This is a genomic window from Pseudomonas sp. HLS-6 TE3448, from assembly GCF_053629555.1.
On record NZ_JBRJIO010000001.1, the window covers coordinates 2,627,086 to 2,854,885 of the forward strand.

A 227,800-nucleotide genomic window follows, 5' to 3' on the forward strand; every position below is an offset into this window, starting at 1 on the left:
GCACTTTGGCCTCAACATTCCGGCTCGTGCGGGTGAGGCGGGTCGTGACGACGGTTTCGCCGCTCCGGCTGACGAGTGACAGATTTATCTCGCGTTTTCGTGGTCCTATTGCCAGGCATGGAAGGGTTGAGCTGGCAATACGACATATTCGATGAAAAACAGTTGCCGGCGCGGATTGGCAAGTTCAGGAGTAAGCACTAGAGTATGCGCGCGCAAAATGGGGTTGAGCCATTCGCACATCGCTGTCGCGTCTATTACGAGGACACCGATGCGGGTGGCGTGGTGTATTACGTCAACTATCTGAAGTTCATGGAGCGCGCCCGCACTGAGCGGTTGCGTGACCTGGGGTTTGCCCAGTCGGAGTTGGCGACACAGAACATGTTGTTTGTCGTGCATTCCAGCGAGGCGCGTTATCACGCGCCAGCGCGTCTGGACGATGAATTGCGGGTGACGGCGCAGGTGCTCGAGCTGAATCGAGCCAGCTTGCGCTTCGTGCAGCAAGTCTGGCGCGAAAACGATAATACGCTGCTCTGCGAAGGGCAGTTTCTGGTGGCCTGTGTGTGCGCCGATACGTTCAAACCCAGGGCCATTCCCTCCGAGCTGCGAGCGGCATTTGTCGAAGCGGGCGGCCCGGGTACACATTCAAATGCAGGAGATTAAGCGTGGAAGCTAACGTCGTCGACCATACCTCCATGTGGAGCCTGGTCAGCAATGCCAGCATCGTTGTACAGCTGGTCATGCTGGCTTTGGTGGCCGCATCGGTAACCTCATGGATCATGATTTTTCAACGCAGCACCATGCTGCGTGCCGGTCGCCGTGCGCTGGAAAACTTCGAGGAGCGCTTCTGGTCAGGTATCGACCTGTCCAAGCTGTACCGCCAGGCTGGTAGCAACCCGGATCCGGACTCCGGCGTAGAGCAGGTTTTCCGTGCCGGCTTCAAGGAATTCTCGCGTCTGCGTCAGCAGCCGGGTGTCGATCCTGATGCGGTCATGGAAGGTGTGGGTCGTGCCATGCGTGTCGCCATCTCCCGTGAAGAGGAAAAGCTCGAGCAAAGCCTGCCGTTCCTTGCAACCGTGGGTTCCACCAGCCCTTACGTTGGCCTGTTCGGTACGGTCTGGGGGATCATGAACTCCTTCCGCGGTCTGGCTTCCGCTCAGCAAGCCACACTGGCAACTGTTGCGCCAGGTATCGCCGAAGCACTGATCGCAACCGCGATCGGCCTGTTTGCTGCGATCCCGGCGGTTATCGCCTACAACCGTTTCGCTGCGCGCAGCGAAGTGTTGATCGGTCGTTACTACACATTTGCCGACGAGTTCCAGGCCATCCTGCACCGTAAAGTGCATACCAGCGAAGAGTGATCAGGTAAAAACCAATGGCCCGAGTTCGTCATAAACGCAAGCCGGTCGCCGAGATGAACGTGGTGCCATACATCGACGTGATGTTGGTACTGCTGGTCATCTTCATGGTCACCGCACCGATGCTCAACCAGGGCGTGAAGGTCGATCTGCCCAAGGTTTCCAGTGAAGCCTTGCCGCAGGACAACAATGTCCAGGTCCTGACCATATCGATCAAGGCTGACAAGACCTATTACTGGAACCTTGGCAGTGAAGTCGACACCGACAAGCAGATGGACAAGGCAATGACCTTGCCGCAAATGACCGACGCGGTGACCAAGATCATCGCTGCCGGACGTGACCAGGGGAAACAGACCCAGGTCTTCATCCGTGGTGACAAGTCCGTCGATTACGGCGCGGTCATGGGCGCCATGGGCGGGTTGCAGAAAGCGGGTGTCGGTAACGTTGGCCTGATTACCGAGGCGCCCTGATGCAACAGCGAGAGCCATCCGCCTCGGAAAGCTATTTCTGGCCCAGTGTATGGGCCATCGCGCTGCACGTTCTGGTGTTCGGCATGCTGTTTGTCAGTTTTGCCATGACCCCGGAGCTGCCGCCGGCCAAGCCTATCGTCCAGGCAACCCTGTACCAGCTCAAGTCCAAGAGTCAGGCGACCACCCAGACCAATCAGAAGATTGCCGGGGAAGCGAAGAAAACCGCTTCGCGCCAGACCGAAGTCGAACAGATGGAGCAGAAAAAGGTCGAGCAGCAAAAGCAGGAAGCGGTGAAGGCTGCGGAACAAAAGAAAGAAGAAGCTGCTCAGAAGGCTGAAGCGGCCCGTGAAGCGGCTGAGGCGAAGAAAGCCGAGGAAGCTGCTAAGGCGGCCGAGTCGAAGAAAGCCGATGAGGCCAAGAAGGCCGCTGAGGCGAAGAAAGCCGAAGAAAAGCAGTTGGCTGATGTCGCCAAGAAAAAAGCCGAAGAAGAAGCCAAGAAAAAGGCTGAAGAAGAGGCGAAGAAACAGGCGGCTGAAGAAGCCAAGAAAAAAGCGGCTGAGGATGCCAAGAAAAAGGCAGCCGAAGACGCCAAGAAAGCCGCTGCCGCCGAAGAGGCGAAGAAAAAGGCAGCTGAAGAGGCCAAAAAGAAAGCCGCAGCTGATGCGGCCAAGAAGAAAGCAGTGGAAGCAGCTCGCAAGGCGGCAGAAGACAAGAAGGCTCAGGCGTTGGCCGAGCTGTTGTCCGATACCACCGAGCGGCAGCAGGCGCTGGCCGATGAGCAGGGTGACCAGGTAGCCGGTAGCTTCGATGACCTGATCCGTGCCCGTGCGGCCGAGGGATGGGCGCGTCCGCCTTCTGCTCGCAAGAACATGACGGTGGTCCTGCAGATCGGCATGTTGCCGGACGGTACCATTACCTCTGTGAGTGTTTCTCGTTCCAGTGGTGATGCACCTTTCGACAACTCGGCTGTGGCGGCGGTCAAGAACATTGGTCGCTTAACCGAAATGCAGGGCTTGAAACCGAGCGAATTCAATCCCTATCGTTCATTCAAGATGACATTCACACCTGAGGATCTAGCCTTGTGATTAACCTTCTTAGAGGACTGCTGGTCGTTCTCTGCTGTGCGGCGGGAATGGCTGTTGCAGAGGAAAAGAACATCATGGTCACCAGTGGCAGCGACCGTGCCACGCCAATCGCCGTCGTACCGTTCGGTCTGCAGGGCGGCAGTGTGCTGCCCGAGGACATGGCCGACATCATTGGCAACGACCTGCGCAACTCCGGCTACTACTCGCCGATTCCACGTCAGAACATGATCAGCCTGCCGACCCAGGCCGGTGAAGTGATCTACCGTGACTGGAAAGCGCTGGGTGCCCAGTACATCATGGTCGGCAGCATCGTGCCGTCCGGTGGTCGTCTGCAGGTACAGTACGCGCTGTTCAACGTCGCCACCGAGCAGCAAGTGCTGACCGGCAGCGTTTCGGGCAGCGTCGACCAGTTGCGTGACATGTCGCACTACATCGCCGATCAGTCGTTCGAGAAACTCACCGGTATCAAGGGTGCCTTCTCGACGCGCATGCTCTACGTGACGGCCGAACGCTTCTCGACCAACAACACCCGCTACACCCTGCAGCGTTCGGACTACGACGGTGCCCGCGCGGTGACCCTGTTGCAATCGCGTGAGCCGATTCTGTCGCCGCGTTTCGCGCCAGATGGCAAGCGCATTGCCTATGTGTCGTTCGAACAGAAGCGTCCGCGCATCTTCGTTCAGCACATCGACACTGGTCGTCGTGAGCAGATCACCAACTTCGAAGGCCTCAACGGTGCGCCAGCCTGGTCGCCCGATGGCTCTCGCCTGGCCTTCGTGCTGTCCCGTGACGGCAACCCGGAGATCTATGTGATGAACCTGGGTTCGCGTCAGCTGACCCGCGTGACCAACAGCCCGGCCATCGATACCGAACCTTTCTTCGGTAAAGACGGTTCGACCCTGTACTTCACCTCCGATCGTGGCGGCAAGCCACAGATCTATAAAACCTCTATCGGCAGCGGTGGCGCCGAGCGTGTGACATTCATCGGTAACTACAACGCCAACCCTAAGTTGTCGGCTGATGAAAAGACATTGGTGATGATTCATCGTCAAGATGGTTTCACCAATTTCAAGGTGGCGGCTCAGGATTTGCAGCGCGGTAGCGTAAAAATCCTCTCAGAGACCAGTCTTGATGAGTCTCCTACTGTTGCGCCTAACGGCACCATGCTAATCTACGCCACCCGCCAGCAGGGCCGGGGAGTCTTGATGCTCGTGTCGCTAAATGGCCGCGTGAGGCTCCCGCTTCCTACCGCTCAAGGCGAAGTTAGAGAACCGTCCTGGTCCCCTTACCTGAACTGACGCGGCGCTTTACGTTGTACTTAACACATTGGGGTTCATTAGGAGTTTCACGATGGAAATGTTGAAGTTTGGTAAGTTTGCTGCGCTGGCTCTGGCCATGGCCGTAGCTGTAGGTTGCTCCTCGAAAGGCGGCGACAACGCTGGCGAAGGCGCTGTCGATCCAAACGCTGGCTACGGTGCCAACACTGGTGCTGTTGACGGCAGCCTGAGCGAAGAAGCTGCTCTGCGCGCAATCACCACCTTCTACTTCGAATACGACAGCTCGGACCTGAAGCCAGAAGCCATGCGCGCTCTGGACGTTCACGCCAAAGACCTGAAAGGCAACGGCGCTCGCGTCGTTCTGGAAGGCAACACCGACGAGCGTGGTACTCGCGAATACAACATGGCTCTGGGCGAGCGTCGTGCGAAAGCCGTTCAGCGCTACCTGGTACTGCAAGGCGTTTCCCCAGCCCAACTGGAACTGGTTTCCTACGGCGAAGAGCGTCCAGTTGCTACCGGCAACGACGAGCAGTCCTGGGCTCAAAACCGTCGCGTCGAACTGCGTAAGTAATTCGATATGCGTACGTGCCGTCGTGCTGTAACCGTCCTGGCTCTCTCCCTGCCTTTGCTGGCCTGGGGTGAGGTTCCTGTTGTTGATGACAACGCTGGCTATAACGGCGCAAGCAGTTATCCGCCCGCGGGTTATGGTACGAACGGCGCCTATGCCGGGGGAGGGGTTTCGGCCCCTGCCTCGGCACAGGGTCAGCTCTTCATGCAACTGCAGCAGATGCAGGAGCAGATAGAGCGTCAGCAGAACAGTATCGAGATTCTGCAAAACGAAGTAGCGCGTTTGAAACAGGAAGGCCTGGAGCGTTATCAGGACCTGGATCGACGTATTGGAAGCGGTGCTGCACCTGCCGCGACTCCTGAGAATTCTGCTGCCGGTGGCGCCAGCGCCGCCGTCGACAATAGCGCAGCGCCGGCTTCTCAGCCTGCTGCCAGCTCCGAGCCGGGTGATCCGGCGAAGGAGAAGCTGTACTACGACGCTGCCTTCGACCTGATCAAGGCCAAGGACTTCGACAAGGCCAGCCAGGCATTCAATGCCTTCCTGCGCAAATACCCGAATAGTCAGTATGCCGGCAATGCCCAGTACTGGTTGGGTGAAGTCAACCTGGCCAAGGGCGACCTGCAAGGTGCAGGTCAGGCCTTTGCAAAGGTCAGCCAGCTGTATCCGAAGCACAACAAGGTGCCGGATTCACTGTATAAACTGGCCGACGTAGAGCGTCGACTGGGGCATACCGATCGCGTCAAGGGCATTCTGCAGCAAGTGGTCAATCAATACCCTGGTACCTCGGCCGCACAACTGGCCCAGCGTGACCTGCAGAAGCTCTAAGTCAACGGCTTAAAAGAAAACCCGCGCTTGTCGCGGGTTTTTTCGTTAGAATTTGCGCCCTTTATTTGAATACGCTGCTGCGAACTACGCGATGACGGGTTCGTAGCGGTGCCTGACGGAGGCGGACAGCCTGTTTAGCTGTTACGCCCGTGGCGACTATGCAAGACACACTACGTATTACCGAAGTTTTTTACTCGTTGCAGGGTGAAACGCGTACCGCTGGCCTGCCCACGGTGTTTGTTCGTCTCACTGGCTGCCCTTTGCGCTGCCAGTACTGTGACAGTGCCTATGCCTTCAGTGGCGGCACGTTGCGTACCCTGGACTCCATTCTCGAGCAGGTTGCCGGCTTTCGTCCGCGCTATGTCTGCGTTACCGGCGGTGAGCCATTAGCGCAACCGAATGCCATCCCGTTGCTACAAAAACTCTGCGATGCCGGCTACGAGGTCTCCCTGGAGACCAGTGGTGCACTGGACATTTCAGCCGTCGACCCGCGTGTTAGTCGCGTCCTTGACCTGAAAACCCCTGGCTCCATGGAAGTGGCGCGCAACCGCTACGAGAACATCGAACTGCTGACGGCCAACGATCAGGTCAAGTTCGTGATCTGTTCGCGCGAAGACTACGACTGGGCCGTTTCCAAGCTCATTCAGTACGGTCTTGATCAGCGGGCGGGGGAGGTGCTGTTTTCGCCAAGCCATCATCAGGTGCGGGCGACTGATCTGGCCGACTGGATCGTGGCTGACAATCTGCCGGTACGTCTCCAGTTGCAGTTGCACAAACTGCTCTGGAATGACGAGCCCGGACGCTGACAGGGGAGTAATGCAATGACTGAGAAACGTGCGGTAATTCTATTGTCCGGCGGCCTTGATTCTGCCACGGTGGTCGCGATGGCCAAGGCAGAAGGCTACAGCTGTTACACCATGAGTTTCGACTACGGTCAGCGCCATCGCGCCGAGCTTGATGCGGCGGCACGGGTTGCCCGTGATCTGGGAGTGGTCGAGCACAAGGTGATCGGCCTGAACCTCAACGGTATTGGGGGCTCGGCCCTGACCGACAGCAGCATCGACGTACCTGAGGCGCCGAGTGAAGGTATCCCGGTGACCTATGTGCCGGCGCGCAATACCGTATTCTTGTCGCTTGCACTGGGCTGGGCCGAGGTGCTGGAGGCGCGGGATATCTTCATTGGCGTCAACGCGGTGGATTACTCCGGCTATCCGGATTGCCGGCCCGAGTTTATTGAGGCGTTCGAGCGCATGGCCAACCTGGCGACCAAGGCCGGTGTTGAAGGTCAGGGCTTTAGAATTCAAGCGCCGCTGCAGAACTTGAGCAAGGCGCAGATCGTCCAGGCCGGTATTGCCCGGGGTGTCGACTACAGCCTTACCGTTTCTTGCTATCAAGCCGATGAGCAGGGGCGTGCCTGTGGAAAATGTGACAGCTGCCGCCTGCGCGCCGAAGGCTTCAAGGCTGCCGGTGTAGCAGACCCAACGCATTATTTTTGATTTTTTTTACATGAGGTGTTGATTTCTCGTTAGAAATCAGTATTATACGCCTCATCCAACGGGTCGTTAGCTCAGTTGGTAGAGCAGTTGGCTTTTAACCAATTGGTCGTAGGTTCGAATCCTACACGACCCACCACATACAGTCTGATATGTGAAATTTTGAAAGCTGCATAAATTTGCAAGCGATCTAATAAATTTCATAACTGTGAAATCCAATTATCTGGTTTCACTGTTCAGGCACGAAAAGCCCGCTTCCTGAAAAGGAGCGGGCTTTTTCGTTTCCGGATCTCAGTAGCCTTTTGCATATGCAGGAGCGATCTGCCTGCCAGAGCGCCACGGTTTCTCGTCGCGTATTTACCTTCCCCCTCCGATGTTGATGTTATCGCTGGCGCCCAGCTCGCCTTGAGGCGTTCATCTGGCAACGTTCTTCTGCACATGACGGGCGTTGAGAGGCATCGGGAGTGCACGGTGGCCTGAGCAAGTTCACCCAGGAAAAATCCCTTTCAGTTTTGCCTAGGTCGTCCGGTGTAACTCACCAGGCCTATGAGATTTTTTAAGATTTGTTTAATCAAAGTGGCTCTGCAGATCAGTCTTCAATTGAAGTTTGATTGAATGCGGCGCGAGTAAACAAGGCCGTGTGCGTGAAGGGCTTTCAGCGTACATGCAGGATCTATTTGAGCGTTCCTGTGCCGCAGTTCCAACATGAATACTTGCTTTGAGCTGGAACCCTGACGTTTCCAACACTGGCTTTTCATCTCTCTTTCATATTTTCGTGCTTACGCTTCACTCGGCTTGCATTGAGTCGCTGAACTATTCCCACCCGTCGGTCCCGTCTACTAACGTCAATGAATGAGTTTTTCTATTGCCGCTGGCTAAGCGGTTGATAGGGTTTTCATTTCTTGAACTACGCTGTCATGGATGATGCATCGCTGGTGCAGTTGTCGTGTTGATTCGAGGGGGGTGACGGCTGCTGTTGTTTACTGACCCGAGGTACACATGAATCAGGCTTTTCTCCCGTTCTCGCGTCCCAGCATTGGCGACGAAGAGGTTGCTGCTGTAGAGCAAGTACTGCGCTCTGGCTGGATTACTACCGGACCGAAAAACCAGGAGTTGGAGCAGCAGTTCGCCGCCTATGTGGGTTGCAAGCATGCCGTAGCGCTGTCTTCGGCTACCGGCGGTATGCACATCGCGCTACTGGCACTGGGTATTGGCCCAGGAGATGAAGTGATCACACCCTCCCAGACGTGGGTTTCCACCGCCAACATGATCTGCCTGCTAGGGGCCACGCCGGTATTCGTTGATGTCGACCGCGACACCCTGATGACCGACGCTGTGGCGATTGAAGCCGCCATCACCCCGCGCACCAAAGCAATCATCCCGGTACATTATGCCGGCGCCGCGTTTGACCTTGATCCGCTGTATGCCCTGGCCGACAAGCACGGCATTGCCGTTATCGAAGACGCCGCCCACTCCGCCGGCACCCGTTATCGTGGGCGAGCCATCGGAGCCCAGGGCACGGCGATCTTCTCGTTCCACGCGATCAAGAACATGACCTGTGCTGAAGGTGCGATGTTCGTCACCGACGACCAGAAACTGGCGGACCGGGTACGCATGCTCAAGTTCCATGGCTTGGGTGTCGATGCCTACGACCGCCTGACTGGTGGCCGCAAGCCTCAGGCCCAGGTGGTCGAGCCTGGTTTCAAGTACAACCTGGCCGACATCAATGCCGCCATTGCCCTGGTGCAACTGCAGCGCCTGGACGCAATCAATGCCAAACGCACTGAATTGGCCCAGGCCTACCTGCAACGCCTGGAAGGCCTGCCGGTGCAGCCGCTGAGCATGCCGACCTACCCGCAACAGCACGCCTGGCACCTGTTTATCCTGCGTATCGATCCCGAGCGCTGCGGCATGGACCGCGAGGCATTCATGAAAGCCTTGCAGGAGCAGAACATCGGCACGGGCATTCATTTTATTGCCACGCACCTGCATACCTATTACCGCCAACGCTTCCCGGGCGTCCACTTGCCAAATACCGAGTGGAACTCGGCGCGCCTGTGTTCGATACCGCTGTTCCCTGACATGACCCCCGATGACGTCGAGCGCGTTGTCGGTGCCATTGAAACTAGCCTGGCCCTAGTCCATTGAAGCCCTATCCAATTAATTGCGTGTCGGTCGTCATACCGGTCTACAACGAAGAAGAAAGCCTGCCTGAACTACTGCGTCGTACCGAAGCGGCCTGCAAGCAGCTCAAGCAGGCGTATGAAATCGTCTTGGTGGACGACGGGAGTCGTGACAGTTCTGCCGAGCAACTTGAAGACGCGGCACAGCGCGAGGGCAGCCAAATCGTTGCGGTCATCCTTAACCGCAACTATGGCCAGCACGCGGCGATCATGGCCGGCTTCGAGCAATGCAGGGGCGACCTGGTGATTACGCTCGATGCCGACCTGCAGAACCCGCCGGAAGAAATTCCGCGGCTGGTAGAACAGGCTGAACTGGGCTACGACGTGGTCGCCACCGTGCGCAACAATCGCCAGGACTCCGCCCTGCGTCGCTACCCGTCGAAGCTGATCAACCTGGCCGTGAAGCGTTCCACCGGCGTGGCGATGAGCGACTACGGCTGCATGTTGCGGGCGTATCGCCGCACGGTGGTCGACGCGATGCTGGCTTGCCGCGAGCGCAGTACCTTCATCCCGATTCTGGCCAATAGCTTCGCACGCCATACCACCGAGATCCTGGTACAGCACGCCGAGCGCGAGCACGGTGACTCGAAATACAGCCCGATGCGCCTGATCAACCTGATGTTTGACTTGATCACCTGCATGACCACTACCCCGTTGCGCCTGCTGAGCATCATCGGCTTTGGCATGGCGGTACTGGGCATGTTGTTCGCCGTGCTGCTGATCATCCTGCGTCTGGCCTTTGGTGCGCAGTGGGCCGGCGGCGGGACCTTTGTGTTGTTTGCGGTGCTGTTCGTGTTCACCGGTGGCCAGTTCATCGGTATGGGCCTGCTAGGCGAGTACCTGGGGCGTATGTACGGCGATGTCAGGGCCCGTCCACGGTTTTTCATCGAAAAAGTCTTACGTAACCAACCCGCATCGCCTGCTCCTGTCGCAACTGTCGATGGACTGACTTCCACTCCTACTGACCAGGTTTCGTCATGAGTTCAAATGCCGTTGTCTTCGCTTATCACGATATTGGCTGTGCAGGCATCGAAGCACTGCTTGATGCGGGTATTGAGATTGCTGCCGTGTTTACTCACGCCGACGATCCGAAGGAAAACATCTTCTACGGCTCGGTCGCTCAACTCTGCGCCCGTAAAGGCATTGCGGTGCATGCACCGGAAGACGTCAATCACCCGCTGTGGATCGAGCGTATCGCCAAGCTCAACCCCGACTATCTGTTCTCGTTCTACTACCGCAACCTGCTGGCTGAACCGCTGCTGGCCGTGGCCCGTAAAGGTGCGTTCAACCTGCACGGTTCGCTGCTGCCGACTTACCGGGGGCGTGCTCCGGCCAACTGGGTGCTGGTCAACGGTGAGAAAGAAACCGGTGTGACCCTGCACCGCATGGTCAAGCGTGCCGATGCCGGTGCCATCGTCGCCCAGCAACGCGTGGCCATCGAGCGTTCCGATACTGCGCTTACCCTGCACGGCAAGCTGCGCGAGGCCGCTTCCAGTCTGCTGCGCGACACACTACCGCAACTTATACAGGGCAAGATCAACGAGACCGCCCAGGACGAGTCCAAGGCTACCGTCTTTGGTCGTCGCACTGCCGCCGATGGCAAGTTGCTATGGGACAAACCGGCGGAAACGCTGTTCAACCTGGTTCGTGCCGTGACCCAGCCCTACCCGGGTGCCTTCTGTGCAGTGGGTGAGCACAAGCTGATCGTCTGGAGCGCAGAGGTAGTCAAGGGCAATGAGGGCCAGGCCCCGGGCCGTGTGATCAGTGTCGATCCGCTGCGCATTGCCTGTGGCGAAGACTCGCTGGTGATCACCTCGGGCCAGCGCAACGATAACGGTCTGTTTCTCAGCGGCGCGCAACTGGCTGCCGAACTGGGCTTGGTCGACGGCTCGGTGCTGCGTGGTGCCGAATCGGGCCGCGCACCACGTCGTACCCGTGTGCTGATCCTGGGGGTCAACGGCTTCATCGGCAATCACCTGTCCGAACGCCTGCTGCGCGACGGCAAGTATGACGTCTATGGCCTGGACATCGGCTCCGACGCCATTGAGCGTCTGCGCAGCCACCCGAACTTCCACTACGTCGAGGGCGATATCAGCATCCACTCCGAGTGGATCGAGTACCACGTCAAGAAATGCGATGTGGTCTTGCCGCTGGTGGCCATTGCCACGCCAATCGAATACACCCGTAACCCGCTTCGCGTGTTCGAGTTGGACTTCGAAGAGAACCTGAAACTGGTTCGCTACTGCGTCAAGTACAACAAGCGTGTGATCTTCCCGTCGACCTCCGAAGTCTATGGTATGTGCCAGGATCGGAACTTCGACGAAGACACCTCCAACCTGGTCGTCGGCCCGATCAACAAGCAACGCTGGATCTACTCGATTTCCAAGCAACTGCTGGACCGCGTGATCTGGGCCTATGGCGCCAAGGGCCTGAATTTCACCCTGTTCCGTCCGTTCAACTGGATCGGGCCGCGGCTGGACCGCCTGGGCTCGGCACGTATCGGCAGTTCGCGAGCCATTACCCAACTGATTCTCAACCTGGTGGAAGGCACGCCGATCCGCCTGTTTGATGGGGGTGAACAGAAGCGCTGCTTCACCGACATCACCGACGGTGTCGAAGCCTTGGCACGCATCGTCGACAACGAAAACGACGTCTGCAACGGCCAGATCATCAACATCGGCAACCCGGACAACGAAGTCAGCATCCGTCAGTTGGGCGAAGAACTGCTGCGTCAGTTCGAAGCTCATCCGTTGCGCGCCAACTTCCCTCCGTTCGCCGGTTTCCGCGATGTAGAGAGCAAGGCCTTCTATGGTGCCGGCTACCAGGACGTGGTGCACCGCAAGCCAAGCATCCAGAACGCCAAGCGCCTGCTGAACTGGGAACCAACCGTTGAAATGAGCGAGACGATCGGCAACACGCTGGACTTCTTCCTGCGCGAAGCCATGCTCGAAATTGCGGATAAGCGCTGATGCAGGCAGGTCTTCGAGTCGATGTAGACACGTATCGAGGCACCCGTGAGGGGGTGCCTCGGCTGTTGGAAATACTCGATGAGGAGCAGGTCAAGGCAACGTTTTTTTTCAGCGTTGGCCCGGACAATATGGGGCGCCATGTGTGGCGCCTGATCCGCCCTCAATTTCTCTGGAAAATGCTCCGTTCCAACGCTCCAGGCTTGTACGGGTGGGACATTTTGCTGGCCGGTACCGCTTGGCCGGGCAAGCCTATTGGCCGTGACCTGGGGCACTTGATGCGTCAGGCCGCAGCGGCTGGCCACGAAGTCGGCTTGCACGCGTGGGATCACTATGGCTGGCAGGCCAATGCCGGACGCTGGAGCGATGCCCAATTGACCGAGCAGATTCGCCGCGGCGTAGACACCCTCAGCGATATTCTCGGCCAGCCCGTCAACTGTTCGGCGTCTGCTGGATGGCGGGCGGACGAGCGCGTCATTGAGGTCAAGGAGCGCTTCGGCTTTCGTTACAACAGCGACTGCCGTGGGCAAAGCCTGTTTCGGCCACGGCTGACAGATGGCAAACCCGGCACGCCGCAAATTCCGGTCGACTTGCCAACCTACGATGAGGTGGTAGGGCCGGTCGTCTCTGCCGAGGCTTTCAACGCCTTCATTCTTGGTCGGTTCAGCCCCTCGGCGCTGAACGTCTACACCATCCATGCTGAAGTCGAAGGTATTCTGATGGCTGACCATTTCCGTCAACTGCTGATTGCTGCACGCTCGCATGAGATCCGGTTCCAGCCCCTGGGTAACCTGCTGCCCGTCGACCCGAGCAGCCTGCCTCAGGGCGGTGTGCTGCGCGGAACCCTTGAGGGGCGTGAAGGTTGGCTGGGGGTGCAAGGGGCATGAGCAAACGTTGGGCCCTGCCCCTATTGTTGATTGCATTCGTCTTGGCCTACCTGGTGCCGCTGGGCACCCATGGCCTATGGATCCCGGATGAAACCCGTTACGCCCAGATCAGTCAGGAAATGCTCCTGAGCGGTAACTGGGTGTCGCCGCATTTCTTGGGGCTGCGCTATTTCGAGAAGCCGATTGCCGGCTACTGGATGATAGCCATCGGCCAGGTGGTGTTCGGTGACAACCTTTTCGGTGTGCGTATTGCCTCAGCCCTCACCACAGGCCTGAGCGTTGTCCTGACTTACATCATTGCCCGCCGATTGTGGAACGACCCGCGCAAGAGCGTTGCCAGTGCTCTGCTCTACATGAGCTTTGTGGTGGTGGCGGGGCAAGGTGGCTATGCCAACCTCGATCCGCAATTCACCTTCTGGGTCAACCTGAGCCTGGTGGCCCTGTGGTTTGCCCTCGACACGCCATCCCGTGGTTCACGCTTGATTGGCTGGGCCGTGCTAGGGCTGGCCTGCGGCATGGGCTTCATGACGAAGGGGTTTCTTGCCTGGTTGCTGCCGGTGCTGATCGCGCTGCCCTACATGATCTGGCAGAAGCGCTGGCGCGAGCTGTTGGTCTACGGGCCGATAGCCATCGCCATGGCGATTGTTGTCAGTTTGCCGTGGGCGCTGGCAGTGCATGGTCAAGAGCCGGACTATTGGCGGTTCTTCTTCTGGAATGAGCACATTCGTCGTTTCTCTGCCGATGACGCCCAGCATGCCTCGCCGTGGTGGTTCTATCTACCGTTGCTGGTGGCCTTCAGCTTGCCATGGGTGGCGTTCCTGCCAGCCTCGCTCCAGCAAGCCTGGAGCACCCGGCGTCAGGCAGGCACCGGTTTCCTGTTGCTATGGTTGGTCCTGCCGTTGGCTTTCTTCAGCCTGAGCAAGGGCAAGCTGCCGACCTATATCTTGCCGTGCCTGTTGCCACTGGCACTGTTGATGGCCAACACGCTGGTGGACCGTCTGAAACAGGGGCAAAGCCGCCTGTTCAAGGTCAATGGCGTGCTGAATCTGGCCATCGGCCTGCTGACGTTGTTGGCGATTGTCTACCTGCAGCTGAAAAAGCCGGTGTACGTCGATGAGATGAACAACCTGGTCCTGGTGTTCATTGTGATTCTGGCCTGGGTCCTGGCCAACCTGATGCAAATCGTCCGACCTTTGAGCACCTGGGCTGCGCCGGCCATTGGCAGCCTTTTGCTGGTGGCTATCTTGCCGGCCGCGTTACCGCACTCAGTGGTCTACAGTAAGACGCCAGACCAGTTCGTCCTGGAACACCTCGAAGAGTTGAGCCAGACCAAGCATCTGTTGAGCAACGACCTGGGGGCGGCTTCGGCCCTGGCTTGGCGTCTACAACGCCCGAACGTTGCGTTGTACAACACCATCGGCGAAGTGAAGTATGGCCTGCAGTACCCGGATGCTGCCACACGTCGGGTCGACGTCGACCAAGTACAACAGTGGATGAGCGAGGCTCGCAAGATCGGCCCGGTGGGTGTGGTGATGCGGGTCAAGGGTGAGGATGAAGTGCGTGAAGCCGAATTGCTGCCTAAAGAGGGCAAGCGTTACGAGCGCGGCAGCATCATCATTTTGATAATCCCGCAGAGTGCGCCATGACCTGGGCCTTGCTGTTGGGGGCATGCCTGCTGACCTGCATGGGCCAGATCGCCCAGAAATATGCCGTGGAAAGCTGGCGCGGCGTCGAGTCGGGCCTGGGCGAGAAACTGCTCTCGCCCTGGTTATGGCTGGCGCTGGCCTGCCTGGGTGCTGGCTTGCTGGTGTGGCTGCTGGTGTTGCAGCGTCTGGAAGTCGGTATCGCTTATCCGATGCTCAGTCTCAACTTTGTACTGATTACCTTGGCCGCCCGTTTCGTGTTTCACGAGACTATCGATCGTCGTCATGGGATCGGTATGGTACTGGTGATTGCCGGCGTCGTGTTGCTGGGGCAGCACGCATGAGTCAGGGGCGTGGAATCGCTTTTGCCATGGGCAGCGTGTTGCTGGTCAGTGGCGCCCAGTTGGGCATGCGTTGGGGCATGAGTCACCTGCCGCAACCGGATCAATGGTTGATGGCGTTGGGCAACGACACGGTGGATGGGCTGGCACTGGGCGTGGTCATGTTGTCGATCTTCGCCTACGCGCTGTCGATGCTCTGCTGGCTGGCGGCCCTGCGGGACTTGCCTTTGGTCCGAGCCTATTCGCTGTTGAGCATCAGCTACGCGCTGGTGTACCTGCTGGCAGCCAGCTTGCCGTTGTTCAACGAACAGTTCAGTTTGTTCAAAACCCTGGGTGTGGCATTCGTCGTGCTGGGGGTCATTACCATTAACTCGTCACGTGTAACTCGTCCTCGAGACTCCGTATGAAAATCAGCGTAATTGGTAGTGGTTATGTAGGCCTGGTTCAAGCAACTGTCCTGGCTGAAGTGGGTCACGATGTTGTGTGCATGGACGTCGATAAACACAAGATCAAAATGCTGCAAAAGGGCCATGTCACGATCTTCGAGCCCGGTCTTGAGAGCATGGTGCGGGACAACCTGGACAGCGGTCGCCTGCAGTTCACCAGTGATCAGAAAATGGCTATCCAGCATGGTCAGGTGCTGTTCATTGCTGTCGGGACGCCGTCGGATGAAGACGGTTCGGCTGACCTCAAGTACGTATTGTCGGTGGGCGATGCAGTGGCCCGCTACCGGGTCGAGCCATTGATCCTGGTGGAGAAGTCCACCGTGCCGGTTGGCACCGGCGACACCTTGCGCGCCCACATCGAAGAGGCCTTGGGCAAGGCCGGACGCAGCCTTGAGTTCGACATTGTTTCCAACCCCGAATTCCTCAAGGAGGGCTCGGCCGTCAGCGACTGCCGTCGTCCAGACCGCATTGTGATTGGTTGCGACCGTGAAGAAGTGCGCGAGGTCATGCGTGAACTTTATGCACCATTCAACCGCAACCACGACCGCACCATCTTCATGGACCTGCGCAGCGCCGAACTGACCAAGTACGCCGCCAACTGCATGCTGGCCACCAAGATCAGTTTCATCAACCAGATCGCCGAGCTGGCCGAACATCTGGGCGCCGACATTGAAGCCGTACGTATGGGCATTGGTGCCGATCCGCGCATTGGTTACCACTTCATCTACCCAGGCTGTGGCTATGGCGGTTCGTGCTTCCCCAAGGACATGCGCGCGCTGATCCACAGTGCTCAGTTGGCCAACTGCTCCAGTGACCTGTTGCAAGCGGTCGAGGCCATCAACCAGCGGCAGAAGCACAAGCTGTTCGAGCGTATCAATGCGTTCTACAAGGGCGACCTGCACGGCAAGACCTTTGCCCTGTGGGGGCTGGCCTTCAAACCTAACACCGATGACATGCGCTATGCACCAAGCCGGGTGCTGATGGAAGCCCTGTGGGCGGCCGGTGCACAGGTGCGGGCCTTCGACCCTGAAGCCATGCAGGAAACCCAGCGCCTTTATCCGGACCAGCCTAACCTGTCGCTGATGGGGACCCCGGAGTCAGCCCTGGCCGGTGCCGACGCCCTGATCGTGTGCACCGAATGGCAACAGTTCAAGGCTCCTGACTTCAATGCCATCAAATCGCGTCTGAAGGCACCGGTGATTTTTGACGGTCGCAACCTCTACGACATTGAGCGCATGGCACGTGCAGGCTTCACCTACTTCCCGATGGGCCGTGGTGAGTCGCACAATCTGCCGGTTCCTCAGCAGCAGGTTCCGGTTCCAACCACCGTCGCCTAGGAGGCTGGGTATACCCCTCTTCACCGGCAAGGGCTCGTCAGCTAGCGTTACGGAGGGACGCTGTTCCGGCTTATTGGCATTTCGATGTAGCCCGGTGCGAGGCCAAAGACTTCGACACCTTGAGGAACAGCGCGTCCGGTTGTGACAAAGACCTTCTGCGGTATCTGTTCACGATGCGGTTGGTGGCGTACAAACGTCCGCCCTTCATGATCACGTCTAAGTGCGGCCACCGGTATCGCGATCGCGTTTTCAGCGTGATAGGTGACGATTGCCAGGCGCGCACTCATTCCCAGGCGCACGCGTTGCTGTTGGGCTTGAGTCAGTGGGTCGAGGGTCGCGACCACCCCGTAGCTGGCGCCGGCTCCATACGTTTCTGACGGTAGGCGCTGTGCACTGATGGCTGAGATCTTGCCTGTCAGCGTCATGCCGAGAAAGCCATCACCGGTGATCCGCACACGCATGCCTTCGCTCAACTGGTGCAGGTCGGCTTCTTCAACTCGGGTCACGGCGTTGGTTTGTTCGAGGCTGACCAACTCGAACAAGGGCATACCCTGAGTGGCGCGGATGCCTTGCTGGATAGCGGTGGTGGTGTTTTCGTCCTGTTTGCGTGGGCGCAGGATGATCCCCGCGAACGGTGCGCGTAGCTCGCGTTGAGCATGCAGCGCAACCAGTGCCTGGTAGCGTGATTGGGCGTTGGCACACTCCATTTCGGCGATCTGTCGATGTTCGCCTTTGCCCTTTTCGAGTGTGGCGCTCAGTTCGGCCTGTGAAGCGGCCAGGTCGAGTGTTTGCATGCGGGCTTGTTGCTCAAGGGCTTCGACTTCCATTCGGGCCACGATGCCGCGATCGAACAGGCGCCGGGTGTCGGTGAGCTTGTTGCGCGTGTCGCTCAGGCTCAGTTGGGCGTTGGTCACGGATCGACGGGCGCGGGCCACATCGGCGCTTTGCGGCCAGTTCTGCATTTCTTCCAGGGCGCGCTGAGCTTTGAGTTGCACGGCCAGTGCCTCGCGTAACTGAATCTCCAGTTGCGAGCTGTCGAGCGTCAGCAGGAGCTGGCCTTGCTCGACGCGCTGGCCTTCGGTAACGGAAACGCTGTGTACTAACCCTTCAAAGGGCGCAGCAAGGGTCAACCGTGTCGCGGCTTCCAAACGCCCGATGAGGCCCAACTGGTTTTCTAGTATTTGCGGTTTTACTTGCAGCCAGTCGCTTGCAGGCGGTGAGCCTGGTGGCCTTGCGTGGTACACGAGTGTGATTGCCAGCAACATCAGGCTCAGTGCGCCCGCCAGCCAGTATCGCGCCTGACGTGTGCGTGGAAACAAGTAGCGCTTAGTCGTTGAGGTCAATGTCCCAGCTCTCCAGCGTTGTGCCCAGTGTCTGGTCCAGTTGGGTTTGTGTGTTGAGATAGGCAATCAGCGCATTGAGGCGTGTGCTTTCCGCTGTTCGCAAATCGGCTTCAAAACTCAGTACCTGAAAGTTGCTGGAGCGACCGGCTTGCAGTTTCTCGCGTTCAATATCGAGTTTTCGGCGTGACAGCTCGCGCGCACGTTGTGCGATTTCATACTGGCGCCAGCGGGTGCCGAGGTTGCGCACGGCATCGCCGACATCGCGTTCGAGCAACTGGCGCGTTTCGCTTAGGCGAATGTCCTGGGTTTCGACGTTGACTCTGGCACGCACTTCAGCTTGGCGTCGGCTCAGGTCGCCAATGGGGATCTCGACCTGGAGGCCGGCATAACCTTCCCAGGTGAGGTCGGATGCGTAGCCGCGTTCACCCGGGTAGCGGCTACGGGCCTGGGTGGCAGCACCAATGAGCGATAGGTCCCATAGTCGTTCATTGCGGGCCACCGTGAGGTTGACAGCGGCTTGCTCGATTGCGATCAACTGGGTGAGGTAGGTGGGTTGCTGGTTTTGTGCAACCGCTAGAGCCTCGGCCAGCCCGAAGTCTGTGCGTGTCACGTCAAGGCGTTCAATGGCCTGTACCGGTGTTTGCAGATCGAGCGCCAGCAGGTGCAGTAACTCGAGGCGGCTAGCGTCGAGTTGGTTGGAGGCTTCTTCGACAGCGAGCTCCTGTGTCGCCACGTCCGCTTCGGTCTGCACGAGTTCGAACTCGGCCATGCGTCCAGAGGCGATCATGACCTTGTTGGCATCCAGTAGCTGGCGTGAGCGCGCCAGTGCTTCGCGGGTGATGCGCAACTGTTCTTGTGCACGCAGCAGTTCGCGGTAAGCGGTGATGATCTGGGTGACGGTGCTTGAAACGGTTGCTTTCAGGTTGAGGCGATTGACCTGCTCGGCAAGTTCGGCCAAGCGCATGGGGGCGGTTGCCACCCCGCGCCCTGCGCCGCGGAGCAGGGGCTGGATGACGCTGAACGTTGCGCCATCGTTGTGTGTGCGACCAGCGTGGTTCGCCTGGGTAAGGTGATGACGCCATGACAGGCTGAACTGTGTTCCATATTCGCCAAGCAGTGTGGTTGAAGGGGCGACTTCGTTTTGCCGGTAGTGGTCATCCTGGTTGCGCGTAGCCAGGTGGCGGCTGCTTAGCACCAGTTTTGGCGTGAAGCGGTCTTTTTCCACACGTAGGTCGAATTTCTGCACGATGCGTTCGAAGTACGCACTACGGATGGCGTGATTGTTACGCAGACCTAGCAGTACCGCTTCGTTCAAGGCCAGCGCTATCGTTTGTTCATTCGCGGAAGGGCTCTTGTCGGGGTGGCTGGCTTGCGTGGGTGACAAACGTTCGGCGCATGCGTTTGTCGTAAACAGCAGCAGGTGGACCACACCAACCAACAGGTAACGGGTCGCAGTGCTGGGACGTGCGCACATGTCAGTCATCACGCAGCGCCGTCACGGGTTGCAGGGCGGCCGCACGCTGTGCCGGATGGAGGCCGAAGACCAGTGTACTCAGTAGCGAGCTGGCGATGCCCAGTGGCAGCGAGGTCATTGATAGTGAAAATGACCACCCCGATAGCGTCACAAACATCCAGGCAGCGGCCACGCCGAAAAGGGCGCCAGCCAACGCGCCGACCACGGCCAATGCCATGGCCTCCAGCAGGAAGAGGCTGGCGATATCGCGTGGTCGGGCACCGATTGCCATGCGTATGCCGATTTCTTGCCGCCGTTCGGACACGTTCATGACCATCACGTTCATGATGCCCACACCACCGACCAGCAGTGAAATACCGGCCAGCCCGAGGAGCAGGTAGGAAAAGGTTCGGGCCTGGCGTTCCAGCCCATCCAGCAACTGCTGGGGAATCTGTACCTGTACGGTGTGGCCTGGCGCCTTGGGGGCCAGGTAATCAAGCAGCGCGTTGGCATCTTCAGCCAGGCGCTCACTCTGCAGCCCCTTGGCGATGATGCTGTTGATCTCGGGGGTGGGTGTTATCCGTCTCATCCCCTCGATAGGCAGGAGGATCGCCTCGTCCACGGGAATGGGTATGAGTGGGTTGTGCCCATGCTCGGCCAGGATGCCGATGATCTCAAACAGGTAGCCCTCAATCGCCAGGGGATCCTGATTGTTCAGCGTGCTTACGTTCAGCGCTCTGGCTGCTTGTGCACCCAGCACCGCGTAGGTGCTCTGCTGATCGTAAGGGGAGAGGAATCTACCGTGACTGAGCTGCAGGCCCAATACACCTTCCAGTTCGTGGGAGGTGCCGATGACACTCAAGGGATAGGCTTGGCCGCCGATGTGGACGGTCGTCGAATAGAGTATGGCCGGCGCGATTTCACGAAGACCTGGGACGGCGCGTTTCACAAGCTGGGTGTCCAGTGTCGCAGGTGCGGGGCGCGTGACCGTGCCGGGCGTGGCGGTGAAGCTGCCTACCATTACATCGCTACCCAGGCCCTTGAATGTGCGGATGGCTTCGTGGGCCGCGTTGTGGCCTATGTTCAGCAGTGCGACCACCGAGGCGCAACCTGCTGCGATCCCTAGCAGGGCCAGCAGTGCGCGGCGCCCAAGCAGGCGCAGGCTGCTCAGGGGTTCGCTCAGTGTTTGGCGCAAGGATGGCCCGTAGCGGTTTAGCCGTGCGTCAGGCATGTGCTGGGTTCGGATACTGTTCAAGCAGATGCCCGTCTTTGACCAGCAGGCAGCGCTGCAGTGTCTGGGCCAGTGATTCGTCGTGGGTGACGATCACGAGGGTGACGCCCTGTTCTCGATTCAAGGCCTGTAACAGCGCTAGCACTTCCCCAGCGGTGGCGCTGTCGAGGTTGCCGGTGGGTTCGTCGGCCAGAATCAGGTCGGGGCGGCCGACCAGGGCCCGAGCAATGGCTATGCGCTGGCGTTGTCCGCCGGACAGCTCTGCCGGGCGATGATGGGCGCGATTGGCCAGGCCGACACGTGTGACCTCCTGTAAGGCGAGGCGCTGTGCCTCTGCGTGCCCGTACCCTCGATAGCGCAGGGGCAGTGCCACGTTTTCCAGTGCGCTAAGGCGAGGGAGCAGGTTGAAACTCTGGAACACGAACCCGATGCGCTGGTTGCGTGTTTGGGCACGTATGTGCGCCTTGGCGCGGGTCATGTCGTGCCCGTCGAGTAACAGGCGACCGGATGTGGGCTGGTCAAGCAGGCCAATGATATTGAGCAGCGTGCTTTTCCCTGAACCGGAAGCGCCGACGATTGCGCAGCTTTGTCCTCGCATGATGGACAGCGACACGTTGTGAAGTGTTGGCCGAAGCCCGGCAGCTGTTGAGTAGGTGTGGCCGATACTTTCCAGCTGTAGAAGCTTTTCGCCTGGCAGGGCGGTTGTGTGGTTGTTTCCGTTGTTCGGCAAGGCCTGCTCCAAAGTATTTATCTAGTTTTCTATGGTTTTTGTGAGTCAGGCAATAAACAAGGTGTTGATGAGTGGTGGGTAGAGTTATTCAAAAGGCTAGCGCAGGTTTAATTGTCTATGCGTGCTGTCTTGATTTTGCTAGGTGTTGGCTGTTTATTTTATGTCTGGTTGTTTGTATGAATATTCTGATGTTCAGGAATTTGCTTTGGGTGTGAAAGGGTGTTGTTCGTGAAAAGGGTTGACGTTATTTGTCGTGCCGACTAAGAATTGCAGTCGGTTACACTGCTAACAGCAGTTGCGGCAACATTTTTTACGGTTGTGAATGGCGTGATGAAGTCAGGCTGCAATGTGGTCGGCTTATTTCAAGGGCGCATTGCAAGTGTGATAAGCCTAAGCCGAGGGCATGTCTGTGTCGCTGGAACGCTTCGCGTTAAATAAATACGCAGGGAGGGCCGCCATGGTTGGCGTTACAGGCTATACATCTTTTTCCGGTACCAGTGCGCTGACCCGGGCCAGCCCAAGCTTGCCCGTTAGCACCGACGACACAGCGTGCTCCGCTGCAGTCATCCCGCCAGCGAGTGATGCAAGTACGGTGTCTACGCTGGCTCGGCAGCTCAGCGAGGCGGCTGCTCGCGCCGAGGCGCGCGATGCTGGGCTTGATTACAAGGCGTTGGGTGAGGCGGCAAAAGTGCTGTTGAATCAAATATCGGGTGATAGCTATACACTCAACAAGGCTCGGCACGATGCGGAGCTGCCGAACAGTGATGACCCAGAACTACTGGAACGGGCCAGGCAGGCAACCGATTTCGTCAACAGTCGTTACCCAGGCTCCAACATCGTCGGCAAGAATCCTTTCGCGGGCATGTCACGAGATCAACTGGCTCTGATTGCCTATGACGATAGCGGTGCTTTCACGGTCAATGAGCGACGCGCAGCACTGTGCGAGAGTCTGAATCAGGAATACGAGTGGCGTCGGATGGTGCTGGCAAAAGGTGACGCTGAATACAACAGTACCGGCAAGCTCACCAGCTTTTTCACCGAGGTGCTTGAGCATTATGAAAGTCTGCCGGCTATCGAGCAGGCACAGTACCCTGGCAATTATGTGAGCCAGTTGCAGGGATGGATTGATAGCGGTTTCAACTACATCACTCACCAGTCTGAGGGCAACGCTACGACCTTGGTCGGGTTGCTCGAAGAATGGATGACTTCAGCGTCCTCACAACAAAATGATGCAACGGATGACCTGCCCGCCAGAGCAGGTGATGAGGCTGCGAGCACACGCAGTTGAGTGCACAGCGCAATAAGGTGCAGTCAGTTAGGTTTATCGAGAAATCGTAAGTTCAGCATTGCTTTTGGCGTCGCTCCAAGAAGTGTCGCTGTAATTTAATAATGCCTGTTCAAACACGTGGAGACATGAAATATGAATGTACATAAGGTAGTGCTTGCGCTGCTCTCGGTCGTTACTTTGTTTGCTGCAGGTGCGGCGCATGCTGGGCCTAAGGTTATGGTGACCTTTAAGAATAACGCTATCTCAGATGCTGCATATGTAATAGAGACGTCAAATGAGGCCAGCACCAATGTAAATGCTTAGCCAAAGCCGGCTGCTTTGGTTGATTATGGTGGGGCGGATACTTACTATGTTCAAAGCAATGTCTCTCCTGATACAAATTTCGCTGCTGTCCGCTACAAGGTTGGCGGCAAAACCTGTGCATTTACCACGACGTATGTGAATACATACAACTCAAGCGGTATCAAGGTGCCGTCCTGGAACAAGACGTCTACCCCCAGTGGCGGTGCTACGTGTACCGCGACTATCACATCGACCAATTACACGAGTCACGAGTGGTCGGTAGAGTTTGCAATGAAGTAATCATCCCTATGGCCGGTGCTGTATTAGCCGGCCATTTTTTTTGCAAGACCTATTCGTCAGTCGAAGGAGGGCCGCCATGGTTGGCGTTACAGGGTATACATCTTTTTCCGGTACCAGTGTGCTGGCCCGGGCCAGCCCAAGCGTGCCCGTTAGCACCGACGACACAGCGTGCTCTGCTGCAGTAATTCCGGCAGCGAGTGAGGCAAGTACGGTGTCTACGCTGGCGCGGCAGCTCAGCGAGGCGGCTGCGCGTGCCGAGGCGCGGGATGCCGGGCTTGATCGCAAGGCGCTGGGTGAGGTCGCGAAAGCACGGTTGAATGAAATTTTGGGCGACAGTTATTTCTTTAACAAGGTGAAGCATGACGCCGAGCTGCCAAACAGTGATGACCCGGAGCTGTTGGCACGGGCCAAAGACGCGACGGACTTCGTCAATGGCCGTATATATGGCTCCCGTTCCGGGACCAATCCTTTTGCGGGCATGTCACGAGATCAATTGGCCTTGATTGCCTATGACGATAGTGGTGCTTTCACGGTCAATGAGCGGCTTGCCGCATTTTACGAGGCTCATGAGCAGGAGGAAGCTTGGCGCCGGATGGTGCTGGCAAAGTCGGATGTTGAATACAACAGCACCGGCAAGCTCACGGGCTTTTTCATGGAAGTGCTTGAGCATTATGAGGGACTACCTGCCATCGAGCAGGCGCAGTACCCCTATACCTATGTGAGCCAATTACAGGGATGGATTGACAGCGGTTTCAACTACATTACTCATCAGGCCGAGGGCAATGGCATGAACCTGAGCGGGTTGCTCGAGAAGTGGCTTGTGGAAAGCCCGGATGGCCGCAAGGGCGTGTTGAACAGTATCGACCCCGCATAGTGTGAAGCGCCTCATGATCCTGGTGAAGTACTGGGGGAAAGGGCGGGCAAAGTGATATTCTTCGCGCCCTCGGTCAACCCGTGTCGTCGCGGCATGCCGGTTTGGCTGAACAGTCATACTTCCCCCATTATGGATATCGTTCGGGTCAGTTCATGAAGAAATCAGTAGGCGTACTTTCCGGTCTTGCGGTACTCGCGGCCTTGACGAGTGCAGGTACCTGGTACACCGGCAAGCAGTTGCCTGACGCCTTGAAGGCCTCTATTGCGCAAAGTAACGAGCAGGCCCAGAAGGCATTGCTTGGCACGGGCGCCAGTGCCAGCGTCGAGTTGGTTTCGCTGGAGCAGCACTTCTACACCAGTACCGCCCATTACCGTGTGAAGGTTGCAAACCTGGATGCCGGTGACGAGTCGGTGAGCCTCGAGTTGAACTTCGTTGATCGCATCGAGCACGGCCCGCTGCCATGGTCGCGCTTGAAGGCGTTCAAGCTGATGCCGGTCATGGCAACCAGCAACTATGCGCTGGAGAAGACTGAAGGTACCGCCAAGTGGTTTGCCGCGGCCAAGGAAGTTGCGCCGCTGCGGGGTCAGGTCAGCCTGGGTTATGACCGTTCGGTACAGGGCAGTATGAAACTGTTGCCGCTGGACGTTACCGGTGACGACGGCTCGGTGGTGAAATTCTCCGGCTTCAACCTGGATGTCGACAGCAGTGCCGATGCCGAGAAGGTCAAGGTCAATGGCACCATGGGCAGCCTCGCCATGTCGCTGGTGTCGCCTGACACTGCGCCGGTCAAGATCGACCTCAATGGCATGAATATTACGGGTGACCTGACCAAGACCACCTATGGCTTCTATGTGGGGCAGGTTGACTTCGGGTTGGCCAGCAGCCAGTTCGTGTTCGGTGATCAGCAGTCGACGTTGCTGCTCAAGGCGCTTGAGCAGCGCAACGATTACCGCGCTGAGGGCGACAAAATGTCGGGCCGCCTGACCTACAAGGTCGGCGACATCAGCTACGAGGGCAAGTCGGTCGGCAGTGCGCAGATGGTCATGAGCGTGAAGAGCCTGGACATTCCGGCGCTCCAGTCGTTGATGAGCTGGTATGAAAGCCATCTGCCCGAGATTCAGCAGGCCGCCGCCGAGGGGCGGTCCATGCCGCAGTTGGCGATGAGCCCTGAAGAAGAGGCGAAGGTACGCGAGGATATCCTGAAGATGCTCGCGGCCAAGCCGCAGGTCGCGCTGGAAGACTTGTCGTTCAAGACCGCCAACGGTGAAAGCCGTTTCAGCCTGGCGGTTGAGCTGAACAAGCCGACCTCGTTGGAACTGCCACCGGATCAGTTGGGTCGCCAATTGATCTCCCAGCTCAAGAGCAACCTGACGCTGTCCAAGCCAATGATCGTTGATCTGGCGGTTCTGCAGGCTGCCTTCCAGGGTGAAACCGACACCCAGGCGATTGCCCAGCAGGCGTCCATGACCAGTGAAATGGTCGGGCAGATGGCGCTGCAGACGCAGTTGGCCAAGCTGCAGGGCAGTGATGTCGTTGCCAACTTGAACTATGTCGATGGCCAGGTAGAGTTCAATGGGCAGAAAATGACCCTTGAAGAGTTCGCCGGGCTGGTCATGGCCAACCTCGGTGCCATGGGTCAAATCGGCGGTTGATGTGATGCAAGGGGCGGGCAGCCGAGGCTATGGCTGCCTGCCCTTGGCCGTTTCAGGCCAAAAAAACCTTTAGAATTCATCTGATTATCTGTAGCCTTCGGCCTCCTATGAAGCCGAGGCCGCAGAGGCTTTACGGTCCTGCCGCAACTGCCGTTCGGGCACTTGCCGACGGAACCTGTAGCCGATTTGCCGGGGCTCGGTGATACACTCGACTTACGCGTATCAGCGCCTGCAGGTCTTGCCGAACATGACGCATATCTCCGAACGCCTTCTGGTTCAAGCTCACTTGGATGCCAAGCAACCCAAGCCACTGACACCGGAAGAAGAAGCCCATTACCGTGCCGCCATTGCTGCTGAGCTCAAGGCGCAGGATGCGGTCCTGGTGGCTCACTATTACTGTGACCCGGTCATCCAGGCACTTGCCGAGGAGACGGGCGGCTGCGTGTCTGACTCGCTGGAAATGGCTCGCTTTGGTAACAAGCACCCGGCCAAGACGGTCGTCGTTGCCGGTGTTCGCTTCATGGGCGAAACCGCCAAGATCCTCAACCCTGAGAAGCGTGTGCTGATGCCAACGCTTGAAGCGACCTGCTCGCTCGACCTGGGTTGCCCGGTGGACGAGTTCTCGGCGTTCTGTGACAAGCACCCTGAGCGTACCGTAGTGGTTTATGCCAATACGTCGGCAGCGGTCAAGGCGCGTGCTGACTGGGTGGTAACCTCCAGTTGTGCGCTGGAAATCGTCGAAAGCCTCATGGATAACGGCGAGACCATTATCTGGGGGCCGGACCAGCATCTGGGGCGTTATATCCAGAAACAGACCGGCGCCGACATGCTGCTCTGGGACGGTGCGTGCATTGTTCACGAAGAGTTCAAGTCGCGACAATTGGCGGACATGAAAGCGCTGTACCCCGATGCGGCGATTCTGGTTCACCCTGAATCCCCTGAGGCAGTGATCGAGCTGGCCGATGCGGTGGGTTCCACCAGCCAGTTGATTGCCGCTGCGCAAAGCATGCCGAACAAAACCTTTATCGTCGCCACCGATCGCGGCATCTTCTACAAGATGCAGCAGCTGTGCCCGGATAAAGTCTTTGTCGAAGCGCCTACCGCAGGTAACGGTGCCGCATGCCGCAGTTGCGCCCATTGCCCATGGATGGCCATGAACACGCTGGAGCGCACCCTGCAGTGCCTGCGTGAGGGCAGTAACGAGATTTTTGTGGACGCTGCGTTGATTCCGCAGGCCATTCGCCCGCTCAAACGCATGCTGGATTTCACCCATGCAGCGCGGATGAAGCTGTCCGGTAACGCCTGATACACGCTGAATCCTGCGACGGCAGGGCAGCCCCATATGCTGTGGGGCTGCTGCCGTGCGTGGGTTAGCGCATCATTTCCTTGACCATGCGTTGCTGCTCAAGCATTTCCCGTTGCCGTGCATCGAGGCGCGACGCCAACTGGAAGTTGTTGCCGGCACGGCGCTTGGCGTAATCAAGCTGCTGAATTGCCTGGTCGTAGTCGCCGACCAGGGCAAAGTACTCTGCGCGAGCCTGGTGCAGGCCTATCGTGTTGCCTGACAGGCCGCGTGCCTCGGCCACTTCATACCAGACATCCGGATCGTCTGGACGGTTCTTCAGCAAACCGTCCAGCGCCTTTTCCGCTTCGGCGGGGCGATTCAGTTTCAGCAATACATCGGCCCGGGCCTGCTGCAGTGGGTAGCTGCCGGGGTAGAGGGTGAGCATCTTCGTCACCCGTTGTTCGGCGTCGGCCAGTCGATTATTGGTAATGTCCAGGTCGATTTGCGCAAGGTTGTAGGTGATGTCGTTCGGTGCCTTGGCCAGCAGTGGCTTGAGGTTTTCGCGGGCTTCGTTCAGTTGGCCGCCCTTGGTCTGGGCGATGGCCAGGCCATAGCGTGCGGCATCGAGTGTGGGGTTTTCCTCGAGCATGGCGCGGAAGCGTTTGGCCGCAAGGCCGGGGGTGCCCTCGTAGGTCAATTGCACCCGAGAACGCATCAATTGGTAGCGCAGGCTGTCTTCGGTGCCGCCGGCAGGTGCCTGTTCGGCACGGTTGCGGGTGTCGGCAATACGCGACTCGGTCACCGGGTGAGTCAGCAGGAATTCTGGCGGCTTGGCGTCGAAACGGTACTGGCGCATCAAACGCTCGAACATGCTGGGCATGTTCCGTGGGTCGTAGCCAGCCTTTTCCAGGTTGATGATGCCGATACGGTCGGCCTCTTGCTCGTTCTGCCGGGAGAAACGCCGCTGCTCCTGGATCGCGGCAGCCTGGGAGCCGGCGATGGCGGCAATACCGGCATCCCCGGCACCGGAAGCTGCAACCACGATCCCGGCCAGCAGGGCCGCCATCATCGGCAGTTGCATGCGTTGCTGGGCTTCAACCCCACGGGCAAAGTGGCGCTGCGACAAGTGCGCCAGTTCGTGGGCGAGTACCGAGGCATATTCGCCTTCGTTCTGGGCGTTGAGGAACAGCCCTCCATTGACCCCGACAATGCCGCCGGGCGCAGCAAAGGCGTTCAGCTCTTTGCTGTCGATCAGGATGAACTCCAGGCGTCGGTCCTGCAGTTGGCTGGTTTCGGCAAGCCGGTAGACACTGGTCTCGACATAATCCTTGAGCTGCGGGTCGGACAGTTGGCCGACATTGCCCCGCAACAGGCTGAGCCAGGCGCGGCCCAGTTGGTGCTCCTGTTGCGGCGAGACAATGGCCGAGCTGGCGTCGCCGAGTGACGGAAGGTCGTCGGCATGGCTCGGTAGCGCCAACAGGCAGGCCAGCGTCAGCAAGGTGGGGCGCAAAAAATTCATGCACGAAGCTCTGGTCGACAAAGACCTTACTGTAGCCCGCTCGCACGTCTGCGACCAGAGGCGGTATTCTACCGGGCTTGCTTTGTATCAATGCCCTTGACCGGGCGCCTGCCAGGAGAGAACCGATGACCGATAGCCTGCCCTGTGACGCCGAGCTCGATGCCAGTGGCCTGAATTGCCCGCTGCCTCTGCTCAAGGCCAAGCTGGAGCTCAATCGGCTTGCCAGTGGCGCGGTGCTCAAGGTGATCGCCACCGACGCGGGTTCGCAACGTGATTTTCGCACTTTTGCTCAATTGGCAGGTCACACGCTGCTACTCGAAAAGGCCGAGGCCGGGGTTTTCAGCTACTGGCTGAAGAAAGCCTGAGTCTTCCCCCGTATTTAAGGATTGTTGATGTTCAAAGTGCTTCGCGACTGGATGCAGCGCTATTTCTCCGATGAGGAGGCAGTGGTGCTGGCGGTGCTGCTGTTCCTGGCGTTTGCCGCGATATTGACCCTTGGCGGGATGCTCGCGCCCGTGTTGGCAGGCATGGTCCTGGCGTTTCTCATGCAAGGCCTGGTCAATGCCCTGGAGCGTTTCAAGGTTCCCAGCAAGATTGCCGTGGCACTGGTGTTCACACTGTTCATGGGGGCGCTGGCGGTGTTCCTGTTGGTGCTGGTGCCGTTGCTGTGGCATCAGTTGATCACCTTGTTCAACGAACTGCCCGGCATGCTTGGCAAATGGCAGTCGCTGTTGTTGCTGCTGCCGGAGCGCTATCCGCACCTGGTCTCGGACGAACAGGTCTTGCAGGCCATTGAAGTGATGCGTGGCGAGATCGGCAAGTTCGGCCAGTGGGCGCTGACCTTCTCGTTGTCCAGCCTGCCACTGTTGGTCAACGTCATGATCTACCTGGTGTTGGTACCGATCCTGGTGTTCTTTTTCCTCAAGGATCGTGAACTCATCGCGCGTTGGGTCAGTGGATACCTTCCGCGTGAGCGGGCCTTGATGACCCGTGTGGCCGAGGACATGAACCGGCAGATCGCCAACTACATTCGCGGTAAAGGTATCGAGATCCTGATTTGCGGGGTCGCGACCTACATCGCCTTTGTCGCCCTTGGGCTGAACTACGCGGCGCTGCTGGCACTGCTGGTCGGTCTGTCGGTGGTAGTGCCCTATGTCGGGGCGGTGGTGGTGACCGTGCCGGTGACATTGATCGCCTTGTTCCAGTGGGGCTGGGGAGACCAGTTCATTTACCTGATGGCGGTGTACGCGATCATTCAGGCGCTGGACGGCAACGTGTTGGTGCCGTTGTTGTTCTCCGAAGCCGTCAGCCTGCACCCGGTCGCAATCATCTGCGCCGTGCTGTTGTTCGGCGGGCTGTGGGGGTTCTGGGGGATCTTCTTTGCGATTCCGTTGGCGACCCTGTTCAAGGCGGTACTGGATGCCTGGCCTCGTCGGGAACCGCCTGTGGCGCCATTGCTGTAACGTCAGGCAGGGTTGATCACCGGCAAGGCCAGCTCCAGCAGGAGCCGGCCTTGCCGACGATAGCGCTTCAGGCCTTGTTCAACGCCTGCGCTTGGGCCAGCACGGCTTCAACGTGGCCCGGTACTTTCACGCCACGCCACTCCTGGCGCAGTACACCATCCTTGTCGATCAGGAAGGTGCTGCGGTCTACGCCCAGGTATTCCTTGCCATAGAGCTTCTTCAGCTTGATCACGTCGAACAACTGGCACAACGCCTCGTCCTTGTCGCTGATCAGCTCAAACGGGAACGCCTGCTTGCACTTGAAGTTCTCGTGCGATTTGAGGCTGTCGCGGGAAACGCCGAACACCTCGGTGTCGGCTGCCTGGAAGGCCGCATAGTGATCCCGAAAACCCTGGCCTTCGGTGGTGCAGCCCGGGGTGCTGTCCTTGGGGTAGAAGTACAGCACGACCTGACGGCCTTTCAGGGCTTCCAGGTTGATCTGCTTGCCGCTGGTGGCCTCGGCCTGGAAAGCGGGTACCGATTGATCGAGTTCAACAGCCATGGTGCATTCCTTACATGGGGTTTTGTGGGCGCCAGGGTTCGATCAGCGCATCCAGGTTGAGTGCGTCGGCGAAGTCCAGGAACTGATCGCGCAGCCAGCTGATCTGTGTGCCTGCAGGCAGCGTTACGGTGAACGTGGCGTTGAGCATGGTGCCGCCGGTTTGCGGTGCCTGATAGGTATCGCAGGTCAGGTTCTCCAGCTCTACCCGGTGGTCGAGGAAGAACTGGCACAGCTCATTGATGATATCGGGCCGATAGGCGGCGCTGATGTAGGCGACGTACGGCAAGGACAGTGGGCGAACCTCCAGGCCTGCGCTGCGCACGACATTGACCGTGAAACTGTGCTTCTTGGCCAGGCTTGGAAGTGCAGCCTCGAGCCGCGCCAGTGCGTCCCAGCTGCCTGATACCTGGAGCACCAGTGCGCTGCATTCCCCGTGGCGTGTCAGGCGCGAGGTTACGACAGAGCAACGGTTGTCGTTGCTGGTGCGGCACAGGATGTTGGTCAGCTCCATGGGATTGGGGCCCAGGGCGCTGATGACAAGGAATTGTTCGCGAACGGTGGGGGTGGACATGCAGCATTCCTAAAGCGATGAGCGGTCGGTACGTGACGTGGCAAGAGGCTGTGCTTTATACCGTTCCGCCGCTCAGAATCGAGGGTCAGGGCGCAGCCGAGGTGCATCATCAGCAAGCCAGGGGGCTGCTGCGTACCGATCAAAGAGGGAAGGGTAGCGAAAACTGCTGCCGAGGGGAATGCTCCGGCCACCTGCTTCGCTTGTGCAAGCCCGATGGCGCCAGTACCATTACCGCTCTCTTTTTCCGGCAGGAGCAGTTTCATGATTGCGGGCAGTATGGTGGCATTGGTCACACCCATGGATGCACAAGGGCGTCTTGACTGGGACAGCCTCAGCAAACTCGTGGACTTTCACCTGAAAAACGGTACTCATGCCATCGTTGCCGTCGGTACGACCGGCGAGTCTGCGACCCTTGATGTCGAAGAACACATCAAAGTCATCGAGGCTGTAGTCAAACAGGTCAACGGGCGTATCCCGGTGATCGCTGGCACCGGCGCCAACTCCACGCGTGAAGCGGTCGAGCTGACCCGCAACGCCAAGAACGCCGGGGCTGATGCCTGCCTGCTGGTGGTGCCGTACTACAACAAGCCTACCCAGGAAGGCTTGTACCAGCACTTCAAGCATATCGCTGAAGCCGTAGACATCCCGCAGATTCTCTACAACGTGCCCGGCCGTACTTCCTGCGACATGCAGGCCGAGACCGTCATTCGTCTGTCGACCGTACCGAACATCATCGGTATCAAGGAAGCCACAGGCGACCTGAAGCGCGCCAAGGCCATCCTGGATGGCGTCAGCAAGGACTTCATCGTCCTGTCCGGCGATGATCCAACCGCCGTTGAGCTGATCCTGATGGGCGGCAAGGGCAATATCTCGGTAACCGCCAACGTTGCGCCACGCGAAATGGCCGACTTGTGTGAAGCCGCCCTCAAGGGCGATGCCGAAACGGCCCGTGCCATCAACGAAAAACTGATGCCGCTGCACAAGGACCTGTTCATCGAAGCCAACCCGATCCCGGTGAAGTGGGCGTTGGTGGAAATGGGCCTGATGCACAAAGGCATTCGCCTGCCGCTGACCTGGCTGAGCGAACCTTGTCATGAAACGCTGCGGCAGGCCATGCGCCAGTCCGGCGTACTGGTTTAACTGAGGAAGTACACCGCATGAAGCGATTGGCTGGTCTTTCCGCCCTTGCCTTGATTATCTCCAGCACCAGCGGGTGCGGCTGGCTGTGGGGTGAAGACGGTTACTTCCGTGACCGTGGCAGCGACTATCTGGAGGCTACCCAGAAGCCGCCGATGCAACTGCCACCGGATGTCAGCAGTGCCAAGCGTCTCGACCCGCTGCTGCCGATCCCGCGTAACGTCGCGGACAGCAGTACCAAGGGCGAGTTCGACGTGCCGCGTCCTCTGCCGTTGTCGGCGGCGGGTGAAGCCAGCGACTTCAGCCTGCAGAAGAGTGGTAACTCGCGTTGGGTACTGGCCCAGCGTGCACCGGCTGAAGTCTGGCCAGTGGCTCGTCAGTTCTTTGAAGACAACGGTTTCCGTATTGCCGAAGAGCGTCCGCAAACCGGTGAGTTCACGACCACCTGGCAGCGTTCCGACGAGCTGTCGGCCGCCATGGCAAAACGCTTGGCAAGCACCGCCACCAGCGGTGACAGTGAAATGCGTGCGCGTGTACGCATCGAGCCAGGTGTACAGCGGGGCACCAGTGAAGTCTATGTGGTGACTGCTGAGCGTCCGGCCGGCAGCACCGCCGAGGTTGATTTCCCGGCGCGTTCCGTCAATACCGCCGCTGATGCCCTGCTGGTCGATGAAATGCTCGCCAGCATGACCCGTAGCGCCGAGAAGGGCGGTTCCGTCTCGCTGCTTGCTGCTCGTGATTTCGATGCCCCTAGCCGTGTCAGCCTGAGCGAAGACGGCAGCGGCAACCCGGTATTGAACCTGGGCGCCGACCTTGATCGTGCCTGGTCCAGTGTGGGCCGCGCCTTGGAACACGGTGAGTGGCGTGTCGAGGACATCAACCGCAGCCTGGGCCTTTACTACATCAACCTGGCCGAGAAAGCCGAGAAGCACGACCAGGAGCCTGGTTTCTTCGGCAAGCTGTTGGGTAGCGAGCCGAGCAAGGAAGAGCGTGAAGCCCGTGCCGAGCGTTATCAGGTTCGCCTGAGCAAGGTGGGTGACAGCGTCCAGGTTACGGTCGAGAAAAATATCAACACCGTCGCGCCAGCTGATGTCGCACGCCGTGTGTTGAGTGTCATTCAGGACAACCTGGGTTAAGTGCGCTTCGCCGTACTAGGAAGCGGTAGCCAGGGCAATGGTACGCTGATCGCCAGTGACGACACCTGTGTGCTGGTCGATTGTGGCTTTTCCCTGCGGGAAACCGAGCGGCGCCTGGCGCTGCTCGGCGTAGCGCCAGATCAATTGAATGCCATCGTCGTTACCCATGAACATGCCGACCACGTTCATGGCGTTGGTTTGCTGGCGCGGCGCTACAATCTACCGGTCTACCTCAGCCGTGGGACGCTGCGCGGGATGCGCAAGCCCGTCGAGGTCGCAGGCTTCCTGGCCGGTGACGAGCGGTTGCAGGTGGGAAGCTTGAGTATTACCGCTGTTGCTGTGGCGCACGATGCGCTGGAGCCACTGCAGTATGTGTTCAGTGACGGTCATCGGCGATTGGGTGTGCTGACCGACCTGGGTTCGTATGATGATCGGCTGTTGGCTCACTATCAGGATCTGGACGCCTTGTTGATCGAGGCCAATCACTGTCGAGATCTGCTGGCGAGAGGGCATTACCCCTATTTCCTCAAGCAGCGGGTGGGTGGTGATCTAGGACATTTGAACAACCATCAGGCCGCGCGCCTGGTGGCCGAGTTGGGTTGGCACAAGCTGCAGCATCTGGTGCTGGCCCACCTCAGTAGCAAGAACAACCAGCCACAGCTGGCCCGGCAGTGTTTTGTCGACGCCTTGGGGTGTGACCCGGGCTGGCTACAGGTGGCCAATCAGGATTCAGGGCTCGACTGGCGCGAAATCGCCCGGCCCATCTAACTTAGCAAGCGGAGCCCATCATGGAAAAACGTGAAGAACTCTACCGCGGCAAAGCCAAGTCGGTTTACAAGACCGATGACGCTGACCGCTTGATCCTGCTGTTTCGCAACGACACTTCGGCGTTCGACGGCAAGCGTATCGAACAGCTCGACCGCAAAGGCATGGTGAACAACAAGTTCAACGCCTTCATCATGCAGAAACTCGAAGAAGCGGGTATCCCGACTCAGTTCGACAAACTGCTGGGTGACAACGAGTGCCTGGTCAAAAAACTCGACATGATTCCGGTCGAGTGCGTCGTGCGTAACTATGCTGCTGGCAGCCTGGTCAAGCGCCTGGGCGTTGAGGAAGGCATCAAGCTGGAGCCTTCGACCTTCGAACTGTTCCTGAAGAACGACGAAAAGGGTGATCCGTTCATCAACGAATCGCACGTTGTTGCGTTTGGTTGGGGCACTGCCGAGCAACTGGCGAAAATGAAAGCGCTGTCGCTGAAGGTCAATGAAGTACTGACCAAGCTGTTCGACGACGCTGGCCTGCTGCTGGTGGACTTCAAGCTGGAGTTCGGTGTATTCCACGGCGAAATCGTGCTGGGTGACGAGTTCAGCCCGGACGGCTGCCGCCTGTGGGACAAGGAAACCCGCAAGAAGATGGACAAGGACCGCTTCCGTCAGGGCCTCGGTGACGTCATCGAAGCGTACGAAGAAGTGGCCAAGCGCCTGGGCGTACCGCTGTAAGCTGGCGTTTTAACGCAAGCGCCTGATACCACGCGAATTTTTTTCGCAAGGCACTTTGCCTTTTGGCAAACTGCTGGTATCATGCGCGCCACTGGAGAGATGCCGGAGTGGCCGAACGGGACGGATTCGAAATCCGTTGTACTGGCAACAGTACCTAGGGTTCAAATCCCTATCTCTCCGCCATACATGAAGTACACAAAACCCCTGAAAGCGTTAACGCTTTCAGGGGTTTTGTGCTTTTGGGTGTCGTTTTTTCAGGCCGCTGCGGTGCAACGGCCCTCCGCGGGTTCAATGCTCGCTCTTCGCTCTTTTTATCCGGATCAGGATGAGCAGGAGAATGCTGATGGCCAGTGGGCTCATGGTCAGCATGGCTTCTTTCGGGGACATCTCCAGCCCCAGGGTGTGCGCGCCCGAGTAGAGCAGCTTGAGCAGACTCAGCAGGTAGTAGGTGATGGCGATAATCGACAGGCCTTCTACCGCGCGTTGGATTTTTATTTGGGTATCCGCGCGATTGCTCAGGCTCTTGAGGATTTCCGCGTTCTGCTCTTCCATTTCGACTTGTACGCGCGCCTGCAGCAGGTCGCCGAGGTTGGCGACGCTTTTGGCCAGTTGATCCAGGCGTTGTTCGGTGACGGCGCAGTACCTGACGGTGGGCTTGAATCGTCTTTCGATGAAGATACCGAGCCGCTGGCAGTCTCCGACATGGCTTTCCCGTAGTTCGCTCAAGCGCTCAAATACCAGTTGGGCATAGGCTTGTGTGGCGCTGAAGCGGTGCCGGGTTTTCGCGGTACTGCTGACCACTTGTGCCGACAGGTTGGCGATGTCGGCCAGCAGCGCCTTGGCATCGCCGGTCTCGGCGCCGGCGTTGCGCTCTGAGAGGTTGACCAGCGTTCTGTCGAAGGTATTGAGTTGAGTACTCAGGGTTTTCGCGGTGGTGAGTGAAAGCGAGGCCATCATGCGGTAGGTCTCGATTTCCAGCAGGCGCCGGATCATGCGCCCTTGACGGTACGCATTCAGGCGTTTGTTCACGAACAGAAAGCGATTGGTGCCATCTTCGCTCAAGCGGAAGTCGCTCCACACCACCGCATCGCCGCCACCTATGCAAGAGCCGCAGGGGTCTTTGAAGCCGAAGCTGGAAAGGTCACCGTTAAAGGACGTATCGGCGCGTACCACAATTTGTACGGCGTTGATCATATGTTGCAAGTAAGGCGCAACCCGGTCCATTAGGGCCTTTGGCGGCGGGCTCCAGCCAGGCTCGGGGTCGGACGAGGTCACCACCACTGTCAGGGTCAGAAACTCGGCGTGCCGCTCCCATTTCAATGCGTGACCCTCTAGCTGGGTGATGCCCTGAACAGTATCGGGATCGATGGGGTCACGGCAGAAGCTGCTCAGGAGGGTGTCGCACGGCACCTCGTGGGTGAGGAATGCCAGGTGGTAGACGTTCGCGGGCTCGTCGAAATACAGGGACGGACGGGCGTGCAACTCATTGTGCAGGGTCTTTCTTTGCGGGTGCATGTCGTTCAAGCCATCTTGGAATTGTTCTTGGCGCTTTCGATGATGCCAATGACGAAGGTGGTCGGTGTTTGTGTCAGGTTCTGCTCACGCACCTGCACATCGCGCCCTTGGCGTCATCGCTCGTTAGCAATGATCGGGCTGAGGATGGATGCGTAGCTGCTTTCAGCGCATCAATCTGCTGCTGTTCTTGGGACAGGTTGATGTACGCCCGAGTCACCCGTTGCAGGCGATGAGTTTCCAAAACTGAAGCTGGCAACGGCCAGGGTGGCGGGTTGCCCGCGATCTATTGAAGCTGCATGTCGGCGTTATCCAGCAGCCAGTCCCTGAACGCCTGTAGCGCGGGCAGGGCCTTGTTGCGCGGCGGGTACACCAGGTAGTAGCTGCGTGAACTGGCGTAAGGCAGCGCCGGGCTGCTCAGCTCGCCACGGGCCAGTTCGTCGGTAATCAGGATCCTGGGTACCAGGCCGATACCGATGTCGGCGCGCACGGCCTGGATAAGGTGCGAGGTCAGTTCGAAGCTCGGCCCCAGGCGCATGGCCTGATGCGTCAGGCCATGGTGGATGAACCACTCGCCCCAGGCGTTGAGGTTGTTTGCGACGCTGAGCAGCACCTGTTTGCTGATGTCTTCGGGTGTCCAGCAGGGCCGTGTGGCGGCCAGGGTTGGCGAAAGGATCACCATCAGTTCTTCGGCATGCAAACGGTGGCAGATCAGCCCCGGCAGGTCGCTGGCCGCGACTACGATGGCGGCGTCGATGCCGCTGGTCGCGAAGTCGATGGGTTCGATCCGCGAATTGATATGCACCAGTACCTCGGGGTGGCTGCGGTAGAACTCATGCAGGCGCGGCAGCAGCCATTTGGAGCCAAAGGTTGGCAGGGTCGCCAGGCGCAGGCTGCCGCCGCCGGCTTGATGGGCAATCGCGTGCAGGGTGGCGCTGCGCACACGGCCCAATGCTTCGCTGATTTCTCGCTGGTACAGGCGCCCGACATCGGTGAGCTGGACGGCGCGGCCTTCACGACGGAACAGTGTCACCCCCAATTGGCGTTCCAGGATCTGGACCTGGCGGCTGACGGCGCTCTGTGTCAGCGACAGTTCTGCGGCTGCGCGGGTGTAGCTCTCGTGGCGGGCAGCGGCCTCAAAGGCCAGCAGTAGGGACATGGATGGGGTGAGGTTGCGGTAATTCATTCGTAAAAGTCATCGAAGGCTGCGTGAGTATCCGTTTGTGTCTGGCTTGAAGCTCCGGGATCATGGTCATCATCCCCTACCTGATGGTGTGCCAGCCATACCGTTTTAGCAGGTATTCATGATTAAACCGATATAAATGAGGCCATCCCCAATGATCGCCCGATTGACTGGTGTCACGCCGGCCACCCTGTATGCCGATTTCCTTGATGCGTTGCGCGCTGCCGGCTTCCGTGGCCAGATCAGTGCCGACTACGCCACCCGTACGGTACTGGCAACCGACAACTCGATCTATCAGCGCTTACCTCAGGCGGCGGTATTCCCGCAGGATGCCGAGGACGTGGCGCGTGTCGCTGCGTTGATGGCCGAGCCGCGCTTTCGGCAGGTCAAGCTGACGCCACGTGGCGGCGGCACCGGCACCAACGGCCAGTCGTTGACCGATGGCATCGTTGTCGACTTGTCGCGGCACATGAACAGCATTCTCGAAATCAATGTCGAGCAGCGTTGGGTGCGGGTTCAGGCGGGGGTGGTCAAGGACCAGCTCAACGCCGCCCTCAAGCCCCACGGGCTGTTTTTTGCGCCAGAGCTGTCCACCTCCAATCGTGCGACCGTGGGCGGCATGATCAACACGGATGCCAGCGGGCAGGGCAGTTGCACCTACGGCAAGACTCGCGATCACGTACTTGAGCTGCATAGCGTGCTGTTGGGTGGCGAGCTATTGCACACCAGGCCCATCGATGATGAGGCGTTGGATCAGGCCTGCGCACAGGCCGGGCGCAGCGGTGAGGTTTACCGTATGGCCCGACAGATCCATGAAACCCAGGCTGAATTGATCGAGTCGACCTTCCCCAAGCTCAACCGTTGCCTGACAGGCTACGACCTGGCACACCTGCGCGACGAGCAGGGGCGCTTCAACCTCAATAGCGTGCTCTGCGGCGCCGAAGGTTCCTTGGGCTACGTGGTAGAGGCCAAGTTGAACGTGTTGCCGATTCCCAAGTATTCGGTGCTGGTCAACGTGCGTTACAGCAGCTTCATGGACGCCTTGCGCGATGCAAACGCGTTACTGAGCCACAAGCCGTTGTCCATCGAGACGGTTGACTCGAAGGTGTTGCTGTTGGCCATGAAGGATATTGTCTGGCACAGCGTTGCCGAGTACTTTCCTGCCGACCCAGAGCGCCCGACACTGGGGATCAACCTGGTGGAGTTCAGTGGTGATGAACCGGACGAAGTGAACGCCAGGGTGCAGGCGTTCGTCAAACATCTGCAGGCTGACACCAGTATCGAGCGTTTGGGCCATACCCTGGCTGAAGGTGCCGAAGCGGTTACCCGTGTCTATACCATGCGCAAGCGCTCGGTGGGTTTGCTTGGCAACGTTGAAGGCGAAGTGCGCCCGCAGCCATTTGTCGAAGACACCGCCGTGCCGCCGGAGCAGTTGGCCGATTACATCGCCGAGTTCCGCGCCTTGCTGGACAGCTATGGCCTTGCCTATGGCATGTTCGGGCATGTCGATGCTGGCGTGCTGCACGTTCGACCGGCGCTGGACATGAAAGACCCTGCCCAGGCGGCACTGGTCAAGCCGATTTCCGATGCCGTGGCGGCACTGACCCAGCGTTATGGTGGCCTGCTCTGGGGTGAGCACGGCAAGGGCTTGCGCTCGGAGTACGTACCGAGCTTTTTTGGCGAGCTGTACCCGGCGCTTCAGGCGCTCAAGGGCGCATTTGACCCGTACAACCAACTCAACCCCGGCAAGATCTGTACGCCGGACAGCAGCGAGAGCCTGCTCAAGGTTGATGAGGTGACACTGCGCGGTGACCTGGACCGGCAGATTGACGAGCGGGTCTGGCAGAGCTTCGACAGCGCCATGCATTGCAACGGCAATGGCGCCTGTTACAACTTTGACCCCAACGACGCCATGTGCCCGTCCTGGAAAGCTACCCGCGAGCGTCAGCACTCACCTAAAGGCCGCGCTTCGCTGATTCGTGAGTGGTTGCGCCTGCAGGGGGCGGCCAACATCGATGTGCTTGCGGCAGCGAAAAAGAAAACTTCCTGGCTCAAGACGTTGCCCGCCCGGCTGCGCAACAACCGGGCGCGCCAGCGGGGTGAGGCGGACTTCTCTCATGAGGTCTACGACGCCATGGCTGGCTGCCTGGCGTGCAAGTCCTGCGCGGGGCAGTGCCCGATCAAGGTCAATGTGCCGGAGTTTCGCTCGCGCTTCCTCGAGCTCTACCATGGTCGCTATCAGCGGCCACTGCGCGATTACCTGATTGGTTCGCTGGAGTTCACGATCCCGTACATGGCCTATGCGCCAGGGCTGTACAACTGGGTGATGGGTTCGCAGTGGGTCAGCCGACTGCTGGAGCGTCATGTCGGCATGCTCGACAGCCCGCTGATCAGTCGCTACAACCTGCAGGCGACGCTGACCCGTTGCAATGTCCGACCGGCCAGCGTTCCGGCCCTGCGCGAACTGACGCCGGCGCAGCGCGAGCGCAGTATCGTGCTGGTGCAGGATGCCTTCACCCGCTACTTTGAAACACCGTTGCTGGCGTCTTTCATTGAGTTGGCTCATCGGTTGGGCTATCGGGTATTCCTGGCGCCCTACAGTGCCAATGGCAAGCCATTGCACGTTCAGGGTTTTCTCGGCGCGTTCGCCAAGGCGGCGATTCGCAATGCCAGCCAACTCAAGGTTCTGGCCGATTGCGGTGTGCCTTTGATCGGCCTGGACCCGGCCATGACGCTGGTCTACCGGCAGGAATATCAGAAGGTCCCGGGCTTGAGTGAGTGCCCGAAGGTTGCGCTGCCACAGGAATGGTTGATTGACGCGCTACCTGAGCGGGCGGTTTCCAACCCGGAGACCTTCCGCTTGCTGGCTCACTGCACTGAGAAGACCAACGTTCCGGCCAGTACCCGGCAGTGGGAGCAGGTGTTTGCTCGTCTGGGGCTGAAACTGGTCACCGAGGCGACCGGCTGCTGCGGCATGTCGGGTACATACGGCCACGAAGCGCGTAACCAGGAAACCTCGCGGACGATCTTTGAGCAGTCCTGGGCCGGTAAACTGGACAAGCAGGGTGAGGCGTTGGCAACAGGCTACTCCTGCCGCAGCCAGGTCAAACGCATGGCCGACCGCACGTTACGGCATCCTCTGGAGGTGGTGTTGCAGCACCTCTGTCGTTAAGAGAGTGTAGAGAGCCCCTCTTGTTGCTCCACCCTGCATCAGGAGGGGCTGCAGAAGAATGTCGATTGAGGTCGCCAGCATGGCGACCTCAATCGAATCGAGAGCGACTTACCTCAAGCCGCTCCATCGGAAAGCGGGTGTCAGTCGACGTTGAACAATGGCTTTCCCTCCTGCGTACTCAGTTGGGTTTGCCTTTTTGCACGTGAGCAACAATCTCATCCTTGAGTTTCAGTCGCTCCTTGCGAAGCTGGGTGACCCGGTCATCCGAGGCGCCATTGCCCTCTGCCACGACGACTTCGGCATCCTTGGCATTGTACTTTTCATGCAGTCGGTCGAGTTGTGGGTCGGTTTTCCTGAGGGCATCGAACGCTTCCTTGGTCAGATTAAGGTCTGCGAGCAAATCGTGCTTAACCGGCATGTCTCCACCTCTGCGGGCTACTGAGTAAGGGCTTGAGTTATGAGGATAGCCGTCTTTGCCAGGTTCTGTGGCAGGGCTGGTCTGTAGCCGTATTTCTCAATCCTGATGCGCTGCAATGCCTTGTCTTGGCAGGAAGTGCGGCGTGTATGAGGCTGGCTGGCAAAAAGGCATCAAACCCTTTGTTGCCATCTTTTTCACGAAAGTTTTATGAGGCGGCGCCTAGAGTTTCGGCAGTTTTAAAGCCGTGCCAACGCGCACTCTCTCGAATTACTTTTCAAGCGAAGTCTCATGTTCAAGGTAAAGCCGCTGCGTCCAGAATGGGTCACACTGATCGCTAGTTTGTATCTGCTGTTCGGATTCAACTTCACGCTTTGGCAGCACCTGTTCACGATTATTCAGGGAGACGGGCAAGGCATGCTGCTGCGCATGGCCTTCGCATTGATGCTGCTGTGCGCCTTCAATCTGATCCTGACGTTTCTGGCCTTCAAAGCTGTGCTGAAGCCTGTACTGATTGTGCTATTCATGATCAGTGCCAGCGTTGCTTACTTCATGAATCAGTATGGTGTGCTGATCGATGTGGGCATGTTGCGCAACGCTGTTGAGACCAATGCGACAGAAGTACGTGACCTGCTGTCTCTGAAGTGGCTTGCATACGTCTTGCTGTTGGGCGGTGTGCCGTCATTCCTGCTGATCAAGACCCCGATTCAGTACCGTGCCTGGCACCGTGAGTTGCTCAGCAAGCTGGTCGTCAGCGTGGGCTGTGTTGCGGCGCTCGGCGGTGTTGCGTTGCTCAATTATCAGGGCCTTTCTTCGCTGTTTCGCAATCACCATGAACTGCGCCTGATGATTGTGCCCAGCAACTATGTAGGGGCGTCGGTCGGTTTGTTGAGGGAGCGCGCAGGTTCTGCGGTCAAGTCATTCCACAAGTATGGTGAAGATGCGCATTTGGCATCATCCTGGCAGCAGCATCCACGCAAGTCGTTGACCGTACTGGTTGTTGGCGAAAGCGCTCGTGCGGAAGACTTTGGCCTGCTGGGTTATGAGCGTGACACCACCCCGCAGTTGAGCCATGAGGCCGGCCTGATTGCATTCAACAATGTAACCTCGTGTGGTACCGAGACTGCGGTGTCGGTGCCTTGCATGTTCTCGGGAATGACCCGCAAGGATTACTCGGCCAGTGATGCCAAGAGCCGTGAAGGGCTGCTGGATGTGCTTCAGCGTGCCGGGCTTGCAGTGCGCTGGCGTGACAACCAGTCAGGGTGCAAAGGCACCTGTGACCGGGTAGTGTTCGAGGATGTCAGCAACCTGAAGGACCCGGCGTTGTGCGCCGACAGCGAGTGCCATGACGATATCCTGCTCAAGGGGCTGGAAGCTTCCCTCGACAATCTGCAACAGGACACCGTACTGGTGCTGCACCAGATGGGCAGCCACGGGCCTGAATACTACAAGCGTTATCCCAAGGCCTATGAGCGATTTACGCCGGTGTGCCAGAGCAACGCACTGAACACCTGTAGCCGTGAAAGCATCACCAATGCCTATGACAACACGTTGGTCTATACCGACCATGTCCTGGCATCGCTGATCGATATCCTGCGCAGCAAGTCAGACAAAGTGGATACCGCAATGATTTACCTGTCCGATCATGGTGAATCGCTGGGTGAATACAACCTGTTCCTGCATGGCACCCCCTATATGCTGGCACCGGAGCAACAGAAGCATGTGCCGATGCTGGCGTGGTTCTCCGAGGGTTATCAGCACAGTTTCGCTGTCGACACGGCCTGCCTTGCCAAGAGCAGCAGCCAGCCGCTTAGCCAGGACAACCTGTTCCATTCGATGCTCGGTTTGCTGCAGGTCCAAAGTGGCGTGTACAAGCCGGATCTTGATCTGTTTGCCGGTTGCCGCCAGGTGACGAGCCGCTGACGGTCGTACCGTTTCCCGACGGTGGCCCGCGTTGTATATACTGCGGGCCATTGTTTGTGGGAGAGCCTTGTGGCCATCGATATTCACTGGATTTGCGACGACCGCAGCCTGGCCGAGCACTGCCTGCAGTGGCAGCAACTGCCCTTCGTGGCGCTCGATACCGAGTTTATGCGGGTTGATACCTTTTATCCCAAAGCCGGTTTGATCCAGGTTGGTGATGGGGCACGGGCTTTCTTGATCGATCCCCTACAGATTGGTGACTGGCAGCCGCTCGCGCGCCTGCTCGAGGATCAGCAGGTGACCAAGGTGCTGCATGCCTGCAGCGAAGACCTTGAAGTGTTGATGCGCTTGACCGGTAGCTTGCCTGCGCCTTTGTTCGACACGCAGTTGGCCGCGGGTTACCTCAACCTGGGGTTTTCCATGGGCTACTCGCGGCTGGTTCAGGACGTGTTGGGCATTGACCTGCCCAAGGGTGAAACCCGCTCCGACTGGTTGCAGCGTCCGTTGTCGGAAACCCAGGTCAGCTATGCTGCCGAAGATGCCGTGCACCTCGCTGAGCTTTACGAGCGCCTGCGTCCGCGGTTGTCGGATGACAAGTACGCCTGGGTACTGGACGACGGTGCGGAGCTGGTTGCGCAGATGCGCCGCGAAACCGACCCGTACGAGTTGTACCGCGAAGCCAAGCTGGCCTGGAAGCTGTCTCGCCAGCAACTGGCGGTCATGCGTGAGCTGTGTGCCTGGCGTGAGCGAGAGGCGCGAGCGCGTGATCTGCCGCGCAACCGGATTCTGCGTGAGCCATCCTTGTGGCCGCTTGCCCGGACCCAGCCTGACAACCTCTCGGCGTTGGCGAAAATCGAGGATATGCATCCCCGGACCATTCGCCAGGATGGTGAATTTCTGCTCGCTCTGATCAAGCAGGCCGCGAGCGTTGCGCCCGCCGAATGGCCGCCGGCCTTGCCCGAGCCGTTGCCAATCGAAGCCTCGGGGGTGCTCAAGCAACTGCGTGCCATCGGTCAGGCTGAAGCCGAGCGCCTGGGCATTGCCCCAGAGCTGATGCTGCGCAAGAAAACCCTGGAAGCCCTGCTCAAGAGCGGCTTTCCCAATGGCCCTTATCAACTGCCCGACTCCCTGCGCGGCTGGCGCCGCGAGCGGATGGGCCAGGCGCTGCTTGACTGCCTCGCCGGTGCCGGAGAACAACGATGAAACGAATCTGTTCGATCTACAAAAGCCCACGCAAGAACGAAATGTACCTCTACGTACTCAAGGCTGATGGCCTGGAGCGCGTGCCTGAAGGCTTGCTGCCGTTTTTTGGAACCCCTTTGCATGCCTTCGACCTGGTGCTGACACCCGAGCGCAAGCTGGCCCGTGAGGACATCGCCAAGGTGTTGGAAAACCTCGATCAGCAGGGCTATCACCTGCAGATGCCGCCCGCAGAAGATGAGTACATCGAGCACTTGCCCGAAGAGTTGCTGCGTCGCAACGACCCCGTCTGATTACTGCCCTGAACATCCCCTGAATGCGGCCCATGCCATCGTGCATGGCCGCATTCAGCGCTTCTGCAAGGTTGTATAAAACATGCGTGTTCTGATCGCCGAACAGGATCATACCCTTTACGCTCGTCTGTTGCGTGAGAGGGCTCCTGACCTGGAGGTTCTGACCAGTGGTGACTCCGCCGAGCTGGCGCGTCAGGCTGCAGACTGCCCCGTGTGGCTAGGGCAACCTGATCTGTTGGCGAGCCTGTTGCGCCAAGGGCACCAGCCTCAATGGCTGCAGTCGACCTGGGCGGGTATTACGCCACTGCTCGCCAATGAACTGCCTCGCCATTACCGCCTGACGCGGGCGGTAGGGATTTTTGGCCAGGTCATGGCTGAGTATGTGCTGACCTACATGCTGGTCCATGAACGTGAGGTGCTGGCCCGGCTGGTCAGCCAGGTAGAACGTAAATGGGATGGTCGCCCCGGACGTACGCTGGAAGGTCGGCGCGTATTGATTGTCGGCACCGGTGACATTGGTCAGCGGGTTGCGGAGTTTCTGTTGCCCTTTGGCGTCAAGCTGTATGGCGTTGCCAGCCAGGCGCGTGAGCAGGCACCGTTTATCGAGGTGGCGGGGTTGAATGACCTCGGCCGGCTGGTTGGCGAGGCTGACTATGTGATCAACCTGTTGCCAGATACACCGGCTACCCATGATCTCTACAACGCAGCATTGTTTGCCCGGTTCAATCCGGATGCATTGTTCATCAATGCCGGGCGTGGTGTGGCGGTGGTGGATGCCGATCTGGTCAAGGCGTTGGAGAAGGGGCATTTGGCGGGCGCGGTCATCGACGTTTGTCGCCAGGAGCCTCTGCCGCCGCGCCATCCGTTCTGGACAGCCCTGGGGTTGTTGCTGACAGGTCACAGTTCGGCACCGACCTCGCCAGAGGCGATGGTGCAGTTGTTCGTTGAGAACCTGAAGGCTTACCGAGCCGGTGAGGCGCTGCGCGGCGAAGTGGATTTCAACCGCGGCTACTGACGGATCGCGTCCTGCAGGTGTTGGGCAGCAAGGTTGCCCAACACCTGGCAAGCGCCGTGTTTACAGGCTGAAGTCGCCTTCGGCGGCCAACTCGCTCAGCGGGCGGCGTGGGCTTGGGACTTCGCGGGCTTGCAGGCCTTCAGCAAGGCTGGCCTTGTCGCCCAGCTTGCCGATCGCCACGGCGGCATGCAGGTCATAGCCTTCAGGGATCTTGAGCTCTTTGCGGGTCAGGGCCTGGTCGAAACCGGCCATGCCATGGGTGTACCAGCCGCTCAAGCTGGCTTGCAGGGCCAGGTGGCCCCAGGCCGAGCCGGTGTCGAAGGTATGCCAAAGTGCCGGGGTTTCTTCGCTGGCGCCAGGGGCGGTGAAGGTGGTCTTGGAGGCAATAATCACCAAGGCCGACGCGTGTTGTGCCCAACTGCGGTTGAATTCGTTGAGCAGGCCCAGGTAGCGCTCCCAGTTTGGCGTGTCACGGCGCGCGTAAAGGAACCGCCAAGGTTGTGAGTTGTAGGCCGACGGCGCCCAGCGTGCTGCTTCCAGGAAGCTCAGCAGGGTTTCTTCGCTGATCGGCTCGGCAGTGAAGGCACGTGGCGACCAGCGCTGGATGAACTGATCGTTGATGGCATAGTCGGCAACACGGGGATTGGCGCTCATGTAGGCGTTCCTGACGGGATTGAGAAATGGCAAGTAGGCTCAAGCTACTGTGCCGAGTCAGCGCTGACAAGCGGTCTGGCAATGAGTGATGACACGACCTAGACTGGCGCCGCCGCGCCGCTGCACATGAATTGAAACAGGAATCTGACACGATGGCTGTTAACGCCGCCCCCTTCTGGATGCGCAAAACCCTCGAGCAACTTGACCGCCAGGAGTGGGAGTCGCTATGCGATGGGTGTGGTCTGTGTTGCCTGCAAAAGCTCGAAGATGAAGACGACAACAGCGTCTACTACTCGCGTATTGCGTGCAAACTGCTGGACCTGAAGAGCTGCCAGTGCCGCGACTACCCGAATCGCTTTGAGCAGGTGCCTGACTGCATCCAACTCACGCCGGGAACGGCCGATCAGTTCAAATGGCTACCGCCAACCTGTGCGTATCGCCTGGTCAGCGAGGGGCAGGACTTGCCGCAGTGGCACTACCTGGTGTGTGGTGATCGCGAACAGGTGCATAAACAGCGTATTTCCCAGTCTGGCCGAATGCTCAGCGAGACGACGGTGGCTGAGGATGATTGGGAAGACTATCTGATCTTTCGCGCCAGTTGAGGCGTACAAGCGCGCTGGGGCGCGGCATGGTGTCGTTGCAAGGAGTCGTTATGCGTGTGCGTTACCTGTGGGTGCTGGCCCTGCTGCTGTCGAGTGCGCCCGCCTGGGCCAAGAAAGTCGATCTGGATTATCACGTCCAATTATTGCCGCAGACGGGTCTGGCGCTGGTCAGCCTGACCCTGGCCGATGGGGCCGTAGTGCGCAGCCTGGATTTCGATCTGGGTACCCTGGGCAACTACAGCGAATTCAAGGGTGAAGGCCAGTGGCAACTCAAGGATAACGGTCGGCGTGGCCTGTGGCAGCCGGCGGCGGGCCAGTCCAGCCTGACCTACAAGGTGCAGTTGGATCACCGGCTCAAGGGCGGCATGTACGACAGTCGAATCACCCCGAACTGGGCGCTGTTTCGTGGCGATGACCTGGTACCGCCCGCACGTCTGGATCAACAGGACGGTACCGAATTGGTGGCCCGTCTGACCTTTGAGCTGCCTAGCGGCTGGAAGAGTGTCGAAACTGCGTGGCCACGCATCGGCAAGAATCGCTTCCGCATCGACCAGGTCTCCAGGTTGTTTGACCGTCCGACGGGGTGGATGTTGGCGGGCGACATCGGTAGCCGTCGCAGCCGACTCGGAGATACCGAGGTCACGGTAGCCGCCCCGAAAGGGCAGGGTATGCGCCGTCTTGATACCCTGACGCTGCTGACGTTCGTATGGCCGCAGTTGCAAGCCGTGTTTCCGCGCAATCCGCCCAAACTGCTGATCGTCGGAGGCCATGATCAACTCTGGCGCGGTACGCGCGCGGCAAACAACTCGATCTACTCACACAGCAGCCGGCCGTTGGTGAGCGAGAACGGCAGCAGCCCCTTGTTGCGTGAGCTGGTGCGGGCCTTCGCCGGGGTCAACGACATCCAGCACAGTGACTGGATAGGTGAGGGGCTGGCCGAGTACTACAGCATTGAATTGCTGCGCCGCTCCGGTGGGCTGGCCGATGACCGTTATCAAGTGCTGCAGGACAGCTTGACCAAGGCCTCAGCCAAGGTCACCAGCCTGCGTGGTGCCCAGGTCGATGGGCCGACCATTGCACGCGCCGTGCTGCTGTTACAGGCACTGGACCGGGAAATCCGTTTGCAGACCCACAACCAGCGCTCATTGGATGACGTGAGCCGGGCCATGATGCGCCTGAACAGCGTCAGCACCCAGGAATTCGTTCAGCTCAGCGAGAGTGTGCTGGGTGGTTCGTCGAAGGTGCTGCAAACCAAATTGCTGGACTAGTCGTTACTTGAATTTCGGCCCGGACCGGGTGTTGTTGCCTTTGGCCATGCGGTCGTAGAGCACCACGTTCACAGTGGCTGCCAGGTTCATGCAGCCCTCGGTCGGTATGTAGATGGTTTCTTCGCACCAGTCGCGCACGCTTTGGTCGAGGGAGCCGTCTTCAGGGCCGAAAATGTAGATGGCCCGGTCCGGGTGGGTGTAGGTCGGCAGCGGGCGGGCGCCCTCGACCAGCTCCACCGCAACGGGCGTGCAGCCCAAGGGAATGATTTTCTGCAGATCGTCGATGCCAATCAGTGGGATGTCGTAATGTACGCGCTTGGTATCGGTGACGAAGTCGCGGGCGCGTTCATAGCGTTTTCCCGTGTAAAACACCGAGTTGACGCCATAGCAGCCTGCCGCACGCATGACCGAGCCGACGTTTTCTGCAGATTTGGGGTTGAACAGTCCTATGCAGCTGTACCGTTTGTTCGCCACGTGCCGGGGCCCTTGAGAAAAAACACGATTATACGGGCTTGCCGGCACAGGCGGGGACGATCAGTCTTTTTTCAGCAAGCTTGCCAGCCCGGCGAACGGGTTGTGGGTTGCCTTGGCGATCGTCGGGCTGCTGGTCGACCCTTCGCTGAAGTACTGCTGGTCGGTATAGCGTGCGTGTTCGTTGTCGTGGCAGAACAGGCACAGCAGCTCCCAGTTCGAGCCGTCCTGGGGGTTGTTATCGTGGTTGTGGTCGCGGTGATGCACGGTCAGCTCGCTCAGGCGCTTGCCAGAGAACTCACGGGCACAGCGTCCACAGACATGCGGGTACATCTTCAGGGCCTTGTCGCGATAGCCCATTTCACGGTCGCGTTTGGCATCGGCGAGGATGCGGTCCAGACGTGCGGTGGCGGAGGAGGGTGTTGCCGAGCTCATGGAGGTACCTTTTTATCGGGCTTGTTACGGTTATGCCCTTGAGTTTAGCTGTTTGCCAAGGGAATCGGGCAGGCGCATTTGCTGTCTTAGGCGTAGCCTTTAGACAAACGGCCCGAAGGAGCACTGGTATGCGCTATCTGATTGCAGCAGTAATGGTCCTGACTACCCTGGGGGCTGCTTCAGCCCAGGACCTGCAACCACGGCCCATCGCGCCCGTTCCGGGAGCGCCGGGAACGCCAACGCCGACCCCATACCCGCAGGTGGCACCATCAAGTATCCCCAAGGCTGGCGATAGCCGCAGCGGTTCGCCCTTGTTGCCACCGATGCCGCTGCCGAACCCGCCGAAAGATCAGCCACTACCGGGGCTGACCCCCGCGCCGGACGTCGACAAGCCGACCAAGGACTAGGTCGATGGGCGGCTTTGCTCAGGCGTGGTGCGGCAGTCAAAAACGGCGTTACGCCAGGCCCAGCACCTTGAAGACAAAACCGTACTCCAGCGCTACATCGCGCAGCCCCTGGTAGCGACCGCTCATACCGCCATGGCCTGCGCCCAGGTCGGTCTTGAGCAGCAGCAGGTTGTCGTCGGTCTTGGTTGCCCGCAGCTTCGCCACCCATTTGGCGGCTTCCCAATACTGCACGCGGCTGTCGTTGTAGCCTGCAATCACCAGCAGTGCGGGGTACGCCTGAGCCTTGACGTTCTCATACGGTGCGTAGGCCTTGATCCGCTCATGGACGGCTGGCTCTTCAGGGTTGCCCCACTCGTCGTACTCGGTAACGGTCAATGGCAGATCTGGGTCGAGCATGGTGTTGAGTACGTCGACGAAAGGCACCTCGGCGATGGCAGCCTTGAACAGTTCCGGGCGCTGGTTGAGTACCGCCCCGATCAGCAGGCCGCCAGCACTGCCACCACTGATGACCAACTGCTCGGCCTGGGTGACGTTGCTGGCAATCAAGTGCTCGGCACAGGCGATGAAATCGCTGAACGTATTGCCTTTGTGCTCCTGCTTGCCTGCACGGTACCAGGCTTCGCCCAACTCGCCGCCGCCACGTACATGGGCGATGGCAAAGGCCACGCCGCGTTCAAGCAGGCTCAGGCGAGCGTGAGAGAACCAGGGGTCGAGGCTTTCGCCGTAGGCGCCGTAACCATACAGGTACAGCGGAACGGGCTTGCCGACGTCCTGGCGACGTTGAACCAGGCTGATCGGCACGCGTGTACCGTCGGCGGCGGTAGCCCACAGGCGCTGGCTGACATAGTCGTCAGCATCGAAAGGGCCCAGTACGGGGGTCTGCTTGAGGACCTGTTGCGCACCGTTTGCCAGCTCCAGCTGCCTGACCTGTGCCGGGCGATTGAGTGCCTCGTAGCGCAGGCGGACTCGTGTGCTGGTGAACTCCAGGCTGTCCTGCACGTAGAGGCTGTAGGCGGCATCGGGCAGTTCGACGCGGTAGGCAGCACGACCTTGAGGCTGCACTTCGATGATCGGCAGGCCGCCTTCACGCAGGCTCAGGGTCAGGGCGCTGGCATTAAGGCTGAAACCTTCGAGCATCACCTGCTCGCGATGGGGTACCAGCACCTGCCACTGGTCGCGTGTCGGGATGCTGTCGGCCACTGCGTGGAACAGCGCAAAATTGATGCCGTGCTGGTTGCTGCGGATAAACCAATGCCATTCACCGTCAAGTTGGCCGTGGTCAGGGTAGTACTCATGGTCTTCGACGCGTGGCGCCAGGCACGTGAAGTTCGCTTGCGGGTGATCGGCATCCAGCACCCAGGCTTCGCTGGTTGTCTTGCTGTTGAGCAGCAGGACCAGTTGACGTTCGGAGCTTGAACGGTAGCAGGTCAGGAAGAAACGCCCGTCAGCCTCCTCGAACACCGTTTCGGCCTGAGTGCTGCCCAGGCGATGACGCAGCAGCTTGTAGGGGCGGTGGGTGTCGTCCAGTTCGGCAAAGAACAGTGTCTGGCTGTCGTTGGCCCAGGTCATGCTGCCGTCACAGTCGTCGAACGGCAGCGCCTGGACGGCGCCATTGCTCAGTTCTTTGACGTACAGGGTGTAAACCTCATCGCCGCTGGTATCCAGGCTGTAGGCCAGGCGTTGGTGGTCGGGGCTGACATTGAACGCACCCAGCGACAGGAAACCGCCATTGGCCAGGCTGTTGGGGTCGAGCAGCAGTTCTTCGCGGCTTTCGTCTACGGTCGGCGAGTCGTCAGCCGGGCGTGGGCAGCGGTAGTGGCGGGGGTACTCGTCGCCGGCGGTGGTGCGGGTGTAGTAAAGGTACGGTCCCCATGGCGAGGCCAGCGACAGATCGGTTTCCTTGATCCGGCCCTTGATCTCCTGGAACAGCTGTTCGCGCAGCTCTGCCTGGTCAGCGAGCTGCGCCTGTTGATAGGCATTCTCGGCTTCCAGGTAGGCCATGACCTCAGGCGTGTCACGTTCCTGCAGCCAGGCATAAGGGTCGCTGCCGGCAGCTTTGTGGGCCACGGGGGCGTTGGAAACGGGGGAAACGGTGGGCATTGGAAGTTCTCTTGGCAGATCGGCGGCGAGGCCGTCTCAGACAGGGGGCGCCGGCACGCGGAAAAATCGTTATCATAAGCGTCTATTTGCCTAGCTTGCCACGGACGTCATGACCGAGAACGATTATCTGCTCGCCTGGGGCCTTTATGCCTTCGCAGCCTTGGGCTGCCTGTTGGTTTGGTTTCGCCTGACTCGCTGGATGTGGCGCTGGCTGCGCGAGCCACTGCGGGTGGCCGTCGCGGTGTTGCTGTTCACCCCGACCATTGTCGATCCTGGCCGTGACCTGTTCGCACCGGCCATTGCCATCAGTGCCCTGGACCTGGCCTTCAAGGTGGGTAGTAATGTGCTGCGCGCCGCGTCTGACCTGGCCATGTACGGCATGTTTGCCTTTGTCGCCTATCTGCTGTTCGTACTGGTGCGCTGGCCGCTGGAGCGCAACGCCCGTGCTCGCCGTGAAGCTGCCGAAGCGGCTGCCCAGCAGCGTGCCAACGCGCTTGAAGAGCAGGACCAACCGTTCACCAGCTCCGAACCTGGCCGCTACCGCAACGACCCACCTGCCAGCAGTGGTTCGCTACGGGTTGAACCACGCCTCTAACGCCTGCCTCAGAAGCGAGAACCGAGCATGTGTGAATTGTTGGGCATGAGCGCCAATGTGCCGACTGATATCGTTTTCAGCTTCACTGGGCTGATGCAGCGCGGTGGCCGCACTGGTCCTCACCGCGATGGCTGGGGTATCGGTTTTTACGAGGGCCGCGGCCTGCGCCTGTTTCAGGACCCTGCGGCAAGTTGTGAGTCGGAAGTGGCCAACCTCGTACAGCGCTACCCGATCAAGAGTGAAGTGGTCATCGGGCATATTCGCCAGGCCAACGTCGGCAAGGTTTGCCTGTCCAATACCCACCCGTTCGTTCGTGAGCTGTGGGGGCGCAACTGGTGCTTTGCCCACAACGGCCAGTTGGCGGGCTTCCAGGCCTTGAGGACCTTCTACCGTCCGGTGGGTGATACCGACAGCGAGGCGGCGTTTTGCGACCTGCTTAACCGCGTGCGCGAGGCGTTCCCGGAGCCGGTCGACGTCGAGCAACTGCTGCCGGTGCTGGTTGCTGCGTGCGATGAGTATCGCAGCAAGGGCGTGTTCAATGGCTTGCTCAGCGATGGTGACTGGCTGTTCTGCTATTGCTCGACCAAACTGGTGCATATCACCCGGCGCGCGCCTTTCGGCCCGGCTCGATTGAAAGATGTCGACATGATCGTCGACTTTCAGGCTGAAACAACACCCAATGACGTCGTCACGGTCATCGCCACCGAAGCGCTGACCGAGAACGAAACCTGGCACCGTTATGAGCCCGGGCAGTGGGGGCTTTGGCGGCGCGGGGAATGTATCGCTCAAGGCCGGACGGAATAAGGATCATCATGCTCAGGAGCTACTTGCGGCTGTTGTTGTTCACCTGCGGTTTGCTGTTGGGTGTGCAGGTGCCCGGTTTGATCAATGACTACAGCCAGAGGGTGCAGGCCCATCTGTTGGAGTCGCGTGAAGGGCTAAAGGGCTTTGAGCAGACTGCTCAACGTTTCTTCAACGGCGATCTACAGGCCTTGGTGCGGCATTACCGGGCCAGTGACGACCCGGTGTTCCACAGTGATGCAGACAGTATCGATAGCCTGCTCGGCCGCAACCGCCTGCTTGAGGGCGAATGGCAGATCCTGCAGGGGCCGTGGCTGGCCCGTACCTGGCATGTGCTGGTGGCTGCCGATGCTCAGTTACGCGACGAAACGCTGAAGGGCTACAGCTATCAGGTCTTGCTGGTTCCCGAGGCGATTGCCTGGGGCCTGGGGTGCGCATTGTTGCCGGCATTGCTGCTGGAGAGCTTCCTGTTGTTGATCGGCTGGGTACTGCTGGGCGGGCGGCGCAAGCCGGTGCAGCCGAGCTGGCGTTAAACCAGCACGATGTGCTGCGCTCCGGCATGGCTGGCGTAACGCTCGAGCACGTTACGGCACAGGGCGACGACCTCGTCCGTCCATTGCACCCCGGTTTGCCAGGCTACCACCAGTTCAAGGCTCGGCGGTTGTTGCTCAAGGTGCAGTTGGCTGAGCTCGCCCCGTGCCAGTTCTTCGCTGACCAGTGCCGGCGGTAAGGCGCCGATGCCGAACCCGTCGCGCAGCAGGCGTGTGATGGCGGCCACGGAGTTCACGCAGTTCAGCCGAGGCGTACTGACGCCTTCCGCCTGCAACAGGCTCAAGACTTCCTGGTGGGGGCGCGAGTTCTTTGAGAAGGTGACGATGCGCTCACGGGCCAGGTCGGCCAGTGAGGTGTATGCCCGGTTGTAGATAGATTGACTGGCGACGATCCAGCCCATGGGATACCGCGCCAGGTCGAGGCTGCGGATTGAGGCTTCGCGGAGCAGGTCGGTCTGCAGGATGACATCGAGGAAGCCCTTCTGCAGTTGTTCACGCAGGTTGAGTGCCGTATCGGCGACCAGCTCGATTTCAACCTGCGGGTAATGCTCCATCAACTCCGACACCAGGGTACTCATCCAGGTGTGAATGACCGTGTCCATCACCCCCAGGCGTATGCGTCCGACCTTGGCTCGGTCGCTGTCCAGCGATTGCCTCAGGGCCTTGGCGGTGCCCAGCATCTGTTCGGCATATTCCAGCACCTTACTGCCTTCGGGCGTCAGGCTGACGCCGCGTGAGTCACGTAGCAGCAGCCGCACCCCGAGGTCTGCTTCCAGTGCAGCAATACGGCTGGAGATCGAGGCCTGCGTGGTGAAGAGTTTTTCGGCCGTCAGGCGAAAGCTCTTCAGGCGGGCCACCCAGACGAAGGTTTCGAGGAATTTGAGATTCATTGCAGGCTCGCTCAAGCAGGGCAATCAAATTTTTCTTATGCCAGACCGCAGCTTTTTCTCGTTGGACGGGCACCTGCCTGACGTCAAAAAATGTTCGCCAGGCTGCGACACAGAGCGTCGCCTTAAAAACAATACCAACAAGCTGAGGCAAGCATGAACCCATCTGGCGTGCAGCAACAGGTCAAATGCAGTGATGTGGCCGGGCCATTTGCCTGGTACCGCAACATCAACAAGCAAGAGCGTCGAACATTCTGGAGCTGCAAGATCGGCTATGGCCTTGATGGCATGGATACCCAGATGCTCAGCTTCGTGATCCCGACATTGATCGCGCTGTGGGGGATCACCACTGCCGAGGCGGGCCTGATTCATACCTCTACCCTGATCGCGTCAGCGTTGGGCGGCTGGATTGCCGGGATTCTTTCTGACCGTATTGGCCGGGTCCGTACCTTGCAGTTGACGGTGCTCTGGTTTGCGTTCTTCACCTTTCTATGTGGCTTTGCCCAGAACTACGAGCAATTGCTGATCGCTCGGACCTTGATGGGCTTCGGCTTCGGCGGCGAGTGGACTGCTGGGGCGGTGCTGATCGGTGAGGTCATCCGTGCTCAGGATCGGGGCAAGGCCGTAGGCATGGTTCAGTCCGGTTGGGCCATCGGTTGGGGGCTGACAGCAATCCTCTATGCTGTGCTGTTCTCGTTGCTGCCAGCCGAAGATGCCTGGCGCGCATTGTTCCTGCTCGGGCTGGTTCCAGCGGTGTTTGTGATTTTCGTTCGTCGCCTGGTCAAGGACCCTGAGGTCTACCGTGCAGCCAAGGCGGTTGAATCAGCAGAAGCACCGTCGCACTTCTACGAAATTTTTGCTCCGGGCATGCGCTCGATTACCTTGCGGGCATCGCTGCTGACCACCGGTGCGCTGGGCGGCTACTACGCCATCACGTCGTGGTTGCCAACGTTCCTCAAGAACGAACGCGGCCTGAGCGTGCTGGGAACGGGTGGCTACCTGGCCATGGTGATTTTTGGCTCTTACGTCGGCTATGTGATCAGCGCATACCTCACTGATCTGTTGGGGCGTAAAAAGAACTTCATTCTCTTTGCCGTCGGCTCGTTCGTGATCGTGCTGTTGTACACCCAGATCCCGGTCAGTGATGGTGTGATGCTCTGGCTGGGTTTTCCACTGGGTTTCTTCGCTTCAGGTATCTTCAGCGGTATGGGGGCGTTTTTGACCGAACTCTTTCCGACGCGCATTCGTGGTTCGGGGCAGGGGTTCTGTTACAACATCGGTCGGGCGCTGGCGGCATTCTTTCCGTTGCTGATCGGCCTGCTTAGCCAGAAAGTCCCGTTGAGCCTTGGAATTGGTGGTTTTGCCGCCGTGTCGTATGGCGTAGTGATCCTGGCAGCATTGAGCTTGCCAGAAACGCGCGGCAAAGAACTTGAAGCGCGTTAAGGTAGGGGCCAGAAGAGATGGACGAAGGAGCAACGCGTGTGAGCCGCCTGTTACTCAATTGCGACATGGGTGAGAGCTTTGGTAGCTGGACCATGGGCCTGGATGCCGAGGTCATGCCCTTTATCGACTGCGCCAACATCGCTTGTGGCTTTCATGCCGGCGACCCAGGAATCATGCGCAAGACTGTGGCCTTGGCCGTTGCCCATGGCGTGACCATTGGCGCCCACCCGGCATATCCAGACCTGGTGGGGTTTGGTCGCCGTTCCATGGCCTGTAGCGCCGAGGAAGTTCGCGACCTGCTGCTCTACCAGATGGGGGCGCTGGAGGGGATCTGCCGGGCGCAAGGCACCCGGGTGGCCTACATCAAGCCCCATGGGGCGCTCTACAACGACATGATGGCCGATCCGCGAACGTTGCGCGCGGTGCTGGAGGCCGTCGTTGCCTACGATCAGCAATTGCCCTTGATGCTGATGGCTACTGCCGATGATAGCGAGGCAGTGGCGTTGGGCCGCGAGTATGGTGTGACGTTGTGGTTCGAGGCATTTGCGGATCGGGCTTACGACCCAAGCGGTCGGTTGGTGTCGCGGCGGTTGCCGGGGGCTGTGCATCATGACCCCGCGCGGATTGTCGAGCAGGCGCTGCGCCTGGCGCGTGGCGAGGCGTTAACGGCCAGTGATGGCAGCCCGGTGCTGCTCAAGGCGCAGACGCTTTGCGTGCACGGCGATAACGACAGCTCGGTGGCGGCTGTACGGCAGATCCGTCAGGCCCTCGATGCGCTGGTGACGTCATGAAGCTGCGGATCGAGGTGGTCGCTGTCGACAGCCTGATGGTGCGGTTGTTCGATGTCATTGATGAAGCCAACATGCCCTGGATGCTGGCAGCACGTCAGCGGTTGCAGGCCGCCTTTGGCGGGCGTCTTGTGGACCTGGTGCCGTCCTACACCACGTTGATGGTGCAGTTCGACCTGCTGCAGATGTCCCCCACTGAGGCGCGCAGCTGCATTGAACAGGCGCTGGCGCATGTGCAGCCTGACCCCGGCAGTGCTGGTCGGCGTCATGAAATACCGGTGTGGTATGACCCCAGTGTCGGTCCGGAGCTGACAGCGCTGGCTCAGCGCAGTGGCAAGTCGCCAGCTGAGGTGATTCGCCTGCACAGTGAGCGCGAGTATCAGGTGTTCGCGTTGGGCTTTGCGCCGGGTTTTGCCTTTATGGGGTTGGTTGATGAGTGCCTGGCGAGCCCGCGTCTGGCAACCCCGCGCAAGCGCGTGGCAGCCGGCAGCGTGGGGATCGCCGAGCGCCAGACCGCGGCCTACCCGGCCGTATCGCCAGGGGGCTGGAACCTGATCGGGCGTACGCCAAGCGCGCTGTTTGACCGTGATCGCGAGGGCTACAGCCTGTTGCAGCCTGGTGATCGGGTGCGTTTTGTGTCCGTCGATCATGCGACGTTCATGCGCCTGGGTGGTGACGATACGCCATTGGAGGTGCAGGCATGAGCCGACTGATGATTGAGGCCAGCACGCCATTGTGTCTCTTGCAGGATGCCGGGCGTTTTGGCGTGCGCCATTTGGGCGTCACTCAGGGCGGAGCGCTGGATTGGGTGTCGATGCGCTGGGCCAACTGGCTATTGGGTAATGCCTTTGATGCCCCGGTGGTTGAAATCACCTTGGGTGGGTTCAGCCTGATTGCAGAACAGGATGCTTGCCTGGCGCTGGCGGGTGCCGACCTGGATGCACGGCTCGACGGGCAAGCGCTGGCGCCATGGCGCAGCTTCACCATGAGAAAAGGCCAGCGCTTACGCTTCAACCAGCCGTTGTCGGGCGCGCGGGCTTACCTGGCAGCGCCAGCAGGCTTTGAAGCGCCGTTGGTATTGGGAAGCTGTGCTTGCGTGGTTCGTGAAGGGTTGGGTGGCCTTGACGGTTTTGGGGCGCCCTTGGCCGAGGGTGAGTGCATGACCTACGCGGGCGTGGCCTCAGGCCCACGGGAAGTTCCTGTTCAGCAGCGCCCCGACCTGCGCAGCAATGCGCCGCTGGATATGGTGCTGGGCGCACAGATTGGCGACTTCAGTGGCCAGAGCTTGTTCGATGCGTTCAATTCAGCGTGGGCCCTTGACCGTCGCGCCGACCGGATGGGTATTCGCTTGCTTGGCCCAGCCTTGCAGTACCAGGGAGAACCGATGATTTCCGAGGGCATTCCCTTGGGCGCGGTGCAGGTACCGCCGGACGGTCAGCCCATTGTGCTGCTCAACGATCGGCAGACCATTGGCGGCTACCCGCGCCTTGGCGCACTGACGCCGTTGGCGTTGGCACGACTGGCACAGTGCCTGCCTGGAAACGTCGTCACCTTCAGGCCGGTGCTGCAGGTGCAGGCATACGAGCAGCAGGTGGCGTTTCTCCGTCAGTTTGAGTGAATGCCCATCGCCAGGCGTGGTTCCGGGCATTGTTCTCTTACTTGGACAGAAACCGCATCCCTTCCTCAAGCCCGCGCAGGGTAAGCGGAAACATACGGTCTTCGATCAACTCGCGGACAATGTTGGTCGAGGCCGTATACCCCCAGGTGTTCTTGGGGTAGGGGTTGATCCAGATGAGCTTCTTGTACTTCTCCATGAAGCGTTGCATCCAGACGTAGCCCGCCTCTTCGTTCCAGTGCTCGACGCTGCCACCGGGCTGGGTGATCTCATAGGGCGCCATGGCCGCATCACCAACGAACACCACTTTGTAGTCGGCACCGTACTTGTGCAGCAGGTCCATGGTGGACGTGCGCTCGGAGGTACGACGCAGGTTGTTCTTCCACACCGATTCGTAGATGAAATTGTGGAAGTAGTAGTACTCAAGGTGCTTGAACTCGGTCTTGCAGGCCGAGAACAGTTCCTCGCAGATTTTCACATGGGCGTCCATGGAGCCGCCGATATCGAACAGCAACAGCAGTTTTACGCTGTTGCGTCGTTCTGGGCGCATCTGGATATTCAGCAAGCCGGCATCACGGGCGGTGTGGTCGATGGTGCCGTCGATATCCAGTTCGTCGGCCGCCCCCTGGCGGGCGAACTTGCGCAGCCGGCGCAGGGCCAGCTTGATATTGCGCGTGCCCAGTTCAACCTGGTCGTCGAGGTTACGGTATTCGCGTTGGTCCCAGACCTTGACTGCTTTGCCCTGACGTTTGCCTGCATCGCCGATGCGGATGCCTTCGGGGTTGAAACCGCCGGAGCCGAAGGGGCTGGTACCGCCCGTGCCAATCCATTTGTTGCCGCCGGCGTGGCGTTCCTTCTGTTCTTCCAGGCGCTTCTTGAACTCCTCGATCAGCTTGTCCAGCCCGCCAAGGGACTGGATCTGTGCGCGTTCTTCGTCGCTGAGCGAGCGCTCGAATTCCTTGCGCAGCCAGTCTTCCGGAATCAGCGCTTCCAGGTGTTGATCGAGGTTTTCCAGGCCTTTGAAGTAGGCCGAGAAGGCGCGGTCGAACTTGTCGAAGTGGCGTTCATCCTTGACCAGAATCGCCCGTGACAGGAAGTAGAACTCGTCCATGTCGGCAAAGGTCACGCCCTGCTTGAGTGCGTTGAGCAAATCAAGCAGCTCGCGTACCGACACCGGTACCTTTGCCGCGCGCATTTCATTGAACAGGTTGAGCAGCATGGCAGTCGCCCCTGATTGGTCTGTGGCAGATCAGCGATTGCCGCGACGGCTCATGAACGCCAGGCGCTCCAGCAGTTGTACGTCCTGCTCGTTCTTGACCAGGGCGCCAGCCAGCGGCGGAATGGCCTTGGTTGGATCGCGCTCGCGCAGCACGGCTTCACCGATGTTGTCGGCCATCAGCAGCTTGAGCCAGTCGACCAGTTCAGAGGTAGAGGGTTTTTTCTTCAGGCCCGGTACCTTGCGCACGTCGAAAAATACATCGAGTGCTTCGCTGACCAGGTCCTTCTTGATGTTGGGGTAGTGCACATCGACGATCTGCTGCAGGGTGTCGCGGTCAGGGAAGGCGATGTAGTGGAAGAAGCAGCGACGCAGGAAGGCATCAGGCAGCTCCTTTTCGTTGTTCGAGGTAATGATGATGATCGGACGCTGCTTGGCCTTGATCGTCTCGTCGGTCTCGTAAACGTAGAACTCCATCTTGTCGAGTTCCTGCAACAGGTCGTTGGGGAACTCGATGTCAGCCTTGTCGATTTCGTCGATCAGCAGAATCACGCGCTCTTCGGACTCGAACGCCTCCCAGAGCTTGCCCTTCTTCAGGTAGTTGCGCACGTCGTGCACCTTGTCCACACCCAGTTGCGAGTCGCGCAGGCGGCTGACCGCATCATACTCATACAGCCCCTGATGGGCCTTGGTGGTGGACTTGATGTGCCAGGTGATCAGTTTGGCGCCAAAGGATTGGGCCAGTTGTTCGGCGAGCATGGTCTTGCCGGTGCCGGGCTCACCCTTTACCAGCAACGGGCGTTCCAGGGTAATCGCCGCGTTGACCGCCAGTTTCAGGTCGTCTGTGGCGACATAAGCGCTGGTGCCTTCGAACTTCATGTAGCGATCCTCTAACGTAGCCCCAAGGGTACGTGGCCCCTGGTGGAAAAATGGTTATCCCCGACTATAACGCGCTGCCCGCTTGGCTGGGAACGCAGACGGAGCATTCAGTCTCTGAATGCTCCGTCACTTGGTGACTGATGTGGCGGATGTTTGTCCTTTTGAGGGCTGGACGCACTTCAGGGGCAGGCTTACCCTTGAAGTTTTCGCAAGGTGCCAAAAGGACCCCGCCATGAGCCGCATTTTTGCTGACAACGCGCATTCCATCGGTAATACACCGCTGGTGCAGATCAACCGTATCGCCCCGCGCGGAGTGACCGTTCTGGCCAAGATCGAAGGGCGTAACCCTGGCTATTCGGTCAAATGCCGAATTGGCGCAAACATGATTTGGGATGCTGAAGGCAGCGGAAAGCTCAAGCCTGGCATGACCATCGTAGAGCCGACCTCGGGTAATACCGGTATTGGCCTGGCGTTTGTTGCGGCGGCCCGTGGCTACAAGTTGGTGCTGACCATGCCGGCGTCGATGAGTATCGAGCGTCGCAAGGTGCTCAAGGCATTGGGTGCCGAGCTGGTGTTGACCGAACCTGCCAAGGGGATGAAAGGCGCCATTGAGAAGGCCAACGAAATTGTTGCCAGCGACCCTGCCCAGTACTTCATGCCACAGCAGTTCGATAACCCGGCAAACCCGGCGATTCATGAAAAAACCACAGGGCCCGAAATCTGGAACGATACCGATGGTGCGGTGGATGTGCTGGTAGCGGGTGTCGGTACGGGCGGCACGATCACCGGCATTTCGCGTTACATCAAGAAGACCAAGGGCAAGGCGATTCTGTCGGTGGCGGTGGAACCCATGGTATCTCCGGTCATCACCCAGGCACTGGCCGGTGAAGAGATCAAGCCCAGCCCGCACAAAATCCAGGGTATTGGCGCAGGCTTCGTGCCGAAGAACCTCGACCTGTCGATGGTCGACCAGGTCGAGTTGGTCAGCGATGAAGAGTCCAAGACCATGGCCCGGCGTTTGATGCAGGAGGAGGGCATCCTTTGTGGCATTTCCTGTGGTGCCGCGATGGCGGCGGCGGTACGCCTGGCCGAAAAACCGGAAATGCAGGGCAAGACTATCGTGGTCATCCTGCCCGACTCCGGTGAACGTTACCTGTCGAGCATGTTGTTCAGTGACCTGTTCACCGACCAGGAAAACCAGCAGTAATACCGCTGCCTGTGCCGGTTTGCCTGATCCGCGGCAATATTCGCTGCCGCGCTTTGTTGCACAATCCTTAACAGTGATTGTCCGGCTCTGGTTGTTTTTACCAGGGCCGGATCGGTTTATCATGGCCGATTAATCGGCAGCGATGGCCTGATCGAAATTCCAAGGAGTGTTGCATGACCTTTTCCTTTGTCGCCAAGGCAGGTGTACTGCTGCTGTTTTTCGGCAGCACGCTCTATGTACATTTGCGCGGCAAGGCGCGTTTGCCGCTGTTGCGCCAGTTCGTCAACCATTCGGCATTGTTCGCCCCTTACAACGCCTTGATGTACCTGTTTTCCGGGGTGCCGTCCAAGCCCTACCTGGACCGCAACCGTTTCCCGGAGCTGGATGTGCTCAAGGACAACTGGGAAGTGATCCGCGAGGAGGCCATGCACCTCTTCGACGAGGGGTACATTCGTGCTGCCGAGAAAGACAACGACGCCGGTTTCGGCTCGTTCTTCAAGAAGGGCTGGAAGCGTTTCTACCTGAAGTGGTACGACAAGCCGCTGCCGTCGGCCAACGCACTGTGCCCGAAGACCGTTGAACTGGTCAGCAGCATCCCCAACGTCAAGGGCGCCATGTTTGCCCTGCTGCCTGGTGGTAGCCACCTGAACCCGCATCGTGACCCCTTTGCCGGTTCCCTGCGTTATCACCTGGGCCTGTCGACGCCCAACTCGGACGACTGCCGGATCTACGTCGATGGTCAGGCCTATGCCTGGCGCGACGGTGAAGATGTGATGTTCGATGAGACCTACGTGCATTGGGTGAAAAACGAAACCGACACGACGCGCGTGATCCTGTTCTGTGATATCGAACGGCCGCTCAGCAGCCCGCTGATGACACGCATCAACCGCAGTGTCAGTGCGTTCCTTGGCCGTGCGACGGCACCGCAGAACACCGATGACGAGCGTGTTGGCGGTATCAACCAGGCGTATGCCTGGAGCAAGCGTTTCAGTAACGTCATCAGTAGCAAGGTCAAGCAGTTCAAGCGGGCCAACCCAAAAGCCTATCGGATCATGCGCCCGGTGCTGGCCGTGCTTGTTGCCTACCTGTTGTACCGCTGGTTGTTCTGACCCCTTGCGCTGTTACCGGGTGCTGACTATAGTCAGGCCCGGTAGGCCATGTGCCTTCCGTTATTCCCCCTATTGAAGAACTGATCATGCCCGCATTCTGTCCAGTCACTGCATACGCTGCCGCGCCCGACGCGGTAGTTGTCGTGCGTGGCGCGCAGCAGCCGGCCATGATCAGCCATTACCCACCACCTGTCAGTGGCGTTCCAGGGTGTGTCGTAGCACCCCCAGGCGTGGTTGTCGTAGTGGGCTGAGCAGCTGGTGCTGCGACATCCCCCGATTACGCCTGAACACTACTGAAAGCGGTTGACTGTCCTTTTGCGGCAGCACCGTTCGGCTTACTTGCCCGAATACAGGTGGCATTTCATGTCTGTTATCTCGAAAGAATCCGTGGCCGCGGCGGCCACGACCAGCCTGTTCGTCCTGCTCTGGAGCAGTGGCGCAATTGTTTCCAAGTGGGGGCTGGCCCACGCAAGTCCCTTTGCCTTTCTGCTGATCCGTTTTGTCATCGCCCTGGCAGCGTTACTGCTGCTTGGCCCCTTGTTGAAATTGCGTTGGCCGCAAGGCCGGCGCGCGTGGCTGCAGGCGATTTCAACTGGGTGCGTGCTGCTTGGCGCTTATCAGATTTTCTACCTGTTGGCCCTGGACGGTCACGTCACGCCCGGGGTAATGGCCACCGTGATGGGCGTACAGCCGATTCTCACCATCGTGCTGATGGAGCGTCAGCGCTCCTGGAACCGGTTGTTCGGCCTGTGCCTGGGCTTGGTCGGGCTGGTAATGGTGGTTTATCAGGGCATAGGCCTGGGAGGTGTATCGTTTGCCGGCATGTGTTTCGCGTTGCTAGCGCTGGCGAGCATGACCCTGGGCACGATCATGCAAAAACGTATTACCTCTAATCCATTGGGTACCTTGCCGCTGCAGTACCTGGCGGGGTTGCTGTTGTGTGGGGTGTTTGCGCCCTTTCAGCCGCTGCATATCGATCCGGGCAGTGACGTGCTGCTGTCGGTGCTATGGATGGGATTAGTGGTTTCGGTGTTCGCCACCTTGCTGCTCTACCGGTTGATTGCCGGGGGCAATCTGGTGAATGTCACCAGTTTGTTCTACCTGGTACCTGCGGTGACCGCCATCATGGACTACCTGATCTTTGGCAACCGACTGGCATTGCTGAGTGTACTGGGCATGGGGCTGATCGTTATCGGCTTGCTGTTCGTCTTCCGCAAGCCGGCCTACGCGCCTCAGTCAGGCAGGGTTGAAGAGGCCTAGCGGTAACTGAGCCTGGCACGGCGTACAGGCAGCCAGCCGTACGCCGCGCCTGGTAATGCGCTCAACGACGGGTACAGGTCTTTACCTGATCACGCTGGGCTTGAGCACCAGCCACAAGGCCAGCGCAATCAATGCTCCACCGTACAGGTGGGCAGCAGACAACGGTTCGTCCAGTAACCAGGCTCCCCAGAGTACGCCAAACGCGGGAATCATGAAGGTCACGGTTGACGACTTGACCGGGCCGATCTCGCTGAGCAGGCGGAAGTACACGATGTAGGCAAAGGCGGTGCAGACCAGCCCCAGGCCCAGTAGCGATAACCAGACCTCCCAACCACCCCAACTGGCCGGTGGTTGGGTCATGACGCTGTAGCCGAACAGGGGCAACAGCAGCAGAGTGGCGCCGAGCATGCTGCCCAGCGCTGAAAGGCGGCTGTCCAACCCGCCCTGGTGGTCGAGCCAGCGTCGGGCGAGAAAACCCGCGAAGCCATAGCAGGTGGTTGCCGCCAGGCAGGAGAGGGCGCCTTGCAGCAGGTTCAGGTCGAGCGCTACCGGCCCGGCACCACTGAGAATACCGACGCCGAGCAGGCCGAGAAAAATGCCGGCGAGTTTGCTCAGGGTCATGGGTTCGCGAAAGAACAGCGCACCGATCAATACGCCCATCAAGGGCGTGGTGGCATTGAAAATGGCCGAGTAACCGGCTGGCAGCACTTGCGCCGCAACGGAGTACAGGGTTGCCGGAATGCCTGAGTTCACCATGCCCAGCACAAGGCACGCCTTGAGTTTGCCGTGAAAATTCCACTCCACTCTCAGCAGTGCAAGGATCATCAGCAGCCCAGCACAGGCAATCGAAACACGGAAGAACGCCGTGGGCACAGTGCCCAGTACCGGCGCAATAATGCGCATGAACAGAAAGCTGGCCCCCCACACGGCAGCGAGGGTCAGCAGGCGGGTCAGGGCGATAGGGCTCACGAGGGTCTCCGGTCCGTGGTGCGGGCCGCGAGTTTACGGTAAATGCTTGATTGCCTCGCTCTGTTTCTTGCGCTGGCTTCCTGAGTAAGGATCATGTCGTTCGCGTGGGCCGGTTGCAGTAGCGTTGTCCGCTATCTGGTAATACGCAGGCATTGGCAGTACACCGGCGCGCTGAATCAGGTCTGTTTGCTACCTTTTGGCCGAAGTATCGGTGCGAGGAGTCTTTTCGTCCTGTGGGAGACTGACCTAAGCTCAGGCTTTATCCACGACACCGAGGTCCCTGTATGCCCCAGCCATGGCCGGCCGCTGATATTGCCCGGATGATCCTCGAAGGTTTCGACGACTACCGTGAGCATTTCCGCTGTATTACCGACGGTGCCCGTAGTCGCTTTGAGCAGGCCCAGTGGCAGCAAACGCAGAGCGCCTCGGCGGCACGGATCAACCTTTACGAAGACAAGGTCAGCGAGGTCAGTCAACGCCTGCACCAGGCGTTTACCGATGAGGTGCTGCTGGATGTCGCCTATTGGCCATTGGTCAAGAGTGCCTATATCGACCTGATTGATCCACGACTGGACGATGAGCTCTCCGAAACCTGGTACAACTCGATTTTCTGCAGTCTGTTCAGCCATGACCTGATCAGCGATGGCTGCATGTTCATTCACACCACCCGGCCTTCGCTGCGCAGTCACGAGCGAGCCGCGCAAACGCGCATTTACCGTCCTGACGGGCACTTGGCGGACATGCTTGCGCAGATCTTTGCGGATTATTCGTTTGACGTACCCTATGCCGACTTGCGGGGCGATCTGGCGCGGCTTGAAGTGCAACTTCGAGAAAACCTGCCGGACTGGGTGTGCAAGGACCCCCAACTGCAGGTCGAGTTGTTTTCCTCGGTGCTCTACCGCAACAAGGGTGCCTATCTGGTCGGGCGGATTTTTACCCAGGACGAGCAATGGCCTTTGGTGATCCCGCTACTGCACCGCGAAGGGCACGGTATCGAGATCGATGCACTGATTACCGACGAAGCGGACGTTTCCATCATCTTCTCGTTTACCCGTTCCTATTTCATGGTGGATGTACCGGTACCCGCCGAGTTCGTTGGCTTTCTCAAGCGCATTCTTCCGGGCAAGCACATCGCTGAGTTGTACACCTCGATTGGCTTTTACAAGCATGGCAAATCGGAGTTCTACCGGGCACTGATCAACCATCTGGCCAGCACCGATGACCGCTTTATCATGGCGCCCGGGGTGCGCGGCATGGTCATGAGCGTGTTTACCCTGCCGGGCTTCAATACAGTGTTCAAAATCATCAAGGACCGTTTTTCACCCTCCAAGAGTGTCGATCGGGCCACGGTGATCGAAAAGTACCGCCTGGTGAAGAGTGTCGATCGCGTCGGGCGCATGGCTGACACCCAGGAATTTGCCGACTTTCGTTTTCCGCTGAGCAAGTTCGACCCTGAGTGCCTGGCCGAACTGCTGGAGGTGGCACCGTCTACCGTCGAGGTGCATGGTGATACCGTACTGATTCGCCACTGCTGGACTGAGCGACGCATGACCCCGCTCAACCTCTACCTGGAGAATGCCAACGATGCCCAGGTGCGTGACGCGCTGGAGGACTACGGCTTGGCCATCAAGCAGTTGGCGGCGGCGAACATTTTTCCAGGTGACATGTTGCTGAAAAACTTTGGCGTGACGCGCCATGGTCGGGTGGTGTTCTACGACTACGATGAAATCTGCTTTCTGACCGAGGTCAATTTCCGCTACATCCCGCCGCCGCGCTTCCCGGAGGATGAGATGGCCTCGGAGCCCTGGTATTCCATCGGCCCGCTGGATGTATTCCCTGAAGAGTTTCCACCGTTCCTGTTCGCCGACAGCGCCCAGCGTCGCCTGTTCAGCCAACTGCATGGCGAACTCTATGATGCCGATTACTGGAAAGGCCTGCAGGAAGCGATCCGTGCGGGCAAAGTGATCGACGTCTTCCCGTACCGGCGCAAATGCCGCGAAGCGTGAGTCAGACGCCTGCCTTCAGGCATTTGAGCTGGCTGAAATCCTGGTGCACCTGTGCCAGCTTTTTCTCCAGGTGTTGCCGCTGGTAGGGGCTGCTTTGAGCCATCAGGTCGACCAACAGGCTGCGGGTAGCCGCTTCGTTCTGTTGGTAGGCCTGGCGGTACGCAGGGGTCCAGAGACGTTCCCGGTCGATCAGCAAACGCTCCAGGCGCTCTGGAAAGTCTGCAGACTGCCGTTGCTCCACGGTCGCACTGAACTGCGACTGCCATTCTGCGCGGTTGGTGATCCAGACGTTACCCTGAGCACCCAGTGAGTGTGCCCACTGGGTGATCCGCAACTGCTGTTGCGCGCTGAGCTCACCCAGCCAGGGTGTCAGACGCTTTTCCATGCGTCGGGTACGCTGGGCGATCTGTTTATCGAAGGGTGTATTGGCGTAAATTTCCTGCTTTTCGCGGGTATCTTCGGTAAACGCCTGACGCATGGCGCGTACCTGTTCATCATCCAGGGCGCGTAACAGTTCTACCGCCGAGGGCGTGATCTGCCTGGCTACGTTGTCGATCGCGTGCTTGATTTCGTTCGTGCGCGCCTGCAATTGCGCCTCGGACACCTGATTGCTGGCCACCATCGCCTTAACCCGATCGAGCCATTCAAGGTAACCCGGCAGTTGGGTGCGGCAGTGCCAGCTCAAATGTGTCGTGAGGCGCTGTTTAAGCCAGGTTTTCTGTTCGCGGTTCATGTCCAGGTAGTCGTTCAGCGACCAGGGCACGAGGATGTCGAGGTTGCGGTAGGCCAGATCAATCCGGTTGCAGGCTATCAGTACGGCACTACAGAGAACCGCTAGCAGGAGAGGGCGCAGGTACTTGGACAGGCGGCTGTACATGAGCGGATCCTTGCATGGGCATGCCCTTTCTTTATAGAACAGGCAGGCGCTCTTGCCGACCCCACAGGTACGAACGGTTGAAAGAGACCTTCAGTGACCGGGCGGTGTCTTCGGTTCAGGTGTAGAATACCGGCCTCGCAACGAGGATTTTCGGACATGGCTTTAGTTGGGCGTTACAACAGTTTGCAAGTGGTAAAACATACGGACTTCGGTCTGTACCTGGACGGTGGAGCAGACGGTGAGATCCTCTTGCCCAACCGCTACATCCCCAAGGACACGCCCACTGAAGTTGAAGATTGGCTCAACGTCTTCGTCTACCTGGACAGTGAAGACAAGCTGATCGCCACCACCGAGAAGCCCAAGGTGCAGGTTGGCGAGTTTGCCAGCCTGAAGGTAGTCGAGATCAACAGCATTGGCATTTTCCTCGACTGGGGCCTGCCCAAGGACCTGTTGATGCCGTACTCCGAGGAAAAGCATCCACTGCGTGCGGGCGACTACTGCGTGGTGCATGTCTACCTGGACAAACGCACCCGCCGCATTACGGCGACTTCACGTCTGGACCGTTACCTGGACAAGGTGCCGGCCAACTACAAGGTGGGGCAGCAGGTCGATCTGCTGGTCGCCGGCGAGACGCCCATGGGCTTCAAGGCGATCATCGACAACAAGCACTGGGGCCTTATCCACAAGAACGAAGTGTTCAAGTTCCTGCGTTCCGGCAAGCAGGAGAAGGGCTATATCAAGGAACTGCGCAGCGACGGCAAGATCGCCCTCAGCCTGCAGCCAATTGGCCAGCAGGCCGTTAACAGCCTGCACGACCTGATCCTCGACAAACTCAAGGCGGCCAACGGCGTGTTGCCGGTCAGCGACAAGAGCGACCCGCAACTGATCAGCGACCTGTTCGGGGTCAGCAAGGGCAACTTCAAGAAGGCCATTGGCGCCTTGTACAAGGACGGCCTGATCGTCATCCACGCCGACCGTATCGAACGGGTCTGATCAGCTCTGCAGGAACCGGGCGAAACTGACATTGTTGCCGCCCGGACGCTGATCCTGCAGCCACGCATCGCGGTCGGCGCTCAGCGCCAGGCTGATGGTGGTACGGCGCTTGTGCGCATTACGCACCTCCATTTCCTCCAGGCGTGTGCGCAGGAAGCTGGTCGGCACCTTCAAGTGCTGCAACTGGTCGCTCTCCGGGGTGTGCAACAGCAGGTTGATCCAGTCACCCAGGCCGGTGTGCAGGCGCTTCACCGGTACATCAAACCACCAGATATTGCGCTTGTGATCGAGCACGGCGAACAGGCAGTTGTCGGCGCTCAGCACCGGTGTGCCCAATTGCTGATTGCGGCGGGCAATAGCGGTGGTTTTGTCGATTTTCATTGCGGGTTCCTACGGGTGACGCTTTGGCACGGTGTCAAAGATGCCGGGCATTTTACGCGTTCTGTGCGTGGCTGGGGTTAATTCCTGGGCTCTGATTGCTGCACTCTGGATGCTCATCGAACGATGATTTTCTCGGGCAAAAAACAGCCTGTTAATCACATTTTTTTGCATGATGGCTTTAGGCTATTGTGCGCAAGAAGTTGCGCACTGAAATGTGGATAACCCTGTGTATAGATTTGCGTAGGCCATGTATTTCGGGATGTACAGGCGAGTGCGCAAGAAGTTGCACAGCACTGCGCAACTTCTTGCGCACTTTTTCCTGTTTTTCTGTGCAAAAAATAACCAATCCTGTTTGGTGATTTTTTAAGTTTATGATTTAAAAGACTTTTAAGAAGTTGGCACGATCCTTGTGATTAGTCATTTCACCGCGGGGCGGATTTTGCTCCCGGTTTTAATGACTTTTTAGCAAGGAAAATACCAATGGCTACTCCTGCATACATGTCCGTCGTGGGCACCAAACAAGGTCTGATCACGGACAGTGCCTTTACCGCAGACTCCGTCGGCAACACCTACCAGGAAGGTCATGAGCATGAGGTCATGGTTCAGGGCTTCCAGCACGAAGTGATCATTCCCCGTGACCCGCAATCTGGCCAGCCTACAGGTCAGCGCGTACACAAGCCCGCAGTCGTCACCAAAGTGTTCGATAAGGCTTCGCCGCTGCTGCTGGCGGCACTGACGTCCGGTGAGGTGCTTAGAAAGGTCGAGATCAAGTGGTACCGCACCTCGGCGTCCGGCACCCAGGAGCATTACTACACCACCACCCTGGAAGACGCGATCATCGTCTATATCAAAGACTACATGCACAACTGCCAGGACCCAAGCAACGCGCATTTCACGCATCTGCAAGACGTGCATTTCACCTACCGCAAGATCACCTGGACGCATGAGGTCTCGGGTACCTCCGGCTCTGATGACTGGCGCGCGCCAGTTGCCGGCTAAGGCTGATTGATATTACTGCGCAGCGGTTGGCCTTCGTGTCGCCCGCTGCGCACTGCCTGGCGCTGCCGATACCCTGACGGGCGCTCGGAGTGGTTGTTTCGTGACGCAGCGAAAAATCTCATCTGCCATGTACACGCCGACGGCGGCAACGACTTCCACGGCAACCTGCTCAAACACATCCTCCCCCGACCACCGCATGGCGTATTACGCCTCATTAGTTTCGGCGTATAAGCTTGTTGATGGGGAGGGTAATATTTCTACTGACTTTGAATCGCAGGAGGTTGCGAGGAGTATGTTAAAGGCGCTAATTAAATATTTTTCGAATAACAATCTGTTGGTGGAGGGGAGGGGGATTGTTGGTGGAGCCTATTATAGGAATGATTTTACTGATGATGGTATTGAGCTATTGAAACGTAAAGAGGCTGCGTGGCTAAAATCCAAGGCATCGAAAAAATCCTCCTGATATGAGGATTTTGGACGCGGCGCTAGCGGAAATCAGAGCTGCAAAGTGACGTTGCCTCTAGGCAATTAATAGGGAACGACTTCGTAAGAAAGGAGGTAGCACGATGAAGGACATCATCCGCTTAGGCGACACCACCAGTCATGGTGGCACTGTACTTGAAGCCTTTACCCACACTAACGTCAACGGCAAGCCCATTGCGGGCGTTGGTCACAACGTCAGTTGCCCGCTCTGCAAGGGTATTTTTCCGATAGTCGAAGGCAGTAGCACTTATTCCGTTGAGGGTGTCCCCGTTGCACTCGATGGCATGAAAACCGCCTGCGGGGCCCATTTGATTGCCAGCGGCCCTCGTGGAGCAGTCATTCGCTAGTGTTATTGGGGCGGATTATCCACTGGCTCTGCGAACCGCGCAGCGCTGTGTCAGGGGAGGTCATGCGAGATTTTCTTAGGTACTTCCTTTGATTCAAAGAAAATTCCTACAGCTCCATGGGAAGCGTCCTCTTTAAGGAAATATCTATTGGGGGGATATTCATTTCGGCGTCAGGTTTTTTACTTTCGGGTTGATATTTTTTACTGGCATGCGTGGCGCCTGCTTGCTGCTGTTTTTATTTTTAAGAATCAGTCCGCTCGGTTTGCAGTTACGTACATTCAGACGATTGATTCCTTTTTATGAAGTTGGTGGATGTCGTACTCATCTAAACTTTCTGCTCGTTACCTTGAACTTGCCAAGCGTTCTGTTTCACCAGGGGGCTTTGCGGGAGAGGATGTGCGCTTTTCGGTTGAGTTCGAGGCGCTGGAGGCTGAGCTGGGCAAGGCGCAGTCCATGCATGAAAGTGGTCAGGTCGACTGGATGGCTGTGCTTGAGCGTAGTGAAACGCTGTTGCGTGACCAGTCCAAGGATCTGCGGGTTGCGGTCTGGTTGACGTGGGCCTTGTATCAGCGTGAAGCCTTTCCGGGGCTTCTGGCGGGCATTGGTTTGTTGCGTGTGTTCTGTGAGCAGTATTGGACGGATATTCATCCACAGAAGCTGCGTACTCGCAGTGCCGCCATGCGTTGGTTGGTGCCGCGCCTTGATCAGGCTTTGAGCGAGACGATTCCGGTCAAGGAGCAGCAACCACTGTTCCGCTGCGTGCTTGAGCATCTGGAGGGCTTGGAAAAGGCGCTGACGGTACACCTGGGTGACGACGCACCGTTGCTGTTACCTGTCTGCCGACGCTTGAACAGCATGCTTAAGCGTGCCGACGATGATCGGCATGAGGCCGGCACTGTCGGTGCGGTAGTGGCTCAGGTCAAACAGGCGGCGGCACAGCTGTTTACGCCCGGGGCACCGATTGACAACGAGAAGGATGCCCACAAAGCGCTGCGTGCACAGCAGGAGGGTGCACGTCCGCTGTGTGCCTGGTGGCTGCGTCAGAAAGCGACTGATCTTCGTGCCTTGCGCCTGAACCGTACGTTGTTGTGGCTACCGATTGATGTAATGCCAGAGCGCAATGCCGAGCAGGTCACGGCTTTGCGCGGGCTGCCGGGCGACAAGTTGAGAGCTTATCAGGAGCAGTTTGAGCAGGGGCAGTACGCTGATCTTCTGCTTGAGCTGGAAGCCAGCCTGGCCAGGGCGCCATTCTGGTTTGACGGCCAGCGCCTGGTCTGGGAGTGCCTGCAGGCGCTAGGTGCTGAGCAGGCGATGCGTGAAGTGGAAGTTCACTTTGCCTTGTTGCTGCAGCGCCTGCCAGGCGTAGTCGAATTGCGTTTTTACGACAGTACACCGTTTGCCGACCCTGCCACTCGTAGCTGGATCAGTGCGCAGGTGATGCCTCATTTGCACAGTACTGAGGTGCCGCGCAAGGTTGAAGTCGGTAGCGATCAACCCGCCTGGGAAGAAGCATTGGAGGCTGCCCAGCCCATCCTGCGCAAGGAGGGGCTTAAGGCTGCCGTACACCATCTTAAGCAAGGCTTGAGAAGTGCCCATGGAGGGCGCACGCGTTTTTTTTGGCAGTTGAGCATGGCTCGACTGTGCTTCATGGCCAAGAAATACGAGTTGGCCAAGACACAGCTCGAAACCCTCGACCAGGAACTCCAGCGTTCGGGCGTGCATGCCTGGGAGCCTGACCTTGTGCTCGAGGTGTTGAACCTGCTGCACGGCTGCTGTGAGTTGTTGCCGCAGAACCATGCCGTCCGCGAGCGCAAGGACGAGATTTATCGACGGCTGTGCCATCTCGATCTTGAAGTGGTACTCGAATAGGCCCAAGGGCCGCAACCGAAAGGAGAAACACCATGGCCAAAGAAGGCTCGGTAGCGCCGAAGGAGCGCATCAACGTCACCTTCAAGCCTGCTACAGGCGGGGCTCAGGAGGAGATCGAACTGCCGCTGAAGTTGATGGCGATCGGCGACTATACCCAGCGAGTGGACGAGCGCAAGGTTGAGGATCGCAAGCCGATCAGTATCGACAAAATGACCTTCGACGAAGTGTTGGCCAAGCAGGAGCTGAGCCTGACGCTGAGTGTGCCTAACCGTCTGCAGGACGACAGCGACACTGAAGAGCTGGCCGTGCAGTTGCGGGTCAACTCGATGAAGGACTTCAACCCGGCCAGCCTGGTCGAGCAAGTGCCTGAGTTGAAAAAGTTGATGGAACTACGTGACGCACTGGTAGCCCTCAAAGGCCCGCTGGGTAACGCACCGGCCTTTCGCAAGGCTATCGAAGGCGTGCTTGCCGACGATGAGTCGCGTGCACGTGTACTGGGTGAGCTAGGGCTGAACACCGCCCCGGCCCAGGACGCCTGAGCCTCCCATTTGCCAAGGAAGTCATCACCATGAGCAGCACTGCAACACAACAGAACAGCCCTGAAAACAGCGAGTACAGCATTCTTGACAGCATCATCGCCGAAACCCGCCTGACGCCCGACGATGATGCCTATGGCATCGCCAAACGTGGCGTCTCGGCGTTTATTGAGGAGTTGCTGAAGCCGCACAATAGCGGCGAGCCGGTGAAGAAGGCCATGGTCGATCGCATGATTGCCGAGATCGATGCCAAGCTCAGCCGGCAGATGGATGAAATTCTTCACCATGCCGATTTCCAGTCGCTGGAGTCTGCCTGGAGAGGCCTGCAGTTGTTGGTGGAACGCACCAACTTTCGTGAAAACATCAAGATCGAGATTCTCAACGTTTCCAAGCAAGACCTGCTGGATGACTTCGAGGATTCGCCCGAAGTGATGCAGTCAGGCCTGTACAAGCATGTCTATACGGCTGAATACGGCCAGTTTGGCGGGCAGCCAGTGGGGGCGATCATTGCCAACTACTTCCTGTCACCCAGCTCGCCTGACGTCAAATTGATGCAGTACGTCTCCAGCGTTGCCTGCATGTCGCATGCTCCATTCATCGCGGCTGCCGGCCCGAAGTTTTTCGGCCTGGAAAGTTTTACCGGCTTGCCGGACCTGAAGGATCTGAAAGACCACTTTGAAGGCCCGCAGTTCGCCAAATGGCAGAGCTTCCGGCAGTCCGAAGATGCGCGCTACCTCGGTCTGACACTGCCGCGCTTCTTGCTGCGTAACCCGTACGATCCGGAAGAAAACCCGGTGAAGTCGTTTTTGTACAAGGAAACCGTCGCCAACAGTCACGAGCATTACCTGTGGGGTAATACCGCTTATGCCTTTGGCACCAAGCTGACTGACAGTTTTGCCAAGTTCCGCTGGTGCCCGAACATCATCGGCCCGCAAAGCGGTGGCGCAGTGGAGGACCTTCCATTGCACCACTTTGAAAGCATGGGCGAGATCGAGACCAAGATCCCCACCGAAGTGCTGGTGTCTGACCGTCGCGAATATGAGTTGGCCGAGGAAGGCTTCATTTCCCTGACGATGCGCAAGGGCAGCGACAACGCCGCATTTTTCTCTGCTAGCTCGGTGCAGAAACCGAAATTTTTCGGCATCAGCGCCGAAGGCAAGACGGCCGAGTTGAACTACAAGCTCGGCACCCAGCTGCCATACATGATGATCGTCAATCGCCTGGCCCACTACCTGAAGGTACTGCAGCGCGAGCAGATTGGTTCGTGGAAGGAACGCACCGACCTTGAGCTGGAGCTCAACAAGTGGATTCGCCAATACGTCGCCGACCAGGAGAACCCCAGCGCGGAAGTGCGTGGCCGCCGCCCGTTGCGAGCAGCCCAGATCATCGTCAGCGATGTGGAGGGTGAGCCGGGTTGGTACCGCGTGAGCCTGAATGTGCGCCCGCACTTCAAGTACATGGGGGCTGACTTCACGTTGTCTCTGGTTGGCAAGCTGGACAAAGAGTAACCGGGGTTCGGGCCATGAATGGAAACGGCAGTCTTTTTGAGCGGTTGAGTGGTGAAGCTGACAAGCGCATCGGCTGGAGCCGTGAAGCGTGTGTCACCGCTTCAGTGGCCACCCATCTGGCGAAGATGCTCAGTACCCGTGCGGGCAGTGTGCAAACGCTATCCGATTATGGCCTCCCTGATCTGAACGACATGCGCCTGAGTTTGCATGATGCTCTGAGCCAGGCCCGTAGCGCCATCGAGCGTTTTATCGAGGCCTATGAACCGCGTCTCTCCTGCGTGCGTGTTGTGTCCCAGCCGCGTTGTCACGATCAACTCAAGCTGTCCTTCAGTATTGAAGGGCTGCTTGACGTAGATGGAGTCAAGCGGCAGGCCAGTTTCTCCGCGCACATCAATGGCGGCGGACAAGTGAGCGTGACGTGATCATGGATGAAAAGCTTTTGAGAAGGACTGTCGTGTATGCGCCACGTGTTGCGGTCCTCGCACAGCAGGCTGAAAGGCGGGTAGATCATGGCCTTTAACCATTACTACCAGAGTGAACTGACAGCATTGCGCCAGTTGGGGCGCCGTTTCGCCGACCGTAGTCCGGCGTTGGCGCCTTTTCTGGGGCAGGCCGGGCGGGATCCGGATGTAGAGCGTTTGCTTGAAGGGTTCGCGTTTCTTACTGGGCGTTTGCGTCAGAAGCTTGATGACGAGCTTCCGGAACTCAGTCACTCCTTGATGCACCTGCTGTGGCCGAACTACATGCGGCCGCTACCGGCCTTCAGCATTTTGCAGTTCGAGCCCATGGAGCGGCCCGGTCCGGCGTTTCGGGTCGAACGTCACACGGGGGTGAAAAGTCTTCCCGTCGACGGCGTGCAATGCCGCTTTCGCACGTGTTACCCAACCGATGTCTTGCCGCTGAAACTGAGTGCATTGAACTACTCGGTCAAGGGTGATGGAGCGCTGTTGGGCTTGCGCCTGGAGATGAGCAGCGAGGGGCATGTCGGCGAGTTGAACCTGAGGCAGCTGCGGCTGTTCCTGACCGGTGATGATCGTTACATCGCCCAGATGCTCTACCTGAGCCTGTTGCGCAACCTGGACCATATCGAACTGGTACCGCTGGACAGTGATGGTCAACCGCTGGTCAATGCCGCTGGCGAATTGAACCTTAAATTACCCGGTGACCGGGTGCAGCCCGTAGGGTTTGCCGAAGAAGAGGCACTGATTCCCTATCCGCTGAATACCTTTCGTGGCTATCGCTATTTGCAGGAGTATTTTGCATTCCAGGACAAGTTCCTGTTTGTTGACCTCGATGGTCTTGAGGTGCTGCAGACGCTACCGCAGGAGCTGTTGGCACAGACGCGAGGCCTGGAGTTGCGTTTCGATATTCGCAAGAGTGGTATCCAGCGTCTGCGACCGACCCTGGACAATGTGAAGCTCTACTGTACGCCCATCGCCAACCTGTTTGACCACGATGCATTGCCGATTCGTCTTGATGGCAAGGAGGACGAGTACCTGTTGTTGCCGGCCAGCTATGACCTTGAGCACTGTGGGGTGTTTTCGGTCGACCGTGTGGCGGGCTGGAGTACCGGAGGTGTCGGTTATCGGGACTATGTGCTGTTTGAGTCGTTCGAGCATGACGCCAGTTTCGACGTACCTCAGAGTCGCCCGCACTACAGTGTTCGGCAGCGGTCGTCGCTGCTGCATGAGGGGCTGGATACTTACCTGAGCTTTGCCATTCGTCAGGCTGAAGTGCAGGAAACACTGTCCATCGAGCTGACCTGTACCAACCAGAACCTGCCGCGTCGCCTCAAGTTGGGGGACATTTGCCTGACCTGTGAAGGGACCCCCGAGTTTCTCAACTTCCGCAATATCACACCAACGACTTCAAGTTTTGCGCCCCCGTTGAATCGCGATTTCCTCTGGAAGTTGATCAGCAACATGTCGCTCAACTACTTGTCACTCGCCAACGTCGATGCGCTCAAGGTGATTCTCGAAACCTACGATTTGCCGCGTTACTACGACCAGCATGCAGAAAAGGTCAGCAAGCGGTTGCTGGGAGGGCTCAAGTCGATTCGTCATCAGCCGGTGGACAGGTTACACCGTGGGCTGCCTCTGCGTGGCTTGCGTACTGAACTGACCATTGACCCGGAGGGTTACATCGGCGAGGGCGATCTCTTTGTTTTTGCCTCGGTGCTGAACGAGTTCTTTGCGCTTTACGCCAGTCTCAATTCGTACCACGAGTTACGAGTGAAAAGTACACAAGGAGAGGTGTACCAATGGATACCGCGAATGGGGTTACAGCCCCCGCTTTAACCGGATTGAGCCGGGTAATTCGAGAGTACTCGCTGTTCCAGGCTGTGTTGTTGGTGATCGACCGGCTGCGGGAGTATCACCCAGAACTGAGCGACGACGAGCTCTACGAACAGATGGAGTTTCAGGCCAATCCAAGCCTGGGTTTCCCCGGCAGTGACGTCGAACAAGTGGTGTTCTTTTACGAGCACGGAAAGCTGCGCGCGCGTTTACGGTTCAACCTGATCAGCCTCTTTGGTTCCGGTTCGCCGCTGCCTGCATTTTACGGTGAGCAGGCACTGGGTGATGGTGAAGAGGGTAACGCGACCCGCCACTTTCTTGACCTCTTTCATGATCGCCTGCAGCGCTTGATGTTGCCCATCTGGCGCAAGTACCGCTATCGGGCGAGTTTCAAGAGCGGTGCGCTTGATCCGTTTTCCGAGCAATTGTTCGCCCTGATCGGTCTGGGAGGCCGGGATATTCGAGAGGCGCGGGAGCTGAACTGGAAGCGCTTGTTGCCTTACCTCGGCCTCCTCAGCTTGCGGGCGCACTCTGCTGCATTGATCGAGTCGGTACTGCGTTACTACTTCAAGCATGCGCATCTGGTGATCGAGCAATGCATCGAGCGCCGGGTCGACATTCTCGACGAGCAGCGTAATGGCCTTGGCCGGTGCAATAGCCGGTTCGACGAAGACCTGGTTCTTGGCGAATCGGTACGCGACCACAGTGGCAAGTTTCGTATCCATATCCGTCAGCTCGACTGGACACGCTTCCACGAGTTCCTGCCGATCGGCGCCGGCTACCAGCCATTGTGCGCGTTGGTGAGGTTCACGCTGCGTGACCCATTGGATTACGACATCCGCCTGGTGCTGCGCCAGGAGGAAATCCGCGAACTGCGTATCGGTGAATCGAACGTCTGCCACCTGGGCTGGACCAGCTGGCTGGGGCCTGAACACGCTGACGGCGTGGTCACCCTGGGCAGCAAAACTCATTAAGGACAGAGGCTCATGATTAACGTAGATCTGCAACAACTCATCCAGGCCCTGGACACCGAAACCCGCCGAGACCTTGAACGCGCGGCTGAGTGTTGTGTCTCCCGTGGTGGTAGCAAGGTTCTTGTTGAAGACCTGTTATTGGGGTTGCTGGAGCGTCCGCACGGCTTGCTTGCACGAGCCTTGAGAGACGCTGAAGTCGAAGCGGGTGAGCTGAGTGCCGTGTTACAGGTGCAGGCCGAGCACAGTGCTTCGCGTAATCCGGTGTTCGCTCCTGAACTGGTGCAATGGCTGCAGGACGCCTTGCTTGTGGCAATCCTGGATCTGGGGCGGAGCCAGGTCGAGCAGGCCGCCCTGATTCTCGCTTTGGTGCGTAACCCGCTACGTTATGCCGGTAGCCGCTACCAGCCTTTGCTGGCCAGGTTGAACATTGAGCGGCTGAAGTCATTCGCCCTGTCGCAACAGGTCACCACTACCCATGAAAAATCCGGTGTTCAGGGGGAGTCGTTGTTGCAGCGTTTCACCCATAACCTGACGCAGCAGGCGCGTGACGGCACGCTTGACCCGGTCTTGTGTCGCGATACTGCGATTCGCCAGATGGTCGATATCCTCGCCAGGCGTCGCAAGAACAATCCAATCGTGGTCGGTGAGGCTGGCGTCGGCAAGACGGCCATCGTGGAGGGACTGGCTTCGCGCATTGTTGCCCAAGAGGTGCCAGCGGCGCTCCAGGGGGTTGAACTGCTGTCGCTTGATATGGGCCTGCTGCAAGCCGGAGCGAGTATCAAAGGCGAATTCGAACGCCGCCTCAAGGGGGTGATCGATGAGGTCAAGGCTTCGCCGAAACCGATCATTCTGTTCATCGATGAAGCCCACACGCTGATTGGTGCCGGTGGCAATGCAGGTGGGGCGGACGCTGCCAATCTGCTCAAGCCTGCGTTGGCCAGGGGAGAGTTGCGCACCATCGCAGCGACTACCTGGGTCGAGTACAAAAAATACTTTGAAAAAGACCCCGCCCTGGCACGGCGATTTCAGCCGGTGCAATTGCATGAACCAACGGTCAGCGAGGCGGTGACCATTCTGCGTGGGCTGGCGCAGGTCTATGAGAAAAGCCACGGCATCTACCTGCGTGATGATGCCGTGGTGGCTGCCGCTGAATTGTCGGCCCGTTACCTGGCCGGCCGACAGTTGCCGGACAAGGCCGTCGATGTACTCGATACCGCGTGTGCGAGGGTTCGGATCAGTTTGGCCGCAGCGCCAGAGCGCCTGGAACACTTGCGCGGCAAGCTGGACGAAGGCGAGCGACAGTATCAGGCGTTGCGCCGCGATGCCGAAGCAGGGTTGCTTGTTGAGCAGTCGGCTCTGGACGCATTGCGGGTACATCTGGCAGAAGTGGACGAAGAACAGCAGGTATTGGCGGAGCGTTGGCATGAGCAGCGCAGCCTGGCCGAAAGGCTTCTGGAGCTGCGCCAGCGATTAGCCGAGGCTCGCGAAATCGGTATGCACGAGCAAGCTCAGGACGCCGCCGCGGAGCAACACAGCATCGAGGCGCTGGAAACGCTACTTCATGATACCCACCAGGCGTTGTGTGAGGCTCAGGCTCAAGAACGCCTGGTCAGCTTTGAGGTGTGCCCTCGTTTGGTGGCGGAAGTGATCAGCGCCTGGACGGGCGTACCGTTGGCACAACTGGCCTGGGAGCACAACGCCAAGGTCGCTCGTTTTGCCACTGACCTGCGAGCACGCATTCGTGGCCAGGAGCAGGCTGTACAGGCACTGGACCGTGCCATGCGTGCCACTGCCGCAGGGCTGAACAAACCCGATGCACCGGCAGGGGTGTTTTTGCTGGTGGGGCCCAGTGGTGTCGGCAAGACTGAGACTGCATTGGCGCTGGCCGACCTGTTGTACGGTGGCGAACGGTTCATAACCACCATCAACATGTCCGAGTTTCAGGAAAAACACACGGTTTCGCGCCTGATCGGAGCGCCGCCAGGTTACGTGGGGTATGGCGAGGGGGGCATGCTCACCGAAGCTGTGCGACAGAAGCCTTATTCGGTGGTGCTGCTCGATGAAGTCGAAAAGGCCGACCCCGATGTCTTGAATCTGTTCTATCAGATCTTCGACAAGGGCGTTGCCAATGATGGTGAGGGGCGCGAAATCGATTTTCGCAACACCCTGATTCTGATGACCTCGAACCTGGCCAGCGAGCGTATCAGTGCACTCTGTCTGCACGGCGAGCGGCCTACTGCCGAGGCGCTGGAAGACGCCATTCGGCCAACACTCAGTCAGCACTTCAAGCCGGCGTTGCTCGCGCGCATGCGTGTGGTGCCGTACTACCCGATGGACGCAACGGTGCTTCGTGAGCTGATTGAAATCAAGCTGCAGTACCTGGGCGAGCGTTTAACCAGGCGGCAATTGACGTTCAGCTACAGCCCTTGCCTGGTGGATCACCTGGCTGAGCGCTGTACCCAGAGTGATAGCGGTGCGCGCTTGATTGATCACCTGCTTGACCGGCACCTGTTGCCGCACGTGGCCGACCGTCTGCTGGCGTCGATGGCCACAGGTGAACGTCTCTCACGGGTGCATGCGACGTTCGACAATAGCGCAGGCGTGGTGTGTGAGTTTGTCTGAGGGCGCGCAGATGTTTACGCGAGTAGCGCAACCCTTGATCTATGCCGAGGCGGTGCTGGCGCAGTTTGCCAGCTTGTCGCGTGTGACAGACGAAGGTGCGTTGTTGGCCGATTTCGTCCGGGCCACCGCTTCGCTCAGTGGTTGTGAGTTGAGCCAGTTGTACCTGCTTGATGCCACTCATACCACATTAGGGCTGAGTGCAGAGTGGCTGGACGGTGTACTCCAGCCTCGGGAAATGGCCACGTTGCCTGCAGACTACAACGGTGAGCAATTGTTGCAGTTTGCGCTGTGCCAAAACCGAGAGGTCAGTATCAGCGACCTGAGCGGTGGCATCCATGAAATCAGTTTTCTTCCACGGCACGCCAAGGCATGGCGCTCGTTGTTGTGTGTGCCGCTGAGCAATCGCCAGCAGGCCGTTGCAGGCGTTCTGCTGTGTGCCAGTTGCAGGCCTGTCGATCTGCAGGGCTTTGCCTGTTCCCTGAGCGTCCTTGGGCGCTTTGTGCTCGGCCAGTTGCATCTATTGCAACGGCGCCTGTGGTCCTCCAGTGATGTGCCACCGGCATCAGAGCCGGTGATCTGTTCGGGTGCTTATGGCCTGATCGGCAAGAGTGCCGGAATGCGCCAGACCTATCAGTTGATCAGCAAGGTGTTGCACACCCCATATACCGTATTGCTACAAGGCGAGACGGGTACCGGAAAAGATGTGGTGGCACGGGCAATTCATGATTATGGCCCGCGCCGATCAAAGGCCTTTGTCGCGCAGAATTGTGCGGCGCTTCCGGAGCAACTGCTGGAGAGTGAACTGTTCGGTTATCGCAAGGGCGCGTTTTCCGGTGCCAACAGTGACCGGGTAGGGCTGTTCGAGGCTGCTAATGGCGGCACCTTGCTGCTGGATGAAATTGGCGACATGCCGCTCACCCTTCAGGCCAAGTTGCTGCGCGTATTGCAGGAAGGCGAGATTCGTCCGTTGGGGGCCAATCAGACGCAACGGATCGACGTGCGGATCATTGCCGCGACCCACCGTGATCTATTGGCACGGGTTCGTGAAGGGGCGTTTCGTGAAGACCTCTATTACCGCCTGGCGCAGTTTCCAATCACGCTACCGGCCTTGCGCCAACGCGAAGGTGATTTGCGTGAGCTGGCTTTGCACTTCGCTGACAAGGCCTGCGCATTCCTGCAGCGTGAGCCACTGAAATGGTCGGATGCGGCATTTGAACGCCTTGGCGGATACAGCTTTCCGGGCAACGTCAGAGAGCTCAAGGGCCTGGTCGAACGGGCCGTATTGCTGTGCGACGGCGGTGAGCTGTGCAGCGAGCACTTCACCTTGACTACCGACACGTTGCCGCAGGCGCCTGCCCGTAGCCTGCGTGAATGCCTGGAGCAGGTTGAGCGCAAATTGTTGCTTGATTGCCTGCGCAAGCATGGCGGTAACCAAACCCTGGTGGCACGCGAACTCGGCCTGCCACGCCGCACCCTGTTGTATCGACTCGGACGCTTGAGCATCCCGCAGGGCGGTGTTGACGGTTAGCAGCACATGACCTTTTTACGCCTTTTTCTTTCCGGTAGCCCTGAAAGGACAGGGGTTCTGCACGCTTTTTTCAAGGAGATTTTCTGATGTCTGTTCGTCACTGGCCACCGGTGTTGCTGGTCCTGATTGTTCTGGGCGGCTGCAGCGGTAACTACAAATTCAATGACAACGCGTATCGCCCGTTGGGTGACCCGCAGGCATTCAATCGCGGCAAGTGATCGCAAGGAGCCTCATCATGGAACTGATTTTCGATTGGCTGAATCCACCCCAGCCTGCCGCTGGAGTCTCTTGCAGTAGAACCTTTGGGGCGTTCGGCGGTGTGATCGGACGGGGTGTGAATTGTTACTGGCCCCTTTCGTGTGCTGCGTTGACGTTATCAAAGCAGCACGCGCTGATCACGTTCGACAACGGTAAGTTCATGCTGATCGATATCAGCACCAATGGCACGTTGGTCAAGGACACTGGCCAGCGCTTGCGCGCGGGCGAGTCGCTACCGATCGAGCATGGTTTTACGTATGTCGTGGGTGACGTCGAGCTCCGTGCAACCCTGGTGGGTGCTGATGTTGACGACCCCAAGCCGACTGAGCGTCCCCCGCAGGCAGACAATCACATTCCACAGGGGGCATTGTTCGGTTTCGATCTGTCTGGCTCCGACGATGACGACGACCAGATCTATGCAGAATTTCAACGGCTAGACGAGGGATCGGCCGTGTCTTATCCGGTGCATCCGGGTGCGGACTATGCCTCCATCACGCATGAGCATCTGCATGTACCGACGCTTCAGGCGCCGCAGGACATGGCCGCTCGTGAGGAGCTACCGCTCACTCCAGAGGTGCGTAGCGAAGGGTTCTGGACGCAGTTTGGCGTTGCTCTGGGCGTTGATGTCAACGCGCTCGATGACTCGGGCCGGGAGGCGCTGGCGCTCAAGGTTGCGGCGCTGTTCAAGCAGAGTATCGACGGTATCCAGCAGGGCTTGCATACGCGCAGTACGTTGAAGCGAGAGCTGCGCCTGGCTGTGACCACGGAGGGGGCCAGCCGTAATCCGCTCAAGCACACCGCGGATGCCAGTGGCGCGTTGAGCCTCATGCTGTCACCGGGAACGCCAGGGCAACTGCCTGCTGACCAGGCGCTGGCGTTTGCGTTTCGCGAACTGCAAGCACATCAGGTGGCGTTGCTTGGGGCAACGCGAGCGGCATTGCGTGGCGCCCTTCAGCATTTTTCGCCCCAACAGCTGACCTTGTGTTTCGAGCGTGAGGGGCATCAGTCACTGTTTGCGACTGCGTTCAGTCGCTGGAAAGCTTTTGAGCGTTACCACCATGCGCTGTGTCGAGATGACGAGTGGAGTGAACGCTTGCTGGCGCGAGACTTCGCCCGTGCCTACGAAGAGCAGGTCCGCCTGATCACCACCCTCCATCACCCACACCAAGGATGATGCCTATGCCTCGCTTGACTTCATGCTTCAAGACGATTGCCGCGTTGACGGCACTGCTGCTGTTGGCAGGTTGTGCATCGCTCTCGCCGTATTCGAACCTGACCAAGCTGAACCTGAAGCTGACCGCCAGCGATCAGCTCAACCCAGACCTCCACGGACGCCCGTCGCCGATCGTCGTACGCCTGATGGCGCTCAAACATCCGGTGGCGTTTGAGAACGCGGATTTTTTCAGCCTCTACGAGCGTGCCAAGGAGAGCCTGGCGGTGGACTTGTTGGCCAGTGAAGAGCTGGAGCTGCGCCCGGGGGAATCCATTGAGCTCAAGCTCAGTGTCGAACAGGGCAGTCGCTATGTCGGCGTGGTGGCGGCTTACCGCAACTTGTCGCAAGCCCGCTGGAGTTACGTGGTTCCTCTCGCGCCAGAGGCCTTGACCGAGGTTGAGCTGGTGCTTGCTCAGGCAGGTATTCGCTCCCGTAACGACCCATTAGCAAGCACGGATAACTGATCATGAACAGGGACAAAGTCATTTGGCAGGAAGGCATGTTGCTGCGCCCGCAGCACCTTCAGCACAACGACCGTTACTACGACTATCAAATGAGAAGCCGAACCCACCTGCTGGGCAGTTACATGTGGGGATTTTTGCGATTGGAGATCGACCAGCAGTTTCTCAAGATGGGGAAGTTGGCGATTAGCCAGGCGTCCGGCATCTTGCCGGATGGCAGTCTGTTTGAACTGGGGGGCGAGGGGCAGCCGTTGGTGCTCGATGTTCCACCCAGTACGGGTAATACGCCGGTCTACCTGGCATTGCCATTGATCACGGGTCATCACATCGAGGCGCGCCGGCCGGAACAATCCGATGTGCTGGCGCGTTACACCCACTACGAAACCGAGGTCGCAGACTCCAATGCCGGTGCTGATTCCAGCCGGGTGATCAGTTGCGCACGTCCGGATTTTCGCTTGTTGCTGGGTGAGCAACAGAGCGATCAGGCCTATGTGAAATTGAAAATATGCGAAGTGTTCGACACCTCGGCGGATGGAGCCATCACGCTTGCAGAGGACTTTGTTCCGACCTTCATCAATGCCCAGGCGTCTGGCTATTTGTTGTCCTGCCTGAAGGAAGTCATCAGCCTGTTGGCCCATCGAGGGGACGCCCTGGCGGAGCGGATCCGCTCTAACGGCAAGGTGGGCGGCGCCGAGGTGGGGGACTTCATGATGCTGCAGTTAATCAACCGAACCGAGTTGGTGTTGCGTCACTTTCTGGATATTGAGCAGGTGCATCCTGAGGTCTTGTACCGTACGCTACTGGCGATGCTCGGGGACCTTGCAACCTTCTCCAGTGAGCACAAACGCCCGCACCTGGACAGCCGCTATCAGCACAGTGACCAGGGCTCCAGCTTTCGCAGCGTGATGAATGCCATCCGTCAGGTGCTGTCGATGGTGCTTGAGCAGCATGCCATCGAACTTGAGCTGCAAGTGCGCCAATACGGTGTTCTGGTCTCCCCACTGAATGACCCTACGCTGCTGGACTCGGCCTCGTTTGTGCTTGCCGCCAGTGCCCATTGTGACGGCGACGAACTGCGCCAGCGTTTGCCTGCACACCTCAAGGTCGGCGCCGTGGAGCAGATTCGACAATTGGTCAACCTGCACCTGCCGGGTATCAAGGTCAGGCCGTTGCCGGTGGCCCCACGGCAAATTCCGTTTCACGCCAACAAGAGCTATTTCATCCTGGAACTGAGTGTTGAAGAGCGTTCCCAGCTGGAGAGCTCGGGTGGTTTCGCCTTCCATGTGTCGGGTGAGTTTGCCGAACTTGAACTGGCTTTCTGGGCGATCAGGAATTGAACGGTATGTCTGAAGAAAAGCACCGTTATCAGGACTTGACCGTTCTTGCCAGTTCCGACAATGGCAGCCTGCCAGAGGGGGCACCATTGACCGACCAGGCAGGCGCGGTACGTGTCGAGGCGCTTGCTGATCGGCTGGTGTTCAGCGCCACTGCGCGCCCAACCCACAGTTTTACCCTGAGTATCAACACGTTGGTTGCTGCGGCCTCCGAGCTGCTGTCCGAGGTCATCAGGATCAAACAGAGCCGTGTTGGCGAAGAGCTCACATTACTTAACAAACGCCTGCAGAACCATGTCACTGCCTTTGAGCAGCGTGCGGGTCAGCTTGGGGTGGAAAGCCGTCAGGTCTCGATGGCCTCTTATGTGCTGTGCACGGTGGCCGACGAAGCAGTGGTCACGACGTCGTGGGGCGTTAATAGCGACTGGTCTCAGAAGAGCCTGCTCAGCACTTTCCATAATGAAACCTTCGGTGGCGAGAAGTTCTTCTGGCTGCTTGAACAGTCGTTGAAAGCGGCTGCCGGACATTTGCAGATGCTGGAGTTGATGTACCTCTGCCTGGCGCTCGGGTTTGAGGGCAAGTACCGAGTGGCCGACCGCGGCATGCAGGGGCTCGATGGCATTCGCGATGACCTGTACCAGCGTATCCGTCAGTTGCGAGGCGATGTACCGCGCGAACTGTCGCCGCAATGGAAAGGCTTGGGTACCCAGCGGCGAAATCTGGTGCGCATCGTACCGACCTGGATGGTCGCGATGTTCACCTTGGTCAGCCTTGGGGTGATGTACTCGGGATTTGCCTGGGTACTCGGCGAACAGCGTGAGCGCGCGCTGCAGCCTTATTTGCCGACGGACTCGGCAGCGGTTCAGCTTCAACCGCCATACAGAGACATGCCATGAAAACCTTTTTCGAGAACATACGTACCTGGTTGTCCAGGACCTGGGTCTGGTCGCTTTTGCTGGTGCTGTGCCTGGCGCTGCTGGTGTGGTTTGTCGGGCCACTGTTGGCGGTTGATGACTACAAACTCTGGGCACCTGCGACGTCCCGTCTGCTGAGCATCAGTGTGTTGTTTCTGTTGTGGGGGCTGGGGCTGGTCTTCAGCAATTGGCGCACCAGCGTACGCAAGCAATTGGCCGAAACCCTCGAAGATTCCGAGGCACGTCGCAGCAGCCGCGAGGCGATGGATGCGCAGCGGCGTGAAGTCGTCCGCCGTTTCAAGCAGGCGTTGCGCACCTTGAAAGCGTCAAGCCTCTACCGTGGCCGTAGCGAACGATGGCGCAACGATTTGCCTTGGTACTTGCTCATCGGTCCCACGGCCAGCGGCAAGACCAGCCTGTTGGAGCTTTCGGGGCTTGAGTTTCCTCTCAACACCTTTGACCGTAAGGCCAATGGCGATGTCACCAGCACCCCGCACTGCGACTGGTACTTTGCCGATCACGGCATTCTGATTGATACCAGCGGGCGCTATCTGGAGCAATCCAAGGCTGCTGTCGATGGCGGTGCCTGGTCTACCTTGCTTGGCCTGCTACGTAACCGCCGGCGTAATCGTCCACTTAATGGCGTGGTCGTGACGGTGCCTGTGGGCGTATTGCTGAGCGTTGACAGAGATAACTTCACGACCGCCGTGCAACAGGTGCGTGGTCGACTTCATGAGATACATCAACGGCTGCAGGTCGACTTTCCGGTCTATCTGGTCCTGACCAAGGCTGATCTGCTACCCGGCTTCGACGCCTTTTTTAGTCAGTTGACCCACGAGGAAAGCCAGCAGGTGCTGGGGAGTACACTGCGCGCCGATCAGGACGGAAACGATGCAGGGGTACTGCGTGGGGAGTTTGAAGCGCTACTGCACCGGTTGAACAGCCAGGTGATTCAGCGAGTGCACCTGGAGCGTGATATCGAGCAGCGCGGTTTGATTCTCGACTTCCCCAATCAGTTGGGGGCACTGGGGGATGGGTTGTGCGAGTTCGTTCAGAAGGCCTTTGGCGGTAATCGCTATCAGCTTGCTATCCCCTTGCGCGGCTTTTACCTGACCAGCGCTGCAACCGCTCCGGCCCAGCCGAGTGCTCATGCAAACCAGCACGTGCCAGTCGATTCGACAGCGGCTGCCTCCATGGGGCGTTCATGGTTTATCCATCATTTGTTCAGCAAGGTCATTTTTCCCGAAGCCGATCTTGCAGGATTGGACTCGCGTGAGCGCCGTCGTATTCATTGGGGACAACGGGCGGTTTACCTCGCCGCGTTGGCGGTGCTGGTCGGGCTCGGGCTGCTGTGGAGCAATGGTTTTTCGGCCAACCACGAGCGTTTTGAACACCTGCGTGAACTGGCCAGGCAATCGGCTGCACAGGATTCACAGGCGCTGGCTGCGAATGACCCGGCAACCTTGCTCAAGGCGCTTGACCTGCGCTTTGCGGCAACCGAGGTATTCCCTGAGGCTGCGCAGGTCTCACCCTTTGAACGTACTGGGTTGTATCAGGGCCGCGCCAGCAAACCACTGCTCGATGCTGCATATGAGCGTGAGCTGGAGGAACGGTTGCTGCCTTGGCTGGCAGCGCAACTTGAAGGGCAGATTCGTGGCAGCCTGAAGGACCGCACACGCTTGCTCAACAATCTGCGTGCCTACCTGATGCTGAACCTGACGACGCGTCGCGATGCCGCGTGGCTCGAACAATGGCTGGCGTCGCAATGGTCTGTGCGTTATTCCGGCAACACGGCGCTTCAGCAAGGCCTCAATGCTCATTTGCAGCGTTTGTTGGCCCGGCCATTCAGTTACCCGCTCAACGACACGCTGGTTGGTCAAGCGCGCCATGTGTTGCGTGGCGAGTCGTTGGCCAATGTGGTCTACCGCGTGCTGCGCGAGCAGGCTCGGAGCATGCCGGACTATCGCTTAAGCCAGCACCTGGGTTCACAGGGCGGTTTGTTTGTTGGCGCGGACCATGTGATACCGGGCTTCTACACCCAGCAGGGTTATCAGCAGTACTTTGCGCCTCAGGGCGTTAACCTGGTGACCGATATCCTGCGGGACAATTGGGTGTTGGGTGAGGGCAGTGATATCAGCGCCATGGACCTGCGGCGGCTGATGGTCGAGCTTGAGCAGCGCTACTTCCGTGACTATGCCAACTATTGGGGGGATGCGCTCGGCCGGGTGGCGTTACGGCCCTCGAACGATGCTGGCGAAGCCGCCGAGTTGCTGGCCGGGCTGATTTCGGCCAATTCGCCGGTGCTGCTACTGCTGCAAGAAGTCCGAGAAAACACCCGCTTTGCATTGGTTGCAGACACGCTGGGCAGCCTACCGACGCCTGCCGACCGTGTGGGCGACAAGGCGGGTGCGTTGGGCAAGCTGACTGTCGCTGCAGCAGGCCAGGCCCAGGGCGCGTTGGCCAAGGCGTTGCCGGACACGGCGAAACAGGCGCTGCAGCGGCGCTTCGAACCTCTGCACCGGCTGCTTGATAGCAGCAATGGCCCGGCTGGCGACCTGACGCCAGCCTTGCAAGCCCTTAACGATGTGCAGTTGCAACTGGCCAGCCTGGCCCGCGCCAGTGCCCCTGAGCAAGCGGCATTCGACATGGCCAAGGCCCGCATGATTGGCCAGCGCGATGCCTTGAGCAGTTTGCGCAACGCGTCGGGGCGTTTGCCGCGCCCGGTCAGTGCCTGGTTCAGTGTACTGGCCGAGGACAGCTGGCGTCTGGTGCTTGACGATACCTACCGCTACTTGAATCAGCGCTACCAGAGCGAGCTGTACAGCTTCTACCGCAAGGCTGTCCACAAGCGTTATCCCTTTGACGCCCACAGTGCCAGTGATGTCGCGTTGGTGGACTTTCGCGAGTTCTTCAAAGCCCAGGGGATTGCCGAGCGCTTCTTCGAGACCTACATGCGGCCCTTCGTCAGTGGTGATCCGGGGCGCTATCGCCTACGCAGTATCGATGGCCAGAGCTTGCCTGCGTCCAATGCCTATCTGGACCAGATGGCTGCGCTTCAGGTCATTCGACAGAGCTTTTTTGCCCACAACCCGAACGAGCCCGAAGTTCAGTTCAAGCTTGAACCCTACACCCTTGATCCGTCGGTGAGCCGGGCCGAGTTCCGCTTTGGTCATCAGGTTGTCGAGTACCGCCATGGCCCCATCGTGCCAACGGCATTCAGTTGGCCAACCGATGCGCAGGATGGACGTAGCAGCCTGGTGCTCGAACGCGCGGTCGGACGGCCGATCGGCATCGAGAAGAATACGGGGCCTTGGTCATTGTTCCGCTTGTTTGACCTGATGCAGACCGAGTACCTCAGTGGCCGTGATGTGCTGGTACTCAAGGCCGACGTTGGCGGCCTGCGAGCCAATTACCTGTTGATGAGCCAACGTACGCCGAATCCATTTGATATGAGCGTGTTGCGCACCTTCCGTATGCCGGTGCAGCTCTGATGGTGTCTGAAAGGGCGTGTTGTAGCGCGGGGCATACCGAGGTCGGCAAGGTGCGCGAACACAACGAAGACGCCTTTCTCGATTGCCCCGCGCAGGGGCTCTGGGTTGTTGCCGACGGCATGGGCGGTTACGAGCGCGGCGCCATGGCCAGCCAACTGATCGTCACCAGCCTGGCCGATCTGCCGGTGACTCTGAGCCTTGATGAGCGGATCAAGGCGGTACGCCAGTGTCTGCATTGGATTAACCGGCGCCTGAGCCAGGAACTGACGGTTACTGAGGGGCTCTCTGAGCGCATCATGGGCAGTACCGTGGTTGCCCTGATGCTTGAGGGTAGCCGCGCGGCATGCATCTGGGCCGGCGACAGTCGCTGCTACCTGTGGCGAGAGCGGCGTCTGTACCAGTTGTCCAGAGACCATTCGCTGCAACAGCAACTGATTGAGCAACAACAGATGAGTGCCGAGCAGGCCAGCGCTCACCCGTCGGCGAATGCCCTGACTCAGGCCGTTGGTGCACGGGCGCAACTGACGCTGGATATGCTCGAGTTCACTGTCTATCCCGGTGATACCTTGCTGCTGTGCAGTGATGGCCTCTATCAGGCGCTGGAGTGTGAAACGCTGGGCAGTGCCCTAAGCCGTTCTACACCGCATATGGCGTTGCAACGGTTGTTCGAGGCCGCGCTGTGTGGCAGTGCTCAGGACAACCTGACAGCCGTGGTGATCCGTCGATGAGCGAACCGGAGAGCGACGCCAGCCTGTACTCGGGCTTTGCCCCTGTCGGCCAGGTTCAATGCACGCCTGCTAGCGTCCATGGCAAAGCGCTGCCTGATGTGGTTGCCGGGCGTTACCGCATCGAACGCCTGCTCGGTGTTGGAGGCATGGGGTGTGTCTACCGTGCGCGGGACTTGCTGCATGAACAGTTCGGCGATCCTGCGCCCCCTGTTGCGCTGAAGTTTCTCGCGGACAGCCTCGACGAGTCGCCGGATGGCGCGGCGCTGCTGTACAGCGAATTCGCGCTTACCCGGCACCTGCACCATCTGAATGTCGTGCGCCTGTACACCTTTGAAGTCGACACCGATTGCCAGCGTGCCTTTATCAGCATGGAGCTGATGCAGGGCCTGACGCTGGACAGGCTGCTTTGCGAGCATCCGCTGGGGCTGCCGTGGCACATGTTGCGCAGTATTGCCTTACCGCTGCTCGATGCCCTGGCTCATGCACACCAGCGCGGTGTCGTGCACGGTGATCTCAAGCCCAGCAATGTGATGCTCTGTGACGATGGTCCGCGGCTGTTCGACTTTGGCCTTGGGCACGCCGAGGAAGGGATGCCTGGCCTTGCACGCTTGAGTCGAACCCGTTTCAACGCCTGGACCCCAGGGTATGCCGCCGTTGAATTGCTGGAAGGGGCAGCGCCTTCGGCCCGCTCCGACCTGTTTGCGCTGGCCTGTGTGCTGTATGAGTTGGCCGGGGGCAAGCATCCCTATCGTCGTTTGCCAGCAACCCAGGCCTGCGCCGAGGGCCTGGAGCGAGCACTGCGTGCGCCGAACAATCTGCCCAGGCATTGCTGGTCGGCCCTGCGCACCGCGTTGGCGTTGGATGCCTCACGGCGAACCATCAGCGCTTCTGACCTTCAGGCTGTATTGAGCCGTGTGCCGTTCTGGCGCCCGCGTTGGCAAGGGCAGTGGTGGTGATGCCACCGCAGACCGTGAGCTCACGCGGGAAACAGGCGGCATGCGGTGTGGCTGGAACGCACTTTCAGACGCGTCCTACATCCTTCTGGAAACGTCTCTGGTAGCGTTATTTCCTTCTTGAATTCGGGCCGTTTACGTACGCGCAAGCGCCCTGCTTATTGAACTTGCGAAAGGAACAACGGATGTTCGCTTGCGCCAATCAAACCGCGTTCAGCCTGACGTTCAACGACGTCGACCACGACTTTCAGGTGCTGGCGTTCAATGGCCAGGAAGCCATCAGCACACCCTATGCCTTCGAGGTGGAACTGGTCAGTGAGCGTGCCGATCTGGCGCTTGAGCACCTGCTGCACAGGCAGGCATTTCTGGCGTTCAATGATCAGGGCGCAGGCATTCACGGGCAGGTGTTTCGCATCGCACGGGGTGAGTCCGGCAAACGCCTGACCCACTACCACCTGACGCTGGTGCCGCAACTGGCCTACCTGGCGTTGCGTCGTAATCACCGGATCTTTCAGCAACGCACCCTGGAGCAGATCATCGCGCAGGTGCTCAAAGACCACGGCATTCTCAGCAACGGCTACCAGATGCACCTGGAGAAGACCGCCTCACCACGTGAATACTGCGTGCAGTATGGTGAGACCGATCTGTACTTCATTCAGCGGCTATGCCACGAGGAGGGCGTGAGCTACCGCTTTGCGCATGGCCCAGAGGGGCATGTCGTGGTGTTCAGCGACCATCAGACCTTCTTCCCCAAACTCGGCCGGCCCACGCCTTACCAGCAGGACAGCGGCATGGTGGCCGATGAGCCGGTGATCAATCGCTTCGAGGTCCGACTGGAGGCGCGCACTCGGCGGACTGCACTGCGCGACTATGACTTTGAGAAATCCAGTTATGTGCTGCAGGCCGAGGCTGCGGCGGATGCGTTGTTTCCAGAGCCGGACCTGGAAGACTACAGCTACCCCGGCGGCTTCCTGACGGGCGAGCGTGGCAAGCCGCTCAGTCAGCGGACCATGGAGCGTCACCGCGCCGACTACCGTCAGGCCGAAGGCCACAGCGATCAACCTGCGCTGGTCAGCGGCTATCTGCTGGAACTCTCCGAGCACCCGCGCAAGGCGTGGAACGGCCTATGGCTGCTGACCTCAATTGAGCATGAAGGCAAGCAGCCCCAGGTATTGGAGGAATACGTTACCCACGACGACGGGGGCGAGTTCTCGCAAGGTTACCGTAACCACTTTACCGCCACGCCCTGTGATGTGTTTTACCGCCCGCCGAAGGCCTATCCGAAACCCCGTATACCGGGCAGCCAGACCGCCCGGGTGACCGGCCCGAAAGGCGAAGAGATCTATTGCGATGCCTATGGCCGGATCAAGGTGCAGTTCCACTGGGACCGTGAAGGCCAGAACAACGACCACAGCAGCTGCTGGCTGCGGGTGGCCTCAGGGTGGGCGGGTGACCATTTTGGCAGTGTCGTCATTCCCCGTGTGGGCATGGAAGTGCTGGTCACTTTCCTGGAGGGGGATCCGGACCGTCCGCTGGTCAGCAGTTGCCTACCGAACAGCATGAATCCCGTGCCTCATGAATTGCCGGCAAGCAATACCCGCAGCGTCTTTCGCAGCCGCAGTACGCCGGACGGTAGTGGTTTCAACGAACTGCATATCGAGGATCGCAAGGGCCAGGAACTGATCTACCTGCGCGCCCAGCGTGATATGGAACAGAAGATCGAGCACAACAGCCGGCTGGACATCGGTCATGAGCGCAAGACCACCGTGAAAGGCAACTGCATCACGGTCCTGGATGCTGAGCAGCATCACCGTGTCAGTGGCGACCGCAAGGTACATCTCAAGGCCAACGACTACCGGCAAGTGGCTAACAATTGTCATACGCAGGTCGGGCAGGTGTTGGTGGTCGAGGCGGGGCAGGAGGTGCACCTGACGGCGGGGGGCTCTGTGGTGGTCGATGCAGGTGCCTGCCTGGCCCTGAGAGGCGGCGGTCAGCAGGTGTTGATCAGCGCTGGCGGCATCTTCAGCAGCACGGACATTCAGTTGGGCGGGGCGCCTGTTGCCGCTATGCCCGCCAGCCCGCAGTTGCCGGGTGTGGTCAGTGCCTTGTCGGCGCCTCAGGTACAGGCACAACGGCAGGCGCTGTCGGGCGCTCCAGCGCGCTGCGAGGTCTGTGAGCAGGCCCGAGCACGGGCGCAGCAAGCATGATTTCAGAGCGCCCGGCTGACTACCTGTTGATTGATGGCGTGCTCAGGCCAGAAGCCCTGGCCAGGCTGCAGGGTTATCACGAACCATTGGAGGTTGTACCGCTTTACGCCGGAACGCGCTGGGCCGAGTTGTCGGACCTGGGGCCGATACTGGTGAGGGCCCCCGCGCATTCAACGCTCCTCCAGGACGCGAGCACTGCAGACAACGGCTGGGCCAACAGCGTCAGCCTGCTGTACAGCACCCAGCCGATGAAGGTGGTGGCAGAGCATCTGCGCCATTTCATCGCGCCGCCCGATACGTTGGGCGGCACTGGCCTGTTGCGTTTCGCCGACCCGTTGGTCGCGCACTTCTGGCTGGGCAGCTACCCCGCCGTGCATCTGGATGAGGTGCTGGGGCCACTCGATGCCTGGCAGGTGCCCGAACCCCATCATGCCTGGGTGGTGTGCGATGCCACTGGCTGGCGCACCTTTGTCTGTACAGCAGCGCCACCGACATGGGCGGATGACCACGCACGGCTCAGTCACGCGCAGCTTGAAGCACTGGGCAATGCCGGGCGCTGGCGGTTTATCGAACGGCTGTATGCACAGCTTGTCCAGTATTTTGCGCCATCGTTGACCGCGCGCGATCAACGCACCCTCGCGCAGTGGTTTGACGCCCGCCTGGATGACGGCGAGGCCTGGGGGCTGACGACAGAGCGGGGCCTGAGCACTTGGGTGCAGTACAGCCTGTGCTGGGGCGATGACTTTACGGAGCACCCCGACGGCCCTTATCGACGCTGGCTGGCGCACAGCCCTGAGGCGCTCAGGCTGCCTGCGGATCAACGCCTGGAACGGTTGGATGACCACTGCCTGGCAATCGAATTAGACAAGGATGCAACATGAATCAGGAAGCCAGTCCGGCAGAGCTTAGGCAGGCGCGTCTCAGGCAAGCCTTTGACAATGTTCCGGTGGGGCGCGGCTGTTGCCCGATGAAATCCCCCGAGGTTGCCATCTTTCCAGTGCGCTACGCGATTGACGCGTCCCCGGAAAAAGGCCAGGCACAAGGCCCGCATCCACTGCCCAAAGGCTGGGCACCCAAGCTCCAGCCCACCTTGAAAACCCGCAGCTACACCCTGCGCCAACTGCGGGACGGCTGGTTGTATGTCTGGGACAGCGTCGACAAGACCTTCCACGAGTACCAGGTCATCGGGCGGATGTTTACCCGCCACACCTGGACCGCGCTGGAAATTGGCCAGGACCTGCGAACCAACCCCGGCGAATCACGGCCGTACCTGCTGTACCCCCGCCGCCGCATCTTGCACCTGGCCTTTTCGCCGGTGCAATGGACCTGGCGGCTGTGCGAGGCCATGCGTTCCGGTGGCCTGAAAACGCCCTGGTTGCGCGACCTCGACCTGCCGGACTACTGCGACACCTACCAGGTTGCCCACGGTGCGCCACTGGTGCAACTGGGCCAGAGCGTGGCCGATATCCGCGTACAGGACCAGCCTGCACCGAACCTGCTCAGCACCACGCTGCCCACCGATGCCGACCCATCCGACCCCGACCGGCCGTTCAAGCGGGATTTCGAGGAAGCGCTGATTCGTGGCTACGTGCCAGACCAGAACACGGCACTGTTCATCGCCCTCGACGACCCGTTGGCGCTGGTTGACGACTTGAGCCTGAACCTCACCGGGCGGCGCCTGGAACAGGCACTGTTCGAGCAGGAACACCAGGAAAAACTGCAAACGGCCACGGCGGTACAAGCACTGTGCGGCTTTGATTGCACACCGCTGCTACCCGCGCACGTCGCCCTGGACCCGGCGCTGACCCGCGCCTACACCGATGACCTGTACGCCTTGCTCAAAGCTGATGATGACGTCGAGCGGGGTCGGGACGTGGTTGACGGTCCCGAATCGGTACTGGTAGGGACGTGGCGCTGGGAGATCGAGGCACTCGAGGCGAAGTTCATTCAGCGCTGGGGCACACTACCGCACCCCGGTACCTGGCGGCGCACGCTGGCCGAGTGGCGCGACAAACGCCTGTGGCGCGAAGACGTCCACTTCGATGAACTGCAAGGCTTCCTGAGCCGGGCCACGGCCCAGGCGGCCCAGCTTGAGGCCCATGCCCAGCGCAGCGAACGCGACCTGCTCAACTGGCTGGAGCGGCTTGCACCGAATGCCGACACCCTGTTCTTCGACACCTGCCACCCAGCCCACAGCCGCGCCTTGCTGGAGACTGCCGAAGGCCTAGCAACCCTGTTGGGCGGCGGCGAGGCCGGGCAGGACTGGCTGTGCCGGCAGGCGGTGAAACCGAGCACCCTGCTGGGCACGGCGCTGTTCAACTTCAACCCGGAAATTGCCGCGCTGGTACGCACGGTCGCGCACAACTTCGCCACCACCGGCTTGCTCGATGGCCGTAGCCAGGGCGATGGCAGCACACTCCCCGTCGACCCCGGCAACCCGGCAGATGTCACCAGCGTTGCCACCCGTGCGAACGAACTCAAAGGCGTGCTCGACCTGCCCTCGGTCAAGCAGAGCAAGGCCTACCAGGCGCTGAGCACGACGGCCCGGCAGGCGTTCGACACCCTGGTAACGGTGGCCAACAACAGTGCCGAAGGGGCCTGGCACACCCTGAGCATGACCCTGGCGCCGGCTCTGCAACGGGCCTACGCCAGCGCGACGGACGTGCTCACCCAAGTAGTTACCCAGGCCTTGATCTCGACCCAGGCCTCTGACGCTACCCAACTGCGCTTCAACCCCGACTTCAAGGCGCAGTTCCGCCGCTGGCAGCAGCAGGTCCTTGGCTTGCAACGGCAGATCGACGCCCAGCAGCGCACGCTGACGCGTCCCGGCGCACCTCACGATCAGGCCGCGACCCGCACTGCGTTACGCAGCTTGACCCTGCAACTGCAGGACCTGCATTTCAGCCGGCCGCATCAACTGCTGTTCACACTGTCCCCGGTCAACCGCCTGAATGTGCATGTCGACCACCTCCACCAACAACTGGGCGACCTCGGGCAACAAGAGGCCCTGGCCCAGCACCGCCTCAAAAGCCAACAACGCGAGCGCTTCAACGCCCGCAGCCGCGAATGGATGGGCAAGCACTTCGGCCAGTCGCTGCCGCTGATGCTGGTCGGGCTGAATGTCTGGAACACCCTGTACAGCCTTGAACAAGCGAGTGCCGACGGCCTGTTCAACAACAGCGAACTGCGGATGATGACCGCCAATGCGGCCTATACCGGTAACGCAATGATGGCCGTGTGCGTGGGCCCGGGGTGGAATCGGGCGCAGGGGATGTCTGCGCGGTTGGGCGAAAAAATCAAGCAGCTTACAAAGGCGGGCGCGAAGGCATGGCTGGCTCAAGGCAATATCAACTTCGCGCAAACCGCCAAGCGGCTGATTGCTCGAACTGCGACCTGGGCGGCGCTCGGTGCAATTGCAGCGGGTGTTGAGGCGTGGCAGGTGTCCAAGGATATTGCGGGTGCGAGTAGTGAGGATGAAGAACGTTTACTCAAACTGAAGTGGGGTGCACTTATGGGAATGAGCGGTGTTGCAACCGTTCAGATCGTAGGTGCTGTTTTAGGTTACTGGTTCAACTTTGCCTGGATCATGTCCTCACCGGTTACCATGATTCTGGCCGCACTCGGTATGGCCTATTTACTGTTCTCGGCGCGTGCCAACCTCTACAAGCGCGAAGGCTTGCGCCTCTGGTTGTACCGCTGTAGCTGGGGCAAGGCACCGGAGGACAGCTGGGTGGGCATTGACGGCCATAAAACCCAACTCACGGCCCTGCTGGAGATCCTGCAGCGACCCAGCGTCTGGGCCCGGGCGGTGTACACCTATCCGGACCGAGGGCCGCAACGTTGCCTGGGGTTCTGGGTGCAACTGCTGCTCCCCGCCACGCTGGCGGGCAGTATTGTCCAGCTGCAACCGGTGGTGATCGACAGCGAAGGCTCGCCGGTCTATCACACGCCGCAGCAGCAGAGCCCACTCTACGAGCACTTCCTGCGCGGTCGTTGGGTTGATCCTGAGTTGGCCGGGCAACTGCCGGAGGCCGCCGGTGGCCAACAATTACAGAGCGACTTTGCCTATCAGGCCAAGGATCAATACCGCATATGGCAGGCCTGGGTGGCGACACCCACGAGCAATACAGCGCTGGAGCTTGAGGTGCATTACCCGTCACCGCTCAATCAACGCGCAGACGCCCGTGGCTACATGTTCCGTGTGGCCCTGCGCGACGATTTACGTGAGGCCGAGCGCCAAAATACGCTGTTCACCGACATGCTGCCTGAAGATCAGAAGTTGGAGAAACACAGCCTCTACGGGTTGAACCTTCAGGTGCCAGAGGGGATGGCGAAATGAAGGTTTCAGAAGGGTTGTCTCGCGTGAAGTCCCTGCTGGGGCACTGGGGCACGCCACGAGAACTGCCGCCACAACTGACGTGGAAGTATGGGGATGAACCAGAGCTGCTGGAGTGGAGGATCAAGGCGCGAAACTACAACACTTTTGTTGCTAATGGGATGTTTATTTTCATGCTTTTTTTTACCTTGGCATTGTGCTTCATTATGTATGACGTCTATGAAGGTACTGATCAGCCTTGGCGAACACTGTCCTGCGTGTTTTTTTTCTGTCTCATGGCATTTACTGCTTCGTGCATGACCCATCAGCGCATGAATTTCGCCTACCGCTTTACAGCATCTGGCGCAGAATTTTGTGAGTGGAAAAATTTTCCAGAGTGGGCGCTGAGGTTCTTGACGTGTCTCGCGATTGTTACGGCGATTCTCTTTGCCTGCATGGCAAGCCTCGACCGCGACGCTAGTTATCTGATTTATGCAGTGATCGGGCCTGCCAAAGTGATGCTGTTGCGTGCCTCAATGAACTCGAAAGCCTATCGCGACTTGCAGACGGAATTTCATCACAGAACCTATGAGTGGTCGAGATTTACGTTGGTGGTGGTCGATAAGAAACAAACGTTGGTCGGCTTGGAGTTTTGCTGGTATGACGATTATATGAACAAAGATTTTTTAAGTACCGCGCCGTTGTTTGCGAAGCGTCGTGAGTTTGATCATTTGCTGGCCTTTTTCGAGGAGCGGCTTCCACACGTTCCTCGCGTCGCTCGCCACATAGACAGGGATGACTGAATAGTAGGTTTTGGAGACGTAAGTATTTACGGAGTGAAGTTTCAGGTGCCAGAGGGGATGGCGAAATGAAGGTTTCAGAAGGTTTTTCTGGCGTGAAGTCCCTATTGAGCCACTGGGCCACACCACGAGAACTGCCGCCGCAACTGACGTGGAAGTATGCACATGAACCAGAGCTGCTGGGGTGGAGGATCAAGGCTCGAAACTATAATACGACCATCGCCAATGGCCTATTGGTTGTGATGTTGTCGATAGTTTTTGGGCTCGCACTTTACCAATATTTCACTTCAGTATTCGAACCTGGTTTTTCGAAGGTATTGATCTATGTTCTATTTTTCTTTTTCATATCGACGCCTGCGGTGTGCATGACCCATCAACGCATGAATTTTGCCTATCGCTTTACAGCATCTGGCGCAGAATTTTGTGAGTGGAAAAATTTTCCAGAGTGGGCGCTGAGGTTCTTGACGTGTCTCGCGATTGTTACGGCGATTCTCTTTGCCTGCATGGCAAGCCTCGACCGCGACGCTAGTTATCTGATCTATGCCGTGATCGGGCCAGCCAAAGTGATGCTGTTGCGCGCCTCAATGAACTCGAAAGTCTATCGTGGGGTACACACGATATTTCATCTGAGAACCTTTGAGTGGTCTGAGTTTACAGAGGTAGAAGTTGATCATAAGCAAAAATTGGTCGGCTTGAAGTTTGCTTGGTATGACAACTATCTGAACATCAGTAAAATCAGCACTGCGCCGCTGTATGCGCGGCGGCGAGAGTTTGACACTATCTTGGCGTTTCTTGAAAAGCAGGTTCCAGAACTGCCGCGTAGTCTCCAGTCAGTTGAAAGGGCGTAGCATTCTGATGCCGGAGGGGATGGCGAAATGAAGGTTTCAGAAGGGTTATCTCGCGCCAAGTCCCTGCTGGGGCACCACGTACTCACTGGCATCTGCGCTGAAGCCATCGCAGGCAAGCCTGCGTCCCACAGAGAGCGCACGGCAAGAAAAAATGGAACGTTGAGGGCGCAGTGTGGGTCAATGGGGCGATTGATCTCTTTGCAGTTGCATTGTGCTGCCTGCCCGTTGCTCATTTAGACTAACGTGAGTTGATCACTGTTACCGCGCACATGGAACCTGCCGATGACTGTCGAGCAGTGACAGGAGACGCCATGATATTTCCCGACTTGCGCGGCTTGCCGCTTCACCGTGTGCTGGTGAGAACGGTCCGCGAGTTTCTCAATGATGAGATGTCCACCTATGCGTCGGCACTGGCTTACCAGATGCTGTTTTCGCTGTTCCCCTTCCTGCTGTTCCTGATTGCATTGATCGGGTTCTTGCACCTGCCGGACTTTTTCTCCTGGTTGCGTTTGCAGTCTGAGCTGGTGCTGCCGCCGCAGGCGCTGGAACAGGTCAACCCGGTGATTGACCAGTTGCAGCAGTCCAAGGGTGGGTTGCTCTCGATTGGTATTGTTGTTGCGCTGTGGACGGCATCGGCGGGCGTACGGTTGATGATGAGTGCGATGAACGCGGCCTATGATGTGGTCGAGCAACGGCCTATCTGGAAGCGTTTTCCACTGTCGATCATCTACACCGTGGGCATTGCCGGTATGTTGCTGGCTGCCGCAGCCTTCATGGTGCTCGGGCCGCAGGTGATGGCCTGGGTCGCGTCGCAGGTGGGCATGGAGGACTTCATCGTTACGCTCTGGATGGTGCTGCGCTGGCCGGCCATTGTCATTTTGTTGATGGTGGCGGTGGCATTGATCTATTACGTGATGCCAGATGTGAAGCAGAGATTCCGTCTGATCACACCGGGGTCGGTGTTGGCGGTAGTGGTATGGATCATTGCGTCTCTGGGCTTTGGTTATTACGTCAAGACCTTTGCCGATTACAACGCCATGTACGGCAGTATCGGTGCGATCATTGTGCTGTTGCTGTACTTCTATATCTCGGCGGCGGTGTTGCTGTTGGGCGCAGAGATGAACGCGGTGATCGACCATATGTGCGAGGAGATCAGCACCCTCGGCAAAAAGGCGTTTACCGATGACGATCATAGCCATGATAAAAAGCATGTTTCCGGACTTGGTCGCGATCATTCGCTCCAGCCTGAATCCGATCCCGAACGTTGAGTCGAATGCCCCATGATTCGTGAAATCCTGAAAATGGGCGATGAGCGCCTGTTGCGCATCGCACCACCGGTGCCAGCCTATCTGTATGGCAGCCTCGAGTTGGAGCAGTTGATTGCTGACATGTTCGAGACCATGCGCCATGTTGGCGGGGTCGGGCTGGCTGCACCTCAAATCGGTGTTGACCTGCAGTTGGTCATCTTTGGTTTCGAGCGCAGCGAGCGTTACCCGGATGCCGAGGCCGTGCCGCAGACCATCCTGCTCAACCCGGTGATCACACCGTTAGGCACTGAAGTCGAGGACGGTTGGGAAGGGTGCCTGTCGGTGCCGGGCCTGCGTGGTGTAGTACCGCGCTATACCCGTATTCGTTATGAAGGCGTTGACCCTCAGGGCATGCCGATTCAGCGAGTGGCTGAAGGCTTCCATGCCCGCGTGGTGCAGCATGAATGCGACCACCTGATCGGTCGGCTGTACCCTTCGCGCATTCACGACTTCGCCAAGTTCGGTTACACCGAAGTGTTGTTTCCAGGCTTGGTCGATCAGGACGATTGAGGCCGAACCATCGCCAGCAGGGCTTTGCTGCGTTGATAGCGCACCAGGCGGTCCGCCAGTGGGGCGGGCAACGTGTGGGCTGATGCAAAGCCCAGCCGAGCGTAGAACGCCTGCAGATCAGGATGACAGAACAACCAGACGCTGCCTTCCTCTTGGCGCGTTGCCGTTTCTATCAGGCCCCGGGCAATGCCCTGCGCACGCCATTCTGTGCCCACCAGTAATCCGGTCAACCAACTGCCACCGGGCACCGCCGTAAGGTTCAGCGCGGCGATGAGCTGTGGTGCGCGTGCAACCCAGTGTTGCCCGCCGGGAGCCGCACGCATCGATGAACCCTGGCTTTTGTAGAATTTATTCAGCAGTGGCTGCTCAAGGGCAGGCAGCAGGCAGTAGTGGATCTGAGGCACGATGGGTTTCCACGCAAGGCTCTATCTCGCGGTTTTACACCAGGGGTGTCGGCCCGTCGAGCCCTGTGCAAGGTGGTTATTGTTACGGAATCGGTAATAGTGAATGTACGGCTTCGGGATTTAACGACGGAAGTTGCGCTGTAAACTAAGCACATCCCAAACAGAATAGTTAATTGGGATCGGTACTTCGTGTTGCATCAACGTGTGATGTAACAACTTCTCCCCGCCCGTCCGGCGCATGAAGTGAATTTGTTTGTTTGATTGCTTTGCAGGCCAACTAACATGAAAAAATTACTTGCATTCGCCTTGATCGGTTTTTCTACATTTGCGCTGGCAGATGAAGTTGAAACGGCAGCCGCTCAACCTGTTGCCGAGCAGTATGATTACTCGCAAAACCTCGATATTGCCAAGGTAATCAGCCTGTCGACCCTGCCAAATGTGTGTGAAGTCGTGCCAGCAACCATGACTTATGAAGACCATCAGGGCCAGCGTCATACCATTGAATACCGCGCCATGGGTGACGGTTGCAGCAACGGTTAATAGGCATTGCCAGATGTTCTCAAGCCCCCGCAGCAGCGGGGGTTTTATTGTTAAGGGTATAAATAACTGCGTTGGTTATGTTGTGCAGGGTTCTTTAATCGGTTTTTGATTGAGCACATGTGCAATACGTTCCAGTGCCTGTTTGAGTACTGCCCGGTCGGTGGCCGCCGAAAGGCTCACCCGAATCGCGGGCAGATCCCCTTGTTTGACGGCAAAGACTTCTGCCGGCACCACATCCACGCCCTCGGCCCGACAGGCCGCCGCCATCACGGCACCAGGTCGCTGCCCGGTGAGCCAGAGATGGGGGGAGGGGGTGTTGCCATCCTGCAGTGCCGCGCCGAGGACCTTGCGCGCCAGGCGCCAACGCTGTGCGATTTCCTCGCGCTGCCAGGCCAGGCGCCGCTCGGCTGTACCGTCGGATAGCCAGCGGTTGGCAATCTGCACGCTGAGCGGCGATACAGGCCAATGGGTCGCCTGGGTATGTGGATCGATCCGTTGCAGCAGCTCAGTGTCGGCCGCAATCCAGCCCAGGCGCAGCCCAGCGCCGACGGTTTTCGACAGGCTGGTCACCAATACACCCTGTCGACCCAGCAAAGGGAAAAGCGGCGGGCTGTCGGTGAGTGCACCGTAGACATCATCTTCAATCAGCAACAACCCATGCTGCCTGACCACGGCGGCGATCTCGCGTTGCCGCTGCGGTGATGGACAACTGCCGGTCGGGTTATGCAGGGTGGGTGTCAGCACCACTACGCGGGCACCGGTGGCACGGGCCATGCGCTCCAGGTCATCGGGGCGGATGCCGTGCTGATCAAGCGCAACGCCGTGCAAGGGCAGGCGCAACTGACGGCAGGCGGCCTTGATGCCGGGGGCGGTGAGGGCTTCGACCAGTACCGGGTCGCCCGCCTGACACAACGACAACAGCAGACTGAACAGGCCTTGTTGGGCCCCCGCGCAGAGCAGCACCTGTTGCGGCGAAAGGCTCAGGCCACGGTTACGCAGCCAGGCGGCGCCAAGTGCGCGCCCCAGTAGAAGCTCATCGGCGGTCAGGTAGTGTTCCAGGCGCTGGGTCTGGTTGTTGTCTATCAACGTCTGTAGTGCGCGCTCGACGTCGTCGTTGTGTTGGTTGACGGCCGGTACGTTGGTCGACAGGTCGATGCGGGCCGCTTTGCCCTGTTTCAGGCAGAACAGCGTGGCCTCCTTGCTTCCCGCCAGCACGTAGGTGCCCCGGCCAACTTCGCCACTGACCAGATGGCGGGCGGCGGCCTCGCGGTACGCCTGTTGGGTGGTGCTGGGGTTGAGGCCCAGTGCCCAGGCCAGGCGCCGTTGTGGCGGCAGACGATCACCTACCTTGAGTTCGCCACACTCGATAGCCTCGGCAATGGCCTCGACCAAGGCCAGGTAGCGTGGCTGGGGGGTGTTGGGCAGGAGCGGTATCCACATGTATTGTCGGCCATGCAATATAAGGTTTTACCCATACAATGCGTGATGACTAAGATCGGGTCAAACCCTGACCCGAGAAGGTGATTGCCATGTTTGATTTACCTGCGCTGCGCGATGCTGTTCGTTTGATCCGCCCCAGCATTCCTGCCACGCCTCAGTATGCCTGGCCGCGTCTGGCCGAGCGCCTGGGTTGTGAGGTGTGGGTCAAGCATGAAAACCATGCCCCTACCGGTGCATTCAAGGTTCGGGGCGGCCTGCTTTATGTTCAGGCGCTGTTGGCGACTTCACCCGGTGTTCGGGGGCTGGTCACCGCCACGCGCGGTAACCATGGGCAGAGCCTGGCGCTGGCGGCACGTAATGCCGGGTTGCCGATCATTATTGTCGTCCCCGTGGGCAACTCGCGGGAAAAGAACGCAGCAATGCGGGCCCTGGGCGCCCAGTTGATCGAGTTCGGCCAGGATTTCGATCAGGCGCGCAGTGAGGCGGCCCGGCTGGCACGGGAACTGGGCTATGAGCTGGTACCGGCGTTTCATCCGGAACTGATCCGCGGCGTCGCCACCTATGCGTTGGAGCTGTTCGAGGGCGTTGACCAGCTGGATTGTATCTACGTGCCCATCGGTATGGGGTCGGGGATTTGTGGCCTGATTCGCACCCGTGATCTGCTGGGCTTGCGCACCGAGATCGTCGGTGTAGTGTCAACGCAGGCCGATGCCTTTGCCCAAAGCCTTGAGCAGGGTTGTATCGTCACCACCGAGAGCGCCGATACCTTTGCCGATGGCATGGCTTGCCGTATGCCGCAGCCTGAAGCGTTCGAAATTGTGCGTGCGGGTGCTGCACGGATTGTGCGGGTCAGCGACGAGGAAATCGCCGAGGCGATGCGGGTTTTTCATGAAGACACGCACAATACTGCGGAGGGCGCTGGAGCTGCAGGCCTTGCGGCGTTGGTGCAGGAGCGTGAGCGGCAGCAGGGGCGCAAGGTTGCCGTGATTCTCAGTGGGGCGAATGTCGACCGTGAACGCTATGCCCAGGTGCTGGCGGGTTGAGTTGAGGTTCTGGCGACGTCCGGGGACAGGCCATTTCTTCCAACACGCAATACATACAAAAGGGTTTAATAAGCGCTTGTTTACGAAGCCTATCACGGACGGTTCATGCCTTTTTCCAATGGATTTCTTCTGAGTTTGTCACTGTGTCTGGATATCGGTGTGGCCAACATCGCCATGATTACCCTGGCCATGCGTCGCGGTTTCTTTCAGGGCTTTTGGCTGGGCTTGGGAACCTGTATCGGCGACCTGCTTTATGCCGTGGCTGCGCTGGCGGGAATGACGGTACTGCTGCAGTACACGGCAGTACGTTGGGTGTTGTGGGTCGCGGGATCGCTACTGTTGGTGTGGTTTGCCGTTCGGATGCTGATAACTGCCCTGCGCGGTGACGCGCACTTGAACACCAGTGATGAGGTGGTCGTGGAGTCACCGTGGCGTGAGTTCATGCGCGGTGTTTTCCTGGCCATGTCCTCACCTAGCGCGATTCTCTGGTTCGCTGCGGTAGGCGGTGTACTTATCTCGCGCTCTGGTGGCGGCAGCCTGCTGGAGGCCGGTGTGTTCCTGGCCGGGTTCTTCGCTGCCGGGGTGCTCTGGAGCCTCTCGTTGTGCCTGGTCGCCAGCCACGGCGGGCGGTTGCTTGGTGACCGTTTACTGACCTGGTCGTACCTGGCCTCGGCAGGGATCTTCTGCTATTTCGCGGTGTACGTGATCGTCTCCGGTTACCGCGAGTTTATCCTGGCGGTGCCCGCAACCGCCCTGTGAGTCATCCGGCAGGCATGTGGGCAGGTTGGTCACGACACCTATGGCCTATGCTGTAATGCTGATGGTCAAAGCAGTTTCGAGTACATCGCTGGGTTGAGGTGCCGATTACGATCCGGGCAGCCATAACAATGTGGTTGAAATCTGGCTGCCACTGAAAGCCCGGTAGGCGAAGCGTTCTGGGGGCATTTTCGCTGCGTGGGCTGCGTGTACTGCAGCCTGTTCAGTGCGTGAGTTTCAACCTTGATTGCTGAGGAGAACAACACGATGAGCCCTCTAACGCCTGATCCCGGCAAGGTCGCGCACGAATTGTCGCTGACACGCCTGATCGATGCGCCGCGTACCAAGGTGTTCCGTGCCTGGACGGAACCAGCATTGTTGAGTCAGTGGTGGGGGCCGCATGGCATGACTACGCCACTGTGTGAGATGCAGCTGTGGGCCGGCGGGTTGTTTCGCACAGTCATGTCTGCGCCGGACGGCACGGAGTATCCGAGCCAAGGGGTGTTCCTGGAGATCGTTGCCCCCGAGCGCATTGTCTTTACCGATGCCTTCGGGCCGGGGTGGGTGCCATCGGCCAAGGCCTTCATGACAGCCGTGGTGACGTTTGAGGAACTCCACGGCAAGACGCTCTATACCGCCCGTGCCTGGCACTGGAATGCTGCAGATTGCCAGGCCCACGATGACATGGGTTTTCATCGCGGCTGGGGGGAAAGTGTCGAGCGGTTGGTGGCGCTGGTTACCGATCAGAGGCCGGATTGACACCTGCTACCTGGGCGGCGCTTTTGCGTGCGCCGTCCAGGCCAGTAGTCCGGGCTTAGCCGATGGTGATCGGTGGTGGGCTCACCAGGTCTACGGTCTGCTGTTTGCGTGGCGCGAGGATTTCGGCCACGCCGTCTACCACCAGTTCATCGTTCTGGTTGAACACGCGGGTGGCGATGCGCACCTTGAACTTCGGCAGCTTCTCGAGAATTTCCAGGCGAACGGTCAAGGTATCGCCGAATTTCACGGGCTTCTGGAAGGTCATTTGCTGACCCAGGTAGATCGTGCCCGGGCCAGGCAGCTCGCAGGCGACGGCGGCGCTGATCAGTGCGCCACTGAACATGCCGTGGGCGATACGCTCTTTGAACATGCTCTTGGCGGCGAACTCTGCATCCAGATGCACCGGGTTGTGGTCGCCGGACATGGCGGCGAACAGCTGGATATCACGTTCTTCGACGGTCTTGCTGAAGCTGGCGGTCTGGCCGACTTCGAGGGCTTCGTAAGGCGTGTTGGTGACCTGGGTCATTGAGGTGGAGTCCTTCAGGTTCGACGAGGCAGGGGTTATTCACAACGAGGGGGGCGGCCAAGGGCCAGGGCCCGCTCGAGCCAGTCAATAACTGTAGCCGTAACTTCGTCGCGGTTGGTTTCGTTGAACAGCTCATGCCGGGCTTGCGGATACAGTTGCAGCTGCACGTGCTGGTTGCCGGCCAGACGCAATGCACCAGCCAGATCCTTGAGACGCTTGCCGGCACTGACTGGATCACATTCGCCGCCAATGATCAGGATTGGCAGGTTCGGATCGATCTGTGCGAGGTTGCTCGGCTGGCTGATCTGCTCCAGCCCCATGAGCAGATCGATCCACAGGCGATTGCTGCAGCGAAAGCCGCACAAGGGGTCGGAGAGGTACTTGTCGACCTCTACAGGGTCGCGGCTAAGCCAGTCGAACGCTGTGCGGTTAGGTTTGAAGGCTTTGTTGAAGGTACCGAATGACAACCACTCGATCAGTGCGCTGCGGCCCACGGGCCCCTGGCGCCAGGCTTCGAACCGAGCGATCAGGCAGGCCGCTCGGTACAGCGCCGGTGGCTGGAAGTTGGAACCGCTGAGAATCGCCCCTTGCAGGCTCGCACTGTGGTGCAGCAGATAGGCTTGGGCAATGTAGCTGCCCATGCTGTGGCCGAGCAGAAACACCGGTGTACCGGGGTATTGTTGGCCAATGTATTGATTGAGCAGCCCCAGGTCATTGACCACCTTGCTCCAGCCCTCATGTTGTGAGAACAGACCTCGCGTACCCAGCTCTGCCGTTCGACCGTGACCGCGTTGGTCATGGGCGTAAAGGGCGTAGCCAGCGGCACTCAGCGCTTCGCCCAGTCGCTGGTAGCGGCCTGCATGCTCGGCCATGCCATGGGCCAGCAGTACTACGGCCTTGACCGGGCCGGTTGGCAGCCACTGATAGACATAGAGGCTGCAATGATCGCTGGCCGGCAGCCAGAAGGCGTCATGGTGCATGGCGGCTCCTTTTGCGCATATCGCGTGATCTGCTCAGTGTATATCCCAGTCGGGAGGGGGACTGGCCACTGGCAACAGGATTCACATCCTTAGTTACAGAGCTTGTCAGATATGCCGTCTTTGGCGTGTTTGCCGTCCGAGGCATACCTGCTAACGTCGGCAAAGCACCGTTGTCTGGAGACGAAACGGTCCGGAACGGCTCAGGTATGAGGACAAGAATAAATGCAAGCTGATTTCTGGAATGATAAACGCCCTGCGGGGGTTCCCTCGCAGATTGACCTGAGCGCCTACAGGTCGGTCATTGAAGTGTTCGACCGCTCATGCAAGCGATTTGCCGACCGCCCGGCATTCAGCAACCTTGGGGTGACGTTGACCTACGCCGAGCTTGATCGTCACTCGGCAGCCTTTGCTGCCTACTTGCAACAGCATACCGACCTGGTCCCCGGTGATCGCATCGCGGTGCAGATGCCCAACGTACTGCAGTATCCCATTGCAGTATTTGGTGCCCTGCGTGCGGGGCTGATCGTGGTCAATACCAATCCGCTGTATACCGCCCGCGAAATGCGTCATCAGTTCAAGGACTCGGGTGCCCGAGCCTTGGTCTACCTGAACATGTTCGGCAAATTGGTTCAGGAGGTTCTGCCCGACACAGCGATCGAATACTTGATCGAAGCGAAGATGGGCGACCTCTTGCCAACGGTCAAAGGCTGGCTGGTCAACACGGTTGTCGCCACGGTCAAGAAAATGGTTCCAAGCTACCACTTGCCACAAGCGGTGCCCTTCAAGCGCGCGTTGAAGCTGGGGCAGGGGCATGCCTTGAGGCCTGTGTCGTTGGGCCTGGACGACGTCGCGGTGCTGCAATACACCGGTGGTACCACGGGCCTGGCCAAGGGCGCGATGCTGACCCATGGCAACCTGGTGGCGAACATGCTGCAGGTGCTGGCGTGTTTTTCCCAGCTTGGCCCGGACGGCCAGAAGATGATCAAGGATGGCCAGGAAGTGATGATCGCGCCGTTGCCGCTCTATCACATCTATGCGTTTACCGCGAATTGCATGTGCATGATGGTGACGGGCAACCACAACGTATTGATCACCAATCCGCGAGATATTGGCGGTTTTATCAACGAGCTGAAGAAGTGGCGTTTCACCGGTCTGCTGGGGCTTAACACGCTGTTCGTTGCACTGATGGAGCACCCGGCGTTCAAGACGCTCGATTTTTCTGCATTGAAGGTCACTAACTCGGGCGGTACGGCCCTGGTCAAGGCCACGGCGGAGCGCTGGGAGAGCCTGACGGGCTGCCGTATCGTCGAAGGCTACGGCTTGACCGAAACCTCACCGGTGGCCAGTACCAACCCGTATGGTCAGCAGGCCCGTCTGGGGACGGTGGGTATTCCGGTGCCGGGTACGGCCTTCAAGGTTATCGACGACGAGGGGCATGAAATGCCCTTGGGGGAGCGTGGCGAGCTGTGTATCAAGGGGCCGCAGGTCATGAAAGGCTATTGGCAGCGTCCAGAGGCTACTGCCGAGACGCTGGATGCCGAAGGGTGGTTGAAGACGGGTGATATCGCGGTCATTGATCCGGATGGCTTCACCCGGATTGTCGATCGCAAGAAAGACATGATCATTGTCTCGGGATTCAATGTGTACCCGAATGAAATCGAAGATGTGGTCATGGCGCACCCGAAGGTGGCCAACTGCGCAGCCATTGGTGTGCCGGACGAGCGCTCTGGCGAAGCGGTGAAGCTGTTCGTGGTGCCACGTGAACCGGGCATCAGCCTGGAAGAGCTCAAGGCCTACTGCAAGGCCAACTTCACCGGTTATAAAGTGCCCAAGCACATCGTGCTGCGCGAGTCGTTGCCCATGACGGCGGTGGGCAAGATCTTGCGCCGCGAGCTGCGTGACATCGCGTGACGTGATGCGCATCGTCGGCAATGCAGCCTCTTGCAGGAGATGCGCTGCCGGCGATGTGACGGGAACAAAACCTCACCAGTAGACTAATTACTCTAAAAGTGACTATTGATAGTCTATAAGTCATTTTTGTGACTGTTTGGGCTGCTTTAGCCCTAGGCGGGCCTTGGCAAAGCTGCTACTCTCGGCGCGCTTCTGAGCATTCGGTTTGCAATAAACCGGAACTTAATATCAATAATAATCGCATCGACTGCGGTGAAGAATTCGCTGGTGCTGGAGGAGTGGGCTTCCATGATCGAGAACTTTTGGAAGGATAAGTACCCAACCGGGATTGCCGCGCAGATCAATCCGGATGAGTACCCGAATATCCAGGCGGTATTGAAGCAGTCCTGCCAACGTTTCGCTGATAAACCGGCCTTTAGCAACCTGGGCAAAACCTTGACCTACGGAGAGTTGTACGAACTTTCCGGGGCATTTGCCGCCTGGTTGCAACAGCACACTGACTTGCAGCCCGGCGATCGTATCGCGGTGCAGTTGCCAAACGTATTGCAGTACCCCGTTGCAGTGTTCGGTGCCATGCGGGCCGGCCTGATCGTGGTCAATACCAACCCGTTGTATACCGCACGGGAAATGGAACATCAGTTCAATGATTCCGGCGCCAAGGCGCTGGTCTGTTTGGCCAACATGGCACACCTGGCGGAAAAGGTTGTGCCCAAGACCCAAGTCAAACACGTTATTGTCACCGAAGTTGCCGATCTGTTGCCACCGCTCAAGCGTTTGCTGATCAACAGCGTCATCAAGTACGTGAAAAAGATGGTGCCGGCGTACCACCTGCCCAAGGCGGTCAAGTTCAATGATGTCTTGAACAAGGGCCGTGGTCAGCCGATCAAGGAAGCCAATCCGGCCAGTTCCGATGTGGCGGTATTGCAGTACACCGGCGGCACCACCGGGGTGGCCAAAGGTGCGATGCTCACCCACCGCAACCTGGTGGCCAACATGCTGCAGTGCAGGGCGCTGATGGGCTCCAACCTCAATGAAGGCTGCGAAATCCTGATTACGCCGCTGCCGCTTTATCACATCTATGCCTTCACCTTTCATTGCATGGCGATGATGCTGATTGGCAGCCACAACATCCTGATCAGCAACCCGCGTGACTTGCCGGCCATGGTCAAGGAGCTGTCGAAGTGGAAGTTCAGCGGCTTTGTCGGCTTGAACACCCTGTTCGTGGCCCTGTGCAACAACGCCGATTTCCGCAAGCTGGACTTCTCGGCGCTGAAGATCACCCTGTCGGGAGGCATGGCGTTGCAGATGTCGGTTGCCGAGCGCTGGAGAGACGTCACAGGCTGTGCCATTTGTGAAGGCTACGGCATGACCGAAACCAGCCCGGTAGCCGCCGTCAACCCGGCCGAACGCAACCAGATCGGCACCATTGGCATTCCGGTGCCCTCGACACTCTGCAAGGTGATCGATGATGACGGGCATGAGCTGGCACTGGGCGAAGTGGGTGAGCTGTGCATCAAAGGCCCGCAAGTGATGAAGGGCTACTGGCAGCGCGAGGATGCGACGGCCGAGATCCTCGATGCCGATGGCTGGCTCAAGACCGGCGACATTGCCGTGATTCAGGCAGACGGTTACATGCGCATCGTCGACCGCAAGAAGGACATGATTCTGGTGTCCGGCTTCAACGTCTATCCGAACGAACTTGAGGATGTGCTGGCTGCGCTGCCGGGTGTATTGCAGTGCGCGGCAATCGGCGTGCCGGATGAGAAATCTGGTGAAGTGATCAAGCTCTTCATCGTTGCCCGCCCCGGCGTCACGCTGACCAAGGAGCAGGTGATGGAGCACATGCGCGCCAACGTCACAGGTTACAAGGTGCCGCGCTTCATTGAGTTTCGTGATGCACTGCCGACCACTAACGTTGGCAAGATCCTGCGCCGCGAACTGCGCGATGAAGAACTGAAGAAACTGGGTCTGAAGAAGATTGCCTGAGGCACTTGCGCCGGCTCCTGGGGAGCCGGCCTTGGCCCGCAATGGGTTTAGCGCAGTTTCTCAAGCATCTGGTAATACCACATGCCGGCCGCCAACAATGGATTGCCCAGCACATCGCCCATTGGCACCTTGATGTGCTTGCAACCGGCAAAGGTATCGAATTTTTCCAGCGTTCCGGTCATGGCCTCGGCCATGATCTCGCCCATGATATGGCTGGTGGCGATGCCATGGCCGGAGTAGCCCTGGCAGTACCAGACGTGCTCCGACAGCTTGCCCAATTGCGGGATGCGGTTGACCACGATACCCATGGCACAACTCCATTGAAACTCGATCGGTATGCCCTTGAGGGCCGGAAAGGTGCGCTCGATGCATGGGCGCAGTTCACCGGCAATGTCCCGTGAGTCCCGCCCGGAGTAGTTGGCGCCACCGCCGAACAGCAGGCGACCATCGGCGGTCATGCGGTAGTAGTCGAGTACGAAGCGACAGTCGTAGACCGCCAGGTCCTGTGGGTTGATCTGGTGCGCCAACTCGCCCAGCGGGGCGGTCGTGACGATGCCGCCCATGGCGGGAAAGATCTTGCCTTTGAGCTGGCGTTTTTCCAGTTTGTGGTACACGTCGCCTGCCAGCAGCACCTGGCGTGCATCGATCCGGCCATGGGCAGTGACCACGGCCGGGCGAGGGCCATGGACGATGTCCAGTACTTCGGAGTTCTCGAAGATCAGTGCGCCCAGTTGCTGGGCGGCACGAGCTTCACCCAGGCACAGGTTGAGTGGGTGCACATGCAGGTTGCGGCGGTTTTTCAGTGCCCCGATGTACAAGGGGCTGTCCAGGTGTTCGCGTACACCCTGGCGGTCCAGCAACTCGACCTGATCACCCATGCCGCGGGTTAGCGCTTCATCATAGGACGCCTGAAGCTCGTCCAGATGCGACGGTTTCATCGCTGCATGCAGGTGGCCTCGCTTGAGGTCACAGGCAATGTTGTAGCGCGCTACCCGCTGTTCGATGATCTGGTGACCGCGCCAGCGCAGGTGCCAGATGAAATCGTCGACCTCCTCGCCGAGGCGCGCACGCATCTGCTTGCGCATCGCTTCATCACCCGACAGGCTGCCGGTGACCTGGCCGCCATTGCGCCCGCTGGCCCCCCAGCCGATCCGATGGGTTTCGACGATGGCGACTTTCAGGCCGCGTTCGGCCAGCTCCACGGCGCTGGCGACACCGGTGAAGCCGCCACCGATGATCACCACGTCGACACTCACGTTGCCGTTCAGGCGTGGGTACTCGGTGAAGTCATTGAGGCTGGCGCTGTAATAGGAGGCGCTACGCGGGGCGGGGCCGTGGTTAAGTGCTGCGTTCATGGGGTAATCCTTACTAAAAGAGTGAGCGGTCAGGCTTGGGTCAGGTACCAGCGCCAGTCCTGTTCGCCGACTTCGGCCATGAACTGTCGGTATTCGGCGCGTTTGACCGCCATGTAGACACCGAGGAACGCCCCGCCGAAGGCTTCGTGCGCCCAAGACGAACCTTGCAGGGCATTGAGTGATGTCAGCCAGTCGGTTGGCAGCAGTGTCTTGGCCTGGGCATAACCGTTACCTTCAACCGGTGCGCCCGGGTCGAGTTGCTGGCGAATGCCGTGATGCAGGCCGGCGAGAATCGCAGCTGCAGCCAGATAAGGGTTGGCGTCGGCACCGCAAATGCGGTGCTCGATATGCCGGGTGTGGGCTGGGCCACCTGGTACGCGCAGGCTCACCGTGCGATTGTCCACGCCCCAGGTCGGCGCCAGCGGTGCATAGCTGTTGGCCTGGAAGCGCCGGTAGGAGTTGGCGTTGGGGCAGAACATCAGCAGCGAGTCGAGCAGCACATCGAGCATGCCGGCGACCGATTGGCGCAGCAGGGGTGTGCCCGCCTTGTCTTCGCTGGCATAGAGGTTGTTGCCCGCGTGGTCGGCGAGGCTGACGTGCATGTGCATGCCGGTACCGGCCAGGTGATCGTACGGTTTGGCCATGAAGCAGGCTTGCATGCCGTGCTTGTGCGCGACGCCTTTGACCAGGCGCTTGTAACGCACCGCCTGGTCCATGGCTTCGAGCGCATCGCCGTGCTCCAGGGTGATTTCCACCTGCCCAGGGGCGTACTCGGAAATCGCCGTGCGTGCGGGAATACCCTGGGCCTTGCACGCCGCATACAGGTCCGCCAGGAAGGGTTCGATCTGTTCGAGCTCACGCAGACCATAGACCTGGGTGCCTCGCGGTCGTCCGCCATCGGCGTCACGTGCCGGTTGTGGGCGGCCATCCGCGTCGCGTTGCTGGTCGAGCAGGTAGAACTCCAGCTCACAGGCCATGACCGGGTAGTAGCCGTCGGCTTTGAGCGCGTCGATCACGTTGATCAGCACGTGCCGAGGGTCGGCGATGGCGGCCGGTTGGCCTTCAGTCGGGTGCATGCTGACCTGTACTGCGGCAGTAGGGATCTGTCGCCATGGCAGGCGCACCAGGCTGCCCTCAAGCGGGTAGGCGCGGCAGTCGATATCGCCGACGTCCCAGACCAGCCCGGAGTTTTCGACGTCTTCGCCGTTAAGGGTCAGGCCCAGAATAGTGCTGGGCAGCGGGCGACCGCTCTCATAAACCGCCAGCAGTTCCTCGCGGTGCAGCAGCTTGCCGCGCGGCACGCCGTTGGCGTCGAGGATGAACAGCTCGATCATTTCGATATCGGGGTTGGCGGCCAGGAATGCCTGGGCCTGCTCGGGGTGAGCAAAGTGCATGAGTGTCTCGCTTGCGCCCATAGGCGCACAGTGCCGACTGCAGGGCAGGTCAGCCAGTGATTGACGATGTATGGAGTCAGATCAGCGCGAGGGTGTCTGGTGGGCGAGCGTGGCGGCAATGCCACAAGGCCCAGAAGGCGAGAATGATGTGAAACAGCGGGTTTTCACCGGAACGCGCCCTGACCTTCGAGCACGAAGGAGGCGATACAGGACAGGACGAGCGTACGGGTGAAGTCATGCACCGATACTCCCATGGCCGATAAGGTTCATTAAATCAGTGTTTATATACCTTCAGGTATGTATCTGCTAAACAAAGTCGTGAGACCCTGTATCCGTGCCGAGCGGGGGCAAATCTGCGACAATCGCAGCCCTTACCTATGCCGATCATATGCCGATCATGCGACAGCAGGTTCACCTGCATGACTAAAAAGACTCCATGACTGACCAGAATCCCGCTATCGATCAACTGTTGAGAAACCTTGATCACGCCATGATCGCCGAGCGTCATCGACTGCGTCGGCAATTGCACGAACTGCGCAAGCACCCTGATGAAGCCAAACTCGCCCAGTGGGTCGAGAAGGTGCAGGCGTCCTTTGCCCGGGTGACGGCGCGCAAGCAAAGCGTGCCGTTGATTCGCTACGACGACAGCCTGCCGATTGCCGCCAAGCGCGATGAGATCAAGAAGGTCCTGGCCGAGCATCAGGTACTGATCATTGCCGGCGAGACGGGGTCGGGCAAGACCACCCAATTGCCGAAGATCTGCCTGGAGCTGGGCCGCGGCCAGCATGGCCTGATCGCCCACACCCAGCCACGGCGGATTGCCGCCCGCAGTGTTGCGACGCGGGTTGCCGAAGAGCTGGGTACGCCACTGGGAGCGCTGGTGGGCTACCAGGTGCGCTTCGAAGACCAGAGTGATGCCAACACCCTGGTCAAGCTGATGACGGACGGTATCCTGCTGGCCGAAACCCAGCACGACCGTTTTCTCGAACGCTATGACACGATCATTGTCGACGAAGCGCACGAGCGCAGCCTGAACATCGACTTCCTGCTCGGTTACCTCAAGACCCTGCTGCCTCGTCGCCCGGACCTGAAGCTGATCATCACTTCGGCGACCATCGACCTGGAGCGCTTCTCCAAGCACTTCAATGATGCGCCGATCATCGAAGTCTCGGGGCGTACCTACCCGGTCGAGACCTGGTATCGACCGCTGACCAGCGAGCAGGATGAAGAGGGCAATCGGGTTGAAGATGACCTGACCGTGGATCAGGCGATTCTCGCCACCCTCGACGAGATCGCCGCCCATGAGCGCAGCGAAGGCAAGCACCCGGGTGATGTGCTGGTGTTCCTGCCCGGTGAGCGGGAAATCCGCGATGCGGCTGAAATGCTGCGCAAGGCCCAGCTCAAGCACACCGAGATCCTGCCGTTGTACGCCAGGCTTTCACCGGCCGAACAGCAGCGAATCTTCCAGTCCCACCCCGGGCGGCGCGTGGTGCTGGCAACCAACGTTGCTGAAACTTCGCTGACGGTGCCGGGCATTCGCTACGTGATCGACAGTGGTACGGCGCGGATCAGCCGTTACAGTTACCGGGCCAAGGTGCAGCGGCTGCCGATCGAGGCCGTATCCCAGGCCAGCGCCAACCAGCGTAAAGGTCGCTGCGGTCGGGTCGAGCCAGGTATTTGCGTGCGTCTGTACAGTGAAGAGGATTTCAACGCCCGCCCTGCGTTTACCGATCCTGAGATCCTGCGCACCAACCTTGCCGCGGTGATCCTGCAGATGCTGCATTTGCGCCTGGGCGCGATTGACGCATTCCCGTTCATCGAGCCGCCTGATGGCAAGGCCATCAGCGACGGCTTCAACCTGCTGCAAGAGCTCTCTGCGGTGAACCGCGAGAACCAGCTGACGCCGCTGGGCCGGCAATTGGCGCGGCTTCCGGTCGACCCGCGGCTGGGCCGCATGCTGCTTGAAGGCGCGAAGCAGGGGAGCCTGCAGGAAGTGCTGATTGTTGCCAGTGCACTGTCTGTGCAGGACCCTCGCGAGCGTCCTCCGGAGCGTCAGCAGGCTGCCGATCAGGCTCATGCCCAGTGGAAGGATGTCGACTCCGATTTCGCGGCACTGGTCAATCTCTGGCGCGGTTTCGAGGAGCAGCGCCAGGCGCTGACCGCCAGCCCATTGCGCAACTGGTGCCGGAAGAACTTCCTCAATTACCTGCGCTTGCGTGAGTGGCGCGATGCGCACCGGCAGTTGGGGCTGATTTGCCGTGACCTGCAGTTGAGCATCAACAAGGAGCCTGCCGACTACCCGAAATTGCACAAGGCGGTGCTCTCCGGCCTGCTCAGCCAGATCGGGCAGAAAACCGAAGACGGCGACTACCTCGGCGCTCGCCAGCGGCGCTTCTGGGTACACCCGTCTTCGGGCCTGGGCAAGAAGCGCCCGCAATGGCTGATGACTGCCGAACTGGTCGAAACCACCAAGCTCTATGCGCGGATGGTCGCCAAGATCGAACCAGACTGGATCGAACCGCTGGCCGGGCACCTGGTCAAGAAGAACCACTTCGAGCCGCACTGGGAAAAGAAGCGCGGCCAGGTAGTGGCCTATGAGCAGATCACCCTGTATGGGTTGATTATCGTCGGTCGACGCCCAGTGCATTTCGGCCCGATCGACCCCCTGATGTCACGCGAACTGTTCATCCGTGAAGCGCTGGTGGGCGGTGAGATACAGTCACGGGCCAAGTGCCTGACAGCCAACACGCGCTTGCTTGAGCAACTCGACGAGCTGGAAGCCAAGGCACGTCGACGCGATATTCTTGCCGATGAAGAAACCCTTTACGCCTTCTATGAGGCGCGGCTGCCCGCGGAGATTCATCAGACCGCAACGTTCGACAGCTGGTACCGGGTCAACAGCCAGAAAGACCCGCAGTTGTTGATCATGCGCGAGGAAGATGTGCTGGCCCGTGAGGCCAGTGAAGTGACCGCTGCCCAGTACCCCGATACCCTGCGCTTGGGTGACCTGAGCCTGGCATTGAGTTATCACTTCGAGCCTAATCACCCGCGTGATGGTGTCACCCTGCGCGTACCGGCGCCGCTGTTGCCGAACCTGCCGGGCGAGCGCCTGGAGTGGCTGGTGCCTGGGTTGCTGGAAGCCAAGTGCATTGCGCTGGTACGCAACCTGCCCAAGGCAACCCGCAAGAACTTCGTGCCCGTACCGGACTTCGTCAAGGCTGCCTTGCAGCGGATGAGTTTTGGTGTCGGCTCGTTGCCCCACGCATTGGGCGCGGAGCTGTTGCGCATGACCGGTGCGCGGGTCAGCGATGAAGCCTGGAGTGAAGCTGCCGAGCAAGTGGACAGCCACTTGAAAATGAACCTGGAGGTGGTCGATGCCCAGGGCAAGTTCCTGGGCGAAGGCCGTGACCTTGCGGAGCTGACTTCGCGTTTCGTCGCCGCAAGCCAGGCAGCACTGGCCGTACCGCAGACCGCACAGAGCCAGCAGCCGGTGGAGGCCAAGGGCTTTGCCAAGGTTGCGCAAAGTGCCCAGCAGAAGATCGCCGGCCTGTCGTTGACGGTGTACCCGGCGCTGGTGGAAGAGGGCGGGACGGTCAAGGAGGGGCGGTTCTCGACAGCTGCCGAAGCCGAATACCAGCACCGTCGTGGTTTGCAGCGGCTGTTGCTGCAACAGTTGGCCGAGCCGGCCAAGTACCTGCGTGGCAAGTTGCCGGGGCTGACCGAGCTGGGGCTGCTGTACCGCGAATTGGGACGGATTGAGGCGCTGGTCGAGGACATTCTGCTGGCCAGTCTCGACAGCTGCATCCTCGAGGGTGAGGCCAGCCTGCCGCGTGACGGTGCTGCACTGGCGTCACTGGCCGAGCGCAAACGTGGCCAGTGGGCCGAGCATGCCGAGCGTCTGGCGCGTCTGACGCTGGACATCCTCAAGCTCTGGCATGGCTTGCAGAAGCGCTTCAAGGGCAAGATTGACCTGGCCCAGGCTGTGGCGTTGAACGACATCAAGCAGCAAACGGCCAACCTGGTGTACCCGGGGTTTGTTCGGGAAACACCGTCGCTCTGGCTCAAGGAACTGCCGCGCTACCTCAAGGCGATTGAACTGCGCCTGGAAAAACTGCCCGCGCAGGTACAGAAGGATCGTGTCTGGAGCGGTGAGCTCAGCAACCTCTGGGCACAGTTCAAGGCCCGCGCCGACAAGCATGCCCAGGAAGGCAAGCGTGACGAGCAGTTGGTCCTGTACCGCTGGTGGATCGAAGAGTACCGGGTTTCACTGTTTGCCCAACAACTGGGCACCAAGGTGCCGATTTCCGATAAGCGCTTGAGCAAGCAGTGGGGGCAAGTGGAAGCCTAACGGCTTGGAAATGTGGCACACTTCGTCGACGTACGCCGCTGATGTGACCGGCCCTCGGTGACATCAGCGGCGCCAGATTGCATGACCACGCAGTGCTCCCGCCAACCGGGGGTATTGCGTGCATTAATTGGTACCTTCGTGCCAGGAAAACCGACTAACAGGCCGTTGCCCTGCCGGCACCGGCCCCGAACAGAGGAACGACCGTGCATAACGTCGTGATCAGCGGCACCGGCCTGTACACCCCGGCCAACAGCATTTCCAACGAGGAACTGGTGGCGGCGTTCAACGCCTACGTCAGCCAGTTCAATGCCGATAATGCTCAGGCCATCGAGCGCGGCGAGGTTCAGGCCCTGGCTGAATCCAGCGCTGCGTTCATTGAGAAGGCGTCGGGTATCAAGAGCCGCTTTGTCATGGACAAGGATGGCATACTCGATCCTCAACGCATGGCGCCGCGTTTGCCTGAGCGCAGCAACGATGAACCGTCGATTCTCTGCCAGATGGCCGTAGCCGCCGCTGAACAGGCGCTTGCACGTGCAGGTCGCACAGCGGCCGATGTCGATGCGGTGATCGTCGCCTGCTCCAACCTGCAGCGACCTTATCCGGCCATTGCCATCGAAGTGCAGCAAGCCTTGGGCATCAACGGTTTTGGCTTCGACATGAACGTGGCCTGTTCGTCGGCCACCTTTGGTATCCAGACGGCCTGCAACAGCGTTCAGGTCGGCCAGGCACGTGCCGTGCTGGTGATCAGCCCTGAGGTGTGTACCGGCCATTTGAACTTCCGTGACCGTGATAGCCATTTCATTTTTGGCGATGCGGCCACGGCGGTGTTGGTCGAGCGTGCCGATCTCGCCACCTCGGCCCATCAGTTCGATATCGTCAGCACTAAACTGCTGACGCAGTTCTCCAACAACATCCGCAACAACTTTGGTTTCCTCAACCGTGCGGCGGAAGAGGGCATTGGCGCGCCGGACAAACTGTTTGTGCAAGAGGGGCGCAAGGTTTTCCGTGAAGTGTGCCCGATGGTTGCCGAACTGATCGGCCAGCATTTGGCAGAAAACGACATCAATGTCAGCGACATCAAGCGTTTCTGGTTGCACCAGGCCAACCTGAGCATGAACCACCTGATCGTCAAGAAACTGCTGGGCCGTGATGCCACTGTCGATGAAGCGCCGGTGATTCTGGATCGCTATGCCAATACCAGTTCGGCAGGCTCGGTGATTGCCTTGCATACGCACCAGGATGATTTGCCCAAGGGCGCACTGGGTGTGCTCAGTTCCTTTGGCGCGGGCTACTCCATCGGCAGTGTGATTCTGCGCAAACGCTAAGCGCCTCGGGGTGTATCTGGGGGCTGTCTTGGTTGAGAGGGCAGCCCGTCCTGCAAACCGAATGCATGCCTTGGGGCGTCAGGTTGTGTTGTGCGTTGTTGCTGTAACAAATTCCCGCTATCGAAGTCCATACCCGACTTCCAGGGAAAACCACCATGACCGGTACGAATGAAACCGAGTTGCTGGAGCGTTTGCTTGCCGGTGAGCAGCAGGCGTTCAAGGAACTGGTCGACACCTATCAAAGCGCCATGCGAGCGGTCGCCTACGCCATTGTGGGTAACCGCCAGGCCGACGAGGCCGTGCAGGATGCCTGGCTGGCGGTTGTCCGCAGCCTGCCCGGATTTCAGCGCCGCTCCAGCCTCAAGACCTGGTTACTGACCATCACCGCCAACGCAGCCAAAAATCGCTACAGGCAAAATCGTCGTGAGGTGCTGCTCGACGACCTGCCGTCGCCGCATGGCAGCATTGGCGATGATCGCTTCGCGGCTGATGGGCATTGGCGCGTTGCGCCGTTCGCCTGGCATGAAGACACCCCCGAGGCGCTGCTCAGCGAGGATGAGTTGCGCCAGTGCCTGGAGCACACACTGTTGAGCCTGCCGCAGTTGCAAAGCAGCGTGCTGATACTGCGCGAGCGCCAAGGCCTGGCATTGGAAGAGATCTGTAATTTGCTCGAGATATCCCTCTCCAATGTGCGTGTGCTCTTGCACCGGGCACGGCTCAAGGTCTTCGCGACCCTGGAGCATTTCGAGGAGACAGGACAATGTTGACCTGCAAGGAAATGGTGGCGCGTAGCAGCGACTATCTGGATGGTGAGCTCACGTTGGGGGAGCGTTTGCTGGTACGTCAGCACCTGCTGTTTTGCCGTAACTGCAGGCGTTTCATCAAACAGATGCGCCTGGCGCAGGTAACGGTACGTGCACTGCCAGAGGCCCCGATGGCGGATGCCGATGTGCTGGCCAGGAAACTGGCGGCGCAGCGCAGGGCTCAAGATAAACCCTGAGTGGTGTGAATCGACTTTGCCAGCCTGAGCTTGTCAGCAGTTCGGCGCTGAAATGAAAAAGGCGGAAAATGCTGGATGGGGTCAGCATTTTCCGCCTTTGAAACTCAGTGCAAGGCGATTAGAACTTGGCTTCCAGGTCTACTTGCAGGGTGTCTACGTCAGCATCGCTGTTCGGCAGTTGGGACAGGTCGGTCTTGGCCATCAGGTAGGTTGTGCCCACCGAGAAGTTCTTGTCGATCTCATAGCCGACTTTGAACTTGTGGCCGCGCGAACCGGTGAAGCCGGCACCGAAGTCGGAGTCGGTGAACAAGCTGACCACAGCGTTACGCTGTATATCACGGTAGTTGTAGTCGAGGCTCCATGCGCCCAGTTTGGTTTTCACACCAGCCAGCCAGGCCTTGTCTTCGCCGTCGGTGCTTTCGGTGTTCTTGACGAACTGACCGTAGGTCGACAGTGGGATGGCGAAGCCTGTGAAGTCGATTTGGCCGAAACCTTCCACGAGGTTGAACTCGTTGGTGGTGTTGCCAAAGGACTGCAGTACGCTGGACGCCTTGTCGTTGTCATAGCCATAGATGCTGCCGCCCACGGTAACCTTGACGGTATCCGCAGCAGCAAAGCGTGTACCCAACTGGCCGTGGTACAACTGTGCGTCGTGCTTGAACTGCACGCCATCACCGTCGACGTTGTCCTTGAGCGTGTAATGACCGGCGCTGCCGAACAGCTCAGCGCCACCCAAATTGGTTTTGTAGGTAACGGCCAGGCCTTCTGGATTGATGTCGCTATCCCAGATGATGTCCCCCATGCTCACCCATGGCTGGTTCATCTTGCCGCCGATCAGGTGCAGGTTCGGAACAGCGGTCGGGTGCCAGTCGAGGTAGGCCTGGTCGACCCACAGCGATTTTTTCTCGAAGTATTTGTCCAGGCTCTGGTTGGTGGAGCGGGCATCGGAGCTGCTGCCAGTAGCCACGCGCACGCCGGCGTCGACTTGCGGATTGATCTCACTGTAGAAGCCGACGCGGGCACGGACACGCTCGCGGTCCTGGTTGCCGCTGCTTGCGTTGGGGTTGTCGACGTTGACGTCTTCGTAACGCAGGCGCACATCGCCCTTGATCTGGGTCTTGGCGGCCCATGCCACTTTTTGTTCAAAGGAACTCATGCGTTCGGACTGAGCCTTCTGGGCGGCTTTTTCCTTGGTCTCGGTGGCCAGGTCCGATTGCAGTTCGTTGTACTGCGCTTGGTTGATCGAGCCGTTAGCCTTGAGCATTTCGAGCAGCTTGGCGTCGACTGCAGCACTGGCCGGAGCACTCAGAGCCAGCATCATGCCTGTGCAAAGGCTCGCTCCGGTTAGTGTAGAAACAAGACGCATAAGGTTCTCCCTATTTGAAAAAAATGGGGAGGCAGCTGCCCACCCCGTATTGGCATGTCCTCGGAAAGCGCCTGGCTAGACAGCGTCTTGGGTTCCGAAAAACAGGCGCAAGTATTGCGAGCGCCAATTACAGAATGATGTCTCTTTGATTTCGCTCATGTGACGTGATGGCCTGGAGCTGGATGTGCAGGCGTGCAGTTTTCTGGAACACTAGGGTTTCATTTGCCCTGAGTCGTTTGTCATGACCTTCCAGATCATTGCCAGCCTGCGAGACATTGCATCGGATGCATGGGATGCGCTGGTACCCGAAGGTCAACCCTTTCTGAGGCATGCGTTCCTGAGTGCGCTGGAAGACAGCGGCAGCGTGGGGCCTGGTACGGGCTGGTCCAGCGAGCACCTGGTGTTGATGCAGGATGGGCAGTGCCGTGCGGCGTTGCCGGCCTACCGCAAGTGGCACTCCTTTGGGGAGTACGTTTTCGATCACGGTTGGGCGGATGCCTGCCAGCGGGCCGGTATTGATTACTACCCCAAGCTGTTGGCTGCGGTACCGTTCAGCCCGGTGGCCGGGACGCGCTTGTTGGCTGCCTCTGAAGCTGATGGCCTGACGTTGCTGCAGGCCATTCCCGGCTACCTGTCCAGTGAAGTGCTGTCAGGTGCGCATGTGAACTTCACCGATACGGCTCTGGATAGGCACATGGGCACGCTGCCAGGCTGGCTGGAGCGCCTGGGCTGCCAGTTTCACTGGCATAACCGTGGCTACCGTGATTTCCAGGATTTCCTCGATACGCTGAGTTCACGCAAGCGCAAGCAGATGCGCAAGGAGCGGGAGCAGGTCGCCGGGCAGGGCATCGATTTTCACTGGTTTGGTGGCGAACAGTTGAGTGAGGCGCAGTGGGATTTTGTCTATGCCTGCTATGCCAATACCTACCTTGTACGCCGACGTTCGCCGTATTTGACCCGCGAATTTTTCAGCCTGTTGGCCGAGCGCATGCCTTCGGCGATCCGTGTGGTCATGGCGCGCCAGTCCGGGCGCGATGTGGCAATGGCCTTTAGCCTGGTCGGTGGCGATAGCCTCTACGGTCGCTACTGGGGATGCCTGGCTGAGTTTGATCGATTGCACTTCGAAACCTGTTTCTACCAGGGCATGGACTTCGCTATTGCCCAGGGGCTGCAACGGTTTGATGCGGGGGCGCAGGGCGAACACAAACTGATTCGCGGGTTTGAGCCGGTGCTGACCCGCTCCTGGCATTATTTGCTGCACCCAGGGTTGCGGGCAGCGGTCAGCGAGTTTCTTGAGCAGGAGCGTGCAGGCGTGCGTGCTTATGCCGAGGAGGCCAAAACGGCCTTGCCGTATCGTCAGGTGTAAGCGGGGCGCGTTTTAATCGATCCCGACAAAGCCACCGGTCTGGTGCTGCCATAACCGCGCATACAGGCCTTGGTGCGCAAGCAGCTCGGCATGGCTGCCCATTTCGGCGATACGACCTTTTTCCAGCACCACCAGGCGATCCATCCGGGCAATGGTCGACAGGCGATGGGCAATGGCGATGACGGTCTTGCCCCGCATCAGGGTTTCCAGGCTGTCCTGAATGGCGGCTTCGACCTCCGAGTCCAGCGCAGATGTGGCTTCATCCATGATCAGGATCGGCGCGTTTTTCAGCAGTACGCGGGCAATGGCGATGCGCTGACGCTGGCCACCGGACAGTTTTACGCCGCGCTCACCGACATGGGCGTCGAAGCCGGTGCGGCCCTGGGCATCGGAAAGTAGCGGGATAAATTCATCGGCCCGGGCGCGGCGTACCGCCTCCCATAGCTCGTCGTCGGTAGCGTCTGGCTTGCCATACAGCAGGTTGTCGCGGATCGAGCGGTGCAGCAATGAGGTGTCCTGGGTAATCATGCCGATCTGTGCGCGCAGGCTTTCCTGGGTGATCGTGGCAATGTTCTGGCCATCGATCAGGATGCGTCCGCCTTCCAGGTCATAGAGCCGCAGCAGCAGGTTCACCAAGGTCGATTTGCCTGCTCCGGACGGGCCGATCAGGCCGATTTTCTCACCCGGACGTATGTCCAGGTTCAGGTCTTCGATGATTCGGCTGCCCTTGCCATAGTGGAAATCGACATGCTCGAAACGCACCGCGCCGTGGCTCACGTTCAATGCCGGTGCGTTAGGCTGGTCGGTGACGCTCACCGGCTGGGCGATGGTTTGCAGGCCATCCTGCACCATGCCGATGTTTTCGAAGATGCCATTGACCACCCACATGATCCAGCCCGACATGTTGACGATACGGATCACCAGGCCAGTGGCCAGGGCAATGGCCCCGACACTGATCAGCGACTGCGTCCATAACCACAAGGCCAGCGCCGTGGTGGTGACAATCAGCAGGCCGTTCAGGCTGGTGATGACCACATCCATGCTGGTAATGACACGGCTGGCCAGTTGGGTTTTCTCGGTCTGCTCGCGAATGGCTTCCCGGGCATATTGCTGTTCAAAGTCAGTGTGGGCAAACAGCTTCAAGGTTGCGATGTTGGTGTAGCCGTCGACAATCCTGCCCATGAGCTTGGAGCGGGCATCGGAGGAAATCACGGCGCGGGCCTTTACCCGGGGCACGAAGTAGAAGAGTGCACCGACGTAGCAGGCAATCCAGGTAATCAGCGGCAGCATCAAGCGCCAATCCGCCTCGGCGAACAGCACCAGGGAGCTGAGGGCGTAGATCAGTACATGCCACAACGCATCGACGGCTTGCACGGCGGAATCGCGCAGCGAATTGCCGGTTTGCATGATGCGCTGGGCGATGCGTCCGGCGAAATCGTTCTGGAAGAAATTCAGGCTCTGCTTGAGCACGTAGGCATGGTTTTGCCAGCGGATCATGCTGGTCATGCCGGGGCTGATGGTCTGGTGCACCAGCAGGTCGTGCAGGCCGACGAAGATCGGCCGCAAAATCAAGGCTACCACCAGCATCCAGATCAGCTCGCTGGCGTGTTCACTGAAGAAGTTTACATTGGGTGTGCCCTGAGCCAGATCGATGATCCGGCTCAGGTAGCTGAACAGTGCCACTTCGATCAGCGCACCGATCAGCCCCACCACCAACAGTACGGCGAAACTCGGCCAGACCTGACGCAGGTAATAGAGGTAAAACGGCAGGACCTTGCCAGGCGGTGCCGCCGTCGGCGCATCACGGAAGATATCGATCAACTGCTCGAAACGGCGGTACAGCATGAAAGGGTCAACTCCTGTTGTTTCGGCCCGGCTGAGCGTAGGTCACGTCCTTGTGAACCCGATTTCAGTCGAGGCGTTTAGCCTTGATGATCATCACCGGATCTGCCGGGACATCGCCCATGCCTGCTTTGGTGGTGGTTTTCACATTGGCGATCTGGTCGACCACATCCATGCCCTTGACCACTTTGCCGAACACCGCATAGCCGAAATCACGGCCGCCATGGTCAAGGAAGTTGTTGTCCTTGTGGTTGATGAAGAACTGGCTGGTGGCCGAGTTCACCGCCGCCGTACGGGCCATGGCCAGGGTGCCACGCGTGTTACGCAGGCCGTTGTCCGCTTCGTTCTTGATCGGCTCCTTGGTCTCTTTCAGCCCCATGTCCTTGGTGAAGCCACCGCCTTGAACCATGAAGCCCGGGATCACCCGGTGGAAAATGGTGTTGTTGTAGAAACCGCTGTCGACATAACCCAGAAAGTTCTGGGTGCTGATCGGCGCCTTTTCTGCGTCCAGTTCAACTTCGATATCGCCGAAGCTGGTGGTCAGCAGCACGTGGGGTTGTTTGTCGGCAGCCATCAGGCTGGTGGCGAACACGGTAGCGCAGGCGGCCAGGAGAATTTTTTTCAGCATGGACTCAATGATCCTTGAGCGGTAGTTGAAGCAGCAGCGAGAAACTGCAGCAGGGTATGGTTGAACAGATGTGGTTGATCCAGTGGTGTAGCGTGCCGTGAATCGGCGATGACCGCCAGTCGTGCCTGAGGGATCAGCTCAACGTAGCGTTCTTTCAATGCGACCGGGGTGTAGTCCTGGTCGGCACTGATCACCAGCGTAGGACAGCGTATTTGCCCCAGGCGTTCCTGCACGCCCCAGCCGACGATGGCGTCAAAGCTGCTCAGGTAAGCACGCTTGTCGTTGCGTGCCCAGCGCAGCGCCATCGTGCGCCGCAGGTGGGCGTGTTCCGGCTTTGGAAACAGCTTGGCTGCAAGGCCTTTGCCGACGGCCTCCGTGCTGAGCAGGCGGGCCAGGCTCCAACGCTTGAACCACCATAGCCAGTCTGCTCGGTTGCGCACTTTGACCTCGGGTGCACTGTTGACGATGCACAGGCTGCGCAGCCATTGCGGGTGATCGACAGCGAACTGGAAGCCGATCATGCCGCCCATCGACAACCCGACCAGGTGCACCGGGCCGGGTTGCAGGTGTTCGAGCAATGCCAGCAGGTCGGCACTGAACCCGGCGATGCTGTAGCGTTCACGCGGTTTGTCCGAGCGACCATGGCCACGGATGTCCATCAGGATAACCCGGTAGTGACGGGCCAGTTCAGGCACCTGAAACTCCCAGTCTTCACAGCTGGAACCCAAGCCGTGCAGCAACACCAAGGGTTCGCCCTGGCCATAGACCTCGTAGTGCAGTGAGCAACCTTCATGTTCGAAGTAGGCCATGGGCGTGATTCCTGTCAGGCTTGGGCGGGGGCGGCGAAGGGCACGTCCAGCGGTGCGGTGTCGAAGTTGCGCAACAGCTCGATGAGGATCTGTGTGGCTGGGCCCAGTGGTTTGTCCTTGTTCGAGTAAAGGTAGAACAGCGGGTGGCGACTGCCACCCTGGTCCAGAGGTAACGGCTTGAGCAGGCCTTCGCGCAATTCGCGTTCGATCAGGTGCCGCGGTAGCCAGGCAAAGCCCAGGCCACTGCAGACGAAGCTTGAAGCGGTGGCCAGGCTGCCGACGGTCCAGCGTTGTTCTGCGCCCAGCCAGCCGACATCGCGCGGTTGCGAGCGCCCTGAATCGCGAATCACCACTTGCAGTTGGCTTTCCAGGTCCTGGAAGCTCAGTGCGCGCTGCAGGCGATGCAGAGCATGCTCGGGATGGGCTACGGCAATGAACTCTACGGCGCTCAATTCGGTGCCCAGGTAACCGGGGATGTTGAAGCCGCTGATGGCAAGGTCGGCGATACCTTCGTGCAGGACTTCCTCGACCCCGGACAACACCTCTTCACGCAGCCGTACCCGGCAGCCGCGGCTCTGCGGCATGAAGGCGCTCAATGCCCGAACCAGGCGTGCGTTGGGGTAGGCGGCATCCACTACCAGCCGTACCTCGGCTTCCCAGCCCTGTTCCATATGGTGGGCGAGGTCTTCCAGTTGACTGGCCTGTTTGACCAGTTGTCGCGAGCGCCTCAGCAGCACGCCGCCGGCTTCGGTCAGCACCGCCTTGCGCCCATCGATTCTCAGGAGTGGTACGCCCAACTGTTCCTGCATGCGCGCCACGGTGTAACTGACCGAAGATTGTGAGCGGTGCAGGGCATCGGCGGCCTGGGCGAAGCCGCCGTGGTCGACGACGGCCTGCAGGGTTCGCCACTGATCCAGGGTAACGCGCGGCGCTTTCATCAAGGGCTCCTGTTGTCCTAAGCTGGCGCACTGTCATGGAGAGCGCCGAATGAAAAAATGTTGTGCTGCATTGCTGGCCCTGCTGCCGCTCACGGCCCTGGCCTATCCCATCGATGTGGAAAAGGAGCTGGAGGGCGTGAAGCTTGACTACACCACCTACGACACGGACTACGACATGGGCGCGATCACCCTGAACAACTACGGTGAGGTAGCGGCCCAGTGCAAGGTGACCTTCCGCAATGGCCCGGAAGCCCCCCGTGTACGCCGTGTGCAGGTACCTGCCAAGCAAAGCGTGGACGTCAACGCCAAGTTCAACCGCAAGATCATCAAGTTGCGCATAGCCCTTAGCTGCAAGCCGCAGTAAAACCAGACGCTCTACCTGTCAGGGTAGAGCATTGGCCAAATAAAACAAATTAATCGATGTATTGCACCCGATTTTTGCGCTTTTTAATCGATACGCTGCTGTTTAATCTTGCCTCCATCGACTTAGCGACCTTGCCGATTGGAGGCAACCATGTCCCGTGTACTGATCATCGAAAGCAGCGCCCGCCAACACGATTCGATCTCGCGTCAATTGACCCGCGACTTCATCGCGCAGTGGCAGTCAGCCCATCCGACTGACGCGATCACCGTACGCGACCTGGCTGCCAACCCGGTGCCGCATCTGGACGAAACCCTGCTCGGTGGCTGGATGAAGCCTCAAGAGCAGCGCACTGCCGAAGAGCTGAAGGCACTGCAACGCTCAAACGAATTGACCGATGAACTGCTGGCCGCCGATGTGCTGGTGATGGCTGCGCCGATGTACAACTTCACTATCCCCAGCACGCTGAAGGCCTGGCTGGACCATGTACTGCGTGCAGGGATTACCTTCAAGTACACCGAAACCGGCCCGCAGGGGCTGCTGACAGGCAAGCGTGCCTATGTGCTGACCGCTCGCGGTGGTATCCATGCCGGCGGCGCCAGCGACCACCAGGAACCCTACCTGCGTCAGGTGATGGCCTTCATCGGTATTCACGATGTGACCTTCATCCATGCCGAGGGCTTGAACATGGGCGGTGATTTCCACGACAAGGGCCTGAATCAGGCCAAGGCAAAACTGGCCGCGGTGGCCTGAGCTTCAATCGACTTTCCCGCCTGACACCTGTTGCTCCTTTGGGTGTACCTGCCCGATCAATGCCCTGTGCTTGATCGGGTTTTTTGTGGGCGACTCGTTCAGGCTGGCGGCTATCCCCGGCGACAAGGCCCCACGTGCGCTTGAGCGTATTGCTCGCTTGGCGGCGAACCGCTAAGGTCTCGGGCTGCACTGCACGGGGTAAACATGGGCTATCTATTAATTGTCGCGCTGATCCAGGCGTTTTCCTTCAGCTTGATCGGCGAGTACCTCGCCGGGCATGTCGACAGCTATTTCGCCGTATTGGCGCGGGTGTTACTGGCGTTGCTGGTGTTTTTGCCGTTGACCCGCTGGCGTCAGGTCGAGCCGCGCTTCATGGGCGCAATGCTCGGCATCGGCGCGCTGCAGTTTGGCATTACCTATGTGTGCCTTTACCTGAGCTTTCGGGTGCTGACGGTACCGGAAGTGTTGCTGTTCACCATCCTCACCCCCCTGCATGTGACGCTGATTGAGGATGCCCTGAACCGGCGTTTCAACCCGTGGGCGCTGCTGGCGGCATTGGTGGCAGTTGGCGGCGCGGCGGTGATTCGTTTTGATCGGATCAACCCGGACTTCTTCATGGGTTTCCTGCTGCTGCAAGTGGCCAACTTTACCTATGCCGCCGGGCAAGTCCTGTACAAGCACCTTGTGGCGCGTTACCCCAGCGATATGCCGCACTACCGGCGCTTCGGCTATTTCTATCTCGGCGCCTTGATCGTGGTGTTGCCTGCGTTCTTGCTGTTCGGCAACGCGCAGCACCTGCCGAGCACCGAGGTGCAATGGCTGGTGCTGCTGTTTCTCGGGGTGTGCCCGACTGCGCTGGGCCTGTACTGGTGGAACAAGGGCGCCTGCCTGGTTTCCGGCGGTACCCTGGCGGTGATGAACAACCTGCATGTACCCGTGGGGCTCTTGCTCAACCTGTTGATCTGGAACCAGCATGAGCCACTGGGGCGATTGTTCCTGGGGGGTGCGGTGATACTTGCCTCGCTATGGCTTAGTCGCATCGGCGTTCAACGACCGTTGCTCGCCAGCCAGGGACGAGGGTAACAACCCGGCCCGCAGGTCGTTGCCGCTTGGCTGCTGGTACAGGCTCAGGCCAAACTCCGGCAGCACCGCCAGCAGGTAGTCGAAGATATCGCCCTGGATGCGCTCGTAGTCGGCCCACGCCGTGGTGCGGGTGAAACAATAGATTTCCAGTGGCACGCCCTGCGCAGTGGTCTGCATCTGCCGGACCATGCAGGTCATGTTCGGTTGAATGTCCGGGTGGCTCTTCAGGTAAGCCAGGGCAAATGCACGAAAGGTACCGATGTTGGTCAGGCGCCTGCGGTTGGCCGACAGTTCGGCAACCGGGCCTTGTGCCTCATTCCAGCTGTGCAGTTCATGACGCTTGTGTGCGATGTAGTCGGAGAGAAGGCGAATATCGGCCAGGCGCTGTTCTTCATAGGGCTGCAGGAAGCGCACGCCCCCGGCGTCGATGAACAGGCTGCGTTTGATCCGCCGCCCCCCGGCCTGCTGCATGCCGCGCCAGTTCTTGAAGGATTCGGACATCAGGCGCCAGGTCGGGATCGAGACAATGGTCTTGTCGAAGTTCTGAACTTTTACCGTGTGTAGCGTGATATCGACCACGTCACCATCGGCGCCCACTTGCGGCATTTCGATCCAGTCACCGACCCGCAACATGTCGTTGCTGGTTAGCTGCACGCTGGCGACGAACGACAGCAGGGTGTCCTTGTAGACCAACAGGATCACCGCCGACATCGCACCCAGGCCGGACAGCAGCAACAGCGGTGAGCGGTCGATCAGGGTGGCGACGATAATGATCGCGCCGAATACGAACAGCACCATCTTGGCCAACTGTATGTAGCCTTTGATCGAGCGGGTACGGGCGTGCTCAGTGCGCGCGTAGATAGCCAGCAGGGCGTCGAGCAGGGCACTGACGGCGAGGGTAACGAACAGGATGGTGAAGGCCAGCGCCAGGTTGCCGAGGAAATGCTGGGTGGTGGCGCTCAGTTCCGGCACCAGCTTGAGGCCGAACTGCACCAGCAGTGACGGGGTGGTTTGGGCCAGGCGTTGGAATACCTTGTTTCGCAGCAGGTCGTTGAGCCAGTGCAAGGCCGGTTGGCGGCCCAGCAGCTTGACCGCGTGCAGGATCAGAAAACGCGCCACCCTGCCGAGGGCCAGTGCAAGGGCCAGCAGCACGCTCAGGCCAAGGCCGGCATGCAGCAGCGGGTGTTGATCCAGCGTGCCCCAGAGGTCCAGGGCGTTTTGCCACAATGTGGAGATATCCATACCGTTTGAAAGGTTCTGTAAATGAAAGACGGGCCATTAGAGCCCGTATTTCTCGTTCAGTGCCAAAAGAAATTCGGCTCCAGCCGTGGAAAACGTTACCCTATGCAACTGAATTTCTGCACTTGCCCGAGGTACACCCGTGTTTTCCCAATTCGCCCTGCACGAACGCCTGCTTAAAGCTGTGGCCGAGCTGAACTTTGTCGAGCCGACGCCGGTGCAGGCAGCGGCCATTCCCCTGGCGCTGCAAGGGCGTGACCTGCGGGTGACGGCACAAACCGGCAGCGGCAAGACAGCAGCCTTTGTTCTGCCTGTGCTCAACCGCCTGGTCGATCTGAAACAGAAGCGTGTCGAGATCCGTGCCCTGATCCTGTTGCCAACCCGTGAGCTGGCCCAGCAAACCCTCAAGGAAATCGAGCGTTTCGCTCAGTTCACCTTCATCAAGGCCGGCATGATCACCGGTGGTGAGGACTTCAAGGAGCAGGCCGCTATGCTGCGCAAGGTGCCTGATATTCTGGTTGGCACCCCAGGGCGCATGCTCGAACAGCTCAATGCCGGCAACCTGAAGCTGGAGCACGTGCAGGTTGTTGTGCTTGATGAAGCCGACCGCATGCTCGACATGGGCTTTTCCGAAGACGTCGAGCGGCTGTGCAACGAGTGCCCTAACCGTGAACAGACCCTGCTGTTCTCCGCCACCACCGGCGGCGCGGGCCTGCGTGAAATGATCGGCAAAGTGCTGAAGACCCCTGAACACCTGATGCTCAACAACGTCAGCCAGCTCAGCGAAGGTACTCGTCAGCAGATCATTACGGCCGACCACAACCAGCACAAGGAAGAGATCGTTCAGTGGCTGCTGGCCAACGAGACCTACCAGAAGGCCATCATCTTCACCAACACCCGGGTCATGGCCGACCGTATCTACGGGCACCTGGTCGCCAAGGACTTCAAAGCCTTCGTGCTGCACGGCGACAAGGACCAGAAAGACCGCAAACTGGCCATCGAACGCCTCAAGCAGGGCGGGGCCAAGGTGCTGGTTGCCACTGACGTCGCGGCCCGTGGCCTGGACGTTGATGGCCTGGATCTGGTGATCAACTTCGACATGCCGCGCAGTGGTGACGAGTACGTTCACCGCATCGGCCGTACCGGTCGTGCCGGCAATGAAGGCCTGGCCATCTCGCTGATCTGCCATGGCGACTGGAACCTGATGTCCAGCATCGAGCGCTACCTGAAGCAGAGCTTCGAGCGCCGGGTCATCAAGGAGGTCAAGGGCACCTACAGCGGTCCGAAGAAGGTCAAGGCATCGGGCAAGGCGGTAGGGGTCAAGAAGAAAAAGACTGACAAGAAAGGTGACAAGAAAGCCGTCGCCAAGAAAAAGCCTGCCAACCGGCCAAAAGCCAGCGCGCCGCTGGTAAGCCAGGATGGCCTGGCCCCCCTGAAGCGTCGCAAGCCAGCCCCAGCTGCCGAGTAATTCGGCACCTTGTCACCGGCAAGGCCTGCTTCTGAAAACACATTGTGTTGAAGCAGGGCTTGCCCGTGATCCCCTCATAGGCAAGCCCCTGCACCGTTCAAATGTGGAGCGGTAGCTGGTAATGCACCTCACTACCCGTTGATAATCGGCGCTGAATTCATTGTTGCCGAGAGTTTCCCATGCTGTTTTTGCTGACGGGGTGCCTGTCATGAGCACCACCCGCCGCGCGACCGACGCGTTTGCCCTGCAAATCATGCTGGGGTTGTGCCTGATCTGGGGCATGCAGCAGGTCATGATCAAATGGGCTGCGGCCGACATCGTGCCGGTGATGCAGGCCGCCGGTCGTTCCGGTATTGCTGCGGTGCTGGTCGGGTTGCTGATCTGCTGGCGTGGTGGTTGGGAGCATGTCAGCACTACCTGGCGCGGCGGTCTGCTGGCCGGCGGGTTGTTTGGCCTGGAGTTTCTGTTTATTGCCGAAGGCCTGCAACTGACTTCGGCAGCGCATATGTCAGTGTTTCTCTATACCGCGCCGGTGTTTACCGCGCTGGGCTTGCATTGGCTGCTGCCCAGCGAGCGCCTGCGGCCATTGCAATGGCTGGGTATTGCGCTGGCCTTTGGCGGTATTGCGGTGGCATTTGCCGGTGGCGTATCGCTGGAGCATCTGGACGGGCGCATGCTGCTCGGGGATGCCTTTGGTGTGCTGGCCGGCATGGCGTGGGGCGCAACGACCGTCGTGGTGCGCGGCTCGCGGTTGTCCGAGGCCCCGGCGACACTGACGCTGTTCTACCAGTTGTTGGTGGGGTTTGTCGGGCTGCTGATGATCGCCGCGGTCAGTGGCCAGATCGGCCAGGTTACATTTACCCCGATATCGGTTGGCAGCCTGTTGTTCCAAGGCCTGGTGGTGTCGTTCTTCAGTTACTTGACCTGGTTCTGGTTGTTGCGCCGTTACCTGGCATCGAACCTGGCAGTGTTTTCCTTCATCACCCCGTTGTTCGGGGTGACGTTTGGGGTACTGCTGCTGGGCGAGCCGCTCAGTCTGAACTTCATACTTGGGGCCGTCTGCGTGCTGCTCGGGGTCACGATGGTCAGCGCAGAGCAGTGGGTACGTCGACGTTTGCGCAGCCTGCTCGGCCAGTAACGGGGGACAACAGCAGGGTGCCCGCCAGCAACAGGCCGGCGCCTGCGACTATCAACGCGGGCTCAAGGCTGGCGGCAAACTGGGTACTCAGGGCGGCCAGCAAAGGACCGCTCAGTTGACCAAGGGCAAAACAAGCGGTCAGCAGCCCCGCATTGCGTTGGGTGGCGTGTGGTGCCAGTTCCCGAGAGCGCTGCATCACCAACTGCATACAGGCCAGGAACGGCGTACCGCATAGCACCACGCCCAGCGCCAGGCCGGGGCCGTTCCCCAGCAGGCAAGCAAATACCCCGGCGGCCTGCAGCCATAGCGTTACCATCAACCAGCGTGACGTGCTGCCTTGTCCGGGGCGACGCCGACTGACCATCACCACACCCAGCGTTGCCGCCAGGCCAAAGCCGGGCCAGAAAAGGTCGGCCAGCCACTGGCCGTGGAAGTGTGTATTGGCCATTTGCGACATGAAGGTCGCCGGAATGATGTAGCCGGTGCCGTACAGCGCATAGATAACGCTCAGACGGGCAATTCCCGGTGTGCTGCCGCCCAGGCTGATCGCTGCATTTGTAGCGGTTGCGGGTTGCGGCAGCAGCGGCAGAATGGCCAGTAGCATCAGCAGGGCGGTGGCGGCATAGATCAACCACAGCGGTGCGGAACCGAGCCCCTGTAGGTTGGAATACAGGGCGAGCAAACCGGTCAGGCAGATGCCCATGCCTGGGCCTGCAAAGACCAAGGCGCCCAACTGCGTGCGGTTGCTTTGCGCGGCCAACTGCTGGCTTAAGCTGGTGATCATCACCAGCACCCAGGCACTGGCCACACCGGTACCAAAGCGCAGCAGCATATGCGCCCAGAAGCCGTTCGCCCAGAACGACGCCAGGGTCAGCAGTACACACAGCCACAGTCCGGCCAGCAAGCGCAGCCGGACCTGCCCGGGCCGGCGCGCAAACATGCCGTCCAGCGCGCCCACGAAGTAACCCAGGTAGTTGGCTGCCGCCACCACCCCGGCAGCACTGAGGCCCAACTGACCTTCGCTGATCAGGTGTGGCAGTTGTGGGGTCAGGGCAAAACGGCCAATTCCCATCGCCATCATCAAGGCGACGAAGCTGGCGAGCAGGCGCAGAGTCGGGGACATGACGGGTCTCCAATGCAAGGTTCGATGACCGTCAGGCTAGTGCGCATTGACTTTCAATAAAATTGAATAATTATGATGAACCTGTTCTTTTTTAGAGAATGACCATGGAGCTCAGTCAGCTGAGAATCTTTCAGGCGGTTGCCGAGACGGGTTCGGTTACCCGGGCTGCCGAGCAGTTGCATCGGGTGCCGTCCAACCTGTCGACGCGCCTGCGCCAACTTGAGGAGCAATTGGGCGTAGAGCTGTTTCGTCGCGAACGGCAGCGTCTGCAGTTGTCACCGGCAGGAAAGGTGTTGCTGGATTACGCCGGACGCCTGCTGGCCTTGCACGATGAGGCCTTTGCCGCAGTGCAGGGCGGCCAGCCGGCAGGGAATTTTGTGCTCGGCACCATGTACAGCACGGCTGCCATCCATTTGCCTGCCTTGCTGGCGCGTTATCATCGGGCCTACCCCGCGGTCAATTTGCAGGTGCAGGCGGCGCCCAGTGGTGAACTGCTTGAAGGCTTGCTCAGTGGGCGCCTGGATGCTGCACTGGTCGATGGTCCGTTGAGCCTGGCGGGCCTGGATGGTGTGCCGCTGTGCGATGAAACCCTGGTGTTGATCACCGAGGCCGATCATCCCCCGGTGCGCAGTGCCCGCGACGTGGCAGGGCGTGCGGTATTCACCTTTCGTCAGGGCTGTTCGTACCGGATGCGTCTTGAAGCCTGGTATGCCCACGACCATGCGGCCATGGGCCGGGTGATGGAAATTGAGTCCTACCCCAGCATGTTGGCTTGCGTTATTGGCGGCGCCGGTGTCGCACTGATGTCGCAATCCATGCTGGAGAGCTTGCCGGGGCGTGAAAGCGTGGCGGTTCACCGTTTGCAGTCACCGTTCGACGAGGCCACCACCTGGTTGATGTGGCGCAAGGGCATGCTGGGGGCGAACCTCAGTGCCTGGGTGGCGTTGCAGCAGGAAGACCGGCTTGAGCCCGTGCAATGCCGTATGGTCAGCGCTTGATTGAGGTCAAGCCGTGTTTTCTTTGTCAGATTCAGCGGTGCGCGGAGAAGGACATCGGGCTATGATCTCTATGAAGCGCCGCAGGACTTCTTTGCCGCGCCAGATAGCCCGTAAGGGGGATGTCATGAAAAATGCGCTGTATAACTGGCTACATGACCTGGCTGTTGCGCTTGGCCTGATTCCGCCACCGCTGCAACCGGTTCCGATTCCCAGTGATGAGGAGCAACGCAAACGCCAGCCGCGCAAGTAAACTGGCGCAGTATCGGCCTGAAAACCGTCGCATCATGGCGAATGCGACGGTATGTTCAGGTCAGGCCAGTTCTGCTGCTTTCACGGGCTGGCGTGACATCAGGCTGACCGCGATGAAGCTGATCAGGCCAATTGCCAGGCTGTAGTAGATGGGCGTATTGGCTTCCAGGCCATCCTTGAACATGAATACCAGTGCGGTGCCGAAACCCAGCACCATGCTGGTGATTGCGCCTGCAGTGGTCGCGCGCTTCCAGTAGATCGCGCCGATCAGCGGAATCAGCATGCCACCGACCAGCAGGTTGTAAGCCAGGGTCAGCGCGCTGATCACGTCGTTCACCACCAGTGCAATGCCCAGCACAACGATACCGGTCAGGCAGGTAAACAGACGGTTCACTCCCAGGCTCGACTGCTTGCCGCCGCGCAGCCGTGGCAGCAGGTCTTCGGTCAGCGTGGTGGAGGCTGCCAGCAGGCCAGCACTGGCGGTGGACATCATGGCAGCCAGGGCGGCAGCCATCAGCAGCCCCCGGATACCATCGGGCAGGGTGCCCTTGATCACTGCGGCGAAGGCGTTGTTGGGGTTGCTCAGGTCAGGCATCAGCACATGTGCTGCCATACCGATCAGAGCGCAGGCCAGACCATAGATCACACAGTAGATGCCAGCGGTCGTACCGGCATATTGAGCCACCTTTTCGTCGCGCGCGGTGAACACCCGTTGCCAGATGTCCTGACCGATCAGGATGCCGAAGAAGTAGATCAGGAAGTAGGTGATGATGGTGTCCCAGCCGATGGTTGTGAAACTGAAACTGAAACTGGCTTCTGGCAGTTTGTTCACCAACTCATCCCAACCCCCGACCTTGTACAGGCAAACCGGTAGCAGGATGAACATCAGGCCGACGGTCTTGATCACGAACTGGACGATGTCTGTCAGGGTCAGTGACCACATGCCACCGATGGTTGAGTAGGTCACGACCACGCCACCGCCGAGCACAATGGCCAGCCAGAACGGCAGGTCGAGCAGCACTTCCAGAACGGTGCCGATGGCCAGGACAGAGGTCACCCCAATCATCAGTGCATAAGCCAGCATGATCGCGGCACTGGCTTGACGTGCCATGGGGTTATAGCGGCGCTCAAGTACCTGGGTGACAGTGAAGATACGCAGGCGCAACAGCGGTTTGGCCAGGAACAGGTTCAGGGCGATGATGCCCATGCCCAAGGCGGCGCAAAGCCAGAAACCCGAGATACCATGGACATAGCCAAGGCGTACAGAGCCAACGGTAGACGCGCCGCCCAGTACGGTGGTGGCCATGGTGCCCATGTACAGGGTCGGGCCGAGGTTGCGGCCAGCGACAAGGTAGTCTTCATGGGTCTTGGCTCGGCGCATTCCATACCAGCCGAGCGTGAGCATGCCGGCGGCATAAATCAGCACAACGAAAATATCCAGGGCCATGGGGTGTCTCCGATTGTCTTTATTATGGTGAGATCGACCTCGCGGGCGGTCATGGCCGCCCGGGGCATTCTTCAGTACAGCGGGCCGGTCAGCGGCCGCGCTGTCATGGCTTCCTGCCGTGGCGGTTGTCCTGGAGGTGTTGCTTTAGCGGCGTGCCACGCCCGGCAATACGCACAGCATTTCGTAGAGCAGGTTGGCGCCGAGCAACGAGGTATTGCCGGTCGTGTCATAAGGCGGGGACACTTCCACCAGGTCGCAACCGATCAGGTCCAGGCCCTGGCAGCCACGAATGATCTCCATGGCCTGTATGGTGGTCAGGCCACCGATTTCTGGCGTGCCGGTACCAGGCGCCCAGGCCGGGTCGATACCGTCGATGTCAAAGCTAAGGTAGACCGGGCCGCCACCGACTTTCTCGCGCACTTCAGCCATCAGTGGCTCTAGCGACTGGTGCCAGCACTCCTCGGCTTGAACCACCCTGAAGCCCTGCTTGCGGCTCCAGTTGAAGTCTTCTGCGGTGTAGCCTTGGGCGCGCAAGCCAATCTGGACCACCCGGTCGCAGTCCAGCAGGCCTTCCTCGACTGCGCGGCGGAAGGTGGTGCCGTGGGCGATTTTTTCGCCGAACATGTGGTCATTGACGTCGGCGTGGGCATCGATATGCACCAGCCCGACCTTGCCGTGCTTTTTATGGAGGGCACGCAGGATCGGCAGGGTCACAGTGTGGTCGCCGCCCATGGTCAGTGGAATCACATCGTGTGCCAGGATCTGATCGTAGGCCTCTTCAATGATCCGCACCGCGTCGAGCAGATTGAACGTGTTGATTGCCACATCACCGATGTCGGCCACCGACAGTGAGTCGAAGGGGGCGGCACCGGTTGCCATGTTGTAAGGGCGGATCATCACCGACTCGGCACGTATCTCCCGTGGGCCGAAGCGAGTACCTGAGCGTAGCGAGGTGCCGATGTCCAGCGGAATACCGACAAACGCGGCATCCAGGCCGGCTGCGCTTTGCAGGTGGGGGAGACGGAGCATGGTGGCGATACCGCCGAAGCGCGGCATTTCGTTGCCGCCCAGCGGTTGATGAAGAATCTTGTCCACGGTCTGGCCTCATCGATTCGATAGTTTTAGTGGTTGAAACCTGTCGGGCTGAAGCGGGAAGGCAACTGAAACACCGCGCACAGGCCGGGTTGTGGCGGAGTCTGCAAAACGTAGTGGTTGAAAAGAATCGCTACAGCTAAATACTTACTTCAGATTTTTATGAACTATGCGCCCGGTGCTGGTTAGACTTTGCAGACCACCCCTCACGGATCAACCGAATATGGCCAACGCATTGCCTGACCTGAAACTGCTGCGCATCTTCGTCAGCGTCGTGCGTCATCAAGGGTTCGCCAATGCCCAGCAAGAGTTGAACCTGTCGACCTCGGCCATCAGCACCTACATGAGCCAGTTGGAATCTGCGTTAGGGATCGTGCTGTGCCATCGGGGGCGTGGTGGCTTCAGCCTGACCAGCAAGGGTGAACTGTTTCATCAGGAAACGTTGCGCTTGCTGGCGGAAATGGAAGGTTTCGAGCAGTACGCTGCAGCGCTCAAAGGCGAGTTGCGTGGCACGCTTAACCTGGGTGTGATCGATTCCACGGTAGGTGACCGGGCCTTGCCGCTGGCCGAGGCCATTGGTGCATACAGTCAGGAGCACCCGGCGGTGCATTTGCACTTGTCGGTGTCCAGCCCTTACGAGTTGCAGTTGGGCGTGCAGGACAACCGCCTGGACCTGGCGATTGGCGCGTTTTCCACGCGCATGAGTGGCTTGCTGTATCAGCCGCTGTACCGCGAGCAACACTGGTTGTACTGCAGCAATCGCCATCCGCTCTACCTGCAACGGCGTATTCCCGAGCAAGTGATTACCCAGCAGCGCATGGTCGGGCGCGGTTACTGGAGCCAGGCGGAACTTGCTCGGCATGGTTTCAAGCACAGCGCGGCAACGGTGGAGAGCATGGAGGCACAACTGATCCTGGTGTTGTCCGGTGCCTACATTGGTTATTTGCCCGAGCACTATGCACAGGCCTGGGTGGACAAGGGCGATTTGCGGGTACTGTCCCCGGCGACTTTCGGCTACCAAGCGCCATTTTCCATGATCATCCGCCGCGGGCGCAGCCGCGAACCGTTGATCCAGACCTTTCGTGATTTGCTCAAGGCACAGCTCATGCCAGCCTGAACGGTATGTCTGGAAAATATTTTTCGAAAATCGGGAAATTTCTGGGTTTTTTCGCCATCACGCCCGTAAAGGCTCTGCTAAACCTTCCTTTGCTTGATGATTTTCTATCATTTTCCTCCAAGCAGGGAACGCCCAGATGCGCATGAATTTGCCCGTAACTGAGCATGAAAGAACCTTTCCCAATGAACAGCGGCTAATCTCCACTACCGACCTGAACAGCCGCATTACCTACTGCAACGATGCCTTTATCTCGATCAGTGGTTTTACCAATGAGGAACTGGTAGGCCAGACGCACAACCTGGTACGTCATCCGGACATGCCGCCTGCGGTGTTTGCTCATATGTGGGAGACCATCAAACAGGGAAAGCCCTGGATGGGCGTGGTCAAGAACAGGGCCAAGAACGGCGATTTTTACTGGGTAAGTGCCTACGTTACAGCGATTTATGAAAATGGCCGGATCAGCGGTTATGAGTCGGTACGTTCAGTGCCGAGCCGTGAGCAGATTCGCCGCGCCTCGGCATTGTATGCGCGCTTGCGCCAAGGGCGTTCGGCGCTACCGGTCGCTGCACGGCTGGGTACCCAGTTGGCTCATGGCTGGCCATTGCTGGTTGCAGGAGGCGTGTCGGCAGCAGGGTACTTGTGGTTGCCGCAATACGCGGCGCTGGGTGTGTTGGCGGCGAGCCTGCTTGCGGCCTGGTACCTGACCGAATCGCGACAGAACCGCGCCATCAAGCGCACTTTGGCTGAGCACCCCAAAGCCTTCACCAGCCCGCTGGTTGCACTGACCTACAGTGACAATGCGGGGTTGCTGGGGCAGTTGGAGCTGGCCATTATCAGTGAGGAGGCCCGGCTGCAGACCGCGCTGACCCGGCTGGTTGATGCGGGCGTCGGGGTCAAGGCGCGGGCGGCGCAATCTTCCGATTTGTCGGGCTCCCAGGCGCAGATGCTCGATCGTCAACGCAATGAGACCGACCAGTCCGCCACGGCCATCGCGCAAATGGCTGCGACGATTCAGGAGGTGACCCACAATGTGCAGAACACGGCCATTGCCGCTTCCGATGCTGACAAGCTGACTCAGCAGGGCAGTGATCTGGCTCAGCAGAGTTTGCAAGCGATGAGCAGTATGAGCGAAGCGGTCAACAACATTGGCGTGGCAGTGCATGCCTTGGCTGACCAGACCCAGTCGATTGGCAGCGTCGTGGATGTGATCACCTCGATTGCCGAGCAGACCAACCTGCTGGCGCTGAACGCGGCCATTGAGGCCGCCAGGGCGGGGGAGCAGGGGCGGGGCTTTGCGGTCGTGGCCGATGAGGTTCGCTCGCTGGCCCAGCGTACCCGTACCTCAACCGAGGAAATCCACCAGATCATTGCCTCGCTGCGTTCCGGTGCCGAGCGCGCCGTGAGCACCGCGACCAAGGGCGAGCAGATTTCCCGTGACAGTGTGCAGCGCGTTGAGGCCGTGCAATCAGCATTGGTCGGTATTAGCCAGGCCGTGAGCCGCATTACGGGCATGAGCCAACAAATGGCCACGGCTTCCGAGCAACAAAGCCATGTGGCCGAGGACATCAATCAGCAGATTACCCGTATCGCCCAGCTCTGCGACCACAGCGCCGATCAGGCCAAGCAGGGAGCAGAGATCAGTCAGGACCTCGAACACATGGCTGATTACCTGTACAGCCTGGCAGAACGCTTCAACCGCTAGCCCCGGCTACCCACAGGGATGTGGGTAAGCTTTTCGAGCCTGTTGTGGCACACTTGTGCACTCAGGAGAAATCGATGTCCAGAATCAACTGCGAGCGCTGCCTGCGACCGCAAAACCACTGCCTTTGCCCCTTGATCCCCAGCCTTGAGAGCCGTACACGCGTCGTGCTTTTGCAGCACCCAAGTGAAGTCCGCCATGCTCTGAACACTGCTCGCCTGGCTGGCTTGGGCCTGCGCAATGCCGAGTTGCGGGTGGGCGAGGTGTTTGATGACCTGCACGATCTGATCGCGACCCCCGGTTACCGGGTTGCCGTGCTGTTCCCTGGCGATGAAGCGCAAGCGCTTGGCCCCTACAGTAACGACCAGGACTCGCGTCCCTGGTTGCTGGTAGTGCCTGACGGAACCTGGCGCAAGGCACGCAAGTTGTTGCACCTGAACCCGTTGCTGGCGGGCCTGCCGAGGGTCAGCCTGGCAACCGTTCAGCCGTCGCGTTACCGGTTGCGCAAGGCGCCGGAACCAGGCGCGTTATCGACGCTGGAGGCGGTGGTGCAGGCATTGAACGTGCTCGAGGCGCCGGACGTGTTTGACGGGTTGCTAAAGCCATTCGACGCACTGATCGAAGGGCAGATTGCGGCGATGGGCAGTGAGACCTACGCGCGTAACCATGTGCGCTGAGTGTTTGTGCAAAGCGCGGCGGCTCCCGCCAATGGCATAGGCTGTCAACGTTTAACCAGGGTTTTCTGACGCAAGATGTAGACGCTGACCAACACCGCACTGGTCAGCATGAAACCACGCGCCCACGGCAAGGGTACGAAGTAGCAGGACAGGCTGATGCTTGCCCACATCAGGCCGATGGCGTAGACCTTGCCTTTGAGGGGAATGCCTTCGCCGTTGAGGTAGTCACGAATCCACGGGCCCAGTTGGGCGTGGTTGATCAGCCAGTCGTGAAAACGGGGCGAGCTGCGCGCAAAGCAGGCTGCTGCCAGCAGCAGAAACGGGGTGGTCGGCAGTACCGGCAGGAAGATGCCGATCACCCCCAGCGCAACGCTGAGCCAGCCGATGGCCAGCAGCAGGTAACGCATCGGTAAAAACTCAGTGGTGGCGGGGTTTGAGCAGCGCTGGCTTCTCGTCTGGCGCATGGCAGAGCAGATACAGCGCAGTCAGCGCCTCGGGGATCTGCACGATCATGTCGTCCATCAGGTTGGCATCGCTGGCGATGTCGGCAAATTCAGGCTGCTCGTCGAACAGGCCGGAACCGACCATGATCGGCAGCAGCATTTCGCTGACTTCTTCTTCCGCGGTCTCGAACCAGGCTTCTTCACGCAGGAATACGCCTTCCATGAAACCGATGCACCAGCCGCGCAGCTCGGAGTCGTCCGGCTCGTCGCCAAGGTCCAGGTCGCATGGCAGCTCGAACTCCTCGTCGCTGGCCAGTTGGCGCGCGATGTGTTCCTTGAGCTTGATCAGCGTCGTTTCGATCTCGGCGCGCTGGGCGTCGTCCTTGTAATGCGGCTCTTCGGAGAACAGGGCGTCGATCCATTCACGCTCGGGCACGGCTTCGGCGCAGATCGACAGCGCGGTCAGGTAGCCGTGAGCGGCAACGTAGTCCAGCGCTTCCTCATGCAACTCGTCGGCGTCGAGGAAGGCTTGCAGGCGGTTCAATTGCTCAGCGAAGGACATTACAGGGCTACCTTGGGAATAAACGATAATGAATTCTAGCACCTTGCGGTGCAAACGATGCAAAGGAAGACGCTCTATCGTAGAGGCACCTGCGCGGGCAGGTGCTCGGGTATAATGCCCGGCTTTTGTGTCGGGAGCCCTGCGTGGCGGTCCCGGGGTAAAAGCCGCTTACGCATTTTCGGATGAGGCGGATCGGTTTTTCATCCAGCCTGTGGCGAGGATGGTTCTGCGATTTTTGGAGTTTCTATGCTCGAACAGGCTCAGCGCGTCCTCAAGGATATCTTCGGCTACGACAGTTTCCGTGGTCGCCAGGGTGCGATCATCGAATGTGTGGCCAAGGGCGGGGACGCCTTGGTGCTGATGCCTACCGGTGGTGGCAAGTCGCTCTGCTATCAGGTGCCAGGGTTGTTGCGCAATGGTCTGGCGGTGATTGTCTCGCCCCTGATTGCCCTGATGGAAGACCAGGTTGCAACCCTCGATGAGTTGGGGGTGGCAGCTGCCTCGCTGAACTCGACCCTGAGTGCCGAGCAGCAGCGCGAGCTGGCCGGGAAGATCCGGCGCGGCGAAATCAAGATGCTCTACCTGGCGCCTGAGCGTCTGGTTCAGCCGCGTATGCTGGATTTCCTGCGCGGCCTGGAGATTGCGCTGTTCGCGATTGACGAGGCGCACTGCGTTTCGCAATGGGGCCATGATTTCCGTCCGGAGTACCTGCAGTTGGGGCAATTGGCCGAACTGTTTCCGCAGGTGCCGCGTATTGCCCTTACGGCCACGGCCGACATGCGTACCCGCGAGGAAATCGTTACCCGTCTGCATTTGCAGAATGCCGAACGCTTTCTGTCGAGTTTCGATCGGCCGAACATTTTCTATCGCATTGTGCCCAAGGAACAGCCACGCAAGCAGTTGATGGCGTTCCTCGGCGAGCGCCGTGGCAACGCCGGTATTGTCTACTGCCTGTCGCGAAAGAAAGTCGACGATGTTGCAGCCTTTCTCTGTGATCAGGGCTTCCCGGCCTTGCCCTACCATGCCGGCCTTCCCGCTGAAACCCGTGCCAGCAACCAGCGGCGCTTCCTCAACGAAGAGGGCCTGATCATGGTCGCGACCATTGCGTTCGGCATGGGCATCGACAAGCCCAACGTGCGTTTTGTCGCTCACCTCGACTTGCCCAAGTCACTGGAAGCCTACTATCAGGAAACCGGTCGTGCCGGCCGTGACGGGCTGCCCGCCGATGCCTGGATGGCCTACGGCCTGCAGGACATGGTGATGCTCAAGCAGATGCTGCAAAACTCCGAGGGTGATGAGCGCCACAAGCGCATCGAGCAGCACAAGCTCGACGCCATGCTGGCCTTGTGCGAGGAAACCCGCTGTCGGCGTCAGATATTGCTGAACTACTTCGACGAAGAACTCCAGCAGCCGTGTGGTCATTGTGACAACTGCGTTGACAGCGTACAGACCTGGGACGCGACCGAGCCTGCACGCCAGGCCCTTTCGGCCATCTACCGTACGGGGCAGCGCTATGGTGTTGGCCATTTGATCGACGTATTGCTCGGTCGTGATAACGAAAAAGTGCGTAGTTTTGGCCATCAACAGTTGTCGGTATTTGGCGTCGGCAAGGCGCGCCAGGAAGGGGAGTGGCGCTCGCTGTTCCGTCAACTGGTTGCCCGAGGCCTGGCTGATATCGACCTTGAAGGGTATGGCGGCCTGCGCCTTTCCGACAGTTGCCGCCCGTTACTGCGTGGCGAGGTCAACCTGGAGCTGCGTCGAGATCTCAAACCGCAGACCAGCAAAGGCACTGGCAGCTCCGGCAGCCCGGCGAGCCAGTTGGTGCGTGGTGAAGAGCGCGAGCAATGGGAGGCCCTGCGTGCGCTGCGGCGCAAGTTGGCCGAGGAGCATGGCGTACCGCCTTACGTGATCTTCCCCGACTCGACGTTGCTCGAAATGCTGCGCAGCCAACCGAGCAGCCTGAGCGAAATGGCCCGGGTCAGTGGTGTCGGTGCGCGTAAGCTGGAGCGCTACGGTCAGGCCTTCCTTGAGGTGCTTGGTGGCGAGGCTGAAACGCCCAGGGTTGTGGTCGATCTGCGTCACGAGTTGGTAACCCTGGCCCGTGCCGGCATGACACCGATCCAGATCGCCGGCCAACTGCAATGCAGTGAAAAAAACGTCTACAGCCTGCTGGCCGAAGCCATTGGTCGTCAGGAACTGTCACTGGAGCAGGCGCTGGACTTGCCGGAAGACCTGTTGCTTGAGCTTCAGGACGCGTTCCTTGATGGCGAGGGGGAGTTGCCGCCAGTTTCGGCGATTGCCGGGCAGTTCGGGGCGCGGGTGCCCGAAGGGGTGTTGTACTGCGTTCGGGCTGCCCTGGCCGCTGAATTTGAGATGTAAAACACCGCTAGTGTCATCATTTATAACGATTGTTGGACAAAATGCCTGGTGTCAGAGCCTTGCCTAAGGGGCTCGGTCATGGTTAGCTGACTAATAATTGTTTTTGATGATGAGTGTGTTATGCCGTTGACCGATCACCACCGCTTTGGGATGCAGCTGGCGCAGATGTCCCGTGGCTGGCGCGCCGAACTGGATCGCCGCCTGGCCGGATTGAACCTTTCGCAAGCGCGTTGGCTGGTGCTGCTGCACCTGGCCCGTTTCGAAGAGGCGCCTACTCAACGCGAACTTGCGCAGAGTGTTGGCGTCGAGGGACCGACCCTGGCCCGTTTGCTCGATAGCCTGGAGGCCCAGGGCCTGGTGCGTCGTCAGGCAGTCCTGGAGGATCGCCGGGCGAAGAAAATTTTGCTCTGCCCTCCCGCCAAACCTCTGATCGAACAGATCGAAACCATCGCCAATGCCTTGCGTGCCGAGCTGTTCACGGGGGTCGATGAAGAGGAGTTGAGCATCTGCATGCGTGTGCATGCACGCATTCTGGCAAACCTGGAGAAGTCCTAGTCATCGGTCAGGAGACAGTACCCGCATGACCCTGCACAAGCCTGAAATCGTCATCACCTATTGCACTCAGTGCCAGTGGCTGCTTCGTGCTGCCTGGCTGGCTCAGGAACTGCTCAGTACCTTTAGCGATGACCTGTCGCGGGTGGCGCTTGAGCCGGCCACGGGAGGCGCCTTTCGCATCACCTGCGACGGTGTGCAGATCTGGGAGCGCAAGGCCGATGGCGGTTTCCCTGAGGCCAAAGTGCTCAAGCAGCGTGTACGCGACCAGATCGATCCGCAGCGCGACCTGGGTCACAACGACCGGCCTTGATCAGGCGCTCTCGGCGGCCTTGAGCTTCTTGCCTTGGCGGCCTGTGGCCATGCGACTGGATACGACAATGGCCAGAATGATCAGCACACCGCCCATGAGCATGCGCGGTGTGGGCGTCTCTGCGAAAATCACCCAGGCCATGGCAATGCCGTAGACCGGCTCCATGGCAAAAACCACCGCCGCAGTGCGTGCCTTGATGACCGCGAGGCTGGCGACGAACAGGCTGTGGGCAACGCCTGTGCAGAACACCCCGAGCAGACCAATCCACAGCCAGTCCAGTGCAGGTACCGCGCTGATCTCCGGCGCCGCCATGGGCAGCAGGCACAGGGCGACCACGGCGTTTTGGCAGAGGGCAGCCTGGACTGCCGGGACGCGTCCGGAATTGGCGCGGTTGATCAGCGACAGCAATGAAAACAGCAGCCCGGAAAGTAACGCCCACAGCAGGCCGCCGGTGGCTTCGCTGGCGAGGTTGAAGTCGGGGGTGACCAGAATCAGGCCAAGGCTGACCAGCGCTACCAAAAGTACCTCGTTGCCACGGATGCGTTCGCGAAACAGCAGGCCTTCAAGGATGATGGTAAAGGCCGGAAAGCTGGCAAAGCCCAAGGTGGCGATCGCGACGCCCGCGACCTTTACGGCAATGAAGAAGCTGACCCAGTGCCCCGCCAGCAGTACTCCGCCGAGCGTGAGGCGTTGCCAGTCCTGATTGCGCAAGCGGATCCAGCCTTGCCCGGCGAGGGCTGCGAACGCAGCCAGTGCCGCTACCGCGAACACCGCTCGACCAAAGACGATGATCGACGGTGCGGCGCTGGCAAGCTTGCCAAACACGCCAGTCAGGCCGAAAAACAGCGCGCCAATATGCAAGGCGCCCAGGGCGGTGCGGTGATTCATGGAGGTCCTTGTTGTTTGAGTGAGGCAGCCTGCTCAGTGTAAAAGTCGGTTGTGCTGCCTGTCTGTCGCGATCCTCGCGTCAGTTGTCGCCGGGCTCTCGGCGCAATGCGCCAGGCGTGCAACCAAATACCTTGAGTACGGCGGCAGCGAATGCGCTTTGCGAACTGTAACCAACGCGACAGGCAATCTCACCGATAGGCAGCGTTGTGCTTCTCAGTAGATGGCGAGCCTTTATCAGGCGGCGCTGGCGAATATAGTCCATCGGGGGCGTGGCGCACTCGGCCATGAATCGTGCGTGCAGTCGCGCACTGGACAACCCGGCGAGCCTTGCCAAGTCGGCTACCTGAAGCGGGTAGGCAGCATACTGCTCAATGTGGGCATCGAAGGCTGCGTAGGGCAGCAGGCGCTCAGGCACATGCGTTGTTGCGGCGTCACTGAGACTGGCCAATAGCAAGACAGCACCCTGCTGGGCAATCACCGGGTCGTTCACCGGGCTTGCTGCCAGCCAGTCGACCAGTTGCTGCTGGCGGCTGTTCAGGTTGATTGCGCCGGGGTGATCCAGCAGGCGTTGGCTGGCTTCGGCGTGCTCGCCAAGGCGTTTCCCCAACCATTGACCCACCGGCACATCCAGTACAAGGCAGTGACTGCCCTGGGGGCTGCCACAGGTGTGATGTGCGCCAGAGGGCACCACCATTAACCCCTGACGCTCGATTTGCCCTGCGTGTCCCTCGACTTCGAAGTCCAGGCGGCCGCGCAGACCGAACACCAGTTGTGGGTGCCCATGGCTGTGGGCAATCAGGTCATGATTGTAGTGACGCAGCGTAAATATCGAGCCGGCGCTCATCAATGCTTCCTCGAAGTGCAGCAGCGCAGTTTACATCTCTTGGTGGCTGGCACGCTTTTCAGCAGCACAATCGAGTTTGCCGGGAACACCGGGCTAGAAAGTGATCTTGCCACGCAGCATGTCGCGGTACATCGCGAAATCGCCAATCAAGCTGTAGAACGGGTGGCTGAACGTGGCCGGACGGTTTTTTTCAAAAAAGAAATGCCCGACCCATGCGAATCCGTAACCTGCAACAGGTAGCGTCAGCAGCAGCGCCCAGTTGCCAGTGGCCACCGTGTAGGCTGCCAGCGCGATGACCAGGCTGGTGCCGATAAAGTGCAGGCGGCGACAGACAGTGTTGCTATGCTCCCCCAGATAGTAGGGGTAGAACTCGGCAAAACTGCTGAAATGCTGAGGGCTGTTCACGATAACGCTTCCTTGGTTTATCGGATATGGCCACGGTACACGACGTGGAGCCTGAATTGAGTCTAGAGTCATTAGCTACATCAGCCAGTGACAATAGGCGCCGTTTTAGTATCCTTCTGGTTCACCGCATCGCGGTATGTGAACTTAAAAGAAGCCAGCCATGAGCGTAAGAACCACTTCAGCAAGCTGGGCAACGGGAATCGTCAAGGCACTTGAGTTGGAAGGGCTCGATTGTCGTGCCATGTTTGCCCAGCTTGGTCTGGATTTTGCGGCGTTGGATGACCCCGACGCGCGCTTTCCACAGGACTCCATGACCCGCCTTTGGCAGTTGGCAGTGGAGCTGTCCGGCAATCAGGCGATTGGCCTGAACCTGGCCCGTGTGGTGCGCCCGGCTTCCTTTCACGTCGTCGGCTATGCGTTGATGTCCAGTCGAACCCTGGCGGAGGGGTTCGAGCGTCTGGTGCGTTATCAACGAATCATTGCTGAAAGCTCCGATCTGGCGTTTCGCCTGGAGCCTGAGGGGTATGCATTGGTGCTGACAGTGCATGGTGATCACCTGCCGCCGACCCGGCATAGCGCCGAAGCCTCGTTGGCGTGTGCGTTGTCGCTGTCCAGTTGGCTCAGCGGTCGTCCTATCCAGTTACGGCGGGTGTTGATCCATGGGCCCGAGCCTGTCGATCAGGAGCCCTATCGCCAGGCCTTCCAGGCCCCGCTAGTGTTTGGTGCCGAGCACAATGCGTTGATTTTCGAGCGCAAAGACATGGAAGCGCCATTGCCCACCGCCAACGAGGCCATGGCTGCCTTGCATGATCGTTTCGCGGGTGAGTACCTGGCGCGGTTTTCCGAGAGCCGCGTAACGCATCGGGCCCGTCAGGTGCTATGCCGGATGTTGCCTCAGGGCGAGCCGAAACGGGAGATGGTTGCCCAGGCGCTTCACCTGTCCCAGCGCACCTTGCAGCGACGATTGCAGGAAGAAGGCACCAGCTTCCAGGCCTTGCTCGATGACACCCGCCGTGAGTTGGCTGAGCAGTACCTCGCCCAGCCGGGCATGACGTTGCTAGAAGCGGCCTATCTGCTGGGGTTTGCTGACCCGAGCAACTTTTTTCGGGCTTTCCGCCGCTGGTTTGATGAGACGCCCGGAGAGTATCGGGCCCGCCTGAGTGGGTGTGTGCCGAGCGCTTAGCGGGTCAATGACGCCAGAACGCTGGCATGCACAGCACCAGCACCGTGATGATTTCCAGACGGCCGAGCAGCATGCCGCCCGCCAGAATCCATTTCGCAGCATCCGGAAGGCTGGAGAAGTTGCCGGAAGGGCCGATGGTCTCGCCCAGTCCCGGCCCAACGCCTGAAACGGTGGCTGCTGCACCGGTCAGAGCGGTCATCCACTCTACGCCCAGCAACGACAAGGCCAAGGCAATGACACAGATCGTGGTGGCGAAGAAGAACGAAAAGGTCAGAATCGAGCGCACGATCTCTTCGTCGAGACGATGCCCGTTGTACTTCTGTTTGATCACCGCGCGGGGGTGGATCAGTTGATTCAGGTTGGCCTTGAGCAGGGTATAGGCGACCTGAAAGCGGAAGATCTTGATCCCGCCAGCGGTCGAGCCTGAGCAGCCGCCGATAAAGCCGAGGTAGAAAAACAGCATCAGCGAGAAGTTGCCCCAGAGGCTGTAGTCGCCCAAGGCAAAACCAGTGGTGGTCACCACGGATGTCACGTTCAGCGCTACATGGCGCAGGGCTTCGAGCCAGTGAAGACTGGTCGTGGCCCAGTACCAGGTGCCGAGCACTGCCCAGGTGACCAGCAACAAGCCGAGCAACCCGCGAACCTGATGATCTCTGAACAGTGCTTTGCGGTTACCGCGCAGCGTTGCGACATACAGGGTGAAGGGCAGGCTGCCGAGGATCATCACCACCACGGCAACCCAATGCACGGCGGGTATGTCCCACTTGGCAAGAGACTGGTCGGAGGTTGAGAAGCCTCCGGTGGAAATGGCCGACATGGCGTGGTTGATGGCGTCGAACGGGTTCATGCCGGCGAGCCAGAACGCCAGGGCGCCGAGTGTGGTGAAACCGACGTAAACCATGACAATCGACTTGGCGACCATGTGTGAGCGCGGCATGACCTTTTCCGAGCGGTCCGACGACTCGGTCTGGAACAGGCGCATACCACCGATACGCAGCAACGGGAGAATCGCCACAGCCATTGCGATGAAGCCGATACCGCCAAGCCAGTGCAGCAGCGAGCGCCAGATCAAAATGCCTGGCGACATGGTGTCCAGGCCGCTGAGTACGGTGGCACCGGTGGCAGTGATGCCCGACATGCTTTCGAAAAATGCGTCGGTGTAGCTGATGTGCTGGGTCAGCAGAAAGGGCAATGCAGCAAAGATACACACCACCAGCCAACTGCTGACGGTAAGCAGGTACATGTCCCGTGGGCGCAGTTGCACGTGCTCCGGACGTCCGGGAACGACCAGTGCCAGACCGGCTAGAAAGGTGATCAGGCTGGCCCAGAGGAATGAGGTCAGGTCGCCGGTGCGCTCGAAAAGCACCAGGGTGGCCATGGGCACGACCATGCTGATTGCCAGGGTAATCAGGAAGATGCCGATAATGAAACCAATGATCCTTAAGGTCGGCAACGCCATGTGATCTGCTCTGACTCGATGCGGAAAGGCGCCATTCTACCTATGGACCTTTTTATGTAAACGCTAGAATAGCCTCACATTTAATTACAGGGGGTAGCCGATGGAGGCTCTCGACGCATTGCTCAACCGTGTTTCCGTTCCACGCCTGGTGGAGCCGGCACCGAATGCTGCACAGCGTGAGGCGCTGTTTCAGGCAGCCTTGCGTGCCCCCGATCACGGTCAACTGCGGCCATGGCGATTTCTCACCGTCGAAGGCGCGGCTCGCGAACAACTGGGGCAGCTGTTGGTCGAGGCGACCGAGCTCAAGGGTGATACGACCCAGGCGACGCTGGACAAAGCCCGTGCCATGCCCTTGCGGGCGCCACTGCTGATCGTGGTCATTGCCCGTTTGCAGGACCACTTCAAGGTGCCCAAGTCGGAGCAGCGTCTGGCCGCAGGATGCGCGGCGCACGGCATTCTGCTGGCGGCTTATGCCCAGGGGATTGGCGCGGTGTGGCGTACCGGTGATCTGTCCTACAGCGCCCATGTGGCCAAGGGGCTGGGCTTGGCCGAAGGGGAGGAGGTTCTTGGCTTCCTGTACCTGGGCACGCCTCAGAACGAACCCCGTACAGCGCCGATACTGGCCACCGAGGACTTCGTCAGCGCCTGGTCGATGCCGGGCTAAGTCGTTCTGTGCTGCACAGTCACCCGATGAGGTTACTGTGCAGCACCTTGCGACGGTAACGTCAGGGTCGCTACAAACCCGCCTTGCGGATGATTGCCCAGTGTGAGGCTACCGCCATGACGTTCCACTGCTCGCCGTGCAATGGCTAGCCCCAGGCCATGACCTGCTGCGCTTTGCCCTGGGGCTCGGAAGAATGGTTTACCCAGTTGCTCCAGGTGTTCGCCGGCTACACCTTGGCCATGGTCACGCACGCTGATAACGACCCGTTCACTGTCACCAGTGGCCTTGAGCTCAATAGGCTGCCCGGGCGGGTTGAAGCGTTGGGCATTGCGCAACAGATTGTCCAGCGCACGCTCCAGCAGTGTCGGCCAGCCTTGAAGGGTCAGCCCGGGCTCACTGTCCAGGTGTATGTCCTGCTCTGGTGCATTGAGCAGTGCATCCTTCTGTACGTTCAGCAGCAGCGCCGAGAGGTCAATCGGCTCGGCTTTGGCCTGTTCGGCATCGACACGGGCCAATGCCAGGATTTCACTGATCAGGGCTTCCAGTCGGTCGCATTCACGGGTCAGTCGGGGCCATAGCGCTTCGCGTTGTTCCGGCCCGGCGCGCTCCGCAAGGGCCAGAGCGATGCGCAGGCGTGCCAGTGGCGAGCGCAGCTCGTGCGACACATCGCGCAGTAGTTGGCGCTGGCTGCCTATCAGGCTTTGCAGGCGTGCGCCCATGCGGTTGAAGTCGTTGGCCAGTACGCCAAACTCGTCACGTCGGCTGGCCAGTCGAGCCAGGCTGTTCTGTTGGTAGGTGGTTTGCCCCAGGTCATGCACTGCGCCGCGCAGCCTGCCCAGTGGGCGAGTGATCGACAGGGTCACCAACAGGCTGAACAGGGTCAGCACGACCAGTGCGATGCCCAATGCGCTCAATGGCCAGAGCAGGCTTTCGCGGTGCCAGGCGTCGAGTTCCGGGTGTGGGATGCGGTAGATCAGCAGGTAGGTGTCGCCCGTGTCGGGGCTGGTGTACTCCTCTGTGAGGCGACGCCAGGGTAGTTGCCGTTCATCATTGTGGCGGCGAGCCTCAAAGGCGGCGGCGCGGCGCGGGAAGGTTCCGGGGACGACAGCATCTCCGCCGTCGTTCAGCACCTGGACGTCGATGTGATATTGCCGTTTTCGCTGTTCCAGCAGGTCCTGAGCGACTTCCGGGCCGTCCCGCTCATAGCGTTCGGTCCAGTTTTTGGCCAGTGTGTTCAGCCCAGGATGACGGCTGAGAATCCAGGTGTCCTGGTTCAGCATGTGGCCCAACAGGATCGACAGGCCGGCAACCAGCGTGATGGCCAGCCAAAAACTGGCAAGGATGCGCCAGAACAATGAACGCAAAGGAGGCACCTCTAACGGAAAATGCCCGGTGTGCGGTGGCAGACCGGGCAGTTGTGGCACAGCTTACTGGGCCTTGTTGGCTTTTTCAGCTTTCCAGGCTTTGAACTCGTTCCACTCGGCGCGGCGCTCAGCCTCTTTCTTCTTCATTTCGTCGAACTGCTTTTGCTGGTCGGGTTTGAGCAGTGCACGAATGTCGGCCTGGGTTTTATCTTCCTTGGCCTTCAACTCGTCTTTCATGGCTTTTTGATCGGCTGCCGGGAGTTTTTCCAGGTAGCGCTGGGTGATTTCGCGACGCTCTTTCATTTGTTCGCCCATCAGCTTGCGGACCTGTTGGCGTTGCTCGTGGGTCAGGTCCAGTTGGGCAAAGGGCGCGCCGCCGCGGTGGTGTTCGCCTTGGTGCGGGCCGCCCTCGGGCATGGCCATGGCGACCGTTGGCAGGGTCGCGGCGAGCATCAGGGCGATCAGGGTCTTGCGCATGGTGAGTCTCCTTGTCTGAAGCCGGTAGTGGCCGGATGTGCTCAGTGTAGGGAGATCAAGGTCAGCGGCGGTCAGGCAAGCGTAAAGCTTGGGTAAAGAGTCGCTGGTGTCGGCCTGACATTAGAGGCTGTAGTAATAGCCTCGGCTACGCAGCGCGACAATTCGCGGGCGGCCATCCGGGTGTGGGCCCAGCTTTTTGCGCAGGTTGCTGACGTGCATGTCCAGGCTGCGGTCGTAGAGCGTAAGTTTTCGTCCGAGGGCGATCTGTGCAAGCTCCTGTTTTTCCAGCGGCTCGCCGGGCTGACGCAGCAGGGCTTCGAGAATGCGGCTTTCGGAGAGGGTCAGGGTTTGCTCATGTTCGTCGATGCTGATGACGCCACGGGCCGGGCTGAAGCTCAGGTCACCGATTTCCAGCTGGCTGGGTGGCGCTGCCGGGTGGCTGCGTCGCAGCACGGCGCGCAGGCGCGCAGTCAGTTCTCGAGGGTCACAGGGTTTGGCGAGGTAGTCGTCGGCGCCCAGCTCCAGGCCGAGAATGCGGTCGAGTGGCTCGCCGCGAGCTGACAGCATCACCACAGGCAGCTCGGCATGCTCGCTGCGCAGTTGCTTGAGCACTTCAAGGCCACTGCCGTCGGGCAGCATCACGTCCAGTACCACTGCGGCTGGCGCGTACTCGGCCAAGGCCTTGCGCGCACTCTGGCCATCGTGGCAAGCACGCACCTGAAAGCCTTCCTGGGTCAGCCAACTGCTCAGCAGTTCGCAGAGCTCCTCGTCATCATCGATCAGTAACAGCTCGCTCATGTCTCACTCAATTCAACCATTGCCGGCGCCGTCTGTAGCTGCCGCTGGCAAAGATACCGCAGAGTGCTGCCAAGAGTGCAACTCCACCGCCAATCACGAACCATTGCTGTTGATCGGTCAACAGTTTTATCGGGCTGTTGGTTTGCAGCGCCTTGACCTGAGCCTTCAAACGCTGGTTTTCCTGGCGAAGTTCACTCAGCTGTGAGCTTTCGCGTGTGTTGTCGAGCGTTTGCAGTTGTTGGGTCAGCGCCTGGCGCTGTGCTTCGCTTTCCTTCAAACGCTGTTGCAGCTCGGTGATCTGGCTGCCGGCACTGAGTGACAGCGGGGTGCTGGCAGCGGCCTCTTCGGCCTGAGCAAGCGGGCTCAACAGCAACAGGGACAGCAGCAGGGACAACGGACCTTGACGCATCGGAACTCCTGATTCCACTTGAGTGTTCCAGAGGTTGTCGGCCGTTTAACGAGAATGATGAGCGATTGGCGCTAGAAAGGCATGCTGGCAGGCGGTGCGCTGTTGTACGCACCGCCTCTGGCATTACGGCAGGACTTGCTTGAACGGCTTGACCACAACCTTGTCATAAACCCCGGCGGCAACGTACGGGTCGGCGTCAGCCCAGGCCTGGGCGGCGCTCAGTGACTCGAACTCAGCGACGATCAGGCTGCCGCTGAAGCCCGCTGCACCGGGATCGTTGCTGTCGATGGCCGGGTGCGGGCCGGCCAGTACGACGCGGCCTTCAGCCTTGAGTTGCTGCAGGCGCTCCAGGTGAGCAGGGCGCGCAGCCAGGCGGTTTTCCAGCGAGTTGGCAACGTCACTGGCGATGATGGCGTAGAGCATGTCAGTCCTCGGTTTTCGGTGTGGTGGTGTCACTGTCGTGCAGGTGGCGGGACAGGTACACGCCCTGGCCGACCAGGAAGAGTACGGTCATGCCCAGGCTGCCAAACACCTTGAAGTCGACCCAGAAGCTCTGGAACGTGAATGCGACGAAGAGGTTGGCGGCGCCACAGAACAGGAAGAAGAAGATCCAGGCGACGTTCAGGCGGTTCCAGATCGAGGCCGGCAGCGTCAGGGCGTGCCCCATGATACGTTTGATCAGCACGCGATCGCCGACGAAGTGGCTACCGGCAAAGGCCAGCGCAAACAGCCAGTTCACCACCGGCGCTTTCCATTTCAGGAAGGTCTCGCTATGGAAGGCCAGTGTCAGGCCGCCAAATACCAGGCAGGCGACCAGGGTCAGCCATTGGCCTTTTTCCAGCTTGCGCTGACGGATGAGCAACGCGCCATAGACCACCAGTGAGCTGATGATCAGCATCGCTGTAGCACTATAGATACCGCCCAGCTCGAAGGCGTGGCCGGCAATTTCGACGGCACGGGGTTCAAGTTTGTAGACGATGAAGAACAGGATCAGCGGGATGAAATCGATGAATTGTTTCACAGTGGCAGCCAGAAGCAGGATGTGACGGCATAATAACAAACATCAATGACAGCGAAAGCGCCACCTATGAATGTTGATCTGCACTGCCACAGTACGGCCTCCGATGGCGCCTTGTCGCCCACGGCTCTGGTCGCCCGGGCTCATGAACACGGCGTGCGGACATTGGCCCTGACCGACCACGACACCCTTGAAGGGCAAATTGAAGCGCGTACCGCCACGCGTGCGCTGGGCATGCAGTGGGTCAGTGGCGTAGAGCTGTCCTGCACCTGGGGCGGTGCCACCATTCATGTGCTGGGCTATGGGTTTCCACTCGATGCCGCACCACTGAATGCAGCGGTTGATGCGTTGCATCATGGGCGCTGGTTGCGTGCCGAGGAAATCGACCGGCGGTTGGCGGCGAAAGGCATGACCGGGGCGCTGGACGGTGCACGGGACATTCAGAAGGAGCTCGGCGACAGCGGCAATGCCCCGGCCCGACCGCATTTTGCCGAATTTCTGGTGCGTGCCGGCTACGTCAAGGATCGTGGAGAGGCGTTTCGCAAATGGCTCGGGGCTGGCAAGCTGGGCGACGTCAAGCAGCACTGGCCGAGCCTGGAGGATACCGTCGAAACCTTGCGTCAGTCGGACGCCTGGGTGAGTTTGGCGCACCCGCTGCACTATGAATTTACGCGCAGCAAGCGCCGTCGGCTGATTGCCGACTATATTCAAGCAGGCGGGCAAGCGCTGGAAGTGGTGAATGGGATGATGCCAGCTGAACAGGTCGGCACTATGTCCATCCTGGCCCGTGAATTCGGTCTGCTGGCCAGTGCCGGCAGTGATTTCCATGGTCCGGGCGCCTGGTCGGAGATCGGTGTCTACCGGCCATTGCCCGAGGATCTGCCGCCTCTATGGCGCCGATTCAAGCATGAGCAGCCTAACGACGCGGTCTGAACAGGTAGAAAATGTGAGTCAATTTTTCCAGATTCATCCGGAGAATCCGCAGCCGCGCCTGATCAAGCAGGCCGTGGAGATTATCCGTAAGGGGGGGGTGGTGATCTACCCCACCGATTCGGCCTATGCAATGGGTTGCCAGATCGGCGACAAAAATGCCATTGAACGGGTTCGGCATTTGCGCAAGCTGGACAAAAACCACAACTTCACATTGCTGTGTTGTGACATGTCGCAGTTGGGGCTGTATGCCAAGATCGATACCGGTACCTTTCGCTTGCTCAAGGCCCATGTGCCGGGGCCATACACCTTTATCCTCAATGCTACCCGTGAAGTGCCACGGTTATTGATGCATGAAAAGCGCCGTACCATCGGCCTCAGGGTGCCGGATCATCCGATCATGCTGGCGCTGCTTGAAGAGTTGGGTGAGCCCTTGATGAGCGTGAGTCTGATCTTGCCGGGTGATGACGAACCCATGACTGACCCATATGAAATGCGCCAGCGCCTGGAGCACCATGTCGACCTGATCATCGACGGTGGTTTTGGCGGCCTCAAGGCGTCCACAGTCATCAATCTGGCTGAGGGCGAGCCGGAAGTGGTGCGCGTGGGCTGCGGCGACCCTGCCCCTTTTCTGGTCGAAGCGTGAGCCAGGCCGTCATCACCGAGTCGCTGGTCGATCCACAGGCAGGGGCGCAGCAAGAGTTGCCGCTGGTGCTGGTCTATGGCCAGGCCCTGACCGAAATGCCGGTGGACCTGTACATTCCGCCGGATGCGCTTGAGGTCTTTCTTGAGGCCTTTGAAGGGCCTCTGGACCTGTTGCTCTATCTGATTCGCAAGCAGAACATCGACATTCTCGACATCCCTGTGGCCGAAATTACACGCCAGTACATGGGTTACGTCGAGTTGATGAAGAGTGTGCGCCTGGAGTTGGCTGCCGAGTACCTGGTCATGGCGGCGATGCTGGCCGAGATCAAGTCGCGCATGCTGCTACCGCGCTCGGCGGAGATCGAGGCCGAGGAAGACGACCCGCGCGCCGAGTTGATTCGCCGCTTGCAGGAGTACGAGCGCTTCAAGGCCGCCGCCGAAGGCATTGACGCGCTCAGTCGCGTGGGGCGTGATGTGATCGTGCCCAGGCTTGAGGCGCCTCAAGCCAAGGTGCGCAAGTTGCTGCCTGATGTCAGCCTTGAAGAGCTGCTGGTCTCCATGGCCGAGGTCCTGCGCCGTGGCGATCTGTTCGAGAGCCACCAGGTCAGTCGCGAGGCGCTGTCCACCCGTGAACGCATGAGCGAGGTGCTTGAACGTCTCAAGGGCGGCGGTTTCGTGCCATTTGTCGAGCTGTTTACGGCAGAAGAAGGCAAGCTGGGCGTTGTAGTGACCTTCATGGCGATCCTTGAGCTGGTCAAGGAATCCTTGATCGAACTGGTGCAAAATGAGCCCTTTGCCGCGATCCATGTCCGGGCGCGTGCCGAGTAACCCCTACAAGCAACGAGCATGGCAATGAACCTGAACGACCCGCGGGACCTGGCGCCCCTGCTTGAGGCCTTTCTGTTGGCGTCGGGCAAGCCGCAATCGCTGGAGCGGCTCTTTGAGCTGTTCGAGGAAGCCGAGCGCCCGGAGCCTGCGGTCTTCAAAAAGGCTTTGGAAGTGCTGCGCAAGTCCTGCAATGGCCGTGCGTTCGAACTCAAGGAGGTGGCCTCCGGCTACCGTCTGCAGATTCGCGAAGACTATGCCCCCTGGGTCGGGCGGCTTTGGGAAGAGCGTCCGCAGCGCTATTCACGTGCGCTACTGGAGACCATGGCCCTGATCGCCTATCGCCAGCCCATCACTCGTGGCGAGATCGAAGACGTGCGCGGTGTGGCGGTCAACAGCAACATCACCAAGACCTTGTTGGAGCGCGAGTGGATTCGTGTCGTTGGCTACCGGGAAGTGCCGGGTAGGCCCGCAATGTTCGCTACCACCAAGGCCTTTCTCGATCATTTCAACCTCAAGAGCCTCGACCAGCTTCCGCCACTGGCCGAACTGAGGGAAATGGAACCCGAGCCGCTGCTTGATCCGGACGATGCTCCCGTACCTGCTCATCTGCAGGCGCTGGCGGATGCCAGTGCCGAGCCCGAAGCCGAGCGCGAGGAGACCAGTTTTCACAGCCTGCTGGTTGAGCTCGACTCGATGGAGGAGGGACTCAAGACCGACTTCGAGGACCTGCTCGATGAACCCTCGCCGCCAGCTGAAGAAGCGGAATCTGTCGAAGATTTGCCTCGCGACTGAGCTCACCTTCGAGCGGAAAATGCCCGTTGGCCGGCGATTTTCAATGCGTCTGTGATGCGCCGCGTCTGCGTTCGGCGTATCATTCGCGCCCGTTTGGGCATCAGTGTGCCCACACCATGATTTTCAGTACACCGGGAGGTGCCCAGATGAGTGAACAAGACCTGCAAGAACCCCAACCCCGTCCAGCCGGCGAGAAACTGCAAAAAGTGCTCGCACGTATTGGCGTGGGCTCGCGTCGTGATGTGGAAGCCTGGATCGGTGAAGGTCGCATCAAGGTCAATGGCGTTGCAGCCACCCTTGGCCAGCGCGTCGACCTGCACGACGCCATCTCGGTCGATGGCCGCCTGATCAAGCGAGAAGAGGCGTCCGAAACCGTGCGCCGCGTGATCATGTACAACAAGCCTGATGGTGAGATCTGCACCCGTGACGACCCGGAAGGCCGTCCGACCGTGTTTGACCGCCTGCCTCGCCCGAAGGAAGGCCGCTGGATCAACATCGGTCGTCTCGACATCAACACCACGGGTCTGTTGATGTTCACCACTGACGGTGAACTGGCCAACCGCCTGATGCACCCGTCCTACGAAATGGACCGCGAGTATGCGGTGCGTGTGCGTGGTGAGGTCGACGAAGACATGCTGACCCGTTTGAAAAACGGCGTCATGCTTGAAGACGGCCCGGCACGTTTCACCGACATCCAGGAAGCGCCTGGCGGTGAAGGCTTCAACCATTGGTACCACTGCGTGGTGATGGAAGGGCGCAACCGTGAGGTTCGTCGCCTGTGGGAATCCCAGGGGCTGGTGGTCAGCCGCCTGAAGCGCGTGCGTTTCGGCCCGGTGTTCCTCAACTCCGATCTGCCGATGGGCCGCTGGCGCGAAATGAGCCAGGGCGAAGTGGATATCCTGGCTGCCGAAGTGGGCCTGACCCCGGTCGCCATGCCGGCCATGAAAGCCAAGGTCAAGGACAAGCTTGAGCGGATGCAGCGTAAATCGTCCAAGCCAGTTGGCCGTGGTGAGCGTGTGCGTACGCTGCGTCCAGCCAAGGACGGTGCGACCGAGCGTCCAGCACGTCAGCCCCGCGAGGAGGCGCCACGCAAGAGGCGTTCTACTGTCGCTGAGCGTCCTAGCGAGATGAACAAGCGCAAGCCTGCGCCGAAGCGTCCAGGCAGCAGCCGTGGCAAGCCGCCACGCGCTGAGTAAGCGTTACCACAGCCACCTTCGGGTTGGCTCAGGCTGCTGACAAACCCCCGCTTTTTAGCGGGGGTTTGTTTTTAAGGCAAAGGCCTCGCGCACAGGCTTACACCTTGCTGACTCTGTCGCTGTAGGAGCGGGTCTTGCCCGCGATGCAGGCCCCGCGCACTGGCTGACACCCCGCTGACCCTATCGCAGGCAAGCCTGCCCTCCACAGTGCGGAAAGTTTTTGAACCGTCTTGTAAGAAAATATTTACAAGAATGCCGTTTTTTCCCCGTCAAATCGGCCATCGCCTGCAGCTGTAACAAAACCTTGCCGAAAATCCCCACTCGCTGCGCTTTCCGTGAGCGTCAATGGCTTGTTCGCGTCTGCCGGGCGCGGTGATATGTGCGCCATTGCCGTGTGCAAAGCCGGGCCGAAGAGCCTGGGCTGCTAATAAGAACAATCGGAGGCGCCATGCACGCCAGACACACTTCCAGGCTTCACCTCTCCCACAGGACCGGTGCGTTTTGTCAGCAGACATTAACGCAACGTGTTGACCCCTGCCCGACTGCAGGGGTATACAATGCGCCGCGTTTTAACTGTGACCCCAATGCGTACCGCGCAATCTTGCTGACACCAGGCTAATTCGTCCGGGCTGCCGCCCGTATGACCGACCCCGTCCAAGAACCCTCAAGGTCTACCACCTTGTTAATTCCGCTGCGCCACGAGTGCGGTGGGTCCGATTCCGTCACAGATAAAAACAAACAGGTGACTCCGTTCATGAGTGGACAAAACTCGCATTCAGGTGAGCTCAAGCGCGGCCTGAAAAATCGCCACATCCAGTTGATCGCCCTGGGCGGTGCAATTGGCACCGGGCTGTTCCTCGGCTCGGCAGGCGTGCTGAAGTCGGCTGGCCCGTCGATGATCCTTGGTTACGCGATCTGTGGCTTCATCGCGTTCATGATCATGCGTCAACTCGGCGAGATGATCGTCGAGGAACCGGTTGCCGGTTCGTTCAGCCATTTCGCCCACAAATACTGGGGCGGTTTCGCCGGCTTCCTCTCTGGCTGGAACTGCTGGGTACTGTACATCCTGGTGGGCATGTCGGAGCTGACGGCAGTCGGCAAGTATGTCCACTACTGGTGGCCGGAGATCCCGACCTGGGTTTCGGCAGCCGTGTTCTTCGTGATGATCAACGCGATCAACCTGGCCAACGTCAAAGTCTTTGGTGAGGCTGAATTCTGGTTCGCGATCATCAAGGTACTGGCGATCGTCGGCATGATTGCCCTGGGCAGCTACATGCTGGTCAGTGGCAGTGGTGGTCCGCAAGCGTCGGTCAGCAACCTGTGGGATCACGGTGGTTTCTTCCCGAATGGTGTCAGTGGCCTGGTCATGGCGCTGGCGATCATCATGTTCTCCTTTGGCGGCCTGGAAATGCTCGGCTTCACTGCGGCCGAAGCCGACAAGCCGAAAACCGTGATTCCCAAGGCGATCAACCAGGTCATCTACCGTATCCTGATTTTCTACATCGGCGCCTTGGTCGTACTGTTGTCGCTGACCCCATGGGATAGCTTGCTGACCAGTCTGAACAGCTCTGGTGACGCGTACAGTGGCAGCCCATTCGTGCAGGTGTTCTCCCTGCTCGGTAGCAACACCGCCGCGCATATTCTCAACTTCGTTGTACTGACGGCGGCACTGTCGGTGTACAACAGTGGCACCTACTGCAATGCCCGTATGCTCTACGGTATGGCTGAGCAGGGTGATGCTCCTGCAGGCCTGGCGAAAATCGACAAGCGTGGCGTGCCGGTGCGTTCGATTCTGGCCTCGGCCGGTGTGACCTTGGTTGCTGTGCTGCTCAACTATTTCATCCCGCAGCATGCGCTGGAGTTGCTGATGTCGCTGGTGGTTGCAGCCCTGGTGATCAACTGGGCGATGATCAGCTACTCGCACCTCAAGTTCCGCCAGCACATGGATCGTACCGGTCAGACGTCGCTGTTCAAGGCGCTGTGGTACCCCTATGGCAACTATATCTGCCTGGCTTTCGTACTCTTCATTCTCGGCATCATGCTGCTGATCCCAGGTATCCAGGTATCGGTTTATGCCATCCCTGTGTGGGTGGTGGTGATGTGGGGTTGCTACGTGCTGAAGAACAAGCGTAGCGCCCAGGCATCCCTTGCCGCTGTGAGCGCCACAGCCAAGTAACACGTTGCGACGCTGTTCGAAAGCCCGGCCTTGTGCCGGGCTTTTGGTTTTTATGGGGTATGCTGAAGGCTGTTCTCTTCAAGCCAGACCCATGCTGATCATATCCAATGCTGTTCATATCCCTGATGACGAAATCGAACTGAGCGCGATCCGTGCCCAAGGTGCTGGTGGGCAAAACGTCAACAAAGTGTCCAGTGCCGTGCACTTGCGTTTCGATACGCAGGCCTCGTCATTGCCGACCTTTTACAAGGAGCGTTTACTGGCGCTGCGTGATCACCGTATCACTCGCGAGGGCGTGATCATCATCAAGGCTCAGCAGTACCGTACGCAGGAGCAGAACCGCGCCGACGCCTTGGAGCGCCTGCTCGAGTTGATCAAGGCAGCGGTCAAGGTTGAGAAGGTGCGCAGGCCGACGCGCCCGACGTTGGGCTCCAAGACCCGCAGGCTGGAGAGCAAGAGCAAGCGTGGGACGGTAAAGGCTGGGCGAGGCAAGGTGGATTACTGAGGGGCTTGGTGGTGTGAAAACCGCGGGCTGGGTTGCCCCGATACTGGTTTTCACACCCTCTGTGCGCGGTTATTCCTGGTCGGCGCTCGGGAGTTCGTCGCCGTTGGTGTCAGCAGCATTGGCTGGTTCGGCGCTATGAAGAGCAGGTTCCTGCTCGGCGGGGTTCAGGCTTGGGAAGGGAAGATTCGGGATTTCATGCATCTCGTCGTTCCTCGCAAGTGTGAGTGGAAAAGCTGCGCAATACACGCATGGCTTTGCAAAAAGCCTCGGCAGGATACAGGAGTCTGCGTGACAGTATGAGTTTTACTGCCCATCGGCAGCTCATACTTTGGGCGTGGTCGGCGTGGTCGGCGTGGCTGGCGGGTGCTAGTGCGTGGGGTGTTTCGTCGGCGAGGCCGTTCCCTTTTGGAGAACGGCCTGCTTGTGGCTAGCGACAGACGTCGGCAATGGCTGCTGCCAGTGCGTCCAGTCGCGCAGCATCTGCGCCGGCGATGTTCGCCCGGCCCGTGCTGACCAGATAGACGCTGTGTCGTTCACGCAGTTGCGTGACCTGTTCCGCAGACAAGCCCGTGTAGGAGAACATGCCCCGCTGCTGGGCAATGTGGGCAAAACGTTCACTCAGGCCGTGTGGGGCCAACGCCTCGACCAGGTCTGTGCGCAGTTGGGCGATGCGCTGACGCATGGCGTCCACTTCTTCTACCCACAGGTGTTTCAATGCTGGGTCGCCAAGAATCTGCGCAACCACGGCGGCGCCATGGTCGGGTGGCGTTGACCAGAGGTTGCGGGCCAGCAGGGCCAATTGGCTGCGCACGTCCAGCAGCTTCTGGGCGTCGCCGCTGCAGACCAGCAGGGCGCCCGTACGTTCCCGGTAAAGGCCGAAGTTCTTCGAGCAGGAGCTGGTGATCAGTAGCTCAGGCAGTTCAGCAGCGAACCGCCGTACCATCCAGGCGTCTTCCTCAAGCCCATCGCCAAAGCCTTGGTAGGCGAAGTCGATCAGTGGCAGTAGTTCTCGACGGCGAACGACTTCCAGTACTGATAGCCAGTCCTGTTGTGACAGGTCAAAACCGGTCGGATTGTGGCAGCAGGCGTGCAGCAGTACCACGTCTCCCTTGGGGGCAGACTCCAGTGCCGCCAGCATGGCCGGGACGTTCGGGCGGTTGTCTGCCCCCACATAGGGGTAGTGATGAACCGCAAGGCCGGCACTGGCAAAGAGGGTCTCATGGATGGGCCAGGTCGGATCGCTCAGCCAGATGCCGCGGCCCGGCAGGCAGTGCTTGATGAACTCCGCAGACAAGCGCAAAGCACCTGTGCCTCCTGGTGTCTGGGTGGCACCGACGCGTTGCGCTGTTAGCAGCGGCGACTCGTCCCCCAGTACCAGTTCACAGATCAGGCGACCGAAAGCAGCGTCGCCATGACCTCCGACGTAGCTCTTGCTGGCCTGGTTGTCGAGCAGGCGTTGCTCGGCAACTTTCACCGCAACAGGGACTGGCGTCAGCCCCTTAGCATCTTTGAACACGCCGACGCCAAGGTCGAACTTGTTCGGGTTGCTGTCTTTGGCATAGGCCTCCATCAGCCCCAGGATTGGGTCGCCCGGTACGCGCGCGATGGCGTCGAAGTGCATTACTTGCGACCTTCGGCAGTCTGGGCGACTTCGTCGGTGCGGGCAGCCATGATGAAATCGTTGCGGTGCAGGCCTTTGATCGAGTGGCTCCACCAGGTCACAGTGACTTTGCCCCACTCGGTCAGCAGGCCTGGGTGATGACCTTCGGCTTCGGAGATTGCCCCGACCGCATTGGTGAAGGCCAGTGCGTGGGCGAAGTTCTTGAACAGGAAAACTTTTTCCAGCTGCATGATGCCGTCGCGAACTTCGATGTTCCAATCCGGAATCTGTTTGATCAGTACCGGCAATTCTTCGTCGCTGACCTGTGGGGCATCGGCACGGCAGGCTTCGCAGTGGGCTTGGTTCAAGGCGTTCATAGGTATTTCCGCAAGTGGTTTGTTATGGGTATGAATGGGCAGCTCAGGCGGCTACCTTCGGTGGAAATTTCGGTGCGTGAAGGCCTAGCTGCATAGCAGTCTGGACCATGCCCATGATGTCTTCGTGGGCGAGGTCGAACAGGCGCTTCAGGTCCGGCAGCACAAAGTACAGGGGCTGCAGGATGTCGATACGGTAGGGCGTGCGCATGGCTTCGAGCGGGTCGAAGGCCTGGTGCTCAGGCTCGTTGGACAGGCTGTAGACCGTTTCCTTCGGCGAGGAAAGGATGCCGCCGCCATAGATCTTGCGGCCTTGCGGTGTTTCCACCAGGCCAAATTCGATGGTCATCCAGTACAGGCGAGCCAGGTAGACGCGCTGTTCCTTGGTGGCGTTCAAGCCGAGTTTGCCGTAGGTGTGGGTGAATTCGGCGAACCAGGGGTTGGTCAGCAGCGGGCAGTGGCCGAAAATCTCATGGAAAATGTCCGGTTCTTGCAGGTAGTCGAGTTCTTCACGGGTGCGAATGAAGGTGGCGACCGGGAAGCGCTTGCTGGCGAGCAGTTCAAAGAAGGTCTGGAAGGGGATCAGCGCAGGCACGCGGGCAACCTGCCAACCCGTGGTTTCGCCCAGTACCTTGTTGATCTCGCCCAGTTGCGGGATGCGGTCATGAGGCAGGCCCAACTGATCAATGCCATCCAGGTACTCTTGGCACGCACGGCCTTCGATGACCTTCAGTTGGCGGGTAATCAGGGTATTCCACACCGCATGTTCTTCCTGCGGGTAGTCAATGAACCCCTGCGCATCGGGCTCGCGAGCCACGTAGTGCGTCTGTTTCATGCTGCTCTCCTACTGAGGGCCTTTATTGTTATGGGTCAAGCCATGGCCCTAGAGATAGCCTTTCGCAGATGCGTTTGCACCTGGGGCAGGGCGGCGCATCCACTCGAAAGAACAGGTTTTTTGTAACGATAACTTTACGATTCTCTGCTGCTTCGGTAATCAAAGGCTCGGATGCCATTGAGATTGGGTTGATTCGTCACGTATTCTTTACAGTAATTCTAGCGCTTGTGTGAATAATTACCGAGCGAAGCCTTACTTGTAGGACATTTCATGCGTATCAAAGTGCATTGCCAAAACCGTATTGGCATCCTGCGTGACATCCTCAACCTGCTGGTGGATTACGGTATCAACGTTGCCCGTGGCGAGGTGGGTGGGGAGCATGGCAATGCGATCTACCTGCATTGTCCGAACCTGATCAATCTGCAGTTCCAGGCCTTGCGGCCAAAATTCGAGTCGATTGCCGGTGTGTTCGGTGTGAAGCGCGTCGGGCTCATGCCCAGTGAGCGTCGTCACATGGAGCTCAATGCGCTGCTTGGTGCCCTGGATTTCCCGGTGTTGTCCATCGACATGGGCGGCTCGATCGTTGCCGCCAACCGTGCCGCGGCGCAATTACTGGGGGTGCGGGTCGATGAGGTGCCGGGTATTCCCTTGTCTCGCTATGCCGAGGATTTCGACTTGCCGGAGTTGGTGCGGGCGAACAAGTCACGCATCAATGGCTTGCGGGTCAAGGTCAAAGGCGATGTCTTTTTGGCAGACATCGCGCCCTTGCAGTCTGAGCATGATGACAGTGAAGCGCTGGCTGGCGCGGTACTGACCCTGCACCGTGCCGATCGCATTGGTGAGCGGATCTACAATGTGCGCAAACAGGAGTTGCGAGGCTTCGACAGCATTTTCCAGAGCTCGAAAGTCATGGCTGCCGTGGTGCGTGAGGCGCGCAGGATGGCACCTCTGGATGCGCCCCTGCTGATCGAGGGCGAGACCGGTACAGGCAAAGAGCTGCTGGCACGCGCTTGCCATTTGGCCAGTCCGCGCGGGCAGGCGCCGCTTATGGCGCTTAACTGTGCCGGGCTGCCTGAGTCGATGGCTGAGACCGAGTTGTTCGGCTATGGCCCGGGCGCCTTTGAGGGCGCTCGCGCCGAGGGCAAATTGGGGCTGCTGGAGCTGACGGCGGGAGGGACGCTGTTTCTCGATGGTGTTGGCGAGATGAGCCCGCGCTTGCAGGTCAAATTGCTGCGCTTCCTGCAGGATGGCTGTTTCCGTCGGGTGGGCAGTGATGAGGAGGTGTATCTGGATGTGCGGGTCATCTGCGCTACTCAGGTTGACCTGTCCGAGTTGTGCGCACGCGGTGAGTTTCGCCAGGATCTCTATCACCGCCTGAATGTGCTTTCGCTGCATATTCCGCCACTGCGCGAATGCCTCGATGGATTGCCGCCACTGGTCGAGCATTTTCTGGATCAGGCCAGCCGGCAGATTGGTTGTGCGTTACCGAAGTTGGCGCCTGCGGCGATGGAGCGCCTGAGTCAGTACCAGTGGCCTGGTAATGTCCGTCAATTGGAGAATGTTTTATTTCAGGCAGTTTCACTGTGTGATGGAGGCATTGTGAAACCTGAACATATTCGCTTGCCGGACTACGGTGCGCGTCAACCCTTGGGTGAGTTTTCCCTGGAGGGCGATCTGGCACAAATAGTGGGGCGTTTTGAAAAAGCGGTATTGGAGCGTTTGTTGGATGAGTATCCAAGCAGTCGTGCCTTGGGAAAACGGCTGGGTGTTTCACATACCACGATTGCCAACAAGTTGCGTGAGCACGCGGTTGGAAAGTCAGGGGCGGGTGGCGCTGAGTAAAGTGTGCCAGCAGTTGCTCGTGTTTTAGGAGGGGCGCAGCGCGCCTCGTTCTTCGGGAAGCGAGGCGCTGCGGTCAGTGGCTCCGGCGATCAGCCGTTGGAGCAACCGTTACCCATTACTCGGTATTCGAGAATGTGTTTTTTGCCCTGCGAGTCTTCATAGGTCATGCGTGCTGGGACGACTTCACACACGTTTGGAATTTCGCTCATGGAAATAACTTTGGCGATGTCCAAGTGTTGCGAGTAACTGTACTGTTCAACCGGAATTTGCTCGGCCGCATTATTTGCAACTTCATCAGCCATGGCGGATGCGCAAACAGTGCCGAGTGCCAATACCAGTAAAGCTTTCATGTTCATTTTACCTGTCTAGGTCTTAAGGGGGGCACGTAGCCCTTGTGGAGCTACGTGTGCAACAACAGAGTTAATGCTCAGGATTAATGCGTGATTAACGGGCCTTCGTGGGGGCTGTAACAAGTTGTTAATCGCGTTGCCGTTGCTGGCGAGGTGAATTTTAGGGCGGGGTCGTGGTGGTAAACAGATGCACTTTTGATAAACACTATTGACGGAAACTGTAACAATCGACTGGTAATCTTGGACGTTGCCTGCAAATCTAAGTGGTACACCTCTCTGTAAGGCTTGATTTAGAGCCATTTCTGTCAAATATTGACTGAAAAGACTGCTTTGTTACTACCAATGTCGAATGGTCTGTGCGGCTCTGGTACAGTTACATCGGGGTCATACAAAAACAACTATTACACCGAGGTAACAAAGATGAGTGCGGCTTCCCTGTATCCCGTTCGTCCCGAGGTTGCAGCCACCACGTTGACCGACGAGGCAACCTACAAGGCCATGTACCAACAGTCGGTGATCAACCCGGACGGCTTCTGGCGCGAGCAGGCTCAACGCATTGACTGGATCAGGCCCTTCACCAAGGTCAAGCAGACCTCTTTCGACGATCACCATGTCGATATCAAATGGTTCGCCGACGGCACTCTGAACGTTTCCTACAATTGCCTGGACCGCCACCTGGCGGAACGCGGAGATCAGGTCGCCATTATCTGGGAGGGTGATGACCCTTCTGAAAGCCGCAACATCACCTACCGCGAGCTGCATGAGCAGGTCTGCAAGTTTGCCAACGCCCTGCGTGGTCAGGATGTTCACCGTGGTGATGTCGTCACTATCTATATGCCCATGATTCCCGAGGCTGTGGTTGCCATGCTGGCGTGTGCCCGCATCGGTGCCATTCATTCGGTCGTATTCGGTGGTTTCTCGCCCGAGGCGTTGGCCGGTCGTATCATTGACTGTAAATCCAAGATCGTAATCACGGCGGATGAGGGGTTGCGTGGTGGGCGTCGTACGCCGCTGAAGGGCAATGTCGACCTGGCACTGACCAACCCCGAAACCAGCAGCGTGCAGAAAATCATCGTCTGCAAGCGCACCGGGGGAGAGATCGCTTGGCACCAGCATCGTGACATCTGGTACGAAGACCTGATGAAGGTTGCCTCCAGCCATTGCGCGCCGAAGGAAATGGGTGCGGAAGAGTCGCTGTTCATCCTCTATACCTCGGGCTCCACCGGTAAGCCAAAGGGTGTCATGCATACCACCGGGGGTTATCTGGTGTATGCCGCGCTGACCCATGAGCGGGTTTTTGACTACCGTCCGGGCGAGGTCTACTGGTGTACTGCTGACGTGGGCTGGATCACCGGCCACAGCTACATCGTTTATGGTCCGCTGGCCAATGGTGCGACCACCTTGCTGTTTGAAGGCGTGCCGAACTATCCGGACATCACGCGTGTGTCGAAGATTATCGACAAGCACAAAGTGAATATTCTTTACACGGCGCCGACGGCTATTCGCGCGATGATGGCTGAGGGGCAGGCCGCGGTCGCTGGCGCCGACGGTTCCAGCTTGCGTCTTCTGGGTTCTGTGGGTGAGCCGATCAACCCCGAAGCCTGGAACTGGTACTACCAGACTGTCGGTAAAGCGCGCTGCCCAATCGTCGATACGTGGTGGCAGACCGAGACCGGTGGCGTGCTGATCAGCCCGCTGCCGGGTGCTACCGCGCTCAAACCCGGCTCGGCAACGCGTCCGTTCTTCGGTGTGGTGCCTGCGTTGGTGGACAACCTTGGCAACCTGATCGATGGTCCTGCCGAGGGTAACCTGGTGATTCTCGATTCCTGGCCAGGCCAGGCGCGTTCGCTGTTTGGTGATCACGATCGCTTCGTCGACACCTACTTCAAGACGTTCCGGGGTATGTACTTCACGGGTGACGGCGCCCGTCGCGACGAGGATGGCTACTACTGGATCACCGGGCGTGTGGATGACGTGCTCAACGTTTCCGGCCACCGTATGGGGACTGCCGAGATCGAAAGCGCCATGGTTGCCCATCCTAAAGTCGCTGAAGCGGCTGTTGTGGGTGTACCGCACGACATCAAGGGCCAGGGTATTTATGTCTATGTCACCCTTAATGGAGGGGTGGAGCCGACCGATGCGTTGCGTCAGGAATTGAAAAACTGGGTGCGCAAAGAGATTGGTCCGATCGCTTCACCGGACGTTATCCAGTGGGCGCCGGGCTTGCCGAAGACGCGTTCGGGCAAGATCATGCGGCGCATCCTGCGCAAGATCGCGACGGCTGAGTATGATGGCCTGGGTGATATCTCGACCCTTGCCGATCCAGGCGTCGTGCAACATCTGATCGATACCCACAAGGCCATGACCGCCGCCTGACGGTTACGGTATTGCACGAGCCCCGCCCGGCACACGTCAGGCGGGGCTTTCTTGTTTTGGGGTGGCCATAAGCTGTTACTTCGACATTCATCGGTAACCAATTCTGTCACCGGTCCTGCGCAGAAGCGGGGCAAAGAGAAACGTGAGTGCCTGTTTTGGGGGCTTCACTTTGGGGTGAAACAGTATGTCGTCACGCTGCGCTTGCCGGATTAGAAGGCTTTGCCAATAATAGGCCCGGTTATTGCTTGGTTGATAGGTTATTTGTCTTTCGCTTTTGCATACTATGTGAAGGCTGTCAATATCTCGGGTCGGTGCTTCTGGTGCTTCTGTAACTAGTTGTCGCATTGAAGAAATATCGGCTTCGGGGCTGTCGCTAAAATGCCAATCACTTGCTCGTGTTGCTTCGACTGTCCGTCGAGCACCGCGCAGCTTCTGCGTTGTACCCATTCGCATATTGGGCAGTCGTTCCTCCTGCCTCATATTGCCCTGTACCGATGGAGTTCTCAGATGAAGAAACTCGCACTGCTTGGCGCACTGGCGCTGTCTGTGTTTTCCCTGGCATCGCTGGCTGATGAGAAGCCGTTGAAAATTGGTATCGAGGCCGCCTACCCACCCTTCGCCTCGAAAGCGCCGGACGGCAAAATCGTTGGCTTTGACTACGACATCGGCAACGCCTTGTGCGAAGAGATGAAGGTCAAGTGTGTATGGGTCGAACAGGAGTTCGATGGTCTGATCCCAGCATTGAAAGTACGCAAGATCGACGCGATTCTGTCGTCCATGTCGATTACTGAAGATCGCAAGAAGTCGGTTGATTTCAGCGACAAGTACTACTTGACGCCAGCGCGCCTGGTGATGAAGTCGGGTGCTCAGGTCAGTGAAAGCCTGGATGAGTTGAAGGGCAAGAAGATTGGCGTTCAGCGTGGCTCGATTCACGACCGCTTTGCCAAGGAAGTCTTTGCACCGAAAGGCGCAGAAGTTGTCCCTTACGGTACCCAGAACGAAATCTACCTGGACGTCGCTGCCGGTCGTCTCGATGGCACCGTGGCCGATGCTACGCTGTTGGAAGACGGTTTCCTGAAGACTGATGCAGGCAAGGGCTACAGCTTTGTCGGCCCGGCCTTCACGGATGCGAAGTACTTTGGCGACGGTATTGGTATTGCCGTGCGCAAAGGCGACAAGGCTAACCTGGATCGCATCAATGCGGCCATCACGGCCATTCGTGCCAACGGCACGTACAAGCAGATCCAGGACAAGTACTTCAACTTCGACATCTACGGTCCTGAGACCGCGAAGTAAATCGTCGAAGTTTCACCTGTGTAATGGTGCAAGCAGCAGAAGCTCTGAGGTTTGCACCATTTTTTCATCCCTAAGGTCGAGGACCTCATCATGTTGAAAGGCTACGGGGCAGTCATACTCGACGGAGCATGGCTGACGATACAGCTTGCCCTGTCGTCAATGGCCCTGGCCATTGTACTCGGCCTGATTGGCGTGGCATTGCGGCTATCGCCGGTACGCTGGTTGGCGTGGTTGGGTGATCTGTATGCCACGGTGATCCGCGGTATCCCCGATCTGGTGCTGATCCTGCTGATTTTTTACGGTGGCCAGGACCTGCTCAATCGGATCGCGCCACTGCTGGGTTACGACGATTACATTGACCTGAATCCGCTGGTTGCGGGTGTCGGTACCCTGGGCTTCATTTTTGGCGCCTACCTCTCGGAAACGTTCCGCGGTGCGTTCATGGCGATTCCCAAGGGGCAGGCTGAGGCCGGCATGGCCTACGGCATGAGCAGTGTGCAGATTTTCTTCCGGGTGATGGTGCCGCAGATGATTCGGCTGGCCATTCCGGGCTTCACCAACAACTGGTTGGTACTGACCAAGGCTACGGCGTTGATTTCCGTAGTCGGTTTGCAGGACATGATGTTCAAGGCCAAGCAGGCGGCTGACGCCACCCGTGAACCCTTCACCTTCTTCCTGGCGGTGGCAGCGCTGTACCTGGTGATTACCAGTGTCTCGCTGTTGGCGCTGCGTTATCTGGAAAAACGCTACTCGGTTGGCGTAAAGGCGGCTGAACTATGATCTTCGACTACAACGTCATTTGGGATGCTTTGCCACTGTACATGAGCGGTTTGCTGACCACGCTCAAGTTGCTCGCCTTGTCGCTGTTTTTTGGTCTGCTGGTGTCTATCCCGTTGGGGTTGATGCGGGTCTCGAAGCAGCCTGTGGTCAACCTGCTGGCCTGGCTGTACACCTATGTGATTCGTGGCACGCCGATGCTGGTGCAGCTGTTCCTGATTTACTACGGCTTGGCCCAGTTTGAGGCGGTGCGTGAAAGCTTCCTCTGGCCGTGGCTGTCCAGTGCAACGTTCTGTGCGTGTCTGGCCTTTGCCATCAACACCAGTGCCTACACTGCGGAGATCATTGCAGGCAGCTTGAAGGCTACCCCTCATGGGGAGATCGAGGCGGCCAAGGCTGTTGGTATGTCGCGGGTCAAGATGTACCGGCGGATCCTCCTGCCGTCGGCGCTGCGTCGTGCACTGCCGCAATACAGTAACGAGGTGATCATGATGCTGCAGACCACCAGTCTTGCATCTATTGTCACGTTGATTGATATCACCGGCGCCGCCCGGACTGTCAATGCCCAGTTTTACCTGCCGTTCGAAGCCTATATCACCGCCGGCGTGTTCTACCTGTGCATGACCTTCATCCTGGTCCGCCTGTTCAAGATGGCCGAACGCCGCTGGCTTGGCTACCTGGCGCCGCGCAAGGGCTGAGGCCTGCGGCATTTTTTCGCCCTGGGCATTTGCTCATGACAGACCGTTTTTTGAGAACCGACAGCATGTACAAACTCGAAGTCCAAGATCTGCATAAACGTTACGGCAGTCACGAAGTGCTCAAGGGCGTATCGCTTGCTGCCAAGGCAGGCGATGTAATCAGTATCATTGGTTCCAGTGGCTCGGGCAAAAGTACGTTCCTGCGCTGCATCAACCTGCTGGAGCAGCCGCACGCCGGTAAAATCCTGCTGAACAATGAAGAGCTCAAGCTGGTGCCGAACAAGGAGGGTGCGCTAAAGGCCGCCGATCCCAAGCAGTTGCAGCGCATGCGTTCTCGCCTGTCGATGGTGTTTCAGCACTTCAACCTGTGGTCGCACATGACGGCGCTGGAGAACATCATCGAGGCGCCCGTCCATGTATTGGGCATGTCCAAGAAGGATGCGCTGGAGAAGGCAGAGCATTACCTGGCCAAGGTGGGTGTTGCGCATCGCAAGGACGCCTATCCTGGGCATATGTCCGGTGGCGAGCAGCAGCGCGTGGCCATTGCCCGTGCGCTGGCGATGGAGCCAGAGGTGATGCTGTTCGACGAGCCTACCTCGGCGCTTGACCCGGAGCTGGTGGGTGATGTGTTGAAGGTGATGCAGTCGTTGGCTCAGGAAGGCCGGACCATGGTCGTGGTGACGCATGAAATGGGCTTTGCCCGTGAGGTGTCCAATCAGTTGGTGTTCCTGCACAAGGGATTGGTGGAGGAATGTGGCAATCCGCGTGAGGTGCTGGTCAAGCCGCAATCCGAGCGTTTGCAGCAGTTCCTGGCAGGTAGCCTGAAATAATCTGCCATTGAGGCTCAGCAAGGCTGCCGCTTTGCACCAAAACAGGTCATGCTGCGTGTCGGTTGCAGTTTGACCTTTGTCTCATCCACGGTTTCGGATTGTCCTTTATGACCACCCAGCGCATTGCTTTTCTCATTTGGCCCAGCACCAAGGCCTTGACCCTGGCGCTGGCTGAGGAGGTCTTGCAAGTTGCCCAGAAAGTGCATCCTGAGGTGGTTTATGAGTTGCGTTTTCTGCAGGCGGAGGCGCCCGTCGAAGGCGCTTGGCGTTTGCCGGGCGAGCCTTGGGCGGGGCGTCTGGAGGGCTGTCACAAGCTCTTTCTGCTGGCGGATGAGCCGCCTCAGGCCATCAACTCGGCGCTGGGCAGCGCGCTCAAGCAACTGGTGCGCGCAGGTTGTGTGATTGGTGGCTTGTCTGCCGGTATCTACCCGTTGGCTATGCTGGGCTTGCTCGATGGTTACCGCGCAGCCGTCCATTGGCGCTGGCAGGATGATTTCAACGAGCGCTTCCCCAAGGTCATTGCGACCAGTCACCTGTTCGACTGGGACCGTGACCGCCTTACGGCCTGCGGCGGCATGTCTGTCGTGGATCTGCTGCTGGCGGTGCTTGCGCGTGATCATGGTGCGGAGTTGGCCGGCGCAGTCTCTGAAGAGCTGGTGGTTGAGCGTATCCGTGAGGGTGGTGAGCGCCAGCGTATCCCGCTGCAGAATCGTTTGGGTTCAAGCCATCCCAAGCTGACCCAGGCGGTGCTGTTGATGGAGGCCAACATTGAAGAGCCGCTGACCACTGACGAAATTGCTCAGCATGTATGCGTATCTCGTCGGCAGCTGGAGCGTATCTTCAAGCAGTACCTGAACCGTGTTCCTAGCCAGTACTACCTGGAGTTGCGGCTGAACAAGGCGCGGCAGATGCTCATGCAGACCAGCAAATCGATCATTCAGATTGGTCTGTCGTGCGGCTTCTCCTCTGGGCCGCATTTCTCCAGCGCCTATCGCAACTTTTTCGGCGCAACGCCGCGTGAAGATCGCAATCAGCGTCGCAGTAGCAGCCCCTTCGAGCTCTCTTCTGTGCCCGCCGAACGCGGTTGATTCCGCAGTGTTGCCTCGGCAGTAAGCCGCTCTCCTTATAGCGACCTCTCAGTAAATGTGCGGCGACAGCATCGGTTCGGTTGTCGCCGGATCGAGTGCGCGTAGCGCCTGGACCTTTGGCGTGGAGCCGCTCCCGTGAAACAGGTTGTCGCGCTGATGCGCACGCCCGGAAATTTCTCCATCTGCCTTTGAAGCGGAATCTCCCCGTCGACAGCGTGCACCGTTTAAACTGCGCCTTTGCGACCCTATTTGTCGCATTGCCGAAAGCCTTGTTAAAACAGGGTTTGGCGCTATAAGAAGTTGTCGCTTGGCGGCAAGGACAGGCGCCAATCTCTCCTTACAATCCCCCCATCGCTCGCCAGTTTCAGGCAGGCGTTCCTCTTCAGGAGACTCCGATGTCCGTTGAGCAAGCTCCGGTGCAACGCGCCGATTTCGACCAGGTAATGGTTCCCAACTACGCACCGGCGGGTTTCATTCCCGTGCGCGGCGCGGGCTCCCGAGTCTGGGACCAGGCGGGCCGCGAGCTGATCGACTTCGCGGGTGGTATTGCCGTGAACGTCCTGGGGCATGCCCACCCCGCACTGGTTGCTGCGTTGACCGAGCAAGCACAAAAGCTGTGGCACGTTTCCAACGTCTTCACCAACGAGCCGGCGCTGCGCCTGGCGCGCAAGCTGGTCGATGCTACCTTTGCTGACCGTGCGTTCTTCTGCAACTCTGGCGCTGAAGCCAACGAAGCAGCCTTCAAGCTGGCGCGCCGCGTTGCCCATGATCGTTTCGGCCCTGAAAAGAACGAAATCATCGCGACCGTGAACAGCTTCCATGGCCGTACCCTGTTCACTGTGAGTGTGGGCGGCCAACCGAAGTATTCCGATGGTTTCGGGCCGAAGATCACGGGTATCAGCCATGTGCCGTACAACGATCTGGAAGCACTGAAAGCGCAAATTTCCGACAAGACCTGTGCTGTCGTCATCGAGCCCGTGCAGGGCGAGGGCGGTGTGTTGCCGGCCGACAAGGCGTACCTGCAAGGTGCTCGTGAGCTGTGCGACAAGTACAACGCACTGCTGGTATTCGATGAAGTGCAGACTGGCATGGGCCGCTCCGGCGAGCTGTTTGCCTATATGCACTACGGCGTCACCCCGGACATCCTTTCCAGCGCCAAGAGCCTGGGCGGTGGTTTCCCGATCGGTGCCATGCTGACCACCGAAGAACTGGCCAAGCACCTGGCCGTCGGTACCCATGGCACTACCTACGGCGGCAACCCGCTGGCCTGTGCGGTCGGTAATGCCGTCATCGATATCATCAACACCCCTGAAGTGCTGGGCGGCGTGAAAGCCAAGTCTGATCGCTTCAAGGCGCGCCTGGAGAAGATCGGCCAGCAGTACGGCATCTTCAGTGAAGTCCGTGGGCTGGGCCTGCTGCTCGGTTGCGTGTTGTCCGATGCCTGGAAAGGCAAGGCCAAGGACGTGTTCAACGCGGCCGAAAAAGAAGACCTGATGATTCTGCAAGCCGGTCCCGATGTGGTGCGCTTCGCGCCAAGCCTGGTGATCGAGGATGCCGACATCGATGCTGGCCTCGACCGCTTCGAGCGTGCTGTTGCCAAGCTGACCCAGGGCTGATTGCTCTCTGTTCGCTGGCCCTTGCGGGCCAGCGAAACTGATTTCCGCGGCCTGTGCACCTCGCACGCGCTGCTTTTTTCGTGCCGACGGCTGTCGGCCTGTTTTCCCCGAAAAGGAGTGACACCATGCTGGTGATGCGCCCCGCGCAAATGGCTGATCTAGGCGAAGTACAGCGTCTGGCTGCCGACAGTCCCATTGGTGTCACGTCCCTGCCGGACGATGCCGCACGTTTGAGCGACAAGATTGCCGCCTCCGAGACCTCCTTTGCTGCTGAAGTCAGCTTCAATGGCGAAGAGAGCTACTTTTTTGTGCTGGAGGACACCGCCACCGGCAAGTTGGCCGGTTGTTCGGCGATTGTGGCATCGGCGGGCTATTCGGAGCCGTTCTACAGCTTTCGTAACGAGACCTTTGTCCACGCCTCGCGTGAACTGAAGATCCACAACAAGATTCACGTGCTATCGCAGTGTCATGACCTGACCGGCAACAGCCTGCTGACCAGTTTTTATGTGCTGCCGGAGTTGGTGGGAACGGGATGGTCCGAGCTGAACTCTCGCGGACGTCTGTTGTTCATGGCTTCTCACCCTGAGCGTTTTGCTGATTCGGTGGTTACCGAGATCGTCGGCTACAGCGATGAACAGGGCGACTCCCCGTTCTGGGATGCTATTGGACGTAACTTCTTTGACCTCAATTATGCCGAGGCCGAGCGCCTGTGCGGCTTGAAGAGCCGGACGTTCCTGGCCGAGCTGATGCCGCATTACCCGATCTATGTGCCGCTGTTGCCGGATGCCGCGCAAGAGGCCATGGGCCAGGTTCACCCGCGTGCGCAAATCACCTTCGACATCCTGATGCGCGAAGGTTTTGAAACGGATCACTACATCGACATTTTCGACGGTGGCCCAACCTTGCATGCGCGGGTTTCGGGTATCCGTTCGATCGCCCAAAGCCGCGTGGTGCCTGTGCGTATCGAGGAACAGGTGGCCAAGGGTGGGCGCCCGTATCTGGTTTCCAACGGCCAGTTGCAGGACTACCGCGCCGTATTGCTGGAGCTGGACTGGGTGCCTGGCAAGCCAGTCAGCCTGACGTTTGAAGCGGCCGATGCCCTGGGTGTTGGCGAGGGCGCCAGCGTGCGCCTGGTTGCGGTTTGATGCCTGCGGTTTGATAACCGAGTATCCAGGTCGAGTTTTGCGGCGGGCCATAGGCCGCCGCCCGAGGAGATAGCATGATCGTTCGTCCCGTACGTAGCAGCGATTTACCTGCGCTGATTGAACTTGCGCGCAGCACCGGTACCACTGGCCTGACGACCTTGCCGGCCAATGAAGAGCGATTGTCACACCGGGTAGGTTGGGCTGAAAAAACCTTCCGTGGTGAAGCCGAGCGGGGCGACGCGGATTACCTGTTCGTGTTGGAGAACGATGCGGGCGAGGTGGTCGGCATTTCGGCTGTCGCCGGCGCAGTTGGCTTGCGCGAACCTTGGTACAACTACCGGGTCGGTCTGACCGTCAGTGCTTCCCAGGAGCTGAACATCTATCGGGAGATTCCGACGTTGTTCCTGGCCAACGACCTGACCGGCAACTCTGAACTGTGCTCGCTGTTTTTGCGCAGCGACTACCGTACTGGTCTGAATGGTCGTCTGCTGTCCAAGGCGCGCATGTTGTTCATCGCCGAGTTCCCAGAGCTGTTCGGTAACAAGATCATTGCCGAAATGCGTGGGATGTCCGACGCCAATGGCCGCTCGCCATTCTGGGAGAGTCTGGGTCGACATTTCTTCAAAATGGAGTTCAGTCAGGCGGATTACCTGACCGGCGTAGGCAACAAGGCGTTCATCGCCGAGCTGATGCCCAAGTTTCCGCTCTACACCTGCTTCCTTTCGGAGGCAGCGCGCAACGTCATCGGTCGTGTGCACACCGACACCGAGCCGGCGCTGGCCATGCTCAAGAGCGAAGGTTTCAGCTACCAGGGGTATGTCGACATCTTTGACGCGGGCCCGGCCATTGAATGTGAAACCCGCAAGATTCGTGCTGTGCATGACAGCCAGGCGCTGGTGCTGGCAATCGGCACGCCGGGTGACGACGCCACCCCATACATTATCCACAACCGCAAGCGTGAAGACTGCCGCATTGCCGCAGCGCCTGCTCGTCTGGCCGCCGGCACCCTGGTGGTCGATCAACAAACCGCTAAGCGCTTGCGCTTGAACGCTGGCGATCAGGTCCGCGCCGTACCCTTGTCCGCCCGGGAGGCCCAATAAATGACTACCCATTACATTGCTGGCGCGTGGTTGGCAGGTCAGGGCGAGGCCCTGGAGTCGCACAATCCGGTCACCCAACACGTGATCTGGAAGGGGCAGGGCGCTACCGCCGAGCAAGTGGGCGAGGCCGTCAAGGCGGCGCGCCAGGCGTTTCCCGGCTGGGCCCGGCAATCGCTGGACGTCCGTATTGCGGTACTTGAGGCCTTTGCTGCGCGCTTGAAGGCCAATGCCGACGAATTGGCTCGCTGCATCGGCGAGGAAACCGGCAAACCGCTCTGGGAGGCGGCTACCGAAGTGACCAGCATGGTCAACAAGGTCGCCATCTCGGTGCAGAGCTACCGTGAGCGCACGGGCGAAAAAAGTGGCCCGCTGGCCGATGCCACCGCCGTACTGCGACACAAGCCCCATGGCGTGGTGGCGGTATTTGGCCCCTACAACTTCCCGGGCCACCTGCCGAATGGACACATCGTGCCAGCACTTTTGGCGGGCAATACCGTGGTGTTCAAGCCCAGTGAGCTAACCCCGAAAGTGGCTGAGCTGACCGTCAAGTGCTGGGTTGAAGCCGGCTTGCCTGTGGGCGTGTTGAACCTGGTTCAAGGCGCTCGGGAAACCGGTGTCGCGCTGGCGGCCAATCCGGGTATCGATGGTTTGTTCTTCACCGGCTCCAGTCGAACCGGCAATCTTCTGCATCAACAGTTTGCCGGTCGCCCGGACAAGATTCTTGCTCTGGAGATGGGCGGGAGCAACCCGCTGGTGGTCGATCAGGTACAAGACCTGGACGCCGCGGTGTACACCATTATCCAGTCCGCGTTCATCTCTGCTGGCCAGCGCTGCACCTGTGCCCGGCGCTTGCTGGTGCCGCAAGGTGCGTGGGGTGATGCGCTGCTGACACGCCTGGTGGCGGTTTGCAAAACCATTTCGGTGGGGGCTTTCGACCAGCAACCGGCACCGTTCATGGGCTCGGTGATTTCCCTGGGCGCGGCCAAGGCGCTGCTTGATGCACAAGCCCAACTGCTGGCTAACGGCGCGGTGTCGCTGCTGGAAATGATTCAGCCACAGCCCAATGCGGCCTTGTTGACGCCAGGAATCGTCGATGTGACGTCGGTAGCCAATCGTCCTGACGAGGAGTTCTTTGGTCCGCTGCTGCAAGTGATTCGCTATGCCGATTTCGATGCAGCCATCGCCGAAGCCAACAATACCCAGTATGGGTTGGCTGCCGGCTTGCTGTCGGACTCTGAGGCGCGCTACCAGCAATTCTGGCTGGAAAGCCGTGCGGGTATCGTGAACTGGAACAAGCAACTGACCGGCGCCGCCAGCAGCGCACCGTTTGGCGGAGTGGGTGCCAGTGGCAACCATCGTGCCAGTGCCTATTACGCGGCCGACTATTGTGCTTACCCGGTGGCTTCGCTGGAGACCGCCAGCCTGAGCCTGCCTGCAACCCTGACGCCCGGCGTCTCCCTATAACAACAGGTCCATGGAGTCTTGCCGATGAAATCCTTTGAAGTGAATTTTGATGGTCTGGTAGGCCCGACGCATAACTATGGCGGTCTGTCCTACGGCAACGTCGCGTCGCAGAGCAACAGCCAGCAGGCCTCCAACCCCCGCGAAGCGGCCCGTCAGGGTTTGGCGAAGATGAAAGCCCTGATGGAAATGGGCTTTACGCAGGGTGTATTGGCACCGCAGGAGCGCCCGGATGTGGCAGCGCTGCGTCAGTTGGGCTTTGTTGGAACCGATGCCCAGGTGATCGCCCGCGCGGCCAAAGAAGCCATGCCGTTGCTGGTGGCATCCTGCTCCGCTTCGAGCATGTGGGTCGCCAACGCCGCAACCGTGAGCCCAAGTGCCGACACCGCTGATGGTCGTGTGCATTTCACCGCAGCGAACCTCAACTGCAAGTACCACCGCAGCATTGAGCACCCCACTACCAGTCGGGTGTTAAGCGCCATGTTTGCGGATCAGCGGCACTTCGCGCATCACGCTGCGTTGCCGGCTGTCAGCCAGTTCGGCGACGAAGGCGCAGCTAACCACACTCGTTTTTGCCGTAGCTACGGTGAGCCTGGTGTCGAGTTCTTCGTGTTCGGTCGCAGTGCTTTTGATACCCGCTACCCCGCACCGCAGAAGTACCCGGCACGTCAAACCCTGGAGGCCTCGCAAGCGGTCGCTCGTCTGCATGGCCTGAGTGAAGAGGGTGTGGTCTACGCTCAGCAGAATCCCGCAGTAATCGATCAGGGTGTGTTCCACAACGACGTGATCGCGGTGGGTAATGGTGAGGTGTTGTTCTATCACGAGGATGCCTTTCTGGGCACCGATGCGATGCTCGCCGAACTGCAAGCTAAACTGGCTAAACGAGGCGGCAACTTCAAAAGTATCTGCGTGCCGCGTGCTCAGGTGTCTGTAGAGGATGCAGTGCGCTCGTACTTGTTCAACAGCCAGTTGTTGTCGCGTGCCGATGGCTCGATGCTGCTGATCGTGCCTGAAGAGTGCCGCAATAACGAGCGCGTCTGGGCGTACCTGTCGGCGCTGACCAGCCAGGGAGGCCCGGTGACAGAGGTCAAGGTATTCGACCTCAAGCAGAGTATGCAGAACGGGGGTGGCCCGGCCTGCCTGCGCTTGCGAGTCGCGCTCAATGAAACGGAACTGGCGGCGGTCAATCCAGGCGTTATCATGACGGCGCCGCTGTATGACACGCTGACCCAGTGGGTTGACAAACATTACCGCGATCGCTTGAGCGAAAGCGATCTGGCCGACCCGCAGTTGCTGGTGGAGTGCCGTACGGCGTTGGATGAGCTGACCCAGATTCTGAAGCTGGGCTCGGTCTATCCATTCCAACTTGAACCTTGAGAGAGAATTCGACTATGTCCGACGCCCTGCAGCTGATCCTCGAAGACGATGACGGCACTCAGCTGGAAACCTCCTGCACCCGCTTTGCGGTGGTCTGGCAAGGCAAGGAGGTATGGATTCAGCAGGATGGCCGCGGTCAGTTGCTGATCGGCGTCGACGTCGAAGAAGACGACGCCGAGTACGCCAACCTGCTGCTGCGCCCGCTGGCCACCAACCTGGTCAGCCTGCAGCTGGAAATGGAACCGGCCGATGCCGGTGAAGACGACGATCACGTCCACGGCCCAGACTGCGGACACCATCACTAAGGACACGGCCCATGCTCGCCCTCGGCAAACTGCTTGACCTGACCCTGGCCGGTCGTGAACCGGCGGAGAAGACTCAGACGACTGTCGAGGGCGTGCGTATGCGCTGGCTCGGCGAAGGTGCACTGGAAGTGTGTCCTCCCAAGGCTCGCGACAATGGCATGGACCTGCTGCTTTCAGCGGGTATCCACGGCAATGAAACAGCCCCCATCGAGTTGCTCGATGAGTTGCTGCATGGCATTGCCCGCGGTGACATCAAGCCGCGCGTACGGTTGCTGTTTCTGTTTGGTAACCCCGAAGCCATTCGTCGCGGTGAGCGTTATATCGAGCAGGACGTCAATCGCCTGTTCAATGGGCGCCATGAGTTATCCAGTGGTACAGAAGCCCTGCGTGCCGGCGAGCTCGAGCGCTTGGCTGCGACATTCTTTAGCGTGCCGGGACGTATGCGCTTGCATTACGACCTGCATACCGCGATTCGAGGTTCGAAGATCGAGCAGTTTGCGCTGTATCCCTTCAAGGAGGGGCGTAAGCACTCGCGTCGTGAGCTGGCACGCTTGCGTGCTGCGGGTATGGAGGCGGTATTGTTGCAAAGCAAGGCCTCCGTTACGTTCACGGCCTATACCTATGAGCAACTGGATGCTGAGGCATTTACGTTGGAGCTGGGCAAGGCGCGACCGTTTGGTCAGAACCAGCAGGTGAACCTGCAGCTGTTGGAAAAGCGTCTTAAGCAAATTATCGAAGGTGACGAGCCGAGCGCAGAAGGCGAGCTGCTTGATGGCTTGCAGCTGTTCAGCGTTGCTCGCGAAATCATCAAGCACAGCGACAACTTCCACCTGCACTTGCCTGCCGATATCGAAAACTTCTCCGAACTCTCCAAGGGCTACCTGTTGGCCGAGGATCTGGCCGAGACGCGCTGGGTTGTGGAGGAAGAGGGGGCTCGTATCATTTTCCCGAATCCCAAGGTCAAGAATGGCCTGCGTGCCGGCATTCTGGTTGTGCCAACCACGCCGGATCAACTGGGCTGACCGGGCGTCGCTAGTATCGGATTCGTACTGTTGCCGGTGGCGCCGGCCCCGCAGAAGGGCGCCGGCGTTCGGGTTGGCGGGTGGATTATACGGCGCGTTTTTGCGGTACTTCGTTGCGGCGAAGCGCGCGCAGCTTCTGCAGGGTATCGGCACAGGTCTTCGCGGCCTCGGCGCCCTTCACCAGGAAGTGCTCGAAGTAGAAGGTCTGGTGTTCGTCGCCCGCGTGGAAGTGGTGCGGCGTCAGTACCACCGAGAACACCGGTACTTCGGTTTCCAGTTGAACCTGCATCAAGCCGCTGATCACCGACTGTGCCACGAATTCATGCCGGTACAGGCCGCCATCGACCACCAGGCCTGCAGCCACAATGCCGGCATAGCGACCTGTGCGTGCCAGCAGTTTGGCGTGCAGCGGGATTTCAAATGCGCCGCCGACTTCGAAGAAATCGATGTCGCCGGGTTGATAGCCGTGATTGCCCATCTCTTCGACAAAGGACTTGCGTGCCTGGTCGACAATATCCTTGTGCCAGCAGGCCTGAATGAACGCGATACGTTCCTGAGGATGGCTCTTGCTATCGATTGCAGTGGGTTGCATTAAAACGGACTCCTGTTTGTATGAGAAACAGGGCATCTGGATCGAAAGGGATAGTCGGCGTGCAAGTAGGCAGCCGTAGGCACACAGGTGCCTATCCCGTTCTCTCTTTATCCGGACTATGACCGTCGGCCCCGGAATCACACCGGGTCTGCTGACCTTGCAGTGGTGCTGCAAGCGCTCGCGGGCTATGCGCATTCAGCGCAATTACCGCCGGTGGGGAATTGCGCCCCGCCCTGAGAACGTCGCCGTCAGCGGCTGACGGCAGCGGATTATTAGCACAGTTTTCCGGGAAACGTATAGCCTGCTAATGATATTGACGCCTATGAAAGACATTTCATCCGAGAACCCTTGCCAATTGGCGGGGCGATCCTCCGTAATGCCTTGTCAGTAGGGGAAATCAGGCTTTAGCATCCCGGGCATGCTTGGCGGAGGTAATTTTGCCGCTTTTGTTTGTCATTGCCGTTACAGGTTGTCCAATTGACGGCTTCTATCGCATAAACACACTGTACCCAGGCCTCAGGCCCGATATAATGCGGCCCTTTGCCGTCGTTTCGTCAATTTGACGCAAGCATTTGCCTCTGGCCGCCGTTTCCGTGGAAGAACCTATGAAAAGCGCAGAAATCCGTGAAGCCTTCCTTCGCTTCTTCGAAGAGCAGGGACATACCCGTGTCGCGTCCAGCTCTTTGATTCCGGGCAACGACCCGACCCTGCTGTTTACCAACGCCGGGATGAACCAGTTCAAGGACTGTTTCCTGGGCCAGGAAAAACGTGCCTATACCCGAGCGGTGAGCAGCCAGAAGTGCGTACGCGCCGGCGGCAAGCACAACGACCTGGAAAACGTCGGCTATACCGCACGCCACCACACGTTCTTTGAAATGCTGGGTAACTTCAGCTTTGGTGACTATTTCAAGCGCGATGCAATCACCTTTGCCTGGAACTTCCTGACCTCGGAAAAATGGTTGAACCTGCCCAAGGAAAAACTGTGGGTAACGGTCTACGCCAGCGACGACGAAGCGTATGACATCTGGACCAAAGAGGTCGGTGTTCCGGCTGAGCGCATGGTCCGCATCGGTGACAACAAGGGAGCGCCATACGCGTCCGACAACTTCTGGACCATGGGCGATACTGGCCCGTGCGGTCCTTGCACCGAGATCTTCTACGATCACGGCCCGGAGATCTGGGGCGGTCCACCTGGCTCGCCGGAAGAAGATGGTGACCGTTACATCGAGATCTGGAACAACGTGTTCATGCAGTTCAACCGTACTGCTGACGGCGTCCTGCACCCGCTGCCTGCGCCGTCTGTCGATACCGGTATGGGCCTGGAGCGGATCAGTGCGGTCATGCAGCACGTTCACTCCAACTACGAAATCGACCTGTTCCAGAGCCTGCTTGCCGCATCGGCCAAGGCGATCGGTTGCAGCAACGACGCCCAGCCTTCACTCAAGGTTGTGGCCGACCATATTCGCTCCTGCGGGTTCCTGATTGCCGACGGTGTGTTGCCGTCCAACGAAGGTCGTGGCTATGTGTTGCGACGTATCATTCGTCGCGCCTGCCGTCACGGCAACAAGCTGGGCGCCAAGGGCAGTTTCTTCTACCAGATCGTGGCTGCGCTGGTGGCCGAGATGGGCGAGGCTTTCCCTGAGCTGAAGGCGCAGCAGGCGCATATCGAGCGCGTCCTCAAGGCGGAAGAAGAGCAGTTCGCCAAGACGCTCGAGCAGGGCTTGAAAATTCTCGAGCAGGACCTGGCTGAACTCAAAGGCAGCGTGGTACCTGGTGACGTGGTATTCAAACTCTACGACACCTACGGGTTCCCGATGGACCTGACGGGCGATATCGCTCGTGAGCGTAACCTGACCCTGGATGAGGCTGGCTTCGAGCGTGAGATGGATGCTCAGCGTGAGCGTGCGCGTTCTGCAAGCGCCTTTGGTCTGGACTACAACAGCCTGGTCAAGGTTGATGTAGCCACTGAGTTTACCGGTTACACCACCACCGAAGGCAATGCCACTGTCGTAGCCCTCTATAAAGATGGCCAGGCGGTTGAGCAGTTGGCTGAAGGCGAGCAGGGCGTTGTGATTCTGGATACAACCCCGTTCTATGCCGAGTCTGGTGGCCAGGTGGGTGACACCGGTTACCTGCTGGCCGGCGGTGCACGGTTTGATGTGCGTGATACCACCAAGACCGGTGGTGCGTTCCTGCATCATGGTCAGGTTGCCAGCGGCAGCCTGAAGGTTGGGGAGCAGGTTCAGGCTCAGGTCGATGCCGATGTGCAGCATGCTACCTCGTTGAACCACTCCGCTACGCACTTGCTGCATGCAGCGCTGCGTCAGGTGCTCGGTGATCACGTACAACAGAAAGGCTCGCTGGTTGATAGCCAGCGCCTGCGTTTCGACTTCAGCCACTTCGAGGCGCTCAAACCTGAGCAGCTCAAGGCGTTGGAAGACATCGTCAACCGCGAAGTGCGCAACAACTCCGAGGTGCAAACCGAAGAGACCGATATCGACACCGCCAAGAAGAAGGGCGCCATGGCGCTGTTCGGCGAGAAGTATGGCGACAGCGTGCGGGTGCTGAGCATGGGCGGCGATTTCTCCGTCGAACTGTGCGGCGGTATCCACGCCAAGCGTACCGGCGATATCGGCCTGCTCAAGATCATTAGCGAAGGTGGCGTAGCCTCCGGTGTGCGTCGTATCGAGGCGGTCACCGGTGCTGCTGCGCTGGCGTACCTGAACGCCGCCGAAGAGCAGCTCAAGGAAGCCGCGCAACTGGTCAAGGGCAGTCGTGACAACCTGATCGACAAGCTCTCGGCTGTGCTTGAGCGAAACCGTCAGCTGGAAAAGCAACTGGAGCAGTTGCAGGCCAAGGCCGCCAGTGCTGCGGGCGACGACCTGTCGAGCACAGCCGTCGACGTCAAGGGCGTCAAGGTGCTGGCTGCGCGCCTTGACGGCCAGGATGGCAAGGCGCTGCTGGCGCTGGTCGATCAGTTGAAGAACAAACTCGGCCGCGCAGTGATCCTGCTCGGCAGTGTCTATGAGGACAAGGTCGTACTGGTAGCGGGTGTGACCAAGGACCTGACTGGCCAACTCAAAGCCGGTGATTTGATGAAGCAAGCCGCTGCGGCGGTGGGCGGCAAAGGGGGTGGGCGTCCGGACATGGCGCAAGGCGGCGGTGTCGACGCTGCTGCGCTGGACGGCGCACTGGCCCTGACCGTGCCATTCGTAGAGCAGGGCGTCTAAGACGCGAAGCGGCCCGTCGTCTAGTGGCGGGCTGTTGATTGATTGTTTATTGGGTGCCCTTCACGGGCTGAGGCGGCTTTGAAATGGCGTTGATCGTACAGAAATTTGGCGGTACCTCGGTCGGCACAGTCGAGCGAATCGAGCAGGTTGCCGAGAAGGTCAAGAAATTCCGCGAAGCCGGCGATGATCTGGTGGTTGTACTGTCGGCGATGAGCGGCGAAACCAATCGCCTGATCGATCTGGCCAAGCAGATCAGCGATCAGCCGGTTCCACGTGAACTGGATGTGATCGTCTCCACGGGTGAGCAGGTGACCATTGCCTTGCTGGCCATGGCACTGATGAAGCGCGGCATTCCTGCCGTGTCTTACACCGGTAACCAGGTGCGGATCCTCACTGACAGCGCGCATAACAAGGCGCGCATCCTGCAAATCGATGATCAGAAGATTCGTGCCGACCTCAAGGCTGGCCGTGTCGTTGTGGTTGCTGGTTTCCAGGGTGTCGATGAGCACGGCAACATCACCACCCTCGGGCGTGGTGGTTCCGATACCACTGGCGTGGCCCTGGCGGCTGCACTGAAGGCTGATGAGTGCCAGATCTACACCGACGTCGATGGTGTCTACACCACTGACCCGCGTGTGGTGTCCCAGGCTCAGCGGCTGGACAAGATCACCTTCGAAGAGATGCTGGAAATGGCCAGTCTCGGTTCCAAGGTGCTGCAGATCCGTGCCGTCGAGTTCGCCGGCAAGTACAACGTCCCGCTGCGCGTGCTGCACAGCTTTCAGGAGGGTCCGGGTACCCTCATTACTATTGATGAAGAGGAATCCATGGAACAGCCGATCATTTCCGGCATCGCCTTCAATCGCGATGAAGCCAAGCTGACCATTCGCGGCGTACCTGATACCCCAGGCGTTGCTTTCAAGATCCTCGGTCCTATCAGTGCGGCGAACATTGAAGTCGACATGATCGTGCAGAACGTCTCGCACGATAACACCACCGACTTTACCTTTACCGTGCACCGTAATGACTATGCCAAGGCGCAGCAGGTGCTGGAAAACACGGCCCGTGAAATCGGCGCCCGTGAGGTAGTCGGTGATACCAAGATCGCCAAGGTGTCCATCGTCGGTGTCGGTATGCGTTCGCACGCCGGTGTTGCGAGCCGCATGTTCGAAGCGCTGGCAAAGGAGAGCATCAACATTCAGATGATCTCCACTTCCGAGATCAAGGTCTCTGTAGTTATTGAAGAGAAGTACCTGGAACTGGCTGTGCGTGCACTGCACACGGCCTTCGAGCTGGATGCCCCCGCCCGCCAGGGTGAGTAAGGCTCCTGCCTAAAAAGGGCGCGGCATGGCCGCGCCCTTCGTTTTTTTGACTGGCGTGAGAAATCTGTCCTTTTACTTGCGCTGGTCAATACTGAGGCGTAGGTCGGCAGCCAGTCCCGGTTGTAGGCTGAAGCCCTCTTTTTTGCAGACTGTTATCCCTGAACTGAAATGCGTGAGGAGAAAGGTATGTTGATTCTGACTCGTCGGTGCGCCGAGAGCCTGATCATTGGCGATGGCGAAATCACCGTGACCGTGCTCGGCGTCAAAGGAAATCAAGTGCGAATCGGTGTGAATGCCCCCAAGGAAGTGGCCGTTCACCGTGAGGAAATCTACCTTCGGATCAAGAAAGAGAAGGACGAAGAACCAACCCTTTAATTTTTCTCAGTTTTTTTTCAAAAAAGAGTTTGCAAACGGGGAAGGGTCTGGTTATTATACGCCCCGTGTTGCGGAGAGGTGGCCGAGTGGCCGAAGGCGCTCCCCTGCTAAGGGAGTATACCTCACAAGGGTATCGGGGGTTCGAATCCCCCCTTCTCCGCCATTATTCAAGTAGGGCGCTGTAATCTGGATGAATCGCTAAGTCGTTGAATTTAAACGAAAAAGTGGTTGTCAAAATGATTCTGCGAACTATAATGCGCTGCAAGAATACTGCACTCATAGCTCAGCTGGATAGAGTACTCGGCTACGAACCGAGCGGTCGGAGGTTCGAATCCTCCTGAGTGCACCATATTCCGAAGCTGCTTTAATTTGTTGAAGTGGTTTCAGAATAAGCCAGTGGTAATCTGGTCTAAAAATACCAACCTGCACTCATAGCTCAGCTGGATAGAGTACTCGGCTACGAACCGAGCGGTCGGAGGTTCGAATCCTCCTGAGTGCACCATATTCAGAAATCGACTTCAGTCAATGAGGCGGTTTCAGTCTAAAGCCAGTGGTGATCTGGTCTAAAAATACCAAACCGCACTCATAGCTCAGCTGGATAGAGTACTCGGCTACGAACCGAGCGGTCGGAGGTTCGAATCCTCCTGAGTGCACCATATATCAGAAGGCCCGCATTTTATGCGGGCTTTTTGTTTTCCGCGAAATTAATTTTCTCGTAAAGCGCAATGGCTAGATTGTCAGTTAGTGCGCCATCTTCTTGTGCTGATATCTCAGGCGATGTGCTTTTCTCTGTGGCAGTGCCGTCGTATTAGTGTATCTGGATGCGGTCGAGCTTTATGTTGCAAGCGACTGTTCTGGTCAAGATTTTAAGCGCTTCGATTGTTCAAGCAGTGTATGATTGCGCCCGTCAGCCCCGCCGGGGCTTGTGGAATACCACCATGGACTTACCCAGTAGTTACTCAATAGCTGATTTTGCCAATCACGATCTGACTGATTGATCCTCCCGGCGTGCTCCCTGCTGGGAGTGGAGTTCGCCTATGACTGAAATCGAAGTAAAAAAGACCCAAGATAGCCTGCAGGATCGCCTGGCCCAGGTGGTTGAGCTGTTGCAGCGCCAGCGTGTTGTTGAAGACCTCACGCATCGCCAGGAAGGTCATCATCATGACCTGGTTGAAAACCTGGTTCATCGACAGAATCTGGTCGAGCTGCAGCGCAAGCTCGACGATCTGCACTCTGCCGACGTCGCCTATATTCTCGAAGCGTTACCGCTCGATGACCGATTGACCGTTTGGCAGTTGGTCAAGGCTGAGCGTGACGGCGACATCCTGCTCGAAGTGTCTGACTCGGTTCGAGAAACCCTGATCGCCGACATGGACGATCATGAGCTCCTGGCTGCGGCCAAGGAGATGGATGCTGACGAACTGGCAGACCTTGCCCCAGAGTTGCCGCGCGACGTCGTTCACGAGCTCATGGAGAGCCTGGATGCTCAGCAGCGTGAGCGTGTGCGTTCTGCTCTGAGCTATGACGAGGACCAGGTCGGTGCGCTGATGGACTTCGAGATGGTGACCATTCGTGAGGATGTCAGCCTTGAAGTGGTGTTGCGTTACCTGCGTCGCCTGAAAGAGTTGCCGGGGCATACCGACAAGCTTTTCGTGGTCGATTATGACGGTATCCTCAAAGGCGTCTTGCCGATCAAGCGTCTGTTGGTCAATGACCCGGAGAAAAAGGTTTCCGAGGTCATGGCCAGCGATCCGGTGACCTTCCACCCCGAGGAAGACGCTTACGATGCGGCCCTGGCATTTGAGCGCTATGACTTGATCTCTGGCCCAGTCGTTGACAAAAACGATCGCCTGATTGGTCGACTGACCATTGATGAAATGGTTGACCTTATTCGGGAGGAAAGCGAAAGCGAAGTCCTGAGCATGGCGGGTCTGCGCGAAGAGGAAGATATCTTTGCTTCGGTCTGGCGCTCGCTGCGTAACCGTTGGGCCTGGTTGGCGATCAACCTGATTACTGCATTCGTGGCCTCTCGTGTGATTGGCCTGTTTGAGGGGTCGATCGAAAAACTGGTGGCGTTGGCAGCCTTGATGCCGATCGTGGCGGGTATTGGTGGTAACTCCGGTAACCAGACGATCACCATGATTGTTCGCGCTATGGCGCTTGATCAGGTGAGCCCAGGGAATACGTCGCGGCTAATGCGTAAGGAACTGGCGGTTGCCCTGATCAACGGCCTTATTTGGGGTGGTGTGATAGGTATCGTGGCGTTCCTGCTTTACCACAGCTGGTCGCTGGGTGTGGTGATGACTGCTGCAATGACCCTGAACCTGTTGCTTGCTGCGCTGATGGGTGTGCTGATTCCGATGACCCTGGTGCGTATGGGGCGTGATCCGGCAATGGGCTCCAGCGTGATGATCACGGCTGTAACCGACAGCGGTGGTTTCTTCATCTTTCTGGGGCTTGCAACTATCTTTCTGTTGTAAGTGTGTTTGGCTCAGGCACAAAAAAGCCCGCAATGATGCGGGCTTTTTTGTGTGTGCGTGATTCAGGAAGCATCAGCTGCCATTTCTGCATCATGGGCGATCAGCGCGACCAGTGCATTCTGTTGGCGGTGGGAGAGCTGGCGAAAGCGTTGCAGCAGTTCGCGTTCGTGCAGGGACAGTTCAGGGCTGTCCAGGCGCATGCTTAGCTCATCGCCCAGAGCTCCTTCCTGGATCAGACTTTGCTCCAGGCGAGCGATGATTTCAGAGTTCATGCTGCGATGGTGGTTGCGCGCAACCTCAGCAATGCGCTCACGCATTCCGTCGGGCAGGCGGACGACGAATTTGTCTGCGGTGCGGCTTGAGTAGATAGCCTGTTTCATTGGGCGCATATAATTGACCGGTTTTAGTTCAGGGGAAGCGGTTCTTGAAATTGGCCGCACGGTGACGTTACGACCACTGTTGGGGCCAAATGTTCAACCTGAATTGCGAATGAGGCGCTTATGATGCCTCACAATCGCCGGTTCCTTGGCGTCAATTCTGTGACAAATAATGAGCTGGATAAAGGCTATTTGCCAGTACCAATTATCAGAAATGCGTACTGGTTTTGAAAGTTTTCATTTTTTCGCTTATCCGTTTGAGTGATAGCTTTCTCCTCGCACCGGCAAATGGCAAGAATGGCGCGGTAGAAAACTCTAAAATTTGCGTGGTTTCCTTAACTTAAGAGCATAGTGGCTATGCAGCATGACGCAAGTGACGATTGCTTGACAGTCCAGACGGTCAAGGCCGGCCGATTGATCTACCTCATGGGGGCTTCAGGGGCCGGCAAGGACAGCCTGATCGAAGCGGCTCGTCCCGTGCTTCACAGGCAGGGCGTAATCATCGCGCGGCGTGTGATTACCCGGGCGGCGGAGGCCAAGGGGGAGGATGCTCATGGGGTTACCTGGCAGCAGTTTGAGTTGCTCTGTGATCAGAAGGCGTTTGCGCTGCATTGGCAGGCTAATGGCTTGTCCTACGGTATTCCGGCGCAGATCGATGTTTGGCTGGAAGAGGGGCGGCATGTGCTGGTCAATGGTTCTCGGGCCCACTTGGTTGATGCCCGCAGGCGCTACCCGAGCCTGTTGCCAATCTTGCTGACCGTTGATGCCGGAGTGCTGCGTGCGCGTTTGCTTGGGCGCGCGCGTGAAAGTCTTGATGACATCGAGCGTCGTCTGGAGCGTGCCCGTGCCTTGGCTTGTGTCGAGGATCGTACAGTGCGTGTTCTGGATAACTCCGGTGAGTTGCTTGATACCGTTTCGCGCTTGTTGATACTGCTGAGCGAGGAGGGGGTGTTGGCTGCGAAGGTGTAAATAAAGCCTACAGCTAAAAACCCCTACGGATGACATGACAAATGTCGGTGTGCTGGGTAACATGCTCGCCGACTTGCGCTGCGCAGCATTCGCTGCCGGTTTCTGCGTCTCAGTAGCTCAATTGGATAGAGCATCCCCCTCCTAAGGGGAAGGTTGGCAGTTCGAACCTGCCCTGGGACACCATATGCCTCAACCTGGCCTGGAATGATCCTATCCGTCTCTGACAGGCGCACTGCAGGGCGGCTGTATTGATACGCATGTTTCGGTCGGGTTGCTGATGTGAGCTGCTGCTTATATATGGGTAGTGTGAGAAGGGCTTGTTAAGCATTTGAAGCCTAAAGAGAAAATCTGAAAAAACTCGAAATAATTGCTTGACGGGTGCCTCGAAAAGCGTAGAATGCGCGCCATCGGTTGAGACGAAAAGCTCTTAACCAACCGCTCTTTAACAATCGAATCAAGCAATTCGTGTGGGTGCTTGTGAAATCAGACTGATAGTCAGAAAGATTATCAGCATCACAAGTGACTACACGAGAAATCGAAATAGTCATTTGAGATTGCTGAGCCAAGTTTAGGGTTTTCTCAAAACCCAAGCAGTATTGAACTGAAGAGTTTGATCATGGCTCAGATTGAACGCTGGCGGCAGGCCTAACACATGCAAGTCGAGCGGATGACGGGAGCTTGCTCCTTGATTCAGCGGCGGACGGGTGAGTAATGCCTAGGAATCTGCCTGATAGTGGGGGACAACGTTTCGAAAGGAACGCTAATACCGCATACGTCCTACGGGAGAAAGCAGGGGACCTTCGGGCCTTGCGCTATCAGATGAGCCTAGGTCGGATTAGCTAGTTGGTGAGGTAATGGCTCACCAAGGCGACGATCCGTAACTGGTCTGAGAGGATGATCAGTCACACTGGAACTGAGACACGGTCCAGACTCCTACGGGAGGCAGCAGTGGGGAATATTGGACAATGGGCGAAAGCCTGATCCAGCCATGCCGCGTGTGTGAAGAAGGTCTTCGGATTGTAAAGCACTTTAAGTTGGGAGGAAGGGCAGTAAGCTAATACCTTGCTGTTTTGACGTTACCGACAGAATAAGCACCGGCTAACTCTGTGCCAGCAGCCGCGGTAATACAGAGGGTGCAAGCGTTAATCGGAATTACTGGGCGTAAAGCGCGCGTAGGTGGTTCGTTAAGTTGGATGTGAAATCCCCGGGCTCAACCTGGGAACTGCATCCAAAACTGGCGAGCTAGAGTAGGGCAGAGGGTGGTGGAATTTCCTGTGTAGCGGTGAAATGCGTAGATATAGGAAGGAACACCAGTGGCGAAGGCGACCACCTGGGCTCATACTGACACTGAGGTGCGAAAGCGTGGGGAGCAAACAGGATTAGATACCCTGGTAGTCCACGCCGTAAACGATGTCAACTAGCCGTTGGAATCCTTGAGATTTTAGTGGCGCAGCTAACGCATTAAGTTGACCGCCTGGGGAGTACGGCCGCAAGGTTAAAACTCAAATGAATTGACGGGGGCCCGCACAAGCGGTGGAGCATGTGGTTTAATTCGAAGCAACGCGAAGAACCTTACCAGGCCTTGACATCCAATGAACTTTCCAGAGATGGATTGGTGCCTTCGGGAACATTGAGACAGGTGCTGCATGGCTGTCGTCAGCTCGTGTCGTGAGATGTTGGGTTAAGTCCCGTAACGAGCGCAACCCTTGTCCTTAGTTACCAGCACGTAATGGTGGGCACTCTAAGGAGACTGCCGGTGACAAACCGGAGGAAGGTGGGGATGACGTCAAGTCATCATGGCCCTTACGGCCTGGGCTACACACGTGCTACAATGGTCGGTACAGAGGGTTGCCAAGCCGCGAGGTGGAGCTAATCTCACAAAACCGATCGTAGTCCGGATCGCAGTCTGCAACTCGACTGCGTGAAGTCGGAATCGCTAGTAATCGCGAATCAGAATGTCGCGGTGAATACGTTCCCGGGCCTTGTACACACCGCCCGTCACACCATGGGAGTGGGTTGCACCAGAAGTAGCTAGTCTAACCTTCGGGGGGACGGTTACCACGGTGTGATTCATGACTGGGGTGAAGTCGTAACAAGGTAGCCGTAGGGGAACCTGCGGCTGGATCACCTCCTTAATCGACGACATCAGCTGCTTCATAAGCTCCCACACGAATTGCTTGATTCATTGAAGAAGACGAGAAAGCCCGTTTCCTGATTGGGAATCGCGGTTATCTAGTCTGTCAAAGCTTAGAAATGAATATTCGCGTCGAATATTGATTTCTGAACTTTTTCAGAATCGTTCTTTAAAAATTTGGGTATGTGATAGAAATAGACTGAATAGCACTTTCACTGGTGTTTATTCAGGCTAAGGTAAAATTTGTGAGTGTCTCTTAAGTCTTAAGAGTATTGCGAATTTTCGGCGAATGTCGTCTTCACAGTATAACCAGATTGCTTGGGGTTATATGGTCAAGTGAAGAAGCGCATACGGTGGATGCCTTGGCAGTCAGAGGCGATGAAAGACGTGGTAGCCTGCGATAAGCTTCGGGGAGTCGGCAAACAGACTTTGATCCGGAGATCTCTGAATGGGGGAACCCACCTAGGATAACCTAGGTATCTTGTACTGAATACATAGGTGCAAGAGGCGAACCAGGGGAACTGAAACATCTAAGTACCCTGAGGAAAAGAAATCAACCGAGATTCCCTTAGTAGTGGCGAGCGAACGGGGACTAGCCCTTAAGTTGATTTGAGATTAGCGGAACGCTCTGGAAAGTGCGGCCATAGTGGGTGATAGCCCTGTACGCGAAAATCTCTTATCAATGAAATCGAGTAGGACGGAGCACGAGAAACTTTGTCTGAATATGGGGGGACCATCCTCCAAGGCTAAATACTACTGACTGACCGATAGTGAACTAGTACCGTGAGGGAAAGGCGAAAAGAACCCCGGAGAGGGGAGTGAAATAGATCCTGAAACCGTATGCGTACAAGCAGTGGGAGCCTACTTGTTAGGTGACTGCGTACCTTTTGTATAATGGGTCAGCGACTTATATTCAGTGGCGAGCTTAACCGAATAGGGGAGGCGTAGCGAAAGCGAGTCTTAATAGGGCGTTTAGTCGCTGGGTATAGACCCGAAACCGGGCGATCTATCCATGGGCAGGTTGAAGGTTAGGTAACACTGACTGGAGGACCGAACCGACTACCGTTGAAAAGTTAGCGGATGACCTGTGGATCGGAGTGAAAGGCTAATCAAGCTCGGAGATAGCTGGTTCTCCTCGAAAGCTATTTAGGTAGCGCCTCATGTATCACTGTAGGGGGTAGAGCACTGTTTCGGCTAGGGGGTCATCCCGACTTACCAAACCGATGCAAACTCCGAATACCTACAAGTGCCGAGCATGGGAGACACACGGCGGGTGCTAACGTCCGTCGTGAAAAGGGAAACAACCCAGACCGTCAGCTAAGGTCCCAAAGTCATGGTTAAGTGGGAAACGATGTGGGAAGGCTTAGACAGCTAGGAGGTTGGCTTAGAAGCAGCCACCCTTTAAAGAAAGCGTAATAGCTCACTAGTCGAGTCGGCCTGCGCGGAAGATGTAACGGGGCTCAAACCATGCACCGAAGCTACGGGTGTCACTTAGGTGACGCGGTAGAGGAGCGTTCTGTAAGCCTGTGAAGGTGAGTTGAGAAGCTTGCTGGAGGTATCAGAAGTGCGAATGCTGACATGAGTAACGACAATGGGAGTGAAAAACTCCCACGCCGAAAGACCAAGGTTTCCTGCGCAACGTTAATCGACGCAGGGTTAGTCGGTCCCTAAGGCGAGGCTGAAAAGCGTAGTCGATGGAAAACAGGTTAATATTCCTGTACTTCTGGTTATTGCGATGGAGGGACGGAGAAGGCTAGGCCAGCTTGGCGTTGGTTGTCCAAGTTTAAGGTGGTAGGCTGAGATCTTAGGTAAATCCGGGATCTTAAGGCCGAGAGCTGATGACGAGTGCTCTTTAGAGCGCGAAGTGGTTGATGCCATGCTTCCAAGAAAAGCTTCTAAGCTTCAGATAACCAGGAACCGTACCCCAAACCGACACAGGTGGTTGGGTAGAGAATACCAAGGCGCTTGAGAGAACTCGGGTGAAGGAACTAGGCAAAATGGCACCGTAACTTCGGGAGAAGGTGCGCCGGTGAGGGTGAAGGACTTGCTCCGTAAGCCCATGCCGGTCGAAGATACCAGGCCGCTGCGACTGTTTATTAAAAACACAGCACTCTGCAAACACGAAAGTGGACGTATAGGGTGTGACGCCTGCCCGGTGCCGGAAGGTTAATTGATGGGGTTAGCTAACGCGAAGCTCTTGATCGAAGCCCCGGTAAACGGCGGCCGTAACTATAACGGTCCTAAGGTAGCGAAATTCCTTGTCGGGTAAGTTCCGACCTGCACGAATGGCGTAACGATGGCGGCGCTGTCTCCACCCGAGACTCAGTGAAATTGAAATCGCTGTGAAGATGCAGTGTATCCGCGGCTAGACGGAAAGACCCCGTGAACCTTTACTATAGCTTTGCACTGGACTTTGAATTTGCTTGTGTAGGATAGGTGGGAGGCTTTGAAGCGTGGACGCCAGTTCGCGTGGAGCCATCCTTGAAATACCACCCTGGCAACTTTGAGGTTCTAACTCAGGTCCGTCATCCGGATCGAGGACAGTGTATGGTGGGTAGTTTGACTGGGGCGGTCTCCTCCTAAAGAGTAACGGAGGAGTACGAAGGTGCGCTCAGACCGGTCGGAAATCGGTCGTAGAGTATAAAGGCAAAAGCGCGCTTGACTGCGAGACAGACACGTCGAGCAGGTACGAAAGTAGGTCTTAGTGATCCGGTGGTTCTGTATGGAAGGGCCATCGCTCAACGGATAAAAGGTACTCCGGGGATAACAGGCTGATACCGCCCAAGAGTTCATATCGACGGCGGTGTTTGGCACCTCGATGTCGGCTCATCACATCCTGGGGCTGAAGCCGGTCCCAAGGGTATGGCTGTTCGCCATTTAAAGTGGTACGCGAGCTGGGTTTAGAACGTCGTGAGACAGTTCGGTCCCTATCTGCCGTGGACGTTTGAGATTTGAGAGGGGCTGCTCCTAGTACGAGAGGACCGGAGTGGACGAACCTCTGGTGTTCCGGTTGTCACGCCAGTGGCATTGCCGGGTAGCTATGTTCGGAAGAGATAACCGCTGAAAGCATCTAAGCGGGAAACTTGCCTCAAGATGAGATCTCACTGGAGCCTTGAGCTCCCTGAAGGGCCGTCGAAGACTACGACGTTGATAGGTTGGGTGTGTAAGTGCTGTGAGGCATTGAGCTAACCAATACTAATTGCCCGTGAGGCTTGACCATATAACACCCAAGCAATTTGCGTCGAAAGGCCAGATTGCGGTGTTGTGAAGACGAAACGAACCGAAAGTTTGCGACTCACAACTATCACATACCCGATTTGCTGGAGCGTCGAAAGACGGTCTGGTACACAGAATTTCTTGACGACCATAGAGCATTGGAACCACCTGATCCCATCCCGAACTCAGCAGTGAAACGATGCATCGCCGATGGTAGTGTGGGGTTTCCCCATGTGAGAGTAGGTCATCGTCAAGATTAAATTCCGAAACCCCTATCTGCACACGCAGGTAGGGGTTTTGTCTTTCTGGCCCGGAAACGTCGCCAGTGATGTCGCCTCCTGCAGTTGCTCCCCCTTTCTTGCCTTTCGCTTGGTACCATTCAGCACATGTTTATGACGCTTTGATGGCTGGAAGGTTTTTGTGAATGTTATACGTCGCTGGCTACAGCACCCCCATGCTCGTCTAACTGCTCTGGTCGGACTGGTGCTGCTCATTCCGTTGTGCCTGCGTGCAGCGTTAGGTTGGTCTGATGTATTTGGATACCTGTCCGACATGGCCATCGGCAGTCTACTCATTGTGTTGCTGCATCAGCGACCGTGGTGGTTGGCGCTTCCGGTGTTGCTGGTGTGGAGCCTGTTGACACTGGCTGCTGCCGAGCTGGTCAGTGCAGTGGGGCGGCTGCCGAACATTACAGACGTGCACTACCTGGTTGATCCTCAGTTCCTGGAGAATTCCACCGGAGGCGGTTTCGCTCAACCCTGGCTTGCTGCCGCGTTGTTGATCGGCCTTACGGTATGGCTCATCACCCAATGGGCAGCCCCTTCGGCGTTGTCCCCTCGTTGGTCTGGCAAAGCCTGGGCTGCACCAGTATTGCTATTGGTTACCCACTGGGGGGGACAGCACCTGCATGCCTCCGATGCAGACCAATGGCATCTGTTCAATCTGCCGCATCAGCTTTTGGCTGCCAGTGCTGGTGATCTTCAGACGCGAGCGCAAGAGTGGTGGGAGGGCGACGTTACCGAGGTTGCTCCCCAGATGGCAGGGCTTACGCAGTTGGATCTGAATGGCGAAAGGTTGCTGCCAGCCGCGGGGCGCGCACGCAACGTGCTGATTATCGCGCTGGAAGGTATTCCTGGCGCCTATGTTGGGGTCAATCGTCAGGCGTTGCACAGCCGCTATCAGGAAAACCTGATGCCTAATTTGACGCGCTGGTCAGAGCGCGGCATGAACACGCCGGACTATGTGCTGCACAGCCACCAGACGATTCGGGGTCTGTACGCCATGCTGTGCGGTGATTACGACAAGCTCGACAATGGTACCCCGAAGGGAGTCGAGATGCTGACTCAGAGCGAGCGTAACCAGGCGTGCCTGCCTGCTCAGCTACGCAAGCACGGTTTTGCCACGCACTACCTGCAAGGTGCAGGTCTGCGTTTCATGGCTAAAGACAAGATCATGCCGCACATCGGCTTCGAGACTACGCTGGGCCTCGATTGGTTTACCAACGCCTCGTACCTGGATTTTCCGTGGGGCAAGGATGACAAGGCGTTTTTCGAGGGAGCACTGGATTACGTTGGGCAGTTACAGAAACAGCCGAAGCCCTGGATGCTCACCCTGCTGACCGTTGGAACACACCAGCCGTACTCCGCGCCAGAGGACTACCTACAGCGTTATGACACACCCAAGCAGGCTGCCGTGGGTTATCTGGATGATGCGCTTGGGCAGTTCCTCGCGGGCCTTGAGCGCCAGGGCATCTTGAAAGACACACTGGTGGTTATCACCTCGGACGAATCCCACGGTATCGATGGGGTGCGGCTGGCTTCATCCTGGGGGTTCAACCTGATGCTGGCACCTGAACAGGAGCAACTGCCCAAGGTGAACACCGGTGTTTATGGGCATGTCGACCTGACTGCCTCGATACTCGACTATTTTGCGTTGCCTGTACCGGAGGCCCTGAGTGGTCGCTCGCTGTTTCGAAACTATGAAACGGGTCGCGAGATCATGTCATTCACCAATGGCAAGCTTCGTTATCACGATGGTCAGGGGACGTTGACCGAGTGTGATTTTCAACAGCGCTGTCGGTACTACGCCAGCCCAGGCTTCATTGAGGACCGGGTGACCCTGCTTGGGCAGTACGGCGGCAAGCGTGCTCGACAGATCGCGGCACGGGCTGCTGCCCTGGATCAGACGTTGTTGCGCACACCATTGAACCAGCACTACCAGTTCGGCAGTGCAGCTATTATCCCGCTTAAAGCACAGATCGACGATGACTGGGCAGATAACCTGATCGGTGCCCAGTATCTGGAAATGCCCAAGGGGTCACATACGCGTGTGCGCCTGACTGTGCGCTCTGCGGACCCACAGCACAACGCCTACATTCTGCTCAAGGCCAAGCAGTTGGAGCAGGATGTGCCACTGGCGCTGCCTGCGGAAATGCTCGTTACAGCGGATCAACCGCTGGAGATGGATTTCAGTTTCTACAACCCGGAACCGCGCAAGGCATTTTCCTTCCATCTTCTGGGTTACGGGCAGGGTGCTGTTGAGGTGAGCGACTTCACTGTTGTCACCGAGTCAATGGCGCAGCAGGAGGCGCTGGATGAGGTTTCGGAGGAGAGCATTGCTCAGTCCAGCTAGACCTTGCCACCCATAGGCGGGAGGCTTGCTTGCCTTGTGTCACAACCCTATCAGTTAGCCGGCACGGTAATGACAGGCGCCTGCGGTGCTACCCCCGTCTCGGCCAACGAGAACAGGATGAGGATAAACAGGAACTCTGATTTGGAGCGCATGTCTCGGTCGTCGATCCAGAACCAGTAGCCGCGATAGGGTATGGCTGCATAGGCATCAGCGGGGCGGGTCGCACTTGAATGGATACGCACCAGCGGCTGGTCCCACAGGCTATTCGGGTCTGGCTCGGGAGGCGCCGGGTTCGCCCGGCCCTCCTGCAAATGAATTGGCGGTACTTCGGCTGTTGCGGCGAGCTCCACGAATATCTCCGACATGGAGCGGGTGAGTAACGCTACCTCGGTGTCGTTGCGTTGCACCATGCCGAAGGTCAGTGCTAGCTCAGTCGCATCGGGACGCAAATTCAGGATTTCTCGTACGGCACGACTGTCGTTACTGACTGCGTCGGGGACGCCACGGTTGACAATGATCAGTGTATTTTTTTTGTCGCCAGGCTGGTTGATTCGCATCCCCAAGGCTTCTGAGCGTTGTATTCGCCTAAGGGTTTCAAGCATCTGATAAAAGCGTGGATCTGCTGCGCGTGCGCGGACAGGGGAGGCCGACCGGTTGTATACACCGTTGACCGCTCGTGTGGTCAGTTGCAATACCCTATCAATGGGATAGCCCGCCTGGATCAGAGAAAATACTGCGGCAGGGGAAAGGGGTTGCAACAGGTAGCGGGAGAACTTCTCCCCTGAGATGGGTGTGTAGCTGATGGTTGGGCGATCGGTATAACGGCCATAGGCACCGATTGCCTGGCTGTTTCCGTCATTGGGCCATCCGGAAAACCAATTGGCACCCAGGCTGACCTGGCTCTCCATGGCGCTGGAGCTGATGACCGATGACACATCCAGATAGACCGGAGCATCGCCATAGCGCAGCTTGACGATGTTGAGCAGCGTCTGCTCCTTCCAGGTCGTGGCCAGTGCACCACCATAGTCGGTTCGATCGCGTTGCACCGAGGCCGGCCCCAGGGTGGTGCACCCCGCGATGTAGCACGCTGCGGCGAGCAGCGTAGCGATACGAGTGGGGCTCAGTAAGCACTTGATCTTCGGTACAGAGGAGGGCATTACTCCTCCTCGACCAGCGCTTTGATCCGCCCGGATCTTTCTGCCGCCACCAGCGCGGCATGGTCTTTGGCGTTTTGATTGGCATAGGCCACGGCAAACTTGCCGATGGCTTTGTCGAACTCATCCGATTTGCCCAGATAGCCGCTGATCATTGCGGCATCGCCCGATTTGGCATGTGATCGGGCCAGTGTCATACCGCACATCTCTGCGTACATCTTCAGCTGTGCTGCTGTCGTGCGTTCAATAGGTGCCGACATTTTCATGTCCCGCAACTGCCGAACAAAAAAGTGACGGCCTTTTTTGCCTCGAGTCCAACCCAGAAATATATCGCTGGAAGACTGCATCAAGCGCTGCCCGGTAACCACGCGCTGCCCGTGGTTTTCGTAGAGGCTCTTGCCCGCATAAGGTTCAAGGACGGAAGGGCTCGCTTCCTTGAACTGCAGGAGCAGTGGGTGGTTTTCCGCAGAAAAGAACAGGCTGACAAAACAGTAGGTACCGACACTGCCAATGCCAACGGCTTTGATCGCAATGTCTTCCATGCGGTAACGATCGAAAAGCACCCGGCGTTCATGGGGTAGAGAAATCCTGTAATCCTCCAGTGCCATTTTGACGTTCTGTTCAAAGTCCTTTTCATAAACGTGAAACAGTATGGGCGGTTGATCGATCAGGCGTCGCCGCCCGCCGACCTCGCCGCTGATGGTCGGATAGAGGTAGTCGCCGACACGGGTCTTGGCTTTTGCAATCAACTCTTCCCGATTCTTTCTGATTTTTGAGTTGGGTGACATCTCAAGAATCGTTTGGGCATCGAGACGGTCATACCAGACTTCCAGCGGGCTCATCTTTGAACATTCACGCAGGCGCTCACGGTAAGCACGAACACATTCGACTGCGCAGGCTTCAGCTTCCTTGGTGCTGAACTGGTTATCGAGTGCTGCTACCACAAAGCTGATCGCCAGACGTTTCACATCCCACTCCCATGGTGCAGGAAGTGTTTCGTCGAAGTCGTTGATGTCGAAAATCAGGTTGCGCTCGGGCGTCGCAAACAGTCCGAAATTCAATAGATGACAATCGCCGCAAGCCTGGACGTGGATGCCGGTACTCGGGGTCATGGCCAGGTCGTGGGCCATCAGGCCGGCCGAGCCACGCAGGAAGGTAAACGCGCTGCGTAGCATGCGTCCATAACGAATGGGTACCAGGCTGGCAAGGCGGTAGCGGTTGGAGGTTTCGAGAATGTCGATAGGGTTGCGGTGCTTGCGTGGTGGCTTCCATACCGCATGGCTGGACAGCGGTACTTTCTCACGCAGGCTTTCGCCCTGGTGAAGGCGTTCTTTGCGTGAGCGGAAGCTGTGCTCCAATACATGGGTTTCCGACTTTTTCGCTGCGCGTTTGGTCGATGATTTCTTGTTGGAAGGCATTTTTACTCCTGTGCGCAACACTCTTGAAGTCACCTGTCGGCCTGGCTTGTTACCCCTGAATCAACCTTCCAGTATGGTAAATGCGGCATCGCGAGGAGCCGTTTGGGGGGAGCCTCACTCAAGCGTAGCAGCTTGGATCGGGTGCGTAGGATGCGCATCGGGGCGTGTGCACTGCACCTGTTTTCCATGTTGCCCTGCTGTCACCGTGTTCGTGCAGAACCTGTTTGAAAAGCTAAAATCACGGTGCCATGCGGTTGTATGGATCAGTTGCAAGGGGCAGCAGGTTTGCCATTCTTGGGGCATCACTATGTTGCACAACATGCTGACAGGCTTACCGGTAATGCTGTTGTGCCTGATTCTGCAGGCACTGTTTGTTGTGCTCACGCTACGCCTTTACCTACGCCTTTACCTACGCCTTTACCTACGCCTGCGGCCGCAGAGTGGCAAAATCGGCCCTGTGACCAGCATCATGTTGTTGTCGCTGGTGATGTCGCTGATGCTGTTTGGCAACTTTATCCAGATGGCCCTGTGGGCCGTGCTGTATCTGCTGCTAGGCGAGTTCACCGACTTTTCTACAGCGGTTTATTTCTCTGGCGTAACCTTTTCCACGGTCGGTTATGGCGATGTGGTGTTGTCAGAACATTGGCGCCTGCTCAGCCCGCTGGAGGCTGGTAACGGCATTCTGATGTTCGGTGTCTCGACGGCAATGATGACCGCCACACTGGCAGACATTATCAAGCGCCATAACCGTTGATCCCGTACCAGCGTCGATACTGTGCTTTAGTCTATTCAGTTCAGTGGAACAAGCGGTAAACAGGGGGAATGGCGGTGAGTCATGAATCCACACACACGAAGGTAGTGCCTGGCGAATTTGCTGAAGAGCAACTGAACACGCTGCTGGATCTGATCAGCGATGGTATCTGGGACTGGAATGCCAACACAGGTCATGTCTACCGCAACCCGGGTTGGTACCGGATGCTTGGCCATGCCAGCCATTCGCTGGACAACACGGTGTTCACCTGGGAACGTCTCATTCACCCGGAGGACTATCCACGGGTGATGGCGCATTTTGAGGCCTACCTGAACCAGCAGGTCGATGAGTACCGCATTGAGTACCGTTGTCGTCGTCGGGATGGCAGTTACCTGTGGGTCGAAGACCGCGGCCGTGTGATCGCACGTAACGCTGACGGTTCGGTTGCGCGGATGCTTGGCGCCCATCGCGATATCGACGATCGCAAGCGCCTGGTGCAGCAACTCGAGCAGAAGAATCACTCACTGGAAGCCCTGGTTGCTGCGCGAACCCGCGAGTTGTCCTGGGTCAATGAGCAACTGCAGCGCCAGCTCGAAGATAATCGCGTTCTGGCCGAGCGCGACGCGCTGACGCTGGTTGCCAACCGTTATCGCCTGGAAAAGGTGCTGCGCCAAGAGTGTGAGCGCTCTCGACGGTTTCGCCAGCCGCTTTCATTGGTCGTCATCGATCTGGATGATTTCAAGCTGATCAATGACCGATATGGTCATGTCCGAGGCGACCGGGTACTCCTTCAGGTGGTCGAGTGCATCAAGACCTGTTTGCGCTCACAGGACCTGCTCGCGCGTTGGGGCGGCGATGAGTTCATGATTGTCATGCCCCACAGCACGCAAGCGCTTGCCCGTGAGCGGGCTGAGTGCATCCTGCAGCAATTGAGTCTGCTTCCCGCTGTGGGGGAGTATCGATTGACTGCCAGTTTCGGTGTGGCTGAATGGGCGAATGAAGAACTGCCAGAGCAATTGGTCAACCGCGCCGATCAAGCGTTGTACAGTGCCAAAGCTGCAGGTAAGAACCGGGTCGGTTGAGCTCGTCGGTATCTGGAACGCAAAACGCCCACCTTGCGGTGGGCGCTAACGCGTGTGGCGCAGTGCCGGGTTACAAATGCAGAGCGTGCCCCAATGCGCGCAATGCTGCTTCCTGTACGGCTTCACCCAAGGTCGGGTGCGCGTGAATGGTGCCAGCGACATCTTCAAGGCAGGCGCCCATCTCCAGTGACTGCGCGAAGGCTGTGGACAGCTCCGAAACGCCCACGCCCACCGCTTGCCAGCCAAGAATCAGGTGGTTGTCGCGGCGCGCAACCACGCGTACGAAGCCACTTTTCGATTCCAGGGTCATCGCGCGACCGTTGGCCGCGAAGGGGAATTGCGCAACGATGCAGTCCAGACCTTCCTGCTGCACGTTCTCCGGCGTTTTGCCGACCACTACCAGCTCCGGATCGGTAAAACACACGGCGGCAATGGCTACCGGCTCGAAGCGGCGTTGCTTGCCTGCAATCAGTTCGGCAACCATTTCACCTTGTGCCATTGCGCGGTGCGCGAGCATCGGCTCACCGCTCAGGTCGCCGATCGCCCAGACATTGCGCATGCTGGTTTGGCAATGTGCATCGATGGCAATGGCGCTGCCGTTCATTTTCAGGTCGAGGGACTCCAGATTGAAGCCCTGCGTCCGTGGACGGCGACCAACAGCCACCAGTACCTGATCGGTAGCCAATGACAGTGGCTCACCGGCCGGGTCGCGCACATTCAGGCTCTGCGTGGCAGCATCAAAGCCTTCGACGCTGTGCTTGAGGTACAGGGTAATACCGAGTTTTTTCAGCGACTCGGCTACCGGTTGTGTGAGCTCGCTGTCGTAGGTGGGCAGGATCCGCTCACGGGCTTCGACCACGCTGACCTCGACGCCCAGTTTGCGGTAAGCAATACCCAGCTCAAGGCCAATGTAGCCGGCCCCGACGACAGTCAGGCGCTTGGGCAGATGAGTGGGCGCCAAGGCTTCGGTGGACGAAACAATCGGGCCGCCCAACGGCAGCATGGGCAGTTCGACGCTGCTGGAACCGGTGGCGAGCAGCAGGTGCTCGCACTGGACGCGCAGGTCCTGGCCATCAACCTCGACCGTTTTGCCGTCAAGGATGCGCGCCCAGCCGTGGATCACCTTCACGCCGTGCTTTTTCAGCAGGGCCGCGACCCCGCTGGTCAGGCGATCGACGATACCGTCTTTCCAGGCAACGCTTTGCGTGATGTCCAGGGTCGGAGCTGAGACATTGATGCCCAGGGCTGAGTGCTGACTGTGGGCGTGGGTCTGGTGGAACTGCTCGGCGACATGGATCAGCGCCTTGGACGGAATGCAGCCGATGTTCAGGCAGGTTCCGCCCAGTGCGTGACCTTCGATCAGTACGGTCGGGATGCCCAACTGGCCGGCACGAATCGCCGCCACATAGCCGCCGGGGCCGCCACCAATGATCAGCAGTGTGGTGTTCAGGGTCTGTTGCATGATCACTCCACAAACAGGCTGGCGGGTTGTTCGAGCAGGCCTCGAATGGCCTGAATGAAGAGCGCTGCGTCCATGCCATCGACCACCCGGTGATCGAACGAGCTGGAGAGGTTCATCATTTTGCGCACAACAATCTGGCCTTTGACGACCATGGGGCGTTCGACAATGCGGTTGACACCGACAATGGCCACCTCTGGGGTGTTGACCACTGGTGTGCTGACAATCCCGCCTAATGCGCCGAGGCTGGTCAGGGTGATGGTCGAGCCGGAAAGCTCCTCACGGCTGGCCTTGTTGGTGCGCGCAGCGGTAGCCAGCCGAACGATTTCGCTGGCATTGCCCCACAGGCTGCCGGCTTCTGCGTGGCGTAACACTGGCACCATCAGGCCGTTGTCGCCCTGGGTCGCGATGCCAACATGCACGGCGCCGTGGCGGGTAATGACCTGTGCCTCATCGTCGTAGTGCGCATTGATTTGTGGGAAATCACGCAAGGCCACGACCATGGCGCGGACCAGGAACGGCAGTAGAGTCAGTTTGCCGCGGCTGTCACCCCATTTTTCATTGAGATGGACGCGCAGTTCTTCCAGCGCTGTGACGTCGATTTCCTCGACGTAGCTGAAGTGTGCTACCCGACGCTTGGCATCCTGCATGCGCTGGGCGATCTTGCGGCGCAGGCCGATCACCGGAATTTGTTCGGCATCGGTGCGCTTGGCGTAGCCGCCAGGTACGGAGGTGGACGTTGTGGTCGGCTGCGCCAAAAACGCATCCAGGTCTTCATGCAGGATACGTCCGGCAGGGCCACTGCCCTGCACGTAGCGCAGCTCGATACCGGCATCCAGCGCGCGTTTGCGTACGGCGGGTGATGCGAGTGGCCGCTCGTTGGCCTCACGCGCAACAAACGGCGCCGGTTCGTACGATGCCGCTGTAGCAGTCGGGGCTTTGGGAGCTGTAGCTGCTGCTTCAGGGGCAGGGGCTGGCACAGCCGGGGCCACGGTTGCCTGGGGCGCCGCAGCAGGTGCCGAAGTGGCTTCTTGCAGGTTGCCGCCCCCCTCGACTTCGATGCGTATCAGCTCGCTGCCCACGGCCATGACTTCACCGGGCTGACCGCCAAGGGCCAGCACCTTGCCGCTGACAGGTGAGGGAATCTCCACTGTCGCCTTGTCGGTCATGACGTCAGCGACGACCTGATCTTCGGTGATGGTGTCGCCGACTTTGACGAACCACTCCACCAGCTCAACTTGTGCGATGCCTTCGCCGATGTCCGGCATCTTGATGACGTGCGTGCCCATTCAGACCTCCATGACCCGTTTCAATGCCGCGCCCACTCGTGATGGGCCGGGGAAGTACGCCCACTCCTGTGCGTGCGGGTAGGGGGTGTCCCAACCGGTGACGCGTTCGATCGGCGCTTCAAGGTAATGGAAGCAATGCTCCTGGATCAGGGCGACCAGCTCGGCGCCAAAACCACAGGTGCGGGTGGCTTCATGCACGACTACGCAGCGACCGGTCTTCTTCACGGAGTTGACGATAGTTTCCAGGTCCAGCGGCCATAGGCTGCGCAGGTCGATGACCTCGGCGTCGATCCCCACTTCTTCGGCGGCCACCTGGGACACATACACCGTGGTGCCATAGGTCAGTACGGTAACGGCTTTGCCTGGGCGGGTGATGGCGGCCTTGTCCAGCGGCACGGTGTAGTAACCGTCCGGCACGGCGCTGGCCGGGTGTTTTGACCACGGGGTTACCGGACGGTCGTGATGGCCGTCGAACGGGCCGTTGTACAGACGCTTGGGCTCGAGGAAAATCACCGGATCATCGTTCTCGATCGAGGCGATCAACAGGCCCTTGGCGTCGTAAGGGTTGGATGGCATGACGGTGCGCAGGCCACACACCTGAGTGAACATCGCCTCAGGGCTCTGGCTGTGGGTCTGGCCGCCATAGATACCGCCACCACAGGGCATGCGCAGGGTCAGTGGGGCGATGAACTCGCCGGCTGACCGGTAGCGCAGGCGGGCCATTTCCGACACGATCTGGTCGGAGGCGGGGTAGAAGTAGTCGGCGAACTGAATCTCCACGACCGGGCGCAGGCCATAGGCACCCATGCCCACGGCGGTACCGACGATGCCGCTCTCGGAGATCGGCGCATCAAAAACGCGGGATTTGCCGTACTTGTTCTGCAGGCCTTCGGTACAGCGGAACACGCCGCCGAAGTAGCCCACGTCCTGGCCGTAGATCACCACGTTGTCATCGCGCTCTAGCATGATGTCCATGGCCGAGCGCAGGGCCTGGATCATGGTCATTGTGGTCGTCGCCATGGCCGTTTCCAACTGGATATTGTTGTTGTGATCGTTCATGTCAGATCCCCAGTTCCTGGCGTTGCCGACGCAGGTGCTCAGGCATTTCCTTATAGACGTCCTCGAAGATGGACGCCGGGCTTGGCATCTGGCCGCCCGCAAGGGTGCCATACTGCTCAGCCTCTTTCTGCGCGGCGATGATCTCGGCTTCCAGTTCGGCGCTGACTTCCTGATGTTCTTTCTCGGACCACTGGCCGATGGCAATCAGGTGTTGTTTCAGGCGCATGATCGGGTCGCCCAGCGGGAAGTGGCTCCAGTCGTCGGCCGGACGGTACTTGGAGGGATCGTCCGACGTCGAGTGTGGGCCGGCACGGTAGGTCACCCATTCGATCAGGCTCGGTCCCATGCCGCGCCGTGCGCGTTCTGCGGCCCATTGCGAGGCCGCGTAGACAGCAATGAAGTCGTTACCGTCGACCCGCAGTGAGGCAATCCCGCAACCCACGCCGCGGCCGGCGAAAGTGGTGGATTCGCCCCCGGCGATGGCCTGGAAGGTCGAGATAGCCCACTGATTGTTCACCACGTTGAGGATCACGGGTGCACGGTAGACGTGGGCAAAGGTCAAGGCCGTGTGGAAATCCGACTCGGCGGTAGCCCCGTCGCCGATCCAGGCGGATGCGATCTTGGTGTCGCCCTTGATGGCCGACGCCATGGCCCAGCCTACGGCCTGCACGAACTGGGTCGCGAGGTTGCCGCTGATGCTGAAGAAGCCGGCGTCACGCACCGAGTACATGATCGGCAGTTGACGGCCCTTGAGCGGGTCGCGCTCGTTGGACAGCAACTGGCAGATCATCTCCACCAGCGATACATCACGCGCCATCAGGATGCTTTGCTGACGGTAGGTCGGAAAGCACATGTCGGTGCGGTTCAAGGCCAGGGCCTGGGCGCTGCCGATGGCTTCCTCGCCGAGGCTCTGCATATAAAAGGACATTTTCTTCTGGCGTTGGGCAACCACCATGCGGTTGTCGAACAACCGCGTCTTGAGCATGGTCCGCATGCCTTGGCGCAAGACCTGCGGCTCAATGCCTTCGGCCCATGGGCCGAGCGCGTTACCTTGGTCGTCGAGCACGCGGATCAGGCTATACGCCAGGTCTGCAGTGTCAGCGGCTTCAACATCGATAGGGGGTTTGCGAACCTTTCCGGCGTCGTTCAGGCGCAGGTAGGAAAAGTCGGTCTGGCAGCCTGGCCGGCCTGTAGGCTCGGGCACATGCAAACGCAGGGGGGCGTACTCGTTCATGCTTTTTTACGCTCGCTCTGTCTTGTGTTTTTGTGAGCTTTGAAGCGGTCGCTACTGACGTTGGCTTGTGACCAGGCAGTCAGTCTTGTCCTACATCATATTCCCGAGCCTGAAGAATATTTTTCTGATGTTCATTGCCTTTACGATAGCTTGCGGATAAATATTCTTTATAAAGATAAAAATCAGGTGAGTTTTTCTCATGCGTAAACTGGATCGCACCGATATCGGCATTCTCAACAGCCTCCAGGAAAATGCTCGTATCACCAACGCCGAGCTTGCCCGCTCGGTGAATCTCTCCCCGACACCCTGCTTCAACCGGGTCAAGGCGATGGAAGAGTTGGGGGTGATTCGCCAGCAGGTGACCTTGCTGGCGCCCGAGGTGTTGGGGCTGGATGTCAATGTGTTCATCCACGTCAGCCTGGAGAAGCAGGTGGAGCAGGCGCTGCATCGCTTTGAAGAGGAGATCGCCGAGCGCCCGGAGGTCATGGAGTGCTACTTGATGACCGGCGATCCTGACTATCTATTGCGGGTGTTGTTGCCCAGCATCCAGGCGCTGGAGCGCTTTCTCGATTACCTGACGCGCCTGCCGGGCGTGGCCAACATTCGCTCCAGCTTTGCCCTCAAGCAGGTGCGCTACAAAACCGCCTTGCCATTGCCTGCCAACGGCCTGACCCTGCGCGGGTAGGTGTAGTGTAATAATTGACACTTCGTCGATTTGATCAAAGGCAATGCCGCTTTTTATAGCTATTGCTTAAGGCAGCTGCGCTTAAGTGCTTGATATTTTGAACGGCTGGTGCTTATTTTGTACACGTCGCCGTTCGCGGCTTGCTAAAACAATAAGGATCAAGTCATGACGAGCAATGGCCAACGTTCACTCGCCGAGCGATTGACGGGCATTGATGAAATCGAGTGCGTCACTCCGGACCTGAACGGTGTGCCTCGCGGGAAGGTAATGACCGCGGAAGGTTTCCTTGAGGGACGGCGCTTGCAGATGGCTCGCGGGGTGTTGTTGCAGTGCATCATGGGGGGATACCCACCGACCCGTTTCTACGGCAGCGATGATGGTGACCTGGCACTTGTTCCTGATCCTCAGCAGATTCATCGCTTGCCGTGGAGCGATACACCGCGTGCCTTGGCCATTTGTGATGCGGATGACTTGAGCGGCGAAGGCTGCAGATTGTCTACCCGGGCACAACTCAAGGCGGTGATTGCACGTTATGCGGCGCATGGCTTGAAACCCGTGGTTGCGACCGAGCTTGAGTTTTTCGTCTTTGCACCGAGCAGCGACCCGACTCAACCCTTCCAGCCGCCTGTTGGCCTGGATGGTCGACGCGAAGATGGCGCTTCAGCCTTCAGCATCAGCTCCAACAATGGTTTGCGTCCTTTCTTCAATGAGGTCTATCGCTGTATGGAAGCCCTAGGGCTACCGCGCGATACCTTCATGCATGAAATGGGTGTCAGTCAGTTCGAGATCAACCTGTTGCACGGTGACCCGCTGCTGCTGGCCGACCAGACCTTCCTCTTCAAGCACCTGCTCAAGGAAGTCGCACTCAAACATGGCCTGACGGTCGTTTGCATGGCCAAGCCACTGGCCAAAACCCCAGGCAGTTCCATGCATATCCACCAAAGCCTGGTGGACATCGACAGTGGGCGTAACGTGTTCAGTGACGCCGAGGGTCAAGCGACAGATACCTTCTATCATTTCATTGGCGGCTTGCAGGCATGCATGGCCGACTTTACGGCGCTGTTCGCGCCTAATGTGAACTCCTACCAACGCCTGTGCCATCCGTACGCCTCACCGAACAATGCGTGCTGGTCCGAAGACAACCGTGCTGCCGGCTTGCGTATTCCGGCGAGCGGCCCAGCTGCTCGGCGGGTCGAGAACCGTTTGCCGGGGGCAGATACCAACCCTTACCTGGCACTGGCGGCCAGCCTGGCGGCGGGCCTGCACGGTATCGAGCAACGGTTGGCGCCCGCCCCGGCGATTCAGGGTGAATTTGAGGTGCCGGATAACCTGTCGTTGCCGTGTACCTTGCATGCGGCGCTGGAGCGCCTGAAGCGCAGTGCGCTGGCTCGCGAGCTGTTTGGCAAGGAGTTCATCGAAGGCTATATCGCCTCCAAGACCCTGGAGCTGACCAGCTTCTTCGATGAAATTACCCCGTGGGAGCGCCGAGTGCTGGCAGCCCAGGCGTAAATGGCGCCTTTTAAGGCGCTTGGGGAATAGCAGGTGGCGAAACAATGTTTGACGATTTGTCGGCGGTGTTTCCCACCTGTTTTTGTGTCTACTGTTGTTGCTGCGCCGTCGGTGCTTTTTCACTTATGCTTTCAGCCAGTTTTTCCACCTGCTAAAGGAGCCAACCGGGACGCCGATGCGACAGATCTGGAAGTCTTTCCGCGCGCTGTATTTTGCCGCTCTGATGATGTTGATCGGTTCGGGCCTGTTAAGTACCTACCTGGCCCTGCGCCTGGCGGCCGATCAGGTTGACAGCCTGTGGGTCGGTGCCTTGATGGCGGCGAACTATTTCGGTCTTGCCCTGGGCGGCAAGATCGGTCACCGGCTGATTGCCCGCGTCGGGCATATTCGGGCCTACGCCACGTGCGCCGGTATTGTGGGGGCAGCGGTGCTGGGCCATGGCCTGGTCAGTTGGCTGCCAGCCTGGCTCCTTCTGCGGGTCATCGTCGGTTTGGGGATGATGTGTCAGTACATGGTCATCGAAAGCTGGCTCAATGAGCAGGCCGATGCCAAGCAGCGGGGCGCCGTATTCAGCGGTTACATGATCGCGTCGTACCTGGGGCTGGTGCTGGGGCAGTTGATTCTGGTCGCCCATCCGCAGTTGGGGCTGGAGCTCCTGATGCTGGTGGCGATGTGTTTTGCCCTGTGCCTGGTGCCGGTGGCACTGACCCGGCGCATTCACCCGGCGCCGCTGCGTCCGGCGCCGCTGGACCCGCGCTTTTTCATCAAGCGCGTACCGCAGTCGCTCAGTACCGTGCTGGGGTCAGGCCTGATCGTTGGCTCGTTCTACGGTTTGGCGCCTTTGTATGCGGCCAAGCAGGGCTTGAGTACCGAGCAGGTTGGTATCTTCATGGGGTGCTGTATTTTTGCCGGGTTGCTCGTGCAGTGGCCGCTGGGCTGGTTGTCTGATCGTTATGACCGCGCCGTGCTGATTCGTGGTGTGGCAATCGGCTTGGCGGTAGCGGCGTTGCCGTTGGCGATTTGGCCGAGTGTGCCGATGGTGGTGCTGTTTGCTGCCGGTTTCCTGGTGTCGCTGCTGCAGTTTTGCCTGTACCCACTGGCAGTGGCATTCTCCAATGACCATGTCGAGAGTGAGCGGCGTGTTTCATTGACCGCGATGCTGTTGGTGACCTATGGCGTCGGCGCCAGTATCGGTCCGCTGGTAGCGGGTGTGCTGATGCAACAGTTGGGCGATCAGATGCTCTACGCCTTCTTTACATTCTTCTCGCTGGTACTGGTTTGGCGGATTCGGCCTCAGGCCGTCACCAACCTGCATCAGGTCGATGACGCGCCATTGCTGCACGTAGCGATGCCAGCAGCCAGCTCACCCTTGGCCGCGGCACTTGACCCACGGGTGACTGAGCAGGACGTCCAGGATCAAATGCAGGCGCCTGTAGCGGCAGAAGACACCGAAGCTGAGGAGCAGCAGGCGGAGGAGGGAAGAAGGGAGCCGGCAAAACCTGTATAGGTGCCAGTGTTGCGTGATCCGGGTGTCGAGTACTGAGCTCGCACCCGGTCAATGCCTTTGCCGTAGCACCGGCTTGTGCAAGTGCTACTTAGTAGTCGTCTTTATCGAAACGACGCGCTTCACGCTGCAACTGGTAAACAAAGCTCTCTACCTTGCGTTGCATTTGCCCATTCAGGTTGTGGAAGCGCACGCCTGCAAACGTGGTGTTGAAGCGTTCTTCAAAGTGCAGGTGACGCAGTTCAACCGCCGTTGTAGTGGTGCCAAACAATTGGCTGGCGCTGAACTTTTCGTACACTTGGCCGAGTTGCAGGCGCTCTTCGACATTGCCTTCGAAGCGTAGTTTGCAGCCCGTGGCCGAGATGTCCAAAAGCTTGCCTTTGAGAGCACCTTCACCCTTGAGTTTGTCACCGCTCAGTAATACATCCACCAACTGCGATAGCTTCAGCGCTGCGCGGAAGGCATTGCGACGCTGGTGGTAGGTGACTTCCAACGGCAGGGCGCCGTGATAGCTACGGTGGCCATCAGTCTCCTGGATGGTCAGCGGCGTGCTGGATTCCCAGGCAATACGTACACCGTCATGAAAACCTTCGACACGAAACGGCTCGCCATTTTGCAAAAAGCGTTCGCCGTCACGCGGGATCATTTCGTCCAGCGCCAGTTTATTGGTCTCCCGGTCGACTTCTACCACGTAGCTCTGGAAGCGCTGGCTACGTTCATGAAAAGTAATGATCAGAGGATCATGGCTCTCTTGCAGCTGCCGCAGGTTGGCGGCGATTTCCATTGGGGTGGTCAACACCTTGGGTGGCTGCGGAGCATCTACTTCATTCAACACGGTTGATCAATCTCCAGACTAAAACACACACGCAAGCGCAGGCATTCTGCCAGCATGCTTCGCACCTTGGTATAGGTTAATCACACTTGGCTGAGTGTGCGAGGTTTTGCGAGGGGCGAGGTGGATCCGCGGCTGTCATACAGTGACGGTGATTCGCCACCATTGAGAATTCTAATCTGGTTGGCCGTGGTCGCTTGCTGAATCTGGATGGAGCGACCATTGATCTCGTTGGCAGCTTGGCACTGGGCCATGATCTTTGCCAACTCTTCGAGTTTTTCCAACATCTGCTTGCCGAGCGACGACTGACTGGCAAGGGTCTCGAAACCGCTGCGGTCAGGGCTCAGGCCGAGGTTGGCGAGGGCCTGGCTGCGCCGACGCCCCTGCTGATCAAGCAGCACCACCAGCGATTGCTTGCGGGCCAGGATGTTCTCCAGCAGCGACATATCGCGGCCGTGCAACGCTATCAGCTCGGTTTGCAGTAACTCGAGCAGTTCTTGCGCTGGAGCAATATCGTCTTCGATCAGTTGCAGCAGAGTAATGTCGTGCATGGCTGGCTCTTGGTATTCAGCGTCCTGAAGTCAGCGCGCCAGAGGGCTAGCGCTGTGCTTCGAAATTAAGCAGTTTGCTGGCGATACGGTTGCTGTCGATCTTATAGCTGCCGTCGGCAATCGCCTGCTTCAACTCGGCCACTCGGCCGCTGTTGACAACGGGTTGCTCGCGCAGCTTTTCGCTGATCTTCTGCAACTGCTGTGCCTCTTGGCTCAGGTGTACGGTTTCCCCGCTCTGGGTGCTGGCGGCAGGAGCAGTGCTGGCAGATGCAGCGCTTGAACTGTTTTCCTGGCTGCTGCCGGTGCGCGCACCGCCCGTCACGGACGGGGAATTATTCAAACGACTGAAGTCGATGACCATGATTGAAAAACCTCTGGGTATTGGACGCTTGCCTTGTTTTCGGCCAACCCGAAAAAAACTTTAGGCGCAAATGCACTGCGGCATGCGCGGCAAGTCCTTGGCCCTGACAGAGGACAGTTTAGGAAAAGCGCTGTTTGATCGCCAGCGTTGATCTTGCCTCGCTTTCCTTACATGGCGACTTCCACCTGCCCGGGCCCGGTTACCCGGGCTTTTACCACGCGTTTGGAGTTCAGGTTGCGTACCCGGATCTGCTCGCTGAGACCGCCTTTGCTCAGGGCTTCCCCTGGCATGCGTACACTGAGCGTGCCGCTACGTGCGGTAATCACGACATTGTCACCTTTACGTACGACTTCGGCCTGTTCAAGGTGTGCTGGGGTGAGTACCTGGTCGATGACCGCTGGTCGGATAACCTTTTGCCCCACGGCCTGGTCCAGTGAGCTGAGAAAGCCTTGGCTCAGCAAGCCTACATCGCGTTCGCGCAGGGCCACGTCCTCTTCTGAAACGATGCCTTCGCGCTTGAGTGGGCGGGTGGCGGTGACCACGTTGCGAAACAGGCGTACCTGGGCGGGCACGAACACCGTCCACGGTGAGCTGCCGTCACAGCGCACGCGCACGGTCACACGGCCCAGGGGTTGAGCCGGGCTTTCCAGTGTGGCGTTCAGCTGCTGGTCGCATACGGGCATGCGCAGTCTAGGGTCCAGGTTGTTGACCTGGATCTCGTAGCGGCCTTCGGTCTGGCTGGTTGCCAGATAATCTTCCACAGAGAATTCAAGAAAGCCTTGGGTGACACCGATAAGCTGTTCAGGCAAGGTAAAGTTGTCAGCCAGAGGTCGAACGCCAGGGGCCAGTAGGCACAGCACGGCAAGGATGCGGGGCAGGCGGTGGGGCAGGCGTCGGAAAAATGTCGTTTTCGTGTTCATACAGTTAAAAAAAGCAAGGCGCGTGCCGACTAGGTACGACGCCCCAAGCTTTGGTGAAGGAGTCTGGTATGGCTGGTGTAATGGATTCGGTGAACCAGCGTACTCAACTGGTGGGGCAGAATCGCCTCGAGCTGCTGTTGTTTCGCCTTAATGGCGAGCAGTTGTATGGGATCAACGTGTTCAAGGTGCGGGAAGTGCTGCAATGCCCGAACCTGACCCTGTTGCCCAAATCCAGCCCGGTAGTACGTGGTGTTGCGAATATTCGTGGGGCAACCATCCCGATTCTTGATTTGGCGATGGCGACCGGCTTGCCCGGTCAGAATGACGACATGAGCAACCGTTTCGTGATCATCACGGAGTACAACACCAAGACCCAAGGGTTCCTGGTGCATTCGGTCGAGCGCATCGTCAACATGAACTGGGAAGAGATTCATCCGCCACCCAAGGGGACCGGTCGTGATCACTACCTGACGGCCGTCACTCGGGTCGACAACAAACTGGTGGAGATCATCGACGTAGAGAAGATCCTGGCTGAGGTCGCGCCGACGTCCGAGGCGATTTCCGAAGGTGTTGTCGATGCCGATGTGCAGGACAAGGCGGTCATGCTGCGGGTGCTGACGGTGGATGACTCTTCGGTGGCTCGAAAGCAGGTCAGTCGTTGCTTGCAGACGGTCGGTGTCGAAGTGGTGGCGCTTAATGATGGTCGTCAGGCGCTCGACTACCTGCGCAAGCTGGTGGACGAAGGCAAGCGTCCGGAAGAAGAGTTCCTGATGATGATTTCCGATATCGAGATGCCGGAAATGGATGGCTATACGCTGACGGCGGAGATTCGTAGCGACCCACGCATGCAAAAATTGCACATCATCCTGCATACTTCACTTTCTGGCGTATTCAACCAGGCCATGGTGAAGAAAGTGGGCGCCGACGATTTTCTTGCCAAGTTCAGGCCGGATGACCTGGCTCAGCGGGTTGTCGACCGGATCAAGGCTACGCATTAACGGCCAGGGGCTTTCCCTGGCAGTACACACGATTGTAAGAGGCGGCATCATTGTCTACGGGTAATTTGGATTTCGAACAATTCCGGGTCTTCCTGGAAAAAGCCTGTGGCATCCTGCTCGGCGAAAATAAGCAGTACCTGGTTTCCAGCCGTCTCAACAAGCTGATGGAGCAGCAAGGTATCAAGAGCCTGGGGGAGCTGGTGCAGCGCATTCAGACTCAACCGCGCAGCGGTTTGCGCGAGCAGGTGGTGGATGCGATGACCACCAACGAGACCCTCTGGTTTCGTGATACCTATCCATTCGAGGTGTTGAAAAACAAAGTCCTGCCCGAGCAGATCAAGGCAAACCCTGGTCAGCGTCTGCGTATCTGGTCGGCAGCCTGTTCGTCCGGGCAGGAGCCTTACTCGATTTCAATGGCGATCGACGAGTTCGAGCGTAGCAATATTGGCCAATTGAAAATGGGCGCGCAGATCGTTGCGACCGACTTGTCGGGTTCCATGCTGGCCAACTGCAAGACCGGTGAGTACGACAGCCTGGCTATCGCGCGCGGTCTTTCCCAAGAGCGTCTGCAGCGTTACTTCGACCCGAAAGGGGCGGGGCGTTGGGCGATCAAGGCGCCGATTCGTAGCCGTGTCGAGTTCCGTGCGTTCAACCTGCTGGACAGTTATGCAAGCCTGGGCAAGTTCGATATCGTGTTTTGCCGTAACGTGCTGATCTACTTCTCGGCGCAGGTCAAGAAAGACATCCTGATGCGTATTCATGGCACGCTCAAGCCGGGCGGCTACCTGTTCCTGGGGGCTTCCGAGGCGCTCAACGGTCTGCCGGATCACTACCAGATGGTTCAGTGCAGCCCGGGTATCATTTACCAGGCCAAGTAAGCACCTGGCCAATCAAGCACCAGGCCAATCAAGCAACACGCCCAGCCAGCGGCGACAAAAAACAGGCAAGTTCGGTATCACCTGCGGTGCAGGGGTTCCGGCCTTGCCTGTTTTCGTTTTTGCCGCACGCGTTCTTCTGCCGTATTGCCGCTTTGCTGGCGCCAAGCGGAAATCCTTTGCCGCTTTTCTGGCATTGCCGCTGCCGGCAATAGGCTGAGGTGCCCGGTTTTGTTGGGTTTTGTTTTTTGGCATGAGACTTGCTCTAGCTCAGGCAACGAACAATCCGGTCAACCTTCGAAGGTTTCCCCGACATGAGCATCAGTTTCGATAAAGCGCTCGGCATTCACGAAAAGGCATTGGGCTTTCGCGCTCAGCGTGCCGAAGTGCTGGCCAACAACATCACCAACGCCGATACCCCAAACTACAAGGCGCGTGATCTGGACTTCTCCGAGGTGTTGGCGGCGCAGGCCGACAAGGCTAAAAACGGCACCTTTTCGTTGGAGCGGACCAACAGTCGCCATATCGATGCTGAAGGTTTGAGCATGGGTGAAGAGGCGCTGAAGTACCGCACCCCAATGCAGCCGTCGGTTGACCAGAACACCGTTGATGCGCAACTGGAGCAATCCAGCTACGCCGAGAACGCGGTGGGTTTCCAGGCTAGCTTCACGCTGCTCAACAGTAAATTCAAAGGGCTGGTATCGGCCCTGCGCGGAGAGTAATCCATGTCCCTTGCCAGTGTATTCAATATCGCCGGTAGCGGCATGAGTGCCCAGACCACTCGGCTCAACACCGTCGCCAGTAACATTGCCAACGCCGAGACCGTCTCGTCGAGCATCGACCAGACTTACCGTGCACGCCATCCGGTGTTTGCCACCACGTTCCAGCAGGCGCAGAGCGGTGTCGGCCAATCGCTGTTCCAGGATCAGGATGCTGCAGGTCAGGGCGTGCAGGTGTTGGGTGTGGTTGAAGACCAGAGCAATCTGGAGGCGCGCTACGAGCCTAATCATCCGGCAGCGAACAAGGATGGCTACGTCTACTACCCGAACGTCAATGTGGTCGAGGAAATGGCTGACATGATTTCCGCCAGCCGTTCGTTCCAGACCAACGCTGAGCTGATGAACACTGCCAAAACCATGATGCAGAAGGTCCTGACCCTGGGTCAGTGATAAAGGACTAAATCAATGGCCAGCATTAACGATACGACCACCGGCGTGAATCTGAACGACGTTCTGAAAGCCTCCGGAGCCAAGACGACCAGCACCAGCAGCAGTAGCGGTATTACTGCGGCTACCAGCAGCAAGACGGGCTCTGGCCAGGCGCTCGGCAAGGATGCGTTCCTGCAGTTGCTGGTGACGCAGATGCAGCACCAGAATCCGCTTGATCCGCAGGACAACAGTGAGTTCGTGGCGCAATTGGCGCAGTTCTCCAGCCTTGAAGGTATTACCTCGCTGAACGATTCGGTGACGGCGATCTCCGGCACCTTCAAATCGTCTCAGGCGTTGCAGGCCTCTTCGCTCGTTGGGCGCTCGGTTATCGTCCAGACCGACAAGTCGGTGGTTGATACCACCAAGAGCTTCACCGGTAGCGTCAGTGTTCCGCAGTCGGTCAGCAACTTGTCGATCAATATCACCGACAAGGACGGCAAGACCATCAAGACCATCGAGCTGGGTGAGCAGTCGGCGGGCAAGGCCGACTTCGTCTGGGATGGCAAGAATGAAGCGGGTGAAGTGGTTGATCCGGGTACCTACACCTTTGCTGCCAGCAGCAAGATCGACGGTACCGCTACCGCCCTCACGACGTACCTGCCGGCCACGGTCAGCAGTGTCACCTTGAGCCAGACTGGCGGCGAGATGATGCTCAACCTGGCAGGCCTGGGCACCATTGCGCTGTCCAAAGTCCAAACTATCGGTATATAGAGCCGGCGTACACGGCACAAGGAGTGAAAGATGTCATTCAATATCGGCCTTAGCGGTCTCTATGCAGCCAACAAACAACTGGACGTAACGGGCAACAACATCGCCAACGTTGCGACCACTGGCTTCAAATCCTCGCGCGCAGAGTTTTCTGACGTGTACTCGGCAAGCAAGCTGGGCGTGGGTAGCAAGACCGTGGGTAATGGTGTGCGCCTGGCGGCGGTATCTCAGCAGTTCGGTCAGGGTGACATCAACAATACCGGCAACGTGCTGGATATGGGCATTCAGGGGCAGGGCTTCTTCGTGCTGAGCGATAACGGCTCGCTGAGCTACACCCGTGCCGGCGCCTTCCAGACCAACAAGGACAACTATGTCGTAACGTCCGATGGCATTCGTTTGCAGGGTTATGCCGCTGACGCCAATGGCAAGATCGTCAATGGTGTACTGACTGACCTGAAAATCGACACTTCGGCCCTGGCACCCAAGTCCACTAGCCTGATTGATCAGGGTATCAACCTGAACTCCTCGGCGGACGACATTACGGCTACGTTCGATCCGGCTGATACCAGCACCTACACCAAGACCTTTGCCACCAAGATCTACGACAGCCAGGGTAATGAGCATGTCATGGATCAGTATTACGTGAAGACAGGGCAGAACTCGTGGTCTGCGTACACTCTGATCGATGGTCGAAACCCGCTCGATCCGACCTCTGCAGATCCGCTCTCGGGCACTATCACGTTCAATCCTGATGGCAGTGTCAAGGCCATGACGGGGAGTGAAAGTTACCCGACGCCAGACACCAGCTTTGAAGTGACCAACAACGTCTTTGTTCTCAAGGGGTGGGTGCCGGCTGCCAAGGATGCCTCGGGTGCCTGGGTGTCGAACGGTTCTGAGGGAAATGCGGCGGGTATTCGCCTCGACATGACCTCGACCACTTCGTACAACAACGAGACAACCCGTCTGTCGCAATCTCAGGATGGTTATGCAACCGGTATCCTGTCCAGCCTGAGCATCGACTCGACGGGTGTCATGTTCGCCAGCTTCAGCAACCAGCAGTCCCGTGCAATTGGTCAGGTGGCAATCGCCAGTTTCGCCAACGAGCAGGGTCTGGAGCAGATGGGTGGCACGCGTTGGAAAGAAACCTTCTCGTCGGGTATCCCGGGTATTGATGCGCCGAAGACCGGTACCCTGGGGGCCATCACCTCCAACGCGCTGGAGGCCTCCAACGTCAACCTGACCCAGGAGTTGGTCGAGTTGATCAAGGCGCAGAGTAACTACCAGGCCAACGCCAAGACCATCTCGACTCAAAGCACCATCATGCAGACCATCATTCAAATGACCTGATGGGCGCATGAGGCAGTGATGCAAAGCCAGGCCCCTTTCTCATGGAAGGGGTTTGTCGTTTTTGAGGTGCTGAACGATGTTGAAACGATGGGTGGGGGTGGGCGTTTTGCTGGGGGGGCTGCTGCTTGCAGCGCAGTCCTGGGCCGGTATGGCGGCCTGGTACTGGTGGGAAAGCCAGGCTACTGGCCGACTGGTGTGCGCGCAGGTCTCGCCCGGTGAGGGCTGGCGGCTGTTTTCCGGGCCCTACAACAACGGTGCCTGTCGCGATAACTGATCCGGGACGCTGCCTGGATTCTCCTGTTGCCGTCAGGCAATGAGGCGAGGTTTTGCCGCTGCCGGCAGAATGCCGCCGAGAATTTGTCTGTTGTTTTCTTTCTGGTGGCAGTGAGGTGGGGGAAGGCCCCGTAAATACAGTTCTTTTGATGGTCTGCTGAGACTTGGTTCGATAATTGCTTCTAGCAGCGCAGAGCAGCGGTGAACGGCAAATGTTCGCCAGCGCAGCGGAGGATGACTGTGGACAAGATGCTTTACGTGGCCATGACCGGCGCCAGCCAGAACGCGCTGGCGCAGAAGGCCCATGCCAACAACCTGGCCAACATTTCCACCAGCGGTTTTCAGCGTGACCTGGAGCAGGCGCGTTCGATGCCGGTGTTCGGCGACAGCTTTCCGGCGCGAGCCTATGCCATGAGCGAGCGTCCGGCGACGGATTTCACGCCGGGTGCCTTGCAGGAAACCGGGCGTGACCTGGATGTTGCCGTCGGCGGCAACGGCTGGATTGCGGTGCAGGCGCCGGATGGCAGCGAAGCCTACGTGCGCACCGCCAGCATGAACATCGATGCGCTGGGCGTACTGCGGGCCGGTAATGGCATGCCGATCATGGGCAATGGCGGGCCGATTGCCGTGCCGCCCGAGCAAAAGGTCGAGATCGGCCAGGACGGTACCGTCAGTATCCGCGCCATGGGCGAGGGGCCGCGAGTCATGGCTGAGGTCGACCGGATCAAGCTGGTCAACCCTGACCTGAAGAACATGACCAAGGGCCTGGACGGCATGATCCACACCAAGAGTGGTCAGCCCGCCGATGCCGATGGCTCGGTTCAGCTGGTGTCGGGTTTCCTTGAGGCCAGTAACGTCAACGCGGTAGAGGAAATGACCTCGGTGTTGGCACTGTCCCGTCAATTCGAACTGCACGTCAAAATGATGACCACGGCCAAGGAAGGCGATGAAGCCATGGCGCGTGTTTTGCAAATCGGCTAATTACACAGGCGTAGCGCCGTAAAACAGGCGCTTCAGGAGAACAGCATGCTTCCGGCTCTTTGGGTCAGTAAAACAGGTCTGGCCGCTCAGGACATGAACCTGACGACCATTTCCAACAACCTGGCCAACGTTTCGACCACAGGCTTCAAGCGCGACCGCGCCGAGTTCCAGGACCTGCTCTATCAAACCCGTCGTCAGGCAGGCGCTCAGTCCACTCAGGACAGCGAACTGCCGTCGGGTCTGCAACTGGGTACGGGTGTGCGTATTGTCGGCACCCAGAAGAACTTCAATGCAGGTAGCCTGCAGACCACCGAGCAGCCGCTGGACATGGCGGTCAATGGCCGTGGTTTCTTCCAGATCCTGCAGCCTGATGGCACTGTTTCCTATACCCGTGACGGTACGTTCCACCTGAACTCCGATGGTCAGATCGTCACCGCCAATGGCTTCGCCCTTGAACCGGCGATTGTCGTGCCGCCTGATGCGCAGACTTTCACCGTTGGCATTGACGGTACCGTCTCCATCACCACCGCAGGCAACCCGGCTGCACAGGTGATCGGCAACATCCAGACCGCCGACTTCATCAACCCGGCCGGCTTGCAGGCCGTGGGTAACAACCTGTTCCTGGAAACCGCTGCCAGTGGCGCGCCGCAGGTGGGTACTCCAGGTTTGAACGGCTTCGGTACCACGCTGCAGAACACCCTGGAAAACTCCAACGTCAGCACCGTGGAAGAGCTGGTGAACATGATCACCACACAGCGTGCTTATGAAATGAACTCCAAGGTCATTTCCACTGCCGACCAGATGCTGTCGTTCGTTACCCAGAACCTGTAAGTGATGTTCACTGGGGCGCTGGTACAGTGCCTGTTACACCGTGAGGTTAGAGTCATGAGTCGTTTGTTTTCCGTACTTGCCCTGGGTGGGGTAGTGTTGTTGGCCGGTTGCGTCGCGCCGACGCCCAAGCCCAACGACCCGTACTACGCGCCGGTATTGCCGCGCACACCATTGCCAGCAGCGGCTAACAACGGCTCGATCTACCAGGCCGGTTTCGAGCAGAACCTGTATAGCGACCGCAAGGCGTTCCGGGTCGGTGACATCATCACCATCACCCTGAATGAGAAAACCCAGGCGAGCAAGAACGCCAACTCGCAGATCGCCAAGAACAGCAAGGCCGACATCGGCCTGACATCCCTGTTCGGGACTGTGCCCAATACCAATAATCCATTGGGTTCTGGCGACCTGTCCCTTGAGGCGGGCTACAGTGGTGACCGCACCACCAAGGGTGACAGCAAGGCCGGGCAGGGCAACAGCTTGACCGGCTCCATTACCGTGACCGTGGCTGATGTACTGCCTAACGGCATCATCGCTGTGCGCGGCGAAAAATGGATGACGCTGAACACCGGTGACGAGTTGGTGCGTATTGCCGGCATGGTCCGTGCCGACGATATCGCGACTGACAACACGGTGCCTTCGACTCGCGTCGCCGACGCCCGCATCACCTACTCGGGTACCGGTTCGTTTGCCGATGCGAGTCAGCCAGGGTGGCTCGACCGCTTCTTTATCAGCCCGCTTTGGCCTTTCTAGGTTCGGATAACCATGCTCAAGTTCAGTCGGCTGATTGCCGCGACGATCCTGCTGTCCACGGCGTTTGCTGTTCAGGCCGAACGCCTGAAGGACATCGCCAGTATTTCCGGGGTGCGGACCAACCAGTTGATTGGTTATGGCCTGGTGGTGGGGCTCAATGGTACGGGTGACCAGACCACCCAGACACCGTTCACCCTGCAGACCTTCAACAACATGCTGTCGCAGTTCGGCATCAAGGTGCCTGCCGGGTCGGGTAACGTCCAGTTGAAGAACGTGGCTGCGGTGTCGATTCACGCCGACCTGCCACCGTTCGCCAAGCCGGGCCAGTCGGTGGACGTTACCGTTTCCTCGATTGGTAACTCGAAAAGCCTGCGTGGCGGTAGCCTGTTGATGACCCCGCTCAAGGGTATTGACGGTAACGTCTATGCCATTGCCCAGGGCAACCTCGTGGTCGGTGGTTTTGATGCCGAAGGCCGTGATGGTTCCAAAATTACCGTCAACGTTCCGTCGGCAGGTCGTATTCCTGGCGGGGCTACGGTTGAGCGTGCGGTGCCGAGCGGTTTCAACCAGGGCAACAGCCTGACCCTGAACCTCAATCGTCCGGACTTCACCACTGCCAAGCGCATTGTCGACAAGGTCAACGAATTGCTGGGGCCGGGTGTGGCACAAGCGCTGGACGGCGGCTCTGTGCGGGTGACCGCGCCAATGGACCCTAGCCAGCGGGTCGATTACCTGTCGATTCTGGAAAACCTGGAGATCGATCCAGGCCAGGCGGTGGCCAAGGTCATCATCAACTCGCGTACGGGTACGATCGTCATCGGTCAGAACGTCAAGGTATCGCCTGCAGCGGTTACCCACGGTAGCCTGACGGTCACCATTACCGAAGACCCGGTGGTCAGCCAGCCAGGGCCATTTTCCAATGGCCAGACAGCGGTCGTGCCGCGTTCACGTGTGAACGCCGACCAGGAAGCCAAGCCGATGTTCAAGTTCGGCCCGGGCACCACGCTGGATGAGATTGTACGTGCGGTCAATCAGGTGGGCGCAGCCCCAAGTGACCTGATGGCGATTCTTGAAGCCCTGAAACAGGCCGGCGCGTTGCAGGCCGACCTGATCGTGATCTAAGGCGCTGGCTATGGATATGCCCAAGGGTGGAGTTTCCGCAGGCGCCGATACCGGGGCCTACACCGACCTCAATCGACTTAACTCGTTGAAGGTCGGCGACCGTGACAGTGACGCCAACCTGCGCAAGGTGGCCCAGGAATTCGAGTCGCTGTTTCTCAACGAGATGCTCAAGTCCATGCGGTCGGCCAACGACGTGCTGGCCAAGGACAACCCGCTCAACACTGAGACCACCAAGCAGTACCAGCAGATGTACGACCAGCAGCTGTCGGTCAGCTTGTCTCGGGAGGGCGGTGGTATCGGTCTGCAGGATGTGCTGATGCGTCAGCTGTCGAAAACGAAATCCACGGCTGCGGCGCACGCAGGCAGCAGCCCGTTCCCGCATGTGGAAGGGCAGCAGCGCGCACTGTGGGCTGCACGCGTGGCAGAGCCTGTGCGCTCAGAGCAAACGGCTTCGCGTAACGACATGGCGTTGCTCAATCAGCGCCGGTTGAATCTGCCCAGCAAACTCACGGATCGCCTGCTGGCCGGGATCGTGCCGTCGGCAGGTACTGCAACGGCTGCGACGCCGGGCAACACGCTGGCCAATCGCTCGGGTGCCGTTGGTGATGCGGTGATCAAGGGTGACTGGGAGCCGGCACAAGCCTTCGGTGCGCCAGGCAGCATGCGTATTTATGGTCGGGCCATGGCGCAGCCACCTCTGGCACCGGCCAAGCGTGCCTTCGGTTCGTCCGATGAATTTGTCGCGACCATGCTGCCAATGGCCGAGCAAGCTGCAGCGCGTATTGGTATCGACCCGCGTTACCTGGTGGCGCAGGCGGCGCTGGAAACCGGTTGGGGCAAGTCGATCATGCGCCAGCCGGATGGCAGCAGCAGTCACAACCTGTTTGGCATCAAGGCGACGGGTAATTGGCAGGGTGGTCAGGCGCGAGCGATCACCAGCGAGTTTCGCAATGGGCAGATGGTCAAGGAGACCGCTGCGTTCCGTTCCTATGACTCGTTCCAGGACAGCTTCCATGACCTGGTGAGCCTGTTGCAAAACAATTCGCGCTATCAAGAAGCGATCAAGTCTGCCGATAAACCAGAACAGTTTGTGCGAGAGCTGCAGAAGGCCGGTTATGCAACCGATCCTGATTACGCTAGCAAGATCTCGCAGATCGCGAAACAAATGAAGTCGTACGAAAGCTTTGCTGCGATTGACACTTCCACGAAATTATAAGGTTTGAACTATGGCGAGCTTGATCAACATCGGCGTATCGGGGCTTGGAGCCTCGCAGTCGGGCCTGTTTACCACGGGTAACAACATTGCCAACGCCGATGTTGCCGGCTACTCACGCCAGCAGAACGTACAAAGCGCCAAGAGTTCAATCCAGAGCGGTAATGTGTTCATCGGCACTGGCACGACGCTGTCCGATGTTCGTCGGGTGTACAACGCGTTCCTTGAAAACCAGCTGCGAACCACCACTTCGCTGAACAGCGACGCATCCGCGTACCTGAATCAGGTTTCACCGATCGACAACCTGTTGTCCGATGCCGATACCGGTATCACCGGAGCGTTGAAGAGCTTCTTCACGGCGCTGCAGAGTGCATC

Annotated in this window: 209 protein-coding genes, 7 tRNA genes, 3 rRNA genes, 2 pseudogenes and 1 riboswitch (2 of these 222 running past the window's edge); of the genes and pseudogenes, 156 read left to right on the forward strand and 65 right to left on the reverse strand. The window is 58.8% G+C overall.

Annotated features, from left to right (window positions below):
* From ruvB to AB7M23_RS12265, 19 genes are all read left to right on the forward strand, one after another.
* Positions 1–79: the 3' portion of a Holliday junction branch migration DNA helicase RuvB gene (gene ruvB, locus AB7M23_RS12175; RefSeq protein ID WP_065761583.1), read on the forward strand. The gene continues 977 nt to the left of window position 1, outside the view; the window shows 79 of its 1,056 coding nt (coding positions 978–1,056); the start codon falls outside the window, past its left edge; it ends in the stop codon at positions 77–79.
* Between the two features lie 125 nt (positions 80–204).
* Positions 205–660 (forward strand): tol-pal system-associated acyl-CoA thioesterase, encoded by a 456-nt coding sequence (gene ybgC, locus AB7M23_RS12180; RefSeq protein WP_454240921.1) that lies wholly within the window; start codon positions 205–207, stop codon positions 658–660.
* A gap of 2 nt (positions 661–662) precedes the next feature.
* Positions 663–1,358, forward strand: a complete 696-nt coding sequence (gene tolQ / locus AB7M23_RS12185; protein WP_065761581.1) for a protein TolQ — start codon at positions 663–665, stop codon at positions 1,356–1,358.
* 14 nt (positions 1,359–1,372) lie between these two features.
* Positions 1,373–1,825, forward strand: coding sequence for a protein TolR (gene tolR / locus AB7M23_RS12190; RefSeq protein ID WP_065761580.1), 453 nt, complete (start codon positions 1,373–1,375; stop codon positions 1,823–1,825).
* Positions 1,825–2,910: a cell envelope integrity protein TolA gene (gene tolA / locus AB7M23_RS12195; protein ID WP_102053492.1), complete on the forward strand. Its 1,086-nt coding sequence runs from the start codon at positions 1,825–1,827 to the stop codon at positions 2,908–2,910. Before tolR ends, tolA begins: the two co-directional genes overlap by 1 nt.
* A gap of 47 nt (positions 2,911–2,957) precedes the next feature.
* Positions 2,958–4,208, forward strand: a complete 1,251-nt coding sequence (gene tolB / locus AB7M23_RS12200; protein WP_330522165.1) for a Tol-Pal system beta propeller repeat protein TolB — start codon at positions 2,958–2,960, stop codon at positions 4,206–4,208.
* 52 nt (positions 4,209–4,260) lie between these two features.
* Positions 4,261–4,758, forward strand: a complete 498-nt coding sequence (gene pal, locus AB7M23_RS12205) for a peptidoglycan-associated lipoprotein Pal (protein WP_042121796.1) — start codon at positions 4,261–4,263, stop codon at positions 4,756–4,758.
* A gap of 6 nt (positions 4,759–4,764) precedes the next feature.
* Entirely contained in the window at positions 4,765–5,580 is an 816-nt protein-coding gene (gene ybgF / locus AB7M23_RS12210; protein WP_330522106.1) for a tol-pal system protein YbgF, read from the forward strand.
* A gap of 158 nt (positions 5,581–5,738) precedes the next feature.
* A complete protein-coding gene (gene queE / locus AB7M23_RS12215) occupies positions 5,739–6,386 on the forward strand; it encodes a 7-carboxy-7-deazaguanine synthase QueE (protein WP_065759640.1) in 648 nt (215 codons plus the stop codon).
* A 15-nt stretch (positions 6,387–6,401) separates the two neighbouring features.
* Positions 6,402–7,076, forward strand: coding sequence for a 7-cyano-7-deazaguanine synthase QueC (gene queC / locus AB7M23_RS12220; protein ID WP_065759639.1), 675 nt, complete (start codon positions 6,402–6,404; stop codon positions 7,074–7,076).
* 60 nt (positions 7,077–7,136) lie between these two features.
* A tRNA-Lys gene (locus tag AB7M23_RS12225) sits at positions 7,137–7,212 on the forward strand.
* 860 nt (positions 7,213–8,072) lie between these two features.
* Positions 8,073–9,221, forward strand: a complete 1,149-nt coding sequence (arnB, locus tag AB7M23_RS12230) for a UDP-4-amino-4-deoxy-L-arabinose aminotransferase (protein WP_454240922.1) — start codon at positions 8,073–8,075, stop codon at positions 9,219–9,221.
* Positions 9,218–10,237, forward strand: a complete 1,020-nt coding sequence (gene arnC / locus AB7M23_RS12235) for an undecaprenyl-phosphate 4-deoxy-4-formamido-L-arabinose transferase (protein ID WP_102053309.1) — start codon at positions 9,218–9,220, stop codon at positions 10,235–10,237. Before arnB ends, arnC begins: the two co-directional genes overlap by 4 nt.
* Positions 10,234–12,225: a bifunctional UDP-4-amino-4-deoxy-L-arabinose formyltransferase/UDP-glucuronic acid oxidase ArnA gene (gene arnA, locus AB7M23_RS12240; protein ID WP_454240923.1), complete on the forward strand. Its 1,992-nt coding sequence runs from the start codon at positions 10,234–10,236 to the stop codon at positions 12,223–12,225. The genes arnC and arnA overlap by 4 nt, the downstream gene beginning before the upstream one ends.
* Positions 12,225–13,109, forward strand: a complete 885-nt coding sequence (arnD, locus tag AB7M23_RS12245) for a 4-deoxy-4-formamido-L-arabinose-phosphoundecaprenol deformylase (protein ID WP_454240924.1) — start codon at positions 12,225–12,227, stop codon at positions 13,107–13,109. The genes arnA and arnD overlap by 1 nt, the downstream gene beginning before the upstream one ends.
* Positions 13,106–14,755 (forward strand): lipid IV(A) 4-amino-4-deoxy-L-arabinosyltransferase, encoded by a 1,650-nt coding sequence (arnT, locus tag AB7M23_RS12250; protein WP_454240925.1) that lies wholly within the window; start codon positions 13,106–13,108, stop codon positions 14,753–14,755. The genes arnD and arnT overlap by 4 nt, the downstream gene beginning before the upstream one ends.
* Complete coding sequence (gene arnE / locus AB7M23_RS12255) at positions 14,752–15,096, forward strand: 4-amino-4-deoxy-L-arabinose-phosphoundecaprenol flippase subunit ArnE (protein ID WP_454240926.1); 345 nt, start codon at positions 14,752–14,754, stop codon at positions 15,094–15,096. Before arnT ends, arnE begins: the two co-directional genes overlap by 4 nt.
* A complete protein-coding gene (gene arnF, locus AB7M23_RS12260) occupies positions 15,093–15,500 on the forward strand; it encodes a 4-amino-4-deoxy-L-arabinose-phosphoundecaprenol flippase subunit ArnF (protein ID WP_454240927.1) in 408 nt (135 codons plus the stop codon). The genes arnE and arnF overlap by 4 nt, the downstream gene beginning before the upstream one ends.
* Entirely contained in the window at positions 15,497–16,876 is a 1,380-nt protein-coding gene (locus AB7M23_RS12265) for a UDP-glucose dehydrogenase family protein (RefSeq protein ID WP_454240928.1), read from the forward strand. The genes arnF and AB7M23_RS12265 overlap by 4 nt, the downstream gene beginning before the upstream one ends.
* 47 nt (positions 16,877–16,923) lie before the next feature.
* Here AB7M23_RS12265 and AB7M23_RS12270 read toward each other — a convergent pair whose 3' ends face one another.
* Genes AB7M23_RS12270 through AB7M23_RS12285 form a run of 4 tightly spaced genes read right to left on the reverse strand, consistent with a single transcriptional unit; the run spans position 16,924 to position 21,633 of the window.
* Positions 16,924–18,219: an efflux RND transporter periplasmic adaptor subunit gene (locus AB7M23_RS12270; RefSeq protein ID WP_454240929.1), complete on the reverse strand. Its 1,296-nt coding sequence runs from the start codon at positions 18,217–18,219 to the stop codon at positions 16,924–16,926.
* Positions 18,203–19,702: a TolC family protein gene (locus tag AB7M23_RS12275; RefSeq protein WP_454240930.1), complete on the reverse strand. Its 1,500-nt coding sequence runs from the start codon at positions 19,700–19,702 to the stop codon at positions 18,203–18,205. Before AB7M23_RS12275 ends, AB7M23_RS12270 begins: the two co-directional genes overlap by 17 nt.
* Entirely contained in the window at positions 19,695–20,903 is a 1,209-nt protein-coding gene (locus AB7M23_RS12280; protein ID WP_454240931.1) for an ABC transporter permease, read from the reverse strand. Before AB7M23_RS12280 ends, AB7M23_RS12275 begins: the two co-directional genes overlap by 8 nt.
* Positions 20,896–21,633: an ABC transporter ATP-binding protein gene (locus AB7M23_RS12285; protein WP_454240932.1), complete on the reverse strand. Its 738-nt coding sequence runs from the start codon at positions 21,631–21,633 to the stop codon at positions 20,896–20,898. Before AB7M23_RS12285 ends, AB7M23_RS12280 begins: the two co-directional genes overlap by 8 nt.
* Positions 21,634–22,042: 409 nt before the next feature.
* Between AB7M23_RS12285 and AB7M23_RS12290 the strand changes: the two genes are divergently transcribed.
* The 4 genes from AB7M23_RS12290 (at position 22,043) to nadA (ending at position 27,335) form a co-directional block, all read left to right on the forward strand.
* Positions 22,043–22,921, forward strand: coding sequence for a hypothetical protein (locus tag AB7M23_RS12290; RefSeq protein WP_454240933.1), 879 nt, complete (start codon positions 22,043–22,045; stop codon positions 22,919–22,921).
* A 658-nt stretch (positions 22,922–23,579) separates the two neighbouring features.
* Entirely contained in the window at positions 23,580–24,377 is a 798-nt protein-coding gene (locus AB7M23_RS12295; protein ID WP_454240934.1) for a hypothetical protein, read from the forward strand.
* Positions 24,378–24,529: 152 nt separating this feature from the next.
* A complete protein-coding gene (locus tag AB7M23_RS12300; RefSeq protein ID WP_454240935.1) occupies positions 24,530–26,029 on the forward strand; it encodes a YdgA family protein in 1,500 nt (499 codons plus the stop codon).
* A 247-nt stretch (positions 26,030–26,276) separates the two neighbouring features.
* Entirely contained in the window at positions 26,277–27,335 is a 1,059-nt protein-coding gene (nadA, locus tag AB7M23_RS12305) for a quinolinate synthase NadA (RefSeq protein WP_065759622.1), read from the forward strand.
* Positions 27,336–27,399: 64 nt separating this feature from the next.
* Here nadA and AB7M23_RS12310 read toward each other — a convergent pair whose 3' ends face one another.
* Positions 27,400–28,833 carry a M48 family metalloprotease gene (locus tag AB7M23_RS12310; RefSeq protein ID WP_065759621.1) on the reverse strand — a complete coding sequence of 478 codons (1,434 nt, stop codon included), beginning with the start codon at positions 28,831–28,833 and terminating at the stop codon, positions 27,400–27,402.
* Positions 28,834–28,958: 125 nt separating this feature from the next.
* On the opposite strand from AB7M23_RS12310, the gene AB7M23_RS12315 reads away from it, so the two are divergent.
* Both AB7M23_RS12315 and AB7M23_RS12320 read left to right on the forward strand, forming a co-directional pair.
* Positions 28,959–29,198: a sulfurtransferase TusA family protein gene (locus AB7M23_RS12315; RefSeq protein ID WP_065759620.1), complete on the forward strand. Its 240-nt coding sequence runs from the start codon at positions 28,959–28,961 to the stop codon at positions 29,196–29,198.
* A 27-nt stretch (positions 29,199–29,225) separates the two neighbouring features.
* A complete protein-coding gene (locus AB7M23_RS12320; RefSeq protein ID WP_065759619.1) occupies positions 29,226–30,296 on the forward strand; it encodes an AI-2E family transporter in 1,071 nt (356 codons plus the stop codon).
* A 67-nt stretch (positions 30,297–30,363) separates the two neighbouring features.
* Here the strand turns inward: AB7M23_RS12320 and AB7M23_RS12325 are convergent, their stop codons facing one another.
* A complete protein-coding gene (locus AB7M23_RS12325; protein WP_065759618.1) occupies positions 30,364–30,837 on the reverse strand; it encodes a peroxiredoxin in 474 nt (157 codons plus the stop codon).
* 10 nt (positions 30,838–30,847) lie between these two features.
* Entirely contained in the window at positions 30,848–31,408 is a 561-nt protein-coding gene (locus tag AB7M23_RS12330) for a glycine cleavage system protein R (protein ID WP_065759617.1), read from the reverse strand.
* A 261-nt stretch (positions 31,409–31,669) separates the two neighbouring features.
* Between AB7M23_RS12330 and dapA the strand changes: the two genes are divergently transcribed.
* From dapA to AB7M23_RS12355, 5 genes are all read left to right on the forward strand, one after another.
* Entirely contained in the window at positions 31,670–32,548 is an 879-nt protein-coding gene (dapA, locus tag AB7M23_RS12335; RefSeq protein ID WP_454240936.1) for a 4-hydroxy-tetrahydrodipicolinate synthase, read from the forward strand.
* Positions 32,549–32,565: 17 nt separating this feature from the next.
* Positions 32,566–33,681: an outer membrane protein assembly factor BamC gene (gene bamC / locus AB7M23_RS12340; protein ID WP_330522123.1), complete on the forward strand. Its 1,116-nt coding sequence runs from the start codon at positions 32,566–32,568 to the stop codon at positions 33,679–33,681.
* Entirely contained in the window at positions 33,682–34,449 is a 768-nt protein-coding gene (locus AB7M23_RS12345) for an MBL fold metallo-hydrolase (RefSeq protein ID WP_454240937.1), read from the forward strand.
* 20 nt (positions 34,450–34,469) lie between these two features.
* Positions 34,470–35,180, forward strand: a complete 711-nt coding sequence (gene purC / locus AB7M23_RS12350; protein WP_009399599.1) for a phosphoribosylaminoimidazolesuccinocarboxamide synthase — start codon at positions 34,470–34,472, stop codon at positions 35,178–35,180.
* Positions 35,181–35,273: 93 nt separating this feature from the next.
* Positions 35,274–35,363 (forward strand) — tRNA-Ser (locus AB7M23_RS12355).
* Positions 35,364–35,468: 105 nt separating this feature from the next.
* On the opposite strand, the gene AB7M23_RS12360 is transcribed toward AB7M23_RS12355, so the two are convergent.
* Together AB7M23_RS12360 and AB7M23_RS12365 are read right to left on the reverse strand one after the other, a co-directional pair.
* On the reverse strand, positions 35,469–36,695 hold the full coding sequence (locus AB7M23_RS12360; RefSeq protein ID WP_454240938.1) for a DUF3422 domain-containing protein: 1,227 nt from the start codon (positions 36,693–36,695) through the stop codon (positions 35,469–35,471).
* Positions 36,696–36,978: 283 nt separating this feature from the next.
* On the reverse strand, positions 36,979–37,878 hold the full coding sequence (locus AB7M23_RS12365; protein ID WP_065759248.1) for a LysR substrate-binding domain-containing protein: 900 nt from the start codon (positions 37,876–37,878) through the stop codon (positions 36,979–36,981).
* A gap of 151 nt (positions 37,879–38,029) precedes the next feature.
* Here AB7M23_RS12365 and ydiJ point away from each other — a divergent pair, with 151 nt between their 5' ends.
* Complete coding sequence (gene ydiJ, locus AB7M23_RS12370) at positions 38,030–41,047, forward strand: D-2-hydroxyglutarate dehydrogenase YdiJ (protein WP_454240939.1); 3,018 nt, start codon at positions 38,030–38,032, stop codon at positions 41,045–41,047.
* Positions 41,048–41,225: 178 nt separating this feature from the next.
* Here the strand turns inward: ydiJ and AB7M23_RS12375 are convergent, their stop codons facing one another.
* Entirely contained in the window at positions 41,226–41,465 is a 240-nt protein-coding gene (locus tag AB7M23_RS12375; protein ID WP_330522126.1) for a YdcH family protein, read from the reverse strand.
* A 288-nt stretch (positions 41,466–41,753) separates the two neighbouring features.
* Here AB7M23_RS12375 and AB7M23_RS12380 point away from each other — a divergent pair, with 288 nt between their 5' ends.
* The 4 genes from AB7M23_RS12380 to AB7M23_RS12395 all read left to right on the forward strand — a co-directional run bounded on the left by AB7M23_RS12380 (position 41,754) and on the right by AB7M23_RS12395 (position 45,893).
* The gene (locus AB7M23_RS12380; protein WP_454240940.1) at positions 41,754–43,385 is read left to right on the forward strand and encodes a phosphoethanolamine transferase; all 1,632 of its coding nucleotides are present in this window, start codon (positions 41,754–41,756) and stop codon (positions 43,383–43,385) included.
* A 69-nt stretch (positions 43,386–43,454) separates the two neighbouring features.
* Positions 43,455–44,588 (forward strand): ribonuclease D, encoded by a 1,134-nt coding sequence (gene rnd, locus AB7M23_RS12385; protein ID WP_454240941.1) that lies wholly within the window; start codon positions 43,455–43,457, stop codon positions 44,586–44,588.
* Positions 44,585–44,878 (forward strand): YcgL domain-containing protein, encoded by a 294-nt coding sequence (locus AB7M23_RS12390; RefSeq protein WP_065759253.1) that lies wholly within the window; start codon positions 44,585–44,587, stop codon positions 44,876–44,878. Before rnd ends, AB7M23_RS12390 begins: the two co-directional genes overlap by 4 nt.
* Positions 44,879–44,960: 82 nt before the next feature.
* Positions 44,961–45,893: a D-2-hydroxyacid dehydrogenase gene (locus AB7M23_RS12395; protein ID WP_454240942.1), complete on the forward strand. Its 933-nt coding sequence runs from the start codon at positions 44,961–44,963 to the stop codon at positions 45,891–45,893.
* A gap of 60 nt (positions 45,894–45,953) precedes the next feature.
* Here the strand turns inward: AB7M23_RS12395 and AB7M23_RS12400 are convergent, their stop codons facing one another.
* On the reverse strand, positions 45,954–46,547 hold the full coding sequence (locus AB7M23_RS12400) for a nitroreductase family protein (RefSeq protein WP_099773824.1): 594 nt from the start codon (positions 46,545–46,547) through the stop codon (positions 45,954–45,956).
* Between the two features lie 152 nt (positions 46,548–46,699).
* Between AB7M23_RS12400 and AB7M23_RS12405 the strand changes: the two genes are divergently transcribed.
* Together AB7M23_RS12405 and AB7M23_RS12410 are read left to right on the forward strand one after the other, a co-directional pair.
* Positions 46,700–47,149 carry a YcgN family cysteine cluster protein gene (locus AB7M23_RS12405; protein ID WP_454240943.1) on the forward strand — a complete coding sequence of 150 codons (450 nt, stop codon included), beginning with the start codon at positions 46,700–46,702 and terminating at the stop codon, positions 47,147–47,149.
* Between the two features lie 50 nt (positions 47,150–47,199).
* The gene (locus tag AB7M23_RS12410; RefSeq protein ID WP_099773825.1) at positions 47,200–48,417 is read left to right on the forward strand and encodes a hypothetical protein; all 1,218 of its coding nucleotides are present in this window, start codon (positions 47,200–47,202) and stop codon (positions 48,415–48,417) included.
* 3 nt (positions 48,418–48,420) lie between these two features.
* Here the strand turns inward: AB7M23_RS12410 and AB7M23_RS12415 are convergent, their stop codons facing one another.
* Both AB7M23_RS12415 and AB7M23_RS12420 read right to left on the reverse strand, forming a co-directional pair.
* On the reverse strand, positions 48,421–48,891 hold the full coding sequence (locus tag AB7M23_RS12415; RefSeq protein ID WP_065759258.1) for an RNA methyltransferase: 471 nt from the start codon (positions 48,889–48,891) through the stop codon (positions 48,421–48,423).
* Between the two features lie 60 nt (positions 48,892–48,951).
* Positions 48,952–49,323 carry a YajD family HNH nuclease gene (locus AB7M23_RS12420; RefSeq protein WP_065759259.1) on the reverse strand — a complete coding sequence of 124 codons (372 nt, stop codon included), beginning with the start codon at positions 49,321–49,323 and terminating at the stop codon, positions 48,952–48,954.
* 128 nt (positions 49,324–49,451) lie between these two features.
* On the opposite strand from AB7M23_RS12420, the gene AB7M23_RS12425 reads away from it, so the two are divergent.
* Positions 49,452–49,730: a hypothetical protein gene (locus AB7M23_RS12425; RefSeq protein WP_330522132.1), complete on the forward strand. Its 279-nt coding sequence runs from the start codon at positions 49,452–49,454 to the stop codon at positions 49,728–49,730.
* A 48-nt stretch (positions 49,731–49,778) separates the two neighbouring features.
* On the opposite strand, the gene AB7M23_RS12430 is transcribed toward AB7M23_RS12425, so the two are convergent.
* Positions 49,779–51,830, reverse strand: coding sequence for a S9 family peptidase (locus tag AB7M23_RS12430; RefSeq protein WP_065759261.1), 2,052 nt, complete (start codon positions 51,828–51,830; stop codon positions 49,779–49,781).
* Between the two features lie 109 nt (positions 51,831–51,939).
* Between AB7M23_RS12430 and AB7M23_RS12435 the strand changes: the two genes are divergently transcribed.
* From AB7M23_RS12435 to AB7M23_RS12445, 3 genes are read left to right on the forward strand one after another with little or no spacing between them, the layout of a single operon-like run.
* Positions 51,940–52,425 carry an MFS transporter gene (locus AB7M23_RS12435; protein ID WP_454240944.1) on the forward strand — a complete coding sequence of 162 codons (486 nt, stop codon included), beginning with the start codon at positions 51,940–51,942 and terminating at the stop codon, positions 52,423–52,425.
* A 27-nt stretch (positions 52,426–52,452) separates the two neighbouring features.
* Positions 52,453–53,229, forward strand: coding sequence for a class II glutamine amidotransferase (locus AB7M23_RS12440; RefSeq protein WP_065759263.1), 777 nt, complete (start codon positions 52,453–52,455; stop codon positions 53,227–53,229).
* An 8-nt stretch (positions 53,230–53,237) separates the two neighbouring features.
* The gene (locus AB7M23_RS12445; RefSeq protein ID WP_454240945.1) at positions 53,238–53,759 is read left to right on the forward strand and encodes a DUF2937 family protein; all 522 of its coding nucleotides are present in this window, start codon (positions 53,238–53,240) and stop codon (positions 53,757–53,759) included.
* Here the strand turns inward: AB7M23_RS12445 and AB7M23_RS12450 are convergent.
* The gene (locus AB7M23_RS12450; RefSeq protein ID WP_330522136.1) at positions 53,756–54,667 is read right to left on the reverse strand and encodes a LysR family transcriptional regulator; all 912 of its coding nucleotides are present in this window, start codon (positions 54,665–54,667) and stop codon (positions 53,756–53,758) included. The two genes, AB7M23_RS12445 and AB7M23_RS12450, sit on opposite strands and share 4 nt — an antisense overlap.
* 153 nt (positions 54,668–54,820) lie before the next feature.
* On the opposite strand from AB7M23_RS12450, the gene AB7M23_RS12455 reads away from it, so the two are divergent.
* The 4 genes from AB7M23_RS12455 to AB7M23_RS12470 are packed head-to-tail and all read left to right on the forward strand — an operon-like array spanning position 54,821 to position 58,513.
* Positions 54,821–56,107 (forward strand): MFS transporter, encoded by a 1,287-nt coding sequence (locus AB7M23_RS12455; protein ID WP_102053297.1) that lies wholly within the window; start codon positions 54,821–54,823, stop codon positions 56,105–56,107.
* A 17-nt stretch (positions 56,108–56,124) separates the two neighbouring features.
* Positions 56,125–56,898, forward strand: coding sequence for a 5-oxoprolinase subunit PxpA (locus tag AB7M23_RS12460; protein ID WP_454240946.1), 774 nt, complete (start codon positions 56,125–56,127; stop codon positions 56,896–56,898).
* Positions 56,895–57,599 carry a 5-oxoprolinase subunit PxpB gene (gene pxpB / locus AB7M23_RS12465; protein ID WP_454240947.1) on the forward strand — a complete coding sequence of 235 codons (705 nt, stop codon included), beginning with the start codon at positions 56,895–56,897 and terminating at the stop codon, positions 57,597–57,599. Before AB7M23_RS12460 ends, pxpB begins: the two co-directional genes overlap by 4 nt.
* The gene (locus tag AB7M23_RS12470; RefSeq protein ID WP_454240948.1) at positions 57,596–58,513 is read left to right on the forward strand and encodes a 5-oxoprolinase subunit C family protein; all 918 of its coding nucleotides are present in this window, start codon (positions 57,596–57,598) and stop codon (positions 58,511–58,513) included. The genes pxpB and AB7M23_RS12470 overlap by 4 nt, the downstream gene beginning before the upstream one ends.
* Before the next feature lie 37 nt (positions 58,514–58,550).
* On the opposite strand, the gene AB7M23_RS12475 is transcribed toward AB7M23_RS12470, so the two are convergent.
* Both AB7M23_RS12475 and AB7M23_RS12480 read right to left on the reverse strand, forming a co-directional pair.
* Positions 58,551–59,729 (reverse strand): vWA domain-containing protein, encoded by a 1,179-nt coding sequence (locus tag AB7M23_RS12475; RefSeq protein WP_102053294.1) that lies wholly within the window; start codon positions 59,727–59,729, stop codon positions 58,551–58,553.
* A gap of 30 nt (positions 59,730–59,759) precedes the next feature.
* Complete coding sequence (locus tag AB7M23_RS12480) at positions 59,760–60,605, reverse strand: AAA family ATPase (protein ID WP_065761662.1); 846 nt, start codon at positions 60,603–60,605, stop codon at positions 59,760–59,762.
* A 232-nt stretch (positions 60,606–60,837) separates the two neighbouring features.
* Here AB7M23_RS12480 and cysK point away from each other — a divergent pair, with 232 nt between their 5' ends.
* The 3 genes from cysK (at position 60,838) to AB7M23_RS12495 (ending at position 64,181) form a co-directional block, all read left to right on the forward strand.
* Positions 60,838–61,812 (forward strand): cysteine synthase A, encoded by a 975-nt coding sequence (gene cysK, locus AB7M23_RS12485; protein WP_454240949.1) that lies wholly within the window; start codon positions 60,838–60,840, stop codon positions 61,810–61,812.
* 173 nt (positions 61,813–61,985) lie between these two features.
* Positions 61,986–62,921, forward strand: a complete 936-nt coding sequence (locus tag AB7M23_RS12490) for an aspartyl/asparaginyl beta-hydroxylase domain-containing protein (protein ID WP_099773834.1) — start codon at positions 61,986–61,988, stop codon at positions 62,919–62,921.
* Between the two features lie 363 nt (positions 62,922–63,284).
* Positions 63,285–64,181: a DMT family transporter gene (locus AB7M23_RS12495; RefSeq protein WP_454240950.1), complete on the forward strand. Its 897-nt coding sequence runs from the start codon at positions 63,285–63,287 to the stop codon at positions 64,179–64,181.
* Between the two features lie 81 nt (positions 64,182–64,262).
* Here the strand turns inward: AB7M23_RS12495 and AB7M23_RS12500 are convergent, their stop codons facing one another.
* Positions 64,263–65,150: a DMT family transporter gene (locus tag AB7M23_RS12500; protein ID WP_454240951.1), complete on the reverse strand. Its 888-nt coding sequence runs from the start codon at positions 65,148–65,150 to the stop codon at positions 64,263–64,265.
* Between the two features lie 284 nt (positions 65,151–65,434).
* On the opposite strand from AB7M23_RS12500, the gene aceK reads away from it, so the two are divergent.
* Positions 65,435–67,156 (forward strand): bifunctional isocitrate dehydrogenase kinase/phosphatase, encoded by a 1,722-nt coding sequence (gene aceK / locus AB7M23_RS12505; protein WP_454240952.1) that lies wholly within the window; start codon positions 65,435–65,437, stop codon positions 67,154–67,156.
* 1 nt (position 67,157) lies between these two features.
* Here the strand turns inward: aceK and AB7M23_RS12510 are convergent, their stop codons facing one another.
* Positions 67,158–68,033, reverse strand: coding sequence for a DUF6279 family lipoprotein (locus tag AB7M23_RS12510; protein ID WP_454240953.1), 876 nt, complete (start codon positions 68,031–68,033; stop codon positions 67,158–67,160).
* 156 nt (positions 68,034–68,189) lie between these two features.
* Here AB7M23_RS12510 and AB7M23_RS12515 point away from each other — a divergent pair, with 156 nt between their 5' ends.
* Positions 68,190–69,026 (forward strand): CvfB family protein, encoded by an 837-nt coding sequence (locus tag AB7M23_RS12515; protein WP_065761668.1) that lies wholly within the window; start codon positions 68,190–68,192, stop codon positions 69,024–69,026.
* Here the strand turns inward: AB7M23_RS12515 and AB7M23_RS12520 are convergent, their stop codons facing one another.
* Positions 69,027–69,407 (reverse strand): hypothetical protein, encoded by a 381-nt coding sequence (locus AB7M23_RS12520; RefSeq protein ID WP_189396193.1) that lies wholly within the window; start codon positions 69,405–69,407, stop codon positions 69,027–69,029.
* Between the two features lie 480 nt (positions 69,408–69,887).
* On the opposite strand from AB7M23_RS12520, the gene AB7M23_RS12525 reads away from it, so the two are divergent.
* The 26 genes from AB7M23_RS12525 (at position 69,888) to def (ending at position 101,906) form a co-directional block, all read left to right on the forward strand.
* Entirely contained in the window at positions 69,888–70,406 is a 519-nt protein-coding gene (locus tag AB7M23_RS12525; RefSeq protein WP_454240954.1) for an Hcp family type VI secretion system effector, read from the forward strand.
* Between the two features lie 100 nt (positions 70,407–70,506).
* A complete protein-coding gene (locus AB7M23_RS12530; RefSeq protein ID WP_454240955.1) occupies positions 70,507–70,869 on the forward strand; it encodes a hypothetical protein in 363 nt (120 codons plus the stop codon).
* Between the two features lie 103 nt (positions 70,870–70,972).
* Positions 70,973–71,236: a PAAR domain-containing protein gene (locus tag AB7M23_RS12535; RefSeq protein WP_330522148.1), complete on the forward strand. Its 264-nt coding sequence runs from the start codon at positions 70,973–70,975 to the stop codon at positions 71,234–71,236.
* 312 nt (positions 71,237–71,548) lie between these two features.
* Positions 71,549–73,105, forward strand: coding sequence for a type VI secretion system protein TssA (tssA, locus tag AB7M23_RS12540; protein ID WP_454240956.1), 1,557 nt, complete (start codon positions 71,549–71,551; stop codon positions 73,103–73,105).
* Positions 73,106–73,137: 32 nt separating this feature from the next.
* Positions 73,138–73,644: a type VI secretion system contractile sheath small subunit gene (gene tssB / locus AB7M23_RS12545; protein ID WP_454240957.1), complete on the forward strand. Its 507-nt coding sequence runs from the start codon at positions 73,138–73,140 to the stop codon at positions 73,642–73,644.
* 29 nt (positions 73,645–73,673) lie between these two features.
* The gene (gene tssC / locus AB7M23_RS12550; RefSeq protein WP_065760325.1) at positions 73,674–75,149 is read left to right on the forward strand and encodes a type VI secretion system contractile sheath large subunit; all 1,476 of its coding nucleotides are present in this window, start codon (positions 73,674–73,676) and stop codon (positions 75,147–75,149) included.
* Between the two features lie 14 nt (positions 75,150–75,163).
* Complete coding sequence (gene tssE / locus AB7M23_RS12555) at positions 75,164–75,571, forward strand: type VI secretion system baseplate subunit TssE (protein WP_065760326.1); 408 nt, start codon at positions 75,164–75,166, stop codon at positions 75,569–75,571.
* A gap of 87 nt (positions 75,572–75,658) precedes the next feature.
* The gene (gene tssF, locus AB7M23_RS12560; RefSeq protein ID WP_330522150.1) at positions 75,659–77,446 is read left to right on the forward strand and encodes a type VI secretion system baseplate subunit TssF; all 1,788 of its coding nucleotides are present in this window, start codon (positions 75,659–75,661) and stop codon (positions 77,444–77,446) included.
* Positions 77,410–78,417 carry a type VI secretion system baseplate subunit TssG gene (gene tssG / locus AB7M23_RS12565; RefSeq protein ID WP_330522151.1) on the forward strand — a complete coding sequence of 336 codons (1,008 nt, stop codon included), beginning with the start codon at positions 77,410–77,412 and terminating at the stop codon, positions 78,415–78,417. Before tssF ends, tssG begins: the two co-directional genes overlap by 37 nt.
* Positions 78,418–78,429: 12 nt before the next feature.
* Positions 78,430–81,039, forward strand: a complete 2,610-nt coding sequence (tssH, locus tag AB7M23_RS12570; RefSeq protein WP_454240958.1) for a type VI secretion system ATPase TssH — start codon at positions 78,430–78,432, stop codon at positions 81,037–81,039.
* A gap of 10 nt (positions 81,040–81,049) precedes the next feature.
* Entirely contained in the window at positions 81,050–82,567 is a 1,518-nt protein-coding gene (locus tag AB7M23_RS12575; protein ID WP_454242172.1) for a sigma-54 interaction domain-containing protein, read from the forward strand.
* 86 nt (positions 82,568–82,653) lie between these two features.
* Positions 82,654–82,785 carry a type VI secretion protein gene (locus AB7M23_RS12580; protein ID WP_065760330.1) on the forward strand — a complete coding sequence of 44 codons (132 nt, stop codon included), beginning with the start codon at positions 82,654–82,656 and terminating at the stop codon, positions 82,783–82,785.
* A gap of 17 nt (positions 82,786–82,802) precedes the next feature.
* Positions 82,803–83,999 (forward strand): type VI secretion system-associated FHA domain protein TagH, encoded by a 1,197-nt coding sequence (tagH, locus tag AB7M23_RS12585; RefSeq protein ID WP_454240959.1) that lies wholly within the window; start codon positions 82,803–82,805, stop codon positions 83,997–83,999.
* A gap of 5 nt (positions 84,000–84,004) precedes the next feature.
* Positions 84,005–84,502: a type VI secretion system lipoprotein TssJ gene (gene tssJ, locus AB7M23_RS12590; RefSeq protein WP_454240960.1), complete on the forward strand. Its 498-nt coding sequence runs from the start codon at positions 84,005–84,007 to the stop codon at positions 84,500–84,502.
* A gap of 2 nt (positions 84,503–84,504) precedes the next feature.
* Complete coding sequence (tssK, locus tag AB7M23_RS12595) at positions 84,505–85,836, forward strand: type VI secretion system baseplate subunit TssK (RefSeq protein ID WP_065760333.1); 1,332 nt, start codon at positions 84,505–84,507, stop codon at positions 85,834–85,836.
* Positions 85,837–85,841: 5 nt separating this feature from the next.
* Entirely contained in the window at positions 85,842–86,729 is an 888-nt protein-coding gene (gene icmH / locus AB7M23_RS12600) for a type IVB secretion system protein IcmH/DotU (protein WP_454240961.1), read from the forward strand.
* Entirely contained in the window at positions 86,726–90,238 is a 3,513-nt protein-coding gene (gene tssM, locus AB7M23_RS12605) for a type VI secretion system membrane subunit TssM (protein ID WP_454240962.1), read from the forward strand. Before icmH ends, tssM begins: the two co-directional genes overlap by 4 nt.
* The gene (locus tag AB7M23_RS12610; protein ID WP_454240963.1) at positions 90,238–90,966 is read left to right on the forward strand and encodes a PP2C family protein-serine/threonine phosphatase; all 729 of its coding nucleotides are present in this window, start codon (positions 90,238–90,240) and stop codon (positions 90,964–90,966) included. Before tssM ends, AB7M23_RS12610 begins: the two co-directional genes overlap by 1 nt.
* Positions 90,963–91,922, forward strand: coding sequence for a serine/threonine-protein kinase (locus AB7M23_RS12615; RefSeq protein WP_454240964.1), 960 nt, complete (start codon positions 90,963–90,965; stop codon positions 91,920–91,922). Before AB7M23_RS12610 ends, AB7M23_RS12615 begins: the two co-directional genes overlap by 4 nt.
* A gap of 182 nt (positions 91,923–92,104) precedes the next feature.
* Positions 92,105–94,126 (forward strand): type VI secretion system Vgr family protein, encoded by a 2,022-nt coding sequence (locus AB7M23_RS12620; protein WP_454240965.1) that lies wholly within the window; start codon positions 92,105–92,107, stop codon positions 94,124–94,126.
* Complete coding sequence (locus AB7M23_RS12625) at positions 94,123–95,007, forward strand: DUF4123 domain-containing protein (protein ID WP_454240966.1); 885 nt, start codon at positions 94,123–94,125, stop codon at positions 95,005–95,007. Before AB7M23_RS12620 ends, AB7M23_RS12625 begins: the two co-directional genes overlap by 4 nt.
* Complete coding sequence (locus AB7M23_RS12630; RefSeq protein ID WP_454240967.1) at positions 95,004–98,465, forward strand: T6SS effector BTH_I2691 family protein; 3,462 nt, start codon at positions 95,004–95,006, stop codon at positions 98,463–98,465. Before AB7M23_RS12625 ends, AB7M23_RS12630 begins: the two co-directional genes overlap by 4 nt.
* Positions 98,462–99,244 carry a hypothetical protein gene (locus AB7M23_RS12635; protein ID WP_454240968.1) on the forward strand — a complete coding sequence of 261 codons (783 nt, stop codon included), beginning with the start codon at positions 98,462–98,464 and terminating at the stop codon, positions 99,242–99,244. Before AB7M23_RS12630 ends, AB7M23_RS12635 begins: the two co-directional genes overlap by 4 nt.
* Before the next feature lie 65 nt (positions 99,245–99,309).
* Positions 99,310–100,089, forward strand: a complete 780-nt coding sequence (locus AB7M23_RS12640; RefSeq protein WP_454240969.1) for a hypothetical protein — start codon at positions 99,310–99,312, stop codon at positions 100,087–100,089.
* Positions 100,090–100,400: 311 nt separating this feature from the next.
* A complete protein-coding gene (locus AB7M23_RS12645; RefSeq protein WP_065761767.1) occupies positions 100,401–101,357 on the forward strand; it encodes a YihY/virulence factor BrkB family protein in 957 nt (318 codons plus the stop codon).
* 12 nt (positions 101,358–101,369) lie between these two features.
* Positions 101,370–101,906: a peptide deformylase gene (gene def / locus AB7M23_RS12650; RefSeq protein ID WP_099773844.1), complete on the forward strand. Its 537-nt coding sequence runs from the start codon at positions 101,370–101,372 to the stop codon at positions 101,904–101,906.
* Here def and AB7M23_RS12655 read toward each other — a convergent pair.
* Positions 101,894–102,310 (reverse strand): GNAT family N-acetyltransferase, encoded by a 417-nt coding sequence (locus tag AB7M23_RS12655; protein WP_065761765.1) that lies wholly within the window; start codon positions 102,308–102,310, stop codon positions 101,894–101,896. The genes def and AB7M23_RS12655 overlap by 13 nt on opposite strands.
* A 282-nt stretch (positions 102,311–102,592) precedes the next feature.
* Here AB7M23_RS12655 and AB7M23_RS12660 point away from each other — a divergent pair, with 282 nt between their 5' ends.
* Complete coding sequence (locus tag AB7M23_RS12660; RefSeq protein ID WP_065761764.1) at positions 102,593–102,850, forward strand: DUF2790 domain-containing protein; 258 nt, start codon at positions 102,593–102,595, stop codon at positions 102,848–102,850.
* 75 nt (positions 102,851–102,925) lie between these two features.
* On the opposite strand, the gene AB7M23_RS12665 is transcribed toward AB7M23_RS12660, so the two are convergent.
* Positions 102,926–104,290, reverse strand: coding sequence for an aminotransferase-like domain-containing protein (locus AB7M23_RS12665; RefSeq protein ID WP_454240970.1), 1,365 nt, complete (start codon positions 104,288–104,290; stop codon positions 102,926–102,928).
* 89 nt (positions 104,291–104,379) lie between these two features.
* On the opposite strand from AB7M23_RS12665, the gene AB7M23_RS12670 reads away from it, so the two are divergent.
* The 3 genes from AB7M23_RS12670 to AB7M23_RS12680 all read left to right on the forward strand — a co-directional run bounded on the left by AB7M23_RS12670 (position 104,380) and on the right by AB7M23_RS12680 (position 106,848).
* Positions 104,380–105,333: a threonine dehydratase gene (locus AB7M23_RS12670; RefSeq protein WP_065761762.1), complete on the forward strand. Its 954-nt coding sequence runs from the start codon at positions 104,380–104,382 to the stop codon at positions 105,331–105,333.
* Between the two features lie 105 nt (positions 105,334–105,438).
* A complete protein-coding gene (locus AB7M23_RS12675; RefSeq protein ID WP_330523500.1) occupies positions 105,439–106,092 on the forward strand; it encodes a LysE family translocator in 654 nt (217 codons plus the stop codon).
* Between the two features lie 264 nt (positions 106,093–106,356).
* Positions 106,357–106,848, forward strand: coding sequence for an SRPBCC family protein (locus tag AB7M23_RS12680; protein WP_454240971.1), 492 nt, complete (start codon positions 106,357–106,359; stop codon positions 106,846–106,848).
* A 55-nt stretch (positions 106,849–106,903) separates the two neighbouring features.
* Here AB7M23_RS12680 and AB7M23_RS12685 read toward each other — a convergent pair whose 3' ends face one another.
* Both AB7M23_RS12685 and AB7M23_RS12690 read right to left on the reverse strand, forming a co-directional pair.
* Positions 106,904–107,374 (reverse strand): MaoC family dehydratase, encoded by a 471-nt coding sequence (locus AB7M23_RS12685; RefSeq protein ID WP_099773846.1) that lies wholly within the window; start codon positions 107,372–107,374, stop codon positions 106,904–106,906.
* A gap of 35 nt (positions 107,375–107,409) precedes the next feature.
* Positions 107,410–108,354: an alpha/beta hydrolase gene (locus AB7M23_RS12690; RefSeq protein ID WP_330523502.1), complete on the reverse strand. Its 945-nt coding sequence runs from the start codon at positions 108,352–108,354 to the stop codon at positions 107,410–107,412.
* Positions 108,355–108,576: 222 nt separating this feature from the next.
* Between AB7M23_RS12690 and fadD2 the strand changes: the two genes are divergently transcribed.
* Complete coding sequence (gene fadD2 / locus AB7M23_RS12695) at positions 108,577–110,265, forward strand: long-chain-fatty-acid--CoA ligase FadD2 (RefSeq protein ID WP_330523503.1); 1,689 nt, start codon at positions 108,577–108,579, stop codon at positions 110,263–110,265.
* Positions 110,266–110,553: 288 nt separating this feature from the next.
* Positions 110,554–112,251 carry a long-chain-fatty-acid--CoA ligase FadD1 gene (fadD1, locus tag AB7M23_RS12700; protein ID WP_330523504.1) on the forward strand — a complete coding sequence of 566 codons (1,698 nt, stop codon included), beginning with the start codon at positions 110,554–110,556 and terminating at the stop codon, positions 112,249–112,251.
* A gap of 47 nt (positions 112,252–112,298) precedes the next feature.
* Here fadD1 and AB7M23_RS12705 read toward each other — a convergent pair whose 3' ends face one another.
* Both AB7M23_RS12705 and AB7M23_RS12710 read right to left on the reverse strand, forming a co-directional pair.
* Positions 112,299–113,606, reverse strand: a complete 1,308-nt coding sequence (locus AB7M23_RS12705) for an NAD(P)/FAD-dependent oxidoreductase (RefSeq protein WP_454240972.1) — start codon at positions 113,604–113,606, stop codon at positions 112,299–112,301.
* A 29-nt stretch (positions 113,607–113,635) separates the two neighbouring features.
* Entirely contained in the window at positions 113,636–115,000 is a 1,365-nt protein-coding gene (locus AB7M23_RS12710; protein WP_454240973.1) for a glutamine synthetase family protein, read from the reverse strand.
* A 436-nt stretch (positions 115,001–115,436) separates the two neighbouring features.
* Between AB7M23_RS12710 and hrpA the strand changes: the two genes are divergently transcribed.
* The 4 genes from hrpA to AB7M23_RS12730 all read left to right on the forward strand — a co-directional run bounded on the left by hrpA (position 115,437) and on the right by AB7M23_RS12730 (position 121,673).
* The gene (hrpA, locus tag AB7M23_RS12715; RefSeq protein ID WP_065760695.1) at positions 115,437–119,348 is read left to right on the forward strand and encodes an ATP-dependent RNA helicase HrpA; all 3,912 of its coding nucleotides are present in this window, start codon (positions 115,437–115,439) and stop codon (positions 119,346–119,348) included.
* Positions 119,349–119,551: 203 nt separating this feature from the next.
* The gene (locus tag AB7M23_RS12720) at positions 119,552–120,673 is read left to right on the forward strand and encodes a beta-ketoacyl-ACP synthase III (RefSeq protein WP_330523507.1); all 1,122 of its coding nucleotides are present in this window, start codon (positions 119,552–119,554) and stop codon (positions 120,671–120,673) included.
* Between the two features lie 155 nt (positions 120,674–120,828).
* Positions 120,829–121,440, forward strand: a complete 612-nt coding sequence (locus AB7M23_RS12725) for an RNA polymerase sigma factor (protein WP_454240974.1) — start codon at positions 120,829–120,831, stop codon at positions 121,438–121,440.
* On the forward strand, positions 121,434–121,673 hold the full coding sequence (locus tag AB7M23_RS12730) for an anti-sigma factor family protein (RefSeq protein ID WP_454240975.1): 240 nt from the start codon (positions 121,434–121,436) through the stop codon (positions 121,671–121,673). The genes AB7M23_RS12725 and AB7M23_RS12730 overlap by 7 nt, the downstream gene beginning before the upstream one ends.
* 118 nt (positions 121,674–121,791) lie before the next feature.
* Here the strand turns inward: AB7M23_RS12730 and AB7M23_RS12735 are convergent, their stop codons facing one another.
* Positions 121,792–123,039 (reverse strand): putative porin, encoded by a 1,248-nt coding sequence (locus AB7M23_RS12735; RefSeq protein WP_454240976.1) that lies wholly within the window; start codon positions 123,037–123,039, stop codon positions 121,792–121,794.
* Between the two features lie 241 nt (positions 123,040–123,280).
* On the opposite strand from AB7M23_RS12735, the gene AB7M23_RS12740 reads away from it, so the two are divergent.
* On the forward strand, positions 123,281–124,405 hold the full coding sequence (locus AB7M23_RS12740) for a GNAT family N-acetyltransferase (RefSeq protein WP_454240977.1): 1,125 nt from the start codon (positions 123,281–123,283) through the stop codon (positions 124,403–124,405).
* 12 nt (positions 124,406–124,417) lie between these two features.
* Here AB7M23_RS12740 and AB7M23_RS12745 read toward each other — a convergent pair whose 3' ends face one another.
* The 4 genes from AB7M23_RS12745 to AB7M23_RS12760 form a co-directional block, all read right to left on the reverse strand.
* Positions 124,418–126,250, reverse strand: a complete 1,833-nt coding sequence (locus AB7M23_RS12745) for an ABC transporter ATP-binding protein (RefSeq protein ID WP_454240978.1) — start codon at positions 126,248–126,250, stop codon at positions 124,418–124,420.
* A 64-nt stretch (positions 126,251–126,314) separates the two neighbouring features.
* Positions 126,315–126,875, reverse strand: a complete 561-nt coding sequence (locus AB7M23_RS12750; protein WP_099773849.1) for a peptidylprolyl isomerase — start codon at positions 126,873–126,875, stop codon at positions 126,315–126,317.
* A complete protein-coding gene (locus AB7M23_RS12755; RefSeq protein ID WP_454240979.1) occupies positions 126,869–127,684 on the reverse strand; it encodes an alpha/beta fold hydrolase in 816 nt (271 codons plus the stop codon). The genes AB7M23_RS12750 and AB7M23_RS12755 overlap by 7 nt, the downstream gene beginning before the upstream one ends.
* 14 nt (positions 127,685–127,698) lie before the next feature.
* Entirely contained in the window at positions 127,699–128,622 is a 924-nt protein-coding gene (locus tag AB7M23_RS12760) for a LysR family transcriptional regulator (protein WP_065760686.1), read from the reverse strand.
* Positions 128,623–128,671: 49 nt separating this feature from the next.
* On the opposite strand from AB7M23_RS12760, the gene AB7M23_RS12765 reads away from it, so the two are divergent.
* From AB7M23_RS12765 to AB7M23_RS12775, 3 genes are all read left to right on the forward strand, one after another.
* On the forward strand, positions 128,672–128,986 hold the full coding sequence (locus tag AB7M23_RS12765) for a 3-phosphoglycerate kinase (protein ID WP_065760685.1): 315 nt from the start codon (positions 128,672–128,674) through the stop codon (positions 128,984–128,986).
* Positions 128,987–129,136: 150 nt separating this feature from the next.
* On the forward strand, positions 129,137–129,736 hold the full coding sequence (locus tag AB7M23_RS12770; RefSeq protein ID WP_454240980.1) for an FMN-dependent NADH-azoreductase: 600 nt from the start codon (positions 129,137–129,139) through the stop codon (positions 129,734–129,736).
* 204 nt (positions 129,737–129,940) lie between these two features.
* Entirely contained in the window at positions 129,941–130,819 is an 879-nt protein-coding gene (locus tag AB7M23_RS12775; protein WP_330523514.1) for a carboxylate/amino acid/amine transporter, read from the forward strand.
* On the opposite strand, the gene AB7M23_RS12780 is transcribed toward AB7M23_RS12775, so the two are convergent.
* Positions 130,760–132,061, reverse strand: coding sequence for a mechanosensitive ion channel family protein (locus tag AB7M23_RS12780; protein ID WP_330523515.1), 1,302 nt, complete (start codon positions 132,059–132,061; stop codon positions 130,760–130,762). The genes AB7M23_RS12775 and AB7M23_RS12780 overlap by 60 nt on opposite strands.
* A gap of 139 nt (positions 132,062–132,200) precedes the next feature.
* On the opposite strand from AB7M23_RS12780, the gene AB7M23_RS12785 reads away from it, so the two are divergent.
* Positions 132,201–133,526, forward strand: a complete 1,326-nt coding sequence (locus AB7M23_RS12785; RefSeq protein WP_065760681.1) for a DEAD/DEAH box helicase — start codon at positions 132,201–132,203, stop codon at positions 133,524–133,526.
* A 208-nt stretch (positions 133,527–133,734) separates the two neighbouring features.
* Positions 133,735–134,664 carry a DMT family transporter gene (locus AB7M23_RS12790; RefSeq protein ID WP_330523517.1) on the forward strand — a complete coding sequence of 310 codons (930 nt, stop codon included), beginning with the start codon at positions 133,735–133,737 and terminating at the stop codon, positions 134,662–134,664.
* Here the strand turns inward: AB7M23_RS12790 and AB7M23_RS12795 are convergent.
* A complete protein-coding gene (locus tag AB7M23_RS12795) occupies positions 134,612–135,787 on the reverse strand; it encodes an MFS transporter (protein WP_454240981.1) in 1,176 nt (391 codons plus the stop codon). The two genes, AB7M23_RS12790 and AB7M23_RS12795, sit on opposite strands and share 53 nt — an antisense overlap.
* Positions 135,788–135,891: 104 nt before the next feature.
* On the opposite strand from AB7M23_RS12795, the gene ptrR reads away from it, so the two are divergent.
* Both ptrR and AB7M23_RS12805 read left to right on the forward strand, forming a co-directional pair.
* Complete coding sequence (ptrR, locus tag AB7M23_RS12800; RefSeq protein WP_102053101.1) at positions 135,892–136,785, forward strand: putrescine utilization regulator PtrR; 894 nt, start codon at positions 135,892–135,894, stop codon at positions 136,783–136,785.
* Positions 136,786–136,909: 124 nt separating this feature from the next.
* Entirely contained in the window at positions 136,910–137,035 is a 126-nt protein-coding gene (locus AB7M23_RS12805; protein ID WP_256587577.1) for a PA1414 family protein, read from the forward strand.
* 60 nt (positions 137,036–137,095) lie between these two features.
* Here AB7M23_RS12805 and AB7M23_RS12810 read toward each other — a convergent pair whose 3' ends face one another.
* Entirely contained in the window at positions 137,096–138,481 is a 1,386-nt protein-coding gene (locus AB7M23_RS12810) for a sodium:solute symporter (RefSeq protein WP_454240982.1), read from the reverse strand.
* Positions 138,482–138,625: 144 nt separating this feature from the next.
* Positions 138,626–139,576, reverse strand: a complete 951-nt coding sequence (speB, locus tag AB7M23_RS12815) for an agmatinase (protein WP_330523521.1) — start codon at positions 139,574–139,576, stop codon at positions 138,626–138,628.
* Positions 139,577–139,796: 220 nt separating this feature from the next.
* Between speB and AB7M23_RS12820 the strand changes: the two genes are divergently transcribed.
* The 4 genes and pseudogenes from AB7M23_RS12820 (at position 139,797) to AB7M23_RS12835 (ending at position 143,066) form a co-directional block, all read left to right on the forward strand.
* Positions 139,797–140,690, forward strand: a complete 894-nt coding sequence (locus tag AB7M23_RS12820; protein WP_065760884.1) for a LysR family transcriptional regulator — start codon at positions 139,797–139,799, stop codon at positions 140,688–140,690.
* A gap of 142 nt (positions 140,691–140,832) precedes the next feature.
* Positions 140,833–141,138, forward strand: a pseudogene (locus AB7M23_RS12825) (PAS domain-containing protein); the annotation flags it as partial.
* Positions 141,139–141,417: 279 nt separating this feature from the next.
* Positions 141,418–142,392: pseudogene (locus AB7M23_RS12830) on the forward strand (methyl-accepting chemotaxis protein); the annotation flags it as partial.
* 74 nt (positions 142,393–142,466) lie between these two features.
* Positions 142,467–143,066 (forward strand): tRNA-uridine aminocarboxypropyltransferase, encoded by a 600-nt coding sequence (locus AB7M23_RS12835; RefSeq protein WP_330523523.1) that lies wholly within the window; start codon positions 142,467–142,469, stop codon positions 143,064–143,066.
* Positions 143,067–143,110: 44 nt separating this feature from the next.
* On the opposite strand, the gene AB7M23_RS12840 is transcribed toward AB7M23_RS12835, so the two are convergent.
* Entirely contained in the window at positions 143,111–143,473 is a 363-nt protein-coding gene (locus tag AB7M23_RS12840; protein WP_454240983.1) for a YbaN family protein, read from the reverse strand.
* Between the two features lie 10 nt (positions 143,474–143,483).
* A complete protein-coding gene (locus tag AB7M23_RS12845) occupies positions 143,484–144,071 on the reverse strand; it encodes a UPF0149 family protein (RefSeq protein WP_454240984.1) in 588 nt (195 codons plus the stop codon).
* Positions 144,072–144,317: 246 nt separating this feature from the next.
* On the opposite strand from AB7M23_RS12845, the gene recQ reads away from it, so the two are divergent.
* The 3 genes from recQ to AB7M23_RS12860 all read left to right on the forward strand — a co-directional run bounded on the left by recQ (position 144,318) and on the right by AB7M23_RS12860 (position 147,315).
* Positions 144,318–146,450, forward strand: a complete 2,133-nt coding sequence (gene recQ, locus AB7M23_RS12850; protein WP_454240985.1) for a DNA helicase RecQ — start codon at positions 144,318–144,320, stop codon at positions 146,448–146,450.
* 120 nt (positions 146,451–146,570) lie between these two features.
* Entirely contained in the window at positions 146,571–147,005 is a 435-nt protein-coding gene (locus tag AB7M23_RS12855; protein ID WP_065760890.1) for a MarR family transcriptional regulator, read from the forward strand.
* Positions 147,006–147,030: 25 nt separating this feature from the next.
* On the forward strand, positions 147,031–147,315 hold the full coding sequence (locus AB7M23_RS12860) for a SelT/SelW/SelH family protein (protein WP_099773862.1): 285 nt from the start codon (positions 147,031–147,033) through the stop codon (positions 147,313–147,315).
* Here AB7M23_RS12860 and AB7M23_RS12865 read toward each other — a convergent pair whose 3' ends face one another.
* The 3 genes from AB7M23_RS12865 to AB7M23_RS12875 form a co-directional block, all read right to left on the reverse strand.
* Positions 147,316–148,203, reverse strand: coding sequence for a DMT family transporter (locus AB7M23_RS12865; protein ID WP_454240986.1), 888 nt, complete (start codon positions 148,201–148,203; stop codon positions 147,316–147,318).
* A gap of 79 nt (positions 148,204–148,282) precedes the next feature.
* Positions 148,283–149,047, reverse strand: coding sequence for an AraC family transcriptional regulator (locus tag AB7M23_RS12870; protein WP_454240987.1), 765 nt, complete (start codon positions 149,045–149,047; stop codon positions 148,283–148,285).
* Positions 149,048–149,140: 93 nt separating this feature from the next.
* A complete protein-coding gene (locus AB7M23_RS12875; RefSeq protein ID WP_454240988.1) occupies positions 149,141–149,452 on the reverse strand; it encodes an Mpo1-like protein in 312 nt (103 codons plus the stop codon).
* 160 nt (positions 149,453–149,612) lie between these two features.
* Between AB7M23_RS12875 and AB7M23_RS12880 the strand changes: the two genes are divergently transcribed.
* On the forward strand, positions 149,613–150,635 hold the full coding sequence (locus AB7M23_RS12880; RefSeq protein ID WP_099773865.1) for an AraC family transcriptional regulator: 1,023 nt from the start codon (positions 149,613–149,615) through the stop codon (positions 150,633–150,635).
* Positions 150,636–150,639: 4 nt separating this feature from the next.
* On the opposite strand, the gene AB7M23_RS12885 is transcribed toward AB7M23_RS12880, so the two are convergent.
* A complete protein-coding gene (locus AB7M23_RS12885) occupies positions 150,640–152,094 on the reverse strand; it encodes a TrkH family potassium uptake protein (protein WP_454240989.1) in 1,455 nt (484 codons plus the stop codon).
* A gap of 100 nt (positions 152,095–152,194) precedes the next feature.
* Here AB7M23_RS12885 and AB7M23_RS12890 point away from each other — a divergent pair, with 100 nt between their 5' ends.
* Positions 152,195–152,758: a nitroreductase family protein gene (locus AB7M23_RS12890; RefSeq protein ID WP_454240990.1), complete on the forward strand. Its 564-nt coding sequence runs from the start codon at positions 152,195–152,197 to the stop codon at positions 152,756–152,758.
* Between the two features lie 32 nt (positions 152,759–152,790).
* Here AB7M23_RS12890 and AB7M23_RS12895 read toward each other — a convergent pair whose 3' ends face one another.
* The 6 genes from AB7M23_RS12895 to AB7M23_RS12920 all read right to left on the reverse strand — a co-directional run bounded on the left by AB7M23_RS12895 (position 152,791) and on the right by AB7M23_RS12920 (position 156,827).
* Positions 152,791–154,122, reverse strand: coding sequence for a sensor histidine kinase (locus tag AB7M23_RS12895; protein ID WP_454240991.1), 1,332 nt, complete (start codon positions 154,120–154,122; stop codon positions 152,791–152,793).
* Positions 154,123–154,185: 63 nt separating this feature from the next.
* A complete protein-coding gene (locus AB7M23_RS12900) occupies positions 154,186–154,599 on the reverse strand; it encodes a Spy/CpxP family protein refolding chaperone (RefSeq protein WP_454240992.1) in 414 nt (137 codons plus the stop codon).
* A gap of 120 nt (positions 154,600–154,719) precedes the next feature.
* Positions 154,720–155,397: a response regulator transcription factor gene (locus tag AB7M23_RS12905; protein WP_065760899.1), complete on the reverse strand. Its 678-nt coding sequence runs from the start codon at positions 155,395–155,397 to the stop codon at positions 154,720–154,722.
* Positions 155,398–155,404: 7 nt separating this feature from the next.
* Positions 155,405–155,806 carry a translation initiation factor 2 gene (locus AB7M23_RS12910; RefSeq protein WP_102053098.1) on the reverse strand — a complete coding sequence of 134 codons (402 nt, stop codon included), beginning with the start codon at positions 155,804–155,806 and terminating at the stop codon, positions 155,405–155,407.
* Between the two features lie 123 nt (positions 155,807–155,929).
* Positions 155,930–156,229: a YciI family protein gene (locus AB7M23_RS12915; RefSeq protein ID WP_454240993.1), complete on the reverse strand. Its 300-nt coding sequence runs from the start codon at positions 156,227–156,229 to the stop codon at positions 155,930–155,932.
* Between the two features lies 1 nt (position 156,230).
* Positions 156,231–156,827, reverse strand: a complete 597-nt coding sequence (locus tag AB7M23_RS12920; protein WP_454240994.1) for a septation protein A — start codon at positions 156,825–156,827, stop codon at positions 156,231–156,233.
* A 66-nt stretch (positions 156,828–156,893) separates the two neighbouring features.
* Between AB7M23_RS12920 and AB7M23_RS12925 the strand changes: the two genes are divergently transcribed.
* The 7 genes from AB7M23_RS12925 to arfB all read left to right on the forward strand — a co-directional run bounded on the left by AB7M23_RS12925 (position 156,894) and on the right by arfB (position 163,896).
* On the forward strand, positions 156,894–157,757 hold the full coding sequence (locus tag AB7M23_RS12925) for a PHP domain-containing protein (protein ID WP_454240995.1): 864 nt from the start codon (positions 156,894–156,896) through the stop codon (positions 157,755–157,757).
* A 13-nt stretch (positions 157,758–157,770) separates the two neighbouring features.
* Positions 157,771–158,400 carry an L-threonylcarbamoyladenylate synthase gene (locus AB7M23_RS12930; RefSeq protein WP_099773872.1) on the forward strand — a complete coding sequence of 210 codons (630 nt, stop codon included), beginning with the start codon at positions 157,771–157,773 and terminating at the stop codon, positions 158,398–158,400.
* Positions 158,401–158,495: 95 nt separating this feature from the next.
* The gene (locus tag AB7M23_RS12935) at positions 158,496–159,227 is read left to right on the forward strand and encodes a segregation and condensation protein A (protein WP_176717454.1); all 732 of its coding nucleotides are present in this window, start codon (positions 158,496–158,498) and stop codon (positions 159,225–159,227) included.
* A gap of 24 nt (positions 159,228–159,251) precedes the next feature.
* Positions 159,252–160,019, forward strand: coding sequence for an SMC-Scp complex subunit ScpB (gene scpB, locus AB7M23_RS12940; protein WP_065760906.1), 768 nt, complete (start codon positions 159,252–159,254; stop codon positions 160,017–160,019).
* Between the two features lie 146 nt (positions 160,020–160,165).
* Positions 160,166–161,215, forward strand: a complete 1,050-nt coding sequence (gene rluB / locus AB7M23_RS12945; RefSeq protein WP_454240996.1) for a 23S rRNA pseudouridine(2605) synthase RluB — start codon at positions 160,166–160,168, stop codon at positions 161,213–161,215.
* A gap of 754 nt (positions 161,216–161,969) precedes the next feature.
* Positions 161,970–163,391: an amino acid permease gene (locus AB7M23_RS12950; protein WP_065760729.1), complete on the forward strand. Its 1,422-nt coding sequence runs from the start codon at positions 161,970–161,972 to the stop codon at positions 163,389–163,391.
* 91 nt (positions 163,392–163,482) lie between these two features.
* Positions 163,483–163,896, forward strand: a complete 414-nt coding sequence (arfB, locus tag AB7M23_RS12955) for an alternative ribosome rescue aminoacyl-tRNA hydrolase ArfB (protein WP_065760730.1) — start codon at positions 163,483–163,485, stop codon at positions 163,894–163,896.
* Between the two features lie 69 nt (positions 163,897–163,965).
* Here the strand turns inward: arfB and AB7M23_RS12960 are convergent, their stop codons facing one another.
* From AB7M23_RS12960 to phhA, 4 genes are all read right to left on the reverse strand, one after another.
* Positions 163,966–164,097 (reverse strand): hypothetical protein, encoded by a 132-nt coding sequence (locus tag AB7M23_RS12960; RefSeq protein WP_454240997.1) that lies wholly within the window; start codon positions 164,095–164,097, stop codon positions 163,966–163,968.
* Positions 164,098–164,323: 226 nt separating this feature from the next.
* Positions 164,324–165,517 (reverse strand): amino acid aminotransferase, encoded by a 1,194-nt coding sequence (locus AB7M23_RS12965; RefSeq protein ID WP_454240998.1) that lies wholly within the window; start codon positions 165,515–165,517, stop codon positions 164,324–164,326.
* Positions 165,517–165,873: a 4a-hydroxytetrahydrobiopterin dehydratase gene (locus AB7M23_RS12970; protein ID WP_065760732.1), complete on the reverse strand. Its 357-nt coding sequence runs from the start codon at positions 165,871–165,873 to the stop codon at positions 165,517–165,519. Before AB7M23_RS12970 ends, AB7M23_RS12965 begins: the two co-directional genes overlap by 1 nt.
* Before the next feature lie 43 nt (positions 165,874–165,916).
* Complete coding sequence (gene phhA, locus AB7M23_RS12975; RefSeq protein WP_065760733.1) at positions 165,917–166,705, reverse strand: phenylalanine 4-monooxygenase; 789 nt, start codon at positions 166,703–166,705, stop codon at positions 165,917–165,919.
* A 270-nt stretch (positions 166,706–166,975) separates the two neighbouring features.
* Here phhA and AB7M23_RS12980 point away from each other — a divergent pair, with 270 nt between their 5' ends.
* Positions 166,976–168,547, forward strand: coding sequence for a sigma-54-dependent transcriptional regulator (locus AB7M23_RS12980; RefSeq protein WP_065760734.1), 1,572 nt, complete (start codon positions 166,976–166,978; stop codon positions 168,545–168,547).
* Between the two features lie 89 nt (positions 168,548–168,636).
* Here the strand turns inward: AB7M23_RS12980 and AB7M23_RS12985 are convergent, their stop codons facing one another.
* Entirely contained in the window at positions 168,637–168,897 is a 261-nt protein-coding gene (locus AB7M23_RS12985; protein WP_102053111.1) for a DUF2790 domain-containing protein, read from the reverse strand.
* A gap of 420 nt (positions 168,898–169,317) precedes the next feature.
* Here AB7M23_RS12985 and acs point away from each other — a divergent pair, with 420 nt between their 5' ends.
* The 13 genes from acs (at position 169,318) to astE (ending at position 183,988) form a co-directional block, all read left to right on the forward strand.
* Positions 169,318–171,273 (forward strand): acetate--CoA ligase, encoded by a 1,956-nt coding sequence (gene acs / locus AB7M23_RS12990; RefSeq protein WP_065760736.1) that lies wholly within the window; start codon positions 169,318–169,320, stop codon positions 171,271–171,273.
* A gap of 507 nt (positions 171,274–171,780) precedes the next feature.
* On the forward strand, positions 171,781–172,569 hold the full coding sequence (locus AB7M23_RS12995) for an ABC transporter substrate-binding protein (RefSeq protein ID WP_454240999.1): 789 nt from the start codon (positions 171,781–171,783) through the stop codon (positions 172,567–172,569).
* A 90-nt stretch (positions 172,570–172,659) separates the two neighbouring features.
* Positions 172,660–173,349 carry an ABC transporter permease gene (locus tag AB7M23_RS13000; RefSeq protein ID WP_454241000.1) on the forward strand — a complete coding sequence of 230 codons (690 nt, stop codon included), beginning with the start codon at positions 172,660–172,662 and terminating at the stop codon, positions 173,347–173,349.
* The gene (locus AB7M23_RS13005; protein WP_065760739.1) at positions 173,346–174,044 is read left to right on the forward strand and encodes an ABC transporter permease; all 699 of its coding nucleotides are present in this window, start codon (positions 173,346–173,348) and stop codon (positions 174,042–174,044) included. The genes AB7M23_RS13000 and AB7M23_RS13005 overlap by 4 nt, the downstream gene beginning before the upstream one ends.
* 65 nt (positions 174,045–174,109) lie before the next feature.
* Entirely contained in the window at positions 174,110–174,874 is a 765-nt protein-coding gene (locus AB7M23_RS13010; RefSeq protein WP_099773877.1) for an ABC transporter ATP-binding protein, read from the forward strand.
* 107 nt (positions 174,875–174,981) lie between these two features.
* On the forward strand, positions 174,982–175,962 hold the full coding sequence (argR, locus tag AB7M23_RS13015) for a transcriptional regulator ArgR (protein ID WP_102053089.1): 981 nt from the start codon (positions 174,982–174,984) through the stop codon (positions 175,960–175,962).
* 395 nt (positions 175,963–176,357) lie between these two features.
* Positions 176,358–177,578 carry an aspartate aminotransferase family protein gene (locus AB7M23_RS13020; RefSeq protein WP_454241001.1) on the forward strand — a complete coding sequence of 407 codons (1,221 nt, stop codon included), beginning with the start codon at positions 176,358–176,360 and terminating at the stop codon, positions 177,576–177,578.
* Between the two features lie 125 nt (positions 177,579–177,703).
* Positions 177,704–178,723 (forward strand): arginine/ornithine succinyltransferase subunit alpha, encoded by a 1,020-nt coding sequence (gene aruF, locus AB7M23_RS13025; RefSeq protein ID WP_065760743.1) that lies wholly within the window; start codon positions 177,704–177,706, stop codon positions 178,721–178,723.
* A gap of 74 nt (positions 178,724–178,797) precedes the next feature.
* A complete protein-coding gene (gene astA / locus AB7M23_RS13030; protein WP_454241002.1) occupies positions 178,798–179,823 on the forward strand; it encodes an arginine N-succinyltransferase in 1,026 nt (341 codons plus the stop codon).
* Entirely contained in the window at positions 179,824–181,287 is a 1,464-nt protein-coding gene (gene astD / locus AB7M23_RS13035) for a succinylglutamate-semialdehyde dehydrogenase (RefSeq protein WP_454241003.1), read from the forward strand. It abuts the gene before it with no gap.
* A gap of 24 nt (positions 181,288–181,311) precedes the next feature.
* Positions 181,312–182,661, forward strand: a complete 1,350-nt coding sequence (gene astB / locus AB7M23_RS13040; RefSeq protein WP_454241004.1) for an N-succinylarginine dihydrolase — start codon at positions 181,312–181,314, stop codon at positions 182,659–182,661.
* A gap of 14 nt (positions 182,662–182,675) precedes the next feature.
* The gene (locus tag AB7M23_RS13045) at positions 182,676–182,966 is read left to right on the forward strand and encodes a topoisomerase II (RefSeq protein ID WP_065760747.1); all 291 of its coding nucleotides are present in this window, start codon (positions 182,676–182,678) and stop codon (positions 182,964–182,966) included.
* A gap of 11 nt (positions 182,967–182,977) precedes the next feature.
* Positions 182,978–183,988, forward strand: a complete 1,011-nt coding sequence (gene astE / locus AB7M23_RS13050; RefSeq protein ID WP_454241005.1) for a succinylglutamate desuccinylase — start codon at positions 182,978–182,980, stop codon at positions 183,986–183,988.
* Between the two features lie 85 nt (positions 183,989–184,073).
* Here astE and AB7M23_RS13055 read toward each other — a convergent pair whose 3' ends face one another.
* Entirely contained in the window at positions 184,074–184,580 is a 507-nt protein-coding gene (locus AB7M23_RS13055; protein WP_454241006.1) for a 6,7-dimethyl-8-ribityllumazine synthase, read from the reverse strand.
* Between the two features lie 94 nt (positions 184,581–184,674).
* A riboswitch (FMN riboswitch) is annotated at positions 184,675–184,825 on the reverse strand.
* A 360-nt stretch (positions 184,826–185,185) separates the two neighbouring features.
* Between AB7M23_RS13055 and alaS the strand changes: the two genes are divergently transcribed.
* From alaS to mgtE, 8 genes are all read left to right on the forward strand, one after another.
* Entirely contained in the window at positions 185,186–187,810 is a 2,625-nt protein-coding gene (gene alaS / locus AB7M23_RS13060) for an alanine--tRNA ligase (protein WP_454241007.1), read from the forward strand.
* Between the two features lie 83 nt (positions 187,811–187,893).
* Positions 187,894–189,129 carry an aspartate kinase gene (locus AB7M23_RS13065; RefSeq protein WP_065760751.1) on the forward strand — a complete coding sequence of 412 codons (1,236 nt, stop codon included), beginning with the start codon at positions 187,894–187,896 and terminating at the stop codon, positions 189,127–189,129.
* 186 nt (positions 189,130–189,315) lie between these two features.
* Positions 189,316–189,504 carry a carbon storage regulator CsrA gene (gene csrA, locus AB7M23_RS13070; protein WP_009399024.1) on the forward strand — a complete coding sequence of 63 codons (189 nt, stop codon included), beginning with the start codon at positions 189,316–189,318 and terminating at the stop codon, positions 189,502–189,504.
* A gap of 72 nt (positions 189,505–189,576) precedes the next feature.
* Positions 189,577–189,667: transfer RNA gene (locus tag AB7M23_RS13075), tRNA-Ser, on the forward strand.
* Positions 189,668–189,776: 109 nt separating this feature from the next.
* Positions 189,777–189,853, forward strand: a tRNA-Arg gene (locus tag AB7M23_RS13080).
* Positions 189,854–189,929: 76 nt separating this feature from the next.
* A tRNA-Arg gene (locus tag AB7M23_RS13085) sits at positions 189,930–190,006 on the forward strand.
* 77 nt (positions 190,007–190,083) lie between these two features.
* Positions 190,084–190,160 (forward strand) — tRNA-Arg (locus AB7M23_RS13090).
* Positions 190,161–190,541: 381 nt separating this feature from the next.
* Complete coding sequence (mgtE, locus tag AB7M23_RS13095) at positions 190,542–191,984, forward strand: magnesium transporter (RefSeq protein ID WP_065761966.1); 1,443 nt, start codon at positions 190,542–190,544, stop codon at positions 191,982–191,984.
* Between the two features lie 62 nt (positions 191,985–192,046).
* On the opposite strand, the gene AB7M23_RS13100 is transcribed toward mgtE, so the two are convergent.
* Positions 192,047–192,373 (reverse strand): Arc family DNA-binding protein, encoded by a 327-nt coding sequence (locus AB7M23_RS13100; protein WP_009681471.1) that lies wholly within the window; start codon positions 192,371–192,373, stop codon positions 192,047–192,049.
* A gap of 345 nt (positions 192,374–192,718) precedes the next feature.
* Here AB7M23_RS13100 and phnN point away from each other — a divergent pair, with 345 nt between their 5' ends.
* From phnN to AB7M23_RS13130, 6 genes are all read left to right on the forward strand, one after another.
* The gene (gene phnN, locus AB7M23_RS13105; protein WP_454241008.1) at positions 192,719–193,330 is read left to right on the forward strand and encodes a phosphonate metabolism protein/1,5-bisphosphokinase (PRPP-forming) PhnN; all 612 of its coding nucleotides are present in this window, start codon (positions 192,719–192,721) and stop codon (positions 193,328–193,330) included.
* Positions 193,331–193,436: 106 nt separating this feature from the next.
* A tRNA-Arg gene (locus tag AB7M23_RS13110) sits at positions 193,437–193,513 on the forward strand.
* A gap of 415 nt (positions 193,514–193,928) precedes the next feature.
* Positions 193,929–195,465: ribosomal RNA gene (locus AB7M23_RS13115) — 16S ribosomal RNA — on the forward strand.
* A gap of 329 nt (positions 195,466–195,794) precedes the next feature.
* Positions 195,795–198,684, forward strand: a 23S ribosomal RNA gene (locus tag AB7M23_RS13120).
* A 136-nt stretch (positions 198,685–198,820) separates the two neighbouring features.
* Positions 198,821–198,936: ribosomal RNA gene (gene rrf, locus AB7M23_RS13125) — 5S ribosomal RNA — on the forward strand.
* The 16S, 23S and 5S rRNA genes sit together here with 1 tRNA gene alongside, the layout of an rRNA operon.
* Positions 198,937–199,100: 164 nt before the next feature.
* Positions 199,101–201,311 carry an LTA synthase family protein gene (locus AB7M23_RS13130; protein WP_454241009.1) on the forward strand — a complete coding sequence of 737 codons (2,211 nt, stop codon included), beginning with the start codon at positions 199,101–199,103 and terminating at the stop codon, positions 201,309–201,311.
* Positions 201,312–201,361: 50 nt separating this feature from the next.
* On the opposite strand, the gene AB7M23_RS13135 is transcribed toward AB7M23_RS13130, so the two are convergent.
* Together AB7M23_RS13135 and AB7M23_RS13140 are read right to left on the reverse strand one after the other, a co-directional pair.
* Positions 201,362–202,468, reverse strand: coding sequence for a hypothetical protein (locus tag AB7M23_RS13135; RefSeq protein ID WP_454241010.1), 1,107 nt, complete (start codon positions 202,466–202,468; stop codon positions 201,362–201,364).
* On the reverse strand, positions 202,468–203,640 hold the full coding sequence (locus tag AB7M23_RS13140; protein ID WP_371917206.1) for a DUF2252 domain-containing protein: 1,173 nt from the start codon (positions 203,638–203,640) through the stop codon (positions 202,468–202,470). The genes AB7M23_RS13135 and AB7M23_RS13140 overlap by 1 nt, the downstream gene beginning before the upstream one ends.
* Positions 203,641–204,190: 550 nt before the next feature.
* Here AB7M23_RS13140 and AB7M23_RS13145 point away from each other — a divergent pair.
* Together AB7M23_RS13145 and AB7M23_RS13150 are read left to right on the forward strand one after the other, a co-directional pair.
* A complete protein-coding gene (locus tag AB7M23_RS13145) occupies positions 204,191–204,637 on the forward strand; it encodes a potassium channel family protein (RefSeq protein WP_454241011.1) in 447 nt (148 codons plus the stop codon).
* 68 nt (positions 204,638–204,705) lie between these two features.
* Positions 204,706–205,716 (forward strand): sensor domain-containing diguanylate cyclase, encoded by a 1,011-nt coding sequence (locus tag AB7M23_RS13150; protein ID WP_454241012.1) that lies wholly within the window; start codon positions 204,706–204,708, stop codon positions 205,714–205,716.
* A gap of 70 nt (positions 205,717–205,786) precedes the next feature.
* Here the strand turns inward: AB7M23_RS13150 and lpdA are convergent, their stop codons facing one another.
* From lpdA to AB7M23_RS13170, 4 genes are read right to left on the reverse strand one after another with little or no spacing between them, the layout of a single operon-like run.
* Positions 205,787–207,178, reverse strand: coding sequence for a dihydrolipoyl dehydrogenase (gene lpdA, locus AB7M23_RS13155; protein ID WP_102052390.1), 1,392 nt, complete (start codon positions 207,176–207,178; stop codon positions 205,787–205,789).
* 2 nt (positions 207,179–207,180) lie between these two features.
* Positions 207,181–208,464, reverse strand: a complete 1,284-nt coding sequence (locus AB7M23_RS13160) for a dihydrolipoamide acetyltransferase family protein (RefSeq protein ID WP_454241013.1) — start codon at positions 208,462–208,464, stop codon at positions 207,181–207,183.
* On the reverse strand, positions 208,465–209,523 hold the full coding sequence (locus AB7M23_RS13165; RefSeq protein ID WP_065759703.1) for an alpha-ketoacid dehydrogenase subunit beta: 1,059 nt from the start codon (positions 209,521–209,523) through the stop codon (positions 208,465–208,467).
* A gap of 1 nt (position 209,524) precedes the next feature.
* Positions 209,525–210,757 carry a 3-methyl-2-oxobutanoate dehydrogenase (2-methylpropanoyl-transferring) subunit alpha gene (locus AB7M23_RS13170; RefSeq protein WP_102052392.1) on the reverse strand — a complete coding sequence of 411 codons (1,233 nt, stop codon included), beginning with the start codon at positions 210,755–210,757 and terminating at the stop codon, positions 209,525–209,527.
* A 199-nt stretch (positions 210,758–210,956) separates the two neighbouring features.
* On the opposite strand from AB7M23_RS13170, the gene bkdR reads away from it, so the two are divergent.
* The 3 genes from bkdR to AB7M23_RS13185 all read left to right on the forward strand — a co-directional run bounded on the left by bkdR (position 210,957) and on the right by AB7M23_RS13185 (position 214,458).
* On the forward strand, positions 210,957–211,442 hold the full coding sequence (gene bkdR, locus AB7M23_RS13175) for a Bkd operon transcriptional regulator BkdR (RefSeq protein ID WP_065759705.1): 486 nt from the start codon (positions 210,957–210,959) through the stop codon (positions 211,440–211,442).
* A 267-nt stretch (positions 211,443–211,709) separates the two neighbouring features.
* Entirely contained in the window at positions 211,710–212,951 is a 1,242-nt protein-coding gene (locus AB7M23_RS13180; protein WP_454242173.1) for a glutamine synthetase family protein, read from the forward strand.
* A 175-nt stretch (positions 212,952–213,126) separates the two neighbouring features.
* Positions 213,127–214,458, forward strand: coding sequence for an MFS transporter (locus AB7M23_RS13185; protein WP_102052394.1), 1,332 nt, complete (start codon positions 213,127–213,129; stop codon positions 214,456–214,458).
* A gap of 88 nt (positions 214,459–214,546) precedes the next feature.
* Here AB7M23_RS13185 and AB7M23_RS13190 read toward each other — a convergent pair whose 3' ends face one another.
* From AB7M23_RS13190 to flgA, 4 genes are all read right to left on the reverse strand, one after another.
* Positions 214,547–215,239 carry a flagellar brake protein gene (locus AB7M23_RS13190; RefSeq protein WP_099776569.1) on the reverse strand — a complete coding sequence of 231 codons (693 nt, stop codon included), beginning with the start codon at positions 215,237–215,239 and terminating at the stop codon, positions 214,547–214,549.
* Positions 215,240–215,370: 131 nt separating this feature from the next.
* Complete coding sequence (locus AB7M23_RS13195; protein ID WP_065759709.1) at positions 215,371–215,838, reverse strand: flagella synthesis protein FlgN; 468 nt, start codon at positions 215,836–215,838, stop codon at positions 215,371–215,373.
* Positions 215,839–215,884: 46 nt separating this feature from the next.
* Entirely contained in the window at positions 215,885–216,199 is a 315-nt protein-coding gene (gene flgM / locus AB7M23_RS13200; RefSeq protein WP_065759710.1) for a flagellar biosynthesis anti-sigma factor FlgM, read from the reverse strand.
* 167 nt (positions 216,200–216,366) lie between these two features.
* Positions 216,367–217,119: a flagellar basal body P-ring formation chaperone FlgA gene (flgA, locus tag AB7M23_RS13205; protein ID WP_065759711.1), complete on the reverse strand. Its 753-nt coding sequence runs from the start codon at positions 217,117–217,119 to the stop codon at positions 216,367–216,369.
* 68 nt (positions 217,120–217,187) lie between these two features.
* Between flgA and AB7M23_RS13210 the strand changes: the two genes are divergently transcribed.
* Both AB7M23_RS13210 and cheR read left to right on the forward strand, forming a co-directional pair.
* Positions 217,188–218,117: a chemotaxis protein CheV gene (locus AB7M23_RS13210; RefSeq protein WP_065759712.1), complete on the forward strand. Its 930-nt coding sequence runs from the start codon at positions 217,188–217,190 to the stop codon at positions 218,115–218,117.
* Positions 218,118–218,167: 50 nt separating this feature from the next.
* The gene (gene cheR / locus AB7M23_RS13215) at positions 218,168–218,995 is read left to right on the forward strand and encodes a protein-glutamate O-methyltransferase CheR (RefSeq protein WP_065759713.1); all 828 of its coding nucleotides are present in this window, start codon (positions 218,168–218,170) and stop codon (positions 218,993–218,995) included.
* A 12-nt stretch (positions 218,996–219,007) separates the two neighbouring features.
* On the opposite strand, the gene AB7M23_RS13220 is transcribed toward cheR, so the two are convergent.
* Entirely contained in the window at positions 219,008–219,247 is a 240-nt protein-coding gene (locus AB7M23_RS13220) for a hypothetical protein (RefSeq protein ID WP_454241014.1), read from the reverse strand.
* A gap of 59 nt (positions 219,248–219,306) precedes the next feature.
* Here AB7M23_RS13220 and flgB point away from each other — a divergent pair, with 59 nt between their 5' ends.
* The 11 genes from flgB to flgK form a co-directional block, all read left to right on the forward strand.
* Positions 219,307–219,714, forward strand: coding sequence for a flagellar basal body rod protein FlgB (gene flgB, locus AB7M23_RS13225; RefSeq protein ID WP_065759714.1), 408 nt, complete (start codon positions 219,307–219,309; stop codon positions 219,712–219,714).
* A 3-nt stretch (positions 219,715–219,717) separates the two neighbouring features.
* On the forward strand, positions 219,718–220,161 hold the full coding sequence (gene flgC / locus AB7M23_RS13230) for a flagellar basal body rod protein FlgC (RefSeq protein WP_065759715.1): 444 nt from the start codon (positions 219,718–219,720) through the stop codon (positions 220,159–220,161).
* 15 nt (positions 220,162–220,176) lie between these two features.
* Positions 220,177–220,911: a flagellar hook assembly protein FlgD gene (flgD, locus tag AB7M23_RS13235; RefSeq protein ID WP_102052395.1), complete on the forward strand. Its 735-nt coding sequence runs from the start codon at positions 220,177–220,179 to the stop codon at positions 220,909–220,911.
* A 30-nt stretch (positions 220,912–220,941) separates the two neighbouring features.
* Complete coding sequence (flgE, locus tag AB7M23_RS13240; RefSeq protein WP_454241015.1) at positions 220,942–222,255, forward strand: flagellar hook protein FlgE; 1,314 nt, start codon at positions 220,942–220,944, stop codon at positions 222,253–222,255.
* A gap of 76 nt (positions 222,256–222,331) precedes the next feature.
* Positions 222,332–222,529, forward strand: coding sequence for a hypothetical protein (locus AB7M23_RS13245; RefSeq protein ID WP_099773897.1), 198 nt, complete (start codon positions 222,332–222,334; stop codon positions 222,527–222,529).
* A gap of 239 nt (positions 222,530–222,768) precedes the next feature.
* Complete coding sequence (locus AB7M23_RS13250) at positions 222,769–223,509, forward strand: flagellar basal body rod protein FlgF (RefSeq protein ID WP_099773898.1); 741 nt, start codon at positions 222,769–222,771, stop codon at positions 223,507–223,509.
* Positions 223,510–223,554: 45 nt separating this feature from the next.
* Positions 223,555–224,340 (forward strand): flagellar basal-body rod protein FlgG, encoded by a 786-nt coding sequence (gene flgG / locus AB7M23_RS13255; protein WP_065759720.1) that lies wholly within the window; start codon positions 223,555–223,557, stop codon positions 224,338–224,340.
* Between the two features lie 54 nt (positions 224,341–224,394).
* Positions 224,395–225,090: a flagellar basal body L-ring protein FlgH gene (gene flgH, locus AB7M23_RS13260; RefSeq protein ID WP_065759721.1), complete on the forward strand. Its 696-nt coding sequence runs from the start codon at positions 224,395–224,397 to the stop codon at positions 225,088–225,090.
* Positions 225,091–225,102: 12 nt separating this feature from the next.
* Entirely contained in the window at positions 225,103–226,212 is a 1,110-nt protein-coding gene (locus tag AB7M23_RS13265; RefSeq protein WP_065759722.1) for a flagellar basal body P-ring protein FlgI, read from the forward strand.
* Positions 226,213–226,222: 10 nt separating this feature from the next.
* Entirely contained in the window at positions 226,223–227,428 is a 1,206-nt protein-coding gene (gene flgJ, locus AB7M23_RS13270; protein ID WP_454241016.1) for a flagellar assembly peptidoglycan hydrolase FlgJ, read from the forward strand.
* A gap of 10 nt (positions 227,429–227,438) precedes the next feature.
* A protein-coding gene (gene flgK, locus AB7M23_RS13275) for a flagellar hook-associated protein FlgK (RefSeq protein WP_454241017.1) crosses the window boundary here: on the forward strand, positions 227,439–227,800 show its 5' portion. Its footprint extends 1,684 nt past the window's final position; the window shows 362 of its 2,046 coding nt (coding positions 1–362); the start codon lies at positions 227,439–227,441; its stop codon lies beyond the right edge, outside the window.

Coding starts and splice junctions, on each gene's coding strand:
- ybgC (WP_454240921.1), top strand. CDS start 205: ATGCGCGCGCAAAATGGGGTTGAGCCATTCGCACATCGCTGTCGCGTC.
- tolR (WP_065761580.1), top strand. CDS start 1,373: ATGGCCCGAGTTCGTCATAAACGCAAGCCGGTCGCCGAGATGAACGTG.
- tolA (WP_102053492.1), top strand. CDS start 1,825: ATGCAACAGCGAGAGCCATCCGCCTCGGAAAGCTATTTCTGGCCCAGT.
- tolB (WP_330522165.1), top strand. CDS start 2,958: ATGGCTGTTGCAGAGGAAAAGAACATCATGGTCACCAGTGGCAGCGAC.
- pal (WP_042121796.1), top strand. CDS start 4,261: ATGGAAATGTTGAAGTTTGGTAAGTTTGCTGCGCTGGCTCTGGCCATG.
- ybgF (WP_330522106.1), top strand. CDS start 4,765: ATGCGTACGTGCCGTCGTGCTGTAACCGTCCTGGCTCTCTCCCTGCCT.
- queE (WP_065759640.1), top strand. CDS start 5,739: ATGCAAGACACACTACGTATTACCGAAGTTTTTTACTCGTTGCAGGGT.
- queC (WP_065759639.1), top strand. CDS start 6,402: ATGACTGAGAAACGTGCGGTAATTCTATTGTCCGGCGGCCTTGATTCT.
- arnB (WP_454240922.1), top strand. CDS start 8,073: ATGAATCAGGCTTTTCTCCCGTTCTCGCGTCCCAGCATTGGCGACGAA.
- arnA (WP_454240923.1), top strand. CDS start 10,234: ATGAGTTCAAATGCCGTTGTCTTCGCTTATCACGATATTGGCTGTGCA.
- arnD (WP_454240924.1), top strand. CDS start 12,225: ATGCAGGCAGGTCTTCGAGTCGATGTAGACACGTATCGAGGCACCCGT.
- arnT (WP_454240925.1), top strand. CDS start 13,106: ATGAGCAAACGTTGGGCCCTGCCCCTATTGTTGATTGCATTCGTCTTG.
- arnE (WP_454240926.1), top strand. CDS start 14,752: ATGACCTGGGCCTTGCTGTTGGGGGCATGCCTGCTGACCTGCATGGGC.
- arnF (WP_454240927.1), top strand. CDS start 15,093: ATGAGTCAGGGGCGTGGAATCGCTTTTGCCATGGGCAGCGTGTTGCTG.
- AB7M23_RS12265 (WP_454240928.1), top strand. CDS start 15,497: ATGAAAATCAGCGTAATTGGTAGTGGTTATGTAGGCCTGGTTCAAGCA.
- AB7M23_RS12275 (WP_454240930.1), bottom strand. CDS start 19,702: ATGACTGACATGTGCGCACGTCCCAGCACTGCGACCCGTTACCTGTTG.
- AB7M23_RS12280 (WP_454240931.1), bottom strand. CDS start 20,903: ATGCCTGACGCACGGCTAAACCGCTACGGGCCATCCTTGCGCCAAACA.
- AB7M23_RS12295 (WP_454240934.1), top strand. CDS start 23,580: ATGGTTGGCGTTACAGGGTATACATCTTTTTCCGGTACCAGTGTGCTG.
- AB7M23_RS12300 (WP_454240935.1), top strand. CDS start 24,530: ATGAAGAAATCAGTAGGCGTACTTTCCGGTCTTGCGGTACTCGCGGCC.
- nadA (WP_065759622.1), top strand. CDS start 26,277: ATGACGCATATCTCCGAACGCCTTCTGGTTCAAGCTCACTTGGATGCC.
- AB7M23_RS12310 (WP_065759621.1), bottom strand. CDS start 28,833: ATGAATTTTTTGCGCCCCACCTTGCTGACGCTGGCCTGCCTGTTGGCG.
- AB7M23_RS12315 (WP_065759620.1), top strand. CDS start 28,959: ATGACCGATAGCCTGCCCTGTGACGCCGAGCTCGATGCCAGTGGCCTG.
- AB7M23_RS12320 (WP_065759619.1), top strand. CDS start 29,226: ATGTTCAAAGTGCTTCGCGACTGGATGCAGCGCTATTTCTCCGATGAG.
- AB7M23_RS12325 (WP_065759618.1), bottom strand. CDS start 30,837: ATGGCTGTTGAACTCGATCAATCGGTACCCGCTTTCCAGGCCGAGGCC.
- AB7M23_RS12330 (WP_065759617.1), bottom strand. CDS start 31,408: ATGTCCACCCCCACCGTTCGCGAACAATTCCTTGTCATCAGCGCCCTG.
- dapA (WP_454240936.1), top strand. CDS start 31,670: ATGATTGCGGGCAGTATGGTGGCATTGGTCACACCCATGGATGCACAA.
- bamC (WP_330522123.1), top strand. CDS start 32,566: ATGAAGCGATTGGCTGGTCTTTCCGCCCTTGCCTTGATTATCTCCAGC.
- purC (WP_009399599.1), top strand. CDS start 34,470: ATGGAAAAACGTGAAGAACTCTACCGCGGCAAAGCCAAGTCGGTTTAC.
- AB7M23_RS12360 (WP_454240938.1), bottom strand. CDS start 36,695: ATGCACCCGCAAAGAAAGACCCTGCACAATGAGTTGCACGCCCGTCCG.
- AB7M23_RS12365 (WP_065759248.1), bottom strand. CDS start 37,878: ATGAATTACCGCAACCTCACCCCATCCATGTCCCTACTGCTGGCCTTT.
- ydiJ (WP_454240939.1), top strand. CDS start 38,030: ATGATCGCCCGATTGACTGGTGTCACGCCGGCCACCCTGTATGCCGAT.
- AB7M23_RS12375 (WP_330522126.1), bottom strand. CDS start 41,465: ATGCCGGTTAAGCACGATTTGCTCGCAGACCTTAATCTGACCAAGGAA.
- AB7M23_RS12380 (WP_454240940.1), top strand. CDS start 41,754: ATGTTCAAGGTAAAGCCGCTGCGTCCAGAATGGGTCACACTGATCGCT.
- AB7M23_RS12390 (WP_065759253.1), top strand. CDS start 44,585: ATGAAACGAATCTGTTCGATCTACAAAAGCCCACGCAAGAACGAAATG.
- AB7M23_RS12395 (WP_454240942.1), top strand. CDS start 44,961: ATGCGTGTTCTGATCGCCGAACAGGATCATACCCTTTACGCTCGTCTG.
- AB7M23_RS12400 (WP_099773824.1), bottom strand. CDS start 46,547: ATGAGCGCCAATCCCCGTGTTGCCGACTATGCCATCAACGATCAGTTC.
- AB7M23_RS12405 (WP_454240943.1), top strand. CDS start 46,700: ATGGCTGTTAACGCCGCCCCCTTCTGGATGCGCAAAACCCTCGAGCAA.
- AB7M23_RS12410 (WP_099773825.1), top strand. CDS start 47,200: ATGCGTGTGCGTTACCTGTGGGTGCTGGCCCTGCTGCTGTCGAGTGCG.
- AB7M23_RS12420 (WP_065759259.1), bottom strand. CDS start 49,323: ATGAGCTCGGCAACACCCTCCTCCGCCACCGCACGTCTGGACCGCATC.
- AB7M23_RS12425 (WP_330522132.1), top strand. CDS start 49,452: ATGCGCTATCTGATTGCAGCAGTAATGGTCCTGACTACCCTGGGGGCT.
- AB7M23_RS12430 (WP_065759261.1), bottom strand. CDS start 51,830: ATGCCCACCGTTTCCCCCGTTTCCAACGCCCCCGTGGCCCACAAAGCT.
- AB7M23_RS12435 (WP_454240944.1), top strand. CDS start 51,940: ATGACCGAGAACGATTATCTGCTCGCCTGGGGCCTTTATGCCTTCGCA.
- AB7M23_RS12440 (WP_065759263.1), top strand. CDS start 52,453: ATGTGTGAATTGTTGGGCATGAGCGCCAATGTGCCGACTGATATCGTT.
- AB7M23_RS12445 (WP_454240945.1), top strand. CDS start 53,238: ATGCTCAGGAGCTACTTGCGGCTGTTGTTGTTCACCTGCGGTTTGCTG.
- AB7M23_RS12450 (WP_330522136.1), bottom strand. CDS start 54,667: ATGAATCTCAAATTCCTCGAAACCTTCGTCTGGGTGGCCCGCCTGAAG.
- AB7M23_RS12455 (WP_102053297.1), top strand. CDS start 54,821: ATGAACCCATCTGGCGTGCAGCAACAGGTCAAATGCAGTGATGTGGCC.
- AB7M23_RS12460 (WP_454240946.1), top strand. CDS start 56,125: ATGGACGAAGGAGCAACGCGTGTGAGCCGCCTGTTACTCAATTGCGAC.
- pxpB (WP_454240947.1), top strand. CDS start 56,895: ATGAAGCTGCGGATCGAGGTGGTCGCTGTCGACAGCCTGATGGTGCGG.
- AB7M23_RS12470 (WP_454240948.1), top strand. CDS start 57,596: ATGAGCCGACTGATGATTGAGGCCAGCACGCCATTGTGTCTCTTGCAG.
- AB7M23_RS12475 (WP_102053294.1), bottom strand. CDS start 59,729: ATGCTGCTCAACCTGTTCAATGAAATGCGCGCGGCAAAGGTACCGGTG.
- AB7M23_RS12480 (WP_065761662.1), bottom strand. CDS start 60,605: ATGAAGTTCGAAGGCACCAGCGCTTATGTCGCCACAGACGACCTGAAA.
- cysK (WP_454240949.1), top strand. CDS start 60,838: ATGAGCCGCATTTTTGCTGACAACGCGCATTCCATCGGTAATACACCG.
- AB7M23_RS12490 (WP_099773834.1), top strand. CDS start 61,986: ATGACCTTTTCCTTTGTCGCCAAGGCAGGTGTACTGCTGCTGTTTTTC.
- AB7M23_RS12495 (WP_454240950.1), top strand. CDS start 63,285: ATGTCTGTTATCTCGAAAGAATCCGTGGCCGCGGCGGCCACGACCAGC.
- aceK (WP_454240952.1), top strand. CDS start 65,435: ATGCCCCAGCCATGGCCGGCCGCTGATATTGCCCGGATGATCCTCGAA.
- AB7M23_RS12510 (WP_454240953.1), bottom strand. CDS start 68,033: ATGTACAGCCGCCTGTCCAAGTACCTGCGCCCTCTCCTGCTAGCGGTT.
- AB7M23_RS12515 (WP_065761668.1), top strand. CDS start 68,190: ATGGCTTTAGTTGGGCGTTACAACAGTTTGCAAGTGGTAAAACATACG.
- AB7M23_RS12520 (WP_189396193.1), bottom strand. CDS start 69,407: ATGAAAATCGACAAAACCACCGCTATTGCCCGCCGCAATCAGCAATTG.
- AB7M23_RS12525 (WP_454240954.1), top strand. CDS start 69,888: ATGGCTACTCCTGCATACATGTCCGTCGTGGGCACCAAACAAGGTCTG.
- AB7M23_RS12535 (WP_330522148.1), top strand. CDS start 70,973: ATGAAGGACATCATCCGCTTAGGCGACACCACCAGTCATGGTGGCACT.
- tssA (WP_454240956.1), top strand. CDS start 71,549: ATGTCGTACTCATCTAAACTTTCTGCTCGTTACCTTGAACTTGCCAAG.
- tssB (WP_454240957.1), top strand. CDS start 73,138: ATGGCCAAAGAAGGCTCGGTAGCGCCGAAGGAGCGCATCAACGTCACC.
- tssC (WP_065760325.1), top strand. CDS start 73,674: ATGAGCAGCACTGCAACACAACAGAACAGCCCTGAAAACAGCGAGTAC.
- tssE (WP_065760326.1), top strand. CDS start 75,164: ATGAATGGAAACGGCAGTCTTTTTGAGCGGTTGAGTGGTGAAGCTGAC.
- tssF (WP_330522150.1), top strand. CDS start 75,659: ATGGCCTTTAACCATTACTACCAGAGTGAACTGACAGCATTGCGCCAG.
- tssG (WP_330522151.1), top strand. CDS start 77,410: ATGGATACCGCGAATGGGGTTACAGCCCCCGCTTTAACCGGATTGAGC.
- tssH (WP_454240958.1), top strand. CDS start 78,430: ATGATTAACGTAGATCTGCAACAACTCATCCAGGCCCTGGACACCGAA.
- AB7M23_RS12575 (WP_454242172.1), top strand. CDS start 81,050: ATGTTTACGCGAGTAGCGCAACCCTTGATCTATGCCGAGGCGGTGCTG.
- AB7M23_RS12580 (WP_065760330.1), top strand. CDS start 82,654: ATGTCTGTTCGTCACTGGCCACCGGTGTTGCTGGTCCTGATTGTTCTG.
- tagH (WP_454240959.1), top strand. CDS start 82,803: ATGGAACTGATTTTCGATTGGCTGAATCCACCCCAGCCTGCCGCTGGA.
- tssJ (WP_454240960.1), top strand. CDS start 84,005: ATGCCTCGCTTGACTTCATGCTTCAAGACGATTGCCGCGTTGACGGCA.
- tssK (WP_065760333.1), top strand. CDS start 84,505: ATGAACAGGGACAAAGTCATTTGGCAGGAAGGCATGTTGCTGCGCCCG.
- icmH (WP_454240961.1), top strand. CDS start 85,842: ATGTCTGAAGAAAAGCACCGTTATCAGGACTTGACCGTTCTTGCCAGT.
- tssM (WP_454240962.1), top strand. CDS start 86,726: ATGAAAACCTTTTTCGAGAACATACGTACCTGGTTGTCCAGGACCTGG.
- AB7M23_RS12610 (WP_454240963.1), top strand. CDS start 90,238: ATGGTGTCTGAAAGGGCGTGTTGTAGCGCGGGGCATACCGAGGTCGGC.
- AB7M23_RS12615 (WP_454240964.1), top strand. CDS start 90,963: ATGAGCGAACCGGAGAGCGACGCCAGCCTGTACTCGGGCTTTGCCCCT.
- AB7M23_RS12620 (WP_454240965.1), top strand. CDS start 92,105: ATGTTCGCTTGCGCCAATCAAACCGCGTTCAGCCTGACGTTCAACGAC.
- AB7M23_RS12625 (WP_454240966.1), top strand. CDS start 94,123: ATGATTTCAGAGCGCCCGGCTGACTACCTGTTGATTGATGGCGTGCTC.
- AB7M23_RS12630 (WP_454240967.1), top strand. CDS start 95,004: ATGAATCAGGAAGCCAGTCCGGCAGAGCTTAGGCAGGCGCGTCTCAGG.
- AB7M23_RS12635 (WP_454240968.1), top strand. CDS start 98,462: ATGAAGGTTTCAGAAGGGTTGTCTCGCGTGAAGTCCCTGCTGGGGCAC.
- AB7M23_RS12640 (WP_454240969.1), top strand. CDS start 99,310: ATGAAGGTTTCAGAAGGTTTTTCTGGCGTGAAGTCCCTATTGAGCCAC.
- AB7M23_RS12645 (WP_065761767.1), top strand. CDS start 100,401: ATGATATTTCCCGACTTGCGCGGCTTGCCGCTTCACCGTGTGCTGGTG.
- def (WP_099773844.1), top strand. CDS start 101,370: ATGATTCGTGAAATCCTGAAAATGGGCGATGAGCGCCTGTTGCGCATC.
- AB7M23_RS12660 (WP_065761764.1), top strand. CDS start 102,593: ATGAAAAAATTACTTGCATTCGCCTTGATCGGTTTTTCTACATTTGCG.
- AB7M23_RS12665 (WP_454240970.1), bottom strand. CDS start 104,290: ATGTGGATACCGCTCCTGCCCAACACCCCCCAGCCACGCTACCTGGCC.
- AB7M23_RS12670 (WP_065761762.1), top strand. CDS start 104,380: ATGTTTGATTTACCTGCGCTGCGCGATGCTGTTCGTTTGATCCGCCCC.
- AB7M23_RS12675 (WP_330523500.1), top strand. CDS start 105,439: ATGCCTTTTTCCAATGGATTTCTTCTGAGTTTGTCACTGTGTCTGGAT.
- AB7M23_RS12680 (WP_454240971.1), top strand. CDS start 106,357: ATGAGCCCTCTAACGCCTGATCCCGGCAAGGTCGCGCACGAATTGTCG.
- AB7M23_RS12685 (WP_099773846.1), bottom strand. CDS start 107,374: ATGACCCAGGTCACCAACACGCCTTACGAAGCCCTCGAAGTCGGCCAG.
- AB7M23_RS12690 (WP_330523502.1), bottom strand. CDS start 108,354: ATGCACCATGACGCCTTCTGGCTGCCGGCCAGCGATCATTGCAGCCTC.
- fadD2 (WP_330523503.1), top strand. CDS start 108,577: ATGCAAGCTGATTTCTGGAATGATAAACGCCCTGCGGGGGTTCCCTCG.
- fadD1 (WP_330523504.1), top strand. CDS start 110,554: ATGATCGAGAACTTTTGGAAGGATAAGTACCCAACCGGGATTGCCGCG.
- AB7M23_RS12705 (WP_454240972.1), bottom strand. CDS start 113,606: ATGAACGCAGCACTTAACCACGGCCCCGCCCCGCGTAGCGCCTCCTAT.
- AB7M23_RS12710 (WP_454240973.1), bottom strand. CDS start 115,000: ATGCACTTTGCTCACCCCGAGCAGGCCCAGGCATTCCTGGCCGCCAAC.
- hrpA (WP_065760695.1), top strand. CDS start 115,437: ATGACTGACCAGAATCCCGCTATCGATCAACTGTTGAGAAACCTTGAT.
- AB7M23_RS12725 (WP_454240974.1), top strand. CDS start 120,829: ATGACCGGTACGAATGAAACCGAGTTGCTGGAGCGTTTGCTTGCCGGT.
- AB7M23_RS12730 (WP_454240975.1), top strand. CDS start 121,434: ATGTTGACCTGCAAGGAAATGGTGGCGCGTAGCAGCGACTATCTGGAT.
- AB7M23_RS12735 (WP_454240976.1), bottom strand. CDS start 123,039: ATGCGTCTTGTTTCTACACTAACCGGAGCGAGCCTTTGCACAGGCATG.
- AB7M23_RS12740 (WP_454240977.1), top strand. CDS start 123,281: ATGACCTTCCAGATCATTGCCAGCCTGCGAGACATTGCATCGGATGCA.
- AB7M23_RS12745 (WP_454240978.1), bottom strand. CDS start 126,250: ATGCTGTACCGCCGTTTCGAGCAGTTGATCGATATCTTCCGTGATGCG.
- AB7M23_RS12750 (WP_099773849.1), bottom strand. CDS start 126,875: ATGCTGAAAAAAATTCTCCTGGCCGCCTGCGCTACCGTGTTCGCCACC.
- AB7M23_RS12755 (WP_454240979.1), bottom strand. CDS start 127,684: ATGGCCTACTTCGAACATGAAGGTTGCTCACTGCACTACGAGGTCTAT.
- AB7M23_RS12760 (WP_065760686.1), bottom strand. CDS start 128,622: ATGAAAGCGCCGCGCGTTACCCTGGATCAGTGGCGAACCCTGCAGGCC.
- AB7M23_RS12765 (WP_065760685.1), top strand. CDS start 128,672: ATGAAAAAATGTTGTGCTGCATTGCTGGCCCTGCTGCCGCTCACGGCC.
- AB7M23_RS12770 (WP_454240980.1), top strand. CDS start 129,137: ATGTCCCGTGTACTGATCATCGAAAGCAGCGCCCGCCAACACGATTCG.
- AB7M23_RS12775 (WP_330523514.1), top strand. CDS start 129,941: ATGGGCTATCTATTAATTGTCGCGCTGATCCAGGCGTTTTCCTTCAGC.
- AB7M23_RS12780 (WP_330523515.1), bottom strand. CDS start 132,061: ATGGATATCTCCACATTGTGGCAAAACGCCCTGGACCTCTGGGGCACG.
- AB7M23_RS12790 (WP_330523517.1), top strand. CDS start 133,735: ATGAGCACCACCCGCCGCGCGACCGACGCGTTTGCCCTGCAAATCATG.
- AB7M23_RS12795 (WP_454240981.1), bottom strand. CDS start 135,787: ATGTCCCCGACTCTGCGCCTGCTCGCCAGCTTCGTCGCCTTGATGATG.
- ptrR (WP_102053101.1), top strand. CDS start 135,892: ATGGAGCTCAGTCAGCTGAGAATCTTTCAGGCGGTTGCCGAGACGGGT.
- AB7M23_RS12805 (WP_256587577.1), top strand. CDS start 136,910: ATGAAAAATGCGCTGTATAACTGGCTACATGACCTGGCTGTTGCGCTT.
- AB7M23_RS12810 (WP_454240982.1), bottom strand. CDS start 138,481: ATGGCCCTGGATATTTTCGTTGTGCTGATTTATGCCGCCGGCATGCTC.
- AB7M23_RS12820 (WP_065760884.1), top strand. CDS start 139,797: ATGGCCAACGCATTGCCTGACCTGAAACTGCTGCGCATCTTCGTCAGC.
- AB7M23_RS12835 (WP_330523523.1), top strand. CDS start 142,467: ATGTCCAGAATCAACTGCGAGCGCTGCCTGCGACCGCAAAACCACTGC.
- AB7M23_RS12840 (WP_454240983.1), bottom strand. CDS start 143,473: ATGCGTTACCTGCTGCTGGCCATCGGCTGGCTCAGCGTTGCGCTGGGG.
- AB7M23_RS12845 (WP_454240984.1), bottom strand. CDS start 144,071: ATGTCCTTCGCTGAGCAATTGAACCGCCTGCAAGCCTTCCTCGACGCC.
- recQ (WP_454240985.1), top strand. CDS start 144,318: ATGCTCGAACAGGCTCAGCGCGTCCTCAAGGATATCTTCGGCTACGAC.
- AB7M23_RS12855 (WP_065760890.1), top strand. CDS start 146,571: ATGCCGTTGACCGATCACCACCGCTTTGGGATGCAGCTGGCGCAGATG.
- AB7M23_RS12860 (WP_099773862.1), top strand. CDS start 147,031: ATGACCCTGCACAAGCCTGAAATCGTCATCACCTATTGCACTCAGTGC.
- AB7M23_RS12865 (WP_454240986.1), bottom strand. CDS start 148,203: ATGAATCACCGCACCGCCCTGGGCGCCTTGCATATTGGCGCGCTGTTT.
- AB7M23_RS12870 (WP_454240987.1), bottom strand. CDS start 149,047: ATGAGCGCCGGCTCGATATTTACGCTGCGTCACTACAATCATGACCTG.
- AB7M23_RS12880 (WP_099773865.1), top strand. CDS start 149,613: ATGAGCGTAAGAACCACTTCAGCAAGCTGGGCAACGGGAATCGTCAAG.
- AB7M23_RS12885 (WP_454240989.1), bottom strand. CDS start 152,094: ATGGCGTTGCCGACCTTAAGGATCATTGGTTTCATTATCGGCATCTTC.
- AB7M23_RS12890 (WP_454240990.1), top strand. CDS start 152,195: ATGGAGGCTCTCGACGCATTGCTCAACCGTGTTTCCGTTCCACGCCTG.
- AB7M23_RS12900 (WP_454240992.1), bottom strand. CDS start 154,599: ATGCGCAAGACCCTGATCGCCCTGATGCTCGCCGCGACCCTGCCAACG.
- AB7M23_RS12905 (WP_065760899.1), bottom strand. CDS start 155,397: ATGAGCGAGCTGTTACTGATCGATGATGACGAGGAGCTCTGCGAACTG.
- AB7M23_RS12910 (WP_102053098.1), bottom strand. CDS start 155,806: ATGCGTCAAGGTCCGTTGTCCCTGCTGCTGTCCCTGTTGCTGTTGAGC.
- AB7M23_RS12915 (WP_454240993.1), bottom strand. CDS start 156,229: ATGCTCTACGCCATCATCGCCAGTGACGTTGCCAACTCGCTGGAAAAC.
- AB7M23_RS12925 (WP_454240995.1), top strand. CDS start 156,894: ATGAATGTTGATCTGCACTGCCACAGTACGGCCTCCGATGGCGCCTTG.
- AB7M23_RS12935 (WP_176717454.1), top strand. CDS start 158,496: ATGCCGGTGGACCTGTACATTCCGCCGGATGCGCTTGAGGTCTTTCTT.
- scpB (WP_065760906.1), top strand. CDS start 159,252: ATGAACCTGAACGACCCGCGGGACCTGGCGCCCCTGCTTGAGGCCTTT.
- rluB (WP_454240996.1), top strand. CDS start 160,166: ATGAGTGAACAAGACCTGCAAGAACCCCAACCCCGTCCAGCCGGCGAG.
- AB7M23_RS12950 (WP_065760729.1), top strand. CDS start 161,970: ATGAGTGGACAAAACTCGCATTCAGGTGAGCTCAAGCGCGGCCTGAAA.
- arfB (WP_065760730.1), top strand. CDS start 163,483: ATGCTGATCATATCCAATGCTGTTCATATCCCTGATGACGAAATCGAA.
- AB7M23_RS12960 (WP_454240997.1), bottom strand. CDS start 164,097: ATGCATGAAATCCCGAATCTTCCCTTCCCAAGCCTGAACCCCGCCGAG.
- AB7M23_RS12965 (WP_454240998.1), bottom strand. CDS start 165,517: ATGCACTTCGACGCCATCGCGCGCGTACCGGGCGACCCAATCCTGGGG.
- AB7M23_RS12970 (WP_065760732.1), bottom strand. CDS start 165,873: ATGAACGCCTTGAACCAAGCCCACTGCGAAGCCTGCCGTGCCGATGCC.
- phhA (WP_065760733.1), bottom strand. CDS start 166,705: ATGAAACAGACGCACTACGTGGCTCGCGAGCCCGATGCGCAGGGGTTC.
- AB7M23_RS12980 (WP_065760734.1), top strand. CDS start 166,976: ATGCGTATCAAAGTGCATTGCCAAAACCGTATTGGCATCCTGCGTGAC.
- AB7M23_RS12985 (WP_102053111.1), bottom strand. CDS start 168,897: ATGAAAGCTTTACTGGTATTGGCACTCGGCACTGTTTGCGCATCCGCC.
- acs (WP_065760736.1), top strand. CDS start 169,318: ATGAGTGCGGCTTCCCTGTATCCCGTTCGTCCCGAGGTTGCAGCCACC.
- AB7M23_RS12995 (WP_454240999.1), top strand. CDS start 171,781: ATGAAGAAACTCGCACTGCTTGGCGCACTGGCGCTGTCTGTGTTTTCC.
- AB7M23_RS13000 (WP_454241000.1), top strand. CDS start 172,660: ATGTTGAAAGGCTACGGGGCAGTCATACTCGACGGAGCATGGCTGACG.
- AB7M23_RS13005 (WP_065760739.1), top strand. CDS start 173,346: ATGATCTTCGACTACAACGTCATTTGGGATGCTTTGCCACTGTACATG.
- AB7M23_RS13010 (WP_099773877.1), top strand. CDS start 174,110: ATGTACAAACTCGAAGTCCAAGATCTGCATAAACGTTACGGCAGTCAC.
- argR (WP_102053089.1), top strand. CDS start 174,982: ATGACCACCCAGCGCATTGCTTTTCTCATTTGGCCCAGCACCAAGGCC.
- AB7M23_RS13020 (WP_454241001.1), top strand. CDS start 176,358: ATGTCCGTTGAGCAAGCTCCGGTGCAACGCGCCGATTTCGACCAGGTA.
- aruF (WP_065760743.1), top strand. CDS start 177,704: ATGCTGGTGATGCGCCCCGCGCAAATGGCTGATCTAGGCGAAGTACAG.
- astA (WP_454241002.1), top strand. CDS start 178,798: ATGATCGTTCGTCCCGTACGTAGCAGCGATTTACCTGCGCTGATTGAA.
- astD (WP_454241003.1), top strand. CDS start 179,824: ATGACTACCCATTACATTGCTGGCGCGTGGTTGGCAGGTCAGGGCGAG.
- astB (WP_454241004.1), top strand. CDS start 181,312: ATGAAATCCTTTGAAGTGAATTTTGATGGTCTGGTAGGCCCGACGCAT.
- AB7M23_RS13045 (WP_065760747.1), top strand. CDS start 182,676: ATGTCCGACGCCCTGCAGCTGATCCTCGAAGACGATGACGGCACTCAG.
- astE (WP_454241005.1), top strand. CDS start 182,978: ATGCTCGCCCTCGGCAAACTGCTTGACCTGACCCTGGCCGGTCGTGAA.
- AB7M23_RS13055 (WP_454241006.1), bottom strand. CDS start 184,580: ATGCAACCCACTGCAATCGATAGCAAGAGCCATCCTCAGGAACGTATC.
- alaS (WP_454241007.1), top strand. CDS start 185,186: ATGAAAAGCGCAGAAATCCGTGAAGCCTTCCTTCGCTTCTTCGAAGAG.
- AB7M23_RS13065 (WP_065760751.1), top strand. CDS start 187,894: ATGGCGTTGATCGTACAGAAATTTGGCGGTACCTCGGTCGGCACAGTC.
- csrA (WP_009399024.1), top strand. CDS start 189,316: ATGTTGATTCTGACTCGTCGGTGCGCCGAGAGCCTGATCATTGGCGAT.
- mgtE (WP_065761966.1), top strand. CDS start 190,542: ATGACTGAAATCGAAGTAAAAAAGACCCAAGATAGCCTGCAGGATCGC.
- AB7M23_RS13100 (WP_009681471.1), bottom strand. CDS start 192,373: ATGCGCCCAATGAAACAGGCTATCTACTCAAGCCGCACCGCAGACAAA.
- phnN (WP_454241008.1), top strand. CDS start 192,719: ATGCAGCATGACGCAAGTGACGATTGCTTGACAGTCCAGACGGTCAAG.
- AB7M23_RS13135 (WP_454241010.1), bottom strand. CDS start 202,468: ATGCCCTCCTCTGTACCGAAGATCAAGTGCTTACTGAGCCCCACTCGT.
- AB7M23_RS13140 (WP_371917206.1), bottom strand. CDS start 203,640: ATGCTACGCAGCGCGTTTACCTTCCTGCGTGGCTCGGCCGGCCTGATG.
- AB7M23_RS13145 (WP_454241011.1), top strand. CDS start 204,191: ATGTTGCACAACATGCTGACAGGCTTACCGGTAATGCTGTTGTGCCTG.
- AB7M23_RS13150 (WP_454241012.1), top strand. CDS start 204,706: ATGGCGGTGAGTCATGAATCCACACACACGAAGGTAGTGCCTGGCGAA.
- lpdA (WP_102052390.1), bottom strand. CDS start 207,178: ATGCAACAGACCCTGAACACCACACTGCTGATCATTGGTGGCGGCCCC.
- AB7M23_RS13160 (WP_454241013.1), bottom strand. CDS start 208,464: ATGGGCACGCACGTCATCAAGATGCCGGACATCGGCGAAGGCATCGCA.
- AB7M23_RS13165 (WP_065759703.1), bottom strand. CDS start 209,523: ATGAACGATCACAACAACAATATCCAGTTGGAAACGGCCATGGCGACG.
- AB7M23_RS13170 (WP_102052392.1), bottom strand. CDS start 210,757: ATGAACGAGTACGCCCCCCTGCGTTTGCATGTGCCCGAGCCTACAGGC.
- bkdR (WP_065759705.1), top strand. CDS start 210,957: ATGCGTAAACTGGATCGCACCGATATCGGCATTCTCAACAGCCTCCAG.
- AB7M23_RS13180 (WP_454242173.1), top strand. CDS start 211,710: ATGACCGCGGAAGGTTTCCTTGAGGGACGGCGCTTGCAGATGGCTCGC.
- AB7M23_RS13185 (WP_102052394.1), top strand. CDS start 213,127: ATGCGACAGATCTGGAAGTCTTTCCGCGCGCTGTATTTTGCCGCTCTG.
- AB7M23_RS13190 (WP_099776569.1), bottom strand. CDS start 215,239: ATGGAAATCGCCGCCAACCTGCGGCAGCTGCAAGAGAGCCATGATCCT.
- AB7M23_RS13195 (WP_065759709.1), bottom strand. CDS start 215,838: ATGCACGACATTACTCTGCTGCAACTGATCGAAGACGATATTGCTCCA.
- flgM (WP_065759710.1), bottom strand. CDS start 216,199: ATGGTCATCGACTTCAGTCGTTTGAATAATTCCCCGTCCGTGACGGGC.
- flgA (WP_065759711.1), bottom strand. CDS start 217,119: ATGAACACGAAAACGACATTTTTCCGACGCCTGCCCCACCGCCTGCCC.
- AB7M23_RS13210 (WP_065759712.1), top strand. CDS start 217,188: ATGGCTGGTGTAATGGATTCGGTGAACCAGCGTACTCAACTGGTGGGG.
- AB7M23_RS13220 (WP_454241014.1), bottom strand. CDS start 219,247: ATGCCAAAAAACAAAACCCAACAAAACCGGGCACCTCAGCCTATTGCC.
- flgB (WP_065759714.1), top strand. CDS start 219,307: ATGAGCATCAGTTTCGATAAAGCGCTCGGCATTCACGAAAAGGCATTG.
- flgC (WP_065759715.1), top strand. CDS start 219,718: ATGTCCCTTGCCAGTGTATTCAATATCGCCGGTAGCGGCATGAGTGCC.
- flgD (WP_102052395.1), top strand. CDS start 220,177: ATGGCCAGCATTAACGATACGACCACCGGCGTGAATCTGAACGACGTT.
- flgE (WP_454241015.1), top strand. CDS start 220,942: ATGTCATTCAATATCGGCCTTAGCGGTCTCTATGCAGCCAACAAACAA.
- AB7M23_RS13245 (WP_099773897.1), top strand. CDS start 222,332: ATGTTGAAACGATGGGTGGGGGTGGGCGTTTTGCTGGGGGGGCTGCTG.
- flgG (WP_065759720.1), top strand. CDS start 223,555: ATGCTTCCGGCTCTTTGGGTCAGTAAAACAGGTCTGGCCGCTCAGGAC.
- flgH (WP_065759721.1), top strand. CDS start 224,395: ATGAGTCGTTTGTTTTCCGTACTTGCCCTGGGTGGGGTAGTGTTGTTG.
- AB7M23_RS13265 (WP_065759722.1), top strand. CDS start 225,103: ATGCTCAAGTTCAGTCGGCTGATTGCCGCGACGATCCTGCTGTCCACG.
- flgJ (WP_454241016.1), top strand. CDS start 226,223: ATGGATATGCCCAAGGGTGGAGTTTCCGCAGGCGCCGATACCGGGGCC.